Source organism: Pseudomonas oryzihabitans, assembly GCF_007665395.1.
GTDB lineage: Bacteria > Pseudomonadota > Gammaproteobacteria > Pseudomonadales > Pseudomonadaceae > Chryseomonas > Chryseomonas psychrotolerans_C.
On the sequence record NZ_VDND01000002.1, the window covers coordinates 337,913 to 560,693 of the forward strand.

The following is a 222,781-nucleotide window of genomic DNA, read 5'->3' on the forward strand; positions in this document are numbered from 1 at the left end:
GCCTGGACGCCGAGATCCGCACCGCCTTCGCGCGGATTTCCGAAGGCAATCCCAACCTGGCCGTCGCCGTGCGCTCCTCGGCCACCGCCGAAGACCTGCCGGATGCCTCCTTCGCCGGCCAGCAGGAGACCTTCCTCAACATCCGTGGCGTCGACAACGTCATCCGCGCCGCCAAGGAAGTCTTCGCCTCCCTCTTCAACGACCGCGCCATCGCCTACCGCGTGCACCAGGGCTTCGATCACAAGCTGGTCGCCCTGTCCGCCGGTGTGCAGCGCATGGTCCGCTCCGAGACCGGCGCCGCCGGCGTGCTCTTCACCCTGGATACCGAGTCCGGCTTCCGCGACGCGGTCTTCGTCACCGCCGCCTACGGCCTGGGCGAGACCGTGGTGCAGGGCGCGGTCAACCCGGACGAGTTCTATGTGCACAAGCCCACCCTGGAAGCCGGTCGCCCGGCCATCCTCAGGCGCAACCTGGGCAGCAAGGCCATCAAGATGGTCTACGGCGAGGAAGCCAAGGCCGGTCGCTCGGTGCGCACCGTCGATGTCGAGCCCGCCGATCGCGCGCGCTTCTCCATCACCGACGCCGAGGTCAGCGAGCTGGCCAAGCAGGCCCTGATCATCGAGCGCCACTACGGTCGTCCGATGGACATCGAGTGGGCCAAGGACGGTGACGACGGCAAGCTCTACATCGTCCAGGCCCGCCCCGAGACGGTGAAGAGCCGTGCCAGCGCCACCGTCATGGAGCGCTACCTGCTCAAGGAAAAAGGCCAGGTGCTGGTGGAAGGGCGTTCCATCGGCCAGCGCATCGGCGCGGGCAAGGTCAAGATCATCCGCGACGTCAGCGAGATGGACCGGGTCCAGCCCGGTGATGTCCTGGTCTCGGACATGACCGATCCCGACTGGGAGCCGGTGATGAAGCGCGCCAGCGCCATCGTCACCAACCGCGGCGGTCGCACCTGCCACGCCGCCATCATCGCTCGCGAGCTGGGCATCCCGGCGGTGGTCGGCTGCGGCAACGCCACCAGCCTGCTCAAGGACGGCCAGACCGTCACCGTGTCCTGCGCCGAGGGCGACACCGGCCTGATCTACGAGGGCGAGCTGGACTTCGACATCCGCCAGAGTTCGGTGGATGCCATGCCCGAGCTGCCGTTCAAGATCATGATGAACGTCGGCAACCCCGATCGCGCCTTCGACTTCGCCCAGCTGCCCAATGCCGGCGTCGGCCTGGCGCGCCTCGAATTCATCATCAACCGCATGATCGGCGTGCACCCCAAGGCATTGCTCAACTACGACAGCCTGCCCTTCGACGTGAAGGAAAGCGTCGACAAGCGCATCGCCGGCTATCCCGACCCGGTAGGCTTCTATGTCGAGAAGCTGGTGGAAGGGGTCTCGACCCTGGCCGCCGCCTTCTGGCCGAAGAAGGTCATCGTGCGCCTGTCGGACTTCAAGTCCAACGAATACGCCAACCTCATCGGCGGCAAGCTCTACGAACCCGAGGAAGAGAACCCCATGCTGGGCTTCCGCGGCGCCTCGCGCTACATCAGCGAGAACTTCCGCGACTGCTTCGAGCTGGAATGCCGCGCCATGAAGAAGGTGCGCGAGGAAATGGGGCTGACCAACGTCGAGCTCATGGTGCCCTTCGTGCGCACCCTGGACGAGGCGGCGCGGGTGGTCGAGCTGCTCGGCGAGAACGGCCTCAAGCGGGGCGAGAACGACCTGCGCGTCATCATGATGTGCGAGCTGCCTTCCAACGCCTTGCTGGCCGACGAGTTCCTCGAGCACTTCGACGGCTTCTCCATCGGCTCCAACGACCTTACCCAGCTCACCCTGGGCCTGGATCGCGATTCCGGCATCATCGCCCACCTGTTCGACGAACGGAATCCGGCGGTCAAGAAGCTGCTGGCCAATGCCATCGCCGCCTGTAACCGGGCGGGCAAGTACATCGGCATCTGTGGTCAGGGTCCCTCGGATCACCCCGACCTGGCCAAGTGGCTGATGGAGCAGGGCATCGAGAGCGTCTCGCTCAACCCCGATTCCGTGCTCGACACCTGGTTCTTCCTGGCCGAAGGCAACGCCTGATCCTTGAGGCGGGGCCCGTCACGGACGGGTCTCGCCCAGGTCCCAGCCATTCATTATCGGTGCGTGCCGCCTGCCCGCCAGGCAGTCACGCGCCGGACCGCTGACCGAGGGGTCGCGATCCCCGTACGAGAAGGTAGATGCAGCAGTACGACAGCGATGTGGAACAGGGCCTCATCTATGGCTATCTCCTCGACGGCCGCGGGGGTGGACGACGTCTCAGCCGTCGCGAACTGGCGGAGGTGGAGCCAGGGCCCACCGAAGTCCTGTGGTTGCACTGGGATCGCAGTGTCCCCGAAGCCCAGGCCTGGCTAAGGCAGTCCAGCGGGCTCAGCGAATTCGCCTGCGACCTGCTGCTGGAGGAGGCGACCCGTCCGCGCCTGGTCGCCCAGCCCAACGACAGCCTCTTGCTGTTCCTGCGCGGGGTGAATCTCAATCCCGGGGCCGTACCCGAGGACATGGTCTCGCTGCGGGTCTTCGTCGACAAGCGCCGCGTCATCTCGCTGCGCATGAGACCCATGAAGGCCGCCGCCGAGGTGCAGGAAGACCTGGAGGCCGGCATCGGTGCCCAGAGCGCCGAGGACCTAGTGCTCTACCTTGCCAGCTACATGACCAGCCGGGTCGACGATCTGGTGCGCGGCCTGTCCGATCAGCTCGATGGCCTGGAAGAGCACCTCGACCAGGACGAGAACAGCCTGCCCGATCATGGCCAGGTCCTTACCCTCCGGCGGCGCTCGACCGGGGTGCGCCGGTACCTCGCTCCCCAGCGGGACATCTATGCGGATCTGGCGCGCGGCAAGCCGGCCTGGTTCGTCGAGGCGCAGAGCCAGGGCTACTGGAGCGAACTGCACAACAGCCTGGTGCGCAACCTGGAAGAGCTGGAGCTGATGCGCGAACGTATCGCGCTGCTGCAGGAGGCCGAGCAGCGCGCCACCACCGAGCGGACCAATCGCACCCTCTATCTGCTGGCGATCATCACCGGTTTCTTCCTGCCCATCAGTTTCATCACCGGCCTGCTCGGCATGAACATGGGCGGGTTGCCCGGCTCCTCCTCGCCGTTCGGCTTCCTGGCGGCCTGCGTGCTGATCGGCGCCGTGGCGGTATTCCAGGTCTGGCTGTTCCGTCGACTGCGCTGGCTGTGACCCGTCTCCACCTCGCTGCGTCAAGTGAAAACGACCAGCGAGGTGCTCATGCACGATCCTTTCGAAGCGTCCCTCAAGGCGCTCCTCAATAGCCCGGCTCACGCCCAGGACGAGGAGGGCGATGACCAGGCGCGCCTGCACCGTGTGCTCAAGACCGCCAACCGCCAGGTCGGCGCCGGTGCGCTGTTCGATCTGGTCGGGCGCCACTGGATGTCGGCCCTGTTGCTGGCGCTGGGCAATGGCGCCCCTCATATAAAGCCGCGGTCACGGCGCAGCACTCGTACCGCACCGTCCCCGGAGACCCCGACGTAGATGGAATTCGATATCTGGACCCAGAGCCTGCTGTCCGCCATGACCACCCTGTGGAGCAAGGTGGCGGGCTTCATCCCCAATGTCTTCGGTGCCCTGGTGGTGATCCTGGCCGGCTTCGCCGTGGCCAAGATCCTCGACACCGTCCTCTCCAAGGTGCTCGCCAAGCTCGGCCTCGACCGCGTCCTCGCCGGCGCGGGCGTCACCAAGCAACTGGCCAAGATCGGCATCCGCATGCCGGTCACCACCCTGATCGGCCGGATCGTCTACTGGTTCGTGCTGCTGGTGTTCCTGGTCTCGGCCGCCGAATCCCTGGGCCTGCAACGCGTTTCCTCCACCCTGGACGTCATGGCGCTCTATGTACCCAAGATCTTCGGCGCGGCCCTGGTGCTCATCGTCGGCGTCCTGCTGGCGCAACTGGTCAGCGGCCTGGTGCACGGCGCTGCCGAAGGCGTCGGCCTGGACTATGCAGCGGGTCTGGGGCGCCTGGCCCAGGGCCTGGTCATCATCATTGCCATCTCCGTGGCGGTCGGGCAGCTGGAGATCAAGACCGAGCTGCTGAACCTGGTGATCGCCATCGTGCTCACCGCCTTTGCCCTGGCGGCCGCCCTGGCGCTCGGCCTGGGCAGCCGGGGGCTGGTATCGCAGATCCTGGCCGGGATCTACGTGCGCGAACTCTATGAAGTCGGCCAGTGGGTGACCCTGGCGGACGTCGAAGGCGAGATCGAGGAAATCGGTACCGCCAAGACCCTCATCATGACCGAGGAGGGCGACATCGTTTCGATTCCGAACCGTCTATTACTGGAGGCCCAGGTGCGCAGTCGCTGACAGGCGCCGCGGAGATGGCTATCATGCCCGCCAATTTTTGGTAGCCAACTCCGTCTTGAACAAGCCTGCCCCCCATGCCTACGATCCGACCACGCTCAGCGACGAAGAGCTGGTGCAGCGTGCGCATGGCGAACTCTTCCATGTGACGCGAGCCTACGAGGAACTGATGCGCCGCTACCAGCGCACCCTGTTCAACGTCTGCGCCCGTTACCTGGGGAACGACCGGGATGCGGACGATGTCTGCCAGGAGATCATGCTGAAGGTGCTTTACGGTTTGAAGAATTTCGAGGGCAAGTCGAAATTCAAGACCTGGCTGTACAGCATCACCTACAACGAGTGCATCACGCAGTACCGCAAGGAGCGGCGCAAGCGTCGCCTGGTGGAAGCATTAAGCCTCGACCCGATGGAAGAAGCCTCGGAGGAACGAGCGCCGAAGCTGGAGGAGAAGGGTGGAATGGATCGCTGGCTGGTCCATGTGGGTCAGGTGGATCGGGAGATCCTGGTGCTGCGCTTCGTCGCGGAGCTGGAGTTCCAGGAGATCGCCGACATCATGCACATGGGCCTCAGCGCCACCAAGATGCGTTACAAGCGGGCACTCGACAAACTGCGTGACAAGTTCGCAGCTGAAGTTGAGGGCTGACCGGATGTGTCAGCCGTAAGGTTTTGAACTTCACGAAAACTTGTTGTCGAAGCCTCCGGAGATTGCCGGAATTAGTACCACTAAAATGGGGATACAAAGGATGAAACTGAAGAGCACCTTGGGCGTCGTGATCGGCTCCCTGCTGGCAAGCGCCTCGCTGAGCGCTCTGGCACAAGGTCAAGGCGCCGTCGAGACCGAGCTGTTCGGCAGCCGTCTGTTCACCGACAGCCAGCGCAACATGACCAACGCCGACCTGTACGGCGGTTCCGTTGGCTACTTCCTGACCGACGACGTTGAGCTGGCGCTGTCCTACGGTGAGTACCACAACGCTCGTGGCGACCATGACCTGGGCCACAAGAACATCAAGGGCAGCCTGGCCGCCCTGGACGCCTACTACCACTTCGGTCAGCCCGGCGTCGGCCTGCGTCCGTACGTGTCGGGTGGCTTCGCTCACCAGTCCATCAGCAACCGCGACATCAACGAAGGTGGTCGTGACCGTTCCACCTACGCCAACGTTGGCGCCGGCCTGAAGTACTACTTCACCGAGAACCTGTATGCCCGTACCGGCGTACAAGCCAACTACAACATCGACTACGGCGACACCGAGTGGAGCGCCGCTGTGGGTGTGGGTCTGAACTTCGGTGGTTCCACCAAGAAGGCCGTCGCTCCGGCTCCGGCTCCGGCCCCCGTTGCCGACGTCTGCACCGACTCCGACAACGATGGCGTCTGCGACAACGTCGACAAGTGCCCGAACACCCCGGCCAACGTCACCGTTGACGCTACCGGCTGCCCGGCTGCCGCTGAAACCGTTCGCGTCGAGCTGGACGTGAAGTTCGATTTCGACAAGGCCGTGGTCAAGCCCAACAGCTACGCCGACATCAAGAACCTGGCTGACTTCATGCAGCAGTACCCGCAGACCACCACCACCGTTGAAGGCCACACCGACTCCGTCGGCACCGACGCCTACAACCAGAAGCTGTCCGAGCGTCGTGCTAACGCCGTTCGTAACGTGCTGGTCAACCAGTACGGTGTGCAGGGTGGCCGCGTGAACGCTGTTGGTTACGGTGAGTCCCGCCCGGTTGCCGACAACGCCACCGAAGCCGGTCGCGCCGTCAACCGTCGCGTAGAAGCCGAAGTCGAAGCTCAGGCCAAGTAATTCGCCTGATCCCGACGTGAAGAAGCCCGCCCTGTGCGGGCTTTTTCTTGCCTGGCAGTTGCCGCTGGTGAATTCGCCGGCATAAAAAAACCCCGCCACGGCGGGGTTTTTCATTACGGATCGATCAGCCGCGATCGTCCGGAATGTCACGCTGGGTCACGCCGGTGTACAGCTGGCGCGGCCGGCCGATCTTGTAGGGGCCGGAGAGCATTTCCTGCCAGTGCGAGATCCAGCCGACGGTACGCGCCATGGCGAAGATCACGGTGAACATGCTGGTCGGAATGCCGATCGCCTTGAGGATGATGCCGGAGTAGAAGTCCACGTTCGGGTAGAGGTTGCGCTCGACGAAGTAGGAGTCCTTGCGCGCCAGCTCTTCCAGGCGCATGGCCAGTTCCAGCTGCGGATCGTTGATGCCGAGTTCCGCCAGGACCTCGTCGCAGGTCTGCTTCATCACCGTGGCGCGGGGATCGAAGTTCTTGTAGACGCGATGGCCGAAGCCCATCAGCTTGAACGGATCGTTCTTGTCCTTGGCCTTGGCCACGAACTTGTCGATATTGGCGACATCGCCGATCTCGTCCAGCATCTTCAGCACGGCTTCGTTGGCTCCCCCGTGCGCCGGTCCCCAGAGGGCGGCGATACCGGCGGCGATACAGGCGAAGGGGTTGGCGCCCGAGGAGCCGGCCAGGCGGACGGTGGAAGTCGAGGCGTTCTGCTCGTGGTCCGCATGCAGGATGAAGATGCGGTCCATGGCGCGCGCCAGTACCGGGCTGACCGGCTTCTCCTCGCACGGGGTGTTGAACATCATGTGCAGGAAGTTTTCCGCGTATCCCAGGTTGTTGCGGGGATACATCATCGGCTGGCCCATGGAGTACTTGTGCACCATGGCGGCCAGGGTCGGCATCTTGGCGATCAGGCGCATCGCCGAGATCTCGCGGTGATGCGGATCGGTGATGTCCAGGGAGTCGTGGTAGAAGGCCGAGAGGGCGCCGACCACGCCGCACATGATGGCCATCGGGTGGGCATCGCGGCGGAAGCCGTTGAAGAAGGTCTTGAGTTGCTCGTGAACCATGGTGTGGTTCTTGATGGTATCGACGAACTGCGTCTTCTCTTGCGCGTTCGGCAATTCACCCTTGAGCAGCAGGTAACAGGTCTCGAGGTAGTCGGATTTCTCCGCCAGTTGCTCGATGGGGTAGCCGCGGTGCAGCAGGATGCCCTTGTCACCGTCGATGTAGGTGATCTTGGACTCGCACGAGGCGGTGGACATGAAGCCCGGGTCGAAGGTGAACACACCAGTGGAGGTGAGGTTGCGAACATCGATCACGTCCGGGCCGAGGGTGCCGGACATAACGGGCAGGTCAACCGGATCCGCTCCCGAGATGATCAACTGCGCTTTCTTGTCAGCCATTAGGCCTCCTTATTTTGCTTTGAAATCATCAATAAACCCTCCACTCAGGGCCTCGCCCACTATAGAGGGATAAATTTGAAAGTCAATTTACGAAAATATCACCCTAAAGGCTCTTTCTGAGCGGATTGTGCGGCGAAAAGACATTAACACGCAGGCTTCTGAATATCAGCTCGCGACGTCGGGATCGGGCATCCGCGTTTGTCATGAGTAGGCTAACTGTCTATAATTCTCGCCCGACCGTACCGGGTCGGCGAGCTGATGCCGAGCGGTCGACGCTTCTCTCCAGAAGCGTGTAGCAGATGTGGGATCTCCTATAACTAGCCCGACCGCAATTGGGCCCTCAGTGTGAAAGAAGCCGTGAATAGCAAACGACCTGTAAACCTAGATCTCAGGACCATCAAACTACCTATCACAGCTTATACCTCGATTCTTCACCGTATCTCCGGCGTCATCCTGTTCCTCGGCATCGCGGTAATGCTCTATGGGCTGCACCTGTCGCTGGGTAGCGAGGAAGGCTTCGGCCAGGTGAAAGCTTTTCTGGCCTATCCGCTGGTCAAGCTCGTGATCTGGGGTCTGCTGTCCGCGTTGCTCTACCACCTGGTCGCCGGCATTCGGCACCTGATCATGGATGGCGGCGCCGGTGAAACCCTGCAGGGCGGCAAGCTGGGCGCGCAGCTAGTGCTGGTCATTTCCGCAGTTCTGATCATTCTGGCAGGGGTTTGGGTATGGTAACCAACGTCACCAATCTTTCGCGTTCCGGTCTCTACGACTGGATGGCGCAACGGGTCTCGGCAGTCGTCCTCGCGGTCTACTTCCTGTTCCTGATCGGCTTCCTGATCCTTCACCCAGGGCTCACCTTCGAGCAATGGCACGGCCTGTTCTCCCACACCCTGATGCGCATCTTCAGCCTGCTGGCGCTGGTGTCCATCTGCGTGCATGCGTGGGTCGGTATGTGGACCATCTCCACCGACTACCTGACCACCATGGCCATCGGCAAGGGTGCTACCGCCGTGCGTTTCCTCTTCCAGGCGGTATGCGGGTTCGCGATGTTCGCGTTCTTCGTCTGGGGCGTGCAGATCTTCTGGGGTGTTTGATCTATGTCCACAATTCGTCATATCTCGTTTGATGCCATCATCGTAGGCGGGGGCGGCGCCGGTATGCGCGCGGCCCTGCAACTGGCCCAGTCCGGCCACAAGACCGCGGTGATCACCAAGGTCTTCCCGACCCGCTCCCACACCGTGTCCGCCCAGGGCGGCATCACCTGCGCCATCGCCTCGGCCGACCCGAACGACGACTGGCGCTGGCACATGTACGACACCGTCAAGGGGTCGGACTACATCGGTGACCAGGACGCCATCGAATACATGTGCTCCGTCGGCCCGGAAGCGGTCTTCGAACTCGAGCACATGGGCCTGCCGTTCTCCCGTACCGAGCAGGGCCGCATCTACCAGCGCCCCTTCGGCGGTCAGTCCAAGGACTACGGCAAGGGTGGCCAGGCCGCCCGTACCTGCGCCGCAGCCGACCGTACCGGTCACGCCCTGCTGCACACCCTCTATCAGGGCAACCTGAAGAACAACACGGTGTTCCTCAACGAGTGGTACGCCGTGGACCTGGTGAAGAACCAGGATGGCGTCGTGGTCGGTGTCATCGCCATCTGCATCGAGACCGGCGAGACCGTCTACGTCAAGGCCAAGGCCACCGTGCTGGCCACCGGCGGCGCCGGTCGCATCTATGCCTCCACCACCAATGCCCTGATCAATACCGGTGACGGTGTCGGCATGGCCCTGCGTGCCGGCGTGCCGGTGCAGGACATCGAGATGTGGCAGTTCCACCCGACCGGCATCGCCGGCGCCGGGGTACTGGTCACCGAGGGCTGCCGTGGTGAGGGTGGCTACCTGATCAACAAGCACGGCGAGCGCTTCATGGAGCGTTATGCGCCCAACGCCAAGGACCTGGCCGGCCGCGACGTGGTCGCCCGTTCCATGGTCAAGGAAGTGCTGGCTGGCAATGGCTGCGGTCCCGATGGCGACCACGTGCTGCTGAAGCTCGACCACCTCGGCGAGGAAGTCCTGCACAGCCGCCTGCCCGGTATCTGCGAGCTGTCCAAGACCTTCGCCCATGTCGACCCGGTCGTCGCTCCGGTACCCGTGATTCCCACCTGCCACTATATGATGGGCGGCATCGCCACCAATATCCATGGCCAGGCCATCACCCAGGACGCCAATGGCAACGACAAGATCATCGAAGGCCTGTTCGCCGTGGGCGAAGTGGCCTGCGTGTCCGTGCACGGTGCCAACCGTCTGGGTGGCAACTCGCTGCTGGACCTGGTGGTCTTCGGCCGTGCGGCCGGTCTGCATCTGGAGAAGGCGCTGAAGGACGGCATCGAGCACCGCGGTGCTTCGGAAAGCGACCTGGAAGCCTCGCTGCAGCGCCTGTCCGGCGTCAACGAGCGCACCACCGGTGACGACGTCGCCAGCCTGCGCAAGCAGCTGCAGACCTGCATGCAGAACTACTTCGGGGTGTTCCGCACCGGCGAGTACATGCAGAAGGGCATCGCCGAGCTGGCCGACCTGCGCGAGCGCATCGCCAAGGTCAAGATCAACGACAAGAGCCAGGGCTTCAACACCGCCCGTATCGAAGCGCTCGAGCTGCAGAACCTGCTCGAGGTGGCCGAAGCGACCGCCATCGCCGCCGAAAACCGCAAGGAATCCCGTGGCGCTCACGCCCGTGAAGACTTCGAAGAGCGTGACGACGAGAACTGGCTGTGCCACACCCTCTATTTCCCCGGTGAAAAGCGGGTCAGTAAGCGCGACGTCAACTTCGCGCCCAAGACCGTACCGATGTTCGAACCCAAGGTTCGGACTTACTAAAGGTGACCACCATGTTGAAAGTCAGCGTTTATCGTTACAACCCGGATCAGGACGGCCTGCCGTCCATGCAGGAGTTCCAGGTCGATACCGGTGGGAAGGACCTCATGGTGCTGGACGTCCTGGCTCTGATCAAAGAGCAGGACGAAGGCTTCTCCTACCGTCGTTCCTGCCGTGAAGGCGTCTGCGGCTCCGACGGCATGAACATCAACGGCAAGAATGGCCTGGCGTGCATCACCCCGCTGTCGGCGGTGGTGAAGAACGACAAGCTGGTGGTACGCCCGCTGCCCGGCCTGCCGGTCATCCGTGACCTGGTGGTCGACATGAGCATCTTCTACAAGCAGTACGAGAAGGTGAAGCCGTTCCTGCAGAACGAGACGCCGGCACCGGCGATCGAGCGCCTGCAGAGCCCGGAAGACCGCGAGAAGATCGACGGCTTGTACGAGTGCATCCTGTGCGCCTGCTGCTCGACGTCCTGCCCGTCCTTCTGGTGGAACCCCGACAAGTTCCTCGGTCCGGCTGCGCTGCTGCAGGCCTATCGTTTCCTGGCCGACAGCCGCGACACCAAGACCCAGGAGCGCCTCGCCGCCATGGACGATCCGTTCAGCGTGTTCCGCTGCCGTTCGATCATGAACTGCGTGGCGGTCTGTCCCAAGGGGCTGAACCCGACCAAGGCCATCGGCCATGTGCGGGCGATGCTGCTGCAGAGCGGTACCTGATTCACGTCCCGCCCGGCCAGTTGTGCCGGGCGGGTTCGTTAGCGACCTTGATAGCTCGATTCAACCAATGTCCATTCAGGGATACCCGGAGCGTCATCCGGGCATTGGCGCAGCCGTAGTGAGGCCAGGTCTCTTGACGGGACTGGTCATCGGTTGATGCTATCTCTGCCGAAGGGGTGAACTAGATGCACGAAAGCCAGATGCAGCAACTGTGGGACAGCGCTCACCTGTCCGGCGGGAATGCTGCCTACGTGGAAGAGCTCTATGAGCTGTTTCTGCACGATGCCAACGCTGTGCCGGAAGAGTGGCGCACCTACTTCCAGAAGCTGCCCGCCGTTACCGGCAATTCGCCGGACGTCGCGCACTCCGCGATTCGCGATCATTTCGTGCTGCTGGGCAAGAATCAGCGGCGCGCCCAGCCGGTCTCGGCCGGTACCGTCAGTTCCGAACACGAGAAGAAGCAGGTCGAAGTCCTGCGTCTGATCCAGGCGTATCGCCTGCAGGGGCATCAGGCCGCCCAGCTCGACCCCCTGGGTCTGTGGAAGCGTCAGCCGCCTGCCGATCTGCTGCTCAACCACTATGGGTTGACCGACGCCGACCTGGATACCACCTTCCGTACCGGTGAATTGTTCATCGGCAAAGAGGAGGCAACTCTCCGCGAAATCCGGGATGCGCTGCAAGAGACATATTGCCGCACGGTCGGTGCGGAGTTCATGCACATCGTCGATTCCGAAGAGCGCCGCTGGTTCCTGCAGCGCCTGGAAAGCGTCCGTGGCCGCCCCCAGTATTCGCCGGAAGTCCGCACCCACCTGCTGGAGCGTCTGACCGCCGCCGAGGGCCTGGAAAAGTACCTGGGCACCAAGTACCCGGGCACCAAGAGGTTCGGTCTGGAAGGCGGCGAGAGCCTGATCCCGCTGATCGACGAGATCATCCAGCGCTCCGGCTCCTACGGGGTCAAGGAACTGGTGATCGGCATGGCCCACCGTGGCCGCCTCAACGTCCTGGTCAACACCCTGGGCAAGAACCCGCGCGACCTGTTCGACGAGTTCGAAGGCAAGAAGCTGGTCGAGCTGGGCTCCGGTGACGTCAAGTACCACCAGGGTTTCTCCTCCAACGTCATGACCCAGGGCGGCGAAGTCCACTTGGCGCTGGCGTTCAACCCCTCGCACCTGGAGATCGTCTCCCCGGTGGTGGAAGGGTCGGTGCGCGCTCGCCAGGATCGCCGCGGCGATCGCTCCGGCGACAAGGTCGTGCCGGTGGCCATCCACGGCGACGCCGCCTTCGCGGGCCAGGGCGTGGTCATGGAAACCTTCCAGATGTCGCAGACCCGCGCCTACAAGACTGGCGGCACCCTGCACCTCGTCATCAACAACCAGGTGGGCTTCACCACCAACCGCCAGGAAGACGCGCGCTCCACCGAGTACGCCACCGACGTCGCCAAGATGATCCAGGCGCCGATCTTCCACGTGAACGGCGACGATCCCGAAGCGGTGCTGTTCGTCACCCAGCTGGCGGTCGACTACCGCATGCAGTTCAAGCGTGACATCGTCATCGACCTGGTCTGCTACCGCCGTCGCGGCCACAACGAGGCCGACGAGCCGAGCGGCACCCAGCCGCTGATGTACCAGCAGATCGCCAAGCAGCGCACCACCCGTGACCTCTACGCGGATGCCCTGACCCAGGCTGGCGTGGTCACCGCCGAGCAGGTCCAGGCGCAGTTCGAAGCCTACCGCGGCGCCCTCGACGAGGGCCGTCATGTGGTGGCGAGCCTGGTCAAGGAGCCCAATCGCGACCTGTTCGTCGACTGGAAGCCCTACCTCGGCCATGCCTGGACCGCGCGTCACGACACCGGTTTCGACCTCAAGACCCTGCAGGACCTGGCCAACAAGCTGCTGCAGATCCCGGAAGGGGTGGTGGTCCAGCGGCAGGTCGGCAAGATCCTCGAGGATCGGCAGAAGATGACCGCCGGCGGCCTGCCGCTGAACTGGGGCTTCGCCGAGACCATGGCCTACGCCACCCTGCTGCACGAGGGTCATCCGATCCGCATCACCGGCCAGGACGTCGGCCGGGGCACCTTCTCGCACCGTCACGCGGTACTGCACAACCAGAAGGACGCTGTCCCCTACGTGCCCCTGCAGCACCTGGCTGAGGATCAGCCGTCGTTCGAGATCTACGACTCCTTCCTGTCCGAGGAAGCGGTGCTGGGCTTCGAATACGGCTATGCCACTACCACGCCCAATGCGCTGGTGGTCTGGGAAGCCCAGTTCGGTGACTTTGCCAACGGTGCCCAGGTGGTCATCGACCAGTTCATCACCAGCGGCGAGATCAAGTGGGGTCGCCTGTGCGGCCTGACCATGCTGCTGCCCCACGGCTACGAAGGCCAGGGTCCGGAGCACTCGTCGGCCCGTCTGGAGCGTTACCTGCAACTCTGCGCCGAGCAGAACATCCAGGTCTGCGTGCCGACCACCCCGGCGCAGATCTACCACCTGCTGCGTCGCCAGGTCATCCGCCCGCTGCGCAAGCCGCTGGTGGTGCTCACGCCCAAGTCGCTGCTGCGCCACAAGCTGGCCATCTCGACCCTGGAAGATCTGGCCCATGGCTCCTTCCAGACCGTGATCAACGAGCTGGATCCGCTCGACGCCCAGCAGGTCAAGCGCCTGGTCCTGTGCAGCGGCAAGGTCTACTACGACCTGCTGGAAAAGCGCCGCAGCGAGAATCGCCAGGACATCGCCATCGTGCGCCTGGAACAGCTCTACCCGTTCCCGGAAGACGATCTGGCCGAGGTCCTGGCTGGCTATCCGAACCTCGAACGCGTGGTCTGGTGCCAGGAAGAGCCGATGAACCAGGGCGCCTGGTACTGCAGCCAGCATCACATGCGCCGTGCCGTGTCCGCCTACAAGCCGGGCCTGGGTCTGGAATACGCGGGTCGCGATGCCTCCGCCGCGCCGGCGTGCGGCTATGCCTCCATGCACGCCGAGCAGCAGGAAAAACTGCTGCACGATGCTTTCTCCGTTTGATTCGCCACGCGACTACTAGAGATCACTAAGGAAATTCATAGAATGGCTATCGAGATCAAAGCCCCTACCTTCCCGGAATCGGTCGCCGACGGCACCGTCGCCACCTGGCACAAGAAGCCGGGCGAAGCGGTCAAGCGTGACGAACTGCTGGTCGACATCGAGACCGACAAGGTCGTACTGGAAGTCGTGGCACCCGCCGACGGCGTCCTGGCCGAGGTCGTCAAGAACGAAGGCGATACCGTGCTGAGCGAAGAAGTCATCGCTCGCATCGAAGAGGGCGCCACCGCCGCCGCCCCGGCTGCCCAGCCGGCCGCCGCCAGTGCCCCGGCCGCTGCCCCGGCTGCCGCCGGTAGCGACGAGGATCCGATCCTGGCGCCCGCCGCACGCAAGATCGCCGAAGAGAACGGCATTGATCCGGCGACCCTGGTCGGCACCGGCAAGGGCGGTCGCGTCACCAAGGAAGACGCCGTCGCCGCCGTCGAGGCCAAGAAGTCCGGCGCCGCTGCCCCGGCGGCCAAGCCCGCTACCGCCGCCGCCGCTCCGGTGGTGACGGCCGCTGGCGATCGCACCGAGAAGCGCGTGCCCATGACCCGCCTGCGCGCCAAGGTCGCCGAGCGCCTGGTTGAAGCCCAGTCCAGCATGGCCATGCTGACGACCTTCAACGAGGTCAACATGAAGCCGATCATGGACCTGCGCTCCAAGTACAAGGACCTGTTCGAGAAGAAGCACAACGGCGTGCGCCTGGGCTTCATGTCCTTCTTCGTCAAGGCCGCCACCGAGGCGCTCAAGCGTCAGCCGGGCGTGAATGCCTCCATCGATGGCAACGACATCGTCTACCACGGCTACCAGGACATCGGCGTGGCCGTGTCCAGCGACCGTGGCTTGGTGGTACCGGTGCTGCGCAACGCCGAGTTCATGAGCCTGGCGGAAGTGGAAGGCACCATCGCCGACTTCGGCAAGAAGGCCAAGGCCGGCAAGCTGACCCTGGAAGACATGCAGGGCGGTACCTTCACCATCTCCAACGGTGGGGTCTTCGGTTCGCTGCTGTCCACCCCCATCGTCAACCCGCCGCAGACCGCGATCCTGGGCATGCACAAGATCCAGGAGCGCCCGATGGCGGTGAACGGCCAGGTGGTGATCCTGCCGATGATGTATCTTGCGCTGTCCTACGACCATCGCCTGATCGATGGCAAGGAAGCCGTGACCTTCCTGGTCACCATGAAGGATCTGCTGGAAGACCCGGCGCGTCTGCTGCTGGACATCTGATCCGGCTCTCGCGGTGCGGGGCAGGGGCCACGCACCGCTTCATGTTTTCATGCCTGAAGCTGCTCCAAGGGGATTAGTGTATGAGCGACAAATTCGACGTAGTGGTGATCGGCGCCGGCCCTGGTGGCTACGTGGCCGCCATCCGCGCCGCGCAGCTGGGTCTGAAGACGGCCTGTGTCGAGCGCTACAAGGGCAAGGAAGGCAAGATCGCCCTGGGCGGTACCTGCCTGAACGTGGGTTGCATTCCGTCCAAGGCGCTGCTGGACAGCTCCTACAAGTACCACGAGGCCCACGAGGGCTTTAAGGTCCATGGCATCGACGCCCCCAACGTCACCATCGACGTGCCCACCATGATCGGCCGCAAGGACCAGATCGTGAAGAACCTCACCGGCGGCGTGGCCACCCTGTTCAAGGCCAACGGCGTGACCCTGCTGGAAGGCAACGGCAAGCTGCTGTCCGGCAAGAAGGTCGAAGTCACCGGCCTGGACGGCAATGTCCAGGTGGTCGAGGCCGAGAACGTCATCCTGGCGTCCGGCTCGCGCCCTATCGACATCCCGCCGGCTCCGGTGGACCAGAAGGTCATCGTCGATTCCACCGGCGCTCTGGAATTCCAGAGCGTGCCCAAGCGTCTGGGCGTGATCGGTGCCGGCGTCATCGGCCTGGAACTGGGTTCGGTCTGGGCTCGCCTGGGTGCCGAAGTCACCGTGCTGGAAGCCCTGGACAAGTTCCTGGTGGCCGCCGATGACCAGGTGTCCAAGGAAGCCTACAAGATCCTCTCCAAGCAGGGTCTGGACATCCGCCTGGGTGCCCGCGTGACCGGTTCCCAGGTCAATGGCGAGGAAGTCACCGTCAACTACACCGAAGGCGGTGAAGAGAAGCAGATCACCTTCGATCGCCTGATCGTCGCCGTGGGCCGGCGTCCGGTCACCACTGACCTGCTGGCATCCGACAGCGGCGTGGAAAGCGACGAGCGTGGCTACATCTACGTCGACGACTACTGCGCCACCAGCGTGCCGGGCGTGTTCGCCATCGGTGACTGCGTCCGCGGTCTGATGCTAGCGCACAAGGCCTCGGAAGAGGGCGTGATGGTCGCCGAGCGCATTGCCGGCCACAAGGCCCAGATGAACTACGACCTGGTGCCCTCGGTGATCTACACCCACCCGGAAATCGCCTGGGTCGGCAAGACCGAGCAGGCGCTGAAGGCCGAAGGCGTCGAAGTCAACGTCGGCACCTTCCCCTTCGCGGTCAGCGGTCGGGCCCTGGCGGCCAACGACACCGCCGGCTTCGTCAAGGTCGTGGCCGATGCCAAGACCGATCGCGTCCTGGGCGTCCATGTGGTCGGCCCGAGCGCGGCGGAGCTGGTGCAGCAAGGCGCCATCGCCATGGAATTCGGCTCCAGCGCCGAAGACCTGGGCATGATGGTGTTCTCGCACCCGACCCTGTCCGAGGCGCTGCACGAAGCGGCCCTGGCGGTGAACGGTCATGCGATCCACGCAGTGAATCGCAAGAAGCGGTAAGAGATTTACGGAACCACGGGGTCGTCGACCGCCGTGGAGCCGCAGGGCTCCACCGCAGGAAGACGCCCCGGACCCTTGCGCGGCAGGGGTCACAGGTGGCGCGGTGCCCGCGACCGTCCGGAGGACGGCTCGGAGAACGCACAGCGTCGAATGCGCAATACCCAACGAAGACGGTAGACAAGCATGAATCTCCACGAGTATCAGGGTAAGCAGCTGTTCGCTGAATACGGCCTGCCCGTTTCCAAAGGCTACGCTGTCGACACCCCCCAGGAGGCCTACGAGGCTTGCGGCCGTATCGGCGGCGACGAGTGGGTCGTCAAGGCCCAGGTCCATGCGGGTGGCCGCGGCAAGGCCGGTGGCGTGAAGCTGGTCAAGAGCAAGGAAGAAGCCAAGGAATTCGCCGCCAAGTGGCTGGGCCAGCGTCTGGTGACCTACCAGACCGATGCCAACGGTCAGCCGGTCAGCAAGATCCTGGTCGAATCCTGCACCGACATCGACAAGGAGCTCTACCTGGGCGCCGTGGTCGATCGCTCCACCCGCCGCATCGTGTTCATGGCTTCCACCGAAGGTGGCGTGGACATCGAGAAGGTCGCGCACGACACTCCGGAGAAGATCCTCAAGGCCACCGTCGATCCGCTGGTGGGCGCTCAGCCCTACCAGGGTCGCGACCTGGCTTTCCAGCTGGGCCTGAAAGGTGACCAGATCAAGCAGTTCACCCAGATCTTCGTCGGTCTGGCCAAGCTGTTCCAGGACTACGACCTGGCCCTGCTGGAAGTGAACCCGCTGGTGATCAAGAAGGATGGCAACCTGCACTGCCTGGATGCCAAGCTCAACATCGACAGCAACGCCATCTACCGTCAGCCCAAGCTGCGCGCCTTCCACGACCCGTCGCAGGACGACGCTCGTGAAGCCCATGCGCAGAAGTGGGAACTGAACTACGTGGCCTTGGAAGGCAGCATCGGCTGCATGGTCAACGGTGCCGGCCTGGCCATGGGTACCATGGACATCGTCAACCTGCACGGCGGCAAGCCGGCCAACTTCCTGGACGTTGGCGGCGGCGCGACCAAAGAGCGCGTGACCGAAGCCTTCAAGATCATCCTGTCCGATAGCAACGTGAAGGCCGTTCTGGTGAACATCTTCGGCGGCATCGTCCGCTGCGACATGATCGCCGAAGGCATCATCGGTGCCGTGAAGGAAGTCGGCGTGAAGGTGCCGGTCGTGGTTCGCCTCGAAGGCAACAACGCCGAACTCGGTGCCAAGGTCCTGGCCGAAAGCGGCCTGAACATCATCGCGGCAACCAGCCTGACCGACGCTGCCCAGCAGGTCGTCAAGGCCGCGGAGGGTAAGTAATGAGCGTCCTGATCAACAAAGACACCAAGGTCATCTGCCAGGGCTTCACCGGTAGCCAGGGTACCTTCCACTCCGAACAGGCCATCGCCTACGGCACCCAGATGGTTGGCGGCGTGACCCCCGGCAAGGGCGGCTCCACTCACCTCGGTCTGCCGGTGTTCAACACCGTGCGCGAAGCCGTGGAAGCCACCGGCGCCGACGCCTCGGTGATCTACGTGCCGGCTCCCTTCTGCAAGGACTCCATCCTGGAAGCGGCCTTCGGTGGCATCAAGCTGATCGTCTGCATCACCGAGGGCATCCCCACCCTCGACATGCTGGATGCCAAGGTGAAGTGCGACGAACTGGGCGTACGCCTGATCGGCCCGAACTGCCCCGGCGTCATCACCCCCGGCGAGTGCAAGATCGGCATCATGCCCGGTCACATCCACCTGCCGGGCAAGGTCGGTATCGTGTCGCGTTCCGGCACCCTGACCTATGAAGCCGTGAAGCAGACCACCGATGCCGGCTTCGGCCAGTCCACCTGCGTGGGTATCGGCGGCGACCCCATCCCGGGTTCGAACTTCATCGACATCCTGAAGCTGTTCCAGGAAGACCCGCAGACCGAAGCCATCGTCATGATCGGCGAGATCGGCGGTAGCGCTGAAGAAGAGGCCGCGGCCTACATCAAGGCCAACGTGACCAAGCCGGTGGTGTCCTACATCGCTGGTGTCACCGCACCGCCCGGCAAGCGCATGGGCCACGCCGGCGCCATCATCTCCGGCGGCAAGGGCACTGCGGACGAGAAGTTCGCCGCCCTGCAGGACGCTGGTGTGAAGACCGTGCGTTCCCTGGCCGACATCGGCAAGGCCCTGGCCGAACTGACCGGTTGGGAAGTCAAGAAGGCCTGAGCCTGACCGACTGTAGAAAAGGCCGCCTCCGGGCGGCCTTTTTCATGGGCGCTGTCATGACGCCTCATCAGCTGCCGGCTGCCTTTTCGCCGGTAATTCGTTAGGATGACAACCTTCCGCTCCACCCGCCACCCCGTGGCGCCCCCAAGACCTGCTCCCATGAGGGCGGGCTGCCTCGTTTTCCTCATTGCTGGTACTGCCTTCCATGAAAGCTCTACAAAGCCGGGACGTCCTGGCCCTCGGATTCATGACGTTCGCGTTGTTCGTCGGCGCGGGCAACATCATCTTTCCTCCCATCGTTGGCCTGCAGGCCGGCGAGCACGTCTGGAGCGCCGCCCTGGGCTTCCTGCTGACCGCGGTCGGCCTGCCGGTACTGACCCTGATCGCCCTGGCGCGCGTCGGCGGTGGGATGGACGCCCTGAGCAGGCCCCTGGGGCGAACGGCGGCGCGCACGCTCGCCATCGTCTGTTACCTGTCGGTGGGACCGCTGTTCGCCACCCCGCGCACCGCTACGGTGTCCTTCGAAGTCGGTGTCGCGCCCTTGCTGGGCAGTGGACCCATCCCGCTGTTCCTCTACAGCCTGGTGTATTTCCTGGTGGTGCTGGTGGTATCCCTCTATCCGGGGCGCCTGCTCGACACCGTGGGCCGCTTCCTCGGCCCGCTGAAGATCCTGGCGCTGGCGGTGCTGGGCGGTGCCGCGCTGTTCTGGCCGGCCGGCGGACCCGCCACCGCGGCGCCCGAGTACGCCTCTCGGGCGCTGTCCCAGGGCTTCGTCAACGGCTACCTGACCATGGATACCCTCGGCGCCCTGGTGTTCGGCATCGTCATCGTCAACGCCATCCGCGCCCGGGGCGTGACCGCGCCGCAATTGCTGACGCGCTACACCATCATCGCCGGCCTGATCGCCGGCGTCGGCCTGGTGCTGGTCTATCTGAGCCTGTTCCAGCTCGGCGCCGGCAGCGGCGCCCTGGTACCCCATGCCAGCAACGGCGCCGAGGTCCTGCATGCCTATGTGCAGCACACCTTCGGCAGCGTCGGCAGCGACTTCCTCGCGGTACTCATCACCCTGGCCTGCCTGGTCACGGCGGTGGGCCTCACCTGTGCCTGCGCGGAATTCTTCAGCGAGTTCCTGCCGTTCAGCTATCGCAGCTTGGTGGTCCTGCTGGCGGCCTTCTCGCTGCTGGTGTCCAACCTGGGCCTGACCCAGCTGATCCAGATCTCGGTGCCCATCCTCACCGCCATCTATCCGCCCTGCATCGCCCTGGTGGTGCTGAGTTTCTTCAGCGCGCGCTGGGCGGCGCCCGGGCGCATCCTCGGGCCGGTGCTACTGGTGGCCCTGGCCTTCGGCATCCTCGATGGCCTGCAGGCTGCGCACCTGACGGTGCCCTATCTGAGTGCGGCCGTGCAGTGGCTACCGCTGGCCGACTCCGGCCTGGGCTGGCTGCTGCCGGCCGTGGTGGTGGGGCTCATCGCCGTGGCCTGGGCAAGCCTGGGCGGCAGGGCGCGGGTGGCGGAGGAGGGCGACGCGGATCCTTCGCGCTCCTGAATCCAGCACCCACAAAAAAGCCCGCAGCTGCGGGCTTTTTTCATGGCCAATCGGCTTACGGCTTGGGCTGGGTAGCCGGCGCGGTGCCATTGGTGGTGCCGGTGGCCGGGCTCACCGAGGTGGCCTCGCCCTTGGACTGCTCCTTGGCAGCCTCGTTGGCGGCTTCGTTGCGCTGCTCGGCAGCCTTGTTGCTCTGCTCAGCGGCTTTGTTCAGGTTTTCCTGGGCTTTCTGTTCGGTCTTGGCAGCGTCTTGAGCCTTGTTTTCGGAAGGCTTGTCACAGGCGGCGAGGCCGAAGGCGGCAGTGAAGAGCAGGGCAATGGCGAAGGGCTTTTTCATGTGTTTTCTCCTTATAGAACTACACGACAGCCGTTCGAGCACCCCGCCAAAAGTTAAGTTCCGCGTCTGGCCCGCGCGTCGCGCAAATTCCTACCTGGGTCGCGAACCGAGATCGGCACGGTTGAAATGTCGCGGGGCGCCCCCATCTCCGCGACATCGCCAGGCATCTGGTGCGTATCTATCGATAGCGGAGTTCGTAGCATGAGTGTGGAGACTCAAAAGGAAACCCTAGGCTTCCAGACCGAAGTGAAGCAGCTGCTTCACCTGATGATTCACTCGTTGTATTCCAACAAGGAAATCTTCCTGCGCGAATTGATTTCCAACGCGTCCGACGCGGCCGACAAGCTCAGGTTCGAGGCGCTGTCCAAGCCCGAACTGCTCGAAGGCGGGGATACGCTGAAGATTCGCCTGAGCTTCGATAAGGACGCGGGCACCGTCACCCTCGAGGACAACGGCATCGGCATGAGTCGTGAGGAGGTCATCGCCCACCTCGGTACCATCGCCAAATCCGGCACCGCCGATTTCCTGAAGAACCTCAGCGGCGACCAGAAGAAGGATTCCAACCTCATCGGCCAGTTCGGCGTGGGCTTCTACTCGGCCTTCATCGTCGCCGACCAGGTCGACGTCTATACCCGTCGCGCCGGCCATCCGGCCGCCGAGGGTGTGCACTGGTCGTCCAAGGGGGAAGGGGAGTTCGAGGTCGCGAACATCGACAAGCCCGAGCGCGGTACCCGCATCGTGCTGCACCTCAAGCCCGAGGAAAGCGAATTCGCCGATGGCTGGCGCCTGCGCAACGTGGTCAAGAAGTACTCCGACCACATCGGCCTGCCCATCGAGCTGCCCAAGGAGCACCACGGCAGCGACGAGGAGAAACCCGCCGAGCAGGAATGGGAAACCGTCAACCGCGCCAGCGCGCTCTGGACCCGTCCGCGTACCGAGCTCAAGGACGAGGACTACCAGGAGTTCTACAAGCACGTCGGCCATGACTTCGAGAATCCCCTGACCTGGAGCCACAACAAGGTCGAGGGCAAGCTCGAATACACCTCGCTGCTGTACGTGCCGGCTCGCGCGCCCTTCGATCTCTACCAGCGCGAAGCGCCCAAGGGCCTCAAGCTCTATGTGCAGCGCGTCTTCATCATGGACCAGGCCGACCAGTTCCTGCCGCTGTACCTGAGATTCATCAAGGGGGTGGTGGACTCCAACGACCTGTCGCTGAACGTCTCCCGCGAGATCCTGCAGAAGGATCCGGTGATCGACTCCATGAAGTCGGCGCTGACCAAGCGCGTGCTGGACATGCTGGAGAAGCTGGCCAAGAACGAGCCGGAGCAGTACCAGTCGTTCTGGGGTCACTTCGGCCAAGTGCTCAAGGAAGGTCCGGCGGAAGACTTCGCCAACCGCGAGAAGATCGCCGGCCTGCTGCGCTTCGCCTCGACCCATAACGGCGACGATGCCCAGAACGTGTCCCTGGCCGACTACATTGGCCGGATGAAGGAAGGTCAGGACAAGATCTACTACCTGACCGGCGAGAGCCACGCGCAGATCAAGAACAGCCCGCACCTGGAAGTCTTCCGCAAGAAGGGTGTCGAGGTCCTGCTGCTGACCGACCGCATCGACGAGTGGCTGATGAGCTACCTCACCGAGTTCGACGGCAAGCACTTCGTCGACGTCGCCCGCGGCGATCTCGACCTCGGCAAGCTGGATAGCGAAGAAGACAAGCAGGCCCAGGAAGAGGTCGCCAAGACCAAGGAAGGGCTGGTGGAACGCCTCAAGCAGGCCCTGGACGCCCAGGTCAGCGAGGTGCGCGTGTCCCATCGCCTGACCGATTCGCCAGCGATCCTGGCCATCGGTGAGCAGGACCTCGGCCTGCAGATGCGCCGGATCCTGGAAGCCAGCGGCCAGAAGGCACCGGACTCCAAGCCGATCTTCGAGATCAATCCGCAGCATCCGCTGATCGAGAAGCTCGATGCCGAGCCCGACGAGGACCGCTTCGCCGACCTGTCGCACATCCTGTTCGATCAGGCCGCGCTGGCTGCCGGCGACAGCCTCAAGGATCCCGCCGCCTATGTCCGCCGGTTAAACAAATTGCTGGTGGAATTGTCCGCTTAAAGATGCAGAAGCCCGCTTAGGGCCTGTTCAAAGACTCGCGAGCTAGAGACAAACAAGGCGAAAAGACCTGAGGAAGCGGAGTTTACGCATGGTAAATGAGCATTCCGAAGGTCTTTTCAACGCCGTTTGGCCGACGCGCAGCAGGCTTTGAACAGGATCTTAGGCGGGCTTTTCTCTTTCCACCCTTCGGAGGACCCCATGGTCGATGTCACTGTAAAACCCGTTTCCTACGAAATCGATGGCCAGACGTTCGAGAGCCAACTGGTGTACGCCACCAGCGGTACGCCCACCCGTCCGGGGGTGTTGCTCGCCCCCAACTGGATGGGGGTGTCCCACGGCGCCGTGGAACAGGCCAAGCGCCTGGCCGAGGCCGATGGCCTGGCCTACCTGGTGGTGGATTTCTACGGCCGGGATGTCCGTCCGCAGAACGGCGACGAAGCCCTGGCGGCCATGACCCCGATCCGCGCGGATCGGGCCCTGCTGCGCCAGCGCATGCAGGCCGCCTACGCGGCGCTGGTCGCCCAGGCGGAGACGGCGGCGGTGGATGTCCACCAGATCGCTGCCATCGGCTTCTGCTTCGGCGGCTGTGCCGCGCTGGAGCTGGCCCGCGATGGCGCGGCGCTGAGCGCTGTGGTGACCTTCCACGCCAACCTGGATACGCCCAATCCGGCCGATGCGGCCCGTATCACCGGTCCGGTGCTGATCCTGCACGGCGCCGCCGATCCCTTGGTACCGGACGAGCAACTCGCCGGTTTCCGCCAGGAGATGGACGCCGCCCAGGTGGATTGGCAGCTGCTGAGCTACGGCGGTGCGGTGCACTCCTTCACCGATCCCGAGGCGAACAATCCGGGCAAGCAGCAGTACCACCCGGTAGTGGCCAAGCGCGCCTTCCTGGCGATGCACAACCTGTTCGGCGAAGTCTTCGCCCAGGGCTGATGCCTGCGCTGCCTGCCGGTCCCCGGGTCGGGGCCGGCAGGGTCAGCCACTGATGACTTCCTGGGTGAAGTCCAGCGGGCCGCGGCAACGGCGGCACAGATAGCGCCGTCCCTTGCGCACCAGGGCGTGACGCTGGGCGGTGAATTCGAAGCGACCATCCGGGCAGTTGCAGCGATACAGGTACAGGGTGCGGGCCCGTTGCGGCAATTCGTAGGTATGGCAGCGATCCGGCGGCAGCCCATAGACCCCGCGCATGATCAGTTGCCACTCCTCGCCATGGGGCCGGATGCTGCCACCGAACAGCTGATGCGCCACCAGATGCGCCACCTCGTGGGCCACGGTCTGTTCGAGGAAGTGGACGCGATTTTCCTGATAGAGCTGCCGGTTGAACCTCAGCCGATTCTCGGTGAGATGGGCGACGCCCGCGCGCTGGCCACGCAGGGCCAGGCTGACCTCGGGGCGAGGAAAACGACGTTTGAAGAAGGCCTCCGCCTGCCGATAGCAGTCTTCGACCCGGTCCGTGAGTTGTTCGGGCATGGGCAACCTCTGGCGAGGGGGTCGATTATGCCGAAGCCCGCGTCTGCGCCCTAGCGTCGGCGGTCGGCTGATGGCCGTAGTGCCGACGCAGCGTATCCATGGCCGCATTGATGGCTTGCAGACGACCGGTGCTGCCACCATGGTCGGGATGGTGACGGCTGGCGAGCTGCCGATAGCGCCGGCGGATCTGGCCGTAGTCCGCCGAGCGATCCAGGCCGAGCAGGCGCAGGGCTTCCAGCAGGTCGGATTCGCCGTTGACCAGGGCCCAGAAGTGATTGAGCAGATTGGCCACATCGTCGGGCGTGGTGGTTTCCAGCTGGGTGAGGTCCAGGTAGTAGGCACGTAGCGGATCGGCCACCACCAGACCGGCCCTGGCGCGCAGGTAGGGGCGCAACTCGATGCGCAGCGCGCTGATGGTCAGCTCGGCGCGTTGTTCGGCGCGCAGCTGGTCGCGCAGCCGGTAGAGGGCGTTGAAGACGCGGAAGTGCAGGCGAAAGAGTTCGTAGTTGTCGGTCACCGGGCGCGGCGGGACCAGCGGCGAGCCGGCGCGGCGCAGGGCCTGCAGCAACTCGTACTCCGACAGGCTGGAGTGGGCCTCGAGCAGTTCCCGATACAGCGCCGCCATGAGCTCCTCGGCGTCGCTCATGGCTGCCGGTCGCTCCGGACTGACGTTCGGGGTAGGGCGCCGGGCGCTTTGCGCGTAAAATGCCGGCCTTTCGTTTTTTCCTTTCGCGGATTCATCCATGGGCACCCTTTCGGTCAACCAGAACAAGCTGCAGAAACGCCTGCGCCGTCTCACCGGCGAAGCCATCGCCGACTACAACATGATCGAGGACGGCGACAAGGTCATGGTCTGCCTGTCCGGTGGCAAGGACAGCTACACCCTGCTCGACATGCTGCTCCATCTACAGAAGGTCGCGCCGATTCGCTTCGAGATCGTGGCGGTCAACCTCGACCAGAAGCAGCCAGGATTTCCTGAACACGTTCTACCCCAATACCTGGCGGAGCTGGGGGTCGAATACCACATTCTGGAACGTGATACCTATTCCGTGGTGAAGGAAAAGATCCCCGAGGGCAAGACCACCTGTTCGCTATGCTCGCGCCTGCGCCGGGGCATCCTCTATACCTTCGCCGACGAGATCGGCGCGACGAAGATGGCGCTCGGCCATCATCGTGACGACATGGTAGAAACCTTCTTCCTCAATTTGTTCCATGGCGGCACCCTCAAGGCCATGCCCCCCAAGCTGCGTGCCGACGACGGCCGCAACGTGGTGATCCGCCCGCTGGCCTATTGCAGCGAAAAGGACATCGAGGCCTACGCGGTGCTGCGCGAATTCCCCATCATTCCCTGCAACCTCTGCGGCTCCCAGGAAAACCTGCAGCGCAAGGTGGTCAAGGAGATGTTGCTGGACTGGGAGCGCAAGACGCCCGGTCGCACCGACATCATGTTCCGCGCCCTGCAGAACGTGGTGCCGTCGCAACTGGCCGATCGCGAGTTGTTCGACTTCGCCAGCCTCAAGATCGATGACAGCGCGACCCCGCGCTTCGTCCAGGTGATGAATCTCTGATGCGGGATTATTCCTGGCTGCTCGAATACGCCCTCAACCGCTGCGGTTCCCCCGCGGCGCTGGAGGCGCGACTGCCACGCCCGGTGGACGCGGCGGCCCTGAAAGCGGTCGGCGATGACCGCTACCTGTCGTTGCTGACCCGGCGCATCTTCCGCGCCGGGCTCAAGCACAGCCTGGTGGACGCCAAGTGGCCGGCCTTCGAGGAGGTCTTCTTCGGCTTCGATCCGGAGAAGGTGGTGCTCATGGGCGGTGAGCGCCTGGAGCGGCTGATGCAGGACGCCCGCCTGATCCGCCACCTGGGCAAGTTGCGCAGCGTGCCGATCAACGCCCAGATGGTGCTCGACTTCCAGCGCAGCCACGGCAGTTTCGGCCAGTTGCTGGCCGACTGGCCGACGCAGGACATCGTCGGGCTGTGGGAGCTGCTGACCAAGCGCGGCAATCAGCTGGGTGGTCTGTCGGCCCAGCGTTTCCTGCGCATGGCCGGCAAGGACACCTTCCTGGCCACCGACGATGTGGTGACGGCGCTCAAGGCGCAGAACATCCTCGCCAAGGCGCCCACCGCCAAGCGTGATCGGCATCAGATGCAGGAGGCCTTCAACCTCTGGCAGGAACAGAGCGGCCGTCCGCTCTGCCAGCTGTCGGTGATGCTGGCGCTGACGGTGAATCATTGAGCGATGCCCTGGCGCGGGCCCGGCGGCTGCTCGAGCGGGCTGAGCGAGTGCTGTTCATCACCGGTGCCGGGCTGTCCGCCGATTCGGGACTGCCGACCTACCGCGGCCTGGGCGGGCTGTACAACGGCCTCACCGACGAGGGCATCCCCATCGAGACGGCCCTGTCGGGCAGCATGCTGCGGCAGCGTCCCGGGATCTGCTGGCGCTATCTGGCCGAACTCGGGCGCGCCTGCGCCGCGGCCAGGCCGAACGCTGCGCACCAGGCGATCAGTGATTTCGGCGTCAGTCACCCTGGCAGCTGGGTGTTGACCCAGAACATCGACGGCTTTCATCGGCAGGCGGGTTTTCCGCCAGAACGGCTGATCGAGATCCACGGCCAGTTGGAGCCGTTGGCCTGCATGGAATGCGCCCAGGCGGTCGAAGAGGCGCAAGGTTATCTGGCCGGTCCACTGCCACCACGCTGTCCCGCCTGCGGCGGCATCCTGCGACCACCGGTGGTGCTGTTCGAGGAAGCCCTGCCGGCTGCCGAGCTGCAACGTCTGCAAGGGGCAGTGGAGGAGGGCTTCGACCTGGTGATTGCCGTAGGCACCACGGCCGCCTTCGGCTACATCCAGGAGCCGATCAGCCGTACCCTGGCCGTGGGTGGCGACCTCATCGAGATCAATCCGGAGCGTTCGACGCTGAGCGCGCTGGCGACCGTTCATATGCAAAAAAGGGCCGTAGACGTCCTTCCTCGGCTTTTGAGTCACATCGATGGCTAAAAAAACTTGCTATCTGTGATCCAGGTCGGCAAGGTGTCGAAACTTTGAGAAAACGACACGGTCGTGCCCATGCCAAGGAACCGCCTTGCACCCCTCGTGCCCCTGTCTTTCGTCTGTCTGCTCGCCGCCTGCGCGAGTGCACCGCAAGGCCCGGACTCCGTCGTCAATCAAGATCCTTCCCGCTCTTCCCGGACCCTACAGATCGCCTCGCTGCACGGCATGAGCGGTGCCGCGAACGGCGCCGAGACTGGCGCCGTCGGCGCCCAGAATGACCAGCAGCGTCCGGTCTTCCCCCATACCCAGACACCGCACCCGCTCGACTGGGATCGCGAAGTCGGCCCGCGCCAGGCGCTGCCGAACCTGGCCGACCAGATCCTCGACCGCGCCACCCAGCTGGTGGGGACGCCCTACCGCCGGGGCGGCAGTACCCTGGCCGGGTTCGACTGCAGTGGCTTCGTCAACTACGTGTTCCGCGAGCGGGCCGGCATGACCCTGCCGCGCTCGACCCGCGAGATCATCGACCTGGAAGTGCCGGTGGTCAGCAAGAATGATCTGGAACCGGGCGATCTGTTGCTGTTCAATAGCAACGGCCGTGGCCGGGTCAGTCACACCGGTATCTACATGGGCGAGGGCAAGTTCATCCATTCCTCCAGTCGTCGCAGCGGCGGGGTGCGGGTGGACAGCCTGAACGACCAGTACTGGAAGGTGAGTTTCCTGGAAGGCAAGCGCGTATTGCGCTGAGGCGTACCGCCGCGATAGTCGCCGGCGCGCCTCGAGGACCCGTCGGGGCTGCGTGGCAGGCCGACGGCGATCGACGGATAACTAAGGATTGCCCCCATGCCGCATGCGGCTCGCCTCGGATTGTGTTGCCTCTTCCTGTTGCTGGCCGCCTGCGCCGGCCGCCCACCCCAGGCACCCGCACCGGTGGCGCCGGTGGTTTCCCGTCCGCTGCTGGAAAGCCAGGCCCAGGCCGCCAACGACGTGCTCTTTCGCGCCATCGGGCTGGTGGGCACACCCTATCGCTACGGCGGCAATACCCCGGCCGGTGGCTTCGACTGCAGCGGCCTGATCGGCTACGTCTACCGTGATGCCGCAGGGGTGACCCTGCCGCGTTCGACCCGCGAGATGATCAGCCTGGGCTCCCCCAACGTGGCGCGTAATGCCCTGCAGCCCGGTGATCTGATCTTCTTCGCCACCGCCGGTGGTCGCCAGGTCAGCCACGCGGGTATCTACGTGGGAGAAGGGCGCTTCGTCCATGCGCCACGCACCGGCGGTACGGTGCGCCTGGACAGCCTGGCCAAGCCCTATTGGCAGAACAGCTACCTGCAGGCCAAGCGGGTACTGGTGACGCCGAGCCTCGCCGGCGGCTATTGAACCCCCCTCCGCCCGGGCCGCTCGAATAGGCATCCAGCCCGTGCGGAGTCCTCCATGCCCCAGGCGATACGTCTGCCGCCCCAGCCAGCTCGCTGCGAGCTGTGCGGCCGGGCGGCGCCGCTCACCCGCCATCACCTGATCCCCCGCTCGTTGCACGACAAGGCCTACGTGCGCAAGAAATTCGACCGCGTCAGCCGGATCACCGCCACCCTCTGGGTGTGCCGCCCCTGCCACAACCATATCCACCAGACCTTCGACGAAAAGACCCTGGCGCTGGAATACAACAGCCGCGAGCTGCTGCTCAGCGATGCCCGCATCCGCCAATTCGTCGACTGGCTGGCCGGCAAGCCCGACGGTTTCGTACCCAGGCGTTAGATAATACCACCCCTGTAGAAGGTAGGCCGTTGGGCGTTCTTCCTGATCGTCCGGGTAAGGGGCGGGGTGATCAGGGCCTGGGCTGTTCTGGAGCCGGCTGAGGAACGCGGCGAAGCGGCGGTCGGAGAAGGGCAGCCTCGCGCCGCAAATGTAAAGGCTGCGGCCGCCGTCTGGACCGAAACTGCAACCTGCCTCTCACCTCCGGGGTCCTACACCACGGTTGCCCCTCGCTGCGATTAGGATGACGGCATCGCCCAGGCAGAACCGGCTTGCCCGGTTCGACCGCACGAGGAGAGTCGATGAGATCCTTTGCCCTGCCAGGTCTGGCGGGGATCCTGCTCCTGATCGCCGCTGCCTGCACCCAGGCGGACGAGGCGACCCTGGCGCGCGGGGAGTACCTGACGCGGCTGGGCAATTGCCAGGGCTGCCATACCCGTCCCGACGGGGCGCCCTTCGCCGGCGGGGTGGCCTTCGACACGCCGTTCGGGCGTCTCTATTCGAGCAACATCACCCCGGATCGCGAGCACGGCCTGGGGAACTGGACGGCGGACGAGTTTCGCCGCGCCTTGCATGAAGGGCTGGGGCGGGAGGGCGAGCAGCTCTATCCGGCCTTTCCCTATACGGCCTACACCCGCTTGAGCGACGCCGATGTCGCGGCCATCTTCGCCTACCTGCAGCTCCAGCCTCCGGTGCCCTATGCACCGCCGGCCAATGCCCTGCGCTTTCCCTTCGACCAACGCGCGCTGATCCGCGGCTGGAAGTGGCTGAACTTCACCCCGGGCCCCTTGCCGGCCAGCGCCGACGCCAGGGTGGCACGCGGCGCTTACCTGGCCGAGGCGGTGGGGCACTGCCAGGAATGCCATACCCCACGGACCTGGAGCCAGGGCCTCGACAGCGGCCGGTCCTATGCGGGCGCTACCCAGCAGGGCTGGACCGCCTGGAATCTCACCGCGGACCCGCGCGGACTGGGCAGCTGGAGCGATGCCAAGCTCGCCCGCTACCTGCGCGAAGGTCACCAGCGTGGCGAAGCCGTGGCCGCCGGGCCCATGGCCGAGGTGGTGAGCGGCGGTACCCGCTATCTGAACGACGCCGACCTCGACGCCCTGGTCGCCTATCTGCGCACCCTGCCGGCCCGACCGGGTGCGGTACCGGCGCGAGCGGAGATCCAGCCGCCCGGCGAGGCCGGGCCGCTCAGTGCCGCCGAGGCCGAAAGCGCCGCCCTGTTGCAGTCGGCCTGCGCCAGCTGCCATGCGCCGGACGATCGCGGGCCGGCCGGGCCTTATCCGCGGTCCTTCAGTCACTATTCGGCCGTGCGCGACCCGACCGGGACCAATCTGGTGCGGGTGCTGCTCGATGGACTCGAGCGCCAGGGGCGCAGCGAGCACGCCTTCATGCCCGCCTATCGCGAGCTGCTCAGTGACCGGCAGCTCGCCGACCTGGCGACCTACATCGGTCGTCGCTTTGGCGGCCACGCTGCCGACGTCCGTCCCGAGGACGTGGCGGCAGCGCGCGAACGGGAGAAATGACAGTGGCGGCCATCGAACTCAGGGTCAACGGCGAGACGCGTTCACTCGACGTCGATCCGCGCATGCCCCTGCTGGATGCCCTGCGCGACGAGCTAGGACTCAAGGGACCCAAATTCGGTTGTGGCCTGGGGGAGTGCGGCGCCTGCACGGTGCTGGCGGATGGCAAGCCGGTACGGGCCTGCCTGCTGCCGGCCGCATCCTTCGTCGGTCGGGAGCTGCTGACCCTGGAAGGCTTGGGTACGCCCGACGCCCCCCACGCCTTGCAGCAGGCCTTCATCGAGGAACAGGCGGCGCAGTGCGGCTATTGCATCCCCGGCATGGTGATGAGCGCCCGGGCCCTGCTCGAGCGGGTGCCAGATCCCAATGATGCGCAGATCCGCCAGGCCCTGGCGGCCAATTTCTGCGGCTGCGGGACCCACTATCGCATCCTGCGGGCGGTCAAGCGGGCCGCCGTGCTGCTGCGCGACAGCGGCAAGGCGTCGGCATGAGGCTGTCGCGACGCGGCTTTCTCGGCGGCAGCGCGGTACTGCTGCTGGGCTTCAGTCTGCAGCGGCCGGTCCTCGCTCAGGTACTGCCCGCTCCGACCGATGCCGCCAGCCTGGCCAAGACCCTTGACGAGCGTCAGCTGGATGCCTGGCTGGCGGTGGATGCCCAGGGCCAGGTCACCGTCTACAGCGGCAAGGTGGAGCTGGGCACCGGGGTCAGCACCGCGTTGCGGCAGATCGTCGCCGAAGAGCTCTGCGTGGCCTTCGCCGCCACGCGGCTGATCCAGGGCGATACCCGGCTCACCCCGGACCAGGGCATCACCGCGGGTAGCAAGAGCCTGCAGGTGGGCGGTGCCCAGTTACGCAAGGCCGCCGCCAGTGCCCGGCAGTTCCTGTTCCTGGAAGGAGCGCGGCGACTGGGCCTGGACCTGGCGGTGGTGGATACGGTGGAAGGCCGCGTGGTCTATCGCGGCGATCCCAGCGGGCGCTTCGTCAGCTATGGCGAGCTGGTCGGCGGGCGACCGCTCGGGCGGTTGGTCAACCAGGGGGTGCGCACCCGGGCGGTCAAGGATTACCGGCTGGTGGGCACCTCGGTGCCGCGGGAGGACATCCCCGCCAAGCTGTTCGGCCGCTTCGACTTCGTCCACGACCGGCGTCTGCCCGGCATGCTGCATGGCTGCGTGGTGCGGCCGCCCTGCACCGGCTCGGCGCGGCTGGCGGGGGTGAGTATCCGCGGCATCGATGCCAGCGCGCTGCCCGCGGGCGCGCAGCTGGTGTACGAGGGCGCCTTCGTCGCGGTACTGGCGGAACAGCCCTGGCTGGCGCGGCAGGGCGCGGCCGCGCTGCGGGTGGAGTGGAGCCTGGTGCCGGATCTGCCACTCCCTGGCGAGCTCTATGCGCACCTGGAAGCCAAGGCCGGTCCGGCCGAGGTGCAGCAGGAGGCCGGCGAGGCGGAGCAGGAGCTGCAGAACGCCGCCCGGCGGCTGGACGCCGAATACCGCTGGCCCTATCAGAATCATGATTCCATCGGTCCGTCCTGCGCGGTGGCCGAGGTGCGCGCCGAGGGCGCCATCGTCTGGAGCGGTACCCAGGGCGTCTATCAGCTCAGAGCGGCCTTGGCAGACCTGCTGAAACTGCCGGAAGACAGCATCCACGTCATCTACCAGCAGGCCTCCGGCTGCTATGGCCACAACGGCGCCGACGATGCGGCCGCCGATGCCGCGCTGCTGTCCAAACTCTGTGGTCGCCCGGTCCGGGTGCAGTGGAGCCGGGCCGACGAGCACGGCTGGAATCCCAAGGGACCGGCGATGTTGATGCGCCTGGCGGGCGGCCTGAGCGACACCGGCGATCTGCTCGCCTGGCGCTTCGCCAATTGGACCCCCACCCATCTCACCCGACCCAACGGCCAGACCGGCGCTGCTGCGTTGCTCGCCGGGCAGCTGGCCTACAACCTGCCGCTCAAGGGCGGTCGTGGTGGCGGCAATCGCAATGCCGCGCTGGACTATGACCTGACCAATGTCCAGGTGGCGACCCATTGGGTCGAGGCCGGCGATTCGCCCCTGCGCCCCTCCGCGCTCCGCGCCCTGGGCGCGGTCGGCAACACCTTCGCCAACGAATCCTTCATGGACGAGCTGGCCCTGGCGGCGGGGGTCGATCCGCTGGCCTTCCGCCTGCGCTACCTGCAGGACCCCAGGGCGCGGGCGGTGCTGCAGGCGGCCACCGCCAAGGCGGGCTGGCAACCGCCGGCGGTGCGTACCAGCGCCTGGGACGGGAGCACCGTGACCGGGCAGGGCCTGGCCTTCCTGCGCTACGAAAACGAGAACGCCTATGTGGCCGCGGTGGTCGAGGTAGCGGTCAGCCTGGCGACCGGCATCCGGGTCACCCGGGTGGTGGTGGCCCATGATTGCGGGCTGATCGTGAATCCCGATGGCCTGCGCAACCAGCTGGAAGGCTGCGTGGTACAGGGCATCGCCCGTACCCTCAAGCAGGCCGTGCGCTTCGACCACCAGGGCGTGACCAGCCTGGAGTGGGGCGCCTATCCGCCGCTGACCTTCGACGAGTTGCCCGAACTGGAACTGGAACTGCTCGACCGCCCGGAGGAGCCGGCGGTGGGCGCCGGGGAGGCCACCATCGCGGCGATCCCTGCGGCCATCGCCAACGCGGTAGCCGCGGCGACCGGTGTGCGCCTGCGCGAGGCGCCCCTGAACCGCGAGCGTCTGCGCGCGGCGCTGGCTGCTCGCCGCTAGGCGCGTTTCAGGCGTTGCTTGAAGAACAGCAGGCCGCCGGCGGCTAGCAGGACCACCACCGCGGCGGCGATCCACAGGGCTTCGTTGCCCGCGAAGCTGAACTGGTTGGCCCCCTTGGCCGCCAGGTACCCCGGCCCCATCATCAGCGGCGCCCAGACGATGGCGGAGAGCACGTTGGCCGACTGGAAGCGCAGCTGGTTCATGGCCATCATGCCGGCCACCAGGGGCACGGTATTGCGGATCATGGTCAGGAAGCGGCCACCGAATACCGCGAAGAAGCCATAGCGGCGAAAGAACAGCCGGGTCCTGGCTACCTGCTTGCGATAGCGGCGGAAGGGCGGCCGGTGGACGATGCTGGGGCCGAGCCAGCGGCCGATGAGGTAGGAGCAGATGTCGCCGAGGATGGCACCGATGATGGCGGCGCCTACCTGCGGCAGCGGCGCGAGCACCCCCGAGCCGGCCAGGCCACCCACCACCAGCATCAGGGCGGTGGCCGGGATGAAGACGCCGAGCAGCACCAGGGATTCGCCGAAGGCCAGCAGGCCGACGATCAGTGGCGCCCAGGCCTGGTGGGTCTCGATGAAGCCGAGCAACGATTGAGTCAGGGATTCCATGGCGGGCCTCTTCTGCCGAAAGTCCTAAGACTACGCGGCCTCGACGATCTGCCAGCCGTTTCAACAGCTTGAATCAATTTCCCTGGCTGGAAGTGCGCAGGAGCGCGCATCGCCGCTCCTGCCAGGGCCCTCAGCGCTCGGTCAGGGCGTCCTGGGCCGCGTGCCAGCGCAGCGCATGACGCTCGCCGACGACGAAACGATCACCCTGGAAATCCCAGCGCTCCACGTCCACGGTCTTTTCCGGGCCTTGGCCGACCAGCAGGCGATTGAAGGAGTTGGGCGAGGTGCCGCGCACGCGGGAGGAGAGGGTGGTCCCGGCCTGGACGATCCAGACCTCGCGGGGCAGGGCGGGATACTGCCGGCTCAGCGGCAGCACGTAGGGCAGGTGGATATGGCCACCCATCACCAGGTCCAGGCCCGCATCGGCCCAGGTGGCCAGGGCCCGGTCGGCGTTGTGCTGCAGGTTGCTCAGGTCGCTGAGTTCGAGGGCGCCAAAGGGCTGGTGGGCGATGACGATGCGCAGCTTGCCGGGTCCGGCCCGGCGCAGGCGTTCGGCCACCCGCGCGATCTGCTCGGCGCTCACGGCGCCATCCTTGTGGCGACGCGGGGCGGTGGTGTTGAGGCCGACCAGCAGCAGCTCGTCGTTCTCGAAACTGGGCTCGAGGTCCTGGCCGAAATGCCGGCGGTAGTTGCCGTAGGGCGCCAGGAAACGGGCGAAGACGTTGTACAGCGGCAGGTCGTGGTTGCCCGGGATCACCAGGGTGCGGGGAATGCCATAGCTTTCCAGGCGTTCGACGAAAGTCTTGGCGGCGGCGAATTGCTCGCGGCGGGCGCGCTGGGTGATGTCCCCGGAGAGGATCAGGACATCGGCGCCGTGTTCGCGGACATGGGCTTCCAGGGCCGCGACCACAGCGGGTTGCTCGGTGCCGAAGTGGGTATCGGAGATTTGCAGGAGGGTCGTCATGAGGACCTGGTTTCCAACGGATTCCCCTTTACGACCGCAACGGGCGCCAAGCTATCCGGCGAGGGTTGCCTAGAGGCGGTTCCAAGGCGCGCGAGCTAGAGCCAAACAAGGCGCAAATGGCTGAGGAAGCGGAGTTTACGAGTGGTAAATGAGCATTCCGAAGCCATTTTCAACGCCGTCTGGCCGACGCGCAGCAGCCTTCGAACAGTCTCTTAGACTTCGCCGTCGTGGTGCCAGGCGTCATGCAGCTCGGACGCAGTGGCTTCGCCGACTTCGGCACGGGCCTTGAGCCAGTCCAGCAGGGCGGTGCGGTCTTCCGCGGTGGGCGAGGTGTAGCGCTTGTTGGCCATGATGGTGCCTTCGACCCAGGCGTTGTCGAAGCCGCCGATGTAGTCCAGCTTGCGCTCTTCGACGTAGTCGATGAAGTCGCCCAGGAAGGTGTCCAGGTCGTCTTCGCTGAGCTCGCTCTTGAAGCTCACCTTGATTTCGAAGGCCATTTCCTGGAACTCGCCCAGGTATTGCTTCTTGCGCAGGCGACGCTTCATGCGGCTCAAACGGGGATCTTGCTGGGTATCGGTCATGGCGAAGGCCTGGATATCGATGAAAGGGCGGGCATTATCCCTGGCGGCGACGGGTAATGCCAATGGTGACCGCCCGGGCGGCCGGTTAGCATGGTCGTTTTGGCTGCGACCAGAGCGCGCAGGGGTGGACGGATGGCGAGCAAAACGAGACGGGGCTCCGGCGGCGTCACCCTGCGCGAGGTGGCCCGGCTGGCCGGCGTCGCGCCGATCACGGTGTCGCGGGTGTTGAATGCGCCGGCGAGCGTCAAGGCGGCTACCCGCGAGCGGGTGCTCGCCACCATCGCCGACAGCGGCTACCTGCCCAACCTGGTGGCCGGCGCGCTGGCGTCCAATCGCAGCCGGCTGGTGGCGGTACTGGTGCCCATGCTGACCAATCCGCTGTTCGCCGACACCTACCAGGCGGTGGCCGAGCGCCTGGCCCTGGCGGGGTACCAGGTGCTGCTGGGCGTCACCGGCCACGATCCGCGACAGGAGGAAGCCCTGCTGGCGACCATTCTCAGCCGGCGACCAGATGGCCTGATCCTCACCGGCACCGACCATACCCCGGCGAGTCGCGCGCGCCTCAGGGCGGCGGGCCTGCCGGTGGTGGAGACCTGGGATCTCAGCGAGGATCCCATCGACCAGGCGGTGGGCTTTCACCACCCCGCCGTGGGCCGGCTATTGGCGCAGCGGGCTGGCGCTGGCGGTTACGCCCAGATCGCCCAGGTGGCGGTCGACGATCCCCGTGGTACCCGGCGGCGCCTGGCATTGAGCGAGGCCCTGGCCGCGGCCGGTATCGCCGAAACGGAGCCGGTGCTGTTCAGCGGCCTGCCGGCCCTGGAGCAGGGGCGGCTGGCGTTGCGTCGGCTGCTGCTGCAGACGCCGCGACGACCGCTGCTGGTGGTCTGCACCTCCGATACCCTGGCCCAGGGGGTGTTGACCGAGGCCCTGGCCCAGGACGTGAAGGTACCGGCCGAGGTGGCGGTGATCGGCTTCGGTGACATGGCCTTCGCCGCCCATACCCTGCCGCCGTTGACCACGGTACGGGTCGAGGCTGGCGCCCTGGGCCGGGAAGCAGCGGAGTTGCTGCTGGCGCGCCTGGCCGGTGGCGATCCCCAGCCCCGGCCGCGCGACCTGGGTTTCGACCTGATCGAGCGCGAGAGCACCTAGGACGGACGGAGGTTGTCAGACAACCTTTCGCGCGCTAAGGTCTAGCAATGGTAGCGGTACCATTTTCCTGGCGACGGAGGATTCGGATGAAGATCGTGATGATCGGTGAAGCGGCCCGGCACCAGGCGGAGATCGCCCGTGGCCTCAGCGAGCCGGCCAGCTTCGTCGCCTTGCCCCGCGCAGCCCAGGACGCAGCTGACTGGGATGACCGGATCGAGGGCGCCGATGTGCTGGTCGCCATGCGCCTGCAGCGGACCGGCCAGGCCCCGCGGGTGCAACTGCTGCAGCTGCCCGGCGCCGGTCTCGATGGCATCGACCTTGGCGTACTGCCGGAGGATTGCCGGGTCTGCAACGTCTTCGAGCATGAGATTCCCATGGCGGAGTACGCCCTGGCCTGTCTGCTGGATCACGAGGTACGCCTAGGCGAGGCCCGGGCGACCTTCGATAGCCAGCGCTGGAGCCAGGCCTACCTCGGCCGCCAGCCGCGCGGCGAGCTGCACGGCAAGACGCTGGCGATCCTCGGCTTCGGTCGCATCGGCCAGGCGGTGGCACAGCGGGCGCGGGCCTTCGGCATGCGCATCCTCGCCGTCACCCGCAGTGCCCGCAGCGGCCAGCTGCCCACGGGCGCCGATGCCGCCCTGCCGCCCGCGGCGCTCGACGAGGCGCTGGGCCTGGCCGACTACGTGGTGCTGGCCTGCCCGCTGGACGAGCGGACCCGGGGGTGCTTCGGTACCGCCCAGTTCGCCGCCATGCGTCCGCACGCCGTGCTGCTGAACCTGGCACGGGCCGCGGTGGTGGACGAGGACGCCCTGTATGCGGCCCTGGTCGAGCGGCGCATCGCCAAGGCCTACCTGGATGTCTGGTACCGCTATCCCAGTGGCGAGGACGACCAGGTGGCACCCGCGCGCCAGCGTTTCGAAGACCTGGAAAACGCCTTCTGCACGCCGCACATCTCCGGTTGGACCCAGGGGCTGTTCGCCCGCCGCTATGCCTTCATCGCCGCCAACATCGAACGCCTGCGCCGCGGCGAACCGCTACTGAACCAGGTCCAGGGGCCCCGTTAGAGAGGACACGTCATGCGCATCACCCGCATCGAAACCACGCGGCTGGCCGAATTCCCCAATCTGCTCTGGGTGGAAATCCATACCGACAGCGGCCTGGTCGGTCTCGGCGAGACCTTTCGCGGCGCCGAGGCCGTGGAGGCGCAGATCCATTCGCTGTGCGCGCCGCTGCTGCTGGGACGCGATCCCCTGCAGATCGAAGCCCATAGCCGGGCCCTGTTGCGCGGTTACCTGGGCTTCAACGGCAGCGGCGTGGAGACCCGGGCGGCGTCGGCGCTGGACCTCGCCCTCTGGGACCTGTTCGGCCAGGCCCTGGGCGTGCCCATCCACCAGTTGCTGGGCGGCCGGGTCCACGAGCGGATGCGTGCCTACAACACCTGCGCCAGCCCCCACTTCAACACCGCTGGCGACCAGCGGCGGCTGATCGCCAAGGGCGAGGCCCGGCCGCGCGGCCGCTACGACGACCAGGTGGCCGCGGTGGAGTGCCCGGGCGACCTGGCCCAGAGCCTGGTGGACGAAGGCTTCGCCGCCATGAAGATCTGGCCCTTCGATGCCTTCGCCCTGGCCAGCCACGGCCAGTACCTGTCCAGCGCCGAGTTGCGCCAGGGCCTGGAACCCTTCGCCCGGATCCGCGCGGCGGTGGGCGACGGTATCGCGGTGATGTGTGAATTCCATTCGCTGTGGAATCCCACCTGTGCCTTGCAGATCGCCCGGGAACTCAAGGAATACGGCATTTTCTGGGCCGAGGACCCGATCAAGATGGACCATGTCCAGGGACTCGCGGACTTCCGGCGGCTGGCGGGCATTCCCGTCTGTGGCAGCGAAACCCTGGCCATGCGCGGTGCCTTTCGCGACCTGTTGGCGGCCGACGCCCTGGATTACGTGATGGTGGATCTTTCCTGGTGCGGAGGGCTGAGCGAGGCGCGCAAGATCGCCACCCTGGCCGAGGCCTACCAGAAGCCCATCGCCCCCCACGACTGCACCGGCCCGGTGGTGCTGATGGCCTCCCTGCACCTGGGGCTGGCCTCGCCCAATGCCATCTTCCAGGAAGTGGTGCGGGCCTACCTGGCGGGTTTCTATCGCGACCTGGTGACCGAGTTGCCGGTGCTGGAGCAGGGGTGGCTGCTGCCGCCGACCGCTCCGGGGCTGGGGACCGCCCTGCAACCGGCCCTGCGGCAGCGGCCGGATCGGAGCGGCCGGGTATCCGCGCTCTGAGGGACTCAGGCGGCCATGGCCGCGCAGGCGTTGGCGCAGGCTTCACAGGCCCGGGCGCAGGCCTGGCAGTGCTCGGCCTTGTGCTTGCCGCACTCGGCGGCGCAGGCGCGGCAGGTGGCCAGGCACAGGGCGCAGGCTTCGGCGACGCGGTCGCTGTCGCGTTGCATGAAGCTGGCGGCCAGGCGGCAGGCATCCGCGCAGTCGCGATCCAGGCGGACGCAATCGCGCATCATGTCCAGATTGGCTTCCCCCAGGCAGGCGCTGGCGCAGGTTTCGCAAGCGGCGGCGCAGTCGAGGCAGGCCTTGATGCAGGCGGCGAGAGTGGCATCGGTCATCCGGTAGCTCCTGATGGTTTGAGGGTTCAGGGTGGACCCGGTCGGCGGGCGCCGAGTTCGGGGGCGCGATCGATTGACGCTCTTCCGGCTAGTCCGTACCCTGCGCCCTTGCACGTGGTGCCCCGCTGGAGCCGGGGTGAAACAGGGAAGCCGGTCGAGCCGGCGCTGCCCCCGCAACGGTAGTTGAGCGATAGCGGCGCGATACCCACTGGCCCTGGCCGGGAAGGGGCGCCGCGGATGCCCCAGGGCATCGCCTCACGAGCCCGGAGACCGGCCACGCTTGCGTTCATCTCGGCGATGCGGAGGGCATCGTGCGGTGTCACCCCCTGCCTGGCAGGCGGTGCCTCTGCCCGTGCCTCCGCCGCGCCCGCACCCGGAGCACCGCCATGACCGATACCCCCGAATCCCCCCGCCCCGAGCGCGACGAACGCCACCGTGCGCGCATGGTGCGCAAGAAGGCGGTGATCGACGCGCGCATCGCCGAGGCCCAGGACGAGCGTGGCCTGCTGCTGGTGCACACCGGCATCGGCAAGGGCAAGAGCAGCTCGGCCTTCGGCATGGCGGCGCGCGCCCTCGGCCACGGCATGAAGGTGGGCGTGGTGCAGTTCATCAAGGGGCGCCGCGACACTGGCGAACAACTCTTCTTCAAGCGCTTTCCCGACGAGGTGCGCTACCACGTCATGGGCGAAGGCTTCACCTGGGACACCCAGGATCGCGCCCGCGACCTGCAGTCGGCCGCCGCCGCCTGGGCGGTGGCGGTGGAACTCCTGCGTGACTCGACCATCGGCCTGGTGCTGCTGGACGAACTCAACATCGCCTTCAAGCACGGCTACCTGGAGGTCGACCAGGTGCTGGCCGACCTCGCCGGCCGCCCGGCCCATCAGCACGTAGTGGTGACCGGTCGCGGTGCGCCGCCGGCGCTGGTCGAGGCCGCCGATACCGTGACCGACATGAGCCTGGTCAAGCACGCCTTCCAGGCCGGCGCCCGCGCCCAGCAGGGCATCGAATGGTAGCGGCCGCGCGGCATTGCCCGGCGCTGCTGATCGCCGCGCCGGCGTCCGGCCAGGGCAAGACCAGTGTCACCGCGGCGCTGGCCCGGCTGCATGCGCGGCAGGGGCGGCGGGTGCGGGTGTTCAAGTGCGGACCGGACTTCCTCGATCCGATGATCCTCGCCCGGGCCAGTGGCGCGCCGGTCTATCAGCTCGACCTGTGGATGATCGGCGAGGCCGAGAGCCGACGGCTGCTGTGGGAAGCGGCCGGGGAGGCCGATCTCATCCTGATCGAGGGCGTCATGGGCCTGTTCGATGGCCAGCCCTCGGCGGCCGACCTGGCCGAGCGCTTCGGCGTGCCGGTGCTGGGGGTGATCGACGCCGCCGGCCTGGCGCAGACCTTCGGCGCGCTGGCCTATGGCCTGGCCCACTATCGCCTGAGCCTGCCCTTCGCCGGGGTGCTGGCTAATCGCAGTGGCAGTCCACGGCAGACCCAGTTGATCCGCGGCAGCCTGCCGGAGGGCATGACCTTCTTCGGCAGCCTGCCACGGGATGCCGGCATCGAGTTGCCCAGTCGCCACCTGGGGCTGATCCAGGCCGAGGAGGTCACCGACTTGGATCGTCGTCTCGACGCCGCCGCCGATGCCCTGGCGGCCAGCTCCGCCATCGAATTGCCGCCGCCCGTGGCTTTCGCCGCGCCGGAGCCGACTGCGATCGAGCCCATGCTGGCCGGGGTGCGCATCGGTGTGGCCCGGGATGCGGCCCTGGCCTTCCTCTACCAGGCCAACCTGGATCTGCTGCGCGCCCTGGGCGCCGAACTGCGCTTTTTCTCCGTGCTCGCCAATAGCCAGTTGCCGGAGGTGGACAGCCTCTACCTGCCGGGTGGCTATCCCGAACTGCACCTGCAGGCGCTGTCGAACAATCTGGGCATGCGCGCGGCCATTCGTGCCCACCATGCCGCCGGCAAGCCGATCCTCGCCGAATGCGGCGGCATGCTCTATCTGCTCGACGAGCTGACCGACAAGGCCGGCGAATCGGCCGCCATGCTCGGCCTCCTGCCGGGCAGCGCGCGGATGCAGGCGCGGCTGACCGCCCTGGCGCTGCAGTCGGTGGAATGCGCCCAGGGCACGCTGCGCGGCCACACCTATCACCACTCCGCGCTGGAGTCGCCCGAGACCCCCTGGGCGCGCGGCCTGTGCCCCAATGGCAAGGCCGTGGCCGAAGCGGTCTACCGCGACGGTCGGCTCACCGCCAGCTATATTCACTTCTACATGCCGTCGGCACCCGCCGCGGCTGCCGCGATGTTCAAGCCGTGACTACGACGCCCTATACCCCCGCCGAACAAGCCGCCGTCTACCGAGCCATCGCCGAGCGCCGCGACATGCGCCATTTCTGCGGTGGCGAGGTACCGCCCGAACAACTGGCCCGATTGCTGGGCGCGGCCCACCAGGCCCCCAGCGTCGGGCTGATGCAGCCCTGGCGCTTCCTGCGCATCAGCGATCCGGCCCTGCGCCAGCGCCTGCACGAGCTGGTGGAGGAGGAGCGCCGCGCGACCGCCGACGCCCTCGGCGAACGCAGCGACGACTTCATGAAGCTCAAGGTGCAGGGCATCCTCGACTGCGCCGAGGTGCTGGTCACCGCCCTCATGGACGGCCGCGAAGCCCACGTCTTCGGCCGGCGCACCCTGCCGGAGATGGACCTTGCCTCGCTGTCCTGCGCCATCCAGAATCTCTGGCTGGCGGCGCGCTGCGAAGGCCTGGGCATGGGCTGGGTGTCGCTGTTCGAGCCGGAGGCCGTACGCACCCTGCTGGACATGCCCGAGGGCTCGCAGCCGGCGGCCATCCTCTGCCTCGGGCCGGTCGAGGCCTTCTACCAGCGGCCCATGCTGGAAAAAGAGGGCTGGCGCCAGGGGCGCCCGCTGGAAGAGCTGGTCTTCGAGAATCGCTGGGGCCAGAAACCATGATGCTGGCTTTCGCGGTGGTCTGCGGCATGCTGCTCGATCTGCTGCTCGGCGAACCGCGACGTGCGCATCCCCTGGTGCTGTTCGGCCGCTTCGCCGAGGGCCTGGAAGCCCGCTTCAATCCCGGGGGGCGCGGCTGGCGCAGTCACGGGGTGATGGCCTGGAGCCTGGCGGTGCTGCCCTGGGTGCTGCTCACCGCCTTGCTCTGCCAGATCGGCTGGCTGGCCTGGATCATCCAGCCCCTGGCGCTCTATCTGGCCGTGGGACTGCGCAGCCTGGGCGAGCACGCCGAGCCGGTGGCGCGCGCCCTGCAACGCAACAACCTGCCCGAAGCGCGGCGCCGGGTCGGCTATCTGGTCAGCCGCGAGACCAGCGAGCTGGACGAGACCGCCGTGGCCCGCGCCGCCACCGAGTCGGTGCTGGAAAACGGCAGCGACGCCGTCTTCGCCGCGTTGTTCTGGTTCGCGCTGCTCGGCGCCCCGGGCGTGGTGCTCTATCGCCTGGCCAATACCCTGGATGCCATGTGGGGCTATCGCACCCCGCGCCTGGAGCGTTTCGGCTGGGCCGCGGCGCGCCTGGACGACGTCCTCAACTATATTCCGGCGCGCCTCGTCGCCCTGACCTATGCCGGCCTCGGGCGCTTCTGGAATGCCATCGAATGCTGGCGCACCCAGGCGCCGCTGTGGGACAGCCCCAACGCCGGCCCGGTGATGGCGGCCGGTGCCGGCGCCTTGGGCGTCAGCCTGGGCGGCGCGGCGCGCTATCACGGCGAGTGGCACGAGCGCCCGGTGCTGGGCCGCGGTCCGGCGCCGACCTTCCTGGCCATCACCCGCGCCCTGAAACTGGTGCGGCGGGGCGCCTGGCTATGGACCGCCCTGATCGCCCTGGGAGGGTTGCTGCTTGCTTGAGCATGGCGGCCGCCTCAGACGCGCGGCTCGGACCTACGACATTCCCCTGGCCGACTGGCTGGACCTCTCGACCGGCCTGGCCCCCTGGCCCTGGCCGCTGCCGGAGATTCCCGCCAGCGCCTGGGCGCGCCTGCCGGAGCCCGACGACGGCTTGGTGGAGGCGGCCTGCGCCTGTTACGGCGCTCCCGCAGCCTTGCCGGTGGCCGGCTCCCAGGCCGCCATCCAGGCGCTACCGCAGCTGCGTCCCCCGTCGCGCGTCGCCGTGCTGGCGCCCTGTTACGCCGAGCATGCCCTGGCCTGGCGTCGCGCCGGGCACGAGGTCCTGGAGTGCAGCGAGGCCGAGTTAGCGGCTGGGCTCGAGCGGTTCGACGTCCTGGTGGTGGTCAACCCCAACAACCCCACCGGTGAGCGGCTATCGCCGGCGCGGCTACTGGACTGGCACGCCCGTCTGGAACGCCGTGGCGGCTGGCTGGTGGTGGACGAGGCCTTCATGGATCCCACGCCGGGCGCCAGCCTGGCGGCCTTCAGCGATCTGCCCGGGCTGATCGTGCTGCGCTCCTTCGGCAAGTTCTTCGGCCTGGCTGGGCTGCGCCTGGGCTTCGTGCTCGCCGCGCCGACCCTGCTGGCGCGCCTCGACGAGCACCTCGGCCCCTGGACGGTGAGCGGCCCCAGTCGCTACCTGGCGCAACGCCTGCTGGCCGACCAGCAGGCCCAGCAGCGTCAGCGCGAGGCGCTGCTACAGGCCGGCGAACGGCTCGCGGCGCTGCTGACCGGGCACGGCTTGCCACCCAGTGGTGGCTGCGCCCTGTTCCAGCTGGTCCGGCGCCCGGCGGTGGCGACCTTGCACGAGCAGCTGGCGCGCCAGGCGATCTTTACCCGACTGTTTCCCCAGCTCGATGCCCTGAGGTTCGGCCTGCCAGCCGACGAAGCCGAATGGCAGCGGCTCGACGCCGCCCTGGCGCCTTATCGGAGTTCCCCATGAGTACGTTGATGGTGCAGGGCACCACCTCCGACGCCGGCAAGAGCACCCTGGTGGCCGCGCTGTGCCGCTGGCTCCATCGTCAGGGCGTGGCCGTGGTGCCTTTCAAGCCACAGAACATGGCGCTCAACAGCGCGGTGACCGCCGACGGTGGCGAGATCGGTCGTGCCCAGGCGGTTCAGGCGCAAGCCTGCGGCCTCGTCCCGCACACCGACATGAATCCGGTGCTGCTCAAGCCCAACACCGATGTCGGCGCCCAGGTGATCATCCATGGCCGCGCCGTCACCAGCATGGACGCCAAGGCCTACCACGCCTACAAGCCGGTAGCGCGCGAGGCGGTGCTGGCGTCCCATGGGCGCCTGGCGCGGCAATACCAGGTGGTGCTGGTGGAGGGCGCCGGTTCGCCGGCCGAGATCAACCTGCGCCAGGGCGACATCGCCAACATGGGCTTCGCCGAGGCGGTGGACTGCCCGGTGCTGCTGGTGGCCGACATCGATCGCGGCGGCGTCTTCGCCCATCTGGTCGGCACCCTGGAGCTGCTCGAACCCAGCGAGCAGGCGCGGGTCGCCGGCTTCATCATCAATCGCTTCCGCGGCGACCTGGCCCTCTTGCAACCGGGCCTGGACTGGCTGGAAGCCCGCACCGGCAAGCCGGTGCTCGGCGTGCTGCCCTATCTGCACGACCTGCACCTGGAAGCCGAGGACCGCCTGGCCACCGGCCAGGTGGCCAAGCAGGGGCCGCGCCTGCGGGTGGCGGTGCCGGTCATGCCACGGCTGAGCAATCACACCGATTTCGATCCCCTGCGCCTGCATCCCCAGGTCGAGCTGCTGTTCGTGCGCCAGGGCGAGGCGCTACCCGCGGCGGACCTGATCATCCTCGGCGGCTCCAAGAGCGTGCGCAGCGACCTGGCCTTCCTGCGCGCCCAGGGCTGGGACCAGGCCATCGCCCGGCATCTGAGATACGGCGGGCGGGTGCTGGGCATCTGCGGCGGCTTCCAGATGCTCGGCGAGCGGATCGCCGACCCCCTGGGCCTGGAAGGCGTAGCCGGGGACAGCGCTGGCCTCGGTCTGCTGGCCATGACCACTGAGCTGGCCGCGGAAAAGCAGCTGCGCACGGTCCGCGGACAGCTGTGCGACGGCGCGGCCGAGGTCGTCGGCTACGAGATCCATGCGGGCGTCAGCCAGGGCCCGGCGCTGGAACGGCCGGTGGTACGGTTCGACGACGGCCGGGTCGACGGCAGCCTCAGCGCCGACGGCCAGGTGCTGGGTACCTACCTGCACGGCCTGTTCGAAGCGCCCGCCGCCAGCGTCGCCCTGCTGCGCTGGGCCGGCCTGGCCGAGCCCCAGCAGCTGGACTACCACGCCTTGCGCGAGCGCGATCTGGAGCGCCTGGCCGATCTGGTCGACCACCATTTGGACACCGGGCGCCTGCGCGCCCTCTGCGAGCTCTAGATGCGCGAACTCATCCTCGGTGGCGCGCGCTCCGGCAAGAGCGCCCTGGCCGAGCGCCTGGCCGCCGACTGCGGGCTGGCCGTCACCTACATCGCCACCGCGGGTGGCAGCGATGCCGAACTGGCCCGGCGCATCGAACGCCACGCGGCGCGTCGACCGGCGCACTGGGCGCTGGTGGAAGAACCACTGGCGCTGGCCGAGCGGCTGCAGGCCCTGGCCGCGCCGGACGCCTGCCTGCTGGTCGACTGCCTCACGCTCTGGCTCACCAATCTGCTGTTGCTCGATGATCCGCGACGGCTGGACCAGGCCTGTGCGGCGCTGCTGGACGTGGTGCCGCAACTGCCCGGCCGCGTGATCTTCGTCAGCAACGAGACCGGCCTGGGCGTCGTCCCCCTCGGCGAGCTGACGCGCCGCTACGTCGACGCCGCCGGTGAATTGCACCAGGCCCTGGCCACCCGCTGCGACCGCGTGGTGCTGACCGTGGCCGGGCTCCCCCTGACCCTCAAAGGAACACCGCTATGAGCATGCCCTGGTGGCAAGGACCCTGCCGCCAACCCGATACCGCTGCCGCCGAGGCCGCGCGCGAGCGCCAGACGGTATTGACCAAGCCGAGCGGCTCGCTCGGCGACCTGGAGGCCCTGGCCATCCAGCTGGCCGCCCTGCAGGGCACCCCGCGGCCGCTGCTCGAGCGGACCGCCATCGCCGTCTTCGCCGGTGACCATGGCGTGGTGGAGGAGGGCGTCTCGGCCTATCCCCAGGCGGTCACCGCCGAGATGGTGCGCAACTTCGTCAGCGGCGGGGCGGCCATCAGCGTGCTCGCCCGGCAGCTCGACGCCGCCCTGGAGGTGATCAACCTGGGCACGGTGACGCCCCTGGAACCGCTGCCCGGGGTGGTCGACCTGCCCCTCGGGCGCGGCACCGCCAACTTCACCCTGACCCCGGCCATGACCCATGACCAGTGCCAGGCGGCGCTCCAGGCCGGTCGCGACGCCGTGCTGCGCGCCTGCGCCGGCGGCGCCGACCTGTTCATCGGTGGCGAGATGGGCATCGGCAACACCACCGCCGCCAGTGCCCTGGCCAGCGTGCTGCTGGATACCTCGCCACTGGCCCTGGCCGGCCCGGGGACCGGGCTGGATGCCAGCGGCGTGGCACGCAAGGTGGCGGTCATCCAGCGCGCCCTGCTGCGCCATGGCGAGGCCTTGCAGGACCCCTATGAACTGCTGCGGCGGCTGGGCGGCTTCGAACTGGCCGCCCTGACCGGCGCCTACCTGGCCTGCGCCCAGCAGGGCCTGCCGGCGCTGGTGGACGGCTTCATCTGCTCGGTGGCCGCGCTCTGCGCCCAGCGCCTGCAACCCGCTACCCGGGACTGGCTGCTGTTCGCCCATTGCGGCGCGGAGCCGGGCCATGCCGCGGTGCTGCTGGCCCTTGGTGGCGAGCCCATGCTGGACCTGGGCCTGCGCCTGGGCGAAGGCAGCGGCGCAGCCCTGGCGGTACCGCTGCTGCAACTGGCCTGCCGGCTGCATAGCGAGATGGCCACCTTCGTCGAAGCCAGCGTTTCCAGTCGCGCCGATGACTGACTGCTGGCTGGTGCGCCATGGCGTCACCGAGGGCCCCGAAGGCTTTCGCGGGCGCCTCGATCCGCCGCTGTCGCCGCAGGGCTGGGCGCAACTGCGCGAGGCGGTGGCCGCCCAGCCGGCCTTTGCCCTGATCCTGAGTTCGCCGCAGCAGCGCTGCGCTCCCTTCGCCGAATGGCTGGCGGCGGAGCAGGGCGCCGAGCTGGTGCTGGAGCCGGACCTGCGCGAACTGGATTTCGGCGACTGGGAAGGCCGCAGCGCGGCCGACCTGATGCAGGACCAGGCCGAGGCGCTGGGGCTGTTCTGGGCCGATCCCTACGCCCATACGCCGCCGGGCGGTGAACCGGTGGCGGCCTTCGCCGCACGGGTGCTGGGCGCCGTGGCGCGCTGGCGCCCCCGATTGCAAAGGCAGCGCAGCCTCATCGTCACCCATGGCGGCGTGATCCGCCTGCTGCTGGCGCGCCAGCGCGGCCTGGCGCCCAAGGACCTGCTGCAGGTCGAGGCACCCTACGCGACCTTGCAGGCGCTCTCGCTGGAGCACCCCTGATGCCCTTGCCGCTGCTGATCGCCGTGCAATTCCTCACCCGCCTGCCGGTCCGCCTGCCGGGCTTGCCGCCGCCCGAGGCCGTCGGCCGCTCGGTGCTCTGGTATCCGGCGGTGGGCCTGCTGCTGGGCGCTCTGCTGAGCCTGCTCGCCTGGCTGGGAAGCGCGGGTGGACCCTTCCTGCAGGCGGCACTGGTGCTCAGCGGCTGGGTGATCCTCACCGGTGGCCTGCACCTGGATGGCCTGGCCGACAGCGCCGATGCCTGGATCGGTGGCTACGGCGATCGCGAGCGGACCCTGGCCATCATGAAGGACCCCGCCTGCGGCCCCATGGGGGTGCTGGCCTTGCTGCTGACCCTGCTGCTCAAGTGGAGCGCCCTGGTGGTGCTGCTGCCGCATTCGCTGGCGGCCCTCTGGCTGGCGCCGCTGGCCGGCCGCCTGGCGCTGCCCTGGCTACTGCTGGCCACGCCCTACGTCAGGCCTGGCGGCCTGGGCGAGCTCCTCAGCCGGCACCTGCCGCGCCGGGCGCTCAAGCAGGTCCTGGCGCTGGGCGGCCTTGGCCTGGTCCTGCTGCCCCAGGGACTCATCGCGCTGCTGGTGACCCTGGTGGTCGCGCTCCTCGGGCGGCGGGCCCTGCGCCAGCGCCTGGGGGGCACCACCGGCGACACCGCCGGCGCGCTCCTGGAAATCAGCGAAACCGCGGTACTGGTCGCGCTGGCCCTGGCGCTGGGCTGAAATATCGCCCTAAGCGTGAGTCAGCAGGGATTTTGCGAGCTTCGTCCTTGAACGCCCCGGATTAAACCGTTAAGAAGGCGCGTGGCGGCGCACCGAGCGCAGCCACCTCGGTGTGGGCGGGTCCAAGGGGGAGTCGTCGTCAGCTGGACAAGGAGCCCCAATGCCCGATGCGTCCCAAGGCGCCGGTTCGATCAAGGAAAGCGTCCCCGCGACGCTGCTTCGCCTCAAACCGCGCAGCCTGTTCGCCAAATTCTTCCTGGCGTTCATCCTGGTCGATGCCCTGGGCACCCTGCTGTTCACCCTGAACAGCTACCAGCAGGCCCGTGACACCAGCAGCCAGAGCATCGACTATCGCCTGATGAGCGCGGCCCTGGCGCTGCCCGAGATCGTCGGCGATGACTATCTGGCTCTGTTGCAGGACCCGGCCAAGGCCGATCCCGAGCGCTACCGGCGCATGCTGATCAGCCTCGATCGCTATGCCCGCAAGGCCGGCCTGGCCTCGCTCTACGCCTTCGTCAAGGAAGGCTCGGACATTCGCTTCATCATGGATTCGGCCAGCGAGGAAGAGATCCGCGTCGGCTACTTCGGCGACTATCGCCAGCTGTACGATCAGGCACCCCCGGAACTCGCGGCGGTCTTCATCGATCATCAACCGCGCTTCGCGGAATACCAGGATAACTTTGGCAGTTTCCGTTCCCTGTTCCTGGCCATTCCCGGGCAGGACGGGCAAGCAGTCGTCATAGGGGCGGACATGTTCATGGAAGGAATAGCAGCGGCAGAGCAGTCGGCTCTGCTGGAGTCGCTGCTCATCGGGGCGCTGATCTTCGCCATGGGCGCGCTGGTCAGCCGGATCCTGGCCGGTGCCCTCAATCGCTATCTCGCGCGCCTCGGCCAGGCCACCGAGCGCATCGCCGATGGCGACTACCAGCTCGGCTTGAAGGAAGGGCGCGATCCGGTCGGCCGCCTGGGCCGCGCCATGAACCAGATGGGTGCCGCCCTGGCCGCTCGCGAGCGCCGCATCAGCCAGCTGGCGTTTCGCGACATGCTCACGCGGCTGCCCAACCAGGTACGGCTGGTACTGGAAATCCGCCAGCGCCTCGAACGCGCCGCGGCCGGGCGTTTCGCCGTGCTGCTGCTCGACGTGGCCAACTTCCGCAACATCAACGAACTGCTCGGCCAGGAAGGCGGCGACAAGATCCTGCGCCACCTGGCGCGCCGGTTGCGGGTCGCCGCGCCGGAGGAGAATGGCGTGGCGCGGATCGGCGCCGATACCTTCGTGCTGTTGCTGCCCTGGTTCGACCGCGGCTCGGCGGACGCCGCGCTGCTGTCCCTGCGCAACCTGGTGGAGAAGCCCTTCGTCAGCGGCAACCAGCGCGTCTCCCTGCGCATCACCTTCGGCATCGCCTGCTACCCGGAGCATGGCGGCAGCGCCGAAGCCCTGCTGGCCAATGCCGAGACGGCCCTGCAGGACGCGCGCCGCCAGCAGCTCCCCTATGCCTTCCACGACCCGGACCAGGAACGCCAGCGCCAACTGGGCATCGCCCTGCTCGACGCCCTGGACCTGGCGGTGGACCACGACCAGCTGCGCCTTTACCTGCAACCCAAGATCGGCCTGCCGGATGGCCGCGTCGAGGGTGCCGAGGTACTGATCCGCTGGCAACACCCGGAACTGGGGCTGCTCAAGCCGGACGCCTTCGTCGGCATCGCCGAGCAGAGCCGCAAGATCTGCGACATCACCCTCTGGGTACTGGAACGCTGCATGCATCTGCAGCGCGAGCGCCAGCTGGGGGCGCTCAAGCTCAACGTCAATCTCTCGCTGCTCGACCTCGAGCACCCGGCGTTCATCGGCCGCATCGGCCGGCTGCTGGACGAGACCGGCGCCGTCGCCTGCGGCTTCTGCCTGGAGATCACCGAGTCCCGCGCCATGAGCAATCCGGTGCAGGTGCTCGACTGCCTGCGCCAGCTCAAGGCGATGGGCTTCGAGCTGTCCCTGGACGACTTCGGTGCGGGGCATTCCTCGCTGGCCTGCCTCAGCAGCTTTCCCATCGACGAGCTGAAGATCGATCGCCAGTTCATCGAGCACTGCCACCTGCCGGGCGACCAGGAGGTGATTCGCCTGCTGGTCCAGCTCGGGCAGCTGCGCGGACTGCGGGTGGTGGCCGAAGGGGTGGAGACCCCCGCGGCGCTGCAGGTGCTCACCGACCTGGGGTGCGACCAGATCCAGGGTCAACTGGCCGCCGGTGCCCTGTCGCTGGACGACTTCCAGCAGTGGTACGCCGAGCAGGCGCAGGGCTACTGGCAGCTCAGGGCCTGACGGACGGCGCGGCGAGCAGGGGCGGCAGGCGCTCGACCAGCTCGTCGAGCACCAGGCGGACGCGGAAAGGTAGTTGCCGGGTGTCGGGCCAGACCGCCTGAATCACGATGGGCCGGGCCTGCTCGGCGAAGCTCAGGGCGACCAGCTGGCCCTCGCGCAGGGCCGCGTCGACCAGCCAGTTCGGCAGGCGGGTCACGCCGAGGCCGCGGCAGGCGGCCAGGAGCATGGCGTCGAGATCGTCCAGCAGCAGCCGGGCGGGTGGGCGTACCTCCCGCAGGCGGCCGTTGGCCTCCTCGAAGATCCAGCTCGCGCCCTCGGCACCACGGCTGTAGAGCACGGCTGGGTGGGTCGCCAGCTCGTCGAGGGTACGGGGCGTGCCCTGTCGCGCCAGCCAGGCGGGCGCGGCGCAGACTACCATCAGGTCCTCGCCCAACCGGCGGGCGCGCAGGCCGGGCGTATCGTCCAGCGGGCCGCTGCGGATGGCGAGGTCGACGCCTTCTTCCAGCAGGTCCACCTTGCGATCGTTGAAGGACAGCTCGAACTGCAGCTCCGGCCAGCGCTCGGCCAGCTCCAGCAGAATCGGCGCCAGGCAGCGGCGTCCCAGCAGCACCGGCATGCTCAGCCGCAGGCGGCCCCGCGGCGTCTGGCGGCCGTGGGCCAGCTCGTCCTCGGCGCCCTCCAGCTCGGCCAGGATGCGCAGGCAGCGCTGATAGAACAGCTCGCCCTCCAGGGTCAGGCGCTGGCTGCGCGTGGTGCGCTGGAACAGCGGTACGCCCAGCTGCTCTTCCAGGCGGGCCACGGCCTTGCCCACTGCCGAACGCGAGAGGTGCAGGCGCTGCGCCGCACTGCTGAAGTTGCCCGACTGCACGGCCTGGACGAAGGCGGCGATACCGCCCAGGGAGTCTGCTCGGATCATGGGATTGTCGCTTGGGGTTATTCGATGTTGCGAATTTAACGCGCAACCGGTGCCAGGGGCTATCCAATAAGCTGGTCGTGACTCTCCCAGCGAAAGGAACAGCCCATGCTCCCCACCACCGCCAGGCAATGGCAATTGCACGACTACGGCGCCACCCACCTGCGCCTGGCCGAGGTGCCGCTGCCGGCGCCCGGTCCTCACGAGGTGCTGGTGCGCGTCGCCGCGGTCTCCCTCAACTATCGCGACCGCCTGATCCTGGAGAATGGCATGGGCAGTGCGCTGCGCTTTCCCCTGGTGCCCGGCTCGGACCTGGCCGGCGAGGTGGTGGCCCTGGGTCCGGCGGTGAACCGGGTGCGGCTGGGCCAGCGGGTGATCAACACCTTCTGGCGCGACTGGCTCGACGAGCCCTTGCCTGGCCAGGCGCCCGATGCGGCCTTCGGCAGTGCCGAGCTGCCCGGGGTACTGAGCGAATTCGTCCGGGTGCACGAGGACCATCTCGTCGCCGCGCCCGAGACCCTGGATGCGGTGGGCGCCAGCACCCTGACCTGTGCCGGTCTCACCGCCTGGCACAGCCTGATCGAGGTGGGCCGCTTGCAGGCCGGGCAGTGGGTGCTGGTGCAGGGCAGCGGCGGGGTGGCCCTGTTCGCCGCCCAGCTCGCCCTCAGCCGCGGCGCCCAGGTGGTGCTGACCAGCGCCAGCGCCGCCAAGCGCGAACGTGCCCTGGCCCTGGGTATCCAGCGGGTAGTGGATCGCAACCGGGCCGACTGGGCCGAGCAGGTCTGGCAGGCCACCGGGGGCCGCGGGGTGGACATCGCCGTGGAGCTGGCCGGCGGCGACCTGGGCCGGACCCTGGATGCCTTGGCGCCCGGCGGGACGATCGCCGTGGTCGGGGTACTGGAAGGCTTCCAGTTGCAGGTGCCCTGCGCGCCCCTGTTCGCCAAGCGGGCCCGGCTCCAGGGCGTCGCGGTGGGCAACCGCCGAGCCCTGGAAGACCTGGTGCGCTGGATCGACCGGGCGGGTATCAGCCCGGTCGTGGACGCCGACTACCCCCTGGCCGAACTGCCCGCGGCCCTGGACCATCTGGGCCGTGGTGCCTTCGGCAAGGTGGTGGTACGGCTGGACTGACCAGCCGCCGGAATGCAAGAAGCCGCCTGGCGGCGGCTTCGGTCGCGGACCCCGCTGCTTAGAAGCGATAGGTCAGCTGGGCACCCAGGCCGTGGGCACTGTTGTCGTACTTGGCACTGTAGCCGCCACGCAGGGCATCGGGCGCGCGGTTGACCTTGACGTTGTCTTCCCAGAGGTAGGCATAGGCCACGTCGATGGTCATCTCCTTGGTCGGGGACCAGCCCGCGCCCAGGGAGAAGGTCTTGCGATCACCCACCGGGACGCGCACGTTGCGATCGGCGTTGTCCACCGGCGACGGGTCCAGGGCCATGCCGGCGCGCAGCACCCACTGCGGATTCAGCTGGTAGGCGGCGCCTACCGCATAGGACCAGGTGTCCTTCCAGTTGAATTCCTCGGTGATCTCGCCGAGACGATTGCCCAGCGTCGGCAGGGTGGGGGTGCCTTCGTTTTCCACGGTGATGGACTGCAGGCGGCTCCAGCGCGTCCAGGTCGCCCCGGCGTAAAGTGTCCAGTCGTTGTTCAGGCGATAGGTGAAGGAGGCATCGCTGCTTTCCGGCAGGGTCAGGTTCAGGTTGGCGTCGTACTTGCCATTGAGCCGGGTGAGAATGCTGTTGAGGGTCGGGCTGGCGCTGCCGGCCCCGGTGACCTCGGTATTGCCCTTGAGCTTGTAGCTGACCTTGGAGTGATAGGTCAGGCCGAAGGTCAGGTCGTCGGTGAGGTCGGCCAGGACGCCGACGTTGAAGCCATAGGCGGTATCGTCGCCGTCGATCTTGACCTGGGCATCGCCGCCGCCGAAGGCGTTGGCGGTCAGGTTGCTGTTGAGCTTGCCTTCGATGCGGTTGATGGTCGGACCGAAGCCGATGGAGACCTTATCGGTGATCTTGTAGCTGACGGTGGGCTGCACGGTGATGACTTCCACCTTGCTCGCCTGGCCCTGGTAGCGGCCCTGGAAGGCGTGCTCGTAGTTGCTGATCAGCGCATAGGGGACGTACACCCCCAGGCCGAAGTGCAGGCGGTCATCCACCGGGGTGACGAAGTAGCCGAAGGGCACCACCGAGTTGGGCACCATGTCGCCGTCGTTGCTGCCCGGCACCTGCTGGCCGTTGGCATAACGGGCGTTGACGTCCTTGATGTCGACCTTGGCGTGGATGTAGGCGCCACCCAGGGACACCTCGCGGCCCAGGCGGGACATGCCGGCCGGGTTGCCATAGATGGTCGAGGCGTCCTGCGCGGAGGAAGAGCGTCCGGCGAAGGAGGTCCCCATGCCGCTGACACTCTGTTCGTTGATGGCCAGGCCGTTGGCCAGGGCATAGCCGGAAGCGCTCGAGACGGCCATTGCAAGTAGGGTCAGTTTTATTGTTTTCATGCTCTTGCAGCTCCATTGAAAGGCGAGAAGCGCCTGGCTCCGCGGATCCCCATGTCCGAGTGAGTACCTGCGCACATTCAGCTTTTAGCAGGCCCCGCTTGCGAATACAAAAAAAACTATTCGGTCACGTTTGGTTCGGGGCGGTCAGCCGGCGTTCAGCCGACGAACCGGCCTGCCAAGCCGCTGAACGTCATGCGCCGGGACGTCCGCAAGGCCCTGCGATGGGTCCCGTCGATCTCGCCCGGGTGGCTTATACTGTCGACTCCTACGTTCGGAGTGCGCCCTTGACTTCTGCCCCTCACTGGATCCGCGACGATGCGGCGCTGGCGGCCCTGTGCCAGCGTTGCCAGACCTTGCCCTTCATCGCCCTCGACACCGAATTCATGCGGGTCGACACCTTCTATCCCAAGGCCGGCCTGATCCAGATCGGCGACGGCGAGCAGGCCTACCTGGTCGATCCCCTGTGCATCGGTGACTGGACGTCCTTCGCCGCACTGCTGGAAGACCAGGCGGTGGTCAAGGTGCTGCACGCCTGCAGCGAAGACCTGGAAGTCCTGCTGCGCCTGACCGGCAGCCTGCCGCAACCGCTGTACGACACCCAGCTGGCGGCCGCCTACCTGGGGCTGGCGCACTCCATGGGCTATTCGCGCCTGGTGGCCGAGGTGCTGCAGATCGACCTGCCCAAGGACGAGACCCGCTCCGACTGGCTGCAGCGGCCGCTGACGCCCTTGCAGGAGCGCTATGCGGCGGCTGACGTCACCCACCTGGCCGAGCTCTATCGCCGGCTCGATGCCCGCCTGGACGAGCGCCGCCGCGCCTGGCTGCTGGAGGATGGCGCCGAGCTGGTGGCCAATCTGCGCCGCACCAGCGATCCCTGGGAGGCCTATCGCGAGGTCAAGCTGGCCTGGCGCCTGTCGCGCCAGCAACTGGCCGTGCTGCGGGTGCTCTGCCAGTGGCGCGAGGTCACTGCCCGCGAGCGCGACCAGCCGCGTAACCACGTCCTGCGCGAACGCTCGCTGTGGCCGCTGGCGCGGTTCCAGCCCGATGACAAGCAGGCCCTGGCCCGTATCGACGACATGCACCCGCGTACCGTGCGCCAGGATGGCGATACCCTGCTGGAGCTGATCGCCGAGGGCGCCGCCACCCCCGCCGACCAGTGGCCCGAGCTGCAGTCCGAGCCCTTGCCCCACGAGGTCTCGCCGCTGCTCAAGGCCTTGCGCGCCATCGGTGAGCGGGATGCCGCGGCGCTGGGCATGGCGCCGGAGCTGATGCTGCGCAAGAAGGTGCTCGAGGCCCTGCTGCGCACCGGCTGGCCCGACGGCGACTACCGGCTGCCCGACAACCTCCGCGGTTGGCGCCGCGAACGCTTCGGCCAGGCCCTTCTCGATCACCTGCACGCGCAGCGCAGTACCGCTGCGCCCCTGGAAGACACCCCATGAAATTGCTCTGCTCCATCTACCGCAGCCCGCGCAAGCCGGAAATGTACCTCTATGTCGACAAGCTCAAGGGCCTGACCCGCGTCCCCGAAGGCCTGCTCACGGCTTTCGGGCCCCCGGCGCTGGCCTTCGAGTTCGTGCTGACCCCGGAGCGCAAGCTGGCCCGGGAAGACGTCGCCAAGGTGCTGGAGAACATCGACAAGCAGGGCTACCACCTGCAGATGCCGCCGCCGGAGCTGGAGCGCGACGACTATATCGAGCACCTGCCCGAAGAACTGCTGCGGCTCAACGATCCGCTATGACAGCGGTCCTGCTGCTGGAGGACCAGCCCGACGGCTATCTGGCGGCCTGGCAGCGCCTGGCGCCCGGCCTGGAACTGCTCAGTCCGGCCGACCCGGCCGAGGCGCGGCGCCTGGCTGGGCAGTCGTGCTACTGGCTCGGCCAGCCCGACCGCGCGGCGGCGCTGCTGCGTACGGGCGTCACGCCGCTCTGGCTGCAATCCACCTGGGCCGGCTATGCGCCGCTGCTGGCCGCGGACCTGCCTGACGACTACCGCTTCAGCCGGGCGGTGGGGCTGTTCGGCCAGAGCATCGGCGAATACGTGCTGACCTACCTGCTGCACCACGAACGCCAGGTCGCGCAGCGTCAGCTCAGCCAGCGCCAAGGCCACTGGGATACCCGCGCCCCGGGCACCCTGGCCGGACGGCGCCTGTTGCTGGTCGGGGCAGGGGACATCGGGCAGGACATCGCCCGCCTGTTCGCGCCCTTCGGCATGCGGATCACCGGCGTGGCCCGTAGCCTAAGGTCCGTGCCCGGCTTTGCGCAGGTCGTGACCCTGGCGGAACTGCACACCGCCGCGCGGGACGCGGACGTCGTGGTCAACCTGCTGCCGGACAGTGCCAGCACCCGGGATCTCTATGACGCGGCCTTCTTCGCCGCGCTGCCCGCCGGTGCCCTGTTCATCAATGCCGGGCGGGGCACCAGCGTGGTGGATGCCGATCTGATCGCCGCGCTGCAGAGTGGACACCTCGCCGGTGCGGTGCTGGACGTGTTTCGCCAGGAGCCGCTGCCCCAGGAGCATCCCTTCTGGCGCGCGCCCAACCTGCAACTCACCGCCCATGTCGCCGGACCCACGCCACCGGAGGCCGCGGTACGACTGTTCCTCGACAACCTCCAGCGCCTGCAGCAGGGGCAACCCCTGCGCGGCGCCGTCGATCTCGCCAGTCAGCCGAGGGTATAGGGACCGGCGGCGGCCAGCTCTTCGATCTTCAGGCGGGGGCTGGGCAACTCGCGGCCCTGCAGCGATTCCGGCAGGCTGGCCTTGTCGCCCAGCTTGCCGATGGCCACGGCCAGCTCGACCTTGAACTCGGCCGGTACCTTCAATTCACGCTGGATACCCTCGCGGTCGATGCCGGCCATGCCGTGGGCGTGCCAGCCGGCGTTGGTGGCCTGCAGCGCCAGGTAGGCCCAGGCGGCGCCGGCGTCGAAGCTGTGGCTGGGGAAGGGCACTTCCTCGCCGCTGCCGGCGCGGGTGTGGGTGGTCTTCGACAGGATGATCACCAGCGCCGAGGCCTGCTGGGCCCAGCCGCGGTTGAATTCGGCCAGCAGGCTCAGGAACAGCTCCCAGTGGGCATCGCCGCGCCGGGCATAGAGGAAACGCCAGGGCTGGGCGTTGAAGGCGGACGGCGCCCAGCGCGCGGCCTCGATGAAACCGAGCAGGGTGTCTTCCTCGATCTCGACCGGCGTGAAGGCGCGCGGCGACCAGCGCTGCACGAATTGTTCGTCGACGGGGTATTGGGGGGTACGGCTGCTACTGGTCATGGCTTCACCACGTTGGGAAAGGGGAGTCCCGCACGGTAATCCGGCTGGGCGGAACCGACAAGGGCGCGAACGGTGCTTGGCGCTCGCCGCCGGCGGCACTAGACTGCGCGCCCCGTCCTTTGCCACGACCCCTGCCATGGCCGCCATCACCCAGCCGTTCTGGAAGCGCAAGACCCTCGACCAGCTCGATGCCCAGGAATGGGAATCGCTGTGCGACGGCTGTGGCCTGTGCTGCCTGCAGAAACTGGAAGACGAGGACGACGGCGCCGTCTACTACACGCGCATCGCCTGCAAGCTGCTCGACCTCAAGACCTGCCAGTGCAGCCGCTACGCCGAGCGCACCCGCTTCGTCCCCGATTGCATCCAGCTCACCCCGGCCCAGGCCGACCAGTTCGCCTGGCTGCCGCCCACCTGCGGCTATCGCCTGGTGGCCGAGGGCAAGGACCTGCCCGAATGGCACCCGCTGATCTGCGACGATCCCCAGGCAGTGCACCAGGCCGGCATCTCCCAGTCCGGCCGCATGCTCAGCGAGACCCAGGTGGCCGAGGATGACTGGGAAGACTATCTGATCTTCCGCGCCGGCTGAGCGCCTGCTCAGGCCAGCGCAGCCCTGTCCAGCGGCGAAGCCAGTCCCGCCGCGCGATGGCAGCGTACCTCCACCCCGGTAGCCGGCCGCAATGCCTGTGGCCTTTCACAACCCGCCCCGGCCTGCGGGCAGCGATCCCGAAAGAAGCAGCCACTGGGCAGTACCCGGTTGCCCGGCAACTCGGTGCGCTGGGCGGCAGCGTCGCCGGTCAAGGGCTGGTCCAGGCGCGGCACCGCGTCCAGCAGGAGCCGGGTGTAGGGGTGGCTGGGCCACTCCAGCACCTGCTCCGCGCTGCCCAGCTCGACGATCTGCCCCAGGTACATCACTGCCACCCGATTGGCCAGATGACGCACCACCGAGACGTTGTGGGAGATCAGCACGAAGGTCAGGCCGCGCTCGCGCTGCAGCTGGGCCAGCAGGTTGAGGATCTGCGCCTGCACCGAGATATCCAGCGCCGAGGTCGGTTCGTCGAGGATGATGACGTCCGGATCCGACGACAGCGCCCGGGCGATGGCGATACGCTGGCGCTGGCCGCCGGAGAACTGGTGAGGGTGGCGATCCAGGTACTCGGGGCGAATGCCGACCTGCAGGGCCAGGCGTTCGGCGACGGCGCGCAACTCCTTGGCGGACCTGCGGCCGCGCACCACCAGGGGTTCGGTGATCAGCTTCCACACCGGCAGGCGCGGGTCGAGCGAAGACTGTGGATCCTGGAAGACGATCTGGATATTGCGCTCGCCGCGGGCGGTACCCACCAGGCTGCCGCTTGCCGGTTCCACCAGGCCCATCAGCACCTGGGCGAGGGTGCTCTTGCCACAGCCGGATTCGCCCAGCACGCCCAGGGTTTCGCCAGGGAGCAGCCGCAGGTCGATGCCATTGAGGGCGTGGGCCTGGCCCTTGCTGCGGCCGAGCCAGTCGCGGCCCACCGGATAGCGCACCTCGACGCCCTGGAGTTCCAGCAGCGGCGCGACGGAAGAAGAGGGGGCATTCATAGCAGGGCGTTCTCCGCCTGCAGCCAGCAGGCGCTCTGGTGATCGGGGGTGTCGGTGGGTAGCAGCCCGGGCCGCGTCTCGCAGCGTTCGTGGCGCCGGCCGCAGCGCTCCTTGAAGCTACAGCCGCTGGGCAGCTGGGCCAGGTTGGGCACCTGCCCGGGGATGCTGGCCAGGTCGCTGCCCGGCACCGCCTTCTCCGGCAGGCAGGCCAGCAGGCCTTGGGTATAGGGATGCCGCGGCGCCTGCATCACCGCGGCCGTGGCGCCCTGTTCGACGATACCGCCGGCGTACATCACATAGACGCGGTCGCAGAATTGCGCGACCAGCGCCATGTCGTGGGTGATCAGCAGGATGGCGGTACCCCGGGCCTGCGCCTTCTCGCGGAGCAGCAGCAGGACCTGGCGTTGCACCGTCACGTCCAGCGCCGTGGTCGGCTCGTCGGCGATCAGCAGTTGCGGATCGCAGGAGAAGGCCAGGGCGATCATGATGCGCTGGCGCATGCCGCCGGAGAGCTCGAAGGGATAGCGTTCGAGGATCTGCTCGGGATCGGCGATGTGCATGTCCTTGAGCAACTCGATGGCCTTGGCGCGGGCCTGGGCGGTATCCAAGGGGGTATGGCGGCGAATCACGTCCAGCAGCTGGCGGCCAATGCGCCGGGTCGGGTTGAGCGCGGTCATCGGCTCCTGGAAGATCATCGCCGCCTCGCGACCGCGCACCGCCATCAGCTGGCGCTCGCTCAGCGCCAGCATGTCGTGGCCCACCAGGGTGACGCGGCCGCCGGTGACCCGGTAGCTGTCGCGCGGCAGCAGGCCCAGGGTGAGCATGGCGGTGACCGACTTGCCCGAGCCGGACTCGCCCACCACGCCGACGATCTCGCCGGGCGCCACGCTCAGGCTGACGCCGTTGAGCGCCTTGGCGCTGCTGCGAAAGCCGGGGAATTCCAGGTTCAGCTGGTCGATGTGCAGCACGGGCTGGCCCATGTCATTTGCCCCTTTGGCGAGGATCGAGCAGATCGCGGATGCCATCGCCCAGCAGGTTGAAGCCGATGGCGGTGACCAGGATCGCCAGGCCCGGGAAGGTCGAGTACCACCACTGGTCGAGGATGAAATTGCGGCCGCTGGCGACCATCACCCCCCATTCGGCGGTGGGCGGCTGGGCGCCCAGACCGATGAAGCCCAGCGCCGAGGCCATGAGGATGGCGTTGCCGATGTCCAGGCTGAACTGCACCAGCAGCGGCGGCAGGGCGTTGCGCGCCACGTGCCAGTGCACCAGGTGCCATTTGCCGGCGCCGAAGGTGCGCGCCGCCTGCACATAGGCCAGCTGGCGGATGCTCAGGGTCTGGCCGCGGGCGAGGCGGACATAGAAGGGGATGCGCACCAGGGTGATGGCCAGCATGGCGTTGAACAGGCTGGGCCCGAGGGCGGCGGCCAATGCCATGATCAATACCAGCGAAGGCACCGAGAGGATGATGTCCATCAGGCGCATCATCAGGCGGTCGAAGGCGCCGCCGACGATGCCCGACAGGCAGCCGAGCAGGCCCCCGCTGGCGCAGGCGGCGAAGGCCACGAACAGACCGACGCCCACCGATTGGCGGCTGCCGTAGATCACCCGGCTGAGCAGGTCGCGGCCGACTTCGTCGGTGCCGAACCAGTGCAGGGCGCTCGGCGCCTGCAGGCGGGCGGTCAGTTTCAGGGCGTTGGGTGGGTAGGGCGCGAGCCAGGGCGCGGCGACCATGCACAGCAGCACCAGCAGGGTGATCACCAGGCCGGTGAGCATCAGCGGATTGCGGCGGATGCGCCAGGCCAGCCAGGCGAGTCCTTCCTGCCAGGCCGGCCGCAAAACGGTCAGGGTCGTCATGCTAGTTCACCTTGCCGATACGGGGATCGACCAGCCGGTAGAGCAGGTCGATGAAGCGGTTGAGCAGGACATAGATGAAGGACACCACGATGGCGAAGCCCATCACCGCCGGAAAATCCAGCGCCTGGATCGACTTGACCACATAGGCGCCCATGCCCGGCCAGGCGAACACCGTCTCGGTCAGCACCGCGCCATAGAGCAGGTCGCCCAGCGCCAGGCCGATCACCGTGATGGAGGGGATCAGCGCATTGGGCAGGGCATGGCGCAGCACCACGGTGGTCTGCGACAGGCCATAGGCACGAGCGGTGCGGATATAGTCCTCGCCCAGTTGTTCGAGCATGGCGCCGCGGATCTGCCGGGTGATCACGCCGAGGTTGACGAAGGCCAGGGTCACCGCCGGCAGCAGCAGGTGCTTGGCGGCGCTGACGAAACCAGTGAAATCGCCGGCCAGCAGGGTGTCGATGAGATAGAAGCCGGTCACCGTGGGCGGCGGTGTCAGGCCCTGGTCCAGCCGCCCGCCACCCGGCAGCCAGCCGAGATGGCCGTAGAACAGCACGATCAGCCCCAGGCCCAGCCAGAACGCCGGGGTGGAGATGCCGGCCACCGCCAGGGTACGGCTGAGGTGGTCGATCCAGCGATTGCTGTAGACCGCCGAGAGCACGCCCAGGGGGACCCCGATCAGGATCGACAGCAGCAGCGCCGCCAGGGCCAGTTCCAGGGTGGCGGGGAAGAACAGCCGGAGGTCGTCCAGTACCGGCCGATGGGTACGGATCGACTGGCCCAGGTCGCCCTGCAGCAGGTCGCCCATGTAGCGGACGTACTGCTGGTACAGCGGCAGGTCCAGGCCCAGCTGGTGGCGGATGCCGGCGACGATCTCGTCGCTGGCGCGCTCGCCGGCGATCAGCCGCGCCGGATCGCCGGGGATCAGGTGCGAGATGACGAAGGTGATCAGGGACACCCCGATGACCACGATGAGGATATCGGTCAGCTGCTTGCGCAGCAGGTGGAAGAACGCCATGGCTTACCTCGCGAGGCGGGCGCCGGAGCGGGCCGGCGCCCGTCGCCCTTACTTGGACATCGCAGCGAAATCGAAGACCTGTTCGAGCATGGGGTTGAACACGTACCCCTTGACCGCGTCCCGCATCGGCACCGTGTAGGCCTTCTGGTAGAGGTAGGCGTAGGCGGCGTCGCCCACCACGAGCTTCTGCGCCTCCTGGTACAGCGCCTTGCGCTGGGCCACGTCGCTGACGCTGGCGGCGTCGCGCAGCAGCTGGTCCACCTTGGGATTGCTGTAGAAGGAACGGTTGCCGGCCAGGCCGGCGTTGGCGCTGTCGAACCAGAAGTTCATGAACATGTAGGGGTCGGCGAAGTCCGGGCTCCAGTTGCCAATGGCCACGTCGAAGTCACCACTACCCAGCCGCTCGCGGAAGGTGGCGTTGGCCAGCTTTTCCATCTTCAGGTTGACGCCGAGGGCGCTGAGGCCGGCCTGCAGGGTCAGGCCGATGGGCTCCCAGGCCGGATCCTTGTCCGAATAGAGGAACTGCAGCTCGCGGATCTTGGGCGCCTTGGCCAGGTCGGCCTGGGCGGCGTCCAGGTCCTGCTTGGGCAGCGGCAGGCTCGGGTCATGCCCCCACATGCCGTCCGGGATGGGTCCGTTCATGAGCTTGGCCTTGCCCATGGCGATGCCGTCGACGATGCCCTGGTAATCCAGGGAGTCGACCACCGCCTTGCGCGCCTGGACGTCGTTCATGGGGGCGCGCTTGTTGTTGAGGTAGAGGTAGGTCACCCGCAGCGACGGGTAGGCGGTGGTGACGAAGCCGGGCTTCTCCGCCAGGGCCTTGACCTGGTCTTCCGGCAGGTCCTCGATGATGTCCAGGTCGCCCTGTTCCAGCTGCAGGCGGCGCACCGAGGGCTCGGCGATGATGCGCACCACCACCTGCTTGAGCGTGGGGGCCTTGCCGGCGTAGTGCGGATTGGGCTCCAGGGTCAGCGACTGGCCCTTCTGCCAGGCGGCCAGGCGATAGGCGCCGGAGCCGGCGGTATGGCCGGCCAGCCAGGCGTCCACGTCCTTGCCATGGGTGCTGGCCACCTTGGGGTTGATCACGCTGGCGCCGTCGTGGGCCAGGGCGAAGAGGAAGGGCGCGAAGGGCTTCTGGAGGGTGAATTTCACCGTATGGGGATCCACCACCGCTACCGTCATGTCGGCCGGGAAGATGCTGGACGGGCCCTGCTTGAGCTTCATCAGGCGCTCGACGGAAAACTTGACCGCCTCGGCGGTGACCTCGCTGCCGTCGTCGAACCTGTTGCCGGGCTTCAGGGTGAAGGTCCACACCAGATTGTCGGGGGAAACGGTCCAGCCGCTGGCCAGGTCGCCCTCGACGTCGGTACTGCCCTTGCCGTCTTCGACCTTGTAGCGCATCAGGCGCTGGTAGGCGGGGTAGGTCACCGTCCAGTCGTTGTTGTCGAAGGTCACGCCCGGGTCGACCGTCTGCAGATCGGCTGGCTTGCCGATGACCAGGGTGTCGGTCGCGGTGGCGGCGCTGGCCGGTTGCCAGGCGCCCAGGCCCAGCAGGGAAACCAGGGTGAGCAGGCGGGACGCCGATGAAGCGAAGGAGCGCGAAGACGAGAGCATGCCGGTACCTCGGATTGTTTGGATGTGGGTGTTTCGGCAGGGGGCAAAAGGTCGAGCCTGGGCGGGCGGCGCCGGGTTCGAGCGACCCGGTCGCACGCGGATCAGTTCAGCAGGGCGGCGAGCTCCTCCTGGCTGAGGTGGTGATAGTCGATCAGCGCATAGCGCCGGGCATCGGGTAGCTCGAAGTGCCACCACTCGCTGGGGATGAAGGTGAAGCCGGCGCTCTGCATCACCCCCAGCAACAGCAGCCGATTGCGCTGGGCCACGGCGGGCACGGCTGGGTTGAACAGGTGCGACAGCTCGCGCATGTCGTCGAAGCCCGTGCCCATGTCCAGCGCCACGCCCCGGTCATCCAGCAGGGTCACGTCCACCGCCACGCCACGGCTATGGTGCGAGCCCTGGGCCGGATCGCTCACGTACTGGGCATCGGGCAGTGCGCGCCAGAGCAGCGCCTGCGCATAGGGCGGGCGATAGGCGTCCAGCACCTGCAGGCGCAGCCCGGCCTGCCGGGCCAGCTCGCTGGCGCGCTGTAGCCGGCTCGCGGCATCGCGGTGCAGCAGGCAGTGGGCATCCTGGTAGAGCACCTGGCCGGTGAGATTGGCGGCGGTTGCATAGACCAGGTGGATGTCCACGTCGTAGCGGTGGGCGTCGATCTCGACGAGTTCTGGGTGGTTCACGGTACGGGGTGCTTCCTTGGGATGAAGAGGATGGCCTGGGCTCACTCGAATTGACCGAAGCGCTGCTGCAGGGCGCGGTTGCGCGCCAGGCGCTGCTCCAGCACGTCGCCCGAGCGGTCCGCCACCGCCGACACCAGCAGGTTCAGCAGGCAGGCCAAGGGCGCCAGGGAATCCCAGAACTGGTCGACCTCCAGGCGCAGTTGCAGCAATTCGGCCGGATAGTCCCTGGCCCAGGGGCAGTGGTAGTCGGTGATCAGCGCCATGGGCAGCCCGGCATCGCGGGCGGCCTCGCAGAGCTTGCGGGTCACGCTGGAATAGGCGCGGAAGTCCGCCACCACTAGGTAGGGCTGGGCGAAGCCGCTGTTGAAGATGTCGGCATAGGTGCCCGCCAGGCCATCGACGTAGAAGGCCTTGGGGCGGATGTATTCCAGCAGGCTGTGGAAGCTGCCGAGGACGCCACGGGTGGTCTGGATACCGGCGATGAACACCGCCTCGGCGTTCGTCAGCTGTTGCACCACCTGCTCGAACACCGGGCCGCGTGCCAGCTGGTAGACGTCCTCGATGGCCGCCAGCTCGGCGGCCAGGGAGCGATCTAGGGCGTCGCTGCGCCCGCTCTGCTGGCGAAAGGCGCTGAAGCGGTCGGTGATCCGCCAGGCCTCCAGGCCTTCGTCCCTCAGGCTCTGCTTGACGTCGTCGAGGTTGCGATAGCCCAGCGAGCGCAGCAGGCGGCCCACGGAAATGCCCGTGGTCTGGGTGCGTTGGGCAATGCTGTCGGCGGTCTCGAAGGGCAGCTTTTCCGGATTGGCCAGCAGGTAGCCGGCGACTCTCTTGCCGGTGGGGGTGAGTTCGGCGAAGGCGTCTTCGAGGGCTTGGAAGAAAAGGGGTTTGCTCAACGGACCGACCTGCGATGTTATCGAGCTGTCATCAAGGGCTCGCTTGTTCGAAAACTAACATCGGTTTTCCAGGCGTCGCAAGCGATGGCCCGCCGAGGGCCCTCGAGGTGTCGCAAAGGCGTGGCGGAGGTCGTTACGAGACAAGTCGGTAGAGGTTGGCCGGCTCGGAAGGCGGCGTCTCCGCAGAGACGCCGCAGCGAGGTGGGGATCAGCCCAGCGGTGATTCCATATGGGAGGCACGCTCGACCGCGCTGTAGCGGTCGCCCACCGCATGGGCGCGTTCCAGCAGCACCTTGAGTTCGGCCAGGTCCTGGGCGATGCGGGTGCCTGGGTCGCGGCGCAGCAGGCGGGCGAACAGATGGCCGAGGCGGCCGGCCGGGGGTTCGTAGGCCATTACCGCGGTGACCTCGGTGCCACCGGGTACATCGGCGAAGCTGACCCAGCCCAGGTTGTTCAGGCCGGCATAACCACAGGAGCGCCAGCCGATCAGCCGGCCCGGCACGTCGTCGGTGACTTCGGCGTCCCACTCGAAGCGCCCCATGGGTGCCTTGACCACCCAATGGGAATAGCGGTCGTTGAGCACGTCCACCCGTTCGATATGGCGCATGAAGATCGGCAGGTTGGAGAAGTCGCGCCAGAAGCGATAGAGCTCATCGCGGGGGCGGGCGATGACGATCCGGCGGGTCTGGGACGCCGCCGAATGCCAGGCCAGCGAGCGACGGACGTCGCGTTCGAAACGCACCTTGGTCAGGGTGCGCTTGATCGAGCACTGGCCGCGCAGGCCGCGCTTCAGCAACCAGGCACCGGTGGCGCCGGTCAGCAGGCCGAGCAGACCGCCACGCGCCAGGCCGCGGCTGATCAGCAGGCCACCGCCGGCCACCGAGGCCAGGCGTTCCACGCCCGTGACGGCGGCAGCGTCGCGCGGCGGAGGGGCGAGAGGGGGAGTGGGGGCATCTAGGTGCATGACAGATTCTCCTATGGCTGTGGAGAAGACCTGCCCAGAGCCCCCGCCGTTCCCTGTCGCTAGGCGGCCAGGCCGAGCACCCGGAAGACGAAGGCGTATTCCAGGGCGACGTCGCGCAGCGCCTGGTAGCGGCCGCTCATGCCGCCATGGCCCGCGCCGAATTCGGTCTTGAGCAGCAGCAGGGGCTCCTCGGCGGTCCGCCGCTCGCGCAGCCGCGCCACCCACTTGGCGGCCTCCCAATACTGCACCCGGGTGTCGTGGTAACCCGCCACCGCCAGGATGGCCGGATAGGCCTGGGCCTTCACGTTTTCATAGGGCGCGTAGCTGGCGATGCGCTCGCGCACCTCGGGCTCGTTCGGATCGCCCCATTCGTCGTATTCGGTGACGGTCAGCGGCAGGTCCGGCTTGAGCATGGTGTTGAGCACATCGACGAAGGGCACCTCGGCGATGGCCGCGGCATAAAGGTCGGGCCGCTGGTTGAGCACCGCGCCGATCAGCAGACCGCCGGCGCTGCCTCCGCTGATGACCACCTGTTGCGGCGTCGTCAGGCCCTGGTCCAGCAGATGCTCGGTACAGGCGATGAAATCGTCGAAGGTGTTCTGCTTGTGTTCCAGCTTGCCGCTGCGATACCAGGCCTCGCCCAGCTCGCCGCCACCGCGTACATGGGCGATGGCGAAGCGCACGCCGCGATCCAGCAGGCTCAGGCGCGCATGGGAGAACCAGGGGTCGAGGCTGTGGCCATAGGCGCCGTAGCCATAGAGGTAGAGCGGGGCACTCGGCGGCAGATCGCGCCGCCCGACCAGACTGATGGGGATGCGCGTGCCATCGGCGGCGGTCGCCCACAGGCGGCGGCTTTCATAGGCATCGGCATCGAAGGGGCCTTCCACCGGGACCTGCTTGAGCACCCGCTGGCTGCCGCTGGCCAGGTCCAGCTCGCGGATCTCCGCCGGACGGTTGAGCGCCTCGTAGCGCAGCCGCATGACCGGGCTGTGGAATTCCAGCACGTCCATGGCGTCGAGGCTGTAGACCTCGTCCGGCAGATCGACGCGGTAGGGCGCCTGGCCGTAGGGCCGTACTTCCAGGATCGGCAGGCCGGCCGAGCGCAGGCTCAGGACCAGCGCCTGGGCGCCGAGGCTGGCATCCTCCAGCATCACCTCGGGATCGTGGGGCACCAGCAGTTGCCAGTGGGCGCGGGTGGGACTGTCTTCGGCGGCCTGGTACAGGGCGAAGTTGATGCCGTCCTGGTTGCTGCGGATGTACCAGCCATCGACGCCATGGTCGGGGAAGTACTCGTGGCCTTCCGCGCGAGGCGCCAGGCAGACGAAGGCCTCGTCCGGGCGCTCCGCATCCAGCACCCAGGCTTCGCTGGTGGTCTTGCTGTGGGAGAGCAACAGCAGCTGGCGCTCGGAGCTCGAGCGATAGCAGCCGAGGAAGAAGCGCCCGTCGGTCTCGTGGAAGACCAGCTGCGGCTCGGCCTCGCCCAGGTGGTAGCGATAGAGCTTGTGCGGCCGATGGGACTCGTCGCGCTCGCCGAAGAACAGGGTGCGGCTGTCGTTGGCCCAGGTCAGGCTGCCGTCGCATTCGTCGAAGGGCAGCTCGGTCACCTCGCCGCTGGCCAGGTCCTTCACATAGAGCCGGTAGGTTTCGTCGCCGACCTGGTCGAGGCTGTAGGCCAGCTTGGTCTGGTCCGGGCTGATGGTGAAGCGACCGACGGACAGGAAACCGCCATCGGCGATGGCGTTGCCGTCGAACAGCAATTCCTCGGTCGCGGGATCCGGCGTCAGGTCGCCATCGGCCGGCCGACGGCAACGATAGTTGCGGCCATATTCGTCACCGGCCTGGGTGCGCTGGTAGTAGAGGTAGTCGCCGCGCGGCACCGGCAAGGACAGGTCCGTCTCGCGGATGCGCGCGCGGATCTCCTCGAACAGCTGCTCGCGCAGCGCGGCCTGGGGGGCGAGCTGGGCTTCGAGATGGGCGTTCTCGGCCTCCAGGTGCGCCAGCACCTCGGGGGCGTCACGGTCTTCCAGCCAGACGTAGGGATCGTCGCCAGGGGCGCGGCGGGCAATGGGGGCTTGGGTCATGCGGGCTCCTTGGGCGCCGCGCAAGATCACGCGGGCGGGGCAAAACCGCTATCATAGGCTTCCCCTTCCCGCTATCGCCATGGATCGCAATGACCGAGCAAGAGTACCTGATCGCCTGGGCCGTCTACGCCATCGCCGCGCTGCTGTTGTTGGTGGTGTCTTTCAAGGCCACCGGCTGGCTCTGGCGCTGGTTGCGCGAACCCATCCGCCTGGTGGTGGCGGTGCTGCTGGTGACGCCCGCCCTGGTGGATGCCGAGCACGGCCTCTATGCCCCGGCGATCGCCGTGACGGTGCTGGACCTGGTGTTCAAGGTCGGTAACAGCGCCTGGTCGGCGGTGGCCAACCTGGCCGCGGCCGGCAGCATCGGCGTGGTGCTCTATCTCGTCTTCGTCCTGATCCGCTGGCTGTACCGCCGTTCCCATCCGCTGCCCGCGCCGGTCGCCACCGCCGCCCCCACGGATCAGCCGCAGCCGGACGCCATGGCGCCCGTCGAGCGTCGCGAGCCCCGCGGCCGCAGCGAGCGCGTCGAGCCGCGCCTCTAAACCAGGCTTGCGCGTGAGACGTCGTACCTGCAGCATGATCGGCATGGGCAGCGGCTGCAGCCGCGGTTGAACGAGCAGCCATCCCGGAGGAACGGACATGTGTGAATTGCTGGGCATGAGTGCCAACGTGCCCACGGATCTGGTCTTTAGTCTCCAGGGCCTGATGCAGCGCGGCGGCCGTACCGGTCCGCACCGGGACGGCTGGGGCGTGGCCTTCTACGAGGGCAGGGGCCTGCACCTGTTCAAGGATGCCTTGCCGGGTTCCGACTCGGAGGTGGCCAAGCTGGTCCAGGGCTACCCGATCAAGAGCCACACGGTGATCGGCCATATCCGCCATGCCAACGTCGGCGCCGTCAACTTGGCCAACACTCATCCCTTCGTGCGCGAACTGGGCGGGCGCTACTGGAGCTTCGCCCACAATGGCCAGCTGCGGGATTTCCGGCCCGAACCGCGCTTCTACCGCCCGGTCGGCGACACCGACAGCGAGACGGCCTTCTGCAGCCTGCTGGACCAGGTCCGCGAGCGCTTCCCCGAGCCGGTGCCGGTGGAGATGCTGCTGCCGCAACTGGTGAACGCCTGCGACGGCTTTCGCAAGCAAGGCGTCTTCAATTGCCTGCTCAGCGATGGCGACTGGCTGTTCAGCTTCTGCACCACCAAGCTGGCCCATATCACCCGCCGCGCGCCCTTCGGTCCGGCTCATTTGCGCGATGCGGAAATCCACATCGACTTCAAGGCCGAGACCACGCCGGATGATGTCGTCACCATCATCGCCACCGAACCCCTGACCTCCGACGAGGTCTGGACCCTGCACCAGCCAGGGGAATGGCACCTCTGGTGGAATGGCGAGATCGTCACCCAAGGCCGTGTCTAGACAGGAACCCACCCCGCGATGCTGCGTAGCTATATCCGTCTGCTGTTGTTCACCCTGGCCTTGCTGGTAGGGGTGCAGATTCCCGGCTTCATGCTCGACTACGAGCAGCGCGTGGACGCCCACCGTAGCGAATCCGAGCAGGCGCTGAGCGGTTTCCGCCGTACTGCGCAGCAATATTTCGAAGGCAGTCTCGACAACCTGCTGGCCCACTACCAGGCCAGCGAAGACCCGGTGTTTCGCAGCGATGCCGATAGCCTCGGCGTGCTGATCAGGCGCAATGCGCTGTTCAACGAAGAGTGGCAGGCGCTGCAGGGCCCCTGGTACGAGCGAGCCTGGCACATCCTGGTCCGCCCCAACCCCGAGCTGCGTGACGAAACCCTGCTGCAGTACCGCTACCAGGTAGTGCTCACCCCCGCCGCCATCGCCTGGGGCGTGGGGCTGGGCCTGGCCCTGGCCGTCACCGTGGAAACCCTGGCGCTTTGGCTTTCCATCCTGCTTTATCCGCGGCGGCCGGCGCGGCGTCTTTCCTAGGTCTTCAAAAAAATTTCACGTTTTCAGGCGTTTAGCTGAAAAAAGGGCTTGACGCTCACCGCTCGCGCTGTAGAATGCGCACCCACAGCAGGCACGTAGCTCAGTTGGTTAGAGCACCACCTTGACATGGTGGGGGTCGTTGGTTCGAATCCAATCGTGCCTACCAAACAAAACCCGCACTGCTGGCGGGTAACGAAAAAGGGCGATCCGAGAGGGTCGCCCTTTTTCGTTTTGCCGTGCTGCAGGGCTTGGTCGATGAGCCCTGATTCCTTGCCAGGGGAGCCCTGTGACCACCCCTGGCCGTTATCGAGCGATCAACTGCTCGGGGTGACGGTCTCGGTGAAGGAGCCGGCCGGTTGCAGGCCATGGCCGTTCGCCGTGAAGTCCACGGCCGTCGAGGCGTAACGCACCTCGTCCTGCACCTGCTTGAGCGTCAGGTTGGCTTCGTAGAATTTGTCACTGGCCAGTTGCTTGGCCGCCTGGTCGACGTCGGCGATGGTCTGCTTGAGCGGGGCCAGGGCCAGGGCGGTATCGATATCCACGCCGGCCAGTCGCAGGGTTTCCGCCGCGCCCTTGGCGTCGCCCTGTTTGAGTTTGCTATTGGCGTCGGCGACCGCCTTAACCTTTTGCGGGCTGGCCATATAATTATCCTGCACCAGGGTGTCACCCCATATGGGTAGCCAGGATGTTACCGTGGTACTGGTATCGGCCTTGCCCTGATTGTCCTTGACGTTCAATTCACTGGCGGCTTTCTTGAAAGCCGTATTGTCCGCCTGTGCCAGTTTGAGCGCCTGTTGGGCATCCTGAACCTGGGCGACCGCCTTCTTGGTGTGACCCTGGAACAACTCCAGGCGCGCGGCGGAGATGTCGGTGAAGGCTCTCTGGCCCTGGGTGGAGAAGGCCTGGAAGCTGCCCAGTTCATTCTGGGCGGACGCGTGGGTCGCGGCGAAGGCCGCGGATGAGCAGGCGGCTACGATGGCGACGACCAGCAGGCTGCTTGCCAGTTTCTTCTTGACGTTCATTTGCTGCCTCCAGCGGGATATGCAATTGAAGTGAAGGTTATCGCTCAGGTACCAGAACGAAGTTGCGTGGTGCCTGGGGTTGATATTCCGCTGTATCTCTTAACAACCAATTAATGCGGGAAGGGTTTGCTTGAATAGCGGCTGAACAACTTGCTGTGTCGTTCGGCGGTATAAAAAAGAGTGGATTTATCGATAGTGGGTAAAGCGCCTGATTGACCGTAAGTCTTCGTCTGGCACGGCCGTGACGGTGGGTTGGCTCCCGGCCCGTTGGGCAACGCAAGGGGTGTGACCTCGCGCCTCGGTCGTGGTGGTCCGGCTTTTCACGTAGACTGGCGGACGATTTTTTCCAGGGGCCGCCAGACGATTCGCCGCAGGCGCGTGAGGGGCCCGGCACAGCGAGGAGCAGGCGATGACTCAGGGTGGCGAAGGGCGGCAGATCGGCAAGGGTGGCTGCCTGGGGTTGATCCTGCTGTCGATCCTGTTCGCGGTGGTGGTGTTCGGCTCCATCATCTATGTCTATCGCCACAACGCCACGCCGACCAACAGGGCCAACGAGCAGCAGGCCATCGACCAGTGCCTGGCCCGCGCCAATGCCCCGGAAACCACTCCGGCCGATCGGCAGGCGCTGATGGAGAACTGCCAGGAGATGCAGAAGCAGTTCCTCAAGAAGTACCCCGACGCCACGCGCTGAGAGGGTGAGAGTCATCGGCGCGGTTGCGCCAGGTGGCCGTTTCTGAAAGGATTTCCGTCCCAAAACTTCCAGTGATCCTTTCGCGTCGCCCCGGAATGCCTTGCGGCCCTGCCACTGTGCGGCGGGATTTCCAGCGATGCGGCTGCTTACTGGCCAATCCCACCATGTGGCCCTTGGTATGGGTCACCACTGAGTTGAGGAGGCGCCATGCCTGTCATTACTCTCCCCGATGGTAGTCAACGTCCGTTCGACAAGCCCGTCACCGTCGCCGAAGTCGCCCAGTCCATCGGCGCTGGCCTGGCCAAGGCCACCATCGCCGGCCGTGTCGACGGCCAGCTGCGCGATGCCAGCGATCTCATCGAGCAGGATGCCAACCTGCAGATCATCACCGCCAAGGACGAGGACGGCCTGGAGATCATCCGCCACTCCTGCGCCCACCTGGTCGGCCATGCGGTCAAGCAGCTGTTCCCGACCGCCAAGATGGTCATCGGTCCGGTCATCGACGAAGGCTTCTACTACGACATCTCCTTCGAGCGTCCCTTCACCCTCGACGACCTCTCGGCCATCGAGACGCGGATGCGCGAGCTGATCGACCGCGACTACGACGTCATCAAGAAGATGACCCCGCGCGCCGAGGTCATCGAGGTGTTCAAGTCCCGGGGTGAGGACTACAAGCTGCGCCTGATCGACGACATGCCCGAGGAGCAGGCCATGGGCCTGTACTACCACGAGGAATACGTCGACATGTGCCGGGGCCCGCACGTGCCCAACACGCGCTTCCTCAAGGCCTTCAAGCTGACCAAGCTGTCCGGTGCCTACTGGCGCGGCGACTCCAAGAACGAGCAGCTGCAGCGCATCTATGGCACCGCCTGGGCCGACAAGAAGCAGCTGGCCGCCTATATCCAGCGCATCGAGGAAGCCGAGAAGCGCGACCATCGCCGCATCGGCAAGCAGCTGGATCTCTTCCACCTCCAGGAAGAGGCGCCCGGCATGGTGTTCTGGCATGCCAATGGCTGGACCATCTACCAGGTGCTCGAGCAGTACATGCGCAAGGTCCAGCGCGAGCACGGCTACCAGGAGATCAAGACGCCCCAGGTGGTCGACCGTATCCTCTGGGAGCGCTCGGGGCACTGGTCCAACTACGCCGAGAACATGTTCACCACGGCCTCGGAAAATCGCGACTTCGCGGTCAAGCCGATGAACTGCCCCTGCCACGTGCAGGTGTTCAACCAGGGCCTGAAGTCCTACCGCGACCTGCCGCTGCGCCTGGCCGAGTTCGGTGCCTGCCACCGCAACGAGCCCTCCGGCGCCCTGCACGGCATCATGCGCGTGCGCGGCTTCACCCAGGACGACGCCCACATCTTCTGCACCGAGGAACAGGTGGAGAAGGAAGCGGCCGACTTCATCAAGCTGACCCTGCAGGTCTACGCCGACTTCGGTTTCACCGACGTGATCATGAAGCTGTCCACCCGGCCGGCCAAGCGCGTCGGTTCCGAAGAACTGTGGGATCGCGCCGAGAAGGCCCTGGCCGATGCGCTGGATGCCTCGGGTCTGGACTGGGAATACCAGCCGGGCGAGGGCGCCTTCTACGGGCCGAAGATCGAATTCACCCTCAAGGACTGCCTGGGCCGCAATTGGCAGTGTGGTACCCTGCAATACGATCCGAACCTGCCCGAGCGTCTCGACGCCAGCTACATTTCCGAGGACAATAGCCGCCAGCGTCCGGTCATGCTGCACCGCGCCATCCTCGGTTCCTTCGAGCGCTTCATCGGCATGCTCATCGAGCACTATGCCGGTCTGTTCCCGGCCTGGCTCGCCCCGACCCAGGCGGTGGTGCTCAACATCACCGACAAGCAGGCCGATTTCGCCCAGCAGGTCGTCGGCGAATTGAACGCTGAGGGCTTCCGCGCCAAGGCCGACTTGAGAAACGAGAAGATCGGCTTTAAAATCCGCGAGCATACTTTGCTCAAGGTTCCCTATCTCCTGGTTATTGGAGACCGGGAGGTTGAGACACGATCCGTTGCCGTGCGTACCCGTGAAGGCGTTGACCTGGGCTCCATGCCCATCGAGCGTTTCCGCGAGCTGCTCACGCAAGCGGTTTCCCGGCGTGGCCGGCAAGAATCGGAGTAATCACTATCAAGCAGCGTGACATGAGACAAGACAAGCGAGCCGCACCTCGGGCACCGATCAACGAAAATATCACCGCCCGGGAAGTTCGCCTTATTGGCGCCGATGGTCAGCAAGTAGGCATCGTCTCCATCCAGGAGGCCTTGCAGGCTGCTGAAGACGCCAAGCTGGATCTGGTGGAAATCACCGCCGACGCCGTACCCCCGGTCTGCCGGATCATGGACTACGGCAAGCACGTCTTCGAGAAGAAGAAGCAAGTCGCGGCGGCGAAGAAGAACCAGAAGCAGGCTCAGGTCAAAGAAATCAAGTTTCGTCCAGGGACGGAAGAAGGGGATTACCAGGTAAAACTACGCAACCTGGTACGTTTCCTAACCGAGGGGGACAAGGCCAAGATCTCGTTGAGATTTCGCGGCCGGGAGATGGCCCACCAGGAGCTGGGCATGGAGCTGTTGAAGCGGGTCGAAGCTGACCTCGTCGAACACGGCACCGTTGAGCAGCATCCTAAGATGGAAGGACGTCAACTCATCATGGTCATCGCCCCCAAGAAGAAAAAGTAACTACCAGGGCACTGGCAGGCCTTGCAGTTATGCGTAATCACTCAATGCGGAGTATCCGAACATGCCAAAGATGAAAACCAAGAGCGGCGCTGCGAAGCGCTTCATGAAGACTGCTGGTGGTATCAAGCACAAGCACGCTTTCAAGAGCCACATCCTGACCAAGATGACCACCAAGCGTAAGCGTCAGCTGCGCGGTACGTCGCTGATGCATGCATCCGACGTCCAAAAGGTCGAGCGCATGCTGCGCCTTCGTTAATCCTGGTCAAGAATCTAGAGGAAGTTACTCATGGCTCGTGTTAAGCGTGGCGTCATCGCTCGTCGCCGTCACAAGAAAATCCTGAAGCTCGCCAAAGGCTACTACGGTGCCCGTTCGCGCGTCTTCCGCGTCGCTAAGCAAGCGGTAATCAAGGCAGGCCAATACGCCTACCGCGACCGCCGCCAGAAGAAGCGTCAGTTCCGCGCTCTGTGGATCGCTCGTATCAACGCTGGTGCTCGTATCAACGGTCTGTCCTACAGCCGTCTGATCGCCGGCCTGAAGAAAGCGGCCATCGAGATCGACCGTAAGGTACTGGCCGATCTGGCCGTGAACGAAAAAGCGGCGTTTGCTGCGATTGTCGAGAAAGCTAAAGCTTCGCTGGCTTAAGCCCCCCGGCAATCTCGCGCTTCGTGCGCGAAGCAACGTTATCGATAGGGGAAGAGCCTCATAGCTCTTCCCCTATTTTGTATCTGGAGTCCCTAGATGGAAAACCTGGATGCGCTGGTCTCCCAAGCCCTGGAGGCCGTGCGGCACACCGAAGACACCAATGCCCTGGAACAGCTCCGGGTCAATTACCTGGGCAAGAAGGGTGAGCTGACCCAGATCATGAAGACCCTGGGCCACCTCACGGCGGAGGAGCGCCCCCAGGCCGGCGCCCTGATCAACGCCGCCAAGGAACGTGTCCAGGACGCAATCAACAGCCGCAAGGCGACGCTGGAGCAGGCCGCGCTGGCCGCTCGCCTCGCCGCGGAACGCATCGACGTGACCCTGCCCGGGCGCGGTCAGGCCTCCGGTGGCCTGCATCCCGTCACCCGTACCTTGGAGCGCATCGAGCGCCTGTTCGCCAACATCGGCTATGGTGTCGCCACCGGTCCCGAGATCGAAGACGACTACCATAACTTCGAGGCGCTCAACATCCCCGGCCACCACCCGGCGCGGGCGATGCACGACACCTTCTATTTCAATGCCAACATGCTGCTGCGCACCCACACCTCGCCGGTGCAGATCCGCACCATGGAGAGCCAGCAGCCGCCGATCCGCATCATCTGCCCGGGTCGCGTCTACCGTTGCGACAGCGACCAGACCCACTCGCCCATGTTCCATCAGGTCGAAGGCCTGGTGATCGACGAGGAAGTCAGCTTCGCCGACCTCAAGAGCACCCTGGTGACCTTCCTGCGCGAGTTCTTCGAGGAAGAGTTGGAAGTGCGCTTCCGCCCGTCCTACTTCCCCTTCACCGAGCCCTCGGCCGAGGTGGACATCCGTCGCCCGAGTCGCGATGGCGAACCGGCCTCGCGCTGGCTCGAGGTGCTGGGCTGCGGCATGGTCCATCCCAATGTCCTGCGCATGGCCGGCATCGATCCGGAGAAGTACCAGGGCTTCGCCTTCGGCATGGGTGCCGAGCGCCTGGCCATGCTGCGCTACGGGGTCAACGACCTGCGCCTCTTCTTCGACAACGATCTGCGCTTCCTGGCGCAATTCCGCTAGCTGCCAGACGGGAGTCCTATGAAATTCAGTGAACAATGGCTGCGTAGCTGGGTGAACCCCGCGGCTACGCACGAGGATCTGGTTGCCCGGCTGTCCATGGCCGGCCTGGAAGTGGACGGCGTCGAAGCGGCGGCCGGTAGCTTCCAGGGCGTCATCGTCGGCGAAGTGGTCTCCGTCGAGCGCCATCCCGATGCCGACAAGCTCAATGTCTGCCAGGTCAGCAACGGCCAGGAGTCCTTCCAGGTGGTCTGCGGCGCGCCCAATGTGCGCGCGGGCCTCAAGGTACCTTTCGCCACCGTCGGCGCCACCCTGCCGGGTGACTTCACCATCAAGAAGGCCAAGCTGCGCGGCGTGGAATCCCATGGCATGCTCTGCTCGGCCAGCGAACTGCAGATCAGCGACGACAACAGTGGCCTGCTGGAACTGCCGGCCGCTGCGCCGGTGGGCGAGAGCCTCCGCAGCTACCTGCAGCTGGACGACGCCATCATCGACGTCGACCTGACGCCGAACCGCGGCGACTGCCTGTCCATCGCCGGCCTGGCGCGGGAAGTGGGTGCCCTGTACAACGCCACCGTCGAGCCGCTGCAGGTCGAGCCGGTAGCGCCCGTGCACCAGGAGACCCGTGAGGTCGAGGTGCTGGCTCCCCAGGCTTGCCCGCGCTACCTGGGTCGCGTGGTCAAGAACGTCGACCTGTCCCGCCCGACCCCGGACTGGATGGTCGAGCGCCTACGCCGCAGTGGCGTGCGCAGCATCGACGCCGCCGTCGACGTCACCAACTACGTGATGCTCGAACTGGGTCAGCCCATGCATGCCTTCGATCTGGACCAGATCAAGGGCGGCATCCGCGTACGCCTGGCCGATGCCGGCGAGCGCCTGGTGTTGCTGGACGGTCAGGACATCGAACTGCGCAACGACACCCTGGTGATCGCCGACCACGAACGCGCCCTGGCCATCGCCGGCGTCATGGGTGGCGAGCACAGCGGTGTCGCCGCCGGTACCCGTGACCTGTTCCTGGAAAGCGCCTTCTTCGACACCATCGCCGTGGCTGGCAAGGCCCGTTCCTATGGCCTGCACACCGATTCCTCCCACCGCTTCGAGCGGGGCGTGGACTTCGAGCTGGCGCGCAAGGCCATGGAGCGGGCGACCCGCCTGCTGCTGGACATCGTCGGCGGCGAACCAGGTCCGGTGATCGAGGCGGTGAGTGCCGAGCACCTGCCGCAGGTCGAGCCAATCCTGCTGCGCGCCGAGCGCATCGAGCGCGTCCTGGGCTTGACCCTGGACGATGCCCAGGTCGAGCGGCTGCTCAGCGGCCTGGGCCTGGCCGTGGCCCGCCTGGAAGCCGGTCGCTGGCAGGTAGGCGTGCCCAGTCACAGGTTCGACATCAGCATCGAAGTGGACCTGATCGAAGAGCTGGCGCGCCTCTATGGCTACAACCAGCTGCCGATTCGTTTCCCCCAGGCCCGCCTGGCGCCGCAGCCCCTGCCCGAGAGCAAGGGCGAGCTGAGCCAGCTGCGTCGCCTGCTGGTGGCTCGCGGCTACCAGGAAGCCATCACCTACAGCTTCATCGACGAAAAGACCTTCCGGCTGTTCGCCCCTGAGGCGCAACCGGTGATGCTGGCCAACCCCATCTCCACCGACATGGCCGCCATGCGTTCTTCGCTGTGGCCGGGTCTGGTCAAGGCCGTGCAGTACAACCTCAACCGTCAGCAGGACCGCGTCCGGCTGTTCGAGTCGGGGCTGAGATTCGTCGGTCAGCTGGAAGGCCTGGTGCAGGAAAACGTGCTGGCGGGTGCCGTCTGCGGTTCGCGCCTGCCGGAGAGCTGGTCGTCCGGCCGTGAGGCGGTGGACTTCTTCGACGTCAAGGCCGATGTCGAGGCGCTGCTGGCCCAGTCCGGTGCGGGCAGCGACTTCCGCTTCGTGGCGGGTGAGCATCCGGCCTTGCATCCGGGGCAGACCGCGCTGATCGAAAGGGCAGGGCAGCCGGTCGGCTACCTGGGCGCCCTGCATCCGGAAGTGGCGCGCGAACTGGACGTGGATCGTCCGGTGTTCCTCTTCGAGCTGGCGCTGGATGCCCTGACCACCGGCAGTCTGCCGCGCTTCGGCGAGCTGTCGCGCTTCCCGGAAGTGCGGCGTGACCTGGCGCTGGTGGTGGACGAAACCGTCGCCGCCGGAGACCTGCTGGCCGACATCCGCGAAAACGCCGGAGAAGGCCTCAAGGAGCTGCGGCTGTTCGACGTCTACCAAGGCAAAGGTATTGATCCGCATAGAAAAAGCGTCGCCATCGGCTTGACCTTGCAACATCCATCGCGCACATTAACCGATGAAGAAGTCAACGAAACGACGCAGAAAATCCTCGTTTCTCTGGAAAGAAGGTTCAACGCCACGTTAAGGAAATAGCGCATGGGGGCCCTGACGAAAGCTGAGATGGCCGAACGTCTGTTTGAAGAGCTCGGTCTGAACAAACGTGAAGCCAAGGAATTGGTCGAACTGTTCTTCGAAGAAATTCGTCATGCGCTCGAAAGCAACGAGCAGGTCAAGTTGTCCGGTTTCGGCAACTTCGACCTGCGCGACAAGCGCCAGCGCCCCGGACGCAATCCCAAGACGGGGGAGGAGATACCCATCACGGCGCGCCGTGTGGTGACCTTCCGCCCCGGGCAGAAACTCAAAGCCAGGGTCGAGGCCTATGCTGGAACCAAGTCATAACGACGAACTGCCGGTCATACCGGGCAAGCGCTACTTCACCATCGGTGAGGTAAGCGACCTGTGCCTGGTCAAGCCGCACGTGCTGCGCTACTGGGAGCAGGAATTTCCCCAACTGAACCCGGTGAAGCGCCGCGGTAATCGGCGCTACTACCAGCGCCACGACGTGCTGATGATCCGCCAGATCCGCTCGCTGCTGTACAACGAAGGCTTCACCATCGGCGGGGCGCGCCAGCGCCTCACCCAGGGCGACGAGACCCGCGACGAGGGTTCGCAGTACCACCAGCTCATCCGCCAGATGATCAGCGAACTCGAAGAAGTCCTCGTCGTACTGAAGAAGTGAAAAAAAGCTTCCACTAATCAAAGCGTTGCAGTAAGATGCACGCCGTTCCCTAGAGGAACACAGTCGGGGCGTAGCGCAGCCTGGTAGCGCACTTGCATGGGGTGCAAGGGGTCGAGTGTTCGAATCACTCCGTCCCGACCAAAAAAACTAAGAAATCCAGTCACTTAGCGGTGACTGGATTTTTTTGTGCCTGATAGTTTTTGCGATCTTTCAAATTTTGCCCCACGTCATCTACGGCCGGAGGCCAAGTGCCAACGCAGCGGGGGTCGCCGCCTTGATGATCCTGCGTTGAATCGGCCCATGGAGCATTACCAGCGGTTCATCAGGACCAGGACAGTCGCGCAGCACACCGTCCAGAGCAAATTGTGGGAAAAAGATGCAGGCCCATCTCATGGCAGTCGTCCCTCAATGCCAGACCCGATACGCCAGCGCAGTCGCCGGTGGATTGCCGCCGCGGCACTCGAGCACCCGCAATTGCTGAAGCGAACCCTCCAGCACTAGGCGTAGCGCCGCGGGTGAGGCATTGACCGCCTCGCGCTGGTGGCGGAACGCGAATGCCAGAGTCTGCCCGGTCTCTGCCGCAACCTGCAACCTGCAACCTGCAACCTGCAACCTGCAGCTGGCGCAGCGCGCGATCGTCCGCACGGCTTGGCCAGCAGAGCACCGCACCACAGCTACCAGAGCGCAGGCACTGCTCTGCCGCCCACAGCACATCCTTGCCTTGCACCTGGATGACGCTCAGCCGGCCAAGGTCGACGCCGGCCTGCAGCCAGGCGTGCGGGTAGAGCAGGTAGGGAGGGGCGATCAGCACCACGCGCTCGCCGGCGGCGGTAAGGCGCGATAGCGTCGGCCATACGAGCGTCAGCTCACCCAGGCCCGGTCGGGCACTCAAGATTTCGGTGAGCGCTGCAAGGCGCTGCCTTCCTTCGTCGGTATCAGCCGTACCCCCGCGCGCTCGAACAGTTTGAGTCCGGTGCTCAGCTCCAACTGGGCGATCAGGCGGCTGACGTTGGGCTGCGAGGTGTGCAGGGCGTCGGCCGCCGCGGTCATTGAGCCTAGACGCATCACGCTGCGGAAGGCTTCGATCTGCCTGAGATTCACGCGGGCTCTCCATATCAAATATGAATACTTAACCCCTACCTTCGTATTTGACCCTATGGGTCAAGGCTGACAATACTCGGTCCCAGGCCAAATGGCCCCATAAAAAGAAAGCGTTTTCGAATGGCGGTTACCGCGCGGTCTTCGGAGGCGGATGCATCGATCTTCAAGTCGTGTCCTCACGACCTTCTCGATCTGCCGCAACGCAAAAAAGGGAGCATTGCCCGTGACCCGTCCGTATTCCGTCTTCGCTTCATCTCTCTCCCTGCGCCAGGGCCTGGCCGCGCTGCTGGTGGCCGCCGCAGGTGCCGGCCTGGCGCTGCCCGCCCAGGCTGAACCGACGCTTTACGTCGCCGGGGTCGGCGGCTCCACCGAACAGATGTACAAGACCCGCATCATTCCCGCCTTCGAAAAGGCCCATGGGGTCAAGGTCGTCTACGTATCGGGCAACTCGACGGAAACCCTGGCCAAGTTGCAGGCGCAGAAGGGGCGGCAGCAGATCAACGTGGCCCTGATGGACGACGGCCCCATGTATCAGGCGCTGCAGCTTGGCTTCTGCGAAAAGCTCACCGACGCTCCCGTCTATCAGGACCTGTACCCCGTGGCGCGCCTGAGCCCCGAGGCGACTGCCGTGGGCATGGTCGCTACCGGCATCGGCTACAACGAAGAGGCCTTCAAGAAGCGCGGCTGGGCGGCGCCGACCTCCTGGAAAGACCTGGAAGATCCCAAGTATCGCCAGCTGCTGGGCATGCCGCCGATCACCAATACCTACGGACTGCACGCGCTGATCGAGATGGCGCGACTGAATGGCGGCGGCGAAAAGGACATCGATCCGGGCTTCGCGGTATTCGAGAAGAAGATCGCGCCCAACGTGCTGGCCTGGGTCAGTGCGCCGGGCGAGATGGACGGGATGATGCAGAACGGCGATGTGGTCATGGCGGTGTACGGCAGTGGCCGGGCGGTGGCGCTGCAGAACACCGGCTTTCCGCTCAAGTTCATCTACCCGCAGGAAGGCGCGGTGGCGCTGCAGGTCGCCGGCTGCTCGGTCACGCCGAATGCCCAGTCGGAACTCTCCCAGCAATTCATCCAGTTCGTGCTGTCGCCGGAGATCCAGAAGATCCAGGCCGAGAGCAATGGCTTCGCGCCGGTGAACCGCACCGTGGAGTTGGCGCCGGAGGTGGCGACCCGCATGCCCTATGGCCAGGCGAAGGTCGACAGCCTGCTCAAGGTCGACTGGGACACCGTCAACCAGAAGCGCTCCGAGTGGACCACCCGCTGGAACAGGACCATCGAGCGCTAGGGCCGCTTCCGCCAGCCGGCGATGAAGCGACAGCTGGGCGAGGAGGGTGGCGCCTGCGGGCAAGCCCTGCACCCTTCGCACGGCGAGGCCCTGAGTCCGCTTCGTTCCGCTCTGGCGTGAATCGCTCCTGTCCGGGCCGCTGGTTCGTCCTTAGGGACCGACGCCCGACCTTCCTTTCGACGCACAGGGATCACGCATCCGTGATCGTGGAGGCAAGCCCATGGCTTTTCTGATCCTCGACGGCCTCGTCAAAACCTATGGCGACTTCATCGCCATCGCCGGACTCGACCTGGCGGTGGAGCAGGGTGAGTTCCTGTCCCTGCTCGGCCCCTCGGGGTGCGGCAAGACCACCACGCTGCAGAGCATCGCCGGCTTCGTGCAGCCCTCGGCCGGGCGCATCGTGCTGGATGGCCGGGACATCACCCATGTCCGCCCGGAAAAACGCGGGCTGGGGATGGTGTTCCAGAGCTATGCCCTGTTCCCGCACATGACCGTGGCCGAGAACGTCAGCTTCGGCCTGGAGATGCGCGGCGTGCCACGCAGCGAAAGGGCCGGGCGGGTGCAGTCGGCGCTCGATATGGTGCGGCTGCAGGGCCTGGGCGAGCGCTATCCCAAGGCACTGTCCGGCGGGCAGCGCCAGCGGGTGGCCATCGCCCGGGCGCTGGCGATCCGGCCCAACCTCTTGCTGCTGGACGAGCCGATGTCGAACCTCGACGCCAAGCTGCGCGAGGACATGCACATCGAGTTGCGCGCCATCCAGCGCGACCTCGGCATCACCACCATCCTGGTCACCCACGACCAGGTGGAGGCGATGACCATGAGCGACCGCATCGCGGTGATGCACGGCGGCCGCATCGTGCAGATCGGTTCGCCGTTCGAGACCTACGAGCGGCCCCAGTCGCCCTTCGCCTCGAGCTTCCTGGGCAAGACCAACGCCTTTCCTGGGGCGGTCCAGACCCGCAAGCCACGCTGCTACGAGGTCAAGGTCGACGGCCTGCTGTTCCATGTGCCCCATGAGGGGCACCAATTCGACGGGGATGTGAACGTCTACCTGCGGCCGGAAAAGATTCGCCTGGCCGCGCCCGCCGAAGCCCGCTTGCGCGGCACGGTGCGCATGCGGGTCTTTCTCGGCAATCTCTGGCTAATCGGCGTCGAGAGCCCCCTGGGCCCGGTGAACCTGACGCAACCGAATCTCGGCGCGCCACCGCCGCTGGAAGGCGAGGAGGTGGGGCTTACCTGGCTGGACGATGACCTGCGCCTGCTCGGCCGGGAGGTGTCCCATGGCCACCTATGATGCCGAGCGCGTCGGCAGCACCCCCTGGCTGCTGACCGGTCCTGCACTCCTCGTCTTCCTGACCCTGCTGGCGGCGCCGCTGGTGCTCACTGCCATGCTGTCGTTGAACCTGTTCAGCGACACCAAGGGCGTGATCCCGGTGTACTCACTGGCCAACTACCTGGAGGTATTCGGCGACGACTACTTCCACGAGATCTTCCTGCGCACCGGTGGCATGGCGCTGGCCGTGACGCTCTGCGCGGTGCTGATCGGCGTGCCGGAGACGCTGATCATCGCCCGGATGCGGGCGCCCTGGCGATCGCTGTTCCTGCTGGTGGTGCTCGGGCCGCTGCTCATCTCGGTGGTGGTGCGCACCCTGGGGTGGGCCATCCTGCTGGGCAACAACGGCCTGATCAACCAGGCGTTGCAGGCGCTGGGCCTCATCGATTTCCCGATCCGCATGATGTTCACCCAGTTCGGCGTGGTGCTGGCGCTGACCCATGTGCTGGTGCCCTTCATGGTGATCGCCGTCTGGGCCAGCCTGCAGAAGCTCGACCTGCAGGTGGAGCAGGCCGGCCTCTCGCTGGGCGCCTCGCGGGCGACGACCTTCAGGCGGGTGGTGCTGCCGCAGATCGTGCCGGGGATCCTCTCGGGTTCGATCATCGTCTTCGCCCTGGCGGCCTCGGCCTTCGCCACTCCCGCGATCATCGGCGGGCGCCGGCTCAAGGTGGTGGCCACGGCCGCCTACGACGAATTCCTCGGTTCGCTGAACTGGCCGCTGGGCGCTGCCATCGCGGTGCTGCTGCTGATCGCCAACCTGGTGATCGTGGTGGGCTGCAGCCGGCTGGCCGAGCGCCGTTTCAAACACGTCTTCGAGTGACCGCCATGTACCGGAACGGATTTTTCTCGCTGGCCTTTCATGCGCTGTTCATCGCCTTCATCGTCGCGCCGCTGGTGGTGGTGATGGCGGTGTCCTTTACCGGCGAAGGCTTCATTTCATTGCCCTCGGGTGGCCTGTCGCTGCGCTGGTTCCAGGCGCTCTGGGCCAACCAGGAAATGGTCGATGCCTTCTGGCTGTCGCTCAAGCTGGGCCTGGTGTCGGCGACCGTCGCCACCCTGCTGGCGGTGCCGGCGGCGCTGGCGCTCAGTCGCTACGACTTTCCCGGCCGTGGGGCGATCACCGGCTTCCTGATGTCGCCGCTGATGATTCCCTCGGTGGTGCTGGGGATCGCCTTCCTGCGCTTCTTTTCCCTCGCCCAGGTGGGTGGCTCGCTGTGGGCGCTGAGCATCACCCACGTCATCGTCGTGCTGCCCTATGCCTTGCGGCTGACGCTGGCGTCCACCATCGGCCTGGAGCGCGATGCGGAACAGGCGGCGCTGTCCCTCGGCGCCAATCGGCTGCAGACCTTCTGGCGGGTGATCCTGCCGCGGATCCGCACCGGCGTGGTGGGCGGCTGGCTGCTCGCCTTTATCCAGAGCTTCGACGAGCTGACCATGACGGTCTTCGTCGCCACGCCCGGCACCACGACCCTGCCGGTCGCCATGTACAACCAGATCGCCCAGACCATCGACCCCCTGATCACGGCGGCCTCCACCGTGCTGATCCTGGGCACCCTGGCGGTGATGCTGCTGCTCGATCGGCTGGTCGGCCTGGATCGGGTGTTGATCGGAGAGAAGCAATGAACGACAGCAACGTACCGACCTCGGCGGACGTCATTGTGGTGGGTGGCGGCCTGGTCGGCATGGCGGTCGCCTATGGCTTGGCCAAGGCCGGCACCAGGACCCTGGTGCTCGATCAGGGCGATGATGCCTTCCGCGCCTCGCGGGGCAACTTCGGCCTGGTCTGGGTGCAGGGCAAGGGCTTCGACCGCCTGGAATATTCGCGCTGGACCAGATCCTCCGCCCTGGCCTGGGCCGGGTTGGCCGAGGGCCTGCTGGCGGAGACGGACGTCGATGTCCGCCTGAAGCAGCCCGGCGGCTTTCACATGTGTTTTTCCGACCAGGAACTGGCGGAGCGCCAGGCGCGGCTGGCCAGCATGCAGGCCGGCCTGGGTGACTATCCCTTCGCGATGCTCGACCAGGCGGATCTGCGCGCGCGCCTGCCCGGCATAGGGCCGAAGGTCGTGGGGGCCAGCTACACGCCTATGGACGGCCACGTGAATCCGCTCAAGCTGCTGCGCGCCCTGCACGCCGGGGCGCGGCACCACGGGGCGACGGTGCTGGGGCGGATGCCGGTCGAGCGGATTGATTCCGCGCCGGGCGAATTCGCCGTGGTCACGCCGGGGCAGCGCTTCACCGCGCCGCGCCTGGTGCTGGCGGCGGGCCTGGGCAATCGACCGCTGGGGGAGCAAGTCGGACTGCATGCTCCGGTCGCGCCGAATCGCGGACAGGTATTGGTCAGCGAGCGGGTTCGCCCTTTTCTCGACTACCCGACCATCAATGTGCGCCAGACCGACGAGGGTAGCGTCCAACTCGGCGATTCCATGGAGGAGGTCGGCTTCAACGACCTGACCACCACCGACGTGCTCGCCCGGATCGCCCAGCGCGGTGTCAGCACCTTTCCGCTGCTGGCTGACGTACGCCTGGTACGCGCCTGGGGCGCCCTGCGCGTCATGAGCCCGGACGGCTATCCGATTTACCAGGAGTCCGCGTCGCACCCCGGTGCCTTCGTCGTCACCTGCCACAGCGGCGTGACCCTGGCCGCGGCCCACGCGACCCGGATCGCGCCCTGGGTCCGCGGCGGTGTTCAGCCGGAAGAGCTGGCGGTGTTCGCCGGCGAACGTTTTCTCACCGGGGAGGTGTTTTCCCATGTCCACTGATTCCTTGTTTCGCCGCGTGGACGCTGAAGGCGGCCGTCTCATCACCCTGACCTTCGACGATCAGGCCTTCCAGGTGCCTAGCGGTCTCACGGTCGCGGCCGCCTTGCTGCTGGCCGGCGTGCGGCAGTTCCGAACCTCGCCGGTGGGTGGGGAAGCGCGTGCACCCTATTGCATGATGGGGGTGTGCTTCGAATGCCTGGTCGAGATCGACGGAGTGCCGAGTCGCCAGAGTTGCCTGATCGAGGCGGCCGACGGCATGCGTATCCGTTCGCAGCAGGGCGCCCGGGAGCTGCCCTTCACCGCCACCGACGCCGTGGTACTGGAGGTGCAGCCATGAATCTCGAACCCGTGGATGTCGTCGTCATCGGCGCGGGCCCGGCCGGTATGGCCGGCGCGCGCACCCTGGCCGACCTGGGACTTTCCGTTGTGCTGCTGGACGAGCAGGCAGCGGTGGGTGGGCAGATCTATCGCGGTATCGTCAGCGCCTCCCCCGCGCGGCGCGCGTTGCTCGGAGCGGATTATGCGGCCGGTGCCGACCTGGCGGAGGCGGTGAAGGGCGGGAAGGTGCGCCACGAGACCAGTGCTTCGGTCTGGCAGATCACCCGCGAGCGTCAGGTGCATTACCTCAAGAATGGACAGGTGCGTTCCTTCGCCGCCAGGGCCGTGCTGCTGGCGACCGGTGCCATGGAGCGGCCCTTTCCCATTCCCGGCTGGACCCTGCCCGGAGTGATGACCGCCGGGGCCGCGCAGATCCTGCTCAAGACCGCCGGCATCGGGCCGCAGGGCCCGGTGGTGCTGGCCGGCTGCGGACCGCTGCTCTACCTGCTCGGTTGGCAATACCTGCGAGCGGGCATCCCCATCGCGGCCCTGGTGGACACCAGTCGCCGTGAAGACTACTGGCGCGCCCGCGGGCACCTGTTGGCGGCGCTGCGCGCCTGGCCCTACCTGCGCAAGGGCGTCTCGCTGTTGCGCGCCTTGCGCAAGGGCAAGGTCCCGCACTACACCGGCGCCGAGCAGCTGCAGGTCGAGGGCGAAGGGCAGGCGCAGGCGCTCCGCTTCGTCGTCGACGGGCAGCCGCAGCGGGTGGCGGCCAGCACCGTGCTGCTGCACCAGGGCGTGGTGCCGAACATCCAGTTCACCCAGGCGCTCCGGGCCCAGCATCGCTGGGATGACGCCCAGCTGTGCTTCGTCCCGGAAACCGATCGATGGGGCGCGCTCGACGTGCCTTTGATCTCGGTGGCCGGCGATGGCGCGGGTATCGGCGGTGCCCAGGCCGCGGCCTTGCAGGGGCAGCTCGCGGCGCTCGGGCTGGCACGGACCCTCGGCCAGCTCACCCCGGCGCAGCGCGATGCCCACGCCGCTCCCTTGCGCGCCGAGCTGGAGCGCAACCTGCGCATCCGGCCCTTCCTCGACGCCCTGTATCGCCCGCGGGAGGAAAATCGAATTCCGGTCCGGGACGACGTCACGGTCTGCCGCTGCGAAGAGGTGACGGCGGGCGATATCCGGCGCTTCGTCGAGCTGGGCTGCAGCGGTCCGAACCAGGCGAAATCCTTCGGGCGCTGCGGCATGGGGCCCTGCCAGGGACGGCTGTGCGGGCTGACCGTCACCGAGATCATCGCCAAGTCCCGCGGGCTGACGCCGGACGAAGTGGGCTACTACCGCATTCGCCCACCGATCAAGCCCATTACCCTGGGAGAGCTCGCCAGTGGCTGACAGGACGGCGGATGTGATCGTCATTGGCGCCGGGCTGCATGGCTTGAGCACGGCCTGGCAGCTCGCGCAGCGTGGTGTGCGGGTGATCGTGCTCGAAGCCGACTACGCCGGGCGGCATGCCTCCGGCGTGAACGCCGGTGGCGTGCGGACGCTCGGCCGGCACTTGGCGGAAATCCCCCTGGCACTGGCCTCCCGCGAACTCTGGCACGACCTGCCGGCACTGCTGGGGACGGACGCGAGTTTCGTCGCCAGCGGCCAGCTCAAGCTGGCCGAAACCGACGCGGAGCTGCAGGAATGTCGGGATCGCGTCGCCGAACTCCAGGCCCATGGCTTCACCCATGAGGTGCTCATCGATCAGCAGGCGGTGTTCGAACTCCTGCCGACGGTGGCGCCCCACGTGGTGGGCGGTATCTGGGTGGCGGACGACGGCTACGCAACCCCTTACCAGGTAGTGACGGCGGTTCGGCAGGCGGCGGAGCGACTGGGCGTGGTGCTGCATGAACAGACCCCTGCGCTATCCATCACCCAGCGCGGCACCCGTTGGCAGGTCGAGACGCGCCAAGGGCGGTTCGAGGCGGACCAGTTGGTGGTGACGGCCGGTGCCTGGGCGGGGCGGCTGGCTGCCGAGGTGGGCGAACCGGTACCCACCTATCCGCAAGGGCTGATGCTGATGGTGACCCATCGCGTGGCGCCCTTCTGCAGGCAGGTGCTTGGCGCCACCGGTCGCGCCCTGTCCTTCAAGCAATTCGACAACGGCACCGTGGTCATCGGCGGCAAGTTGATCGGAGCCCTGGACTTTGCTGCCCGCCACGGCGAGGTGGATATTACCCGTCTGGTGACCAGCGCCCAGACCGTGACGGACCTCTTTCCGCACCTCAGGCACCTCGGCATCAACCGCGCCTGGTCCGGTATCGAGGCCTTCACCGAGGACGACCTACCGGTCATCTCGCCCAGCAGTCGCGCCAGTGGCCTGACCTATTCGTTCGGTTACTGCGGCAGCGGTTTCCAGATGAGTCTCGGTACCGGCCAGCGTGTCGCGCAGCTGGTGCTGGGCGAGTCATCCCCCATCGATCTCGCGGCCTTTGCCATCGAGCGTTTCCATAAAGCTTCCTCAACCCCCAGGCCAGTCAAGGAGCCTCTATGCAACCCATTACCCGTATCGAAACCAACCAGCGCATGAGCCGGGTCGTCCAGTATAGGGGCGGCATCACCTTCGTCGGCGGCCAGACCGCCAATGATCGCAGCCAGGACATCAAGGGGCAGACCGCGCAGGTCCTGCAGAAGATCGACGACTACCTGGCCAAGGTCGGCCTGGACAAGACGCGCATCCTCAGCGCCCAGGTATGGCTGTCCGACATCCAGGCCAACTTCGCCGGCATGAACGAGGTATGGGATGCCTGGGCCCCGGAAGGAGAGGCGCCCGCGCGGGCCACCGTCGAGTCCAAGTTGGCCGCACCCGAGTTGCTGGTCGAGATCGCCATCGTCGCGGCGGCTGAGTGAGGGCAGGCGCCTCGGCTCGCTGGAGACGAGGCGCCTAGGGAGAGCTGAACGCTCAGGACACCACTTCGACCCTAACCAACCCCTGCTGCCTGAAGGGGGTGAGGACGTCGCTCGCCGTGGCATCGGTGATCAGCGTCCAGTCCGTCTTCAAGGGCGTCCAGTGCTGCTGGCGGTCGCGGCCGAGCTTGGTCGCGTCGGCGAGGACGAAGACCTCGGCGGCCTGCTGGATCATCAGTTCCTTGAGATAGGCCTGCTCGGTACTGGCCTCGCAGAGGCCGCGGCCGGCGACCACGCCGTCGGCGCTGAGGAAGACCTTATCGGCTGACAGCCGCTCCAGCATGGTGAAGGCCGCCGGGCCGAAGGTGGACATGCTGCCGGGGCGCAGGTCGCCGCCGAGCAGGGTGACGTGGCCCTCCGGCAGGTCGCGCAGCAGCGGTACCGCCAGCAGGTTGTTGGTGATGACGTGCAGGCCGCGTCTTTCGTTGAGCAGCTTGGCCAGGGCGGCGGTGGTGGTGCCGCCGTCGAGCACCAGGGTGTCGTGATCCTTGATATGGGCGAGGGCGGCGCGGGCCAGCAGGGCCTTTTCCGGACCGGACTGGTTGCTGCGCTGCTCCAGCGACGGCTCCGGCTCGCGGGTACCGATGTGGGTCGCGCCGCCGTAGGTGCGCAGGATCCGGCCTTCTTCCGCGAGGGCGGTGAGGTCGCGGCGGACCGTGGCTTCCGACACCCCCAGATGCCGGCACAGGGTTTCGACGTTGGTGTGACCGGCCAGGACCAGCTCGAGGATGGCCTGGCGACGTTTGGCGACCTTCATGGGGAATCCATCGGGAGAGACGGCGCTACTCTAGCGCAATCGCGCCCACCTCACAGCGACGCGCCACCGCAGACGGTCAGCGTCTGGCCGGTCAGTGCCCCGGCATCCGGCCCGAGCAGGAAGGCGGTCAGGCCCGCGACCTCTTCAGGCTGCACATAACGGCCCAGCGGGGGCAGCCGCGGCGGCGTGCCGGCACGGCCCGGGTCGCGCAGCATGGGCGTCTCGGTCGCCCCGGGCGCCACCAGGTTCACGGTGATGCCACGCGATGCCAGTTCCAATGCCCAGGAGCGCACCAGACCCACCAGGGCCGCCTTGGTGGCGGCGTACTGGCTGCGTCCGGCCGCGCCCTGCATGGTGCGACTGCCGATCAGCACGATGCGCCCGCCGCTGGCGAGGCGCTCGACCAGGCGATCCACCAGGCGGCTGGCGACGGCCACGTGCAGGTGCCACATGGCGGCGCCATTGGCCGGGTCCAGGGCGCCCAGCGGCGCCGTACGCATAAAGCCGGCGGCGTGGACGATGGCGTCCAGCGGCTCGATGTCGGCCAACACCGTATCCAGCGCGGCGTCATCGGCCAGGTCGACGCCGATCCAGGTCAGCGCCGGATGCGTTTGCTCTGGCGGGCGGCGGCTCAGGCCGGTCACTCGCCAGCCTTCGGCGAGCAGGCGCTGGGCGATGGCCGCGCCGATGCCGGAGCTGACGCCGGTGACCAGGGCATGCGGTTGAGTCGTCATCGCCGTCTCCTTCAACGCAGCGCTGCCAGGGGCAGGCGGACGTGCTTGATGCGCTGGCGGAAGTAGGTGAAGGCCAGGTGCACCTCCCCGTCGGCTGCCTGCACCAGGCTGGGATAGGAATACTCGCGATTGAGCTTCTCGGTGGAGTTGTTGGTCAGGCAATAGCCATCGCCGGCCTCGACGTCCAGGCGCCGCCAGCTGTGACCGTCATCCGTGGACACGGCCAGGCTCATGGGCCCGCGCGGCACGCCCCAGACGGCGCTGCGCTCACCGTCTTTGGCCACCGGATCGACCCGACTGTCGCCGTCGTCGATCTCGTCATAGAGCGAGGCACGGCGCTCGCTGTAGTCGGCGGCGCTGGTGGGGTTGTAGGCCACCACCAGTTCGCCGCTGGTGAGGCGAACGAACTGGATGGAGGAGTTGTTGTTGGGCAGGGCTGTCGGGGTGGGCGCGCTCCAGCTGCGACCACCGTCCTGGGAGCGGCTGGCGTGGATGAAGTCGGCCCAGCGACTGCGGAACAGCGCCAGCAGGGTACCGTCCCCCAGCAACTGGATGTTCATGTGTACGCAGCCGGTGCTCTCCGGTACCGCATGTTCGGTCCAGCTGCGGCCCTGATCGCCTGAAATCAGCACGGCGCTGGTGTCATGGCTGCCTACCCATTTCTCGCCGGGGCGGGCGATGCAATGGAAGATGGGCAGCAGCCAGTCGCCGTTGGCGAGCACCACCGGCGGTTGGCGAACGAAGGTTCCGGGGGTGTCGATCAGGGTCTCGATGGGGCCCCAGCTGTGACCGCCATCCGTGGACAGCCGACGACGGACGATGGCGGTGTCCTGGTTGCCGGCCAGCTGGGCCGTCCACAGCAGCCACAGCGGGCCATTCGGCGCCTGGAACAGGATGGGATTCTGCTCGGAGCGAGTGGGGTCGTCCGACAGTTGCACGTGCTCGCTCCAGGTACCGGTGGCCGGATCGCGGCGGCTCAACAGCACCGAGATGTCGGCCTTGCCTTCCTGGCTGCCGGCGAACCAGGTACACAGCAGGGTGCCGTCCGGCTGAGCCAGCAGGTTGGCGGCGTGGTTCTGCGGATAGGGCGTCGGCAGGAAACTGTCCTGGCGGCCGGCGATGGCGATTTCAGTGGTGGACATGGGGGACCTCGGCAGGGGCAGCTTTGGCGGCAGACTGGGGGAAGAGACGTTCGATGACCACGACGATGGCGGGCGTCGCCAGGGCAACGTACATGTTGTCGATGCCATAGGGATTGCCCAGCAGATACCAGACGCTGGTGGTGATGGTCGAGGCCAGCAGGCCCAGGGTCGCGCCGCGGTTGGTGGCGAACAGCGGCAGGTAGATGGCGATCATGGCGATCACCGCGATGGACAGCCGCAGCGCCCGGGTGAAGAACGACAGGTTGAGGATCTCGGGCACGAAGAAGACGAAGAACAGCGGCACGAAGCCAATGATCAGGGAAATCACCCGGGTGGCCTTGAATTCACGCTCGGGCGTGGGCTTGCGCAGCGGCACATAGAAGTCCCGGACCACCAGCGAGGCGATGGCCAGGGCCACGGTGCTGACGCTGACGAAGATGGAGGCGACCAGGGAAATGGTCACCACCCCGGCCAGCACCGGGTGCATCGACTGCAGGAAGACCGGCAGGGCGTAGAGGCTGCTCATTTCCGGATGCAGGTACTTGGACGCGACCCCGATGAAGCCCAGCGCCAGGGAGATGGGAATGCACAGCAGCGAGGCGTGGAAGGTGGAGCGCTGGGCGGCGCGGGCGTCCTTGGTCGAGGAGATCGCCTGGATGATGAACTGGGTGGAGAAGATGGCGCCGACGGTGCCGATGATCCAGGCGAAGATCTTGCTGCCGCCAATGGCGCCGTCCCAGGTGAAGTAATGCTCCGGCATGTGCTGCATGACCGGGCTGAAGCCACCGGTCATGTGCAGGGCCACGCCCAGGACGATGAGCACGCCGACGTACTTGACCGAGGTGTGCAGGATGCTGACGTAGGCCACGCTCTTCAGCCCGCCGAACGCGTAGTAGAGGGTACTGACGATGGCGGTGATGAAGGCGGCGGTGGGCAGGTTGATCTTGAGCACCGTGGCGATGGCCGCGGCGCCGCTGACGTAGTTGCCCACGTTCACCAGCAAGAGGGCGTAGATCATGATGATCGACACCATCAGCTTGGTGGATAGGCCGTACTTCTGGGCGATGAAGCCGGAGATGGTGAACTCGCCGGAGGCATAGAGCTTGCGCGCCATCAGCAGGCCGAACAGCGGAAAGCCGATGGCCGCGGCGAGCACCGACCAGGAAGCGGCGAAACCACTCTCGAAGGCCGCCTGGGCGGTGCCCACGGTGGACTTGGCGCCGATGAATTCCGACATCATCAGGATGCCCACCACGAAGGCCGGCATGCTGCGCGCCGCCACCATGAATTCGCCGCTGGTGCGGCTGCGCAGGCGGATGCTGAGCCAGGTGGTGAAGAGGATGTAGACCACCACCATGCCGATGATGATGGCGGTGCTTTGCACGTCGAACGTCTGCATGGAAATCGCTCCGTGTTGTTGTTGTACGAGCTTTTTCACAGGGCGCCGGCAGGCCGCCGACGCCCTGGCTAGGAACGTCAGTGGCTGGGTTGGCTAGCGCCCAGCAGGTCCGCTTCCGGGTCATCCTCGGAGACGATGGGTTCCACCCGGCCGAGCAGGAACAGGTAGTTGAGGATGGCGGCCACGATCAGCCCCGCCGAGAACAGCAGGGCGATGTTGAAGGAGCCGGTGGTGGCGACGATGAAGCCGGTGACGATGGGGCCGACCACGCCGCCCATGTTGGAGACCGAGTTCTGCAGGCCGGCCAGCATCGAGGTCATGCCGCGCGGGGCGATGTCGCCGGGCATGGCCCAGACCTGGGTGGCGGCCACCGTGGTGCCGGACTTGGCGATGCACAGCAGCACGATGGCGATCCAGGCCGACTCGGCGAAGGCGGCGAGGCCAATGCAGGAGGCCATCAGCAGGCCCACCACCAGGAAGGTCTTGCGGATCGTGGTCAGCGAATAGCGGCCACTGCGGTAGATGCGGTCCGACAGCCAGCCGGCGAAGACCTCCACCACCATGGCGATCAGCAGCGGCAGCGCCGCCATGAAGCCCATGGAGATGAGGTCCATGCCCTTTTCCTTGACTAGGTAGGTGGGCAGCCAGGTGATGAAGAAGTAGGAGTTGTAGTTGATGAAGAAGAAGCCCAGGCACATGGCCCAGACGTTGCGGTAGCGCAGCAGCTCGTACCAGCGCATGGCCGGCTTTTCGCCGTTGCCTTCGCGGCGGCGCTGGCCGTCGCGGATGTAGCTGAGTTCGGCCTGGTTGATGCGCGGATGCTCTTCCGGGTCGTTGCGGTAGAAGGCGAACCAGGCCAGGGCCCAGAGGATGCCGAGGGCGCCGCTGATGACGAAGGTCAGCTTCCAGCCGAACAGCGCGATCAGGCCGACGATCAGCGGCATGGCCACCGCGCCGCCGAACTTGGAGCCGCTGTCGAAGATGCCCGAGACGGTGGCGCGTTCCTTGTCGGGAAACCAGCGCGAGGTGATGCCGGCGTTGCTCGGGTAGGCGGCCGCTTCGCCGATGCCCAGGCCGATGCGCAAGGCGAACAGCGACTTGAAGCCCGTGGCGAGGCCGGTCAGGGCGGTGGCCAGCGACCACCAGAGCACGGCGCCGCCCAGAGTGGCCTTCTGGCCGAAGCGATCCGCCAGCCAGCCGGCGGGCAACTGCAGCAGGGCGTAGGACCAGAAGAAGGCCGACATGATCAGCCCCATCTCGGTGGCGTTGAGCGCGAATTCCTTGCTGATGAACGGGGCGGCGGCGGACAGCACCACGCGGTCGATGTAGTTGATGGCGATCGCCGTCCACATCAGTCCGGCGATGATCCAGCGAATCCTGGTGGCCTTGTTGTTGTTATCCATGATCAGGTTCCGAAAAGGGGTGAGGGGTCAGGGGGCGACGACGACGGACTCCAGGGGGCCGTTGCCGGTGAGGGCGGCGACCACGTTGCGGGCGCAGGTGAGGCTGAGGATGTCCAGGGCGCCGGGGGTGTAGCCGGCGATGTGGGGTGACACCACCACATTGGGCAGCCCGTACAGCGGGTGCTGGTTGGCCGGCTCGTCCTCGAACACGTCCAGTGCCGCGCCGCCCAGGTGGCCGCTGAGCAGCGCCTGGTAGAGCGCCTCTTCATCGACGATGCCGCCGCGGGCCGCATTGATCAGGTGGGCGCCGGGCTTCATCAGGCCGAGGCGACGGGCGTCCAGCAGGTGGCGCGTGGCGTCGGACAGGCCGATGTGCAGGGTGACGAAGTCGGCTTCGGCGAGGAGTTCGTCCAGGCTGCGGAATTCGATGCGCTCGCGGTCGGCGAAGGCCTGGTCGGGGTAGGGGTCATGGGCGATGACGCGCATGGCGAAGCCGCTGGCGCGCCGTGCGACCTCCTTGCCGATGCTGCCCAGGCCGACGATGCCCAGGGTCTTGCCGTGGACGTCCGCGCCGAACAGCCGTGGCCAGTCGCCGGCGCGGGTCTCGCGGTCGGCGCGGGCGACCTGGCGCGCCGAGGCCAGCAGCAGGGCGAAGGTGTAGTCGGCCACCGCATGGCGGTTGGAGTTGGGCACGTTGCAGACGGTCACGCCGTGGGCGCGGGCCGCGTCCAGGTCGAGGTTGTCGACCCCGACGCCGTGCTTGCACACCAGGCGCAGCCCCGGCAGCGCGGCGAAGGTGGCGGCGTCGAACAGGTTGAAGGCGGTGATGGCCGCCTGACAGTCGGCGGCCGCGGCGATGAAGCCCTGGGCATCGATATCGGCCGGGACCACCACCAGCTCGATGCCGTGGCGGGCCAGCAGCGCCAGCGGTTCCCGGGAATACTTGGCGAAAGAGGGCGAGGTGCAGATGACTTTCATGGTCGGCCTCCTCAGGCGGCCTGGCTGGCGCGCTGCCGGCTGGCCAGTTCGGTGGCCTGGCGCAGCGCCTCGATGAGGCTGCGTTCGTCGGCGATGCCCTTGCCGGCGATGTCGAAGGCAGTGCCGTGGTCCACCGAGGTACGGATCACCGGCAGGCCGACGGTGACGTTGACGCCGGCCTCCAGGCCCATGACCTTGACCGGGCCGTGGCCCTGGTCGTGGTACATGGCCACCACGCAATCGAAGTCACCGCGCCCGGCGCGGAAGAACAGGGTGTCGGCGGGCAGCGGGCCTTCCACGCGCCAACCACGGGCGCGTAGCTCCTCGATGGCCGGCTGGATCTTGGTTTCTTCCTCGCCGTAGCCGAACAGGCCGTTCTCGCCGGCGTGGGGATTGATGCCGCAGACGGCGATCAGCGGGTCCTGGATACCGGCGCGTTGCAGGGTGGCGTGGGCGCGTTCGATGGTGCGCTTGACCAGGCCCGGCTCGATACGGGCGATGGCATCAATGATGCCGATGTGGGTGGTGACGTGGATAACCTTGAGGATCGGCGTCATCAGCATCATCGACACCTCCTCGGTGCCGGTGAGGTGCGCCAGCAACTCGGTGTGGCCGGGGAAGATGTGGCCGCCCGCGTGCAGGGCTTCCTTGTTCAGCGGGGCGGTGCAGATGGCATCGAGTTCACCGGCCGAGGTGAGCTGCACGGTGCGTTCGATGTAGCGATAGGCGGCGTCGCCGGCCAGGGCCGACAGCTTGCCGTAGGGCAGGTCGGCGGGGATCAGGCCGAGGTCGATGCAGTCCACCACACCCGGTTGGAAGCGCGCCTGGTTGGGTCGCTCGATGGCGTTGATCTGCAGCGTGCCACCGACGATGCGATTGGCGTCTTCCAGGCGGCCGGCGTCGCCGATGACCAGCGGGCGGCAGCTATCGTAGACCGCGGCGTGGGCCAGGGACTTCATGATGATCTCGGGACCGACGCCGGTGGCGTCACCCATGGTGATGCCGATGACGGGACATTCAGACATGGTGGGCTTCCTTGTGCAGGGAGGCCGAGGCCTGTGCGGGTAGGCTGGCGCGCAGGTGGCGCCAGGCGTCGAGGAGGGTGTTGGCTTGGCCGAAGCCGCCGGCCTTGGTGACGACGTTCAGGGCGCGGCCGCGCCAGCGCGTGCTGGCCAGGGCCACCCCGGGCGCGAGGGCGCCGTGCAGGTCCAGGGCGGTGATCCCGGCCCGGGCGAGCAGGGCGCGGGCGGTCTCACCACCGGTGGCCACGAGGGCGGCGGCCGCGTGCAGGGCCGGTTGCAGCAATTCGGCCAGGGCCTGGCTCAGGGCCACGGCCTGGCGCGGGTCGCGGGCTTGCTGGTCGAGGCTGACCAGGACGTCCTCGCCGCGGGCCAGGCGCTGGGCCAGGGTCGCGGCCAGGGCCGTGCGCTCGGTCGCCCGCTGCGGCTCCAGCAGCCAGGCGGGGGCCAGGCGTTGCCAGTGTTGCGGGCTCCCGGCCGCCAGGGACTCGGCCTGGGTCTGGGAATGGCGCGACATGCTGCCGACCACCGTGAGCACCGGACCTTCGGCCCGTGGGTGAGGGGTGGGAGTACCCACCAGGCCGAGGGCAACCGGCAGCGCTTCGGCGAGACCCGCCGAACCGACCCAGAACAGCTGTTGCGCCAGGGGCGCGGACGCCCGGGCCAGGGCTTCCAGGTCCGACTGGCGCTCGGCATCGCAGACCAGCGCCGGCAGGCCGCTGTCCAGCGCGCGGCGCAGGGCCGCGGCCAGGGCGACCGGCTGGCGCAGGGTGGCGAGGTCCAGCCGGGCACAGCTGATCCCGTGGGCGCCGAGTTGCGCGACCAGATCGGCGCTGCCGGTCAATCCCTCGTTGCGCCAGACATCGCTTTGGTCGACCGCTACGCCGTCCAGGTACTGGATACCGCCGCGGGTGGTGCGGCCCTGCGCCGGATAGGCCGGGGCGACCAGGGCCAGGCCGCGCGGGGCGAGGGCGGCCACCTCGGCGGCGACATTGCCGCGCAGGGTGGAGTCGATCTTCTTGTACAGCGCGGCGCCCGCCACGGCCGGATGCCCGAGCAGCGCCCGGTGGCCAGCGGCCGCCGCGGCCCCGTCCAGCCGGCGGCTGTCCAAATCCAGTGCCGTTACCGGTGCCTGGGCATCCAATGCCTCGGCGTCGAGCAGTACCCGGGTCGCCTGGGTCGCGGCGAAGCCCAGGGCGCAATCGGCGGCGCCACTGAGGTCGTCGGCCAGGATCAGCAGGCGGGTCATGGCAGCAGCCGCCGATAGAGCGCCTGGATGTCGTCCAGGCTCAGCGGCTTGGGATTGTTGACCATCAGCCGGGTGACCTTGGACGCCGCCACCGCCATGTCCGCCAGGTGCTCCTCGCGCACGCCGAAGGCCGCCAGGTCCTGGGGGATTTCCAGGGTGGCGGTCCAGGCGGCGATCTGCTCGATCAGCTTGTGTGCAGCGGCTTCGTCGCTGTCTTCCTCGCGGGCCAGGCCGCAGACCACGGCGGCGCGTTTCAGGCGCGGCGCGCAGCTGTCCAGGTTGAAGGCCATGACGTGGGGCAGCAGCATGGCGTTGGCCACCCCGTGGGTGACGTGGAACTTGCCGCCCAGAGGATAGGCGAGGGCATGGACCGCTGCCGTGCCGGCCGCGGTGAGGGCCACGCCGCCGTAGGTGGAGCCGAGCAGCATGTCACTGCGGGCGCGCACCGAGTCCGGCTGCTGGTAGGCCTCGACGATGCTGCCGGCGATCAGGCGCATGGATTCCAGGGCGAAGGTATCGCTGACCGGGTTGGCCTTGTTGGAGATGAAGGACTCCAGCGAATGGGTGAAGGCGTCCATTCCGGTGGCGGCGGTGATGGCCTTGGGCAGGCTCAGGGTCAGCAGCGGATCGAGCAGCACCAGCGCGGGCAGCAGGTGGCGGCTGACCACGCCCACCTTCAGCTCTTCGTCGGGCAGGGTGACGATGGCATTGGGGGTCACTTCCGAGCCGGTGCCCGCAGTGGTGGGCACCAGCACGGTGGGCAGGCCGGCACGGATCACCTGGTCGATACCCAGCATGGACTTGAGCGATTGCTCGTTGGTGAGCATGACCGCGAACAGCTTGGCGGCATCCAGCACCGAGCCGCCGCCGATGGCGAGCAGGGCGTCGGGCTGGCGCGGCGCGACCTGCTCGCGGAACACCTGCTCGATGTTCTCCAGGGTCGGCTCGATCTCGACGTTGTCGATCACCGCCACCTCGATGTCGCGGGCGGCCAGCTGCGCCTTGACCCGCTCGGTCACGCCCAGGCCGTGCATGGCCTGCTGGGTGACCAGCACCACGCGGCGCAGCGGGACGTCGAGGAGGGCGAGCTTGTCGCCGAGCTGGTCGAGGGCGCCGGCGCCATGGACCAGGTGTTTGACGGTCTGGAAATGGTAGAGGGACATGGGCGCTCCGGATCAGTCGCGATAGACGGCCAGCAGGCCTTCGAGCTTGTGTACGGTGGCTTCGTCCAGCGGCGCCACCGGGGCACGGCAGGGACCGACCGGGACGTTGAGCAGGTCGGCGGCCTTCTTCAGTACCGACGGCATGGTCCCGAGGGCGAAGGCGTCGCGCAGCGGCCGCAGCTTTTCCTGGGCGGCGCGGGCGGTGGCGTGGTCGCCAGCCTGGAAGGCGTTCCAGATGGTCATGACGACCTGGGGTACCGCATTGGCCGTGGCCGCCACCGCGCCGTCGCCACCTGCCAGCAGGTTCCAGTAGATGAGGGAGTCGGTGCCGGCGAAGACGGCGAAGTCGTCGCTGCGGTACTTCAGCATCTGCACCAGGGCGTCGAAGTTACCGGCGCTGTCCTTGATGCCCTTGATCCGGGGATGCTGGCTCAGGGTGGCGACGGCGCCGATGCCGATGGACATGCCGGTCTTGGCCGGGATGTTGTAGAGCATCAGCGGCAGCGAGGAAGCGTCGCCGATGGCTTCGTAGTGGGTGATCAGCTCTTTCTGGCTGACGGCATTGAAGTAGGGCGTGATGACGGAAAGGGCGTCGACGCCGCGATCCGCCATCTTTTTGTTCAGTTCGATCACTTCGTGGGTGGCGAAGGCACCGGTACCGGCTACCACCGGCACCCGACCGCCGGCGGCGTCTACCGTGAGCTCGGCGATACGCAGCTTCTCGGCTTCGGAGAGGGCGAAGAACTCGCCGTTGGTGCCCAGTACGAACAGGCCGTGGACGCCAGCGCCGATCAGATTTTCGATCAAACCGCGCAGGGCATTTTCATCGACGCGCTGCTGGGCGTCGAACGGGGTGACGAGGGCGGGAACGATGCCGCGGAATTTCATGGTCATGCCTACCTTGTGATTGTTCTGATCACAATAAAACATGTTTTGATCTAATCGATCAATAGTAGGCTGGCGGATTATCACGCTGAGTGACCGTCTGCACGTTCGGCAGAGTCCACAGAGTGCGCCTGACCTTGACCGGCTGGTGCCCAAGGTGCGCTGGATGCTCGGCGTGAACGCTGCCCCAGGTCGCGGTCATCCGTCTGATTGAACTGACAAAATTGTCACGCGCCGGTACCCATTCCTGACCGAACGATCAGGATAGGGTGGCGGGGTCATCTCCTGGACCCCGCATCATGTCGCGCTTTCTTACTGCCTTAACCGTCGTCTTCCTTGGCACCACTGCGCTCGCTCAGGCGCAGGCGGCCTTGCCGCAGCATCCCGATCTCGACCTTGATGCCGCAAAGCGGCTGGCCCAGGCCGCGCCCTGCAGCGCAGCGCTTGCGGTGCTCGATCGCAGCGGCCAGACGATCCTGCTGCAGCGTGATACCCGCGTCGGGCCGCACAACGCCGAGGCGGCGCGGCGCAAGGCGTTCACCGCGCTCTCCACCCGTACCCCCACGCAGGCGCTGGCCGAACGTGCCCGGCAGAACCCGGACGCCGCCAATCTCGTCACCCTGCCCGAATTGCTGCTGCTGGGCGGGGGCATCCCGCTCTACGAAGGCGACCAGCTGGTCGGCGCCCTGGGCATCGCCGGTGCCGGCGGTGGCGGGGCGGACGAGCGCTGTGCGCTGGCGGCCGCCGAGCACCTCGACCTCACCTCCCACCCTTGAAGGAAATTTCCATGAAGACGTTCGTGCTGTTGTCTGGCCTGGCCCTGTCCGGCTTCGCGGTTGCCGCACCCAATCCCCTGAGTGTCCATGTGCTCAACCTGGAAGACGGTAAGCCGTCGGCCGGGGTGCACGTGACCCTGGAGCGCCAGGTGGGGCAGGGCTGGCAGCCGCTGGCGGAGGAGGTCACCAACGAACAGGGCCGGGTGCCGGCGCTGTTCCCTCCGGAGAAGACCTTCGAGAAGGGGGAATACCGCGTGGTCTTCAAGACCGGGGATTACTATCGCCAGCAGGGCCGCAGTGCCTTCTTCCCCGAGATCCCGGTGGTGTTCGACGTCACCCAGCCGGCGCAGCACTACCATATACCGCTGTTGCTCAGCCCCTATGGTTTCAGTACCTACCGGGGTTCCTAGTCGGCGGGGAAGCGTCACGGCTCGCGCTCGGCCGTTGCGCCCGCGCGGGCGCCCAGGTCGCGGCGCCGGCTTCACGAGCCTGCCTGGCTTGAGCGAGCCTGTCGCGCGCCGCTGAGGCCGTGCGCGGAGGTTCCCGATGGGTGCTGCAGGGCTGCTCGCCTGCGGTACCCACAGCTACCCCAGGCGGCCTGTCCTGACGGTCGGCGGGTCTTCCCAAGGCCCCTGAGCGGCGGCTGTCACCTCAGGGGGCAACCTTGGCCGGCCACCGGATGCTTCGAAACCCTGCGTAGCCACGCTTCGTTCTGGCTCAGCAATACGCGGGTCGCTTGCCTTCGGGCGGACACCGCTCGGGACGTCTTAAGTGAGTCCTAATCGACAAAGCGTAGCCTTGGTCGCGTGAACCCTTATTGTGCCCGGTTATTTTTTCGAGCGGCGCAATTGATCATGTATGACAAATGACGTCACCGTTACCTGTCAGGAGCTGGTAGGTATGCCGCTCGATCAGTTTTCACCTAGCCTTTCCAAGATCCGGGATGACGCGGCTGCAGGCGACGTGCCCCTGTGAGTCAGGACTTCGCGTCACTGCGCAATAGTCAACGCGGCCCGGTGCTGCTGCTGGCCTCCGGCCCTTCGGCTGGCGAGCTCAACCTGGATGCCTGGCGGGCGGTGCCGATCATCACCATGAACGGCGCCATCGCCAAGCTGACCGGGAGCGGCATCCGCCCACTGTTCTACGTCTGCAGCGACCTGAGCTTTGCCGAGCAGCAACCCGACCTCTATGAACGTGGGCTCGAGCAGGCGCAACGGCTGGCCTTGTGGCCCGCGGCGATCGAAAGGCTGGCGGGAAGCCGGCAGGCCAAGGCCCACGCGCTGCGCCGAGCGCCCAGTACGCGTCTGGAACACTACCTCGGGCGGGAGCGCGACCAAGCCGAGCGCACGCTCACCCTGCTCAGTCGCCGCGCGCGCGACATAGGTTTCAGTCGGGACATGGACTACGGCGTCTTCGATGTGCGCACCGTGGCCTACATCGCGCTGCAACTGGCGTATCACCTGGGTTTCACCGAGATCTATCTGGCGGGGGTCGACCTCAACGCGCAGGCGCCGCGTTTCTACGAAGGCAGCACGCGGCCGAGATCACCCTGCGGCCTGGAAGAGCACCTGTACAGTCGCATCCTGCCCGGCTTCAAGGTCATGCAGGACGTCATGACCGCCGAGGGCCGCCAGGTCTTCAACCTGTCGCGGAGCAGCCGCATTCCCGCCCAGCTCATCCCGCCTGCCGATCTGGCGGCGGTCGAGGCCGGCTGGCAGGGACTGCGAACCCGCCAGGCCGGTTGAAGCTGTCGGCTCAGTATTCCTGGCGCGTGGGCCGGAAGAGGATCTCGTTGATGTCCACGTCGTCTGGCTGGCTCAGGGCGTAGACCACCGCCCGGGCGAAGGCGTCGGCGGGAATGGCCAGCTCATAGAGCTTGCGGACGTTTTCCGCGACGTCCGCCTCGCTGATGCTGTTGGGCAACTCGGTGGCGACGGCGCCGGGGGAGAGGATGGTGGTGCGGATGCCATAGGGCTTGACCTCCTGGCGCAGGCCCTCGGAAATGATCCGCACGGCATGCTTGGTGGCCGAATAGACGGTGCTGCCGGCGCGGACCTTGTGACCGGCGACCGACGAGACGTTGATGATGTGGCCACTCTGCTGCGCCTGCATGGTCGGCAGGACCGCGGCGATGCCATAGAGCACGCCCTTGATGTTGACGTCGATCATCCGGTCCCAGTCTTCCAGCCGCCGCCGGTCCAGCGGCGAATGCGGCATCAGCCCGGCGTTGTTGAGCATGACGTCGACCCGGCCGAACCTTTCCAGGGCGAGGTCGACCAGGGCCTGGACCTGCTCGGCCTGGGTCACGTCGGTGGCCTGGACCGCCACCTGGGCACCGGTGGCCTGCAACTCCGCCGCCAGGGCCTCCAGGCGGTCGAGCCGGCGCGCGCCCAGCACCAGCCGCGCTCCTTCCTGGGCCAGCCGGCGCGCGGTGGCTTCGCCGAGGCCGCTGCTGGCACCGGTGATCACCACCACCTTGTCGTGGATGTTGTCGCTCATGGCAAAGGCTCCTCAGGTTGTCGAGAGACATCTGACTGGCTGTCCATTCCAAGGTGCGGCGACTGGCGCGGCCGTCGTCCAGGCGGGCTGGCGTAACAGCTCTGCGGCGGTCCCTTGGCGTCCAGGCAACTCGTCGGCACGCCTGAAGGGCGCAGGGTAGAGGAAGACGGCCTGGGGTGCCGGCTCAACGCCAGCCCAGCGTCAGTCCCCAGACCACGCCGTAGCGCGCGGCCTTGGCCAGGGTCACCACCAGCAGGAAGCGCCACAGCGGCTCGCGCATCACCCCGGCCACCAGGGTCAGGGGGTCGCCGACGATGGGTGTCCAGCTGAGCAGCAGCGACCACCAGCCCCAGCGCTGGTAGGCCGTCTGGATACGGGCAAGCCGTTCCGGCGACACCGGAAACCAGCGGCGTTGGCGAAAGCGTTCGAGGTGGGTGCCCAGCCACCAGTTCAGCGTCGACCCCAGGACGTTGCCCAGGGTAGCGGCCAGCAGCAGGAGCGGCGTGGCGTAGCGCCCGGTCAATAGCAGACCCGCGAGGGCCGCTTCCGATTGCAGGGGCAGTAGCGTGGCCGCACCGAAGGCGAGGGCGGCGAGGCCCAGGTAGATGCTCAGGGCTCCCAGGATGAAGCTCCAGCGGGGCAGGCCATGGACAGGCGGTCTCGAGTCGAGGGGAGGCTGCCGAGCATAGCGCGAGGGAAGACGCCATGCCTGCCCTCGCTTCGGCCCCGGGCGTCAGCCCAGCCGCGCAATCCAGTCGGCGACCGAATCACCGCTACTGATATCCGGCTGCACCAGGCCGTCGATCATGAAGGTGGGCGAGACGTGGATGCCGTTCTGCCGAGCGTACTTGCAGTGCCACTTGATGGCCTGCTGCAGGTCCGGCTGGGCGAAGGCTTCGGCCAGGGCCAGGCCGCTGTAGCCTTCCAGGCGGGCGATGATGTCGTTGGGCGTTGCGTCGCGGTTGGGGCCGGTGGCGTGGTCCTGGAACTCGAATTCCTCGCGATGGGCGGCGACCGCGCCCAGCACCGCCTTGGCGCTGTCCTTGCCGCCTGCCAGGGTCGCGGCGGCCAGCACGCAGCGCACCACCACGCCGGAGAACAGGTGCCAGGGCTGGGATTGCAGGCGGATCTGCAGGGTGATGCGGTCCGGGCCGGCCTGGGCCAGCAGGTCGTCCAACTTGTTGAAGGCCTTCACCGAGAAGGGGCAGGTGGGCTCGAGGAAGACTTCGAAGCGGCGCGGGCCGTGGCCCCAGCTCAGGGTGTCTGCGTACATCGGGATCTCCTGTGGCGATGGAAGAAGCGACCGGGATGAGACCGCGCGCCGTCCCTGGCGTTTTCCCGGTGCGCGAGGCGTCAGGGAATCAGCCGCCGCCGCCGCATGTCTTCCAGGTGCGCCAGCAGTACCTCGTCCGATCTCAGGAGCATCCGCTGGAAGCCAGCCTGCCGCGCCTTGGTCACGTCGAAGATGGCGTCCGTCTCGACATGGAAGATGAAGTCGCCGAAGGCCCCGGGCGCGATCCGCCGGGGATCGGCTTCGGCCAGGTTTTTCCGCCGGGCCAGGGCTTGCCAGACCGGCTTGAGCGCGGTCAGGCGCTGATCCAGGGAAATCGGCTGCGGCTCGCCCACCTCCAGGCCGAACCAGTCGGCCAGCTTCGGCCAGACATGGCTCCAGCGGAAGACGTCGCCGTTGGTGAGGTTGAAGGCGCCGTCCTTTTCCGCTTCGGCCGCCCACACCGCCGCTTCACCCAACAGTGGCGCGGCGGTGACATTGACCAGGGCGCCACGATAGGCCTGCTCCGGTCCGGGGAATTGCATGGCGGTACCGGTTTCCTTGCACAGGGCGCCATAGAGGCCGATCAGATTGCCCAGGTTCATCGCCGAGCCCAGGGAATGGCCGATGACGATGTCGGGCCGCAGCGCGGTCCAGCGGATACCTTCGGCTTCGAGACTGCGGACGAAATCCTCGTGGCGGAAATAGAGGTTGGGCGGGAAGTGGCGGCTGTCATCTTCGCGGGCGGGCGTCTTGTAGACGCCCAGGTGGGCGCCGTAGATCTTGCCGCCCTGGACGAAGGTGATGCGCTCCAGGGGCGCGCCGGCGTGGCGTAGCGCGGCCACCAGGTTTTCCAGCATGGCGGCGTTTTCGTCGGCCTCTACGCCGGGGTCCGGATTGGGCTTGAGGGCGCTGTAGAAGAGGTGAGTCACCCCGGCGAACCTGTCCGTGGCGGCGGCCAGGCTGCCGGCGTCCAACAAGTCGGCGGTCACGTGGGGGAAGCGGCTCGGCGCCGCCGTCGAGCGGCCCACGGTGGCGATGGACCAGCCGCTCTGGGCGAAGGCCTCCAGCACGGCCTGGCCGATGATGCCGCTGGCGCCGGCGATGAGGAGTTGTCTTGCAGTCATGGAGGGCTCCCGGTGAAGTCGGTTGAGGGCGATGAAGGGGAGACCCCGGTCGCCGTCGATTTGTCCCCCGCGCGGGCTGGACGGTCGAGGTGGCCGCCGTCCGCCGGCGGCCCGTCGCCGCACGCTTTCCTGGTCGTCCTGCACGGACTACCTTGGGCGGGATTCCATCCTTGCGAGGCGGTCCGTCATGGCGACATCTCCGGTGGCTTTCCCGGCCTTTCCAGCGCTGCTCGCGGAGGTGATCGCCGCCTTCGAACTGCCTCCGGAGAGGGCTGGGCAACTGCGAGTCGAGAATGCCGACAGCCTGGCCGCCTGCTTTCCCGTCAGCGACCTGGCCACCGCGTCCATGGGCGTAGCCGGCCTGGCCGTGGCGGAATTGCTCGGCGCGACCGGGCCGGCCGCCGAGGTACGGGTGGATCGGCATCTGGCCGCGGCCTGGTTCAGTCGTTCGCTCGAGCCCCAGGGCTGGGCCTTGCCGGGCACCTGGGATCCGGTCGCTGGCGACTATCCCACCCGCGACGGCTGGATTCGCCTGCACACCAATGCGGCCCACCATCGGGCGGCGGCGCTCGGCGTCCTGGGCTGTGCCGGGACCCGCGGCGCGGTGGCCGAGGCGGCCGCCAGCTGGTCGGCCACCGCATTGGAGACGGCGGTGGTCGGCGCCGGCGGCTGCGCTGCCGAAATGCGCGGCCTGGCGGCCTGGCAGGTCCACGCCCAGGGCCGAGCGGTAGCGGCCGAGCCGCTGGTGGCCCTCGACTGGCAGGATTGCCCGTCGCCCTCGGCCTGGCGGCCCGCGCCGCAGCGGCCCCTGGCCGGTATCCGCGTACTCGACCTGACCCGCATCCTCGCCGGACCCATTGCCACCCGCTTGCTGGCGGGGTTGGGTGCCGAGGTGCTGCGGCTGGATCCGCCCGCCTGGGACGAGCCGGCCCAGGCGCCGGAGGTGACCCTGGGCAAGAGGTGCGCCCGTCTCGACCTGCGCCGGCCCGCCGACCGGCTGACGTTCGAGCGCCTGCTCGGCACGGCCGACGTGCTGGTGCACGGCTATCGTCCGGAGGCCCTGGAGCGCCTGGGCTACGGCGCGATCCGGCGTCGCGTGCTCAATCCGACGGTGGTCGACGTCAGCCTGAATGCCTATGGCTGGAGTGGGCCCTGGGCCGGCCGCCGTGGTTTCGACAGCCTGGTGCAGATGTCCTCGGGCATCGCCGCGGCCGGTCGCGACTGGCGGCAGGTGGCGGAGCCGGCGCCCCTGCCGGTCCAGGCCCTCGACCACGCCACCGGCTATCTGATGGCCGCCGCGGTCATCCGCGGTCTGACCGCTCGGGTGAGAGAAGGCCGTACCCTGAGCGCGCGCCTGTCCCTGGCCCGTACCGCCGGCCTGCTGACCGCGCATCCCACTGTGGCCACCGAGCCGCTGTACCCCGGCGTGCAGGCCGCCGACTACGACGCCGAATCCGAGCCCACCGCCTGGGGGCCGGCGCTGCGCCTGCGCCCGGCACTGGCGATCGGCGACCTGCGCCTGCACTGGGACCGGCCGGCTACCCGGTTGGGCTCGGCGATGGCGGCCTGGGCGGCGGATGCCTGAAGGCGGTCGATAGCCTCAAGACTCCAGACAATACCCCACTCCATAGATTGAACGGATCAGCTCGCAATCCGGGTCGAGGCGGTGCAGCTTGCGGCGGATATTGCGCACGTGGCTGTCGACGGTGCGGTCGGTGACGATGCGGTAGTCGGCATGCAGGTGGTTGAGCAACTGGTCGCGGGAGAGCACCTTGCCGAGGTGCTTGGCCAGGGTCGCCAGCAGGCGGAATTCCACCGGGGTCAGCTCCAGCGGCTGGCCGTTGAAGCTGGCCTGGTAGGCCTCGGCGTCCAGCTGCAGGCCACTGGGCGCGGGCAGGCCGCCCGCCGCGCTGCGGCGCAGCACGGCCTTGACCCGGGCCACCACCTCGCGCGGGCTGAAGGGCTTGCAGATGTAGTCGTCGGCGCCCAGTTCCAGGCCGAGCAGGCGGTCGATCTCGTCGACCCGGGCGGTGACCATGATGATCGGCAGGGCGCTGAAGGCGCGTACCGCGCGGCACACCTCCAGGCCATCCAGGCCGGGCAGCATGAGGTCGAGCAGCACCAGGTCGGGCGGCGTCGCGCGGATCGTCGCCAGGGCTTCCTGGCCGTCGGCGCGCCAGTCGCAGGCGAAGCCGGCGGCCTTGAGGTAGTCGCCGAGCAGGGCGGCGAGCTTGGGTTCGTCTTCCACCAGCAGGATGGTCTGGCTCATGCCGGGCTCCGGTCGTCGAGGGCGGGCAGTTGGAGTTCCAGCCAGAGGCCGCCCAGGGGGGAGGCGTGCGCCTGCAGGTGTCCGCCGTGGACCTCGGCGATGCCGCGGCAAATGGCCAGGCCCAGGCCGGCGCCGCCGCTGCGGCGGCTGCGCGAGCCCTCGACGCGGTAGAAGCGTTCGAACAGCCGCGCGCGATCGGCGGCCGGCACGCCGGGGGTGGAGTCCTGCAGGTCGACCTGCAGCAGGGGGCCCACCCGGCGCGCGGCGAGGCGCACCTGGCCGGGGGTCTCGGTGTATCTCAGGCTGTTTTCCAGCAGGTTATAGAACAGCTGGCCGAGGCGCGCCTCGTCGCCGTGGATCATCAGGGGCACGTCCGGCAATTCCAGTTGCAAGTCCAGACCGGCCTGGCGATAGCGCGCACGCCAGGCGTCGGCGGTCAGCGCCAGCAGCGTCGCCAGGTCCACGGCTTCGTGGCGATAGGTGGGGCCGCCGACTTCGGCCAGGGACAGTTCGAAGAGGTCGTCCACCAGTTTGTTCAGCGAGCCAACCTCGGTCTGTAGCGACTTCAGGCCGCCGAGATCCAGCGGCCGGATGCCGTCTTCCATGGCTTCCAGTTCGCCCTTGAGCACCGCCAGGGGGGTGCGCAGTTCGTGGGAGATGTCGGCCATGAAGACCCGCCGCTGGCGTTCGTTGTCCGCCAGGGCGTTGGCCAGGCGGTTGAAGTCCTGAGCGAGTTGGCCGGCCTCGTCGGCGGAACGGATGGGCAACTGGATACCGTAGTCGCCGGCCGCCAGGCGGTGGGTAGCGGCCGCCACGGTGCGGATCGGCCGTAGCAGGGTACGGGCGATCCACCAGGCGAGGGCGGCGGCGAGCAGCAGACAGACGAAGGCGATCACCAGGCTGGAGCGGATCTGGCTCTGCTGGAAGCGGCGGTCGCCGTCGCTGATCACCGCTTCGAAGGGGGTCAGCGCCAGCCAGCCGACCACCTGGCCCTGCCAGTGGAGGGCACGCAGCAGGGGGCGGGGTGGCAAATCGCGAAAGCCGATCAGGTAGTGATGCTCGGCATCCAGCAGTGAGAAGCGCAGAAAGGCGCCGGTAAGATCCGAAACCGGCGGGGAGGGTCGCGTGGTGGCATTCGCTGGAAATTCCGGCCGCATCAGTTGAATCCAGGCCTCGGGCGGATGCTGGTTGAGCAGGAAGTCCCAGCCGTGGTGCTCGGCGTAGGCGTGCTCGAAGCGCGGCACCAGGGCGTCCAGGCGTTGTTCGGCCTGTTCGTTGAGATAGCCGAGGAAGTCCCGCGAGAAACTCAGGTAGGAGGCCCAGGCCATGCCCAGCACGGCGAAGGCGCAGAGCGCCAGGGCGGCGAGGAAGACCTTGGCGGACAGGGACAGGCGAAGCAGGCCCATGCGGATCTCGGCAATGGAAGGTAGGGGCACGCTAGCAGCTCCGCGGATGACTGTCAGGGGGCCGCGGCCAGGCGCGTGGCCTGCCAGTCGCCGCCCAGGGCCATGTGCAACTGGACGCTGGTCACCAGCTGGCTGGATTCCAGCTGCAGCAGGCTCTGTTCCTGGCTGAGCTGGGTGGCCTGGGTGGTGGCGACGTCCAAGTAGTCGATCAGGCCGGCTTCGTACTGGTCGCGGGTCACGCTGGCCGAGTCGCGGGCGGCGGCCACGGCGCGGCGCTGGGCGGCGAGTTCCGGATCCAGGGTGTGCAGGGCCACCAGGTAGTCCTCCACTTCGCCGAGGGCGGTGAGCACCGTCTGCCGATAGCTGGCGACCTTGGCGTCGTAGGCGGCCCGCGCCTGGTCGACGCCGGCGCGGGTGGCGCCGAAGTCGAACAGGGTGCCGGAGAGGGTCGGGCCCAGGGACCAGAAGCGACTCGGCGTCTTGAACAGCTCGCCGAGCAGGCTGCTCTGGTAGCCACCGCTGGCGCTCAGGGTGAGGTCCGGATAGTAGGCGGCGGTGGCCACGCCGATGGCGGCATTGGCGGCGGCCACCTGCCGCTCCGCCTGGGCGATGTCGGGGCGGCGCTCCAGCAAGGCGGTGGGCAGGCCCGCGGGAATGTCCGGCAGCCGCGCCTGCCAGTGCGGATCGACGGCCAGGCTGAAGTCCGCCGGCGGCTTGCCGAGCAGCAGGGCGATGGCGTGTTCCAGCTGGGCACGCTGGGTGGTCAGGTCCAGCCGACTGGCGTCGGCGCTCTCCAGCTGGGTGCGGGCCTGGGCGAGGTCGGCGCGGGAGGCGAGCTGTTCGTCGTATTTGTTCTGGATCACCGCCAGGTAGCGCCGGTAGTCGGCCAGGGTCTGGTCGTAGAGCGCCAGGCGCCGATCCAGGATGCGCAGCTGGAAATAGTCCTGGGCCAGTTCCGCCTGGGCGCTGAGGGTGGCATTGGCCAACTCCGCGGCGCTGGCCTGGGCACTGGCGCGGTCCTCTTCCAGGGTCCGGCGCAGCTTGCCCCAGAGGTCCAGGTCCCAACTCAGGCCGAGGGTCAGGCTTTCGGCGTTCCTCACGCTGGCGCTGCTCGAACTGTCGCTCGTTCCGCTGGCGTTCTCGCTGCGGGTGGTCTTGGCCTCCAGGGTGGCGCTGGGCAGGGTCTCGGCGCGGCTTTCGCGGACCAGGGCGCGGGCCTGGCGATAGAGGGCCTGGTACTGGGCGACGTTCTGGTTGGACACCGCCACCTGGTCGAGCAGGGTCGTGAGCTGCGGATCGGCGTAGCCTTGCCACCAGGCGCCCTTGGCCTGGTCGTCGCGCGGGCTCGCGGCCTTCCAGCCGGCGGCCTCCTTGAACTGCGTCGAGAGCGGCGCGCTGGGCCGCTGGTAGTCGGGGCCGACGGTACAGCCGGCGAGCAGGGCCAGCAGGAGCAGGCAGGGTAGGGTGCGCGGGGCGTGCATGGTCGTTACCTTCAGGCCGCGGGGCGGCGTAGCTGCGTGCGCCAGAAGCGACGACTGGCGCGGCTCAGGCGGTCGAGACAGAGGAATACCACCGGGGTGGTGAAGAGCGTCAGTACCTGGCTCAGGGCCAGGCCGCCGGCGATGGCCAGCCCCAGGGGGCGGCGCAATTCGTCGTCGCCGCCGCTGCCCAGGGCCAGCGGCAGGGCACCGAAGAAGGCCGCCAGGGTGGTCATCAGGATCGGGCGGAATCTCAGCCGGCAGGCCTCGCGGATGGCCGCCGCCGGCGCAAGGCCCTGCTCGCGCTCGGCCGCCAGGGCGAAGTCCACCAGCAGGATGGCGTTCTTCTTGACGATGCCGATCAGCAGCAGGATGCCGATCAGGGCGATGAGGGTCAGCTGGGTACCCGTCGCCAATAGCAGCAACAGGGCGCCCACCCCGGCGGAGGGCAGGGTGGAGAGGATGGTCAGCGGATGGACGTAGCTCTCGTAGAGCATGCCCAGTACCAGGTAGATGGCCGCGAGGGCCGCGCCCACCAGCCAGGGAATTTGGGCGACCAGGGTGGCGAAGGCCTGGGCGGTGCCCTGGAAGCCGGACTGGATCTCCCGCGGCAGGCCGATCTTGCTCAGCGCCGCCTGGATCGCCCGTTGGGCCTGCTCCAGGGAGACGCCGTCGGCCAGGTTGAAGGCCAGGGTGCTGGTGGCCATCTGGCCCTGGTGCGCCACCGCCAGGGCTGCGTTGCCGCCGGCGAAGCGGGCGAAGGCGGCCAGGGGCACCTGATCGCCGCTGGCGGTCACCACGTGGAGCTGCTTGAGGACCTCGGGATCCTGGGTGTAGGCCGACGCCAGCCCCAGCACCACGTGGTACTGGTTGAGGGTGCGGTAGAGGGTGGCCACCTGGCGCTGGCTGAAGGCGTTGTCGAGGAAGGTGTCGAGCTCCTTGACGGTCACCCCCAGGCGAATGGCGGCGGCGCGATCGATCTCCAGGCGTACTTCCTGGCCACCGTTCTGGGCATCGGAATCCACTCCGGTGAGTTCCGGCAGGGTCTTGAAGGCGGCCTCCACCTTGGGCGTCCAGCTGCGCAATTGGTCGAGGTCGTCGGCCTGCAGGCTGAACTGGTAGGTGGCGTTGGCGCTGCGGCCGCCCACGCGCAGGTCCTGGGCCGGCATGAGGAACAGCTGGATGCCGGCGTGGCGGCTGCCGAGCTGGCTGAGGCGGTTGCCGATCTGCTGGGCGCTGGCCTTGCGCTCGCTGTAGTCCTTGAGGCGGATGAAGAACTGCGCCGAGTTGCGCGAGCCGAACATGCCGCCGCCAGTGGAGGCCATCACCGCGGCCACGTCCGGGTCCTGGCGTAGCTGGGCGGCGATCTCCTTCACATAGGGCGCCAGGGCCTGGTAGGAAATGTTCTGGTCGGCGCGGATGGCGCCCATCAGCACCCCGGTGTCCTGGTCCGGGAAGAAGCCCTTGGGCACCACTACATAGAGATAGACGTTGAGCACCACGGTCAGCGCCAGGCTGGCCAGGGTCAGCAGCGGATGCCGCAAGACCCAGTCCAGGCCGCGCAGATAGCCGGCTTGCAGGCCCGCCAGGGCGGCTTCGATGCGGCGATAGACCGCCGGTACCGGCGCGTTGGGCGCCCGCTCGCGCAGCAGCCGGGCGCAGAGCATGGGGGTGAGCGTCAGCGACAGCAGCATGGAGATGACCAGGGCCACGCTGAGGGTCACCGCGAACTCGCGGAACAGTCGGCCGACGATGCCGCCCATGAGCAGCAGCGGGATGAACACGGCGATCAGCGACAGGGTCATGGACAGCACGGTGAAGGCCACCTCGCGCCCGCCGATCAGTGCCGCGCGCAGCGGGCCGCGGCCCAGTTCGCGATGGCGGGTGATGTTCTCCAGGACCACGATGGCGTCGTCCACCACGAAGCCGGTGGCGATGATCAGCGCCATCAGTGACAGGTTGTCCAGGCTGTAGTCCAGCAGGTACATGACCGCGCAGGTGCCGATCAAAGACAGCGGCAGCACCAGCGCCGGCACCAGGGTGGCGCGCAGGTCGCGCAGGAAGACGAACACCACGCCGATCACCAGCAGCACCGCCACCAGCAGGGTCTCCTCGGTGGAGTGCAGGGAGGCCTGGATGCTGGACGAGCGATCGATCACCGGTACCAGGTCCACGTCGCCGGGCACCAGGGCCTGCAAGGCCGGCAGCTGGGCCTTGATGGCATCCAGGGTCTGCAGCATGTTGGCGCCGGCCTGGCGGGTCACGGCCAGGGTCACCGAGGGCTGGCCGTTCAGCGAGCCGCTGACGTAGACGTCCTCCACCGTGGCATAGACCCGCGCCACGTCGCTCAGGCGGACCGCGGCGCCCTGCTGGTAGCCGACGATCAGCTGCCCATAGTCCGCCGCCTGCTCGAGCTGGCCATTGCTCTCGATCGACCAGGTCTGGCCCTCGGCGTGCAGCACGCCCTTGGCGCCATGGGTGGTGGCGTTGGCGATGGCGGCGCGCACGCTGTCCAGGGCGATGCCGGCATGGGCCAGTTGCTGGGGTTGCAGGTCGATGCGGATCGCCGGCAGCGAACTGCCGCGGATCGACACCTGGCCGACGCCCTGCACCTGGGCGATCTTCTGCTGCAGGATGCTCGACGCCAGGTCGTAGAGTTCGCCCGGGCTGCGCGTCCTGGAGGTCAGCGCCAGCATCAGGATCGGCGATTCGGTGGGATTGGCCTTGCGGTAGGTGGGCAGGCTGGGCATGCCGCTGGGCAGCAGGCTGCGCGCCGCGTTGATGCCGGCCTGGACGTCACGGGCGGCGCCATCGATGTTGCGCGACAGGTCGAATTGCAGGATCAGGGTGGTGGAGCCCTGGCTGCTGCTGGAGGTGAGTTCGGTGATCCCGGCGATCTGGCCGAGGCTGCGCTCCAGCGGCGTGGCCACGGTGGCGGCCATGGTCTCGGGGCTGGCGCCGGGCAGGCTGGCGGTGACCACGATGGTGGGGAAGTCCACCTTGGGCAGCGGCGCCACCGGCAGCTGCGCATAGCCGAGCAGGCCGAGCAGCAGCACCGCCAGGCTCAGCAACAGGGTGGCGACCGGCTTGAGGACGAACAGGCGCAGCGGATTCATCGCGCGTCGCTCCGCCGCAGCCGTCGGCCCAGCCGCTCGCCGAGGCTATCGAAGGCCAGGTAGATCACCGGCGTGGTGTAGAGCGTCAGCACCTGGCTGACCAGCAAGCCACCGACGATCACCAGGCCCAGCGGCCGGCGCAGCTCGGCGCCGGAGCCGCTGGCGAACATCAGCGGCAGGGCGCCGAGCAGGGCGGCCATGGTAGTCATCAGGATGGGTCTCAGGCGCAGCAGGCAGGCGCGGTGGATGGCCTCGCGCGGCGCCAGGTGCAACTGCTGGCGGCCCTCCAGGGCGAAGTCCACCATCATGATGGCGTTCTTCTTGACGATGCCGATCAGCAGCACCACCCCGATCAGGGCGATCAGGGTGAATTCGGTACCCGTCAGCAGCAGGAGCAGCAGGGCGCCGATGGCCGCCGAGGGCAGGGTGGAGAGGATGGTCACCGGGTGGATGAAGCTCTCGTAGAGTACCCCCAGCACGATGTACATCACCACCACCGCCGCCAGGATCAGCCACAGGGTGTTGCCGGCCGCCTGCTGGAAGGCCTGGGCCGCGCCCTGGTACCTGAGGGTGACGCTGCTCGGCGCCTGGGCCTCTTGCATGGCTTGGGCGATGGCCTGCTGGGCCTGCTCCAGGGAATGGCCCTCGGCCAGGTTGAAGGACACCGTCACCGCCGGGAACTGGCCCAGGCGCGTCAGCGCCAGGGCGCCGGGCCGCTGCTCGATGCGGGCGATATCGGTGAGGCGCACCAGGCTCTTGGGACTGCTTGTGCTGGTGGTGACGCCGCTGCTCGTCGTGGTGCCGCTGCCACTGGTGGTCGAGGTCGTCGCCGGCGCCAGGTAGATATCGCCGAAGGCCGCCGCGGTCTGTTGGAAGGCGCCGGGTACCTGCAGCACCACGCGGTACTGGTTGGCCTGGGTGAAGATGGTGGAGATCAGCCGTTGGCCGAAGGCGTTGTACAGCGCCGTGTCGACGTCGGCGGCGGTGATGCCGAAGCGCGCGGCGGCCGCGCGATCCAGTTCCACCTGGGCGGTGAGGCCCTGGTCCTGCAGGTCGTCGAGCACGTCGCGCAGCTCGGGGCGTGCCTGCAGGCGCTGCATCAGCGGCGGCAACAGGGCGGCCAGCTTGGTGCCATCGGCATCGTCCAGGGTGAACTGGTACTGGCTGGGGGTGAGCTGGTCGTCCACCGTCAGTTCCTGGCTGGCAACCAGGTCCAGGCGGATGCCGGCGACCTCCGCCGCGGCCTGCTTGAGGCGCTGGATGACGGCCGGGGCCCGCTCGCTGCGTTGCTCGAACGCCTTGAGCTGGATCTGCAGGCGACCCTGGTTGAGGGTGGCGTTGGTGCCGTCCACGCCGATGCTGGAGGTGACCGTCGCCACCGCCGGATCGGCCAGCACCCGTTGCACCACCGCCTGCTGGCGGCGGGCCATGGCGTCGAAGGAGACGTCCTGGGAGGCACGGGTGAAGCCGACGATCAGGCCGGTGTCCTCGCTGGGGAAGAAGCCCTTGGGCACCAGCAGATAGAGCAGGGCGGTCAGCGCCACGGTCGCCACGGCCACCAGCAGGGTCAGCCGCGGATGGTCCAGCACCACGCCCAGGGTGCGGTCGTAGCCGGCTACCAGGCGCTCGAATTGCCGCTCGCCCCAGCGCGCGAAGCGCCCCTGGCGTTCCAGCGGCACGTGCCGCAGCAACTGGCCGCAGAGCATCGGGGTGAGGGTCAGGGAGACGAACAGGGAGACCAGGATGGCCACCGCCAGGGTGATGGCGAATTCGCGGAACAGCCGGCCCACCACGTCGCCCATGAACAGCAGCGGGATCAGCACGGCGATCAGCGAGAAGGTCAGGGAGATGAGGGTGAAGCCGATCTCCCGCGAGCCGCGCAGCGTCGCCTGCAGCGGTGGCTCGCCATCCTCCAGGTGCCGGGCGATGTTCTCCACCACTACGATGGCATCGTCGATGACGAAGCCGGTGGCGATGGTCAGGGCCATCAGCGTCAGGTTGTTCAGCGAGAAGCCGGCCAGGTACATGACGCCGAAGGTACCCACCAGCGACAGCGGCACCGCCAGGCTGGGAATCAGGGTGGCGGTGAGGTTGCGCAGGAACAGGAAAGTCACCATCACCACTAGGGCGATGGACAGCAGCAACTCGAACTGCACGTCCGCAAGCGAGGCGCGGATGGTCTGGGTGCGGTCGGCCAGCACCGTCAGCTGCACGCTGTCCGGCAGCGCCGCGCGCAGCTTGGGCAATTGCGCCTGGATGGCGTCGACCACACCGATGACGTTGGCCCCCGGTTGGCGCTGGATGTTGATGACGATGGCCGGACGGCCATTGGCGGTGGCCTGCAGGTAGGCGTTTTCCGGCGCCTCGCGGGTGGTGGCGACGTCCTTGAGCCGCAAGGCCGCGCCGTTTTCATAGGTGAGCACCAGGTCGCCGTACTCGGCGGCGCTGCGCAACTGGTCGTTGGCGTCGATGGTGATGGAATGGTCGGGGCCGTCGAAGCCGCCCTTGGAGCCGTTGACGTTGGCGGCGTTGACCACTGTGTAGACGTCTTCCAGGGTCAGCCCGTGGGCGGCCAGGGCCTTGGGGTTGGCGTCGATGCGCACCGCCGGCTGCTGGCCGCCGGCCAGGGTCACCAGGCCGACCCCGGAAATCTGCGCCAGCTTCAGCGCCAGGCGGGTGTTGACCAGGTCCTGCACCTGGGTCAGCGGCAGGCTGTCCGAGGTGGCGGCCAGGGTCAGCACCGGGGCGTCGGCCGGATTGACCTTCTTGTAGGTGGGCGGGTTGGGCAGGTCGCTCGGCAGGTAGCTGTTGGCGGCGTTGATCGCGGCCTGCACCTCCTGCTCGGCGACGTCCAGCGACAGGCTGAGGTCGAACTTCAGGGTGATCACCGAAGCCCCGGCCGAGCTGGTGGAATACTGCTGCGCAAGGCCGGCCATCTGCCCGAGCTGGCGCTCCAGCGGGGCGGTCACCGCGGTGGCCAGCACCTTGGCGCTGGCGCCAGGATAGAGGGTGGTGACCTGGATGATCGGATAGTCCACCTCCGGCAGCGCCGAGATGGCCAGCAGGCGATAGCCCAGGATGCCGGCGAACAGCACCGCCACCATCAGCAGCACCGTGGCCACCGGCCGCTGGATGAACAGCCGTGACGGATTCATCGACTGGCGTCCGCCGCCGGGGTGGCTTCCACCCGCACCTGGGCGCCGTCGCGCAGGTGGTCTATGCCGCGGGTGACGACCCGCTCGTCACCCTGCAACCCCTGGGTGATGGCCACCCGGTCGCCCAGCGCCGGCCCCGGGGTCACGCCGCGCCGCTCGACCTTGTCCTCGGTCCCTACCACATAGACGAAGCTGCCGTCGCTGCCCAGCTGCACCGCGGCGGCGGGCACCACCACGGCGTTCTTCAGGGTGTCGGTCTGCAGGCGCACGTTGACGAACTGGTTCGGATAGAGCTTCTCGTCCGGATTGGCGAAGACCGCCTTGAGCTTGATGCTGCCGGTGGCCGTGTCGATCTCGTTGCTGATGAATTTCAGGCTGCCCGCGGCCAGGGAAGTACTGCCCAACTGATCCAGGGCGGTCACCCCCAGCCCCTGGCCCTGGCGGACCTTGGGCAGCAGACTGGCCAGCGTCGCCTGGGGCAGGCTGAAGGTCACCGCGATGGGATCGGTCTGGGTGATGCTGACGATGCCGGTGGTGTCACCGGCGGCCAGGTAGTTGCCGGCATCGACCAGGCGCAGCCCGGCATAGCCGGCGATCGGCGAGACGATGCGGGCGTACTGCAGGTTCAGCTGGGCGGCGGCGATCTGCGCCTGGTCCGCCTGCACCGCCCCCTGGTACTGGCCTACGGTGGCGACCTGGGTGTCCAGCTCCTGCTTGGCCAGGGAGTCCTTGGCCACCAGGCGCCGATAGCGCTCCAGCGTCAACTGGGCGCTCTTGAGTTGCGCCTGGTTCTGCGCCAGGTCGCCACGGTACTGGTCGAGGGTGGCCTGGTAGGGCCGCGGATCGATCTGCGCCAGCAACTGACCCTGCTTCACCCGCTGGCCTTCGGTGAAGAACACCTGCTCCAGCTGGCCGGCGACCCGGGTGGTCACCGTGACGCTGGCATTGGCCACCACGGTGCCCAGGGCGGTGAGGGTGACCGGCACGTCGGCATGCCCGGCCTGGGCCACCGCTACCGTGATGGCTTGCCCCGCGCCCGCGCCCGCGGCCCCGGCCCAGGCGTGATCGCCATGGCCGCCATGGGCGGCGCTGCCGGTGTCGGTCGCGCGCCCATGCAGCTTCAGACCCAGCGCCAGGGCGACGCCGGCCAGGACGATAACGACGAGAATACGGGTTTTCCTGCTCATGCCTGCCAGACCTGACTACGATGGGCTCAGGCTGCGGGGCAAATGTGCAGGAAATATGGAAGGGGCCCACACTAGGTTTGCACTTCTCATCGCGGCCATGGCCGCGATAAACCGTAGGTTGGGTTGAGACGGCTCCATCGTCGAAGCCCAACAGTGCCGGCCCCGAGGCGATGTTGGGCTTCGCTGCGCTCAACCCAACCTACGGCGGCCCGTAGGAGCGGCCGCATCGGAGGACCGCCATGGCCGTGATTCGCGATCAAGACAGTTGCTCCTACAAAAGCATCACCCGCTGTAGGAACGTTCGCTACGGCGCACCGGCATGGCCGCGATCAGCGAAGCCCAACGGCCCCGCTGCTTTCTGTGGAGTCAGTCCAGATCCGCCGCCGAATGCCGCTCGGCCAACTGTTCGCCCGGCTCACCCCAGGTGCGATTCACCCGGCGCCCGCGCTGCACCGCCGGCCGCGCGGCGATGGCCTTGGCCCAGCGCTGCACGTGGGTGTAGTCCTGCACCGAGAGGAATTCCGCCGCGTTGTACAGCTGCCCCAGCGCCAGGTTGCCGTACCAGCTCCAGATGGCGATGTCGGCGATGCCGTAGTCCGCGCCGGCCACATAGGGGCGCTCGGCCAGCAGGCGGTCGAGCACGTCCAGCTGGCGCTTGGTCTCCATGGCGTAGCGGTTGATCGGGTATTCGAGCTTGTCCGGCGCATAGGCATAGAAATGCCCGAAGCCGCCGCCGACGAAGGGCGCCGAGCCCATCTGCCAGAACAGCCAGTTCAGCGTCTCGGTACGACCGGCGTGATCCTTCGGGATGAAGGCGCCGAAGCTGTCGGCGAGATAGAGCAGGATGGCGCCGGACTCGAACACCCGCAGCGGCTCGGCGCCCCGGCGATCCACCAGGGCGGGGATCTTGGAATTCGGGTTGATCTCGACGAAGCCGCTGGAGAACTGCTCGCCCTCGCCGATGCGGATCAGCCAGGCATCGTATTCGGCATCCTGGTGCCCCAGGGCCAGCAGCTCCTCCAGCAGGATGGTGACCTTCATGCCGTTGGGCGTGCCCAGGGAATAGAGCTGGAAGGGATGCTCGCCGACCGGCAGTGACTGGTCGTGGGTGGGGCCGGCGACGGGCCGGTTGATGCTGGCGAAGTTTCCGCCGGAGGTGGTGGGCGTCCAGACGCGGGGGGGAGTGTAGGAGTCGGTCATGGTGTCACGGTCCTCGATCGGCACGGGTTGGTAGTTCGATCATAACCGAACTTTGCCATGCCGCTGTCGAACGGCGCTCACGCCTTGGGGCAAATGGGAAATCTCCGAGGCACCGCCCGGGCCGGATGGGCGTTCAGGCGCCTGCGTCAGGGCGAGGCGAAGGCCCGGCGCCAGCTCAGGCGTTCTGCTCGGTCAGCCGCTGGGCCGTGAGGGCGCGGTACTGGCGCGGGGTCATGCCCTTGAGCTGATGGAAGCGCCGATTGAAGTTGGAGATGTTGTTGAAGCCGGCCTCGAAGCAGATGTCGGTCACCGGTCGGCGGCTGTGGGACAGCAACTCGCAGGCCTTGCTGATGCGCAGGCTGTTGACGAACTCGACGAAGGTCCGGCCCGTGGCCTGGCGGAAGAAGCGCGAGAAGTAGGTGGGTGTCATACCCAGGTGCTCGGCCACTTCCTCCTGGGTGAGATCGCGCTGGTAATGATCGAAGATGAAGTTCACGGTCCGGTTGGTCCGGTCCACGGCCTGCTCGCTGGCGGTACCCGGCTCGACGGCGCCGGACAGCAACTGGTAACGCTCCGAAGTGGCCAGCGCCTCCATCAGCACCAGGAAGTGGCCGAGGCGCGTGGCGCCGCCGCTTTCGGAAATGTGCTGCAGCAGCTGCTCGGCCCGCACGATCAGTTGCGGGTCGTGGAATTCGATACCATAGCGGGCCCGCTCCAGCAGGGGCGCGAGGCCGCTGAGCTCGGGGAAGACCGCGGTGGCGTTGTCGACCGTCTCATCGGTGAAGTTGACCAGCATGTCGCGCTTGGCCACCACCTCGCCTTCGGCGATGCGGCTGATCCAGTTGTGCGGCAGGTGCGGCCCGGTGAGGAACAGGCTGCCCGGATAGAAGTTGCCGATGTAGTCGCCGATGAAGGCGGTACCCGAGCTGGCCACGATCAGGTGCAGCTCGTATTCCTTGTGGAAATGCCAGCGCACCAGCGGGCAGGGGAAGCCGTGCTCCCGGTAGATCACCGAGTGCCCGCTCAGGTCCTCCATCAACTCGTAGGAGGGATTGTTCTTGCGCAAGGCTTGACTCATGGACCGCCCCGTCGTTGTTCTTGATCTTGATCCTGGCCCTGTTGGACGTCCTGCGCAACCCTGGGTTCAGCCAGCGCGCAGGATTACCGCCGCACGCAGTTTGCCGCGGCCGAAACGGCTCATTTTGTCGAATTCGGCGTGGGATACCGGGATGTGCTGGCAGTCCAGTTCCCGGCGATGCTGGCTGTGGTCCACGTCTGGGTCGTGCAGGTAGACGAAGTCCTCGTCGCAGTCGGTGACCAGCACCCAGTGCGGGCCCTTGGCCTTGGTCAGGCGGAAGGAGCTGATCAGCACCAGTGGAAAGGCCCCTTCGGCGACCCAGGCGGCCACGTCCAGGCGGGTGCGGTAGAGGCGCTCGATGGGCAGCTGCTTGATCTCGGCGCTGAAATCCTCGTGCACCAGGCGCATGACTTCCTTCTTCTCCTCGCTGCGTACCCCGTCGAGGAACAGCGGGCCGCGGGTGTTGACCTGCAGCGTCACCTTGAAGCCACGGCGCTGGGCGGCCAGGGCCAGGCCATGGGGGCCGCAGCCCCCATGCCCGGCGGTCATGAAGATGGTGGTGGCTTCCCGCCACAGCCGCAGCTCCTCGCGGCGCTCCAGGGCACGGCCGGGTTGCAGCGCCCCCATGGCCATCAGCAGGCTGGCCGGGCCGCAGGTGAAGTCGGTGGTCTGGCGATAGAAGGGCACCGGACGGGCCTGGCCCTCGCGCGGCTGGCGAATGCGTTTCTCGAAGCGCAACGCCTGGCTATGATCCTCGTAGTAGTCCTCCACCGTGGCGAAGGGCAGATAGCCGTTGCGCTCGTAGAGGGCGATGGCCGCCGCGTTGTCCGGCCTGACCTCCAGCCGCAGATAGGCGCAGTCGCGTTCCAGCGCCTCGGCTTCGGCGGCTTCCAGCAGCCGCTGGCCCAGGCGATGGCCGCGGGCGGCAGGGTCGACGGCGATGGAATAGAGGCGGGCGAGGGAGGTGTTCTGGTGGAACAGCACCAGGGCATAGCCGGCCACCCGGGCGCCGTCTTCGGCGAGGATCAGCACCGCGTTCGCCCGGGTGAGCATCCAGTGGAAATTGCGCCGGGAAAGGCGGTCATAGCTGAAGCAGCGGGCTTCCAGATCGACCAGTGCCGCCAGATCGTCCAGCCCGGCGGGCCTGAGCATGAAACTCATCGCGAAGGATTCTCCTGGAGCGGGGCGGGCAGCCTGCCATGGTTAAGCAACGGTTAATAGCGCCCGCGGTACAACATTTGGAGTGGTCCGGCGGCATGCAGGTTTCCGTCGGGACCGCGCCCCGCACCGAGGAGGTCCAGTGAGCAAGCTGTATATCGTCGTGGAACGCAAGGAAGACTGGTCGTCCTACTATCCCAGCGAAGACGTCATCACCGCCCAGGAATACCTGGAGCAATCCAATGAGCAGGACAACGGCAAGCGCGTCCAGGTCATCAACCTCTGCCGCAGCCAGAAGTACCTTGGCCACGGCTACTACTGCTCGCTGCTGGCCGAGGCCCGCGGGCACAAGGTCATCCCGTCGGTCCGTACCATCAGCGAACTGGCGCGCAAGTCGCTCTATGGCCTGGCGCTGGAAGATCTCGACAAGCTGCTGACCAAGGCGCTGGCCGGCCATCCCTACGGCAGCGCCGATGGCTTCACCCTGACGCTCTATTTCGGCAATACCGACATCGCGCCGCTGCAGGACCTGGCGCGGCAGGTGTTCGAGGCCTTTCCCTGTCCACTACTGCTGGTGGAATTCCGCCGCGACCGCGCCGGCTGGCACATCGGCGGCCTCAAGCTGGGCAGCATCCACAAGCTGCACGAACAGCAGGAAGACCTCTTCGCCAATGCCCTCGACGGCTTCAGCCGGCGCGTCTGGCTCAAGCCCGGGCGGCGCGAGAAATACCGCTTCGACCTGGCCATCCTGCACGACCCCAAGGAAGCCTTCCCGCCGTCCGATGCCAAGGCGCTGAAGAACTTCGTGCGGGTCGGCAAGCACCTGGGGCTCGATGTCGAGCTGATCGAGAAGAAGGATTACGCGCGGCTGGGCGAATTCGACGCCCTGTTCATCCGCGAGACCACCGCCATCGACCATCACACCTATCGCTTCGCCAAGAAGGCCGAAAGCGAAGGCCTGGTGGTGATGGACGATCCGCGTTCCATCCTCAGGTGCACCAACAAGGTCTACCTGGCCGACCTGCTGCGCGCCCACAAGCTGGACATGCCGGCCACCGAGATCCTCTACAAGGACAACCCCGCCCAGCTCGAGGGGATTGGCGAGCGCCTGGGCTTTCCACTGGTGCTGAAGATCCCCGATGGCTCCTTCTCCCGCGGCGTGATCAAGGTCGAGGATCAGGATCAGCTACGCAAGGCCAGCGCCGAATTGTTCGAGCGCTCGGTACTGCTGCTGGCCCAGGAATTCTTCTACACCGAATACGACTGGCGTATCGGCGTGCTCAACCAGGAGCCGATCTTCGCCTGCCAGTACTTCATGTCCAAGGGCCACTGGCAGATCTACGACCACAGTGCCAGCGCCACCGAGGTCAGCGGCGATTTCCGCACCCTGGCGGTCCAGGACGCCCCCCACGCCGTGGTGGAGCTGGCGGTCCGCACCGCCAACCTGATCGGCGACGGCCTCTATGGCGTGGATCTGAAACAGGCGGGCGACAAGCTGGCGGTGATCGAGGTGAACGACAACCCCAACATCGACTGCGGCGTGGAAGACGTGGTGCTCAAGGACGATCTCTACGCCCTGGTACTGGAGGAGTTCATCCGGCGCCTGGAATCCCAGCGCGGCGGCCAGCCCTGGTAACGCGCCAGGGTCGTGAAAACGGAGGTTGGGTTGAGACGGTTCTATCGTCGAAGCCCAACAGGAGGCGCTACACCTTGGCACCGTTGGGCTTCGCTGCGCTCAGCCCAACCTACGGGTGCCAGCCCTTGGCGTAGGTTGGGCTGACACGGCTCCACCGTCGAAGCCCAACAGGAGACGCTACAACTCGGCACCGTCGGGCTTCGCTTTCGCTCAGCCCAACATACGGGCGTCAGCCCTTGACGTAGGTTGGGTTGAGACAGCTCCACCGTCGAAGCCCAACACGAGGCGCTACACCTTGACACTGTTGGGCTTCGCTGCGCTTAGCCCAACCTACGGGTGCAAGCTCGTGGCGTAGGTTGGGTTGAGACAGCTCCACCGTCGAAGCCCAACACAAGGCGCTCCACCTCGGCACCGTCGGGCTTCGCTTTCGCTCGGCCCAACTTACCCAGCTACCCTCAGGCGCCGTGGCACTTCTTGAATTTCTTTTCGCTGCCGCAAGGACAGGGATCGTTGCGTCCCACTTCCTTCAGCGGATTGCGCACCGGCTCCTGGGCATGGCCGTGGTTGCAGTGCGGACCGTGGACGTGATGCGCATGACCATGGTCGTGATCATGATCGTGGTTGCAGTCGGGTCCGTTGACGTGTTGGTTCATCTCATAACTCCGGGATGTAGGCGCCAGGCACGAACTGCCCCTGGCGAGAAAAATGCACATTGCGACCGAACAGCCAGCCGGTCTTCACCCGGCCGCGCAGGCGGTAATTGATCGGCTGGTCGGGGTCTTCCAGCATGCGGCCCACGTCCTTCACGTAGCGCCACAGGTTGGTCTGCACCGGTACCGAAAAGCTGCGCTGACCATTGGCCGGCACCGACGAATGCAGGTTGGCGACACCCTGGGACAGCAACAGATCGTTCAGGTAGACCGTGTAGGCCAGGCTGCGGACGGGCAGGGTGCTGTCGTTGGGATTCTGGACCCGGAAGTGCAGCACGAAGTCCTGGCTCCACAGCCGCGCGCGGATCAGCTCCACGCCCGTCAGCTCCACCTGGGGCTCGTCGTAGTTGCGGCCGATGTAGGTACAACCACCGAGGCTGCTCAGCAGGACGCCGAGCAGGGTGATGAACAAGGCCTGGCGAAGCATGCGGCACTCCCGTTTTCTGCGCAGTTTAACAAGCACCGATTGCTGCACAAGTCGGGGCCGCTTCGGCACAGGCTAACAAAAAAACGTCGACTCCAGGCGACCGTGCGGGCTGGACCGTCCCGGCGCGACGTTGCATCCTGCACCCCTTGCCATGACCGAGGAGGTCGTCATGTCCGCCGTGCTCTATGAAATCGCCTTCCAGGGCGAGCTGGTCGCTGGCGCCGAGGCGCAACAGACCCGACAGAATCTGATGCGACTGTTTCAGGCGGATGAACAGCGCATCGCGGTGCTCTTTTCCGGTCGGCGCATGATCATCAAGAATCGCCTGGATGCCGCCACGGCCGAGCGCTACCGCGCCACCCTGGCCCAGGCCGGGGCCTTGGTCGAGATCGTGCCCATGACCGAGACGGTCGAGCCGGCCGCGGCGGCCACCGAGGCACCGTCGGCGGCACCGGCACCCGCCGTGGCGTCCGCGCCGGCCGCCAGCGGGCACGGGGCGCTGAGCGTCGCGCCCCGGGATGCGGTGATGGCCGCCTTCGTCGATGTCCAGGCGCCGGACTTCGGCCTGGCGCCGGTGGGCGCCGATCTCCAGGATCGCGCCGCGCCCGTGGCCCCGCCGCGGGTCGATCTTTCGCACCTGAGCCTGGCGCCGGTGGGCAGCGACCTCGCGCCGGCCGCCGAGCCCCTGCCGGTGGCCGTGCCGGATACGGATCACCTGACGCTGGTCAGGGAATAACCGCCGGGTCTAGAGATAGTCGGCGCAACACTTCTTGAACTTGGCACCGCTGCCGCACAGGCAGTTGTCATTGCGGCCCGGCAGGGGTCGCACGGTGGGGTCGAGGAAGAACCAGCGCCCCTCGCGCTGGACGAAGCCCGAGCGCTCTTCGTGACGATGGGCGCCGCGGCCATCCTCCCAGCGGGCGACGAAGCTGACCCGGGCATGGGCGGGATCGCCAGGGGCCGGGCTGTGCTCCAGCACCTGCAGGCCTTGCCAGCGGCTGCCCAGGCTCCAGGCCGTCAATGCCTCCCTGTCCAGTCGCGCCTGCTGCGCGGGCGCCGTGGTGGCTACCAGGTAGTCGATCAGGCCAAGCACATAGGCGCTGTAGCGCGAACGCATCAGCCGCTCGGCGTCGGGCGCCGGACGACCCTCGTGGAACGGCGCGCAACAGTCGCCCAGCGGACGGTCCGTGCCACAGGGGCAGGGGGCCATGGATTGCATCTCACCACCAGTACTTGCCGAAATTCTGCGGATTGGCCCAGAACTTGGCATTGAGCCAGTCCGGGACCTGCTTGTAGTCGTGCAAATCATAGCTGAACAGGGTGACCACCTGGCCGTCGCGGGCGAAGCGCTCGCTGGCCTGCAGGGCGAGGGCGTAGAAATCCGTCAGCTGCCATTCGCTGGCGGCCAGGTCCACCAGCACGGCCAGCCGCGAAGTGTTGAGGTTGCGCAGGCCGCCGAGCAATTCGCGGCCCTGGCGCAGCGGCAGGTGTTCGAGACAGTCGGCGACGATCACCAGGTCATAGCGCTCGGCCAGCAGCGCCGGATCGGCGATGGGCACCGAGGCCTGCACCAGCTGGCAGTGGGGATGGGCCTCGACATAGGCCTGGAGGGCTGGCAGGGGTTCACGCGCCACGCCGAGCAGGCGAACCGGCCGATGGTGCTCGAGCAGGCTTGCCAGAGCCTGTTGCGGGGTGCGGGACGAGAATATGTTTGCCATTAAGGGAACCCTAATCAAATAGCGATTGACTAAGCAACCAGCGTTGTCAAGATGTGTACGCCACCATTAGTCTGACAGCGCAATAGAACGAAAGACGAGCCTAACTCGCGGCACCTGGTCTATAGGAGACCCTTCATGAGCAAGAGCATCGCAAGGACAGCTTTACCCCTCATCCTGGCAAGCACCGTGCTGGCCGGCTGTGCGGGCGGCGTACAGAAATCCGATTGGCCGGTGTGCGCTGCGGTCGGCGCCCTGGTCGGCGGCGCGGCAGGTGCCACTCAGAGCGGTAACGTCGCGGGTATGGCGGCGCTGGGCATAGGTACCACCGGCGGCGCCTATTGCTGGGTGCATGGCAAGGGCAACGAGCAGGTCGCTCGCATGGAACCCGCTCCGGCCCCGGCTCCGGCGCCCGCACCGGCTCCCGCCCCGGCGCCGCTGCCGAAGCAGGAAGTGATCACCGCGCGTGACCTGCACTTCGCCTTCGACTCCTCCGCGGTCAGCCCGCAGGACCGTGCTCAGCTCGATGGCATCGCCGGCCGTCTGCGTGGCGAAGCCGCCAGCACCCGCCTGTCGATCACCGGCCACACCGACAGCAAGGGTACCGACGCCTATAACCAGCGTCTGTCCGAGCGTCGCGCCAAGTCGGTGGCCAACTACCTGATCCAGGCCGGCGTCCCCGCCGCCAGCATCGTCTCGGTAGAAGGCATGGGCGAGCGCAAGCCGATCGCCACCAACGAGACCGCTGAAGGCCGTGCCACCAACCGCCGCGTCGAAATCCAGATCGACCGCGAGTGATGCACCGGCGGCGGACTCAGGTCCGCCGCCTTTACTTTTTCCGGCTACAGGCGTTATGGTCCGATCCATCTCGTCCTCCTGCTGGAATCCATGAAAACCCTGTCCCTCACCGGCAAAGTCCTGCTCCTGCTGTTCTGGCTCGCCGCAGTCGCCACCCTCGCGCTGCCTCTCGCTCGTCCCTTCCCCGAATTGCTCGCCCTGGTCGCCCTGGCCCTGCTGCTGTTGCACCTGGGTGAAGTCTTCGCCAGCCGCCGCGCCCTGCGCCTGCGTCGCCACCCCTGGCTCGACCGCCTCGGCCTGCTGGTCTTCGGTGCCTTTCATCGCCTGCCACCGCAGCTGCCCGGTACCTGATCGGCCTGCGACGTCATCGTCGGGCGCATCCTGACGACAGGCGCGTTATCATAGCGCCCAAGATCCATTACTGTAGATGCATACAGCGCTCGTCCGCCGGACGGGGCGCTGCTTCGTCATCGCCCGGAACCAGGCATGCTCAGCACCGAACTCAAGACCCAGATCCAGGGCGCCTACACGCGTTTCCTCGAAGCCAAGTCGCTCAAGCCGCGCTACGGCCAGCGGCTGATGATCGCGGAGACCGCCAAGGGGCTGGGCGCCATCGCCCAGGACGAGGAAGGCCATCGCGAGGGTGATCCGGCGGTGGTGGCGGTGGAGGCGGGGACCGGTACCGGCAAGACCGTGGCCTATGCCCTGGCCGCCATTCCCGCCGCCAAGGCCGCCGGCAAGCGGCTGGTGATCGCCACCGCCACGGTGGCGCTGCAGGAGCAGATCGTGCACAAGGACCTGCCGGACATCCTGCGCAACAGCGGCCTGTCCTTCAGCTTCGCCCTGGCCAAGGGCCGGGGTCGCTACATGTGCCTGTCCAAACTGGACATGCTCCTGCAGGAAGGCCAGGCGCAGAACGCCACGGCCCAGCTGTTCGCCGAGGATGGCTTCAAGATCGACGTCGACGAGGCGTCCAACGAGTTGTTCGGCAAGATGATCGAGCGCCTCGCCGGCAATCGCTGGGACGGCGACCGCGACAGCTGGCCGGAAGCCATCGAGGACGTCCAGTGGTCGCGCATCACCACCGACCATAGCCAATGCACCAATCGCCATTGCCCCAATTTCCAGCAATGCGCCTTCTACCGGGCGCGCGAAGGCATGACCAAGGTCGACGTCATCGTCACCAACCATGACCTGGTGCTGGCCGACCTCGCCCTGGGCGGCGGCGCCATCCTGCCCGATCCGCGCGACACCCTCTATGTGTTCGACGAGGGCCACCATCTGCCGGACAAGGCCATCGGTCACTTCGCCCATTTCACCCGGCTGAGATCCACCGCCGACTGGCTGGAGCAGATCGCCAAGAACCTGGGCAAGTTGCTCGCTCAGCATCCCTTGCCGGGCGACCTGGGCCGCCTGGTGGAGCAGGTGCCGGAGCTGGCGCGGGAGATCAAGACCCAGCAGCAGTTCATGTTCACCGCCTGCGAGGCCCTGGCCGATTTCCGCGCCGGCGAGGACATGGAAGGCCGCGAGCGGCCGCGCCATCGCTTCGTCGGTGGAGTGATCCCCGAAGACCTGCGGGAGATGGGCATCGAGCTGAAGAAGGGCTTCGCCAAGCTCACCGATCTGTTCACCCGCCTGACCGAGATGCTCAAGCAGGCCATGGACGGCGAGTCCAGCATCGGCCTGGCCAGCTACCAGGCCGAGGAGTGGTATCCGCTGTTCGGCAGCCTCCTGGCCCGGGCCCAGGGCAACTGGGAATTGTGGACGGCCTTCACCTGCGAAGACCCGGAAGACAGCCCGCCCATGGCGCGCTGGATGACCCTGGCCGAAGCCGGTTCGCTGTACGACATCGAGGTCAATGCCAGCCCCATCCTGGCCGCCGACATGCTGCGGCGGCATCTGTGGAACGTCGCCTACGGCGCCCTGGTGACCTCGGCGACCCTGACCGCCCTGGGCACCTTCGACCGCTTCCGCATGAGATCCGGCCTGCCGCGCTCGGCCGCCACCGCCGTGGTGCCCAGCCCCTTCCGCCATGCCGAGGCGGGCGTGCTGCGGGTGCCGGACCTCAAGGCCGATCCGCGCAACGCCGCCGAGCACACCGCGGCCATCGTCCGCGAACTGCCAGCCATGCTCGAAGGAGCGCGAGGCGCCCTGGTGCTGTTCTCCTCCCGGCGGCAGATGCAGGAGGTCTTCGACGGCCTGGAGCGCGACTGGCGCAAGCGGGTGCTGATCCAGGGCAATCTCTCCAAGCAGGAGACGCTCAACAAGCACAAGAAACGGGTCGATGACGGCGAGGCCAGCGTGCTGTTCGGCCTGGCCAGCTTCGCCGAGGGCGTCGACCTCCCGGGCGCCTATTGCGAGCACGTGGTCATCGCCAAGATCCCCTTCGCCGTGCCGGACGATCCGGTGGAAGCCGCCCTGGCCGAGTGGATCGAAGCGCGCGGTGGCAATCCCTTCATGGAGATCGCCGTGCCGGATGCCTCGCTGCGCCTGATCCAGGCCTGCGGCCGGCTGCTGCGCACCGAGCAGGACAGCGGCACCATCTCGCTGCTCGACCGCCGTCTGGTGACCCAGCGCTATGGCAAGGCCATCCTCAATGCCCTGCCGCCGTTCCGGCGGGAGATTCAATGATGCGTGGCCATGGCGACGAAAATCCGTAGGTTGGGCTGAGACAGCGCCATCGTCGAAGCCCAACGCAGCCGGCACCGGGGCCAGAACTGTTGGGCTTCGCTGCGCTCAACCCAACCTACCGGTGAGCGCCTGCGCGAATAGCCCCCTCTCCCTTGGGGAGAGGGTTGGGGTGAGGGTGCTACGCCTCCGTATGATCAACCGCCTGATCGTGGCCCAGTGCCCGGTAATATCTTATCTACCCAGGAGCCCCCATGACCGTCCACGGCTATCACGACCTGAGATTCGAATCCGTCCGCGAGGCCTTCGCCGAGCTGCTCGCCGCCGGCCAGACCCGCGGGGCGGCGCTGTGCGTCCAGGTCGGCGGGGAAACGGTGCTGGATCTCTGGGGCGGCCTGGCCGACAAGGACGGCCAGGCGCCCTGGCACACCGATACCCTGCTCAATCTGTTTTCCTGCACCAAGGCCTTTACCACGGTGGCGGCGCTGCAACTGGTGGAGGAGGGCAAGCTGGCCCTCGATGCCCCGGTGGCCGAGCGCTGGCCGGAATTCGCCGCCGCGGGCAAGGCCGACATCACCCTGCGCCAGCTGCTCAGCCACCGTTCCGGGGTCTCCGCGCTGCGCGAGCGCCTGCCTGGCGATGCCCTCTACGACTGGGCGCAGATGACCGCCGCCGTGGCCGCCGAGGCGCCCTGGTGGACGCCGGGCACGGCCCATGGCTATGCGCCCATCACCTTCGGCTGGCTGCTCGGCGAGCTGATCCGGCGTGCCGATGGCCGCAGCCCGGGTGAAGCCATCGTGGCACGCACCGCCGGCCGTCTCGGCCTGGACTTCCACATCGGCCTGCCGGCGAGCGACGACGAACGGGTGGCCCATATCGTCCGTGGCAAGGGCGTGCTGGGCGATGCCGCGGCCCAGCGCCTGCTGAAAACCACCATGAGCGACCCCGGCGCCTTGCCGACCCTGGCCTTCGGCAATCCGTCCGGGGTCCTCACCAGCACCAACAAGGCCGAGTGGCGGCGCTTCCAGCAACCGGCGGCCAACGGCCACGGCCATGCGCGCAGCCTGGCCGGTTTCTATGCCGGTCTGCTGGCGGGTGACCTGCTGGAATGGGAGACGCTGGACGAGGCCCTGCGCGAGCACAGCCAGGGCGAGGATCGCACCCTGCTGACCCCGACCCGCTTCGGCCTGGGCTTCATGCTCGACCAACCGGAGCAGGCCAATGCCACCTACGGCCTCGGCCCCCAGGCCTTCGGCCATCCAGGCGCGGGTGGCTCGACCGGCTTCGCCGATCCGGAGCGCGAGGTGGCCTTCGGCTTCGTCACCAACACCCTGGGGCCCTATGTGCTGATGGATCCACGCGCCCAGACCCTGGCGCGAGCGGTAGGGGAGTGCCTGTAAGGCGCTGCCCTGGCGGCGGCCTCGGTAAGTGGTGCGTCTCGCGGGGGTGTGTTTAGCTATGGCGCATTCAGGAACCCGCCAGGTCTGGCCAGGCGGGTCGACCTAGTCTGGAACGGGAGCCCGCATGTCGTCCTCTTCGTCGTCGCGCGGCACCATCGCCACCGAGCTGGTGCGCGAGGCCCTGGCCGCCTTCGTCACCGCCGAGCGCCCGGCGGAGGCGCTGCTGGTCGAGCTGGGGCTGGAGCCTGGCTGCCTGGCCGAGCCGCGGGTGCCGGTGGCGCTCTACGGTCGGCTCTGGCGCCGCCTGGCACTGCGCTTCGATGACGAATTCTTCGGCATGGATCGCCGTCGGCTGCGCTCCGGCAGCTTCGCCTTGCTCTGCCGCCTGTGCCTCACCCAGAGCCGCCTGGGCGATGCCCTGGAACTGGCCCTGGCTTTCCTCAACCTCGGCTTCGAGCGCCTGGAGGCGCAGCTGGTCCAGCAGCGCAGCCTGGCGTCGATCCTGCTGCGGGACCCGCAAGGGCAAACGCCGCGCGCCTTCACCTGTTTCACCTACTGGCTGATCGTGCACGGCGTCGCCTGCTGGCTGATCGGCCGGCGCATCCCCTTGCTGGCGGTGGAGTTGCATGGCGCCGAGCCGGACTTCACCGACGACTACCGGGTGCTGTTTTCCGACAACCTCAGATTCGGCCAGCCCCAGAGCCGGCTGATCTTCGCCGCCGAGGTGCTGGAGGCGCCGGTGCGGCGGAGCCCGGCGGACCTGGCGCGCTTTCTCGCCGGGGCGCCGAACAACATCCTGCAGCGCTATCGCGATGCCGAGAGCCTCGCCGAGCGCCTCAAGGCCCACCTGCGCGCCTTGCCCGGCGAATGCTGGCCGACCGGCGAAGCCATGGCGCAGGAGCTGCACCTGTCTTCGGCCACGCTGCGTCGCCGGCTGGCGGAGCAGGGGCAGTCCTACCAGGCGCTCAAGGACAGCGTGCGCCGCGAGCGCGCCATCGCCTGGCTGGCCGACCGCCAGCTCAGCCTGGAAGACATCGCCGTGGCGCTGGGCTTTTCCGATGTCCGCGCCTTCTACAAGGGCTTTCGCAAATGGACCGGGACCAATCCCGGCCACTACCGTCAGCTGATCCTTGCCGGTGACCCGCCGGCCTGACTGTCCAAACCGCTCAGCGTGGTTGTAGCGCCAGGCCATTGTGCGGGGTAAGGGGCGCGCTAGAGTCGATCCCAATCGATAACAACAAGATCGGGGAAGGGATCATGCAGGACCATGCCGACGTCTATGCCCGCTTCGACTACGCCGCCTGTGTCGCGCAGCGGCTGAGCGGATCGCTCACGGCGCTCAACGCCTGCGTCGAATGCTGCGATCGCCATGCGCTGCCCGGACGGATCGCGTTGTTCTGGGAAGGCCGCGACGGCCAGCGGGAGTCCTGGACCTTCGCCGAGCTGCAGCAGCGCGCCGCCCAGTTCGCCGGTTTTCTCGCCAGCCAGGGCCTAGGCCCCGGGGACAGGGTCGCCGGCCTGTTGCCGCGCACACCGGAACTGCTGATCGCCATTCTCGGTACCTGGCGGCTCGGCGCCGTCTACCAGCCCCTGTTCACCGCCTTCGGGCCCAAGGCCATCGAGCATCGCCTGGCGGTCTCCCAGGCGCGGCTGGTGGTGACCGATGCCGGCAATCGCGGCAAATTGGCCGAGCTGCCTGGCTGCCCCGCGATCCTCACCGTGGGCCAGCGGCGCGGCCAGGGCATCGAGCGGGGCGATTTCAGCTTCTGGCACGAGCTGGAGCGCCAGCCGACCCTCTTCGATCCCGTGCCAAGGACCGCGGAAGATCCCTTCCTCTTGATGTGTACCTCGGGCACCACCGGGCCGGCCAAGCCGTTGGCGGTGCCGCTCAAGGCCATCGCCGCCTTCATGGGCTACATGACGGAGGCCATCGACCTGCGGCCCAGCGACGCCTTCTGGAACCTGGCCGATCCGGGCTGGGCCTATGGCCTCTACTATGCGGTCACCGGGCCCCTGGCGCTGGGGCATCCCACGCTGTTCTACGACGGTCCCTTTTCGGCGGAAAGCACCTGTCGCCTGGTACGGGAGCATGGCATCACCAACCTGGCCGGTTCGCCCACCGCCTACCGCCTGCTCATCGCCGGCGGCGAGGCGGTCAGCCAGAGCCTGCGCGGGCGGCTGCGGGTGGTGAGCAGTGCCGGCGAGCCGCTCAACCCCGAGGTCATCCGCTGGTTCGCCGAGCAACTGCAGGCGCCGATCCGCGATCACTATGGCCAGACCGAGCTGGGCATGGTGCTGTGCAACCACCATGGGCTGCGCCATCCGGTGCAGCCGGGCGCGGCCGGTGTTTCCAGTCCGGGCCACCGGGTGGTGGTGCTGGACGAGGCGACGCGGCAGGAGTTGCCGGTGGGGGTGCCCGGCATCCTGGCGCTGGATCTTGCACGTTCGCCGCTGTGCTGGTTCGGTGGTTATCTCGGCAGTCCGACCAAGGCCTTCGTCGACCACTACTACCTGACCGGCGATACCTGTGAGCTGAACGCCGACGGCAGCATCAGCTTCGTCGGTCGCGCCGACGACGTCATCACCACCTCCGGCTATCGCGTCGGGCCCTTCGAACTGGAAAGCGCGCTGATCGAGCACCCGGCGGTGATCGAGGCGGCGGTGATCGGCAAGCCGGACCCGGAGCGCACCGAGATCATCAAGGCCTTCGTGGTCTTGCATCCGCGTTACGCGCCGAGTCCGGCACTGGCCGAGGAATTGCGCCTGCACGTGCGTCAGCGCCAGGCCGCCCACGCCTATCCGCGGGAGATCGAATTCGTCACCGAGCTACCCAAGACGCCCAGCGGCAAGCTGCAGCGTTTCATCCTGCGCAACCAGGAAATCGCCGACGCCCAGGCGGCTCGGCAGAGCGCCTAGTCACCCATCCCAGCGAGGAAAGCGTCCGTGCTGATCACCGAAGAACAACAAGGCATCGTCGATATGGCCCATCGCTTCGCCCAGGAGCGCTTGCAACCCCACGCCGCCGACTGGGACCGCAGCGGCGCCTTCCCCCGTGACGCCTTGCGGGAGATGGGCGAGCTGGGCTTCATGGGGATGCTGGTATCCGATACCTGGGGCGGCTGCGACACCGGCTACGTGGCCTATTCCCTGGCCCTGGAAGAGATCGCCGCGGGTGATGGCGCCTGCTCCACCATCATGAGCGTGCACAACTCGGTGGGTTGCGTGCCCATCGACCGCTTCGGCAGCGACGAGCAGAAGGAGCGCTTCCTCACACCCCTGGCCAGTGGCGAGATGATCGGCGCCTTCGCCCTCACCGAGCCCCAGGCGGGCTCCGATGCCAGCGACCTGCGCACCCGGGCGCGCCGCGACGGCGACCACTATGTCATCGACGGCGCCAAGCAATTCATCACCTCCGGCAGCCAGGCCGGGGTGGTGCTGGTGTTCGCGGTCACCGATCCGGCGGCGGGCAAGAAGGGCATCTCCGCCTTCCTGGTGCCCACCGACACCCCCGGCTACCAGGTGGTGCGCGTCGAGCACAAGCTGGGGCTGCACGCCTCCGACACCTGCCAGATCCAGCTCGAGGGGGTGCGGGTACCCGCGGCCTATCGCCTGGGCGCCGAGGGCGAGGGCTATCGCATCGCCCTGGCCAATCTGGAGGGTGGGCGTATCGGCATCGCCGCCCAGGCGGTCGGCATGGCCCGCGCGGCCTTCGACTATGCCAAGGGCTACGCCCGCGAGCGGCAGACCTTCGGCAAGCCCATCGTCGAGCACCAGGCGGTGGCCTTCCGCCTGGCCGACATGGCCACCGAGATCGCCGTGGCCCGGCAGATGGTGCTGCACGCGGCGGCCCTGCGCGACGCCGGACGACCCGCGCTGGTGGAGGCGTCCATGGCCAAGCTGTTCGCCTCGGAAATGGCCGAGCGGGTCTGCTCCGCGGCCTTGCAGACCCTAGGTGGCTACGGCTACTTGAACGACTATCCGCTGGAGCGGATCTATCGCGACGCCCGTATCTGCCAGATCTACGAAGGCACCAGCGACATCCAGCGCCTGGTCATCGCCCGGCATCTGGGTGACTAGGCGATGGCGGCCGTCCCGTCGCCCCAGATCGTTGACGGCAGCGGCGAGCGCCTGCGTCAGGCCGCTCTGGAGTTGTTCAGCCGGGACGGCTATCACGGGGTGAGCCTGCGCCGGTTGGCCAGCGTCGTGGGGCTGTTACCCGGCTCGCTCTACCACCATTTCGCGGGCAAGCAGGGGCTGCTGTACGAGTTGATCGAGGACTACGAGCTGGAGGTGCTGCAGCTGTTCAAGGCCGCGGCGGGCAAGGGTCGATCCCGGCGGGCGCCCCGAGCGCTGCTCGCAGACTATCGCCTGCTGGTCCAGGCGGAGTGGGCGTCCGCCCAGGTGGCGCATCACGAGTGTCGCCATTTGAGCGCCCCGCAGCAGACCTGCATCCAGGGGATCAGGCGCCAACAGATCCAGGCCCTGAGCGCCGTGCTCCGTTGCGAGGGGCTTGAATGGAGCGTTGCGCCGGAAGGCGTGGCGCGCCTGTTGCTGGCCATGCCCCCGGCGCAGGCCGCCGACGCCGTGGCGAGCGGTATTGCCGAGCTGCTCGTGGGACTGGGGCGCCCCTAGGCGATCCCGCCAGCGTCAGACGGTACCCTTGCCCGCCGCCTCGGCCCGCGTCTGCCCCGCGAGCATCTCGACGGCGACACTGGTGGCTTCGCTGGCGCGGATCGCCAGTTTGCGCACCTCGTCGGCGACCACCGCGAAACCGCGCCCGGCGCTACCGGCCCGGGCCGCTTCGATGGCTGCGTTGAGGGCGAGCAGGTTGGTCTGCTGGGTGATGCCCTGGATGGTACTGACGATGAGGGTCAGGCGTTGCAGTGTGGCCCGGGCCGCCTCGCTCTGCTGCTCGTACTCCTGGCGCAACCAGCGTTCCTCTTCCTGGCTCTGGATATCGCTGATGGCGCCGACCGTGCGCAGCGCGGTGCCGTCCGTACTGCGTTGGCTTTCGCCGCGTCCGCGGAACCAGCGATAGTCGCCGCTGCGCAACCGGAGTCGATAGGCGACGTCGAAAGGGGTCTTGCCACTGCGGTCGCCGACATGCTCGACGAAGGCCTGCACGGCGCGGTCGCGGTCTTCCGGATGCAGATGGGAGAGCCAGCTGTGCAGGACGTCGGGAAATTCCTCTACCGACTGGTACCCGAGCAGGCGCCGCATCTGCGGGGAGAACCAAATGACATTGGCGGGATTGGCCGGGTCGCCGTCCTTGATGTCGATATCCCAGAGGGCATCCTGGATGCAGTCGCGGGCGATGTCGAAGCGGGTCTTGAGCAGGGCATGGGCCTGGTCGCGGCTACGCTGCTCGTGAACGCCCTGCAGCGTGCCCAGCAGCAGCGGTGCCTCGTCCGGGGCGCCAGCCAGGCGTCGACCGTGCAGGGTGAAGCCTCGGTATGTACCGGCACCCTCCGCCAGGCGCAGTTCAAGGCTGAATTCGTTCGGTCCCTGGGGGGTGAGCAGGGCGTTGCGGACCTCGGCGCGCTCGTCCGGATGGATCAGCTCCAGCCAGGCCTGTAACCGCGTCGGCAAGACGCCGAGCCCGGGAATGTCCGCCGACCAGCACAGGGTTGGCTCATCCCGCGTCCGACCCGTAAGCGGCGGCCTGAACTCCCAGCAGGCGCCCTGGGCAGGGGCCACCCCTTGCCAGCGTTGCTCGGCCAAGGACAGTTGCCGTTGCAGGTCCTGGAGGTGGGCGTCTAGTTGCTCGGTTTGCCGCTGTAGGTCGTTGACGTCCTGGGCCAGTCCAGCCCGCTCGGCAAGCTGCCGGTCGAGCGCGCTTTCCAGGCGTTGCAGCCGGATGTTTGCCGTCACCAGCGGCGCTGGCTGCGTACCCGTTTCCAGGGCGTCGATGAGCAGGTCGAGCTGGCGATTGAAGACACGGCGGAAGAGGTCCATTGGCAACTCCTTTGCCACCCGCCGCAGCGCCAAGCCTGGCGCCGGGCAGGCAGTCCTCGGTTCAAGCGGTGTGATAGAGGCGGCGTTCGAGCCAGGCATGGCCCTGCAGGCGGGTGGCGCGTTTGGCCAGGGCCAGCACCCCCAGGTCGACCAGGGGTTCGAGCAGGATCACGCTCAGGTAGGCGCCGCCGAAGCTGGTGATGGCGACCAGGTTGCTGCTGGTGAAGCCTTGGCCATAGAGCGCCCAGAAGGCCACCCAGGCGACGATGCCGGCCTGGAAGGCGGTGGACAGCGCCAGCGCCTGGCGGTACGTGAGGGCCACGTAGGGCGTACCGGGGGCGATCAGGCGCCTGGCCAGCGCCGCCGTGGCGAACAGGGGCACCAGCAGGGTGGTGACGTTCATGCCGTACTGCGGCAGATCGAAGGGGGCGAAGAACAGCCCCTGCAACAACAGGCCCAAGGCCAGCCCCAGTGCCGCGGGCGCGGCGCCGAACAGCAGGAACAGCGTCGAGCCGAGGATGAGATGGACCTCGGAGACGCCGACCGGGTAATGCGGCAGTACCTCGAAGAAGGCGAACACCAGGGCGGTGGTCGCCAGGCTGCGCGCCAGCAGCGAGCCCAAGCCACGCTCGCGCAGCGTCGCTCCCAGCGATTTCAGGCCGTAGGCGCCGGCCCCGGCGGCGGTCAGGTAGCTCAGGCCGATCTTGCCGGCATCCACGAGTCCAGGTTCGATATGCATGACGATCTCCAGGCCGCCTCGAGGCGGCGATAGGGTGGGAGTGAGCGCTAGTGCGCCTGGCTGATGGCCACGGGCGTGTGGCGAGGCGGGTGGTGGTGCCCGGCGGTCGGCGGACAGCTGGCGTGGCTCAGGGCCACCGCCTGGCCATGGGGCGTATTGAGATAGGCCTGGCGCCAGGCTTCGGTACGCTCGGCGATGGCCGCCGCCGTGGTCAGGCCGAGGCTTGCCACCAGGCGCTCGGTCGCCAGCAACCACTGCCGGTAGTAGGCGTCATTGACGCTTTCCTCCGCGGTAGCCGGCGCCTCCTGGATCACCGCGCTGAAGATCGCCACCCAGTCCTGCCAGGCAAACAGCCCGCTACGATGCAAGTGGACCACCAGGGAAAAGGCCTGGGCCTGCCAGGGGCTGTCGAAGGCCGGACCCTCTGCGCTGGGCGACAGGGGTTGTTCGGATACGTGAGTCGTCATACTGCCTCCAGATAGCTGTCCCACAGATCGATGCAGATGGAATCCGGGCTGTCGCTGCCCCAGAGCTCCCGGGCGCTGAAGCGCACCGCGTAGACCTGCTGCGGCTGTTCACCCAGCCCGTGGGCGACGGTGTCCGGCGTGATGAACAGCCCCTGCACCCGCTCGATGGTGCCCAGCTTGCCGCGGGCATAGCGCGGCAGACGGGTGTGGCCGACGGGGTTGAGGTTACGGGTGCGCACCTGATCGCCAAGCTGGAAGCGTCCCCGCTCGCCATGGGAGGTGCGAGCCGAGGCCCCGCCCAGAACCACCGGCTGGACCAGCTCGGGCGTCAGGACCGTGACCGGCTGAGTCGGCGCTGTCGGCTTGGCCTGGCCGTGCAATTCCTCGGCGCTGATCACGCCCTTTTCCACCAGCAGCGTCTCGAAGGCGTGCAGCCAGTGTTCGTAGTAGCTCGATTCCAGGTATTCGCTGGGCGCCATGCGTTCGATGGCGTGGCGGAATTCGTCGACATTGAAATAGCCGCCGACGAACAGCGAAGGGAAGAGGGCGAACACCCGTCGCTCCCATTCGGCGTGGAACACCGGCTCGTGGGCGGGCGGGGCGACGGGGCCGAGGCCGTGCATGCCGCCGAGATCGTGGATACCGTTCATGGGCAAAACTCCTCTGCTAGGCGGCCGCGGGCGGCAGCGCCAGTCCGGTGCCGATCATGGAATCGCGGGTGACCAGGGTGGCCAGTTGTTCCTCGCTCCAGCCAGCGGTGCCGTCCGGGCGCTGCGGCAGCACCAGGTAGCGCAGTTCGGCGCTGCTGTCCCAGACGCGGATCTCGCGGTCCGCGGCGATGCTCAGCCCGAACTCGGCCAGCACCCCGCGCGGGTCCATGACGATGCGCGAGCGATAGGGCGCGGACTTGTACCAGGCGGGCGGCAACCCCAGGGTCGGCCAGGGATAGCAGGAGCAGAGGGTGCAGACGGTGACGTTGTGCACCGCCGGGGTGTTTTCCACCACCACCATGTCCTCGCCCTGGACGCCGGAAAAGCCCAGCTCGGCGATGGCGGCAGTGGCGTCTTCCAGCAGGCGGCGGCGGTACTCCGGGTCGGCCCAGGCCTTGGCCACCACCTGGGCGCCATTGCGCGGACCGATCTGGTGCTCGTAGGTATCGATCAGGGCGTCCATGGCGACCGGATCGATCAGGCCCTTCTCCAGGAGTAGCGATTCCAGCGCCTTGACGCGCAGGGCGACGTCTTCCGGCGGTTCGGTGTGGTCGTGGTCATGGTGGTGGTCATGATGAGGGTCATGGCTCATGCGGTTTCCTCCTCGGTGGAACGGGTTCTTCTCACAGGGTTTGCCAATCCACACTGGCCTCGAAGGCCGCGGCGGCCTGGTAGAGGGTGCTTTCGGCGTAATGCCGACCCACCAGCATCGCCCCCACCGGCAGGCCGTCCACGGTGCCGCAGGGCAGCGACAGGGCCGGATGCCCGGTGATGTCCAGGGGGGCGGTGTTGCCGATCATCTCGAAGGCGCGGGTGATGTATTCGGCCAGCGGGGCATCGCGGGCCGGTAGCGGCTGGGCGACGATGGGCAGGGTGGGCAGCAGCAGCAGGTCGTAGCGCTCCAGCGCCCGGTCATAGCCGGCCCGGGCGCGGCGGGCGATGTTCTGCGCCTTGGCATAGAAGCGCCCGCGATAGCGCTCGAGACCGTACTGGCCGACGAACAGGCACAGCTTGAGGGTCGGCGACAGGTCGTCGGCCCGCTCGCGCCAGGCGCTATGGGCATCCAGCAGGCCGACGTCGTAGAGGCCCTTCCAGTTAAAGCCCATGCCGTTACCATGCATCATCTGGGCGGTGAGGCCCTCGCAGCCGATGGGTTGCCAGAGCGCGCCGGCCAGCAGGTGCTCGGGTACCGAGACCTCCTCGACCCGGGCGCCGAGCGCCTCCAGCCGCGCGGCGGCCTCCCGTACCCGGTCCGCCACCCGGGGATCCTGGTTGGCCAGCGCGAAGCCTTCGCCGAGCAGCCCGATGCGCAAGCCCGCCACCCCGCGCTCCAGAGCCTGGGTATAGGCGGCCACCGGCGGAGCGTACTGCCGCGGGTCGAGGCCATCGGCCCCGGCGATCACCTCCAGCATCAGGGCGTTGTCGGCCACGGTGGCGGTGATGGGGCCGAGGTGGTCCACGGTCGCCTCGATGGGCATGGCCCCGGTGTAGGGCACCAGGCCGTGAGTGGGTTTCATGCCATAGGTGCCGCAGAAAGCCGAGGGGATACGCACGGAGCCGCCCTGGTCGCCGCCGATGGCCATGTCCACCACGCCGGCGCCCACCAGGGCGGCGCTGCCGGACGAGGAACCACCGGCGCTGTAGCCGTGCCGGCGGGGGTTGTGTACCGGGGCGGGATCCGAGGTGTGGCTACCACCGGACAGGCAGAAATGTTCGCAGGTGGCCTTGCCCAGGATGGTGGCACCGGCCTCCAGCAGGCGGGTCACCACGGTGGCGTCGTAGCTGGGCACGAAGCCTTCGAGGGTGGTGGAGCCGTTCATCATCGGCACCCCGGCCAGGGCGATATTGTCCTTGAGCGCCACGGTGCGCCCGGCCAGTTTGCCGCTGCTGGCACCCTGGACTTCGGCTCGGTAGTACCAGGCGTTGAGCGGATTCTCCGCCGCACTGGGCCTATGGCCGGCGCCGCGGGCGAAGCGTACCGGCGGGATGTCGTCGGGGAGGTCGTCGATCAGGTCGTAGGCGTCGAAACTGGCCTGCATCAGCGCCAGGTAATCCTGCGCCTGGTCGGCGCTGAGCTGCATGTGCAGGCGGCCGGCGAGGGCCTGGAGTTGAGCGGGAGTGGGGCGGGTGATGGCCATGGCGGCTGTCCTGTGGTTGCGCCTTCAGCGTCCGGCGGCAGGCGATTGAAGAGGTTTCTTAGGCTCGGGCGAGCGGAGCGGTGAAGGTATGGCGCTAGCCTTTCTGGCCCGGCGCCGGCCAGGTGATGCCCACGCTCTGCATGCCCTTGGCTACGTCCATTTCCGGGTGGGCCAGGACCACGTCGCGGTACGACGGGCTGCCGATGACCGCCGGCTTGAACCTGGTCAGGAAGGCGTTGACCTCTTCGCGAATGTCGGCCGGCACCTTGGCCTCTTCGTAGCAGGCGTCGAGGCATTCGAAGACCGCTTGCCAGTGCACCTCGGTCAGGCCCATGCCGCGGTGGGCGGTCACCATGTCCCGACCGCGGTACTTGGCCTGGCCACCCCAGTGCTCGGCCAGGAAGTCAACGAAGTTGATGTGTTCCTTCTGGAACGTCGATTCAGACATGTGACTCCAGATATGGCCGATGGCCGGATGCTCCATGCACTTGCGCAGGATCAGGCCGGCGAAGCCGTAGATGGCGTCATAGCCGCCGAGACGTTCATAGAGTGAAGGCTGTACTGCGCTGGTCATGGGCTCTCTCCTAAATCGATGCGGTGGGTCGTCTGCTGGTCGCCGCCCGGACTTCCGCGGCTGGCTTCACACTAGGGCAGGCCAAGGCGGGCGGGCTTGGCTGGGAAGGACAGGCAGTTGTCCGAGAAGGACTGCAGGTGCCCCCGAGGCCCCGTTTGCCTTGCCCTGCGCTCATCAAAAAACGTGGACGTAGCGCAGGTTCATCCGGAAGTCCTCGCGGAAGCCGTTGTCGACCGCCAGGTCGCGCCCCAGCTGGAGCTGCACCTGGTCGGTGGCGGTGAGGAAGGTCGTGGCGGTGACGCGGAAATTGGTGGTCTTGGTGCGGTCGTCCTGGGCGACCCCATCGACTCGGTTTTCACCGCCCCAGTTGTGGCCGACGCCGAGCCCGAAGCTGGTGCGCGCATCGAGCTGATAACGGCCCATGAGCTGGACGGCATAGGACGTGTCCTGCTCGCGCCGCACGCCTGAAGGGCCATAGTCGTCGTTGTCGCCATACCAGATGACGTCCCCGAGCAGGTCCAGCGCCCACCTATCATTGAAATGCTTGACGTAGGCGGCCTGCAGATCGAGCTTCCAGCGGTTCTCGCCGAGGTTGAGCGCCTCGTCGCGGTCATAGCTGCCGGTGGGGGCGTAGAGATAGGGCGTGATGGCGAGGATGTCGCGCGCCGGGTTGAGCCGCCAGCGCAGCGGCGCGGCCAAGATGAGGTCGCCGGTGCCACTGGCGCTGCCGAGGGCCGCGACATCGCCGCTGGCGTCCAGATGGCCAAAGGGCAACAGCACCTGGGGATCCAGGGTGACGGTATCGCTCAGCCCGAGCACATGGACCAGCCGCAGGATGCCAATGTCCGAGGTCAGTCGGGCATCGGACTTGACCTGGTGACCCTTGGCATAGAGGCGGTCGGTGGTCGCGTGCTGGTAATAGAGCACCCCCAGGTTGGTACCGGCCGGGAGCTGTTCGTAGTCACCGGGTGCCACCTCGAGGGCCTGGGCTTGGCCGGCGAGCAGCAGCGCCAGCGGCGCATAGCGGAGCGTCTTCATGGTGGAAGGTCCTTTTCGATGAGAGGGCGGGCGCCAGGAGGGGCTTCAGGCCGATAGAGGACGCGCGTCGCGCAGCATTCCCGTGGCGGGGTGGCAGTTGATGTATTCGAATTGTTGGCTGTTGCCGTCCGCGACCGACACCTCGTGGTACAGCCGTAGCTTGGAAAGGCCGCCGATCACCCGGAAGAAGGTGGTGAAGATGCGCAGGTGCGTGGGATGGGATTCCGCCCAGCGCTCCAGCCTGTCCAGCGAGCGCCAGTGGCCGATGTCGTAGGCGATGTCCAGCAGGTTGCCGTCCAGGTCGATGTTGCGGACGAACCTGTTGCTGTAGCAGCCGAGCGGCTGACCTTCATCGCGCAGGAAATCCATGCCCGCCTGCAGCGGTGGCAGTAGCTCGTTGAAGTAGATATCGCGCTCCTCCTGGCCGGCTTCGACCCAGTCCTGGCCGGAGCGGATCAGCGTCAGGTTGTCATGGCCGCGGATCACCACCCGCCCGCCCTGCTGCGGATCGCCGGCAATCACCTGGAGCTCGGTGTCAGGCTGCAGCCGGCTGGTCTGGGAGACGGGAATGCGATCCCGCACCGAGCCCCAGTAGCCATGCTCCTGGATGTCACCGCTGATGCCATCCATCAGGGCGCCGACTCCGGGTAGCGCCTCGGTGAAGGCGTACAGCGTCTCGAATTGCTCGGCGCGCGGTGCTATCACCTCGCGGAAGTAACCCAGGTCTTCCTGCAGGCGGGCGTCGGCCGCCCACCAGTCGGCGACCTCAGGCGAACGCAACCAGCGACAGTAGGCGGCGGGATCACGCCAGTAACCCACCACGATGAAGTTGCCGTAGCCCTGGGCATCTTCGTGGTAGGTCAGGTCGTGATTGCCGGGGCCGTCGACCCCCGCGAAGCTGGCGACCAGGGTCCGCAACGCCAGCAGCGCTGCCGCGCGCCGCTCCTGGCGGAATTGCACGCCGAGGTAGGCCATCACCACCTGCGTCAGGTCTTCGTTGGCGCGGGCGACGAACATCGGGAAGGGCGGTTCGTACTCGTCATGCACGCGGCGACTCAGGGTACGGGGGCATTGCAGGTGCTTGGCGATGGCGGATTCCATGGTGATCTCCTCGACACACGGCGGGATAGGCTGTTACCGACGAACCCTGGCCCGGCTGCTCAGGCGCAGCACCAGGTGCTGCCAGGCCGTTACGATCAGTAGCGCCATGGCTTCTTCAGCCACCAGCTCGCCGGGGTGGGCACTGGCCCATTCGGCGGTGGAAAGAGGGGAGACAGTGCTGATCATCTCGATACCTGCGGGTCTAGGTTTCGCTGATGGCCAAGGTAAGGCGCAGCCGTCTGGAGCGGCTTGTTCCAGCAGGACAGGGGCTTGACTGGGAAGGACAGCGGCGGCGCTTGGCGGCGGCTTGCACCAGTGCGGATCGGCGCAGCGCTGCCACTGCCTTCATTGGGTGCAAGCTGGGCCGCGTTCCGCGACCTGTGCGCCCGGTGGCATATCCGCACGGCCACCGTCCTGCGTCCGGCAGGCGTGGCCAGTCGCCTGATGCCGCGGCCACCGCCATTCCGCCAGCCGCTCTAGCGCGCGGCTGGCATGGTTGTTGCCGTGCCTCGCCGTCATAGATCGGCGTTGATCCAGCGAGGGTGAGCACCATGAGCAGCACGCGCTACTCCACTCGGGTCGTCGCTACGCAGCGGCGCTTCGACTACTGGAAGGAAGTGGTCTGCCGGCACTGCATCCCGGCCTCCAGTCGGCCCGAATCCGGGTCGGACTTCGATGCGCAGCTGCAGGTCGTGTCCCTGGGCCTGCTGGACGTCTGTACGCTGTCCGCGCCGCTGCACCATTGGCGACGCAATGCCAACCACCTGCGCACCGGACCGGACGACGATCTCTGGCTCGGCTTCAGCCAAGGCGGTCACGGACAGCTGGAGCAGGGCGGACGGCAGGCTGTCCTGGCCCCGGATCGGCTGTTTCTCTACGATGCCGATCAGGCCTTCGATTTCAGCCTGAGTGGCAGTCACCGCCTGGTACGCATCCCGCGCTACCTGCTCAGCACCCGGCTACCCGGGGTGGAGCGGCTCACCGCCACCGTGCTCGACGAAGCCCGGCCGGGCATCGTGCCGTTGCGGGAGATGTTGCGGCAGGCCGCGGATGGCCTGCCGGCCTTGGCGGACGAGGCCTATTCCCTGCGTTTCTCCCAGACCCTGCTCGACCTGCTGGTGCTCAGCCTGGAACTGCAGGGCTCGGAGCGCGCCGTGGCCGAGCGGGATCTCTACCCGCGGCTGATGAACCATGTCCTGAGACACCTGAGCGATCCGCAGCTGAACCTGGAGAGCGTTGCCCAGGCGCATCACGTGTCCACCCGCACCGTGACCCGGGCCTTCGCCCGTCACCAGAAGACGCTGATGAGCGTGGTCCTGCAAGAGCGACTGCTGGCCAGCCGCCAGGCCATGGAGCAGGGGCGTTGCCGCAGCGTGTCCGAGGCGGCGCTGGATTTCGGCTTCTCCGATTTCTCGCATTTCAGCCGGGCCTTCCGCAAAGCCTTCGGCGTGGCGCCCCACTCGCTGCTACAGCGGCACTGAGGCGCGTTCGGGCTCATCCAGCTGCCTGCCCGGCCGATAGGCCAGGTGATAGCCCAGGCCGACGAAGACCGCGCCGCCGACCAGGTTGCCGAGGAACACCGCGACCAGGTTGGGCAGCAGCTGCGCCCAGTCCAGGGTCCCGGCGAAGATGGCGGCCGGCAGGATGAACATGTTGGCCACCACGTGCTGGAAGCCGATGGCCACGAACGCCATGATCGGGAACCACATCGCCAGGATCTTGCCGGTCACGTCCTTGCCGGCGAAGGCTAGCCAGACGGCGAGGCACACCAGCCAGTTGCAACCGACCCCGGAAATGAACGCCTGCAGGAAGCTGGCCGCCACCTTGGCCTGGGCGATGGCCGTGGTCTTGGCCAGGAAGACGCCCTCGGTGAGACCCAGCAGATGCCCGAAGCAGTAGGCCACCGCCAGGGCGCCGCCCAGGTTGGCCAGGGTCACCCAGAAGAAGTTGCGCAGCACCGCCAACAGGCCGATGCGCCGGGCGAACCAAGCCATGGGCAGCACCAGCATGTTGCCGGTGAGCAATTCACCGCCGGCCAGCACGGTGAGGATCAGGCCGAGCGGAAACACCATGGCCCCGAGCAGGGCGCTCAGCGAGCCCCAGTTGCCCGGCAGGGTGCCTATGACGTGGATGTCCAGCAGAAAGCCCAGGGAAATGAAGGCACCGGCGAGAAAGCCCAGTACCAGCAGGTTGGCAACCGACAGGCGACTCTTGGTCACGCCGGCCTGGACGGCCAGGAACGCGATTTCCTTGGGGGTGTTAAGTGACATGCTGACTCGGGGCGGGGAGGGACGCGCGGACTGTAAGAAGTTGTAACGACAGTCTCAAGGCGGAGTTGCCTATCAGTCTCATAGCCTGGTGCTATGGCGCACCCCGCCTGCCGCTGGTCGGCACGAATGCAAATTTCGTGACTCCATGGCTTTGCCCGGCGTAGGTTTGCGGCCACAATCTCGAAACTACTTTAAGTTCACCTGCGCCGCCGGCTTTGGCTGGGGCGCCGCATTCACTCGTCCTCCGGCTCGCCGATGGGAAACTTTGCATGAAGCTGATCAAATCCACCACCCTCATTCTCTGCATGGGCGTCTCTGCCTGCAGCTCCTTCCAGGGCACTGGCGACCAAGCCGCCGCGCCCGCCAAGCCGGGCAACGCCCAGGCCAGCACCACCACCAGTGGCAGCCACTGGTGGTGGCCGTTCGGCGGCAGTGACAAGGCGGCCGAGCCGGTCAAGCCGGTGGTCAAGGCTGCTGAGCCCAAGGCCGAGGCCAAGGTCGCGGCGAAGGCGCCGGCGGCCAAACCGGAGCAGGCCGCTGCGGCCGGTGAGAAAGCCAGTCACTGGTGGTGGCCCTTCGGTGGCGAAGACGCCAAGCCCGTCGCCCAGGCCGAGGTGCTCAAGCCGGTACCGGTCAAGGTCAGCAAGGCCTGGCTGGACGAGCACGAGCAGAAGCTGCGCGTCGCCGTCGCCGGCAGCAACGTCAAGGTCGAGCGCCGCGACGATGCGCTGGTGCTGGTGACCCCCGTGGACGGCTCCTTCAATCCGGATCGCGCCGAGATGCTGCTGCCGGTGATGCTCGGCCCGCTGTCCCGTTCGGCCAAGTCGGTCAGCGTGGACGACGACAGCGCCGTCATCGTGCTCGGCTTCAGCGACAGCACCGGGGCCGCCGCCCTCAACGACAAGATCAGCCTGCAGCGTGCCCAGGCCGTGGCGGCGATCTTCCGTCTCAGCGGCTACAGCGGCAATCGCCTGATCGTGCGTGGCCTGGCCGCCGCCCATCCGCGTGCCGACAACGCCACCGCCGCCGGCCGCGCCGCCAATCGCCGCGTCGAGGTGCTGATCCAGCCGCGCGCTACCGTATTGGCGAGCCTGCAGTCCCTGGCCGCACGCTAGGTCCGCAAAGCTTGTCCTGAAGCAGGCGACCGGGGCGGGACTTGGTTAAGCTAGGTGGATACCGACCTAGCAGGAGACCTCCATGTCACCGTCCCTCGCCGATATGCGTCGCGACTACACCCGCGACGGCCTGACCGAAGCCCAGGCGCCCGCCGATCCCTATGCTCTCTTCGGCCAGTGGTTCGAGGAGGCGGTACGCACCGAGCAGCCTCCGGTCGAAGCCAACGCCTGCTGGCTGGCCACCGTCGATGGCGAAGGCCAGCCCCATTGCCGCGTGCTGCTGCTCAAGGGCGTCGATGCCCAGGGCTTCGTCTTCTACACCAACTACGACAGCGCCAAGGGCCGGCAACTGGCCAGCCAGCCGCGGGCGGCCATGACCTTCTTCTGGCCGGCGCTGGAACGCCAGGTGCGCATCGAAGGCCTGGTGGAGCAGGTATCCGCCGAAGAGTCCGACGCCTACTACCGGGTCCGCCCGCTGGGTAGCCGCCTGGGCGCCTGGGCGTCGCCGCAGAGCCAGGCCATTGCCGATCGCCATGAGCTGGAGCAGCGCCTGGCCGAGGTGCAGCAGCGTTTCGCTAGCGGCGAACCCAGCCGGCCGCCGTTCTGGGGCGGCTACCGCCTCAAGCCGCAACGCATCGAGTTCTGGCAGGGCCGTTCCAGCCGCCTGCACGACCGCCTCGACTACCAGCGCGGCGAGGGTGGTTGGCAGCGTCAGCGCCTGGCGCCTTAAGGCGTTCGCAAGGTATCGTCCCTACAGTCGCCAGAAACCTCTCCGGATGCCCTGGGTCAAGCGTAAAGGCGATCCACGTCCTGAGGTCTGCCCGGTATCGTCCCCGTCTTTCAACTGCCTTCGGAGTAGCTCCATGAACAGAATCCTCCAGCTCGCCGCCTCCCTGACCGCCGTCGCCCTGCTGGCGGGCTGCGCATCGGATCAGTCCGGCGACGTCTATTCGCGCGACGAAGCCCGCCAGGTACAGACCGTCCGCACCGGCACCATCACCGCCCTGCGCCCGGTCACCATCGAAGGCACCAAGTCGCCGGTCGGTGCCGGTGCCGGCGCCGTCGTGGGCGGCATCGGCGGCAGCGCCATCGGCGGTGGCCGGGGCAGCTTCGTCACCGCCATCATCGGCGCGGTGGCCGGCGGCCTGCTGGGCGCGGCGACCGAGGAAGGCTTCACCAAGGCCAACGGCGTCGAGATCACCGTGAAGGAAGACGACGGCGGCACCCGTGCCTATGTGCAGGCGGTCAACAAGGGCGAGATCTTCCGGGTCGGCGAGCGCGTGCGCATCCTGACCGTCAACGGTACCAGCCGCGTCGCTCCCAACTGATCCGGCGGACCTGGCCAAAGGTACGGTCAAACCCTTCCAGAGCGGGTGTCCGAATCGCTAGACTGCGAGTCGGACACCCGTTTGCGTTTTCGCCCGTAAATAGTTGTCGCCTGGGCGCAAGGCCAGTCGCATGGCGCGTCCTACAATCCCTTCAGTCACCGCCGTGCTCGGCAGGAGAAACCCGATGTCCGCTTCTCAATCCACTGTGCAACGCGCCGCCTTCGACGAGGTGATGGTTCCGACCTACGCCCCTGCCGCGTTCATTCCGGTGCGAGGAGAGGGCTCCCGCGTCTGGGATCAGGCCGGGCGCGAGTACGTCGATTTCGCCGGCGGCATCGCCGTCAGTGCCCTCGGCCACGGCCATCCGGCGCTGATCCAGGCGCTGACCGAGCAGGCCGGCAAGCTCTGGCACGTCTCCAACATCTACACCAACGAGCCGGCCCTGCGCCTGGCGCGCAAGCTGGTGGACCATACCTTCGCCGACCGGGTGTTCTTCGCCAACTCCGGTGCCGAGGCGAACGAGGCCGCCTGCAAGCTGGCCCGTCGCTACGGTCACGACGTCAGCGGTGGCAGCCGCTACGAGATCGTCGCCGCCACCAACAGCTTCCACGGCCGTACCCTGTTCACCGTCAGCGTCGGGGGCCAGCCCAAGTATTCCGATGGCTTCGGTCCCAAGATCGAAGGCATCCGCCACGTACCCTACAACGACCTGGCCGCCCTCGAAGCCGTGGTGTCGGACAAGACCTGCGCGGTCATCCTCGAGCCCATCCAGGGTGAGGGTGGGGTGCTGCCGGCCGACCAGGCCTACCTCGAAGGCGCCCGTCGCCTGTGCGACGCCCATGGCGCGCTGCTGATCTTCGACGAGGTACAGAGCGGCGTGGGCCGTAGCGGCCACCTCTATGCCTACCAGCACTACGGCGTGGTGCCGGATGTGCTCACCACCGCCAAGAGCATCGGCGGCGGCTTCCCGCTGGCGGCGATGCTGACCACCGACAAGCTCGCCCAACACTTCAGCGCGGGCGTCCACGGCAGCACCTACGGCGGCAACCCGCTGGGCTGCGCCGTGGGTGCCGCGCTGCTGGACATCGTCGCCACGCCGGAAGCCCTGGCCGGCGTCGCGGCCCGTCACCAGCGCTTCGTCGCCGGTCTGGAGCAGCTCAACGCCCGCTATGGCCTGTTCCAGCAGATCCGCGGCCTGGGCCTGCTGATCGGTGCCGTGCTCAACGACAGCTGGAAGGGCCGGGCCAAGGACATAGTCACCGCCGCCAACGAGGAAGGCCTGATGATCCTGCAGGCCGGTCCGGACGTGCTGCGCCTGGCGCCGAGCCTGATCATTCCCGAGGCCGACATCGACGAAGGCCTGGCACGGCTGGATCGCGCCCTGGCGCGCCTGACCCAAGGCTAATCTCCGGACGCGGGACGCGTACCGCTGGCATCCAGGGATGGATCCGTACACAAGGAGTTCTCATGCTGGTAATGCGCCCTGCGCGCGCCGCGGACCTGCCCCTGGTCCAGCGGCTCGCCGCGGATAGCCCGGTCGGCGTCACCTCGCTGCCCGACAACCCCGAGCGCCTGCGCGACAAGATCCGCGCCTCGGAGTCGTCGCTGGCGGCCGAGGTGGGCTTCCATGGCGAGGAGAGCTATTTCTTCGTCCTCGAGGACACCACCAGCGGCGAGCTGCTCGGCTGTTCCGCCATCGTCGCCTCGGCCGGCTTCTCCGAGCCCTTCTACAGCTTTCGCAACGAGACCTTCATCCACGCCTCGCGCGAATTGAAGATCCACAACAAGGTGCATGTGCTGTCGCTCTGTCACGACCTGACCGGCAACAGCGTGCTGAGCAGTTTCTACGTCCAGCGTCCGCTGCTCGACACCCCCCATGCCGAACTCAACTCCCGCGCCCGGCTGCTGTTCATGGCCGCCCACCCCGAGCGCTTCGCCGAATCGGTGGTGGTGGAGATCGTCGGGCTGTCGGACGACGCCGGCGAATCGCCGTTCTGGAACGGGGTAGGGCGCAACTTCTTCGACCTGGACTATGCCACCGCGGAGCGGCTGTCCGGGCAGAAGAGCCGGACCTTCCTCGCCGAGCTGATGCCGACCTATCCGCTCTATGTGCCGCTGCTGCCCGACAGTGCCCAGGAAGCCATGGGCCAGGTGCATCCGCGAGCGCAGATCACCTTCGACATCCTCAGTCGCGAAGGCTTCGAGACCGACAACTACATCGACATCTTCGATGGCGGCCCGACGCTGCATGCCCGCACCACCGCCATTCGCTCCATCGCCGAGAGTCGCCTGGCGCCCGTCAGCGAAGGCGCGGTCGCCGCGGCCGACCGGCCCTGGTTCCTCGTCGCCAACGATGGCCTGGAGACTTTCCGCGCCCTGGCGACGCCGCTGTGCTGGGCGCCTGGCGAGCCCGTCGTCCTTTCCCCCGAGCAGATCGCCGCCCTGGAGATCGCCGAAGGCGACCGGGTTCGTCTGGTCGCGCTGTAGCCGACCCTAGCGTCTTTGGAGGTCCGATGATCGTCCGTCCCATCACCCGTGCCGATGTGCCCGCGCTGCTGCAACTGGCGCAGGCGGCCGGTGCCGGTCTCACCACGCTGCCGGCCAGCGAAGAGCGTCTCCTGCAGCGGGTGGAGAACGCCGAGCGCAGCTTCCAGCAACAGGCCCAGCCCGCCGATGCGGATTATCTCTTCGCCCTGGAAGACGACGGCGAGGTCATCGGCATCGCCGGTATCGCCGCCGCCCTGGGCCTGCGCGAGCCCTGGTACAACTACCGCGTCGGACTGACGGTGAGCGCCTCGCGCGAGCTGGACATCCACCGGCAGATCCCCACGCTGTTCCTTGCCAACGACATGACCGGCAGCTCCGAGCTGTGCTCGCTGTTCCTGCGCGCCGATCGCCGGGGCGGCGCGGCCGGGCGCCTGCTGTCCAAGTCGCGCTTCCTGTTCATCGCCGAATTCCGCGAGCTGTTCGCCGAGCGCCTGATCGCCGAACTGCGCGGCATGTCCGATGACAACGGCCAGTCGCCCTTCTGGGAAGGCCTGGGCCGGCATTTCTTCAAGATGGAATTCTCCCAGGCGGACTACCTCACCGGTATCGGCAACCGCGGCTTCATCGCCGAGCTGATGCCGCGCTTTCCGCTCTATACCTGCTTCCTGTCGGCGGAGGCGCGTCAGGTGATCGGCAAGGTACACCCGGACACCGAGGCCGCCCGCCGCCTGCTGGAGGCCGAGGGCTTCAACTACCAGGGCTACGTCGACATCTTCGATGCCGGTCCGACCCTGGAAGCCGAGACCGCCAAGGTGCGCGCGATCCGCGACAGCCAGCGGCTGGTGCTGGCGGTGGGCACGCCGGGCGACGATGCCGAGGTCTACCTGATCCACAATCGCAAGTGCCAGGACTGCCGCATCACCAGCGCCCGGGCCCGCCTGGCCGCGGGCACCCTGGTGGTGGACCTGGCCACGGCCCGCGAGCTGCGGCTGATGGCGGGTGCCCAGGTGCGCGCCGTGCGCCTGATGCCCTGAGGAGACCCTATGGATAGCCTGTACATAGCGGGACAGTGGCGCCCCGGCAGGGGCGAGGTGTTCAGTTCGCTCGATCCCTACGACGGAGCCGAGCTCTGGCAGGGCGCGGCCGCCGATGCCGGCGATGTCGACCAGGCGATCGCCGCGGCACGCCAGGCCTTCCCTGCTTGGGAAAGACGCGGCCAGGCCGCGCGCCTGGCGATCCTGCAGGCCTTCGCCCAGGTGTTGCAGCAGCGTCGCCCCGCGCTGACCCAGGCGCTCGCCGAGGAAACCGGCAAGCCGCTCTGGGAGGCCGATACCGAGCTCGGCAGCATGATCGCCAAGGTGGCCATCTCCGCCCAGGCGGAGGAAGCGCGCAGTGGCGAGCGTACGGCCGCCATGGGCGACGCCCGTAGCGTGACCCGGCATCGTCCGCACGGGGTGCTGGCGGTATTCGGCCCCTACAACTTTCCCGGCCACCTGCCCAATGGCCATATCGTGCCGGCGCTGCTGGTGGGCAACACGGTGGTGTTCAAGCCCAGCGAGCTGACGCCGCGCTTCGCCGCCCTGACCCTGGACTGCTGGAGCGCCGCCGGGCTGCCCGCCGGGGTGCTCAACCTGGTGCAGGGCGGCCGCGCCACCGGTGAGGCCCTGGCGGGCCACGCCGGCCTGGACGGCATCCTCTTCACCGGTTCCAGCGCCACCGGCGCGGCGCTGCACCGCCTCAATGCGGAACGTCCCCAGCGGCTGCTGGCCCTGGAGATGGGCGGCAACAACCCCCTGGTGGTGGCGCCGGTGGCCGATCTGGACGCCGCCGTGGTGACCATCGTCCAGTCGGCCTTTCTCTCCGCCGGCCAACGCTGCACCTGTGCTCGCCGCCTGATCGTGCCCCAGGGCGCCTGGGGCGATGCGCTACTCGAACGCCTGGTCGCGGTCAGCGCCGGGCTCACGATAGGACGCTTCGACGCCGAGCCGGCACCCTTCATGGGCACGGTCATCTCCCTGGCGACGGCCACGGCCCTGTTGCAGACCCAGGCCCAGCGCCTGGCGCTGGGCGGTCGCGCGCTGCTGGAAATGCGTCAGCCGGAGCCGGGGCGGGCGCTGCTCACGCCGGGAATCCTCGATGTATCGACGATCGCCGAGCTGCCGGACGAAGAGGTCTTCGGCCCGCTGTTGCAGGTCCAGCGCTATGGTGACTTCGCCGAGGCCCTGAGCCTGGCCAACGCCACCCGCTTCGGCCTGGCCGCCGGACTGCTGGCCGACGATCCGGCCACCTACGAACGCTTCTGGCTGGGCGTGCGCGCCGGCATCGTCAACTGGAACCGCCCCCTCACCGGCGCCGCCAGTGCCGCGCCTTTCGGCGGTGTCGGGGCCTCCGGCAACCACCGTCCCAGCGCCTACTACGCCGCCGACTACTGCGCCTTCCCGGTCGCGTCGCTGGAAAGCGACGCCCTGACCCTGCCCCCCCAACTGCCTCCAGGACTACCGCTATGAGTCACGTCGCCCCCGCTGCGCGGGAGGTTAACTTCGACGGCCTGGTCGGTCCGACCCATAACTACGCCGGGCTGTCCTATGGCAACGTGGCGTCCCAGGCCAGCAAGCAGCAGCGTTCCAATCCGCGCGAGGCGGCGCGGCAGGGCCTGGCCAAGATGCAGGCACTGATGGAGCTGGGCTTCGAACAGGGCGTGCTGGCGCCCCACGAGCGGCCCGACATCGCCTCGCTGCGGCGCCTGGGTTTCGCCGGCAGCGATGCCCAGGTGCTGGAAAGCGCCGCCCGCGAGGCGCTGCCGCTGCTGCTGTCGGCCAGCTCCGCCTCGGCCATGTGGACGGCCAACGCCGCCACCGTCAGCCCCAGCGCCGACACCCGCGACGGCCGGGTGCACTTCACCCCGGCCAACCTGGCCTGCAAATTCCACCGTAGCCTCGAACCCAGCACCACGGCGCGCATCCTCCAGGCGATGTTTCGCGATCCGGCGCACTTCCAGCATCATGCGCCGCTGCCCTCGGTGGCCCAGTTCGGCGACGAGGGCGCGGCCAACCACACCCGCTTCAGCCACGATCATGGCGCCCCGGGCGTGGAGTTCTTCGTCTTCGGTCGCAGCGCCTTCGATCCGCGCTATCCCGAACCCCATCGCTACCCGGCGCGGCAGACCCTGGAAGCCTCCCAGGCCATCGCCCGGCTGCACGGGCTGAGCGAGGAGGGGGTGGTCTTCGCCCAGCAGAATCCGGCGGTGGTGGACCAGGGGGTCTTCCACAACGACGTCATCTCGGTGGGCAACGCCCAGGTGCTGTTCCACCACGAGGATGCCTTTCTCGACAGCGAGCGGGTGCTCGACGAGCTGCAGGCCAAGCTCGCCCAGCGCGGTGGCCAGCTGCAGCGCCTCTGCGTGCGCCGCAATGAGATCAGCGTCGGCGACGCCGTGCGGTCCTACCTGTTCAACAGCCAGCTGCTGGACCGACCGGGGCAGGGCGCGCTGCTGGTGGTGCCCGACGAATGCCGGCAGAACGCCGCGGTCTGGGACTACCTGCAGGCCCAGGTGGGCGGGCGGGGGCCGCTGGGCGAGGTCAAGGTCTTCGATCTCAAGCAGAGCATGCAGAATGGCGGGGGTCCCGCCTGCCTGCGTCTGAGAGTCGCGCTCAAGGCCGAGGAGCTGGCGGCGGTGAATCCAGGCGTGCGCTTCACGCCGGACTTGCATGGCCGCTTGCTCGACTGGGTGGACCGCCACTACCGTGATCGCCTGGATCCGGCCGATCTCGCCGATCCGCTGCTGCTGGACGAGGTCCGCACCGCCCTGGACGAGCTGACCCTGTTGCTGGGCCTCGGCTCGGTCTATCCCTTTCAACTGCCCTGATTCCCGGAGTCTCCATGAGCGACCGTCTCGATCTCATCCTCGAACCCACCGCCGACGAGCAGCAGCGGCTGCAGGTCCAGCGCCTGGCGATTCGTCTGGCCGGTCGCGACCTCTGGCTGGAAGCCGACGGCGCAGGCGGTCTCAATATTTTCGCCGACTCCCAGGATGACGAAGAGCAGACCCCGGTACTGGTACTACGTCCCCAGGCCCTCAATGCCCTGGGGTTGTCCATCGCCCTGGAAACCTTCGCCGATGACGTCGATGAGAACCATGTGCATGACGCCGATTGCGGTTGCGGCCACGATCATTGAGTATCTAGCGCGACACGTCGCTCAGCGGAGTAGAGCATGGCTGCATCTGAACGTTATCGGTTGGCGCTTGGCCGCCTGCTGGACCTGACCCTGGCCGGCCGCGAGCCGACCGAGAAGATTCAATTGACCGCCGACGGCACCCGCCTCCACTGGCTGACCGAAGGGGTGCTGGAAGTCACCCCGCCGGTGGCGCGCGACAATCGCATGGACCTGCTGCTCTCCGCCGGTATCCATGGCAACGAGACGGCGCCCATGGAGTTGCTCGACGAACTGCTCGGTGGCATCGCCAGCGGCGCCCTGCGCCCCGCCTGCCGCCTGTTGTTCATGTTCGGCAATCCCGATGCCATGCGGCGCGGCAGCCGCTACGTCGAGCAGGACCTCAATCGGCTGTTCAACGGTCGCCATGCCCAGGCCGAAGGTTCAGAGGCGCAGCGCGCCAACGACCTGGAACGCCTGTCGGCGCAATTCTTCAGCAAGCCCGATCGGGCGCGCCTGCACTACGACCTGCACACCGCGTTGCGTGCCTCGGCGCTGCCGCGTTTCGCCCTCTATCCCTGGAGCGCGGGCCGTGAGCATTCGGAAGCCGAGTTGCAGCGCCTCGAGGCCGCCGGGATCGAGGCCGTGCTGCTCTACGACAAGCCGGGCATCACCTTCAGCGCCTACACCTATGCCGAGTGCCAGGCCGAGGCCCTGACCCTGGAACTGGGCCAGGCACGTCCCTTCGGCGAGAACAGCGAACTCGACCTGAGCCGCCTGCGGCTGCTGCTCGAAGCCCTCATCGAGGGGCGCGAAGCCGAGCTGCCGCCCCCGGATTCCTCGCTGCTGAGATTCCGCGTGGCGCGCCAGGTCTACAAGTCCAGTCCGCGCTTCCAGTTGCACCTGGCCGACGACGTGGCCAACTTCGCGCCACTGCGCCAGGGGTCGCTGCTGGCCGAGGACGGCAGCGAGCGCTGGATCGTCGACGAAGCCGAAGCCCGCATCATCTTCCCCAATCCCAAGGTCGCCGTCGGCCTGCGGGCCGGGCTCATCGTCATCCCGGCCTAGGAGCAGTGGCATGATCGACCTGCGCAGCGATACCGTCACCCAGCCCACGCCGGCCATGCGCCAGGCCATGCTGGACGCCGAACTGGGCGACGACGTCTATGGCGAAGACCCCACCGTCACCCGCTTGGAGCAGCGCCTCGCCGGCGATCTCGGCCTCGCGGCCGGGCTCTTCGTGCCCAGCGGCACCATGAGCAACCTGCTCGGCCTGCTGGCGCATTGCGAGCGCGGCGACGAATACCTGGTCGGCCAGCAGGCCCACACCTACAAGTACGAAGGCGGCGGTGCCGCGGTGCTCGGCTCCATTCAGCCGCAGCCCATCGAGATGGAGGCCGATGGCAGCCTGGACCTCGAGCGGGTCCGCAGCTACATCAAGGCCGATGACTTCCACTTCGCCCGCACCCGCCTGCTGGCGCTGGAAAACACCATGCACGGCAAGGTGCTGCCACTGGCCTACCTCGCCGCGGCGCGGACCTTCACCCGCGAGCACGGCCTGGCCCTGCACCTGGATGGCGCGCGGCTGTACAACGCCGCGGTCAAGCTGGGGGTTCCCCTGCGCGAGATCAGCCAGCATTTCGACTCGGTGTCGGTGTGCCTGTCCAAGGGCCTCGGCGCCCCGGTCGGCTCGGTGCTCTGCGGCGATACCGCCCTGATCGCCAAGGCGCGCCGCTGGCGCAAGGTCGTGGGCGGCGGCATGCGCCAGGCCGGCATGCTGGCGGCGGCCGGGCTCCACGCCCTCGATCACCAGGTCGAGCGCCTCGCCGACGATCACCGCCATGCCGCCCAGCTCGGTGCCGCCCTGACCGAACTCGGCTACCAGGTGGAGCCGGTGCAGACCAACATGGTCTATCTCGCCCTGGGCGACGAGGCGCCCGCTCTGCAGGCCTTCCTGGCCGAGCACGGCATCCGCATCAGCCCGGCGCCGCGCCTGCGCCTGGTCACCCATCTGGACGTGGGCGCCGCCGATATCGACGCGGTGATCGCCGCTTTCGCCGCCTACCGCCGCCGCTAGGCTCGCTGACGGCGTTTTTTCCGTCGCAACCGGGCGACATCCGGGCGCGGGCGTCGATATACTCCCGATCATGCGTGTCCGTTTTCCGCACGTGCCGCGTCTGCGGCGCCCGCTCCGTTCGTCTCGTCTGCGATCCAGTCGGATGCCCGTCACGCGCGTCGAAAAGCCCATTGTCTGGAATGAATATGAAAAGCGCCGAAATCCGTGAAGCCTTCCTCCGCTTCTTCGAAGAGAAGGGGCACACCCGGGTCGCCTCCAGTTCGCTGATCCCCGCGAACGACCCCACCCTGTTGTTCACCAACGCCGGGATGAACCAGTTCAAGGACTGCTTCCTCGGCATGGAAAAGCGCAGCTACACCCGCGCCGCCACCAGCCAGAAGTGCGTCCGCGCGGGGGGCAAGCACAACGACCTGGAGAACGTCGGCTACACGGCGCGTCACCACACCTTCTTCGAGATGCTGGGCAACTTCAGCTTCGGCGACTACTTCAAGCGTGACGCCATCACCTTCGCCTGGGAATTCCTCACCTCGCCCCAGTGGCTGGGTCTGCCCCGGGAAAAACTCTGGGTGACCGTCTACGCCACCGATGACGAAGCCTACGACATCTGGACCAAGGAAGTCGGGGTGCCGGCCGCGCAGATGGTGCGCATCGGCGACAACAAGGGCGCGCCCTATGCCTCCGACAACTTCTGGACCATGGGCGACACCGGTCCCTGCGGCCCCTGCACCGAGATCTTCTTCGACCACGGCCCCGAGATCTGGGGCGGCCCGCCCGGCTCGCCGGAAGAAGACGGCGATCGCTACATCGAGATCTGGAACAACGTCTTCATGCAGTTCAACCGCACCGCCGACGGCGTCCTGCATCCGTTGCCGGCGCCCAGCGTCGACACCGGCATGGGCCTGGAGCGGGTGAGCGCGGTGCTGCAGCACGTGCATTCCAACTACGAGATCGACCTGTTCCAGCAACTGCTGGCGGCTTCCGCCGAGGCCATCGGCTGCGCCAACGACGATGCCCCGTCGCTCAAGGTGGTGGCCGACCACATCCGTTCCTGCAGCTTCCTGATCGCCGACGGCGTGCTGCCGTCCAACGAAGGTCGTGGCTACGTGCTGCGCCGCATCATTCGCCGCGCCTGCCGCCACGGCAACAAGCTGGGCGCCAAGGGCACCTTCTTCCACAAGATCGTCGCCGCCCTGGTGGCCGAGATGGGCCAGGCCTATCCCGAGCTGGTGCAGCAGCAGGCGCACATCGAGCGCGTGCTGCGCACCGAGGAAGAGCAGTTCGCCAAGACCCTGGAGCAGGGCCTGAAGATCCTCGAGCAGGATCTGGCGCAGCTGCAGGGCGATACCATTCCCGGTGACGTGGTGTTCAAGCTCTATGACACCTACGGCTTCCCGGTCGACCTGACCAACGACATCGCTCGCGAGCGCAACCTGAACCTCGACGAGGAAGGCTTCGAGCGCGAGATGGAAGCCCAGCGCGAGCGCGCCCGCTCCGCCAGCGCCTTCGGCGTGGACTACAACAGCCTGGTCAAGGTCGAGGGCGAGACCCGCTTCCTCGGCTACGACACCACCAGCGCCTCGGGCACCATCGTCGCCCTCTACCGCGCCGGCCAGCCGGTGGACAGCCTGGCCGAAGGCGAGGAGGGCGTGGTCATCCTCGACCAGACGCCGTTCTACGGTGAGTCCGGTGGCCAGGTGGGCGATACCGGTACCCTGGAGAGCGCCGGCGTCGGCTTCGCCGTGCGTGACACCACCAAGACCCAGGGCGCCTTCCTGCACCACGGCGTGGTGACCAAGGGCAGCCTCAACGTCGGCACCGCGCTCATGGCCCAGGTCGACACCAGCCGCCGCCAGGGCATCGCCCTGAACCATTCCGGCACCCACCTGCTGCACGCCGCCCTGCGCCAGGTGCTGGGCGATCACGTCCACCAGAAGGGCTCCCTGGTCAACGACCAGCGCCTGAGATTCGACTTCAGCCACTTCGAGGCCATCAAGCCCGAGGAGCTCAAGCGCATCGAAGCCATCGTCAACGAAGAGATCCGCAAGAACAGCGCGGTGACCACCGAGGTCATGGCCATCGACGAAGCCAAGGCCCGTGGCGCCATGGCGCTGTTCGGCGAGAAGTACGGCGACGTGGTACGTGTGGTCGGCATGGGCGGCGAGTTCTCCGTCGAGCTGTGCGGCGGTACCCACGTGGCCCAGACCGGCGACATCGGCCTGCTCAAGCTGGTCAGCGAAGGCGGCGTGGCCTCCGGCGTGCGGCGCGTGGAGGCCATCACCGGCACCGCGGCCCTGGCCTACCTGAACGGTGCCGAGGAGCAACTGCGCGAAGCCGCCAGCCTGCTCAAGGGCAGCCGCGACAACGTGCTGGACAAGCTGGCCGCGCTGGTCGAGCGCAATCGCCAGCTGGAAAAGGAAATCGAACAGCTCAAGGCCAAGGCGGCCAGCGCCTCCGCCGGTGACCTGGTCAACCAGGCGGTGGACGTCAAGGGGGCCAAGGTCCTCACCGCGCGCCTCGATGGCCTCGATGGCAAGGCGCTGCTGGCGCTGGTCGACCAGCTCAAGAACAAGCTGGGCAGCGGCATGATCCTGCTGGGCGGCGAAGCCGAGGGCAAGGTGGTCCTGGTGGCCGGCGTCACCGCCGACCTGACCGCCAGGCTCAAGGCCGGCGAGCTGATGAAGCGCGCCGCGGCCGTGGTCGGTGGCAAGGGCGGCGGTCGCCCGGACATGGCCCAGGGCGGCGGCACCGATGCCAGCCAGCTCGAAGCGGCCCTGGCCTGTGCCGGCCAGTATGCCGAGGAAAGCCTCTAACGCCTCCAGGGCGGGAGCGGGTCGCCGGGGAGGGCGGCCCGCGCCCTCATCCAACAACATGAATCAGATTTTTCTGCGGACGGGCAGCAAGCAATGGCATTGATCGTACAGAAATTCGGCGGGACCTCGGTGGGTACGGTGGAGCGTATCGAGCAGGTCGCCGAGAAGGTGAAACGCTTCCACGAGGCGGGCGACCAGATCGTGGTGGTGGTGTCGGCCATGAGCGGCGAGACCAATCGCCTGATCGGCCTCGCCAAGCAGATCATGGAGCAACCCGATCCGCGCGAGCTGGATGTCATGGTCTCCACCGGCGAGCAGGTCACCATCGGCCTGCTGGCCATGGCGCTGCTCAAGCGCGGCGTCCAGGCGGTGTCCTACACCGGCAGCCAGGTGCGCATCCTCACCGACAGCGCCCACACCAAGGCACGCATCCAGCAGATCGACGATGCCCGCATCCGCGCCGACCTCAAGGCGCGCAAGGTGGTGGTCGTGGCCGGCTTCCAGGGCGTCGACGAGCAGGGCAACATCACCACCCTGGGCCGTGGTGGCTCCGACACCACCGGCGTGGCCCTGGCGGCCGCGCTGAAGGCCGATGAATGCCAGATCTACACCGACGTCGATGGCGTCTACACCACCGACCCGCGCGTGGTGCCCCAGGCGCAGCGCCTCGACAAGATCACCTTCGAGGAGATGCTGGAAATGGCCAGCCTCGGCTCCAAGGTGCTGCAGATCCGTTCGGTGGAATTCGCCGGCAAGTACAACGTGCCGCTGCGCGTGCTGCACAGCTTCCAGGAGGGTCCGGGCACCCTCATTACCCTTGATGAAGAGGAATCCATGGAACAGCCGATCATCTCCGGCATCGCCTTCAACCGTGACGAAGCCAAGCTGACCATTCGCGGTGTGCCGGACACTCCCGGCGTGGCCTTCAAGATCCTCGGCCCGATCAGTGCGGCCAATATCGAAGTCGACATGATCGTGCAGAACGTGGCGCACGATAACACCACCGACTTCACCTTCACCGTGCACCGCAACGACTACCAGAGCGCCCTGGAGATCCTCAAGCGCACCGGCGTCGAGATCGGCGCCCGGGAATCCGTGGGCGACACCAAGATCGCCAAGGTCTCCATCGTCGGCGTCGGCATGAGATCCCACGCCGGGGTGGCCAGCCAGATGTTCGAAGCCCTGGCCAAGGAGAGCATCAACATCCAGATGATCTCCACCTCCGAGATCAAGGTGTCGGTGGTCATCGAGGAGAAATACCTCGAGCTGGCCGTCCGCGCGCTGCACACCGCCTTCGAGCTCGACGCCCCCGCACGCGGCGCCGAGTGACCGGGTAACGAGGTCCCTGCCACAGGGACCTCATCTATCGCCCCGGTCTGCGGAACTTTACTTGCATGGACAGAGGTCAATAGCGACTAGAGGGTCCATTCAGGGATCGTTTCGGTTTTTTCGTGCAGACTGGGTTCAATGCTTAAGGAGAATGGAATGCTTATTTTGACTCGTCGGGTTGGTGAGACCCTGATGGTGGGTGACGAAGTCACCGTGACGGTACTGGGAGTCAAGGGCAACCAGGTCCGCATCGGCGTCAATGCACCCAAGGAAGTCGCGGTTCATCGCGAGGAAATCTACCAGCGCATCCAGAAGGAAAAGGACCAAGAACCAAACCACTGATTTTTTTTGAATTTTTCTCTTTGCAAACGGGCAAAGCTTCGATATAGTTTCGCCCCGTTGCGGTGAGGTGGCCGAGTGGCCGAAGGCGCTCCCCTGCTAAGGGAGTACACCTCAAAAGGGTGTCGAGGGTTCGAATCCCTCCCTCACCGCCATTTGCTTCAAACTGGCTCCGCTGTACTGACCTGAAGGTAAGTACCTGATAAACAAGCAAATTTGCTTGACACCTCAGAAACGGAAGCTAGAATACGCAGCTTCAACGCACTCGTAGCTCAGCTGGATAGAGTACTCGGCTACGAACCGAGCGGTCGGAGGTTCGAATCCTCCCGAGTGCGCCAAATCGACGAAGCCTCTGGCTTCAGCAGTACCAGCGGTGTTCTGGCTAAACGCACCGAAACGCACTCGTAGCTCAGCTGGATAGAGTACTCGGCTACGAACCGAGCGGTCGGAGGTTCGAATCCTCCCGAGTGCGCCAAACATGAAGAAGGGCCTGCAGCGATGCAGGCCCTTTTTTATTGCCTGCGGATTCGTGCCAGTATCCGCGGTCGCCGGGTGTACCGAGGTCGCGTCCGACCCGGTCGCTGGTTTTTCCGATATCGCCCGCGAGAGGGTCGCATCATGCAGTGGGACAGACCGACTCCCCATCTCCTGCCGCTTCGCATCGCTGCCGAGCACATCGACGGTCTCGGCCATGCCAACAACGCCGTGTACGTCAGCTGGCTCGAACAGTGCGCCTGGCAGCATTCGGCGGCCCTGGGCCTGGACCTCGCCACCTTCCAGCGCCTGGATCGCGCCATGGCCGTGGTGCGCCACGAGATCGACTATCTAAGCAGTGGCTACCAGGGCGACGAGCTGGTGCTGGGCACCTGGCTGGTGGACTGGGATCGCCGCCTGCGCATGACCCGGCAATTCCAGCTGCAGCGTCCCGCCGATGGCGTGACCTTGCTGCGCGCCCGCACGACCTTCGTCTGCATCGAACTCTCGTCCGGCAAGCCCAAGCGCATGCCGGCCGAGTTCCTGGCCGGTTACGGCCAGGCGTTGCCAGGGGAGGAGGTCTGACCATGGAGATCGCCCTGGCGCCCATGGAGGGCCTGGTCGACGACATCCTGCGCGAACTGCTGACGGAAGTCGGTGGTCTCGACTGGTGCGTGAGCGAATTCATCCGCGTCTGTGACCGCCTGCTGCCGGCGGCGGCCTTCGCCAAGCTGGCGCCGGAACTGGAGCAGGGCGCACGGACCCCGTCCGGTACCCCCATGCGGGTGCAACTGCTGGGCTCGGATCCGGCCTGCCTGGCCGACAACGCGGCCTTTGCCTGCACCCTGGGCGCGCCGGTGATCGATCTCAACTTCGGTTGCCCGGCCAAGACCGTCAACAAGTCCCGCGGCGGAGCGGTGCTGCTCAAGGAGCCGGAACTGCTCAACCGCATCGTCGAGAGCGTGCGCCAGGCGGTGCCAGCGCATATTCCGGTCACCGCCAAGATGCGCCTGGGCTACGACAGCCCGAATGCCGCCCTGGCCTGTGCCGAAGCCCTCGCCGAGGGCGGGGCCGCTCAGCTGGTGGTCCATGCCCGCACCAAGGTCGAGGGCTACAAGCCGCCGGCGCACTGGGAGTGGGTGGCGCGGGTGGCGGACCGGGTGTCGGTGCCTGTGCTGGCCAATGGCGAGATCTGGACCCTGGACGACTATTGGCGGTGTCGCAGTGTCAGCGGCCAGGCCTCGGTGATGCTGGGCCGCGGCCTGGTCTCGCGACCGGACCTGGCGCTGCAGATCGCCGCGGCGGTGCGCGGCGAAGAGACCGCGGCGCAGGGCTGGACCGAGATCCTGCCGCGGGTGCAGCGCTTCTGGCTGATGGCGCAGCGCAAGCTGGCGCCTCGTTATGCGCCAGGCCGCCTCAAGCAATGGCTGGGCATGCTGACCCGCAGCTATCCCGAGGCCGAGGCGCTGTTCGCCCAGGTGCGGCGGGAATCCGATTGCGCACTGATCGACCGCCTGCTCGGCATGGCCGGCCCCATCCCGGCGAAGCTTGATCTGGATCAAGAGCCGGTCCCCCAAACCGCCTAGGCTGCGAAGGGTGATGACGGCGGAGCGTCGTCATCGCGCGCACGCAAGGCACTTCAGGCGACTCAGGGTCGCCTTTTTTTCGTCTGGCGCCCGGGCTGGAACTTAGCCGGCGCAGTGCGGCCTATGCTGCATCCCTGCCAACTCCAGAGCCCCCGTGCGTCTACCCTGGACGGTTTTCCTCGCACCCTCGCCCGCGGCCCTCGTCTTCGCCGGCAAGACCCTGTTCGCCGCGGGCCTGGCGCTCTGGCTGGCGTTCAGGTTCAGCCTGGAACAACCGGTCTGGGCCTGCATGACAGTGATGATCGTCTCCCAGCCGCTCTCCGGCATGGTGGTGGCCAAGGGGCTGTTCCGCCTGCTCGGTACCCTCGTCGGGACCTGCATGGCGGTGGTGCTCATGGGCTTCTTCGCCCAGACGCCCTGGCTGTTCCTGCTCGCCCTGGCCACCTGGATGGCGCTGTGCACGGCCGCCTCGACCCTGCTGCGCAACCACTTCGCCTATGGCTTCGTCCTGGCCGGTTATACCGTCGCCATCATCGGCCTGCCGGCCATCGCCCATCCGCTGACGGTGTTCGACCAGGCCGTCGCCCGCTGTACCGAGATTTGCCTGGGCATCGTGGTGGCCTCCGCCGTCAGCGCCCTGGTCTGGCCGCAGCGGGTGGAGCAGACCCTGGCGCTCCAGGCCCGACGGACCTGGGAGCAGGGGGTGGCCGCGGCGCGCGCGGAGCTGGCCGAGGCCCAGGAGGCGACCCAGGGCCTGCTGGCCATGCTCGGCCAGGTGGTCGCCGTGGATGCCCAGCGCGACCACACCTGGTTCGAAGGGCAGCGCGGGCGCCAGCGCGCCCGGGCGCTGCGCCTGCTCTCGCGGGACCTGCTCAGCCTGTTGCGCACCGCCCGGGGCGCCATGCGCCAGTGGCGAGGCCTGGACGCGTCGCGGCGCGCCGCCCTGCAGCCCTGGCGCGACGAACTGCTGGTGACCCTGGCCGACCCCCAGGTCCCTGCCCTGGAAGCCCTCCTGCAGCGTCTGAGGGCGGTTGCCGGTACCTCGCCGGCGCTCGACAACGACCAGCGCTACCTGCTCGCCCGCTTCGCCATCCTGCTGGACAAGATCCTGCTCGCCGGCCGCGCCCTGGACAGCGTCCATACCGCGCAGCTCAGCGCCGTGGCGCCCTCGGCGCTGGCGCGCCACCGCGACCTGCAGACGGCGCTGCTCTATGGCCTGCGCAGTGCCTGCGCGCTACTCGGGGTCGGGGTGTTCTGGCTGGCCAGCGCCTGGCCCTCGGCGCCCGGCGCCATGCTCATGGCCGGGGTGATCTGCAGCCTGTTCGCCAACCGCGACAATGCGGTCACCATCGGCCTCGGCTTCCTGCGCGGCATCCTCTATGCGGCGCCGGTCGCCATCCTCGTCAGCCAGGTGCTGTTGCCGCAGATCAGCGGCTATCCACTGCTGTGCCTGGTGCTGGGTGTACCGCTGTTCTTCGCCGCCCTGGGCATGGCCGGGCCGCCCGCGGTGGTGGGGACGGCGACCGCCTTCGCCATCCACCTGCTGGTGCTGATCTCGCCGAGCAACCAGGGGCACGTCGACATGGGCGCCTTGCTCAACCAGCTGCAGAGCCTGCTGATCGGCGTGGGCTTCGCCGTGCTGATGTTCCGCCTGATCAACCTGCGTACCCCGCGGCGCACCAGTCGCCGCATTCTCGAGGCCACCACCTATGACCTGCAGCGGCTGACCAGGGTCCCCCTGGCCAATGCCGAGACCTGGTTCGGTGGCCGCATGGCGGATCGGCTGCTGCTGTTGGCGCGCCACATCGAGCAGCTGTCGGTCGCGGAGCGCGGCCGTTGGGAGCAGGGCCTGCTGGCGCTCGACCTGGGTAACGAACTGCTGCACCTGCGCGCCTGCCTGGCAGGTGCCGAAGGCGAGGTGGCCCGGGCGCGGGACGCCTTCCTGGCGCGCTTCGCCGAGCAGCTGGCGGTCGGCTTCGGCGACCTGCATCCCGAGGCGCTGGCAGCGCCCGCGTGGCGCTTGCGCGAGGCGCTCGACCAGGCGCCGGACGATGAGCCGCATCGCCTCGCCCGCGGGGCCCTCGGCCAGCTCCAGCAGACCTGGCGCAGCTGTTGTCTGAAGGCGGTAGCGGAGGAGGGCGCGGATGAATCTGCATGAATGGGCCATCGGCGGGGTCTACCTCGGGCCACTGTTCGTCTATGGCGTGCTGGCGCTGGTGCTGACGGCGCTGTCGCTGTGGCTGCTGCAACGGGTCGGCCTGGGTCGCTACCTCTGGCACAGCGCCCTGTTCGGCTGCGCACTGTTCGTGCTCTGGCTGGCCGGCATCGTCGCCGTCCTGGCCACCTAAGACCCCTGACAAGAGGATCGACAAGGCGATGCACAAGACCCTGCGTGTGGCGATCACCCTGATCGTGGTGCTACTGGCGATACTGGCCGGCAGCTGGCTGTGGCACTTCTATCTCTACACGCCCTGGACGCGCGATGCGCGGGTACGCGCGGACGTGGTGGTGGTGGCGCCCGATGTGTCCGGCTGGGTGACCCGCCTGGCGGTGGGCGACAACCAGCTGGTGAAGCCGGGCGACCTGCTCCTGCAGATCGACCAGCAGCGCTACCAGGCCAACCTGGATCATGCCAAGGCCGTCGCGGCCACCCGCCAGCAGCAACTGCGCCTGCGCGAGAGCGAGGCCGCCCGGCGGCAGCGGCTGGGCACCAGCGCCATCAGCGCCGAGGATCGCGAGACCGCCGACGTCAATGTCGCCATCGCCCGCAGCCAGTACCAGGAAGCCCAGAGCGACGTGAACCTCGCCCAGATCAACCTGGACCGCAGTCGCGTCCTGGCGCCCCGGGAAGGACGGATCACCAACCTGAGGTTCGCCGAGGGCAACTATGTGCAGACCGGGCAGGCGGTGATGGCGCTGGTGGATACCCGGTCCTTCTACGTGATGGCCTACTTCGAGGAAACCAAGATCCCCCACATCCACCCGGGCGATGCGGTCCGCGTCCGGCTGATGAATCATGCCGCGCCGCTGCAGGGGCGGGTGGCCAGCATCAGCAGCGGCATCACCGATCGCAACGCGGCCAACGATGCGCAACTGCTGGCCAACGTCGAGCCCACCTTCAACTGGGTACGGCTGGCGCAGCGCATCCCGGTGCGCATCGAGCTGCTGGACGTTCCGGCGGAGATCCACCTCAGCGCTGGCATGACCGCCAGCGTGTCGGTCCTCGACGGGGCAGGGCACCACCCGCTGCAATGCTGGCGCCGGCTGTGGGATTACTGAACACGTCGAGGCAGGGCGCGGGCTGGAGTGGTGGGCGGGATTCAGCGGCGGGGTTTGCCAGGGGTGGCCATGCCAGCCGCGCGGGTGCTGCTCGGCGGGTGTCGGGTACAGCCGCTTTTCCAGTACGACTAAAGTCGTCTGGAAGCCTTGCAGGGCGGGCCTAGAGTAGGACTCGACGCTCCCGTCATGCTGTAAGGAACAACAATAATGAATGACAGCACCTACCGGCGGATTGAAGCCAGTCCGCGTTTCAAAGAACTGGTGGCCAAGCGCGAGCGATTCGCCTGGACGCTCTCGGCCATCATGCTCGGACTCTATGCCGCCTTCATCCTCCTGATCGCCTTCGCCCCCAAGGTCCTCGGTACCCGTATCCATGCGGAAACTGCCATGACCTGGGGCATTCCACTGGGCGTCGGCCTGATCCTCTCCGCCTTCATCCTGACCGGTATCTACGTGCGCCGGGCCAATGGCGAGTTCGATCGGCTCAACGGAGAAATCCTCCGGGAGGTGCAGTCATGAGACGTCTACTCCTGGCCAGCGGTCTGTTCGCGCTGTCGCCCGCCCTCTGGGCGGCCGATGCCATCAGCGGCGCGGTGCAGCGCCAGCCGCTGAACCTCCCCGCCATCCTCATGTTCGTGGCCTTCGTCGGGGCCACCCTGGGCATCACCTACTGGGCGTCCAAGCGCAACCGTTCGGCGGCGGACTACTACGCCGCGGGCGGTCGCATCACCGGTTTCCAGAATGGCCTGGCCATCGCCGGTGACTACATGTCGGCCGCCTCCTTCCTGGGGATCTCCGCACTGGTGTTCACCTCGGGCTACGACGGCCTGATCTACTCCATCGGCTTCCTGGTCGGCTGGCCGATCATCCTGTTCCTCATCGCCGAGCGCCTGCGCAACCTCGGCAAGTACACCTTCGCCGACGTGGCCTCCTACCGCCTCAAGCAGAAGGACATCCGGACCCTGTCCGCCTGCGGTTCGCTGGTGGTGGTCGCGCTCTACCTGATCGCCCAGATGGTCGGCGCCGGCAAGTTGATCCAGCTGCTGTTCGGCCTGGACTACAGCATCGCCGTGGTGCTGGTGGGCATCCTCATGGTGCTCTATGTGCTCTTCGGCGGCATGCTGGCCACCACCTGGGTACAGATCATCAAGGCGGTGCTGTTGCTGTCCGGGGCCAGCTTCATGGCCTTCATGGTGATGAAGCACGTCGGCTTCGATTTCAACCGGCTGTTCGCCGAAGCCATTGCCGTGCACCCGAAGGGCGAGGCCATCATGAGTCCCGGCGGCCTGGTGAAGGATCCGATCTCGGCCTTCTCCCTGGGCCTGGCGCTGATGTTCGGCACCGCTGGCCTGCCGCACATCCTGATGCGCTTCTTCACCGTCAGCGACGCCAAGGAAGCCCGCAAGAGCGTCTTCTATGCCACCGGCTTCATCGGCTACTTCTACATCCTGACCTTCATCATCGGCTTCGGCGCCATCCTGCTGGTCAATACCAACCCGGCCTTCAAGGACGCCACCGGCGCCCTGCTGGGCGGCAACAACATGGCCGCGGTGCACCTCGCCAACGCCGTGGGCGGCAGCATCTTCCTGGGCTTCATCTCGGCGGTGGCCTTCGCCACCATCCTGGCGGTGGTGGCCGGCCTGACCCTGGCCGGTGCCTCGGCGGTCTCCCATGACCTCTACGCCAGCGTGATCAAGCAGGGCCATGCCAACGAGAAGGACGAGATCCGCGTTTCCAAGATGACCACCGTGGCACTGGGCGTCGTCGCCATCGCCCTGGGGATCCTCTTCGAGAAGCAGAACATCGCCTTCATGGTGGGCTTGGCGTTCTCCATCGCCGCTAGCTGCAACTTCCCCATCCTGCTGCTCTCGATGTACTGGAAGCGCCTGACCACCCGGGGTGCCATGATCGGTGGCTGGCTCGGCCTGATCACCGCGGTGGCCCTGATGGTGCTCGGCCCGACCATCTGGGTGACCATCCTCGGTCATGCCAAGCCGATCTACCCCTATGAATACCCGGCGCTGTTCTCCATCGCCGTGGCCTTCATCGGCATCTGGTTCTTCTCCATCACCGACAAGTCGGCGGCTGCTGAGGAGGAGCGGGCGCGCTTCTACCCGCAGTTCGTCAGGTCCCAGACCGGTCTGGGTGCCAGCGGCGCCGTCGCTCACTGAGCTATTGGTCACAGAAGGGCCTTATCGCCCGGTCCCCGCAAGGGGACCGGGTTTTTGCGAATCTACCATCGCAGCCTGACAGTGTTCGTCATCAGTACTCCACGCTATAGCTGAGGGCAAAGGTACGACCTGCCGCGGGCAGACTGGAAATCCGGCCGTAGGTCGCTTCGGCCTGCTGGCCGTATACCGTCTTGTAGTCGCGATTCGCCAGGTTGTAGACGCCGAAGTCGACCTTGCCGCCGAACCAGGGGGCGTGCGCGAGGAGATCGATCACGGTATAGCCTTGGATCTTGGTCGCAGGATTGGCGCGGATGCCGGGGCTGACAGTAGCGGCCTGGGCATCGTCATAGGCGCGGTCACTGCCGCCGACGGTCAGGGCCTGAAGGCGTACGCCGTAGTCGTTGGCGAAGGTCCATTCGCTGTAGGTAGTGGCCTTCAGCGGCGAGACACGAAAGGCGTTGAGCTCCCGCCAACGGCCGGCCGCGTCTTGGTATTGCCCGCGGGTATAGGCCAGGGTGCCGCCCAGCGTCCAGCCTTGGGTAACCGAAAAACGCAGATTACCCTCAAGGCCCCAGATGCGCTCATCGGTGTCGGCTACCGAAACACTGAAATCCCGGTTGAATTGCACCACCTTGTCGGAGGTATTGTAGAACGCGGTGATTCCGGTACTCAGGCCTTTAGGATTGGCCAGGCGCCAGCCGAGCTCATAGTTGTTTACCTTGATCGAATCGATGTTCCGGCTGGCGATCACGAAACTGGCCGGCACATCCCTCAGCATGCGCTGGACATCGGGCAGGCTGAATCCTTGGGAAAAGTTGGTGAACAGCTGTTGGTCGTCGGTCAGCGCATACACGGCACCCAGGTTGAACAGGGTCTCACTGTGGCTTGCCTTGCCGCCTGCCAGGGTGAGTGGTTGATAACCGGCTACCGTCGACGCGGCCACAGCCTCGCCATAGGGGATGGAATCCTCTACCCGGTTGCCGACGGTTTCGCGACGTACGCCAGCCTGCAGCCTGAGGCGGTCGGTGAGTGAGTAGTCGCCCTGCAGGAAGAGGCCGGTCTTGTCCACCGTCACGTCCGGCCCCATCGAAGAGCGCGACGTCTCGCGGTAATTCAGGCCGTTGCTGGCGAAAAAGTCGTTGAAATCATAGCGCTGGCCAGCCTGGCGATCCCGCTCACGTTCGTGGTCGAGACCATAGGTCAGCCGTAACTCCCTGCCGAGCAGAGGTAACGTTTTTTGGAGCGCCAACCGTAGCCCCCAGACGTCGATATCGGTGCTCGACTGCATCACCACGTTACTGACGCCGCGGGGCAGGGCGGCGTTGGATACGCGACTGGCAAAGGGGAACCAGCGCGATTCCTCCTTGCGATAGTAGGCTTCGGCGGTCAATTGCTGGGCGCCGGGCAGATCGCGATGGGTGTACTGGAGGTTGGTACCGTAATGACGCGTTCGTGGCTGATCGTCGAGTTGGAGACCCGCTACTGCCCGGTGGCTGGGCTTGACGTTGGGGTTGAGCAGTACCGCTAGGTTGGGGCCGTAATCCGGACCATAGTCACTATCCTGCTCATCGTGGTAATAGCGTACTCCGGCGCTGACGAGCTGGTCGTCGTTCAGGTGCCAGGTCAGGCGACCGTTGACGTCCAGACTGGTGGTGTCCTGGCGGTCGGTCTGGGCGATTTCCGGACCTATCCGCTGCCCTCGAGCATCGCGGATTTCCCCCTGTTGGGTGTAACTCAAGCCGGCGAAGCCACTGAGCGGACCTCGCTGGAAGGCTGCCGTCTGCGCGGTTTCGTAGGCCATGGCATCGCCTGCCACATGACCAGGGGTGCGCAGACCGATGCGGGTGCTGAAGTCAGTTTTCGCGTCGTCGGCATTGCGGGTGATGATGTTGATCAGGCCACCGGTGGCCCCGGCACCGTAGATGCTGGTGGCACCAGAGATCACCTCGATGCGTTCGATCATCGCCGGGGTGACGCTGTTGAGCTGGCGAGCTCCGTCCCGTGAGCCGGTCAAGGGTACCCCATCGACCATGACCTGCACGGTACGGCCACGCATGGTCATGCCGTAGTTGCTGGTGGTCCCGCTGCTCGGGGCCAGGGATGGGATCAGTTGGCCGAGGATGTCGGCGGTCGAGCGACCGGCGGCCGCCTGCTCTTCGACCTGCGAGCGTTCGATGCTGTACACCGTGCCGGCGATGTCGGCGATGCTCTTGGCCGAGCGGGTGGCGGTTACTACCATCGGCCCTAACTCCTCCGGGTGGCTATCGTCAGACCGAGCTTCCTGGGCTAGGGCCTGGGTACTTACCGCCAGACTCAGTAGCGTGGCCTGCACGGATGCCGAAAGATGCCGCATGGTGTTCTCCTTTTGGGTGAGTTAGGCCTTGGCGAAGCCGGATGAGAGTTTTCGAATGACGGGCTTGCAGAGCAGCACGCTTAGCAGCGACAGGCCGGCAAGCAGCAGGTAGTAGCTGGGGTAGCCCAGGGCCTTGGCGAGAAAGCCGGAGAGGGAGCCCCCAACGAAGAACACCAGCAGCTCCATGCACACCAGCACGGTGAAATCCGTACCGGCCTGTTGGCGCGAACTGAGTTGCATGAACAGGGCGTAAAGGGCGGTCATCGCCATGTAGCGCAATGCCAGGATGGCCACTACCACCAGGCCCAGTGAGGTCATGCCGGTCAGTCCCATACCGCTGGCGAGCAAGGCAGCGAGCAGCAGATAGATGCCGCTGCGCCACCAGCCGGCGCGCAGCAGCAACCGCTCGGGCGATTCACGCTTCAGGGCCTTGCCGGTCAGCATGGCGGCCAACAGCCCGACTGCCGCGCCGGCTACCGACATCAGCACACCGATCCGCGCGAGCGACCACCCCTGATCGACCAGCAAGGGGGTGAGCATGGCCATGGCGGGCGCTTCGACGAACCGATAGAGCAGGATCAGTAACAGTGCCCAGCGTATTTCCACACGCTGGAAGGTGCGCAGGATGCTGGGGCGTGCCTGGGCTGCGGACGGCGCACGCTCGGCCACCAGCGCGACCGCCAGCATGGTCAGAGCAGCCAACGCGGCCAGCGTCAGCAGGGCGCTCTTCCAGTTGCTGGCCTGATACAGCCATAGCATGCCAGCACCGCCCAGCATGCTGCCTGAGGCGACGCCCATGCTTTGCATCATGCTGCCGAGGCGATGATCCTCGTTCGCCAGCGACTCCACCGTATGGCCGTCGATGGCGATGTCCTGAGTAGCGGCGAAGGTGGAGATCCACAGACTGATCAGGACGAAGGGCAGCAGGCCGTGGTCGAGACCGGCCAGCGCCAAGGCCAGCAGTCCGGCCACGAGGGCGGCCTGGGTCAGCCACAGCCAGGTACGTCGTCGCCCTAGGCTCCTCAGGTAATGGCGATCAACCAGCGGAGCCCAGAGAAACTTCAAGGCCCAGGGGAGGTACAGCAGCGACAGCATGCCGATCCAGCGCAGATCTACCTCCCGACTCCTCAGGATGGCCGGTAGCGCCACGTTGAAGAAGTAGAGGGGCAAGGCATGCGCCAGGTAAAGCACGGCGATGACCGTCAGGCCGAGGCGCGTCGCGGGAGAGTGATCACTGCGCGTTGGCATCTTTCACCAGGCGCTCGACGATCCACTGCAAACCCTCGAGGCGACTCAAGGTGACGAAGTAAGGCACGCCCCAGGCGGCCCTCAATGCCGGGGTGTCGAGTCGGTCGTGCTCTGCGGTGTCCTGGGCAATCCGTACCAGCCCCTGGCAGTAGGCTTGGAAACTTGCCCGGTGACGTCTGAACCAGCTGCTCTGCAAGGCGCGATAACCCCCGGCCAGGGTGGTGCCGGGGGGTGTGCTGGAGATGAAGTAGAACGGCTGGCGGTGGACGGTCAGATCGTGGATGTGGGCCAGCCAGCGTTGGATATCGGCGAGACTGACATGGTCCTGAAAGACGGCCTCCATGATGACCGTGTCTCTGAGCAGCAAGCCCATGTGGCACCTTTCCCTGGATTACCGCGCAGCATTAGGCCGCGCTCTTGATGCACATGAGAATAATTACTAATCAGGTTGCCTGCTTAGGGAGAAAGAAGGAAAAATTAGTCGTAACCAAACTTCCCATGGAGACCGTCATGACGGTCCTGACCTGTAGTGAATTGAGTCGTATAGCCGCTGGCCTGGGCGGCCAACTGCAGTTTGAGCGCGACGTACCCGGCGAGCGGCCGGTACTGGATGGTGAGCAACAGGTCCAGGTACTGAGCGAAGGCCTGGCCCTGTATTTCGGTCGGAGTCGCGATCTGGTGGATGGCAGCAGCCATCATCGGCTGGCGGCCGGGATTACCGCGGCGTTCCTGCTGGACGGGGAGGCCGAGGTAGGCATGCCGTGCCAGCGCTTGCACTTTGAGGCGCGGCGGGGCAGTCGGAGCGCCATGCTGGTCAACCTCACCGAGGCTGACCAGTTTCAGCGGTACTGGCGGAGTGGTCGTTCAGAAACCAAGGTCAGCGTCTGTATTCCGGCGGACTGGCTGCAACAGGTAGCCTTGAGCACTGCGTTCCGTACTGACAAGCTGCTGCGCTTCAGCCTTGGCCACTGGCAGAGATTGGCCTGGCAACCGTCAGCGGACATCGTCCAGCGCGCTCACGCGCTGTTCGTACCGGCAGTGGGAGCGTGCCCCTTGCTGCTGAGATTGCAGCGCGAAAGTTTTACCCTCGACCTGGTCAGTGACGTGTTGCACCAGATCGACGCCCCCGTCGAGCCGCGTCTTGGTGCGCGCCTCGCACAGTGCCTGTCGCGCTTGCAGGAGTGGCTGGACAGCGGCGAAGCGGATGGCTTGACCATCGGGGAGATGGCACACCAGCTCGGGACCAATGCAGTCGACCTGCAGCGCGCTTTTCGCGCCCGCACTGGCAGCACCATTGCCGCTTACCTGCGGCGGCAACGCCTGGCGCGGGCCTATCGAGCCTTGAATCAGCAGGGTGTCGAGCTAGAAGAGGTCGCCAGCCTGGCGGGATACGAACACCTCAGTAGCTTCAGCGCGGCCTTCAAGCGGGAGTACGGGGTATCCCCTTCACAGGTTCGCCGATGCTGTCGAGGATCGCAGTAGCCATTCCCATAAGGGATTTCCTTTCCAGGCAGGCATCACGACTTTCGCGTCTCCGGTGAAGAAAGCGGCAGGTAACGGGATTTTTCTCAACGGGGCGGCGGTCAACGTTTTAGGTCCGTCTCGGTGGAACCCTTCAGGTACACCGTGGTGGCACTTCAATCGGTATGGAGATACAAGAAATGGCACTGTCGACCATTCTAGTTCTGGTGCTGCTGGTCCTGCTCATCGGCGGACTTCCGGTGTTCCCGCATTCGCGCAGCTGGGGCTACGGCCCGTCCGGCATCGTAGGTGCCATCCTGGTCGTGCTGCTGGTGCTGCTACTGCTCGGGATGATCTAGGTCTGCGGCAGGTGAAAAACGCCCCGAAATGGTGCCTTGGACAAAGTTCTTGCCCATAGCGGTGCATCGGAGTAACGTCCGCTCTACGGCCTGCCTTGCCGAGTGATGTAAACAAAACCGGAGTCTGCGTGAGCAGCCTCCGGTTTTGTTTTGGGCGTCAGTTGGCCACCGCGCCGTCCTGGCGACTGCGCAGGTAGAGATCCAGCACCACCTCGTCCAGGATCGACGAGGCGCCCCAGGGCCGGCTGCTGTTGAGGATGGCGACCACCACCCAGTTGCGCGCATTGGCGTCCCGGACGAAGCCGGCCAGGGCCCGCACGTTGTTCAGGGTGCCGGTCTTCATGTGCGCCTGGCCGGTCAGCGGGGAGTTCTTCATGCGCTTGCGCAGGGTGCCGTCCATGCCCGCCAACGGCAGCGAAGAGATGAACTCCGGGCCGTAGGGACTCTGCCAGGCAGCGCGCAGGATCTCCGCCATCTCCCGAGCACTGACCCGCTCGGTCCGCGACAGCCCCGAACCGTTCTCCATGATCAGGTGACTGGCATTGATGCCCTTGCGCGCCAGCCACGAGCGGATGACCCGCAGCGCCGCCTTGCTGTCGTCCGCATCCGCCGAGGTGCGGAATTGCGCGCCGATGGAGAGGAACAGCTGCTGCGCCATGGTGTTGTTGCTGTACTTGTTGATGTCGCGAATGATCTCCACCACATCGGGGGAGAAGGCCCGCGCCAGCACCTCGGCATTGCGCGGCACGCTGCCTTCGCGGGTGCGGCCCTTGATGCTGCCGCCGAGCTCCTGCCAGATGGCTCTGACCGCGCCGGCGGTGTAGGCGGGATGATCGAGCAGCGACAGATAGCTCTGGGCGTTGCAACCATCCGGCAGCTGGCCGCTGACCACCAGGCTGGTGCTGCCATCGGCCTGGGGCACCGGGTTGAAGCGCACGTCAGGCCAGGCCGGGCAACCACTCTTGCCGGTCGCGCGCATCTGGTTGTCGATGTTGACGTTGGTCAGTGGTGGGTCCATGGACACGCTGACCCGACCGTCTGCCGAGCGCACCACCATGCGCACCGACTTGAGATTCACCAGCAGCGAATCCGGCCCCACCAGGAAGGTCTTGTTCTCGTCTTCACCGTCGTCGTTGAACGCCGGCAGGTCCGGCTTCACGAAGCGGCTGCGGTCCAGCACCAGGTCGCCAGTGACCTCCAGCACGCCGTTGGCGCGCAGGTCGCGCATCAGCAGCCAGAGCCGCTCCATGTTCAGCTTGGGATCGCCACCGCCCTTGAGGTACAGGTTGCCGTTGAGGATCCCGTCCTTGAGCGTACCGTCGGTATAGAACTCGGTCTTCCACTGGTAGGTGGGACCGAGCAGCTCGAGGGCGGCGAAGGTGGTGATCAGCTTCATGGTCGAGGCTGGGTTCACCGAGACGTCGGCATTGTAGTAGTCGTTCTCGCCGGGGCCGTCGAGCGGCAACATCACCAGCGAGAGATCGCTGCCGGGAATCTTGTTGGTCTGCATGGCCTTGTCGATCCGCGGCGGCAGGAAGGACGTATCGGCCTGGACGGGCAGGGAAAAACCCAGGGCGCAGCAGCTCAGCAGCAGGCCCAGGGATCGGAAGGGATTTCGCATCGGGACACACACCTTGGCAGGGTACCGGCCTAGTTGAAGAGAAAAGGGGCCGATAGACGTCGGAGTGTGGGCATTATGCAGTAAGGAGGGAGTGGCGAGCCAACCCCAGGCGCAGCGCTTGGCCAAAGAAAAACGACCGCCGTGGCGGTCGTTCTGAAAACGGTGGGATCAGTTGTAGCCCGTGGCGTCCTTGGTCCGGTCGGGGCTATTGGGCGAGGGCGGGTTGCGTCCGTCGTCGGTCTTGGCGTGCTCGCTGCGCAGGGGCTTCTCGTCCTTGGGCAGTTTGCGTTCGTCGGCTTTGCGCTGTTCTTCGGCCATGGGATCCTCGTCTGCGTGATTGCCGGTCAAGGTGTGACCTGCCCCGACGCGGAGCCGTTCCCGGCCGGCGAGGAGCGGTCGGCGAAGGCGCCACTGGCCTGCAATTGCTTCAGCGCATCGCTCACCTGCCGGCTGAAGGTCTCTTCGATGGCCGCTCCCGCCGTATGGCTGGCGGCCAGGGGCAGGAACCAGATGCCCATCCAGGTGCGCACCGAGGCCGCGTTCTTCGCGCGCGCGGGGGGCTGACCACCAGGGGACAGCCACTCGGCGGTGAGCACGTAGTCGTCCTTCGCGGTACCCGGTACCAGGAAGAAGGTCGCGCCGGTGATCAGGCCACTGGCGATGGCGGCGGCGTAGGAGGTGTCGTTGTAGAGCTTGAGGCGCAGCAGGGCGTCGTCGGGCTTGCCCGGCTCCGGCACCAGGGTGATGCGCTCGAAGAGGCCGGAGCGCTCCAGTACCTCGCGCAGCCGGGGCTTCAAGCCTTCGCGGGCGACGGCGATGGAGGTGGCGTCCTTGGCCTGGGCTTCGCCGCGGTAGAAGTTGAACTCCACCAGGACATTGGGGCGGTGTTGCTGGGCCTCCGGCGGGGCCCGGAAGGGCGTGGCCGGCAACTCGTCGCCGGGAAAGGCGGCACACCCGGCGAGCAGGGCCAGGCAGAACAGAGCGGCTAGTCTTTTCACGAAACGCACCTCATCCCTGGGTGACGATGGCGACCGGCAGCGCGGGGCTGACGTTCGAGCAAAAAAAAACCCAACCGAAGGGGTTGGGCTTTTTCGAGAAGGCGGGTGATTAGATCACCTGCACCTCATCGGCCTGCAGGCCTTTCTGGCCTTGCACGACCAGGAAGGAAACAGCCTGGCCTTCTTGCAGGCTCTTGAAGCCGTTACCCTGGATGGAGCGGTAGTGAACGAATACGTCCGGGCCGCTCTGGGGGGTGATGAAGCCGAAGCCTTTCTCGTCGTTGAACCACTTGACGGTGCCAGTTTGGCGAGTAGACATGGATTTCTCCTTGAACAAAGTTGGACAACGGCACTGGACCGCCCAGGCCGCGACTGAGTGCAAAGAGTCAAAGAACCGAGCCGTAAAGTGGATCGAGACGAACCAGGTCGATTTTCGGTACACGAGCAACACAGTGCGGGCACTCTAACCCTTTCCGTGACCCTGTGCGACTGTTTTTACGGTGAATTTTTGCTATCAAGACAGCGACTTTGATGGGCGCGGTAAAATGGTCAGCTTTCTACAGGAGTCTGCCTTCATGGCCTTGTTGGGTCGCTTCAACAGCTTGCAAATTCTGCGTAATACGCCCATCGGTCTGTTCCTCGATGCCGGCAGCGATGGCGAGGTCTTGCTGCCCCGTCGCTATGCCCCGCGCGACGAGTCCTGCGCCGAGGGCGAGTGGCTCAATGTCTTTCTCTATCTGGACAGCGAAGACCGCCTGATCGCCACCACCGAGAAGCCGCGGGTGCAGGTCGGCGGCTTCGCCAGCCTGCGGGTGGTCGAGGTCGGTCGCGTGGGGATCTTCCTTGACTGGGGTCTGCCCAAGGACCTGCTGCTGCCGCACTCCGAAGAGAAGCGGCCGCTGCAGGTGGGCGACCACTGCGTGGTGCACGTGCACCTGGATGCCCGTACCCGGCGGATCGTCGCCACCGCGCGGCTGGATCGCTACCTGGACCGCGAGCCACCGCGCTACAAGGCTGGCCAGCCGGTGCCCCTGCTGGTGGTCGAGCAGACCGACCTGGGCTACAAGGTGATCGTCGACAACAAGCACTGGGGGCTGGTGCACCGCAACGAAGCCTTCAAACCGCTACGGCCGGGTCAGCGTGAGCGCGGCTTCATCCGCGAGGTGCGGGCCGATGGCAAGATCAGCCTGACGTTGCAACCCCAGGGGGCGGCGGCCGGGGCCGATCTGGCCGAGCAGATCCTTGGCCTGGCCAAGGCCCGCGGGGGCGTGCTGGAGGTGAGCGATGCCAGCCCGCCAGAGCTGATCCATCAGCTGTTCGGCGTGAGCAAGGGCAATTTCAAGAAGGCCATCGGCCATCTCTATCGCCAGGGGCGGATCGTCATCGAGGACGACCGGATTTCTGTACCCGAGGACGCCGCGGACTAGCGCCGCGCCGCGGTGTCAGGTCGCTGTCGTGGCTGGGTTGCACCAGGGATTCGGGGTCGAAGGCCCGGGCGCGTTCGTCCGGGCCGGCTTCGCGTTCGAGGTCGCCGACCAGGCGGGTGATGCGATCCGCCAGCTTTTCCGAGCTCAGGCTTTCGCGCAGCCGCTCCACCATGAGCGGCAGGGCGAAGGGCGAGGGCCGTTCCAGCGCCACCAGGCGCAAGGGCAGGGCGCCAGTGCGCACCAGCGTCTGCTGGAGCCGATCCGCATCGAGTTCCTGGCGTAGCACCTCGGTCTGGGCCTGGCCGAGCAGCAGGTTGTCCGGATCGTACTGGCGAAAGACCTGGTAGAAGAGGCTGCTGCTGGCCTGGAGCTGGCGGTTGCTCTTGTGGGCACCGGGATAGCCGGAAAAGATCAGCCCGGAGATCCGCGCGATCTCGCGGAAGCGCCGCTGGGCGAGTTCGGCGGCATTGAGGCTGGCGAGGGTGTCGCTGACCAGGTCGGCGGTGCTGAACAGGCTGGCATCGAGCAGCTGCTCCCATTCCAAGCCGACCGGCGAGACCAGTTCCAGGCCATAGTCGTTGACGGCGATGGAAAAGGTGCAGGGGCGCCGTTGCGCCAGGCGCCAGGCCAGCAGGCTGGCCAGCCCGAGGTGGGCGTGGCGCCCGGCGAAGGGGTAGAGGAAGAGGTGCGAGCCCTCGCGGGATTCGAGGGTTTCGGCGAGCAGGTAGTGCGCACTGGGTAGCGCCGACCACTGGCGCTGGATATCCAGCAGTGGCTGCAGCAGGCGCAGTTCCGGACTCTCGTAGCGATTGGCCTCGGCGTCTTCGAGCAGTGCCAGGACATGCTTGGCGAGAGTGTCCGACAGCGGCATGCGGCTGCCGCTCCAGCGGGGGATGGCCGCCTTGCGCCCGCTGGCGCGACGCACGTAGACCGTCATGTTCTCCACCCGCACCAGCTCCAGGGTGCGGCCGGCGAAGAGGAAATGATCACCGGGCCGCAGGCGGGCGATGAAGCCTTCCTCGATATTGCCCAGGCGGTTGCCGCCGCCACCCTTGGACCAGAACTGCACGTTGAGGCTGGTTTCGCTGACGATGGTGCCGATACCCAGGCGATGCCGCTTGGCCAATTGCTTGTCGGGCACGCGCCAGATGCCCTCGGCATCCGGCTCGGCGCGGCGGTAGTCCGGGTAGGCGGACAGCGAAGCGCCCCCAGTGCGGACGAAGGCCAGGGCCCAGGCCCATTCGCCCTCGCTGAGGTCACGATAGGCCCAGGCGCTGCGGATCTCCGGCAACAGGTCGTCCGGCTGGAAGCCGCCGCCCAGGGCCACGGTCACCAGGTGCTGCACCAGCACGTCGAGGGGCTTGAGCGGGGCGCTGCGGGCTTCGATCTCGCCGGCGGCGATGGCGCGGCGGGTCGCGGCGGCATCCAGCAGGTCGAGGCTGTAGGTCGGTACCAGGGTGGCGCGGGAGGCGCGTCCGGGCGCGTGGCCGCTGCGGCCGGCGCGTTGCAGCAGGCGGGCGATGCTCTTCGGCGACCCTATCTGCAGCACCCGCTCCACCGGCAGGAAGTCCACCCCGAGATCCAGGCTGGAGGTGCAGATCACCGCCTTGAGCTGGCCGTCCTTCAGACCGGCTTCCACCCATTCGCGGGCCTGTTTCTCGATGGAGCCATGGTGCAGGGCGATCAGCCCGGCCCAGTCCGGACGCGCCTGCAGCAAGGCCTGGTACCAGAGCTCGGTCTGGGCGCGGGTGTTGGTGAAGACCAGGGTGGTGGGGCTGTCTTCCAGTTCGCGGATCACCTGCTGCAGCAGGCGCATGCCGAGATGGCCGGCCCAGGCGAAGCGCTCGACCCCGCCCTCGGGCAACAGGGTATCCACCTGCAGCCGCTTGTCCTGGCGGCCTTGCACCAGGTGCCCCGGGCCACCTGCCAGGAGCACGTCCAGCGCGTGGGCCTGGTTGCCCAGGGTCGCCGACAGGCCCCAGGTCTGCAGGCCCGGATTCCAGCGGCGCAGACGGGCCAGGGCCAGCTGCGTCTGGGTGCCGCGCTTGTTGCCGAGCAACTCGTGCCATTCATCGATGACCACCAGGCGGATGCTGCCCAGGGCCTCCTCGGCATCCTCGCGCGACAGCAGCAGCGAGAGACTCTCCGGCGTGGTCACCAGGGCGGTCGGCAGGCGGCGATTCTGCTTGGCCCGGTCACTGCTGCTGGTGTCGCCGGTACGCAGGCCGAGGGTCCACTCCAGCTCCTGGTCGAGGACCGGACGCTCCAGGGCGCGCAGCGTATCCGCCGCCAGGGCGCGCATGGGGGTCAGCCAGAGTACGGTGAGCGGCGGCGGTGCCTGCTTGCGCTTGCTGGGCAGCCCCTTGGCGGTGATCGGCTTGGGCGCGACGAAGGCATCCAGGGCGGCGAGCCAGACCGCATAGGTCTTGCCCGAGCCGGTGGTGGCGTGCAGCAGCCCGGACTCGCCGGCGGCGATGGCCTGGGCCACCTCGCGCTGGAAGGGAAAGGCCTTCCAGCCCTGGGCGGCGAGCCAGCGACTGCCGGGGCCTTTGCGCGTTCGCGGAGCGGTGGCCATCTGCGCTCCTCAGACCGGGCTCGAACGCCCGGTCATCTCGGCCGCCATGGCGGTGGCGTAGCTGTCGGTCATGCCGGCGATGAAGTCGATCACCCGCATGAAGGCCTGGTGCAGCGTCCAGGACGGATCCGGCGCGCTGTTGCCGAGCAGGTCGAGGATCCGCCGGCTCTTGAACGAGGGCTCGCGGCCACGGTGCTGTTCCAGGGCCGCGCCGCAGAAGGCGTTGAGCAGGATCTCGAGGGTGGTGTAGGCACCGATCTCGTGCAGGGTCTTGCGCTTGTCGTGGAAGATCTTCTCCCGCGCCAGGGCCTTGGCCCGCTGCACGCAGAGCTTGGCCGGACCGGCCATGTGCTCGACCAGGTCGTCGCCCAGGGTGCCGGCGAGCAGGGCGTCCTGCTGGTCGACGAAGGCACGGGCGGTGGCGTTGGTCAGGTGCTCGATGGCCTTGCCGCGCAGGATGGCCAGCTTGCGCCGGCGCGAATCCTTGGGGCCCAGTTGCCGATAGGTTTCCGGCAGGTCGTCGCCGACCAGGCCCAGCAGCAGCGCCTCGACCTCGGCGTAGTCCAGCAACTCCATCTCCAGGCCGTCTTCCAGGTCGATGAGGCCGTAGCAGATGTCGTCGGCGGCCTCCATCAGATAGACCAGCGGATGGCGGGCCCAGCGCTCGGGACCGAGCAGCGGTAACTCGAGCTTCTCGGCGATCTGTTCCAGCAGTGGCAGCTCGCTCTGGTAGCAGCCGAACTTGTGCTTCTTGTAGCCCGGCGCCGCCGCATAGCGCGAGGTCCAGGGATACTTGAGGTAGGTGCCGAGGGTGGCGTAGGTGAGGCGGGTGCCGCCGTCGAACTGGTGGTACTCCAGCTGGGTGAGCACCCGGAAACCCTGGGCGTTGCCTTCGAAGTGCAGGAAGTCCTGGCGCTCCGGCTCGCTCATGTCGTCCAGCCAGCCGCGGCCGGCGGCCTGAGTGAACCAGTAGCGGATGGCGTCTTCGCCGGAGTGGCCGAAGGGCGGGTTGCCGATGTCGTGGGCCAGGCAGGCGGACTGCACCACCATGCCGAGGTCGCTCGGGCCGCACCAGTCGGGCAGGGCGCCCCTCAGGCTCTCGCCCACCCGCATGCCCAGGGAGCGACCGACGCAGCTGACCTCCAGGCTATGGGTCAGACGGGTGTGGATGTGGTCGTTGCTGGTGACGGGATGCACCTGGGTCTTGCGGCCCAGCCGGCGGAAGGCGCCGGAGAAGATGATGCGGTCGTGGTCCTTGTGAAAGGGGCTGCGCCCCAGTTCATCCGGGCTGTGCAGGGGTTTGCCCAGCCGTTCGCGGATAAGAAGTGTCTGCCAGTCCAAGGCCATCCTCGAGCGATCATCGATAAGGGGAGCGCCGCGGGTCGAACGGCGGCGCCTCTGCGTTCTGACCTCGGCAACATACGATCATCACCCCTTACTTGGCAAAGCCCGGCAGTTGGCTGGCGTCGAGGTCGATCAACAGCAGGCGCTGGCCGCTTTCGAGGAACTGGCTGGCGGTCAGGCAATACTGGTTGGTGGTGGCGTCGCGGTACACCGAGGAAAGCGCCAGCCGGCGCTCGTTCCAGCCCTCCGCCAGCAGGGCGTAGAAGTAGGGCCGCCAGGACCAGTTGTGGTTGAGATAACGGCGATTCTCCCGCCAGAACATGCCATTCCACTCCAGGTTAGGGGTGATCTGGGTGCCGGCACGGTCGCACTGGTAGATGCGCAGCAGACCGGGAAAGGCCTGGGGATCGGGGAGGGCGCTCAGCGGGCCGCCCTGTTCCGCCCATGGCTTGAGCCGGGTGACGAATTCGGCCAGCCGCTGGCGCAGCTCCAGCAAGCGCGTCTGCTGGGCCAGCTTGCCATCGACGAAACGGGTGCGCAGGGCGGCGAAGCGCGCCTGGTGCCGATCGCTGGCGTCGAGGTCATAGGTGGCCTGGGCGAACAGGAAGCCTTGCACGTAGCGCGCCCCGCATTCCAGGGCAAAATCGAGCTCGGTCTCGGTCTCGACCCCTTCGGCGATCAGCCAGCACCCGGTCTTTTCCGCCATCTGCGCCAGGGCCTTGACCGCCTCGCCGCGGGTGCCGCCGCGAGCGGCGTCCTGGAACAGGCGCATGTCCAGCTTGAGGATGTCCGGCTGCAGGTCCAGTACCCGGTCGAGCTGGGAATAGCCGGAGCCGAAGTCATCGATGGCGATGCGGATGCCCTTCTCCCGATAGCGGGCCACGGCCTCGGCCAGACGGGGCAGGTCGCCGGCCGCCTCGGTGATCTCGTAGACCACGCGGGTCGGGGCGATCCCGGACCTTTCCAGCTGAAGCAGGCTGGGCAGGGTGGCGCCGCTTTCCAGCTGGGTGATCCAGCGTGGCGACAGGTTGAGACTGAGGAACCAGTCGTCCGGCGCCGCCGCGAAGCGCTGTAGCGCGTTGTCTCTCAGGGTGCGGTCGAGGTGCAGCAGGTCGGCGGTGGAGGTGTGCGGATCGGCGAACAGGGGGCCGACCGAGCGGTAGCTGCCATCGTCCTGGCGCAGGCGGCCGAGGGCCTCGACACCGGCGATGCGCCCGGTCGCGGTATCGATGAAGGGTTGGAAGAAGGCAACGGGCTGGCCTTGGAGCACGAGCTGATCCTTATCAGGGGCAACGCTGGATGCGAGCGCAAGGACTCAAGCCATGCGATAAGGGTGCCAGATAAGGCAACGGCTCCCTGGGGAGCCGTTGGTCTCGGGTCTAGCGGGGTGGCGGCAGCGGATGCTCCGCCTGCTGCTGTTCGCGATGGCGGTTCTGCAGGCGATTGACCAGCGGGTAGAGCGCGAGGCCGATGCGCGCCAGTCGCCCTACGGCACCCAGGCGCTTGCCGAACAGCGACAGGAACACCGTGGCGCCCAGCATCAGCGGCTTCTTCGCCGAGCTGGCGACCTTGCCCTTGTTGGGCCTGACCAGGTCACCGATGAGGCTGATGGGGTTGTGCAGGGGCTGGGCGTTGTAGATGAGCTGCTGGCGATACATCTCCATGCGCAGCCGAACCAGTTCCTTGCGCTTTTCACGGGTGGTGGCGGAGGTCAGCGGCTGGCTCATGGCAGAAGGCGCTCCCGGTTGCGGTTGAGTTCTTCCAGGGTGGCATGGAAGGGCGCTGCGCCCTTGACCAGGCTCAGGGCCCGCAGGATGCAGATGATCAGGGCCACGGCATAGAAGCCGCACAGCGACAGGGTCGCGGTCATGCGGTAGGTGTCCCAGAAGGCGATGATGATCGCCGCCGACACGCCAACCAGCACCAGCAGACCGAAGATCAGGCTCAGACCGGTAAAGAGGAACAGCTGGAAGGTACGCACCTTCTCTTCCTGAACCTCGATGCCCAGCAACTCGAGATGGCTCTGCAGCAGCCCTACCACAGCGCCGGCGAGGCGCTTGACCGAAGGCTTGGGTGCCTCGTCCGGCAGCTCGCGTGGAGGTGAGGAGGTGTCCATGGCGTTCCCCCAGGCTTAGCGGCGCGAGGCCAGCAGGCCGATCAGGAAGCCGACGCCCGCGGCGATGCCCAGGGCCTTGAAGGGATTGTCGACCACGTATTCCTCGGTGGTCTCCTTGGCGGCGACACCCTGGCGATACAGGTCGCCCTGCTTGTCCTTGAGGACTTCGCGGGAGCGCTCCAGGCTGGAGCTCAGCTTGGCACGCAGCTCGTCCGCCTGTTCCCCGGCCACGCTCGCGGTGTGCTTGAGCAACTGCTCGGCATCGGCCAGCAGGGTGTGGAATTCGTCGGTCAGCGCCTGCTCGGCTTCGCCCAGATGACGACGAACCCGCTCGGCATTCTGCTTATGGGCCTGCTCATCGATCCCGCTGGCAAGCTCGTCTTTGATCACGGGAGAGATTTTGTCGGTCATGGCGCGCTCCTGATAGGCGATGGGTATCCGTTTCAGGCCTTTCGAGTGAGGGCTCGGAGCAAAGGTTCCGCATTGTGACGCAGTCCTCGCCCGCTCTGGCAAAGCCGTCAACGACAGCCGAACGGCCAGGCGCTGGCGAGCCAACCGGCGAATTTCCCCGGGCGGAAAGTTCCGCGGCTATTGCCATTAACGGCGCTGGATCACAAAACGGCGCACTAGCGCCAACGGTCGTCTTATTCAAGTAGTGGCCTAGAACTTTGCTGTTTCTATCACTGTCAGTTGCGTCGTATTTGATCATCCATGCACTTCTAGACAAATAAGAGGGGGAAGAATGGAAAACGCCATAGATAGACTGACTGCCGCTTTCAGTACTTATAAATGCTCGGTCACGGCGCCTCGCCCTGACGGTAGTATCGTGCTGACGGTGCAGGATCAGCAGTGTGACGACGCACGGGTGAATCGGGTGGTCAGTGCCCGTCAGCTCGGCGAAAGCCAACTGCTGAAGACCGTGATCGACGAAGTCCGCAAGGACGTGTCGCTGCGAGCCGGGGCGCTGGCGCCGCAATCGATGGCCGTTCTGCGCGCCACGGGCGCCAACATGCTGAGATATTCCGAGTAAGGCAGTAGCGGTAACAGACTTCAGCTCGAGACTTGCAGTACGGATGCGCCCGCATTCGTTGGTCTCGAACGTTGAAGATTAAAAGAATACAAACAAGCGTTTAGCGGTTACTTCCCAGGCGATCTGCTAGCTCTTGCACTTGAGCAGCCGACAACCCGCACAGGGCAATTCGGTAGCCGGCAGGGCGTACATCGGACACGCCACGTCCACCACGCCCCAGGACGGAAAGCCCAGGCCAGCCTGCACGGCCGCCTGCCGCGCACTGGCGATGACCCCATTGAGCAGTTCCTCTTCCCGGTACAGTGCCTGGCGCAAGGCCGGCGAGCGGTAGAGGATGCGTCCGCATCTATCCAGCAGGCTGAAGGAAAAACGCCCGGTACGGTCCGGCAGCGTGGGCCAGACCTTGAGCGGTGCCAACTGCTCGTCGAGGCGTGCACAGGTCAGTTGGTACAGGGAGCTGCCGACGCTCTCACCGGCCATGGCCGCTGTCACGTCATCGAAGCGGGCGACGGAACTCGCGGTCAGTGCGAGACTGCTGGTCATGCCTTCCATGGGATGTCTGCTCCTGGCTCAGTTCGCGACCGACAACCGATTCACCTGGCTGCTGCCGCCAGCGAGCAGGGCCGTGACGCCATGGCCTTCATCGATGGCGATCCCCAGGCGGATGCTGTCGATCAGCCGCGCCAGACGGGTGTGGTCGTGCAATTGCTGCTTGCTGATCAACCGCTTCACCTTGACGCCACTGTCATCCGACAGCGTCAGGCTGACGCTGCCGTCGAGTCGCTCGATGCGGAAATTGACCCGGAAGTCATGCTCGAAAGCCGCGGCGATGAGTTGGAAAGGGTTGTCCATGGCGTACCTGACTGGCGTGAGCGGGGTCAGAGCCATTGACTTCGAGGGGCCGGGGTAGTTCTGGCGCGATGCGCAGAAGTATGACCGACGGCCCGTTTCAGCCGCTCACCTGAGGTTCGCGCTCGTCCCAGCACTGGGCGAAGGCCGTTTGCCATTCCGGTAGCGGCTGGCCCAGTACGGTCGCCAGCTTGGCGGTGGACAGGCGGGAGTTGGCGGGCCGGTAGGCCGGGGTGGGGTAGGAGCTGCTCGGGATGGGGTTGAGGCGGGCTTTCAGCTGGCCGCTTGCGCGCAGCCGCTCGGCGATGGCTTCGGCGAAGCCGAACCAGGAGGCGGTACCGTTGGCGGTCAGGTGGTAGGTGCCCCAGAGGTCTTGCTCGCCGCTGCGGGCGAGCAGGCGCTCGGTGGCATCGGCGATGGTGCGGGTCCAGGTGGGCGCGCCGACCTGGTCGTCGACGATGTTCAGTTCGTCCCGCTCGCTGAGCAGGCGCACCATGGTGCGCAGGAAGTTGTTGCCCTGCCAGGAGTAGACCCAGCTGGTGCGCAGGATGAAGTGGCGCTCGGCGTTTTCCCGGACCGCATTCTCGCCGGCCAGCTTGGTGCGGCCATAGACGTTGAGCGGGCAGGTGGGGTCGTCTTCTTCGTAGCGGCCCTGCTTGAGACCGTCGAAGACGTAGTCGGTGGAGTAGTGCACCAGCGGGATGCCCAGCCGCTGCGCGGCCCGGGCGAAGACCAGCGGCACCTGTTCGTTGATCAGGGTGGCGGTCTGGGCATCGCTTTCCGCGGCGTCCACGGCGGTGTAGGCCGCGGCATTGATCAGGACGTCGGGTCGTGCGGCCAGGACGCGCTCATAGAGGGCGTCCAGTTGGGTGAAATCCACCTGGGCGCGGCCGACGACGGTGACCTGGGCCTTGGGGGCCAGCAGCCGCTGCAGCGCCTGAGAGAGTTGTCCGTGTTGACCCGCGATGAAGACGTTCATGTGACTGAGCTATTCCAGAAGGGCTGGCGCGTCCATGCCGGGGTGACAGGGTGGGCGTCGCCACGACAGCCCTGAGCAAAAGGCGCAGTCTACCCGATGACCGGCGCAGTACAAGGCTAGCCTTTCGCCTGCTCCCCTGCCTGGCGGGCGGCTCTAGCCAAGGCCTCGTATCCCGCTGGCCCTTTTCCAGCGCACGGAAAAAATAGCTTTCACGAATACTTGACAATCGTGCGACAACTGACAGGTTTCCGCTGGTCTGTTTCCCCTCGAGTTGTGCACAACCTGTGCTAGCGGTTGTCAAGCCCTTTTCAAGCGCGGGATTTCACCGCCCGAAATCGCTCTATTGAATTAAGTTGTTGATAATATTGAACTTATTAAAGTGTTCAAAAAATGATCAACTTGTTCGGGGGGCCCGCAGAGCAAGGCTCCGCGTTCTTTTCCACCACGTTTTCAACAAAGTTATCAACAGAAGCTGTGGATTGTTCGGGAAGAAGCCGGCCCGCCAACCTTAATCGACGCTGAACGAAAGGCCCCACGGCGTCCGTGCGCACGGGCGTCCTTTCGCTGCCGCTCGCGTCAGCCGGAGAGGGCCAGCTGTCGACTCAGCAGCGCCCGCAACGAGGCCGGCTTCACCGGTTTCGGCAGGAAGTCCAGGCGCGCCTGGCGCACCTTGGCCAGGCATTCCGGGCGGCCATCTGCGCTGATGACGATGCCGGGAATATCCTGGCCCAGCGCCTGGCGGATCCATTCGGCGACGTCCGGGCCGGTGTCGGCATCGCTGAGGTGGTAGTCGACGATCAGCAACCGCGGTACCACGCCCTGTTGCAGCAGCAGGGCGCATTCCTCCCGGCTGCGCGCGGTCCAGACCTGGCAGCCCCAGCGCCCCAGCAGGCTGCGCAGGCCCAGCAGGATGCTGTCCTCGTTGTCGATGCACAGCACCGGGTCCCCCGGCAGGGGCTGGCTGGCTTCGCTGGCGGCCGCCGCCTGGATGGCCAGCGCGGGCGCCAGGGGTACCTTGACGCTGAAGACGCTGCCATGTCCCGGCCAGGAGCGCACCGAGAGCTCGTGGCCGAGTACCCGGCAGAGCCGGTCGGCGATCGCCAGGCCCAGGCCCAGGCCCTTCTCCGCGCGGGTCTGGTGACTGTCCAGGCGCTTGAATTCCTCGAAGATGAGGTCGAGCTTGTCGGGCGGGATGCCGGGGCCACTGTCCCAGACCTCCAGGCTCACGCGCTGCCCCTGGCGGCGCACGCCGAGCAGTACCCGGCCATGGGCGTACCTCAGGGCGTTGGTGAGGAAGTTCTGCAGCACCCGGCGCAGCAGCTTGCTGTCGCTGTTGACCACCAGCTGGCTGCCACGGATGCGCAGCGTCGTGCCCTGGTCCCGGGCCAGGGCCAGGAATTCGACGCCCAGGGCGTCGAGCAGGGTAGCCAGGGCGAAGGGCGCCGGCGTCGCGAGGATCCGCCCGTTCTCCAGGCGCGAGATGTCCAGCAGGTCGGCGATCAGGTCCTCGCTGGATCTCAGGGCGCTGTCCATGTTGCGCACCAGTTCCTGGGCCTCCTGGGCCAGGCCGTCCTGGTGGGCGAGGGCGGCGGTGAACAGCCGGGCGGCGCTCAGGGGCTGCATCAGGTCATGGCTGACGGCGGTGAGGAAGCGACTCTTGGACTGATTGGCCGCCTCGGCATGGGCCTTGGCCTCGACCAGCGCCTGGTTGAGCTGCGACAGCTCGCGGGTGCGCTCCTCGACCCGCTGCTCCAGCCCCTCGTTGGCCTCGCGCAGGGCGCGCTCGGCTTCGCGGAAGGCGGTGATGTCGGTGAAGCTCATGACGAAGCCGCGCCCGGGCATAGGGCTGCCGATGAGTTCGATCACCCGGCCATTGGGAAAGGTGCGCTCCGAGGTGTGGGGAATGCCCTGGCGCATCCGCTCCACCCGGCGCGCCACGTGCTCGTCGGGATCGCCCGGGCCGCAGAGACCGCGCAGCGCGTTGTAGCGGATAATCTCGGCGATGGGGCGACCGACCTGGATCATGCCGTCGGGATAGTCGAACAACTCGAGGTAACGCTGGTTCCAGGCCACCAGGCGCAGCGACTGGTCGACCACGCTGAGGCCCTGGGAGATGTTCTCGATGGCGCCCTGCAGGAGCGCCCGGTTGAATTCCAGCACCTCCGAGGCTTCGTCGGCGATGCGCACCACGTCGTCGACCTGCATGTCGCGGCCTTCGATGGCGGCCTTGACCACGGCACGCGCCGAGGAGGCGCCGATCACCCCTGCCAGCAGCCGCTCGGTCTGGGCGATCCATTCGCTGTTGGCATTGATGCCGGGGTGGTAGGTCAGGCCACTCTGCTCGGCGAAGCGACTGAAGCTCAGGCGCGCGCGCTCGTCACCGACGAAGCGGGCGGCGAGCAGCCGCAGGTCTTCCAGCTTGACCGCCAGCAGCGCGCGGTTGCGCGGCTTGGGCAGGGCGTACTGGGCGATGAAGCGCCCGGCCTGCCAGTATTCCGAGACTCGGGTGCGCGAGAGCAGCGAGACCAGGGCGAACAGCAGGAAGTTGCCGGCCAGGGAGGCGAGGGCGCCCACGGTGGTGGGTTGCAGGGCGCGGTCGCCACTGGGGCGCTCGAACCAGGCCAGGCCCGGGAAGGCTTCCAGGGGCCATTGCAGGCTGGCGGCCACCACCGGCAGCACCATCAGGTAGCCCCAGAGCAGCGCGCCGGCGGTGAGACCGGCGAAGACGCCGCGGCGGTTGGCCGCCTTCCAGAACAGCGCCCCGACCATGGCCGGGCCGAGCTGGGCGATGGCGGCGAAGGCGATCTGGCCGATGGTGGCGAGGCTGGCGCTGGAGCCCAGCAGCCGATAGCTGCAGTAGGCCAGCACCAGGATGATCACGATGCTGGCGCGGCGCACCGTGAGCATCCAGTGGCTGAACACCTCGTGGGGGCTTTCCACCTGGCCACGGCGCTTGAGCAGCCAGGGCAGCACGATGTCGTTAGAGACCATGGTCGAGAGTGCCACGCAGGCGACGATCACCATGCCGGTGGCCGCCGAGGCGCCGCCGAGGAAGGCCAGCAGCGCCAACCCCGGTCGGTCCTGGGCCAGCGGCAGACTGATGACGAAGGAGTCCGGCAGCACGCCGCCGGGCAGGTGCAACTGGCCGGCCAGGGCGATGGGGATGACGAAGAGGGCGGCGAGGGCGAGGTACAGCGGGAAGACCCAGCGCGCCAGGTTGACGTCCCGGGTGTCGGTGTTCTCCACCACCGTGACATGGAACTGCCGCGGCAGGCACATCACCGCGATGAAGGCCACGCCGGTCTGGATCAGCAGGCCCGGCCAGTCGAGGGTCTCGCGCCAGTAGTCATGCAGCTGGGGTGCCTGTTGCGAGCGGGCGAGCAGGTCGCCGAAGCCCGCGTGCAGGTCGTAGGTGACCCAGAGCCCCACGGCGAGGAAGGCGGCCAGCTTGACCAGCGACTCGAAGGCGATCGCCAGCATCATGCCGCGGTGATGCTCGGTGACGTCCAGGTTGCGGGTGCCGAAGAGGATGGCGAACAGCGCCAGCACCAGGGAGACGAACAGCGCGGTGTCCTGGGCGCGGGTGCCCTGGGTCTCGGCGTTGATGCCGGTCAGCAGGTTGACGCCGATGACGATGCCCTTGAGCTGCAGGGCCAGGTAGGGCAGCACGCCGACCAGGCAGATGAGTGCGACCACGATGGCCAGGGTCTGGGACTTGCCGTAGCGGGCGGCGATGAAGTCGGCGATGGAGGTGATGTTCTCCTTCTTGCTGATCAGCACCATCTTCTTCACCAGTTGCGGCGCCAGCAGCAGGAAGAGGATGGGGCCCAGGTAGATGGGCAGGAAGGACCAGAGCTGGTCGGCGGCCTGGCCGACCGCGCCGAAGAAGGTCCAGCTGGTGCAGTAGACCGCGAGCGACAGGCTGTAGACCCAGGCGCGCAGGCGCGGCCGCAGCGGTGGCCGGCGGTCGCCATAGAAGGCGATGCCGAACAGCAGGGCCAGGTAGCCGAGGGTGACGCTGATGATGAGTCCGCTGGGCAGGGACATGGCGACTCCAGACATTCCAGGCGCCCGTCGCGCCCGGGCAAAGTGTCGCACCTCGGGGCGCCGGACGTCAGGTCTGGCGGGTGGCGGGGTGACAGGGTGTTGAGCCGGGCGGCCGGCCCTGTTAGGTTGGCGGGCTGATTCGAGCGAGAGAGAGTGTCATGTTCCAAGCGCAGCCCATTTCCCTGCAACGTGGTGCGCTGCGCCTGGACCCCCTGGCGGAGAGCGACGTGCTGGAGCTGGTCAGCCTGGCCGAGCGCAATCGCGAAGCGCTGCATTATCTCAGCGGCCCGCTGCGGCCGGACTGGTACCGCCAGGCCCTGGCCGAGCAGCGCGAGGGACGGGCACTGCCCTTCGTCGTGCGCGTCGCCGATCGACTGGTCGGCACTACCCGCTTCGCCGACTTCCTGCCGGCGCTGCCAGCCGCCGAGATCGGCTGGACCTGGCTCGACGCGGAGCAGCATGGCAGCGGCCTGAACGGCAGCATCAAGTACCTGATGCTCCGCCACGCCTTCGAGCACTGGCAGCTGGTGCGGGTGCAGCTGAAGACCGCAGCCGCCAACCTGAGGTCCCAGGCCGCCATCGAGAAGCTCGGCGCCGTCCGCGAAGGCCGCTTGCGCCATCATCGGCGGCTGGCGGACGGTCGCCTGGACGATACCGTCATGTACAGCATCACCGACCGCGAATGGCCTGAGGTGAAGGCGCGCCTGGAGGCGTCCTTCAGCTAGCCACCCGCGATCCGCTACCGTTCGTCGGCCCTGTTCAGGCGGCGAACGGTCTGCGTCGCTCCTTTGGCGCCGTTATTCTAGCGCCTGCGCTTTCCGTCCCAACAGTTTTCCGCGCCACGGCCGACATCTCTGCTCAATGGCAAGAATTCGCCTGTCTCTTTCGCGGATCGCTGTATGTCTCCACTGTCGCCTTCCTCTGCCTTGCGCACCCTCAGGGTCGTCTGGCCCTTCGTCATCATCCTGTCCTGTCAGGCGCTGGTCGCCATCGTCAGCCTGCAACTGCTGTCGACGGTGCGCGCCTATGTCACCGCGGAAAGCCTGTGGAGCAAGAGCCTGGGCAACGCCATGCTGTCGCTGGGCGCCTATCTCGACGAAGGTCGCCTGCAGTCCTTCCTGGACTATCGCGCCTCCATCAGCGTCAATGACCTGGACCGCGCCGCGCGCGAGGAGCTGGACGCGGGGGGCAGTCACGCCGAGGCCGCACGACTGCTGCGCCTGGCCGGCAACGACCCGGCGGATATCGACGGCCTCATCCGGCTCTTCCGCCTGGCCCGGCATGTCGAGCCCTTCGAGGGGGTGATCGCCCGCTGGCAGATCACCGATCCCTACATGGACGAATTCCAGGCCCTGGCGCAGACCGGCTTCGAGCTGATCAGGCTGCAGGGGCCGGGTCCGTCGCTGATTCCGCTGAAGCGCCAACTGCTGGACCTGCACGATCGAATGATGCCGGAGACGGTGGCCTTCTCGGAGCGCCTCGGGGTGGCCTCGCGGGAGCTGGTCAGGATGCTGCTGATCGCCAACGCCCTGGTCGGGGCGTTGCTGGTGTTCCTCGCCAGCTGGCGGATGCACAGCCTGGTGCAGCAGCGTTGGCGTTCCGAGCAGGCGCTGCAGGCTGAGAAGGAGCACATGCAGGTGATCCTGGCCGCCATCGGCGATGCGGTCCTGGCCCTGAACGGCCAGGGGCGGTTGCTCTATCACAATCCGGCCGCGGAACGACTATTGGAGCGGACGGGGCTCGCCGCCGGTACTCCCGTGACCCAGCTGTTCGATATCCAGACCGAAGGCCAGCCGGGTTCGACGCGACCCCTGGCCGAGCGCTTGCTGAGCGAGGACTGGCTCGCGGGCAATGAGCTCCTGGCCCATCAACTGGTGCGCACGGACGGCCTGCGCATCCCGGTGGCCCTGACGGTGACGCCCCTGCCGCGTGGCGAGGCGGGCACCGGGGTAGTGCTGGTGCTGCACGACCAGACCCGCGAGCGCGCCTTCCTGCGCGACCTTGCCTGGCAGGCCAGTCACGATGCCCTGACCGGCCTGCTCAACCGCCGTGAGTTCGAGACCCGCCTGGAGCGGCTGCTGGCCCGCGAGGGACTGGAGTGCGCCTCGCTGCTGTTCATCGACCTCGATCAGTTCAAGATCGTCAACGACACCTCCGGGCATTTTCATGGCGATCGCCTGCTGCGCCAACTGTGCGAGTTGCTGGCCAGCCAGCTGGGCGAAGACGACTGCCTGGCGCGGCTGGGCGGTGACGAATTCGGCGTGCTGCTGGAGCACCGCGCGCCGGCCGAGGCCGAGGCGGTGGCCGAGCGCCTGCGCTGCTGCGTGGGGGCCCTGCAGTTCGAGGCGGCCGGCCAGGGCTTCCGGGTCGGCCTGAGCATCGGCGTGGTGCACCTGGGCGGCCAGCGCCTGGCGCCGGAGGAGGCGCTGCGGCTGGCCGACCTGGCCTGCTACGCGGCCAAGGACAAGGGGCGCAATCGCATCCAGGTGTTCGCCCCGGGCGACGTGGAGCTGGACCAGCGCCATGACCAGATGACCTGGGTGCAACGCCTGCACCGGGCGCTGGACGAGGACAGGTTCCGCCTGTACGTCCAGCCGATCCTCGGCCTGGGCGAGCAGACCGCGGCGGATCGCCATGTGGAGGTATTGATGCGGCTGGAGGAGGGCGACCGGCTGATCGCGCCGGGTGCCTTCATCCCGGCGGCGGAGCGCTACGGCCTGATGCCGGACCTGGATCGCTGGGTGATCGCCGCGGCCCTGGCGCGCTTCGCCGAGCTGCCGGCTGGCCTGCTCGACACTCTCGCCATCAACCTCTCCGGGCATTCCCTCGGCGAGGTGGGCCTGGCGGCCTTCGTCAAGCAGCAGTTGCAGCACTGGCGCATCGCGCCGGCGCGGATCTGCTTCGAGATCACCGAAACCAGCGCCGTGGCCAACCTGGATGCGGCGCGGCAATTCATGGAAGAGTTGCGCGGACTGGGGGTGCGCTTTTCCCTGGACGACTTCGGCGCCGGGATGTCGTCCTTCACCTACCTCAAGCACCTGCCGGTGGACTACCTGAAGATCGATGGCAGCTTCGTCCGCCACCTGCTCGAAGACGCCGTGGACAGCGCCATGGTGGAGGCGATCAACCAGCTCGGCCATCTCACCGGCAAGAAGACCATCGCCGAATTCGCCGAGAACGCGGCGGTGGTCGCCGCCCTGGCTGCCCTGGGCGTGGACTACGCTCAGGGCTACGGCATCGCCCGGCCGCAGCCCTTCACCGAGGAAACCTGCCGGAGCCTGGTCCAGCAGGTCTGGCGCGAGGCCTCAGGGCCGGGCGTCGTCGTCCTTGAAGCGGCGGAAGAGGGTGGCCAGTAGCGCCCCCGAAATGTTGTGCCAGACGCTGAACAGGGCGCTCGGCACCGCCGCCAGCGGTGAAAAATGCGCCGTGGCCAGGGCGGCGCCAAGGCCGGAATTCTGCATGCCGACTTCCAGCGCCAGGGATTTGCGCTGGGCTACCGGCAGCTTGCAGAACTTGCCGGTGAGATAGCCGAGCAGGAAACCGAAGCCGTTGTGCAGGACCACCACCGCCATGATCAGCAGGCCGGATTCGGCGATACGCGCCTGACTGGCGGCCACCACCGCGGCGACGATCACCACGATGCTGATCACCGAGGCCAGCGGCAGCACCTCGACCAGGGCGCCGACGCGATTGCCCAGTACCCGCTGGGCGATCAGGCCCAGGGCGATGGGCAGCAGCACCACCTGCAGGATCGACCAGAACAGGCCGGCGAACGAGATCGGCAGCCAGGTGGAGGCCAGCAGCCAGATCAGCGCCGGGGTCAGCAGGGGGGCGAGCAGGGTGGTCACCGCGGCGATGGCCACCGACAGCGCCAGGTCGCCCTTGGCCAGCCAGGTCATGACGTTGGAGGCCGTGCCACTCGGGCAGCAGCCGACCAGGATGACGCCCACGGCGATCTCCGGTGGCAGGTGGAACAGCTGGCACAGCGCCCAGGCCACCCCCGGCATGATGACGAAGTGCGCCACCACACCCAGCAGCACCCGCCAGGGGTGCCGGCCGAGGGCGGCGAAATCCTCGAGCTTGAGCGTCAGCCCCATGCCGAACATGATCACCCCCAAGAGCGGCACGATGGCCACGCTCAGCGGCTTGAACACGGCGGGGGCGAAGAACGCCAACAGGGCGGCGAACAGCACCCAGAAGGCGAAGGTATTGCCGACGAAGCGGCTGAAGGCGGCCAGGGCACGCATGGCAAACTCCTTTTATTAGTGGGCAGAAAAAAGGCCGGTCTGCGCCGGCCTTGGTAAGGCTTACAAGCCTTGCGGCAACTCTTCGCCGCCGAGGGCTTCGATGAGCTGCGGCAGGAATTCCGCCAGGGTCATCATCATCAGCACGAAGCTGGCGTCCTGCTGGCCGAGGGCGTCTTCGCCGCCGTCCTGCTCGGCCTGGTCCTGCAAGAGGTCCTCGAACTTGAGGCGCTTGATGGTGACCTTGTCGTCCAGCAGCAGGGCCAGCTTGTCCTGCCAGGCCAGCGCCAGCTTGGTGACCAGCTTGCCAGCGCCCAGGTGGTTCTGGATCTCTTCGCTGGTGAGGTCCTGGCCCTTGCAGCGCACCACGCCGCCGTCTTCACCGGCGTCACGCAGCTCGCACTCGTCGAGGATGAACAGGCCATGGGTGGCGTCACCGGCCTTGACCCAGTCGGTGAAGGTGGCCATGGGTGCCTGCTTCACGCCCAGCGGACGCACCGGCAGCGAACCCAGGGCGTCGCGCAGGGTGGAGAGCAGGTCCTCAGCGCGCTTGGCGCTGGAGGCGTCGACCAGGATCCAGCCCTGCTTGGGGTCGATGGCGGCATAGGTGGTCTGGCGACGGATGAAGGCGCGCGGCAGGAAGGCCTGGACGATCTCGTCCTTGATCTGCTCCTTCTCCTTCTTGTAGACCTTGCGCATCTGCTGGTTTTCGATCTCGTCGACCTTTTCCTGCACGGCTTCCTTGACCACGCTGCTGGGCAGGATGCGTTCTTCCTTGCGCGCGGCGATCAGGAAGAAGCCCTGGCTTTCATGCACCAGCGGCAGGTCCGGCCCCTTGCCGAAGGGCGCGACGAAACCATAGGTGGACAATTCCTGGCTGGCGCAGGGGCGGGCGGGCTTGGCGGCGAGGGCGGCTTCGAGGGCTTCGGTCTCGAAGGCGACTTCCTGGGTGAGACGGTAGACGAGCAGATTACGGAACCACATGGTGTCACTCCCAAAAACGAAGCGCGCATTATCCGCGCCGCCTGCCTCCGAGGCCAACCCCGGATCGCGGTGGTCGTCGGGAATGCGCGCTTTCTCAAGTTGCGCCGTGGGGCAACGCTAAGCCTTTGGAAGTGCTGGGAAAATTTTTTTCAAAAAGGGGTTGCCAGGTAGGGAACCCCTCCGTAGAATGCGCCCCACTTCGAGAGCAAACGGGTGATTAGCTCAGCTGGGAGAGCATCTGCCTTACAAGCAGAGGGTCGGCGGTTCGATCCCGTCATCACCCACCACTCGAGGTAATGCGCAGCGGTAGTTCAGTCGGTTAGAATACCGGCCTGTCACGCCGGGGGTCGCGGGTTCGAGTCCCGTCCGCTGCGCCATTCAAAGGCTGTCTGGTCCTGAACGCCAGCAGCCATCGAGAAGCGGCCCTAGTGGCCGCTTTTTCGTTTGGGCGCGATTTTTCTGGTCGGGCTTTCTCGGATTTTTCCTTCTCTATGTAGCCTGCTTGGATCGAGGGTTTTTGCCCGTTGGCCTGTTCGCATGCCTGTGGAAAACGCTGCGCGGTTTTCCACTCTGCGGCTGTTGGGCTTCGACGATGGAGCTGTCTCAGCCCAACCTACGAAGCGGTTACGCACCGTAGGTTGGGTTGAGCGCAGCGAAGCCCAACATTGCCCAGGGTTGAGCTTCGGCTGTTGGGCTTCGACGATGGGGCCGTCTCAACCCAACCTACGAAGTGGATAGGCACCGTAGGTTGGGTTGAGCGCAGCGAAGCCCAACAGGGATGTCAGCCCCGCACCGCCTCCAGCACCGCTTCCAGCGGATGGCGCAGGCGGCGGTCGTCGATGCGTTTGACCTGGCTGCGGCAGGAGTAGCCAGTGGCCAGGGCCTCGCCCTGTTCCACCGGGACCGCCACGGCGCGGGCCCAGGACTGGTCGTAGATCACCTTGGAAGTCGCGAGATTCCGCGCCTCGTGGCCGTAGGTGCCGGACATGCCGCAGCAGCCGGTGCTTTCCGGCTTGAGCCCCAGGCCCAGGCGCTCGAACACCTGCTGCCATTGGCCGACGCTGGCCGGGGCGTTGGTCTTCTCGGTGCAGTGGCCGAGCAGGCGATAGACCTTGTTGCCGACGACCTTCTGCTCTTTCGGCAATACCTGCAGCAGCCACTCCTGGGGCAGCAGCACCTCGGGCATCCGGGCGATGCCGGGGACCTTGGGGTACTCCTGGCGATAGACCAGGGTCATGGCCGGATCGAGGCCCACCAACTTGACGCCGAAGCCGGCCAGGCTGGCGAGCTGGGCCGCGTTGCGCCGTGCCGTGCGCTCGAAGGCGCCGAGGAAGCCCTGTACGTGTAGCGGCTTGCCGTTGGCGCGGTAGGGCGCGAGGAAGACGCGCTGGCCGAGTCGCGCCGCCAGTTCGAGGAAGGCGGCGGTGAGCGGCGTCTCGAAGTAGCGGGTGAAGGCGTCTTGGACCAGCAAGAGGGTGTTGGCGCGCTCTTCATCGCTCAGCGCCAGCAGTCGCTCGGGAGTGGCGATCTGCACCTGCCACTGGCGCATGACCGGTACCAGGTCAAAACGGCTGAGCAGCGGGCTGTCGACCATGCCGATGCGCTCGGCGAACAGGCGTTGGATGGGAGTGGCGCCCATGACCGCGTTGTAGAGACCGGGCGCCCGGGCGAACAGCGGCAGGCTGAATTCCAGGGAGCCGATCAGGTAGTCGCGGGCGGGCCGCAGGTAGCGGCGGTGATAGAGCTCGAGAAAGCGCGAGCGGAATTCCGGCACATTGACCTTGATCGGGCACTGGCCCGCGCAGGACTTGCACGCCAGGCAGCCGGCCATGGCGTCGTAGACCTCGTGGGAAAAATCCGCCTCGGCCGCGCGCCCATTGCGCCAGCGCTGGGGCAGGGCCTTGAGCCAGTTCAGCGCACCGCGCGGGGCGGGGGCCAGCACGTCGATGCCGGCCTGGCCCTGCAGGCGCAGCCATTCGCGGATCAGGGCGGCACGGCCCTTGGGCGAATGGATGCGCTGGCGGGTGGCCTTCCAGGACGGGCACATGGCGTCGTCGGGGTCATAGTTGTAGCAGGCGCCGTTGCCGTTGCAGTGCATGGCGGTGCCGTAGCTCTGCCAGACGCGTTCGTCGAGGGTGCGGTCCAGTTCGCCGCGGAGGGTCACGCCATCGACCTTGAGCAACTCGGCGCCACTGGCGAGCGGGGTGGCGATCTTGCCCGGATTGAGCTGGTTGTACGGATCGAAAGCGCCCTTGAGCGCCTGCAGGGCAGGGTAGAGGTCACCGAAGAAGGCCGGCGCGTATTCCGAGCGCACGCCCTTGCCGTGTTCGCCCCATAGCAGGCCGCCGTATTTCTGGGTCAGGGCGGCCACCTGGTCGGAGATCGGCCGCACCAGGGCCGCCTGGCGCGGGTCCTTGAGATCCAGCGCCGGACGCACGTGCAGCACCCCGGCGTCGACGTGGCCGAACATGCCGTATTGCAGGTTGTGACCGTCGAGCAGGGCGCGGAATTCGGCGATGAAGTCGGCCAGGCGCTCCGGCGGTACCGCGGTGTCCTCGACGAAGGGCTGCGGACGGATCTCGCCCTGGACGTTGCCCAACAAACCCACGGCGCGCTTGCGCATGGTGTAGACGCGGGTCACGGCGTTGCGGCCCACGGCCAGGGTGTGGCCCAGACGCTCGACGGTGGGGTCCTGGCGCAGGTGGTCGAGGAAGCCCTGGACGCGGGCATCCACGGCTTCGGGATCGTCACCGCTGAATTCCACCAGGTTGATGCCCAGGGTGGGGCGCTCGATATCCTCGGGGAAGTATTCCGCCACGCTGTGCCAGACGATGTCCTGCATGGCCAGCAAGAGCACCTTGGAATCCACCGTCTCGATGGACAGCGGCTGCAACTCGATCAGGGCGCGGGCATCGCGCAGGGCGTCCATGAAGCTGGCGTAGCGGACGTTGACCAATACCGAATACTTGGGAATCGGCAGGACGTTGAGCCTGGCCTCGGCGATGAAGGCCAGGGAGCCCTCGGCGCCGCAGAGCACGCTGTTGAGATTGAAGCGGCCGTCCGCCTCGACCAGGTGCGCCAGGTCATAGCCGGTGAGGCAGCGATTGAGCTTGGGAAAGCGCGCCTCGATCAGTTCGGCCTGCTGCTCGGCGATGTCTCGCGCGCAGCGGTAGACCGCGCCGGTGCGATCCTGGCGGGCGCAGAGGGCGTCCAGTTCGGCGGCGTCCACCGGGCGGCTCTGCAGGCGTTCGCCGCCGATCAGGTAGGCGTCCAGTTCCAGCACATGGTCGCGGGTCTTGCCGTAGGTCACGCTGCCCTGGCCGCTGGCGTCGGTGTTGATCATGCCGCCGATGGTGGCGCGGTTGGAGGTGGACAGCTCCGGGGCGAAGAACAGGCCGTGGCGCCGGAGCGCGGCGTTGAGCTGATCCTTGACCACGCCTGCTTGTACCCGTACCCAGCCCTCCGCGACGTTGATCTCGAGGATCCGGTTCAGGTGACGGGAGAGGTCGACCACGATGCCGTCGGTGAGGGACTGGCCATTGGTGCCGGTGCCGCCGCCGCGCGGGGTCAGCACCACGCCTTGGAAGCGCGACTCGCCCATCAACTGGGCCAGGTGCTGGACGTCGGCGCTGTCCTTGGGGAAGACCGCCGCCTGGGGCAGGCGCTGGTAGATGGAGTTGTCGGTGGCCATCACCGTGCGGCTGGCGTAATCCGGCGCGATCTCGCCCTGGAAGCCGCTGGCGGCGAGGGCGGTGAGGAAATCGGTGTAGGCGGCGGCGAGGGGCGCCGGGGCCGGCAGGCGGGCGATCATGTTCATCAGGCGGGCTCTTTGGCAGCGGACGGCCTCTCCTTCGGTGAGTGAAGGAATGGCGTCGACCTTTTCTGGCTATAGTAGGCATTCTCACCACAGCGGGGCGGGGCCACAACCGAAGATTCCGCCGCCTATGCCGGAAGATCCTGAATGAATCACCGTCGGCTGACGCCGTCCATGTCGCTGCTGCTGGCCTTCGAGGCGGCGGCGCGCCACGAGAGCTACACCCGGGCGGCCGAGGAGTTGTCGCTGACCCAGAGCGCCGTGGGCCGCCAGGTGCAGGCGCTCGAACAGTTGCTCGGGCTGACGCTGTTCCGCCGCGAGGGCCGGCAGATCGTGCTCACCGACGTGGGGCGGGCCTACAGCCGCGAACTGGGCCTGGCCCTGGGGCAGATCCGCAGCGCCACCCTGCAGGCGATGGCCTTCGCCTCCGGCCAGGGCACCCTGCGCCTGGCGGTATTGCCGACCTTTGGCTCCAAGTGGCTGCTGCCACGCCTGGGTAACTTCTATACCGCCCATCCCGGCATGCTGGTGCACCTGCATTCGCGCATCCAGGCGGTGGACTTCGCCGCCAGCGAGATCGACGCCGCCATCAGCGTCGGCAGTGGTGACTGGCCGGGGCTCCGTGCCCATCCGGTGCAGGCCGAGCAATTGGTGGTCATTGCCAGCCCGGCCACGCTGGCCGACTTGCCGGACGCGACCCCGGCGACCCTGGCCGGCCAGCTGCTGCTCGGCGTGGCCAACAATCCCCAGGCCTGGGGCGAGTGGTTCCGGCATCACGAGCTGCCACACCGGGCCATGCGCCCGGGACCGAGTTTCGAGCTGACCTCGCACCTGATCCAGGCGGTGCGCGCCGGCATCGGCATCGGCCTGGTGCCGCGGGTGCTGGTGGAGGACGAATTGGCGCAGGGCGATCTCCTGGCTTGCGGTACGCCCCTGGTCAGTCGCCGCAGCTATTACCTGGTCTATCCACCGCGCAACGAGGGGCTGCCGTCGTTGCAGGCCTTTCGCCAGTGGCTGCTGGCCGAGATCAACGAAGGAGAGGCACAGCCATGAGCAAGCCGGGACAGCGGGTATTGGCGGCGCTGCGGCAGATGATCCTGTCCGGCGAACTGGCGGCGGGCGAGCGGCTGGCGGAGATCCCCACCGCCGAGCGCTTCGCCGTGTCGCGGATGCCGGTGCGCCTGGCCTTGCGCACCCTCGCCGAGGAAGGGCTGCTGGAGCGCAGTGGCGCCCGGGGCTACCAGGTGCGCGCCCTGACCGGGGCGGACCTGGAAGGGGCGGTGGAGGTGCGCGGCGTGCTGGAAGGCCTGGCCGCGCGCCAGGCGGCCGAGCATGGCCTGGACGCCGACACCCGCGCCCTGCTGGAAGACTGTCTGCGCCGTGGCGATCGGCTGTTCGCCAAGGGGTACGTGGTCCTGGAGGATCTGGAGGAGTACCACGATCTCAATCGCGGCTTCCACCAGGCCATCGTCGCGGCCAGTGGCAATCCGGCCATCGCCGTGGCCCTGGGGCGTCACGAGCATCTGCCCTTCGCCTCGGTGAGCGCCCTGGCGGTGGACGCCCAGGATCTGGAGCGGGAGTACCGCCGCTTCAACTTCGCCCATCTGCAGCACCATGCGGTCTTCGACGCCCTGGTGCGCGGCCAGGGCGCCCGCGCCGAGGGCATCATGCGCGAGCACGCCCAGGCGACCCTGGGGTATGCCCGGCTGTTCGCCGGTGACGGACTGGCCCGCTCGCTTCAGGTTCTGACCTAGGGGGCTCGGCCGCGGCGTGCGCCAGCCTGCCAGGTGCTCGAGGCCGGCTGGGTCCTTTCGCCAGCCTTCGGCGACTGGCGGCGCAGTCGCCGCCGGTTCGCCGCGGTCGAATCCCGGTCCAGTCCCAGGAGTCGAGCGTGATCACCATCAACAGCTACACCACCGTGAAGCGTCGAGCGCGGGTACCCCAGGACGTCTTCGCCCACTACTGGCGTGATGTCCACGGTCCGCTCTGTGCCCGTTTGCCCGGGCTCGGGCACTATGTGCAGTACCACTTCGACCGCAACCAGGATGCGCACCTCTGGCCACTGCTCGAGGGTATCGACGAGATCCCCGACTACGAGCTGGACGGCATGGTGGAAATCGGTTTCGCCTCGGCCGCCGACCAGCAGCGCTTCCAGGACGCCAGCCCCTTGCTGTTCGTCGACGAGCAGAACATGTTCGCCGAGACCCTGGCCTACGATCTGCCGGAAGGCTCGCGAGCCTTGCTCAACCGACTCTACGATGCCCGCTACAACGGACCGGATCACCTGGATCGGCTGCAGATCCACCTGGCGCCGCGTGGCGACCTAGCGGACCTCAACCGCTACCTGCTGGAGGATTTCGGCCCCTGGCTCGCCCGCCAGGAGCCGGTGCTCAAGGTGCGGCTGCACCCCTGCGCGCCCTTCGAAAACGACGGCCAGCATCCCCCTTCGCCGGGCGTTGCGCACCGGGCTACGGCGGCGCGCGAGCGGTTGGCGATGCTGGAGATCGCCTTCGCCTCGCCACTGGCCCGTCGGCGCTTCCTCGACAGCGCGGCCTTCCAGGCCACCGAAGCGGCGCAGGTGCGCCATATCGCCCAGCTCAAGGCCTTCGCCGTCAGCGGGGTCTACACCTATGTCCATGAAGGCGAGTTGACCACGGCGGCGCTGCGCGGCAGCCGGGCGGCCGAGTTGATCGACTACCTGGGCGCCGCCAACCAGCTGCAGCCGCGGGTGGCGGCGCTGCTGTTCAGCGGCGAGCTGGACCAGCCCGCCCAGCAGCCCTAGAGATCCAGCACCAGCCGCTCGCCCTTGGCGCGGGAGCAGCACGGGGTGAAGCGGTCGTTGGCGGCGTGCTCGGCCTCCGAGAGAAAGAGGTCGCGGTGCTCAGGTTCGCCGGCCAGCACCGGGGTCAGGCAGGTGCCGCACAGGCCCTGGCCACAGGAGACCGGCAGGACTATACCGAGATCTCCCAGCACCTCGACTACGCTGCGTTCGGCCGGCACCTGCACACGGCGCCCGCTGCGCGCCAGTTCCACCTCGAAGGGTCGTTGCTCGCCCTGGGCAGCGGGATCGGCAGCGAAGAATTCGCGATGGATCTGCCCGGGCTGCCAGCCCTGGGCCTGGGCGGCGTCTACCACCGTGGCCATGAAGCCGGCCGGTCCGCAGACATAAAGGTGGTCGTCCGGCGCCGCCGGACCGAGCAGGTGCTGGAAATTCGGCCGCAGCGCCGGATCCTGCTGGTCGAAATGCACCTTGACCTGCTCGGCATAGGGGCGCGCCTTCAGCCAGGGGATGAAGGCCGCATGATCGCGATCCCGCACCAGGTAGCGCAGGCTGAAGCGGGCACCCTGTTGGTAGAGCTGTTCGGCCATGGCCAGGAGCGGGGTAATGCCGATGCCCCCGGCGAGCAGCTGGGTGCGGCGCGCGCCTGGATTCAGGGCGAAGAGATTGCGTGGCTCGCTCACCTGCAGGCGGTCACCCACCTGCAGCCGATGCATGGCCTGGGAGCCGCCGCGGGAAGCGGGCACCAGCAACACGGCGATGCGATAGCGCGTGGGAGCGGGTTCGGGCGTGGCGCAGAGCGAATAGTGACGTACCAGGCCGTCGCCCAGGGTGATCTCCAGGTGGGCACCGGCGGCGAAGCCGGGCAGGGGGCCGCCGTCGGCGCGGGCCAGGTCGAAGGCCAGGATGCTGGGCGCCTCGCGTTGCACGGCGGTCACGATCAGATCGAGCATGAGGGGTCTCCTAGGCGATCTGCCGGACCGGGATGCCGGTGGCGGCCTGTTCGGCGGCCAGCAGGCGGTCGATGATCTGCCGCGACTGGACGCCACCGGCATCGATGTTGAGCTTGAGCAGGCCGCGCTCGGGATAGCGCAGCAGATTCCGTTGCTGGCGTTCGAGCATCTCCAGGTCTTCGCTGAAGATCTTGCCCTGGCCCTCGCGGATGCTGGCGGTGAGCTCGGCATCGTCCGGCTTGAAGTTGCGCGCCATGCCCCAGAAGTACCAGATGGAGATCTCGGTCTCGGGGGTGATGAAGTCCACCACCACGCTGGCGGCCTTGACCGCCGCCGGGGCGTCATAACCGCCATGGCCGGCATGGGCCACGCCCACCTCGATCATCACGTGGCTCGGTGGGGTGAAGCGGCAGATCTGCCAGCGATCCACCGGGACGTCGTCGGCCAGGCCATTGCCGCGCAGGGCCATGCGCCAGAAGGGCGGGGCGGGGATGTTCTCCATGTGCCGGCTGGTGATGACCTCGTCACCCTCGACGCGGGTGGCGGGCGGCGCCTCGTCGATCTCCTTCTGGCCGATGCTGGAGGCGTGGACATAGGTCTCGTGGGTCAGGTCCATGAGGTTGTCGATCATCAGCCGGTAGTCGCACTGGATGTGGTACAGGCCACCGCCATAGGCCCAGTCGGGACTCTCGGCCCATTCCAGGTGCGGGATCAGCGCCGGATCGGCCTTGGCCTGGTCGCCCGGCCAGACCCAGATGAAACCATGCCGCTCCACGGCGGCATAGGGGCGCACCGCGGGAAAGACGCCGACCCGCTGGCCCGGCATGCCCAGGGTCTTGCCGCCGCAACCCATTTCCAGGCCGTGGTAGCCGCAGACCAGGGTGCCCTCGCGCAGGAACCCCAAGGACAGCGGCGCGCCGCGGTGCGGGCAGAAGTCTTCCAGGGCCACCACCTGGCGGTTGGCGTCTCGGTAGAACACCAGCGGCTCGCCGCAGATCTGCCGGCCCAGGGGTTTGTCGGTGAGTTCGTCGGGGGTGCAGGCGACGTACCAGGCATTCTTCGGGTACATGGAGCGACCTCTTGTTGTTGTCTATTGGATCCAATGATTGGGCGAGTGCCCCTGAGTGTCAATGCGTTCGGGTCGGTGGGGAAGACGATTGCCGCTCGATAATCGCCCAGTGTTTAGGCGGGTATGGGAGGCCTATAGGTAGGTTTAGCGCTTGATTTTCCTGAGCATTGATTCCGTCGTGATCCACGGCGTATCCGGCTCGCAGGCCTCCCTGAGATCTGTTCATCTTGTTAATTGGATCCATTTTTGCCAGCCTGATCGAGCGGTTACCTCAACAACAAGAACTCAAGGATGCTCGCCATGTCAGGACCTGTCCCTTCCGTATCGTCTAGCGCTTCACCGGTCTCGCTCCGGATCTCCCCCCGTTCTGCAGCGCGAGGTGGGCTATGAGCGACCTGCGCGACATCGTCGACCGCGGCCCCATGCGGCCTTTCCAGTACCTGGCGGTGCTGGTCTGCATTCTGCTCAACATGATCGATGGCTTCGATGTACTGGTGATGGCCTTCACTGCCGCCTCGGTGTCCCGCGAGTGGGGGCTATCCGGGTCGCAGGTGGGCATGTTGCTCAGTGCCGGGCTGGTGGGCATGGCGGCCGGTTCGCTGCTGCTCGCGCCCCTGGCCGATCGCTGGGGCCGGCGCCGCCTGATCCTGGTCTGCCTGCTGCTGTCCGGCGTCGGCATGCTGCTGTCGGCACTCGCCGGCTCACCCCAGCAACTGGCATCGTTGCGGGGTCTGACCGGTCTGGGCGTGGGCGGGGTCCTGGCGAGCAGCAATGTGATCGCCAGCGAGTATTCGGCCCGTCGCTGGCGGGGCCTGGCGGTCAGCCTGCAGGGCATGGGCTACGCCCTGGGCGCTACCCTGGGTGGCTTGCTGGCGGTCTGGCTGCTGGCGCTCTGGGGCTGGCGCGCGGTGTTCTGCGCCGGCGGTCTCATCACCCTCGGCGCCATCCCCCTGGTGCTGCTCGGCTTGCCGGAGTCCCTGGATTTCCTGCTCAGCCGGCGACCGAGTGGCGCCCTGGCGCGGGTCAATCGCCTGGCCAGGCGGCTGGGGCAACCGCCCCTGGCGGCGCTGCCTCCGGTCGCCGTGACGCGGGCGGCGGGCGGAACCGTCGGGCGCCTGCTGGCGCCCGCCCTGCGGCGGACCACCCTGCTGGTGTGGACGCTGTTCTTCCTAGCCATGTTCGGCTTCTACTTCATCATGAGCTGGACGCCCAAGCTGCTGACCACCCTCGGGCTTTCCGAGCAACAGGGGGTGGCGGGGGGTGTCCTGCTGAGCGTGGGCGGTATCTTCGGCGCCGCCCTGGTCGGCCTGCTGTTCGCGCGCCTGCCGTTGTCCCGGGCGCTGGGTGGTTTCATGCTGACGACCGCGCTGCTGCTGGTGGCCTTCGCCCACATGGACAGCTCCTACCTGGGTGCCCTGGCCATGGGCCTGCTGATCGGCCTCTTCGCCAATGGCTGCATCGCCGGGCTCTATGCACTGCCGGCGCTGGCCTACAGTGCCGAGGTGCGGGCCACCGGGGTGGGCTGGGGCATCGGCATCGGTCGCCTCGGTGCCATCCTCTCGCCGCTGGTGGCGGGTCTGTTGCTCGATGGCGGCTGGCCGCCGCTGCGGCTCTATCTGGTCTTCGCGCTGGTGTTCGTCGCGGCGGGCCTGCTCCTGCTGCTGTCCCGGCCGGAAGGGCGTACCGCGAGTGCGGGCTTGAGCGCGTCGTAGGGGTGAGACCTCCGGCGGTACCGTCTTCATGGCGTCATCGTATGGCAAAAAATAGTTAATTGACTTAACTAAATCCCTGGCGTAGCTTCTTGTCCATACCCACAAACAACAAGAGGCATACGCCATGGGCAGCTACGACGGACGCTGGCAAACGGTCAAGGTGGATATCGAGGACGGTATCGCCTGGGTGACGCTCAACCGCCCCGAGAAACGCAATGCCATGAGTCCCACCCTCAACCGCGAGATGGTCGAGGTGCTGGAGACGCTGGAACAGGACGCCAGCGCTGGCGTGCTGGTGCTGACCGGCGCCGGCGACGCCTGGACCGCCGGCATGGACCTCAAGGAGTACTTCCGCGAGACCGATGCCGGCCCGGAGATCCTGCAGGAGAAGATCCGCCGCGAGGCTTCCCAGTGGCAGTGGAAGCTCCTGCGCATGTACGCCAAGCCGACCATCGCCATGGTCAACGGCTGGTGCTTCGGCGGGGGTTTCAGCCCGCTGGTGGCCTGCGACCTGGCGATCACCGCCGACGAGGCCACCTTCGGCCTGTCCGAGATCAACTGGGGCATCCCGCCGGGCAACCTGGTGAGCAAGGCGCTGGCCGATACCGTCGGCCACCGCACCGCCCTCTACTATGTGATGACCGGCAAGACCTTCACCGGCCCCGAGGCGGCGGCCATGGGGCTGGTCAACCAGAGCGTACCGCGTGCCCAGTTGCGCGAGGTGACCACCGCCCTGGCCCAGGAGCTGCTGCAGAAGAATCCGGTGGTGCTGCGCGCCGCCAAGGTCGGCTTCAAGCGCTGCCGCGAGCTGACCTGGGAGCAGAACGAGGACTACCTCTACGCCAAGCTCGACCAGTCCCGCCTGCAGGATCCGGAAGGCGGCCGCGAGCAGGGCATGAAGCAATTCCTCGACGACAAGAGCATCAAACCCGGTCTGCAAACCTACAAACGCTGAACCGCCAGTACCCAGAACGACAACAACAAGAGGTAGCGTCATGGTCGAGGTATCCCTGCTCATCGGCGGCGCCAGCCGCCCGGCCGGCGACGGTCGTAGCTATCAGCGTCGCCATCCGGTGACTGGCGCGGTGGTCTCCACGGTGGCCGCCGCCACCCTGGAGGATGCCGACGCCGCCGTGGCCGCCGCCCAGGCCGCCTATCCCGCCTGGGCGGCGTTGCCACCGGGCGAGCGCCGGCGCCGGCTGCTGGCGGCGGCCGATGGCCTGGCCGCACGCAGTGGCGAATTCGTCGCCCTGGCCGGGGAGACCGGGGCCATGGCCAACTGGTATGGCTTCAACGTGCACCTGGCCGCCAACATGCTGCGCGAGGCGGCGGCCATGACTACCCAGATCCAGGGCGAGGTCATACCGTCCGACGTCCCCGGCAGCTTCGCCATGGCGCTGCGCCAACCCTGCGGCGTGGTGCTTGGCATCGCCCCCTGGAACGCCCCGGTGATCCTCGGTACCCGCGCCCTGGCCATGCCCCTGGCCTGTGGCAACACCGTGGTGCTCAAGGCATCCGAACAGAGTCCTGGCGTGCACCGGCTGATCGGCCAGGTGCTGCAGGACGCCGGCCTGGGCGACGGCGTGGTCAACGTCGTCACCAACGCCCCGGAGGATGCCCCGGCCATCGTCGAACGGCTGATCGCCAACCCGGCGGTGCGGCGGGTCAACTTCACCGGTTCCACCCGGGTCGGCCGTATCGTCGGCGAGTTGTCCGCCCGCCACCTGAAACCGGCTGTGTTGGAGCTGGGTGGCAAGGCGCCGCTGCTGGTGCTGGAGGATGCCGACCTGGACGCCGCAGTTGCCGCGGCGGCCTTCGGTGCCTACTTCAACCAGGGGCAGATCTGCATGTCCACCGAACGCCTGCTGGTGGACAGCCGTATCGCCGACGCCTTCGTCGAGCGCCTGGCGGCCAAGGTGCGCACCCTCAAGGCCGGTGATCCCGGCGCGCCCGATTCGGTCCTGGGCTCGCTGATCGATGCCAGTGCCGGGACCCGCATCAAGGCGCTGATCGACGATGCCGTGAGCAAGGGCGCCCGGCTGGTCTGCGGCGGCGAGCTCGACGGCAGCATCCTCCAGCCGACCCTGCTGGATGGCGTCACCGCCGCGATGCAGCTCTATGCCGAGGAGTCCTTCGGCCCGGTGGCGGTGGTGATCCGCGCCGAGGGCGACGAGGCCCTGCTACGCCTGGCCAACGATTCCGAATTCGGCCTCTCGTCGGCCATCTTCAGCCGTGACACCGCCCGCGCCCTGGCCCTGGCCCAGCGGGTGGAGAGCGGCATCTGCCACATCAACGGCCCCACGGTGCACGACGAGGCACAGATGCCCTTCGGCGGCGTCAAGTCGAGCGGCTACGGTAGCTTCGGCTCGCGCGCCTCCATCGACCATTTCACCCAGTTGCGCTGGGTGACGCTGCAGACGGGGCCACGCCACTACCCGATCTGATCCGCGTCCGCCGTCCCTAGCTCCTGTTGCAACAACAATAAGAGGCGCCTCCGGGCGCCAGCCCAGAGGAGAATTCAAGGTGAGTCACGTCACGCAAACCCGCGCGCCCGCCGATCAGCCGCTGCGCTATCGCCCGGTGACCCTGGGCCACCCTGGGGTCACGGTGGAAGAGCGCGGGGGACTGCTCTACATGGCCTCCCAGGAAGCCCTGATCCCACCACCGCCGCGGCTGCTGGAGCGGCTGCGGCACTGGGCCGAGGTGGCGCCGGAGCGTACCTTCTTCGCCGCGCGCGAGGCCGGTGGTGCCTGGCGCGAATTCTCCTATGCGGAGATGCTGCAGCGGGTGCGCCAGTTGGCCGCCGCGCTGCTGGAATTCGGCCTGTCGGCCGAGCGGCCGCTGGCGATCCTCTCGGGCAACGATCCCGAACACCTGCAATTGGCCCTGGCGGCGCTCTATGCCGGCATTCCCTTCTGTCCGGTGTCGCCCGGCTATTCGCTGCTGTCCCAGGATCATGCCAAGTTGCGCCACGTCTGCGGGCTCTTGCAGCCGGGCCTGGTGTTCGTCAGCGACGGCCCGGCCTTCCAGAAGGCGCTGGACGCCGTGCTGCCCTCCGAGGTACCGGTGGTGGCCACCCGCGGTCAAGTGGCAGGGCGGCGCACCCTGGCCTTCGCGACGCTGCTCGCTCGCGGCGAGGTGGCTGCGGCCGAGCGCGCCTTCGCCGCCACCGGCCCGGACAGTATCGCCAAGTTTCTCTTCACCTCCGGCTCCACCAAGTTGCCCAAGGCGGTGACCACCACCCAGCGCATGCTCTGCGCCAACCAGCAGATGCTCCTGCAGACCTTCCCGGTGTTCGGCGAGGAACCACCGGTGCTGGTGGACTGGCTGCCCTGGAACCATACCTTCGGCGGCAGCCATAACCTGGGCATCGTGCTCTACAACGGCGGTAGCTTCTACCTCGACGAAGGCAAGCCGACGCCCCAGGGTTTCGGCGAAACCCTGCGCAATCTGCGCGAGGTGTCGCCCACCGCCTACCTCACGGTGCCGCGCGGCTGGGAAGAGCTGGCCAATGCCCTGGAGCGCGACGCCGAGCTGCGCGAGCGCTTCTTCGCCCGCATGCGACTGTTCTTCTTTGCCGCGGCCGGCCTTTCGCAAAGCGTCTGGGATCGCCTGGATTGCATTGCCGAGGCCCATTGCGGCGAACGTATCCGCATGATGGCTGGCCTGGGCATGACCGAGGCCTCGCCCAGCTGCACCTTCACCACCGGTCCGCTGTCGGTGGCCGGCTACGTCGGGGCGCCGGCGCCGGGGTGTGAACTCAAGCTGGTGCCGGTGGACGGCAAGCTGGAAGGGCGCTTCCGCGGTCCGCACATCATGCCCGGCTACTGGCGCGATGCCGCCCAGACCACCGCCTGCTTCGACGAGGAAGGCTTCTACTGCTCGGGCGATGCGCTCAAGCTGGTCGATCCGGCCAATCCGCAACTGGGCCTGATGTTCGACGGCCGCATCGCCGAGGACTTCAAGCTGTCGTCCGGGGTGTTCGTCAGCGTCGGTCCGCTGCGCAATCGCGCGGTACTGGAGGGTACGCCGCTGGTGCAGGACGTGGTGGTGGCGGCGCCGGATCGCGAGTGCCTGGGCTTGCTGGTGTTTCCGCGCCTGGCGGACTGCCGGCAACTGGCGGGGCTGGGCGAGGCCGCTGATGCGGCGACGGTATTGGCCAGTGCGCCGGTGCAGCGCTGGTTCGCCGACTGGCTCAGGCGCCTCAACAAGGAGGCGTCGGGCAACGCCAGCCGCCTGGAATGGATCGCCCTGCAGGAAGAGCCGCCATCCGCCGACCGCGGCGAGATCACCGACAAGGGCTCGCTCAACCAGCGTAGCGTCCTGACCCACCGCGCCGAGCGGGTGTCGGCCTGTTATGGCGGTACCGCGCCTCTGCTGATCCGGGCGTGATGTTAGGTGCCGGGTCTCCCTCACCCCGGCCCTCTCCCGGAGGGAGAGGGGGCGCTCGAGGGTGCTCCGGGTGGTGGACTCGGCTTTGGTAGGTTGGGCCGAGCATAGCGAAGCCCAACGAGAAGCGCGGTGGCCAAAGGATTTCCCTCACCCCAGCCCTCTCCCGGAGGGAGAGGGGGCTCAAGGGCGGGCTCTGGGCAGTGGGCTCGGCTTTGGTAGGTTGGGCTGAGCATAGCGAAGCCCAACGAGAAGCGCGGTGGCCGAAGGACTTCCCTCACCTGGCCCTCTCCCAGAGGGAGAGGGAGCGCTTCAGGATGCTCTGGGCAATGGGCTCGGCTTTGGTAGGTTGGGCTGAGCACAGCGAAGCCCAACGAGAAGCGCGGTGGTCGAAGGGCTTCCCCTCACCCCGGCCCTCTCCCGAAGGGAGAGGGGGCGCTCGAGGGGGCTCTGGGCAGGGGGCTTGGCATTGGTAGGTTGGGCTGAGCATAGCGAAGCCCAACGAGAAGCGTTGTGGCCGAAGGGCTTCCCTCACCCCGGCCTTCTCCCGGAGGGAGAGGGGGCGCCCAGGGCGGGCTCTGGGCGAGGGACTCGGTTTTGGTAGGTTGGGCTGAGCATAGCGAAGCCCAACGAGAAGCGCGGTGGCCGCAGGATTTCCCTCACCCTGGCCCTCTCCCGGAGGGAGAGGAGGCGCTTAGGGCGGGCAATGGGCTTGGCTTTGGTAGGTTGGGCTGAGCACAGCGAAGCCCAACGAACGCGAGCCGCGGCGGCCAAGGTTCCCACTCTGCCTTTCCACCCGGTGCCCAAGCGGTTTCGGGCTGAACCCTACTCAAACCTAGCGTCAGCCCCGACGGTTGCTCGGGTCCGCCAAGGCTGGACCTGGCCCAAGATCAACCGTCTTTGTTCTTGCGCGGCTTGGGCTTCGCCTGACCCGTGCCGTAGATGGGCTTGCCGCCCAGGCTGCGGGTCAGTTCGTCCGCCGACTCGCGCAGGACGTCGTACAGGGTCTGGGCGCGTTCCAGGCTGAGGCGATTGGCCGGTCCGGAGATCACGATGGCGCCCAGCAGCTCTTCCTGGGCGTCGTAGATGGGCAGGGCCACGGAAGAGGCGTGCGGGTCGGTGGCACCGCAGGAATAGAAAGGGATGATCCCCGCCTTGGCCACGGTATAGGGCGTCTGCAGGGCCAGGGCACCGGCGGCCTGGTCCATGGGCCGCATGTCGCCGGGCTGCAGGTGCAGGCGCAGGCGATGGGGGGAATTCACCCGGTACTGGCAGAGACGATAGGCACCGTGCTTGACATAGAAGGAAGCGGTTTCGCCACTCTGCTCGGTGAGCTGGTGCAGCCGCGGCATGATGTGGCGCCCGACGTCGTGGGAATCCTGGTAGACGGCATTAAGGCGCACGACCTCGCTGGCCAGGATGTAGTTGCCGTCGGCGAGCCGGGTCACCAGGCCGTATTTTTCCAGCGATACCACCAGGCGCATGATGGTGCTCTTGATCAGGCCGGTGCGATTGGCCAGTTCGGCGAGGCTCAGCGCGGCATCGCCGATGCGAAAGGCGGTGAGAACGGTCAAGACGCGATCAGCAGAGGCAACGCCGGAAACGCCTGGGCGAGGACGGGTGGTGTTCAAGCTCGTGTTCCTAAAGGGCAGCTATCGCCCCATTATCCGTGAGCGCCCGGCGTGCGCCTAGTGAATAGCTCCCGCCGGTCAGGCATCCGGGCGGCGCCGGTGGGCCTTTATTAGGTCCGGGTATTTCCGCGGCCTGGTAGCGGCGCACTGCTCAAGCTTTCGCGCGACGGTGCCGGGCGAGGGGCCTGCCGGGCATCGAAGACCGCCCTGGCCTTGCGACCAGGGCGTCCGCGAATTGCCAACGGCTACCTAGATCGCCGCGCTGCGCTCCTTGATCTCCTGGTGCAGGATGCGGTCGTTCTCGGAGTAGTCCACCGGGCAGTCGATGACGTGCACGCCAGGGGTGTCCAGGCAGTGCTGCACCAGCGGGGCGAAGGCCGCCGCGCTCTCCACGCGATGGCCGAAGGCGCCGTAGCTTTCGGCGTAGCGGACGAAGTCCGGGTTGCCGTAGTCCAGGCCGAAGTCCTCGAAACCCATCTGCGCCTGCTTCCAGCGGATCATGCCGTAGCCGTCGTCGCGCAGGATGATGACCACCAGGTTCATCTTCAGGCGCACCGCGGTTTCCAGCTCCTGGCTGTTCATCATGAAGCCGCCGTCGCCGCACACCGCCACGATGGGGGTGTTGGGGTGGACCAGGCGCGCGGCCATGGCCGAAGGCAGGCCGGCGCCCATGGTGGCCAGGGCGTTGTCCAGCAGCACCGTGTTGGGCATGTAGGCCTTGTAGTTACGGGCGAACCAGATCTTGTAGATGCCGTTGTCCAGGGCGACGATGCCGTCGGAGGGCAGTACCTGGCGCAGATCGGCCACCAGGCGCTGCGGGTAGACCGGGAAGCGGTCGTCGGTGGCGCCTTCGGCGACGTGGGCCTCGTTGGCCTCGCGGATGTTCAGCAGGCGGTCGAAGTCCCAGGTCGGCTGGACCTCGATGCGCTCCTTGATCTCCCAGATGGCGTTGGCGATGTCGCCGATCACTTCCACCTGGGGGAAGTACACCGGATCGACTTCGGCGGAGCGGAAGTTGATGTGGATGACCTCGGTACCGCCGCGGGTCATGAAGAACGGCGGCTTCTCGATGACGTCGTGGCCGATGTTGACGATGAGGTCGGCCGACTCCAGGGCGCGGTGGACGAAGTCACCGGCGGAGAGGGCGGCGTTGCCCAGGAAGCGCGGATGGCGCTCGTCGACCACGCCCTTGCCCAGCTGGGTGGTGACGAAGGGGATGCCGGTCTTCTCGATCAGCTGGCGCAGCACCCGGGCGGTCATCTTGCGGTTGGTGCCGGCGCCCAGCACCAGCACCGGACTGCGGGCGTTCTCCAGCTTGGAGACGGCGGCGGCGATGGCCTTGGCCTCGGCCACCGGGCGGCGAATCAGACTCGGCGGCACCGGCAGGCTCTCGGTGTGCTCGTCGGCGATGTCTTCCGGCAATTCCAGGTGCACGGAGCCGGGCTTTTCTTCCTCGGCGAGGCGGAAGGCCTCGCGGATGCGCGACGGGATGTTGTCGGCGGAGGCGAACTGGTGGGTGTACTTGGTGAGGGGCGCCATCATGCGGCACACGTCGAGGATCTGGAACCGGCCCTGCTTGGATTTCTTGATCGGCTTCTGGCCGGTCAGCATCAGCATGGGCATGCCGCCGAGGTAGGCGTAGGCGCCGGCGGTGACCAGGTTGGTGGCACCGGGGCCGAGGGTGGAGAGGCAGACGCCGGTCTTGCCGGTGAAGCGGCCGTAGGTAGCGGCCATGAAGCCGGCGGACTGCTCGTGGCGAGTCAGGATCAGCTTGATCTGCGAGGAGCGGCGCAGGGATTCGAGCAGGTCCAGGTTCTCTTCGCCGGGGATGCCGAAGATGTATTCCACACCCTCGTTTTCCAGGCAGCGAACGACCAGGTCGGAGGCCTTCATCATGAGTCTTGTATTCCTTGTTGAGATGGGGAAGGGCGTTCCAGGCTGCTAGTTGAGCCAAGGCGCTCATGATCATCCTTTTAAAAAGAAATGTCATTTCAAAATGGCGATTTCGGCCTGCGAGGGGCTCTCGGATGGGTCGAGCCCAGCCCTATGGAGGCGCGCCTGTGACTTTTTTGGTTACGAATTTCCCTGGTGGAGGCGTCTTCCCGACCTCGTTTGTGAAATGCCATTCCATTATGGTGCTCGGGTGGTGAGCGGCCGCGCGGCTTCCTCCCGGCTGGAAGGCCATCCCGGGTACACCCCAGGGCGGGCGGCGCCGGAGATGCCCTGGCGGCACTCGGCGCCTCGCCACACCCATTCCAACAAGAACAACAGAGAGCTTCCTATGACCAAGACCGCGAGTGGTGTGCTTGCTTCCTTCCTGGCGCTGTCCCTCAGCTCCTTCAGCGCCCAGGCCGCCTGGCCGGAAGACCGGCCGATCGAGTTCCTGGTCGCCTATGCCCCGGGGGGCAGCACCGATGTCATGGCCCGCGCGATGCAGCCCTACCTGGAGAAACGCCTGGGGGCGAAGATCGTCATCGTCAACAGGCCCGGCGCGGCGGGCGAGATCGCCTACACCATGCTGAGCAAGGCCAAGCCCGATGGCTACACCTTCGCCTTCATCAATACCCCCGGTTTCCTGAGTACCCGCGTGCAGCGCAAGGTCGGCTACGATCCGGCGAAGATTCGCCCCGTGGCCCGCATCGTCGACGATCCCACCGTGCTGGCGGTACCCAAGGATTCGCCCTACAAGACCCTGGCGGACTTCACCACGGCGGCCAAGGCGGCGCCTGGCAGGTTCTCGATCGGCACCTCCGGCGTGGGGACCGACGACCACCTGATGATGGTGGAGCTGCAGCAGCTGACCGACATCAAGCTCACCCACGTGCCCTTCAGTGGCGCGTCCGAGTCGCGCACTGCGCTGATGGGCGGCCATATCAGCGCGGCCGGGCAGAACATCAGCGAGATGAATGCCGACGACGACTTCCGCGTGCTGGCGCAGTTCGCTGCCGAACGCATGCCGCAGCAGCCCAACCTGCCCACCGCCAAGGAGCAGGGCGTGGACCTGATCATGACCTCCGAGCGAGGCATCGCCGCGCCGTCCGGGGTGCCCGAGGCCGTCGAGCAACGGATGGCGAAGGCGGTGAAGGAGGTGATCGAGGATCCGGCCTTCGTCAAGCAGGCCCAGGACCTCTCGCTGCCCCTGGCCTACCTGTCCGGTGAGGATTGGGCCGCCCAGATGCCCGCGCAGCTCGAGGGTTACCAGAAGCTGTGGAGCGTCTCGCCATGGGTGCAGTGAAGCGCGAAGCACGCAGCAGCCGCCCCGACTTTCTTGCCAGCGCTATCTTCGTCGGCCTGGGAGCACTGGTGCTCTGGTCGTCGAAGGACCTGCCGTTCGGCAGTGCGGCCATGATGGGGCCGGGCTATCTGCCGGTACTGGTCGGTTCGCTGGTGATCATCCTCGGCATCGTCATCGGCCTGCTGGGCCTTTGGCAGCAGGCGGAGTCCATCGGCGTCGTGCAGCTCCGGCCTTTATTGATCCTGTTGGCTTCCGTGGGCGGCTTCGCCCTGGCGGCCGAGTACGCCGGCTTCATCGTCGCGGCGGCCGGGCTGGTGATCTTCGGCAGCATGGCCGACCGTGAGTGGCGGCTGCGCGAGGTACTGATCTCCAGTGTGGTGCTGACGGTGTTCGGCGTGCTGGTCTTCATCTATGGACTGGATGTCCAAATGCGTGTGGGGCCTTTCTGATGGAGATCTTCGACGCGCTCTACCTGGGCTTCTCCGAAGCCATGAGTCCGACCAACCTGGCCTTCTGCCTGATCGGCGCCCTGCTGGGGACCCTGATCGGTGTACTACCCGGCATAGGCCCCACGGCGACGGTGGCGATCCTGCTGCCGATCACCTATTTCCTGCCGCCCCTGGCGGCCCTGATCATGCTGGCCGGCATCTTCTACGGGGCCCAGTACGGTGGCTCGACCACGGCGATCCTGGTCAATCTGCCGGGCGAGGCCTCGGCGGTGGTCACCGCACTGGACGGCCATGCCATGGCCAAACGGGGGCGGGCGGGGGCAGCGCTCGCCACCGCCGCCCTGGCGTCCTTCTTCGCTGGGACCGTCGCCACCGTGGCCCTGGCGGTGGCCGGTCCTGTGCTGTCGCGTTTCGCCCTGTCCTTCGGGCCGGCGGAATACGTGGCGCTGACCGTGTTCGGTCTGCTGGCGGCGACCATTCTGGCCAGCGGCTCGGTGATCAAGGCGGTCGGCATGGTCTGCCTGGGGCTGCTGCTCGGCATGGTGGGCATGGACGTCAGCAGCGGCACCACGCGCCTGACCTTCGGCTCCACCGACCTCTACGACGGCATCGACTTCGTGGTGATCGCCGTGGGCCTGTTCGGCATCGCCGAGATCGCCGTCAACCTCGAATCCCGCGAAGCCCGCGGCAGCCTCGCCGGCAAGATCACCCGGCTGTGGCCCACCCGCGAGGACTTCCGCCGGGCCTGGCCGGCCACCCTGCGCGGTACTGCCCTGGGCACCTTCCTCGGTGTACTGCCGGGCGGCGGGGCGACCCTGAGCGCCTTCAGCGCCTATTCGCTGGAAAAGAAGGTGTCGAAGACGCCGGAGCAGTTCGGCACCGGGATGGTGGAGGGCGTCGCCGCGCCGGAGTCGGCCAACAACGCCGGGGCCCAGTCGTCCTTCATTCCGCTGCTGACCCTGGGCATTCCGTCCAACTCGATCATGGCCATGATGCTCGGCGCCATGATGATCCACGGCATCACCCCCGGGCCTTCGGTGATCACCAACCAGCCGGCGCTGTTCTGGGGCCTGATCGCCAGCATGTGGATCGGCAACCTGATGCTGCTGGTCATCAACCTGCCGCTCATTGGCGTCTGGGTGCGGCTGCTGCAGGTGCCCTATCGGCTGCTGTTCCCGGCGATCCTGCTGTTCTGCTGCGTCGGGGTGTACAGCGTCAACAACCGCGGCTTCGACGTCGCCCTGGTGATCCTCTTCGGCTTGCTGGGCTATCTGTTCCGCAAGGCCAGGTGCGAACCGGGCCCGCTGTTGCTGGGCTTCGTGCTCGGCCCGCTGCTGGAAACCAACCTGCGGCGCGCCCTGTTGATTTCCCAGGGTGATCCTAGCGTGCTCGTCCAGCGGCCGATCAGTGCCACCCTGTTCGCCGCCTCCGCCATCCTGCTGGTGATGATGGTGTTGCCGGCTTTTCGTCGGAAGCGGGAAGAGGCGTTCCAGGAGGAAGAGGCCTGAGCTAGGCAGCGCTCCCGGCCAGGCCTGCCCCGAGGTCGGCCGGGACGCGGCGCCCGCTTGCCACTAGCGGCAGGCGACGGCGAAGGCCTGTTCGATGGTGTCGAGCAGGGGGTTCTCGGAGTCCTGCTTGCGCCGCGCCATGGACAGCTGGCGCCTGGGGGCCGCCGCGCCGAGGGCGACCTCCCGTACCGCATGGGTGGCCAGGTGTTCCGGGCGCAGCCTGGGCAGTACCGAGACGCCCAGGCCCATGCCGACCATGGCGATGATGGCATCGGCGCTGGGCACGTCCAGCAGCGCTTCGCGCTGCGGTACCAGGCTATCGACGAAGCGCGCCGCCAGCCTGCCGACCACCAGCTTGCGATCCAGCCGTAGCCAGGGATAACGCCGCAGGTAGTGCTCGGGCGCCTGGTGCTCCAGCTGCGCCGGGACGACCAGCACCAGCGGCTCCTGGAGCAGATCCTGCCAGTGCAGGCGGGCCGAGCCGCCGCCGGGTGGCCGGACCAGGATGGCCGCATCCAGGCGATCCGCCTTCAGCGCCGCCATCAGCTCGGGCGTGTCGTTCCTCTCCAACTGCAGGGTGATGCCTGGCGCCCGCCGCTGGAGTTCAGCGACCGCCTTCGGCAGCAGGGTGGTCAGGATCGAGCCCGTCACCCCCAGGCGCACGCGACCGGTCAGGGGCAGGGCGCGCTGGTTGCGCAGGCCTTCGAGGTCCGCCAGGGTGCGCGCCACGGTATCGAGCAGCCTGAGCGCGAAGGGGGTGGGCTGCACCGCGCGCCCCGAGCGATCGAACAGCGCCTGGCCGAAGTAGGCCTCCAGCTGCTTGATCTGCAGGCTGACCGCGCTGGGGGTGAGATTCACCGCTTCCGCCGCCGCGGCGAAGGAGCCGCGCGCCAGCACCGCCCGCAGGGTGAGGAAGGCCTCGATTTTCATGAGAATTTCTCGTCTTTGGAGCGACAGAGAATAACTTTTCTTCGTGGGTACGGCGCCTATGATGGCCAAAACGACAGGGCCAGCGCATGACTCAGACCAGCCGACTGCAAGACTACCCCTTGGCTTCCCATACCCTGCCCAAGGGCAGCAGCGCCTATCGGATACCCCGGCGCCTGCGCGCCATCCTCTCGCTGGACGACTTCGAGGTGGCCGCGCGGCGCCATCTGCCCAAGCCGTTGTTCGCCTATGTCAGCGGCGGCGCCGAGCAGGAGAAGTCGCTGCGCGGCAATCGCACCGGCTTCGACCGCTATGCCTGGGTCCCGCGCGCCTTCACCGATACCTCCGCGCGCAGCCTGGAAACCACCCTGCTGGGGCAGCGCTACGGCGCGCCCTTCGGCATCGCGCCCATGGGCATCAGCGCCCTGACCGCTTTCGAGGGCGACCTCATCCAGGCCCGGGCGGCCAGGGAAGCCAATATCCCGGCGATCATGAGCGGTTCCTCCCTGCTGCCGATGGAGGAGGTGGTCAGGGAAAATCCGGACGCCTGGTTCCAGGCCTACGTACCCGGCGAGGATGCCAAGATCCTCGCCCTCGTCGAGCGTGTGCAGCGCGCCGGCTTCAAGACGCTGGTGGTCACCGCCGACGTACCGGTGTCGGCCAATCGGGAGAATCTGATTCGCGCGCGCTTTTCCACGCCGCTGAAGCCGGATCTGCACCTGGCCTGGGAAGGCCTCACCCACCCGCGCTGGCTGCTGGGTACCGCCTTGCGCACCCTGCTACGGCGGGGCATGCCGCACTTCGAGAACTCCGGCGTCGGCCGCGGCGCGCCCATCCTGTCGGCCAATGTGATGCGCGATTTCGGTGCCCGTGATCACCTGAGCTGGCGCCACCTGGAGCTGATCCGCCGCCACTGGCCGGGCACCCTGGTGGTCAAGGGCATCCTCGCGCCGGAAGACGCCGTACGCGCCCGGGAGTCTGGTGCGGATGGCGTCATCGTCTCCAACCATGGCGGGCGCCAGCTCGATGGCAGCCTCGCGCCCCTCGCCAGCCTGCCGCAGGTGGTCAAGGCGGTCGGGCCGGATTATCCGGTGATGATCGACAGCGGCTTTCGCCGTGGCCATGACGTCCTCATGGCGCTCGCGCTGGGCGCGACCTTCGTCTTCATCGGCCGGCCCATGAACTATGCCGGCGCCGTGGGCGGCCAACCGGGCATCAAGCATGCGATCGGCATCCTGGCCACCGAACTGTCGCGCAACATGGCGCTGCTGGGGATCCAGCGGCCCACCGACGTGCGTCGCGACAGCTTGAGGGTGCTTCGATAGTCGCCACAGGTTCGTTCGCGTTTCCACTCCTGACTTTCAAGAACAATCAGGGAGAACACCATGGGCATCGCAGTGACAGCACTGGCGAGCTATATCCTCATCATTGTCCTCTGGAGCACGGTGCTCAAGCGCGGCATCGCCGAAGCCATGGTAGTAGGCTTTGTCGCCCTGTGCGCCTTCGGTCAGGGACAGTTCTTTCAGATCGCCCGTGAAGGGCTGCAGGCCGCTTTTTCGGAGCAGGTGGTGTTTTCCGCGCTGGCCTTCACCTTCGTTGGTACGCTGCTAGCGAAGACCGGGATCATCGATCGCCAGGTGGCCATCCTGAATTCCCTGTTAGGCCGATTGCCGGGCGGCGCGGGTTACGTGTCCACGGTAGGAGCCTCCCTGTTCGGCGCCGTCGCCCACTCAGGTTCATCCAACGCGGCGACCGTCGGGACCGTGACCATCCCCTGGATGAAGAGGTCGCAATGGCCCAGCCATGTCGCCGCCACCCTGGTGGCCGGAAATGCCGGGATGGGTACCGTCATACCACCCAGTGCCTCTTTCTTCATCCTGGTCGGCCTGGGGACCGTGGCGCCCTATGTCTCGGTGGAGCGGCTGCTGCTGACGATGTACGGCGTGGCGGCCTGGTGCCTGGCCTGGCGCCTGGTGGTCGTCTATCTGTTCGTTCGCCGCTACCGGATCGGCAGGGGCGAAGCGCACGAGATCGAACCGCTGCGGCAATCCTTCGCCAGGGGCTGGTGGACCGTACTGATCTTCATGGGCATCGCCATTCCCATCCTCCTGACTTTGGGGCCCTTTAGCCTGTACCTGCAGCAGACCCTGGGAGCGCCGGCCATCAAGTCGGTCTCCATCATGGTGTGGATGCCGGTCATGCTAGGGGTTTTCACGCTCCTGCTGGGCTGGCGCAAGCTGCCGAAGGGGTGGGGCGCCTGGTATGAACTGATCGCTTCCACTGCCCCTCGCTATCGGGAGATTGGCGCGACCATCGTCTTCGCCTTCGCCGGGGGCGCCGCGCTCGCCGCCTTGGGACTCGCCGAGCAACTGTCAGAGCTGCTCACCGGACTCAACGCCTCGGCGCTCCTGGCCTGCGTCATCGTCGTCGTCCTGGTCATCCTCGTGGCCGGGCCGCTGAACTCGACGGCGACCGTCGCCACCATCGGTGGCATCGGTTTCACCGTGCTGGTGCATGCGGGGATCGATCCCTATCTCGCCGCGGGCCTGGTGCTCATCGCCTCCTCCACGGAAGGGGCTTCGCCACCCGGGGCCGCGGCCATCTACATCGCGGCGGGCATTGCCCAGGTCCCGCCCAGCAAGACCTTCATGCCACTCATCGTGCTGTATGTCCTGCCCTTCATCGCCGTGGGCGTTGGCGTGGGGATGGGCTGGCTGCCGGTTCCAACCTGATTCAAGGAGATAAGACTCATGCACGCGGATCCCGGCGATTCTTCGCTCAAGAGGTTCATGGTGGGCGTTTTCGTCCTGCTGCTCAGCGCCATGTTGCTGGTGGCAGGCGCCTTGGTCGCCCTGCAGGCAGTGGGTTTCCTGATGGGCAATGGCGCCTGGATCACCCGGACCGCTGCGGTGCTCAATCCCACGTTGTTCACCCTGTCCGGCGTCTTCGGCATCTGGACCCTGCTGGTCGCCTATGTGGCGGGCTGGAAAGCTGCGGACTGAGCGGCGGCCTGCGCTCGTCCCCACGCCGTTCTCCTGGGCGCCGCAGGGCGCCCATGACCCGTTAGCAACCACTCATTCTTTCTGGCGTTACTCCATGAATAACGAAAACAAGGCGCAAAGATGAACAGGTCAAAGCTCAAACCCTGGCTGCTCGCCGGAGCCCTGATGGCTGCGACGGTATCACCAGCAGTGCTCGGCAAGACCCTGGTGTATGTCTCCAACTCCATAGACGGAACCATCACCAGCTACACCCTGGATGAATCGAGCGGTGCGCTGGCGGAGCTGGGCAGCGTGATGGCCGGCAAGGTCGTCATGCCCATGGCGGTGGCGCCCAACCGGCGTTGTCTATACGCGGTCGTGCGCTCGGCACCGATGCGCGTATTCACCTATGGGATCGATGGACAATCGGGCGCTCTGACGCAATGGGCCGAAGCTCCACTTCCAGACAGCATGCCGTACGTGGCCACCGATCGGACCGGGCGCTTTCTGCTGACGGCGTCCTACTCCGGCAACAAGGTGGCCGTGAGTCCG

General features: G+C 67.1%; 206 protein-coding genes, 7 tRNA genes, 4 pseudogenes and 1 riboswitch (2 of these 218 cut by a window edge). Of the genes and pseudogenes, 130 read left to right on the forward strand and 87 right to left on the reverse strand.

The window, feature by feature from the left end; genetic code table 11:
* The 6 genes from ppsA to FSV73_RS05465 form a co-directional block, all read left to right on the forward strand.
* Positions 1-2,078, forward strand: partial view of a phosphoenolpyruvate synthase gene (ppsA, locus tag FSV73_RS05440; RefSeq protein ID WP_145005042.1) — the 3' portion only. 292 nt of this gene lie to the left of the window's left edge; the window shows 2,078 of its 2,370 coding nt (coding positions 293-2,370); the start codon falls outside the window, past its left edge; the stop codon is at positions 2,076-2,078.
* 137 nt (positions 2,079-2,215) lie between these two features.
* Positions 2,216-3,217 (forward strand): zinc transporter ZntB, encoded by a 1,002-nt coding sequence (locus FSV73_RS05445; protein ID WP_145005045.1) that lies wholly within the window; start codon positions 2,216-2,218, stop codon positions 3,215-3,217.
* A 48-nt stretch (positions 3,218-3,265) separates the two neighbouring features.
* Positions 3,266-3,529, forward strand: a complete 264-nt coding sequence (locus FSV73_RS05450) for a CrfX protein (RefSeq protein WP_145005047.1) — start codon at positions 3,266-3,268, stop codon at positions 3,527-3,529.
* Complete coding sequence (locus FSV73_RS05455; protein WP_145005050.1) at positions 3,530-4,354, forward strand: mechanosensitive ion channel family protein; 825 nt, start codon at positions 3,530-3,532, stop codon at positions 4,352-4,354. It begins immediately after the preceding gene.
* A gap of 55 nt (positions 4,355-4,409) precedes the next feature.
* A complete protein-coding gene (gene sigX / locus FSV73_RS05460) occupies positions 4,410-4,994 on the forward strand; it encodes an RNA polymerase sigma factor SigX (protein WP_007159259.1) in 585 nt (194 codons plus the stop codon).
* 100 nt (positions 4,995-5,094) lie between these two features.
* Positions 5,095-6,150: an OmpA family protein gene (locus FSV73_RS05465; protein ID WP_145005052.1), complete on the forward strand. Its 1,056-nt coding sequence runs from the start codon at positions 5,095-5,097 to the stop codon at positions 6,148-6,150.
* Positions 6,151-6,274: 124 nt separating this feature from the next.
* On the opposite strand, the gene gltA is transcribed toward FSV73_RS05465, so the two are convergent.
* A complete protein-coding gene (gene gltA / locus FSV73_RS05470) occupies positions 6,275-7,555 on the reverse strand; it encodes a citrate synthase (RefSeq protein ID WP_145005055.1) in 1,281 nt (426 codons plus the stop codon).
* Positions 7,556-7,900: 345 nt separating this feature from the next.
* On the opposite strand from gltA, the gene sdhC reads away from it, so the two are divergent.
* The 10 genes from sdhC to brnQ all read left to right on the forward strand — a co-directional run bounded on the left by sdhC (position 7,901) and on the right by brnQ (position 20,724).
* Positions 7,901-8,287, forward strand: coding sequence for a succinate dehydrogenase, cytochrome b556 subunit (gene sdhC / locus FSV73_RS05475; protein ID WP_167348559.1), 387 nt, complete (start codon positions 7,901-7,903; stop codon positions 8,285-8,287).
* The gene (gene sdhD, locus FSV73_RS05480) at positions 8,281-8,649 is read left to right on the forward strand and encodes a succinate dehydrogenase, hydrophobic membrane anchor protein (RefSeq protein WP_017638892.1); all 369 of its coding nucleotides are present in this window, start codon (positions 8,281-8,283) and stop codon (positions 8,647-8,649) included. Before sdhC ends, sdhD begins: the two co-directional genes overlap by 7 nt.
* A gap of 3 nt (positions 8,650-8,652) precedes the next feature.
* On the forward strand, positions 8,653-10,425 hold the full coding sequence (gene sdhA / locus FSV73_RS05485; protein WP_145005058.1) for a succinate dehydrogenase flavoprotein subunit: 1,773 nt from the start codon (positions 8,653-8,655) through the stop codon (positions 10,423-10,425).
* Between the two features lie 11 nt (positions 10,426-10,436).
* Positions 10,437-11,141 carry a succinate dehydrogenase iron-sulfur subunit gene (locus tag FSV73_RS05490; RefSeq protein WP_007159253.1) on the forward strand — a complete coding sequence of 235 codons (705 nt, stop codon included), beginning with the start codon at positions 10,437-10,439 and terminating at the stop codon, positions 11,139-11,141.
* Positions 11,142-11,326: 185 nt separating this feature from the next.
* Positions 11,327-14,158, forward strand: a complete 2,832-nt coding sequence (locus FSV73_RS05495; RefSeq protein ID WP_145005061.1) for a 2-oxoglutarate dehydrogenase E1 component — start codon at positions 11,327-11,329, stop codon at positions 14,156-14,158.
* 42 nt (positions 14,159-14,200) lie between these two features.
* On the forward strand, positions 14,201-15,424 hold the full coding sequence (gene odhB / locus FSV73_RS05500) for a 2-oxoglutarate dehydrogenase complex dihydrolipoyllysine-residue succinyltransferase (RefSeq protein WP_145005064.1): 1,224 nt from the start codon (positions 14,201-14,203) through the stop codon (positions 15,422-15,424).
* 80 nt (positions 15,425-15,504) lie between these two features.
* On the forward strand, positions 15,505-16,941 hold the full coding sequence (lpdA, locus tag FSV73_RS05505; RefSeq protein WP_145005067.1) for a dihydrolipoyl dehydrogenase: 1,437 nt from the start codon (positions 15,505-15,507) through the stop codon (positions 16,939-16,941).
* Positions 16,942-17,124: 183 nt separating this feature from the next.
* The gene (gene sucC / locus FSV73_RS05510) at positions 17,125-18,291 is read left to right on the forward strand and encodes an ADP-forming succinate--CoA ligase subunit beta (RefSeq protein WP_145005070.1); all 1,167 of its coding nucleotides are present in this window, start codon (positions 17,125-17,127) and stop codon (positions 18,289-18,291) included.
* Positions 18,291-19,178: a succinate--CoA ligase subunit alpha gene (sucD, locus tag FSV73_RS05515; protein WP_145005072.1), complete on the forward strand. Its 888-nt coding sequence runs from the start codon at positions 18,291-18,293 to the stop codon at positions 19,176-19,178. Before sucC ends, sucD begins: the two co-directional genes overlap by 1 nt.
* 205 nt (positions 19,179-19,383) lie before the next feature.
* Positions 19,384-20,724 (forward strand): branched-chain amino acid transport system II carrier protein, encoded by a 1,341-nt coding sequence (gene brnQ, locus FSV73_RS05520; protein WP_145005075.1) that lies wholly within the window; start codon positions 19,384-19,386, stop codon positions 20,722-20,724.
* A gap of 55 nt (positions 20,725-20,779) precedes the next feature.
* Here the strand turns inward: brnQ and FSV73_RS05525 are convergent, their stop codons facing one another.
* On the reverse strand, positions 20,780-21,061 hold the full coding sequence (locus FSV73_RS05525) for a hypothetical protein (protein WP_027596949.1): 282 nt from the start codon (positions 21,059-21,061) through the stop codon (positions 20,780-20,782).
* 201 nt (positions 21,062-21,262) lie between these two features.
* Between FSV73_RS05525 and htpG the strand changes: the two genes are divergently transcribed.
* Together htpG and FSV73_RS05535 are read left to right on the forward strand one after the other, a co-directional pair.
* On the forward strand, positions 21,263-23,167 hold the full coding sequence (gene htpG / locus FSV73_RS05530; protein ID WP_145005078.1) for a molecular chaperone HtpG: 1,905 nt from the start codon (positions 21,263-21,265) through the stop codon (positions 23,165-23,167).
* A 198-nt stretch (positions 23,168-23,365) separates the two neighbouring features.
* The gene (locus FSV73_RS05535) at positions 23,366-24,103 is read left to right on the forward strand and encodes a dienelactone hydrolase family protein (protein ID WP_145005081.1); all 738 of its coding nucleotides are present in this window, start codon (positions 23,366-23,368) and stop codon (positions 24,101-24,103) included.
* A gap of 42 nt (positions 24,104-24,145) precedes the next feature.
* Here FSV73_RS05535 and FSV73_RS05540 read toward each other — a convergent pair whose 3' ends face one another.
* On the reverse strand, positions 24,146-24,781 hold the full coding sequence (locus FSV73_RS05540) for a SprT family zinc-dependent metalloprotease (protein WP_313955121.1): 636 nt from the start codon (positions 24,779-24,781) through the stop codon (positions 24,146-24,148).
* On the reverse strand, positions 24,666-25,286 hold the full coding sequence (locus tag FSV73_RS05545; protein ID WP_145005087.1) for a DNA-J related domain-containing protein: 621 nt from the start codon (positions 25,284-25,286) through the stop codon (positions 24,666-24,668). The genes FSV73_RS05540 and FSV73_RS05545 overlap by 116 nt, the downstream gene beginning before the upstream one ends.
* Positions 25,287-25,383: 97 nt before the next feature.
* On the opposite strand from FSV73_RS05545, the gene ttcA reads away from it, so the two are divergent.
* The 9 genes from ttcA (at position 25,384) to FSV73_RS05590 (ending at position 33,646) form a co-directional block, all read left to right on the forward strand.
* Positions 25,384-26,208 (forward strand): tRNA 2-thiocytidine(32) synthetase TtcA, encoded by an 825-nt coding sequence (gene ttcA / locus FSV73_RS05550; protein WP_145005090.1) that lies wholly within the window; start codon positions 25,384-25,386, stop codon positions 26,206-26,208.
* Entirely contained in the window at positions 26,208-26,879 is a 672-nt protein-coding gene (locus tag FSV73_RS05555) for a DNA-3-methyladenine glycosylase I (protein WP_145005093.1), read from the forward strand. The genes ttcA and FSV73_RS05555 overlap by 1 nt, the downstream gene beginning before the upstream one ends.
* Positions 26,876-27,640, forward strand: a complete 765-nt coding sequence (locus FSV73_RS05560; RefSeq protein ID WP_145005096.1) for an SIR2 family NAD-dependent protein deacylase — start codon at positions 26,876-26,878, stop codon at positions 27,638-27,640. Before FSV73_RS05555 ends, FSV73_RS05560 begins: the two co-directional genes overlap by 4 nt.
* Before the next feature lie 219 nt (positions 27,641-27,859).
* The gene (locus FSV73_RS05565) at positions 27,860-28,381 is read left to right on the forward strand and encodes a C40 family peptidase (protein ID WP_437179262.1); all 522 of its coding nucleotides are present in this window, start codon (positions 27,860-27,862) and stop codon (positions 28,379-28,381) included.
* A 96-nt stretch (positions 28,382-28,477) separates the two neighbouring features.
* Positions 28,478-29,014, forward strand: a complete 537-nt coding sequence (locus tag FSV73_RS05570; protein ID WP_145005102.1) for a C40 family peptidase — start codon at positions 28,478-28,480, stop codon at positions 29,012-29,014.
* Positions 29,015-29,068: 54 nt separating this feature from the next.
* Positions 29,069-29,389 carry a hypothetical protein gene (locus tag FSV73_RS05575; RefSeq protein WP_145005105.1) on the forward strand — a complete coding sequence of 107 codons (321 nt, stop codon included), beginning with the start codon at positions 29,069-29,071 and terminating at the stop codon, positions 29,387-29,389.
* A gap of 299 nt (positions 29,390-29,688) precedes the next feature.
* On the forward strand, positions 29,689-30,915 hold the full coding sequence (locus FSV73_RS05580; RefSeq protein WP_145005108.1) for a c-type cytochrome: 1,227 nt from the start codon (positions 29,689-29,691) through the stop codon (positions 30,913-30,915).
* Positions 30,912-31,403, forward strand: coding sequence for a (2Fe-2S)-binding protein (locus tag FSV73_RS05585; RefSeq protein ID WP_186309165.1), 492 nt, complete (start codon positions 30,912-30,914; stop codon positions 31,401-31,403). Before FSV73_RS05580 ends, FSV73_RS05585 begins: the two co-directional genes overlap by 4 nt.
* Positions 31,400-33,646, forward strand: a complete 2,247-nt coding sequence (locus FSV73_RS05590; protein ID WP_145005114.1) for a xanthine dehydrogenase family protein molybdopterin-binding subunit — start codon at positions 31,400-31,402, stop codon at positions 33,644-33,646. The genes FSV73_RS05585 and FSV73_RS05590 overlap by 4 nt, the downstream gene beginning before the upstream one ends.
* On the opposite strand, the gene FSV73_RS05595 is transcribed toward FSV73_RS05590, so the two are convergent.
* The 3 genes from FSV73_RS05595 to FSV73_RS05605 form a co-directional block, all read right to left on the reverse strand.
* Positions 33,643-34,260: a DedA family protein gene (locus tag FSV73_RS05595; RefSeq protein ID WP_145005117.1), complete on the reverse strand. Its 618-nt coding sequence runs from the start codon at positions 34,258-34,260 to the stop codon at positions 33,643-33,645. The genes FSV73_RS05590 and FSV73_RS05595 overlap by 4 nt on opposite strands.
* Positions 34,261-34,390: 130 nt before the next feature.
* Positions 34,391-35,224, reverse strand: coding sequence for a metallophosphoesterase family protein (locus FSV73_RS05600; RefSeq protein ID WP_145005120.1), 834 nt, complete (start codon positions 35,222-35,224; stop codon positions 34,391-34,393).
* A gap of 212 nt (positions 35,225-35,436) precedes the next feature.
* Positions 35,437-35,805: a YggL family protein gene (locus tag FSV73_RS05605; protein ID WP_145005123.1), complete on the reverse strand. Its 369-nt coding sequence runs from the start codon at positions 35,803-35,805 to the stop codon at positions 35,437-35,439.
* Positions 35,806-35,937: 132 nt separating this feature from the next.
* Here FSV73_RS05605 and FSV73_RS05610 point away from each other — a divergent pair, with 132 nt between their 5' ends.
* The 3 genes from FSV73_RS05610 to FSV73_RS05620 all read left to right on the forward strand — a co-directional run bounded on the left by FSV73_RS05610 (position 35,938) and on the right by FSV73_RS05620 (position 39,230).
* Positions 35,938-36,954 (forward strand): LacI family DNA-binding transcriptional regulator, encoded by a 1,017-nt coding sequence (locus FSV73_RS05610; RefSeq protein ID WP_145005126.1) that lies wholly within the window; start codon positions 35,938-35,940, stop codon positions 36,952-36,954.
* 86 nt (positions 36,955-37,040) lie between these two features.
* Positions 37,041-38,018 carry a 2-hydroxyacid dehydrogenase gene (locus FSV73_RS05615; RefSeq protein ID WP_145005129.1) on the forward strand — a complete coding sequence of 326 codons (978 nt, stop codon included), beginning with the start codon at positions 37,041-37,043 and terminating at the stop codon, positions 38,016-38,018.
* A 12-nt stretch (positions 38,019-38,030) separates the two neighbouring features.
* The gene (locus FSV73_RS05620; protein ID WP_145005132.1) at positions 38,031-39,230 is read left to right on the forward strand and encodes a mandelate racemase/muconate lactonizing enzyme family protein; all 1,200 of its coding nucleotides are present in this window, start codon (positions 38,031-38,033) and stop codon (positions 39,228-39,230) included.
* Between the two features lie 5 nt (positions 39,231-39,235).
* On the opposite strand, the gene FSV73_RS05625 is transcribed toward FSV73_RS05620, so the two are convergent.
* Positions 39,236-39,565, reverse strand: coding sequence for a four-helix bundle copper-binding protein (locus tag FSV73_RS05625; RefSeq protein ID WP_145005136.1), 330 nt, complete (start codon positions 39,563-39,565; stop codon positions 39,236-39,238).
* 98 nt (positions 39,566-39,663) lie between these two features.
* Positions 39,664-39,858, forward strand: a riboswitch (cobalamin riboswitch).
* Positions 39,859-39,951: 93 nt separating this feature from the next.
* Here FSV73_RS05625 and cobO point away from each other — a divergent pair.
* From cobO to FSV73_RS05680, 11 genes are all read left to right on the forward strand, one after another.
* The gene (gene cobO / locus FSV73_RS05630) at positions 39,952-40,578 is read left to right on the forward strand and encodes a cob(I)yrinic acid a,c-diamide adenosyltransferase (RefSeq protein ID WP_145005139.1); all 627 of its coding nucleotides are present in this window, start codon (positions 39,952-39,954) and stop codon (positions 40,576-40,578) included.
* Entirely contained in the window at positions 40,572-41,870 is a 1,299-nt protein-coding gene (locus tag FSV73_RS05635; RefSeq protein ID WP_145005142.1) for a cobyrinate a,c-diamide synthase, read from the forward strand. Before cobO ends, FSV73_RS05635 begins: the two co-directional genes overlap by 7 nt.
* Positions 41,867-42,517, forward strand: a complete 651-nt coding sequence (bluB, locus tag FSV73_RS05640; RefSeq protein ID WP_145005145.1) for a 5,6-dimethylbenzimidazole synthase — start codon at positions 41,867-41,869, stop codon at positions 42,515-42,517. The genes FSV73_RS05635 and bluB overlap by 4 nt, the downstream gene beginning before the upstream one ends.
* Positions 42,514-43,422: an adenosylcobinamide-phosphate synthase CbiB gene (gene cbiB / locus FSV73_RS05645; RefSeq protein WP_145005148.1), complete on the forward strand. Its 909-nt coding sequence runs from the start codon at positions 42,514-42,516 to the stop codon at positions 43,420-43,422. The genes bluB and cbiB overlap by 4 nt, the downstream gene beginning before the upstream one ends.
* On the forward strand, positions 43,415-44,404 hold the full coding sequence (gene cobD / locus FSV73_RS05650; protein WP_145005151.1) for a threonine-phosphate decarboxylase CobD: 990 nt from the start codon (positions 43,415-43,417) through the stop codon (positions 44,402-44,404). The genes cbiB and cobD overlap by 8 nt, the downstream gene beginning before the upstream one ends.
* Complete coding sequence (locus FSV73_RS05655; RefSeq protein WP_145005154.1) at positions 44,401-45,852, forward strand: cobyric acid synthase; 1,452 nt, start codon at positions 44,401-44,403, stop codon at positions 45,850-45,852. The genes cobD and FSV73_RS05655 overlap by 4 nt, the downstream gene beginning before the upstream one ends.
* Positions 45,853-46,374 carry a bifunctional adenosylcobinamide kinase/adenosylcobinamide-phosphate guanylyltransferase gene (gene cobU, locus FSV73_RS05660; RefSeq protein WP_145005157.1) on the forward strand — a complete coding sequence of 174 codons (522 nt, stop codon included), beginning with the start codon at positions 45,853-45,855 and terminating at the stop codon, positions 46,372-46,374.
* Positions 46,371-47,429: a nicotinate-nucleotide--dimethylbenzimidazole phosphoribosyltransferase gene (gene cobT, locus FSV73_RS05665; protein WP_145005160.1), complete on the forward strand. Its 1,059-nt coding sequence runs from the start codon at positions 46,371-46,373 to the stop codon at positions 47,427-47,429. The genes cobU and cobT overlap by 4 nt, the downstream gene beginning before the upstream one ends.
* Positions 47,422-47,973, forward strand: coding sequence for a histidine phosphatase family protein (locus FSV73_RS05670; protein WP_145005163.1), 552 nt, complete (start codon positions 47,422-47,424; stop codon positions 47,971-47,973). Before cobT ends, FSV73_RS05670 begins: the two co-directional genes overlap by 8 nt.
* Positions 47,973-48,704: an adenosylcobinamide-GDP ribazoletransferase gene (locus FSV73_RS05675; protein WP_145005166.1), complete on the forward strand. Its 732-nt coding sequence runs from the start codon at positions 47,973-47,975 to the stop codon at positions 48,702-48,704. Before FSV73_RS05670 ends, FSV73_RS05675 begins: the two co-directional genes overlap by 1 nt.
* 160 nt (positions 48,705-48,864) lie before the next feature.
* A complete protein-coding gene (locus tag FSV73_RS05680; RefSeq protein ID WP_145005169.1) occupies positions 48,865-51,018 on the forward strand; it encodes a putative bifunctional diguanylate cyclase/phosphodiesterase in 2,154 nt (717 codons plus the stop codon).
* Here FSV73_RS05680 and FSV73_RS05685 read toward each other — a convergent pair.
* Entirely contained in the window at positions 51,008-51,934 is a 927-nt protein-coding gene (locus tag FSV73_RS05685) for a LysR family transcriptional regulator (protein WP_145005172.1), read from the reverse strand. The two genes, FSV73_RS05680 and FSV73_RS05685, sit on opposite strands and share 11 nt — an antisense overlap.
* 105 nt (positions 51,935-52,039) lie before the next feature.
* Between FSV73_RS05685 and FSV73_RS05690 the strand changes: the two genes are divergently transcribed.
* On the forward strand, positions 52,040-53,059 hold the full coding sequence (locus FSV73_RS05690; protein ID WP_145005175.1) for a zinc-dependent alcohol dehydrogenase family protein: 1,020 nt from the start codon (positions 52,040-52,042) through the stop codon (positions 53,057-53,059).
* Positions 53,060-53,117: 58 nt separating this feature from the next.
* Here FSV73_RS05690 and FSV73_RS05695 read toward each other — a convergent pair whose 3' ends face one another.
* Positions 53,118-54,425, reverse strand: coding sequence for an OmpP1/FadL family transporter (locus FSV73_RS05695; protein ID WP_186309166.1), 1,308 nt, complete (start codon positions 54,423-54,425; stop codon positions 53,118-53,120).
* Between the two features lie 284 nt (positions 54,426-54,709).
* On the opposite strand from FSV73_RS05695, the gene rnd reads away from it, so the two are divergent.
* The 3 genes from rnd to FSV73_RS05710 are packed head-to-tail and all read left to right on the forward strand — an operon-like array spanning position 54,710 to position 57,101.
* Positions 54,710-55,864 carry a ribonuclease D gene (rnd, locus tag FSV73_RS05700; protein ID WP_145005178.1) on the forward strand — a complete coding sequence of 385 codons (1,155 nt, stop codon included), beginning with the start codon at positions 54,710-54,712 and terminating at the stop codon, positions 55,862-55,864.
* A complete protein-coding gene (locus FSV73_RS05705) occupies positions 55,861-56,163 on the forward strand; it encodes a YcgL domain-containing protein (RefSeq protein ID WP_058783728.1) in 303 nt (100 codons plus the stop codon). Before rnd ends, FSV73_RS05705 begins: the two co-directional genes overlap by 4 nt.
* Positions 56,160-57,101, forward strand: coding sequence for a D-2-hydroxyacid dehydrogenase (locus FSV73_RS05710; protein ID WP_145005181.1), 942 nt, complete (start codon positions 56,160-56,162; stop codon positions 57,099-57,101). The genes FSV73_RS05705 and FSV73_RS05710 overlap by 4 nt, the downstream gene beginning before the upstream one ends.
* Here FSV73_RS05710 and FSV73_RS05715 read toward each other — a convergent pair.
* Positions 57,086-57,682 carry a nitroreductase family protein gene (locus FSV73_RS05715; protein ID WP_145005185.1) on the reverse strand — a complete coding sequence of 199 codons (597 nt, stop codon included), beginning with the start codon at positions 57,680-57,682 and terminating at the stop codon, positions 57,086-57,088. The genes FSV73_RS05710 and FSV73_RS05715 overlap by 16 nt on opposite strands.
* Positions 57,683-57,818: 136 nt before the next feature.
* Here FSV73_RS05715 and FSV73_RS05720 point away from each other — a divergent pair, with 136 nt between their 5' ends.
* A complete protein-coding gene (locus tag FSV73_RS05720) occupies positions 57,819-58,268 on the forward strand; it encodes a YcgN family cysteine cluster protein (RefSeq protein WP_145005188.1) in 450 nt (149 codons plus the stop codon).
* Positions 58,269-58,276: 8 nt separating this feature from the next.
* Here the strand turns inward: FSV73_RS05720 and FSV73_RS05725 are convergent, their stop codons facing one another.
* From FSV73_RS05725 to FSV73_RS05765, 9 genes are all read right to left on the reverse strand, one after another.
* Entirely contained in the window at positions 58,277-59,257 is a 981-nt protein-coding gene (locus FSV73_RS05725) for an oligopeptide/dipeptide ABC transporter ATP-binding protein (RefSeq protein ID WP_145005191.1), read from the reverse strand.
* Positions 59,254-60,237, reverse strand: coding sequence for an ABC transporter ATP-binding protein (locus FSV73_RS05730; RefSeq protein ID WP_145005194.1), 984 nt, complete (start codon positions 60,235-60,237; stop codon positions 59,254-59,256). Before FSV73_RS05730 ends, FSV73_RS05725 begins: the two co-directional genes overlap by 4 nt.
* A 1-nt stretch (position 60,238) precedes the next feature.
* On the reverse strand, positions 60,239-61,114 hold the full coding sequence (gene ddpC / locus FSV73_RS05735) for a D,D-dipeptide ABC transporter permease (RefSeq protein ID WP_145005196.1): 876 nt from the start codon (positions 61,112-61,114) through the stop codon (positions 60,239-60,241).
* Between the two features lies 1 nt (position 61,115).
* Complete coding sequence (locus FSV73_RS05740; protein WP_145005199.1) at positions 61,116-62,132, reverse strand: ABC transporter permease; 1,017 nt, start codon at positions 62,130-62,132, stop codon at positions 61,116-61,118.
* Between the two features lie 48 nt (positions 62,133-62,180).
* On the reverse strand, positions 62,181-63,746 hold the full coding sequence (locus FSV73_RS05745; RefSeq protein ID WP_145005202.1) for an ABC transporter substrate-binding protein: 1,566 nt from the start codon (positions 63,744-63,746) through the stop codon (positions 62,181-62,183).
* A gap of 101 nt (positions 63,747-63,847) precedes the next feature.
* Positions 63,848-64,423 (reverse strand): D-alanyl-D-alanine dipeptidase, encoded by a 576-nt coding sequence (gene ddpX / locus FSV73_RS05750; protein WP_145005205.1) that lies wholly within the window; start codon positions 64,421-64,423, stop codon positions 63,848-63,850.
* A 41-nt stretch (positions 64,424-64,464) separates the two neighbouring features.
* Positions 64,465-65,316 carry a MurR/RpiR family transcriptional regulator gene (locus tag FSV73_RS05755; RefSeq protein ID WP_145005209.1) on the reverse strand — a complete coding sequence of 284 codons (852 nt, stop codon included), beginning with the start codon at positions 65,314-65,316 and terminating at the stop codon, positions 64,465-64,467.
* A 208-nt stretch (positions 65,317-65,524) separates the two neighbouring features.
* The gene (locus tag FSV73_RS05760; protein WP_145005212.1) at positions 65,525-66,280 is read right to left on the reverse strand and encodes an SRPBCC family protein; all 756 of its coding nucleotides are present in this window, start codon (positions 66,278-66,280) and stop codon (positions 65,525-65,527) included.
* 59 nt (positions 66,281-66,339) lie between these two features.
* Positions 66,340-68,361: a S9 family peptidase gene (locus tag FSV73_RS05765; RefSeq protein ID WP_145005215.1), complete on the reverse strand. Its 2,022-nt coding sequence runs from the start codon at positions 68,359-68,361 to the stop codon at positions 66,340-66,342.
* 89 nt (positions 68,362-68,450) lie between these two features.
* Here FSV73_RS05765 and FSV73_RS05770 point away from each other — a divergent pair, with 89 nt between their 5' ends.
* From FSV73_RS05770 to FSV73_RS05785, 4 genes are all read left to right on the forward strand, one after another.
* A complete protein-coding gene (locus FSV73_RS05770; RefSeq protein WP_145005218.1) occupies positions 68,451-68,903 on the forward strand; it encodes an MFS transporter in 453 nt (150 codons plus the stop codon).
* A gap of 97 nt (positions 68,904-69,000) precedes the next feature.
* Positions 69,001-69,774, forward strand: a complete 774-nt coding sequence (locus FSV73_RS05775; protein ID WP_145005221.1) for a class II glutamine amidotransferase — start codon at positions 69,001-69,003, stop codon at positions 69,772-69,774.
* Between the two features lie 18 nt (positions 69,775-69,792).
* Positions 69,793-70,305 (forward strand): DUF2937 family protein, encoded by a 513-nt coding sequence (locus tag FSV73_RS05780; RefSeq protein ID WP_145005224.1) that lies wholly within the window; start codon positions 69,793-69,795, stop codon positions 70,303-70,305.
* An 89-nt stretch (positions 70,306-70,394) separates the two neighbouring features.
* Positions 70,395-70,471 (forward strand) — tRNA-Val (locus FSV73_RS05785).
* 148 nt (positions 70,472-70,619) lie between these two features.
* On the opposite strand, the gene FSV73_RS05790 is transcribed toward FSV73_RS05785, so the two are convergent.
* Positions 70,620-71,327 carry a YfdX family protein gene (locus tag FSV73_RS05790; protein ID WP_145005227.1) on the reverse strand — a complete coding sequence of 236 codons (708 nt, stop codon included), beginning with the start codon at positions 71,325-71,327 and terminating at the stop codon, positions 70,620-70,622.
* Between the two features lie 409 nt (positions 71,328-71,736).
* Here FSV73_RS05790 and FSV73_RS05795 point away from each other — a divergent pair, with 409 nt between their 5' ends.
* From FSV73_RS05795 to FSV73_RS05840, 10 genes are all read left to right on the forward strand, one after another.
* Complete coding sequence (locus tag FSV73_RS05795) at positions 71,737-72,018, forward strand: hypothetical protein (RefSeq protein WP_145005230.1); 282 nt, start codon at positions 71,737-71,739, stop codon at positions 72,016-72,018.
* 207 nt (positions 72,019-72,225) lie between these two features.
* Positions 72,226-74,148: a threonine--tRNA ligase gene (gene thrS / locus FSV73_RS05800; protein WP_145005234.1), complete on the forward strand. Its 1,923-nt coding sequence runs from the start codon at positions 72,226-72,228 to the stop codon at positions 74,146-74,148.
* 20 nt (positions 74,149-74,168) lie between these two features.
* The gene (infC, locus tag FSV73_RS05805; protein ID WP_145005237.1) at positions 74,169-74,702 is read left to right on the forward strand and encodes a translation initiation factor IF-3; all 534 of its coding nucleotides are present in this window, start codon (positions 74,169-74,171) and stop codon (positions 74,700-74,702) included.
* 61 nt (positions 74,703-74,763) lie between these two features.
* Positions 74,764-74,958: a 50S ribosomal protein L35 gene (gene rpmI / locus FSV73_RS05810; protein ID WP_058762411.1), complete on the forward strand. Its 195-nt coding sequence runs from the start codon at positions 74,764-74,766 to the stop codon at positions 74,956-74,958.
* Between the two features lie 30 nt (positions 74,959-74,988).
* The gene (rplT, locus tag FSV73_RS05815) at positions 74,989-75,345 is read left to right on the forward strand and encodes a 50S ribosomal protein L20 (protein ID WP_007159199.1); all 357 of its coding nucleotides are present in this window, start codon (positions 74,989-74,991) and stop codon (positions 75,343-75,345) included.
* A gap of 96 nt (positions 75,346-75,441) precedes the next feature.
* A complete protein-coding gene (pheS, locus tag FSV73_RS05820; RefSeq protein WP_017638834.1) occupies positions 75,442-76,443 on the forward strand; it encodes a phenylalanine--tRNA ligase subunit alpha in 1,002 nt (333 codons plus the stop codon).
* An 18-nt stretch (positions 76,444-76,461) separates the two neighbouring features.
* Positions 76,462-78,840 carry a phenylalanine--tRNA ligase subunit beta gene (gene pheT / locus FSV73_RS05825; RefSeq protein WP_145005240.1) on the forward strand — a complete coding sequence of 793 codons (2,379 nt, stop codon included), beginning with the start codon at positions 76,462-76,464 and terminating at the stop codon, positions 78,838-78,840.
* Between the two features lie 3 nt (positions 78,841-78,843).
* On the forward strand, positions 78,844-79,146 hold the full coding sequence (gene ihfA, locus FSV73_RS05830) for an integration host factor subunit alpha (RefSeq protein ID WP_007159196.1): 303 nt from the start codon (positions 78,844-78,846) through the stop codon (positions 79,144-79,146).
* Positions 79,127-79,486 carry a MerR family transcriptional regulator gene (locus tag FSV73_RS05835; protein ID WP_007159195.1) on the forward strand — a complete coding sequence of 120 codons (360 nt, stop codon included), beginning with the start codon at positions 79,127-79,129 and terminating at the stop codon, positions 79,484-79,486. The genes ihfA and FSV73_RS05835 overlap by 20 nt, the downstream gene beginning before the upstream one ends.
* A gap of 64 nt (positions 79,487-79,550) precedes the next feature.
* Positions 79,551-79,627: transfer RNA gene (locus FSV73_RS05840), tRNA-Pro, on the forward strand.
* 264 nt (positions 79,628-79,891) lie between these two features.
* Here the strand turns inward: FSV73_RS05840 and imuA are convergent.
* A pseudogene (gene imuA, locus FSV73_RS05850) lies at positions 79,892-80,396 on the reverse strand (translesion DNA synthesis-associated protein ImuA); the annotation flags it as partial.
* A 2-nt stretch (positions 80,397-80,398) separates the two neighbouring features.
* Positions 80,399-80,587, reverse strand: a pseudogene (locus FSV73_RS05855) (LysR family transcriptional regulator); the annotation flags it as partial.
* 223 nt (positions 80,588-80,810) lie between these two features.
* On the opposite strand from FSV73_RS05855, the gene FSV73_RS05860 reads away from it, so the two are divergent.
* The 9 genes from FSV73_RS05860 (at position 80,811) to FSV73_RS05900 (ending at position 89,189) form a co-directional block, all read left to right on the forward strand.
* Positions 80,811-81,884 carry an ABC transporter substrate-binding protein gene (locus FSV73_RS05860; protein ID WP_260856027.1) on the forward strand — a complete coding sequence of 358 codons (1,074 nt, stop codon included), beginning with the start codon at positions 80,811-80,813 and terminating at the stop codon, positions 81,882-81,884.
* A 220-nt stretch (positions 81,885-82,104) separates the two neighbouring features.
* The gene (locus FSV73_RS05865) at positions 82,105-83,178 is read left to right on the forward strand and encodes an ABC transporter ATP-binding protein (RefSeq protein WP_145005247.1); all 1,074 of its coding nucleotides are present in this window, start codon (positions 82,105-82,107) and stop codon (positions 83,176-83,178) included.
* The gene (locus FSV73_RS05870; RefSeq protein ID WP_145005250.1) at positions 83,165-84,037 is read left to right on the forward strand and encodes an ABC transporter permease; all 873 of its coding nucleotides are present in this window, start codon (positions 83,165-83,167) and stop codon (positions 84,035-84,037) included. Before FSV73_RS05865 ends, FSV73_RS05870 begins: the two co-directional genes overlap by 14 nt.
* Positions 84,038-84,042: 5 nt before the next feature.
* A complete protein-coding gene (locus FSV73_RS05875) occupies positions 84,043-84,840 on the forward strand; it encodes an ABC transporter permease (protein WP_145005253.1) in 798 nt (265 codons plus the stop codon).
* Positions 84,837-85,976 (forward strand): NAD(P)/FAD-dependent oxidoreductase, encoded by a 1,140-nt coding sequence (locus FSV73_RS05880; protein WP_145005256.1) that lies wholly within the window; start codon positions 84,837-84,839, stop codon positions 85,974-85,976. The genes FSV73_RS05875 and FSV73_RS05880 overlap by 4 nt, the downstream gene beginning before the upstream one ends.
* A complete protein-coding gene (locus tag FSV73_RS05885; protein ID WP_145005259.1) occupies positions 85,966-86,313 on the forward strand; it encodes a (2Fe-2S)-binding protein in 348 nt (115 codons plus the stop codon). Before FSV73_RS05880 ends, FSV73_RS05885 begins: the two co-directional genes overlap by 11 nt.
* On the forward strand, positions 86,310-87,689 hold the full coding sequence (locus FSV73_RS05890) for an NAD(P)/FAD-dependent oxidoreductase (protein ID WP_145005263.1): 1,380 nt from the start codon (positions 86,310-86,312) through the stop codon (positions 87,687-87,689). The genes FSV73_RS05885 and FSV73_RS05890 overlap by 4 nt, the downstream gene beginning before the upstream one ends.
* A 13-nt stretch (positions 87,690-87,702) precedes the next feature.
* Positions 87,703-88,869, forward strand: a complete 1,167-nt coding sequence (locus FSV73_RS05895; protein WP_260856028.1) for an NAD(P)/FAD-dependent oxidoreductase — start codon at positions 87,703-87,705, stop codon at positions 88,867-88,869.
* The gene (locus FSV73_RS05900; protein WP_145005269.1) at positions 88,830-89,189 is read left to right on the forward strand and encodes a RidA family protein; all 360 of its coding nucleotides are present in this window, start codon (positions 88,830-88,832) and stop codon (positions 89,187-89,189) included. The genes FSV73_RS05895 and FSV73_RS05900 overlap by 40 nt, the downstream gene beginning before the upstream one ends.
* A gap of 52 nt (positions 89,190-89,241) precedes the next feature.
* Here the strand turns inward: FSV73_RS05900 and FSV73_RS05905 are convergent, their stop codons facing one another.
* The 10 genes from FSV73_RS05905 to dapA all read right to left on the reverse strand — a co-directional run bounded on the left by FSV73_RS05905 (position 89,242) and on the right by dapA (position 99,978).
* On the reverse strand, positions 89,242-90,003 hold the full coding sequence (locus FSV73_RS05905; protein WP_145005272.1) for a DeoR/GlpR family DNA-binding transcription regulator: 762 nt from the start codon (positions 90,001-90,003) through the stop codon (positions 89,242-89,244).
* A gap of 50 nt (positions 90,004-90,053) precedes the next feature.
* A complete protein-coding gene (locus FSV73_RS05910) occupies positions 90,054-90,737 on the reverse strand; it encodes an SDR family NAD(P)-dependent oxidoreductase (protein WP_145005275.1) in 684 nt (227 codons plus the stop codon).
* 11 nt (positions 90,738-90,748) lie between these two features.
* The gene (locus FSV73_RS05915) at positions 90,749-91,879 is read right to left on the reverse strand and encodes a sialidase family protein (protein ID WP_145005278.1); all 1,131 of its coding nucleotides are present in this window, start codon (positions 91,877-91,879) and stop codon (positions 90,749-90,751) included.
* Positions 91,866-93,278: a sodium:solute symporter family protein gene (locus tag FSV73_RS05920; RefSeq protein WP_145005281.1), complete on the reverse strand. Its 1,413-nt coding sequence runs from the start codon at positions 93,276-93,278 to the stop codon at positions 91,866-91,868. Before FSV73_RS05920 ends, FSV73_RS05915 begins: the two co-directional genes overlap by 14 nt.
* Positions 93,279-93,355: 77 nt before the next feature.
* Positions 93,356-94,681 (reverse strand): MFS transporter, encoded by a 1,326-nt coding sequence (locus FSV73_RS05925; protein WP_145005283.1) that lies wholly within the window; start codon positions 94,679-94,681, stop codon positions 93,356-93,358.
* Positions 94,682-94,708: 27 nt separating this feature from the next.
* A complete protein-coding gene (locus tag FSV73_RS05930; RefSeq protein WP_145005286.1) occupies positions 94,709-95,659 on the reverse strand; it encodes a phosphoglycerate dehydrogenase in 951 nt (316 codons plus the stop codon).
* Positions 95,660-95,670: 11 nt separating this feature from the next.
* A complete protein-coding gene (gene pdxA, locus FSV73_RS05935) occupies positions 95,671-96,684 on the reverse strand; it encodes a 4-hydroxythreonine-4-phosphate dehydrogenase PdxA (RefSeq protein ID WP_145005288.1) in 1,014 nt (337 codons plus the stop codon).
* Positions 96,677-97,927, reverse strand: coding sequence for a four-carbon acid sugar kinase family protein (locus FSV73_RS05940; RefSeq protein ID WP_145005291.1), 1,251 nt, complete (start codon positions 97,925-97,927; stop codon positions 96,677-96,679). Before FSV73_RS05940 ends, pdxA begins: the two co-directional genes overlap by 8 nt.
* Entirely contained in the window at positions 97,924-99,090 is a 1,167-nt protein-coding gene (locus FSV73_RS05945; protein ID WP_145005294.1) for an iron-containing alcohol dehydrogenase, read from the reverse strand. The genes FSV73_RS05940 and FSV73_RS05945 overlap by 4 nt, the downstream gene beginning before the upstream one ends.
* A 12-nt stretch (positions 99,091-99,102) precedes the next feature.
* Positions 99,103-99,978: a 4-hydroxy-tetrahydrodipicolinate synthase gene (gene dapA / locus FSV73_RS05950; RefSeq protein WP_145006192.1), complete on the reverse strand. Its 876-nt coding sequence runs from the start codon at positions 99,976-99,978 to the stop codon at positions 99,103-99,105.
* 296 nt (positions 99,979-100,274) lie between these two features.
* Between dapA and FSV73_RS05955 the strand changes: the two genes are divergently transcribed.
* The 3 genes from FSV73_RS05955 (at position 100,275) to FSV73_RS05965 (ending at position 102,496) form a co-directional block, all read left to right on the forward strand.
* Positions 100,275-100,751, forward strand: a complete 477-nt coding sequence (locus FSV73_RS05955; protein ID WP_145005297.1) for a GlcG/HbpS family heme-binding protein — start codon at positions 100,275-100,277, stop codon at positions 100,749-100,751.
* A gap of 11 nt (positions 100,752-100,762) precedes the next feature.
* Entirely contained in the window at positions 100,763-101,161 is a 399-nt protein-coding gene (gene uraH / locus FSV73_RS05960) for a hydroxyisourate hydrolase (protein WP_145005300.1), read from the forward strand.
* A gap of 561 nt (positions 101,162-101,722) precedes the next feature.
* The gene (locus FSV73_RS05965) at positions 101,723-102,496 is read left to right on the forward strand and encodes a lipopolysaccharide biosynthesis protein (protein ID WP_145005303.1); all 774 of its coding nucleotides are present in this window, start codon (positions 101,723-101,725) and stop codon (positions 102,494-102,496) included.
* A gap of 10 nt (positions 102,497-102,506) precedes the next feature.
* Here FSV73_RS05965 and FSV73_RS05970 read toward each other — a convergent pair whose 3' ends face one another.
* The 4 genes from FSV73_RS05970 to FSV73_RS05985 form a co-directional block, all read right to left on the reverse strand.
* Complete coding sequence (locus tag FSV73_RS05970) at positions 102,507-103,250, reverse strand: SDR family oxidoreductase (RefSeq protein ID WP_145005306.1); 744 nt, start codon at positions 103,248-103,250, stop codon at positions 102,507-102,509.
* Between the two features lie 184 nt (positions 103,251-103,434).
* Positions 103,435-103,872, reverse strand: coding sequence for a YqaA family protein (locus FSV73_RS05975; protein WP_145005308.1), 438 nt, complete (start codon positions 103,870-103,872; stop codon positions 103,435-103,437).
* A 111-nt stretch (positions 103,873-103,983) separates the two neighbouring features.
* Positions 103,984-104,523 (reverse strand): DsbA family protein, encoded by a 540-nt coding sequence (locus tag FSV73_RS05980; RefSeq protein WP_145005312.1) that lies wholly within the window; start codon positions 104,521-104,523, stop codon positions 103,984-103,986.
* 80 nt (positions 104,524-104,603) lie between these two features.
* Positions 104,604-105,647, reverse strand: a complete 1,044-nt coding sequence (locus FSV73_RS05985) for an NAD-dependent epimerase/dehydratase family protein (protein WP_145005315.1) — start codon at positions 105,645-105,647, stop codon at positions 104,604-104,606.
* A gap of 187 nt (positions 105,648-105,834) precedes the next feature.
* Between FSV73_RS05985 and FSV73_RS05990 the strand changes: the two genes are divergently transcribed.
* Complete coding sequence (locus FSV73_RS05990) at positions 105,835-107,232, forward strand: CoA transferase (RefSeq protein ID WP_145005318.1); 1,398 nt, start codon at positions 105,835-105,837, stop codon at positions 107,230-107,232.
* Between the two features lie 15 nt (positions 107,233-107,247).
* Here FSV73_RS05990 and FSV73_RS05995 read toward each other — a convergent pair whose 3' ends face one another.
* The 9 genes from FSV73_RS05995 to FSV73_RS06035 all read right to left on the reverse strand — a co-directional run bounded on the left by FSV73_RS05995 (position 107,248) and on the right by FSV73_RS06035 (position 121,697).
* Positions 107,248-107,916: a response regulator gene (locus FSV73_RS05995; RefSeq protein WP_145005321.1), complete on the reverse strand. Its 669-nt coding sequence runs from the start codon at positions 107,914-107,916 to the stop codon at positions 107,248-107,250.
* Positions 107,913-109,322, reverse strand: coding sequence for an ATP-binding protein (locus tag FSV73_RS06000; protein ID WP_145006195.1), 1,410 nt, complete (start codon positions 109,320-109,322; stop codon positions 107,913-107,915). Before FSV73_RS06000 ends, FSV73_RS05995 begins: the two co-directional genes overlap by 4 nt.
* A 53-nt stretch (positions 109,323-109,375) precedes the next feature.
* Positions 109,376-110,803: an efflux transporter outer membrane subunit gene (locus FSV73_RS06005; RefSeq protein WP_145005324.1), complete on the reverse strand. Its 1,428-nt coding sequence runs from the start codon at positions 110,801-110,803 to the stop codon at positions 109,376-109,378.
* A gap of 11 nt (positions 110,804-110,814) precedes the next feature.
* Positions 110,815-113,916 carry an efflux RND transporter permease subunit gene (locus FSV73_RS06010; RefSeq protein ID WP_145005327.1) on the reverse strand — a complete coding sequence of 1,034 codons (3,102 nt, stop codon included), beginning with the start codon at positions 113,914-113,916 and terminating at the stop codon, positions 110,815-110,817.
* Complete coding sequence (locus FSV73_RS06015) at positions 113,913-117,071, reverse strand: efflux RND transporter permease subunit (RefSeq protein ID WP_145005330.1); 3,159 nt, start codon at positions 117,069-117,071, stop codon at positions 113,913-113,915. The genes FSV73_RS06010 and FSV73_RS06015 overlap by 4 nt, the downstream gene beginning before the upstream one ends.
* Positions 117,068-118,258: an MdtA/MuxA family multidrug efflux RND transporter periplasmic adaptor subunit gene (locus tag FSV73_RS06020; protein WP_145005332.1), complete on the reverse strand. Its 1,191-nt coding sequence runs from the start codon at positions 118,256-118,258 to the stop codon at positions 117,068-117,070. The genes FSV73_RS06015 and FSV73_RS06020 overlap by 4 nt, the downstream gene beginning before the upstream one ends.
* 366 nt (positions 118,259-118,624) lie before the next feature.
* The gene (gene yghU / locus FSV73_RS06025; protein ID WP_145005335.1) at positions 118,625-119,458 is read right to left on the reverse strand and encodes a glutathione-dependent disulfide-bond oxidoreductase; all 834 of its coding nucleotides are present in this window, start codon (positions 119,456-119,458) and stop codon (positions 118,625-118,627) included.
* A gap of 175 nt (positions 119,459-119,633) precedes the next feature.
* Complete coding sequence (locus FSV73_RS06030; RefSeq protein WP_145005338.1) at positions 119,634-120,536, reverse strand: helix-turn-helix domain-containing protein; 903 nt, start codon at positions 120,534-120,536, stop codon at positions 119,634-119,636.
* Positions 120,537-120,602: 66 nt separating this feature from the next.
* Entirely contained in the window at positions 120,603-121,697 is a 1,095-nt protein-coding gene (locus FSV73_RS06035; RefSeq protein WP_145005341.1) for a GNAT family N-acetyltransferase/peptidase C39 family protein, read from the reverse strand.
* Positions 121,698-121,836: 139 nt separating this feature from the next.
* Here FSV73_RS06035 and FSV73_RS06040 point away from each other — a divergent pair, with 139 nt between their 5' ends.
* Positions 121,837-123,330, forward strand: coding sequence for a RimK family protein (locus FSV73_RS06040; protein WP_145005344.1), 1,494 nt, complete (start codon positions 121,837-121,839; stop codon positions 123,328-123,330).
* Between the two features lie 455 nt (positions 123,331-123,785).
* On the opposite strand, the gene FSV73_RS06045 is transcribed toward FSV73_RS06040, so the two are convergent.
* Positions 123,786-123,983, reverse strand: coding sequence for an SEC-C metal-binding domain-containing protein (locus FSV73_RS06045; protein ID WP_145005347.1), 198 nt, complete (start codon positions 123,981-123,983; stop codon positions 123,786-123,788).
* 1 nt (position 123,984) lies between these two features.
* Entirely contained in the window at positions 123,985-124,467 is a 483-nt protein-coding gene (locus FSV73_RS06050; protein ID WP_145005350.1) for an LEA type 2 family protein, read from the reverse strand.
* A gap of 169 nt (positions 124,468-124,636) precedes the next feature.
* On the opposite strand from FSV73_RS06050, the gene FSV73_RS06055 reads away from it, so the two are divergent.
* A complete protein-coding gene (locus tag FSV73_RS06055) occupies positions 124,637-125,203 on the forward strand; it encodes a hypothetical protein (protein WP_145005353.1) in 567 nt (188 codons plus the stop codon).
* Positions 125,204-125,212: 9 nt separating this feature from the next.
* On the opposite strand, the gene FSV73_RS06060 is transcribed toward FSV73_RS06055, so the two are convergent.
* Both FSV73_RS06060 and FSV73_RS06065 read right to left on the reverse strand, forming a co-directional pair.
* Complete coding sequence (locus FSV73_RS06060; RefSeq protein ID WP_145005356.1) at positions 125,213-125,686, reverse strand: YchJ family protein; 474 nt, start codon at positions 125,684-125,686, stop codon at positions 125,213-125,215.
* Between the two features lies 1 nt (position 125,687).
* Entirely contained in the window at positions 125,688-126,185 is a 498-nt protein-coding gene (locus FSV73_RS06065) for a DUF6231 family protein (RefSeq protein WP_145005358.1), read from the reverse strand.
* 135 nt (positions 126,186-126,320) lie between these two features.
* Between FSV73_RS06065 and FSV73_RS06070 the strand changes: the two genes are divergently transcribed.
* The 8 genes from FSV73_RS06070 (at position 126,321) to FSV73_RS06105 (ending at position 135,640) form a co-directional block, all read left to right on the forward strand.
* On the forward strand, positions 126,321-126,980 hold the full coding sequence (locus FSV73_RS06070; protein WP_145005361.1) for an OmpA family protein: 660 nt from the start codon (positions 126,321-126,323) through the stop codon (positions 126,978-126,980).
* 90 nt (positions 126,981-127,070) lie between these two features.
* Positions 127,071-127,331 carry a DUF1145 domain-containing protein gene (locus tag FSV73_RS06075; protein WP_145005364.1) on the forward strand — a complete coding sequence of 87 codons (261 nt, stop codon included), beginning with the start codon at positions 127,071-127,073 and terminating at the stop codon, positions 127,329-127,331.
* Between the two features lie 135 nt (positions 127,332-127,466).
* A complete protein-coding gene (gene dinG / locus FSV73_RS06080; protein ID WP_145005367.1) occupies positions 127,467-129,611 on the forward strand; it encodes an ATP-dependent DNA helicase DinG in 2,145 nt (714 codons plus the stop codon).
* A 251-nt stretch (positions 129,612-129,862) separates the two neighbouring features.
* Positions 129,863-131,008 carry a serine hydrolase domain-containing protein gene (locus FSV73_RS06085; protein WP_145005370.1) on the forward strand — a complete coding sequence of 382 codons (1,146 nt, stop codon included), beginning with the start codon at positions 129,863-129,865 and terminating at the stop codon, positions 131,006-131,008.
* A gap of 124 nt (positions 131,009-131,132) precedes the next feature.
* Positions 131,133-132,161: an AraC family transcriptional regulator gene (locus FSV73_RS06090; RefSeq protein ID WP_145005373.1), complete on the forward strand. Its 1,029-nt coding sequence runs from the start codon at positions 131,133-131,135 to the stop codon at positions 132,159-132,161.
* A gap of 104 nt (positions 132,162-132,265) precedes the next feature.
* Positions 132,266-133,924 carry an AMP-binding protein gene (locus FSV73_RS06095; RefSeq protein WP_145005375.1) on the forward strand — a complete coding sequence of 553 codons (1,659 nt, stop codon included), beginning with the start codon at positions 132,266-132,268 and terminating at the stop codon, positions 133,922-133,924.
* 27 nt (positions 133,925-133,951) lie between these two features.
* Positions 133,952-135,085 (forward strand): acyl-CoA dehydrogenase family protein, encoded by a 1,134-nt coding sequence (locus FSV73_RS06100; RefSeq protein ID WP_145005378.1) that lies wholly within the window; start codon positions 133,952-133,954, stop codon positions 135,083-135,085.
* Between the two features lie 3 nt (positions 135,086-135,088).
* The gene (locus FSV73_RS06105; RefSeq protein WP_145005381.1) at positions 135,089-135,640 is read left to right on the forward strand and encodes a TetR/AcrR family transcriptional regulator; all 552 of its coding nucleotides are present in this window, start codon (positions 135,089-135,091) and stop codon (positions 135,638-135,640) included.
* A gap of 87 nt (positions 135,641-135,727) precedes the next feature.
* Here FSV73_RS06105 and FSV73_RS26055 read toward each other — a convergent pair.
* The 11 genes and pseudogenes from FSV73_RS26055 to FSV73_RS25525 form a co-directional block, all read right to left on the reverse strand.
* Positions 135,728-135,937: pseudogene (locus FSV73_RS26055) on the reverse strand (methyl-accepting chemotaxis protein); the annotation flags it as partial.
* A gap of 48 nt (positions 135,938-135,985) precedes the next feature.
* A pseudogene (locus tag FSV73_RS06110) lies at positions 135,986-137,062 on the reverse strand (PAS domain-containing protein); the annotation flags it as partial.
* Positions 137,025-137,702 (reverse strand): energy-coupling factor ABC transporter permease, encoded by a 678-nt coding sequence (locus FSV73_RS06115; RefSeq protein ID WP_145005387.1) that lies wholly within the window; start codon positions 137,700-137,702, stop codon positions 137,025-137,027. The pseudogene FSV73_RS06110 and the gene FSV73_RS06115, both read right to left, overlap by 38 nt.
* A gap of 47 nt (positions 137,703-137,749) precedes the next feature.
* A complete protein-coding gene (locus tag FSV73_RS06120) occupies positions 137,750-138,169 on the reverse strand; it encodes a nitrile hydratase accessory protein (RefSeq protein WP_145005390.1) in 420 nt (139 codons plus the stop codon).
* The gene (gene nthB / locus FSV73_RS06125; RefSeq protein WP_145005393.1) at positions 138,166-138,819 is read right to left on the reverse strand and encodes a nitrile hydratase subunit beta; all 654 of its coding nucleotides are present in this window, start codon (positions 138,817-138,819) and stop codon (positions 138,166-138,168) included. Before nthB ends, FSV73_RS06120 begins: the two co-directional genes overlap by 4 nt.
* A gap of 16 nt (positions 138,820-138,835) precedes the next feature.
* Positions 138,836-139,471 carry a nitrile hydratase subunit alpha gene (gene nthA, locus FSV73_RS06130; protein WP_145005396.1) on the reverse strand — a complete coding sequence of 212 codons (636 nt, stop codon included), beginning with the start codon at positions 139,469-139,471 and terminating at the stop codon, positions 138,836-138,838.
* A gap of 31 nt (positions 139,472-139,502) precedes the next feature.
* A complete protein-coding gene (locus FSV73_RS06135) occupies positions 139,503-141,017 on the reverse strand; it encodes an amidase (RefSeq protein WP_145005398.1) in 1,515 nt (504 codons plus the stop codon).
* A 94-nt stretch (positions 141,018-141,111) separates the two neighbouring features.
* Positions 141,112-141,591 (reverse strand): group I truncated hemoglobin, encoded by a 480-nt coding sequence (locus FSV73_RS06140; protein ID WP_145005400.1) that lies wholly within the window; start codon positions 141,589-141,591, stop codon positions 141,112-141,114.
* 174 nt (positions 141,592-141,765) lie between these two features.
* Positions 141,766-142,629 carry a transporter gene (locus tag FSV73_RS06145; protein ID WP_145005403.1) on the reverse strand — a complete coding sequence of 288 codons (864 nt, stop codon included), beginning with the start codon at positions 142,627-142,629 and terminating at the stop codon, positions 141,766-141,768.
* 45 nt (positions 142,630-142,674) lie between these two features.
* On the reverse strand, positions 142,675-143,730 hold the full coding sequence (gene oxdA / locus FSV73_RS06150; RefSeq protein ID WP_145005406.1) for an aliphatic aldoxime dehydratase: 1,056 nt from the start codon (positions 143,728-143,730) through the stop codon (positions 142,675-142,677).
* Between the two features lie 33 nt (positions 143,731-143,763).
* Positions 143,764-143,916 carry a hypothetical protein gene (locus FSV73_RS25525; RefSeq protein ID WP_186309167.1) on the reverse strand — a complete coding sequence of 51 codons (153 nt, stop codon included), beginning with the start codon at positions 143,914-143,916 and terminating at the stop codon, positions 143,764-143,766.
* Positions 143,917-144,281: 365 nt separating this feature from the next.
* Here FSV73_RS25525 and FSV73_RS06155 point away from each other — a divergent pair, with 365 nt between their 5' ends.
* On the forward strand, positions 144,282-145,211 hold the full coding sequence (locus tag FSV73_RS06155; protein WP_145005408.1) for a helix-turn-helix domain-containing protein: 930 nt from the start codon (positions 144,282-144,284) through the stop codon (positions 145,209-145,211).
* On the opposite strand, the gene FSV73_RS06160 is transcribed toward FSV73_RS06155, so the two are convergent.
* Complete coding sequence (locus FSV73_RS06160; protein ID WP_145005411.1) at positions 145,197-146,000, reverse strand: formate/nitrite transporter family protein; 804 nt, start codon at positions 145,998-146,000, stop codon at positions 145,197-145,199. The genes FSV73_RS06155 and FSV73_RS06160 overlap by 15 nt on opposite strands.
* 269 nt (positions 146,001-146,269) lie before the next feature.
* Between FSV73_RS06160 and FSV73_RS06165 the strand changes: the two genes are divergently transcribed.
* The 24 genes from FSV73_RS06165 to FSV73_RS06280 all read left to right on the forward strand — a co-directional run bounded on the left by FSV73_RS06165 (position 146,270) and on the right by FSV73_RS06280 (position 169,147).
* A complete protein-coding gene (locus FSV73_RS06165) occupies positions 146,270-147,115 on the forward strand; it encodes an OmpA family protein (RefSeq protein WP_145005414.1) in 846 nt (281 codons plus the stop codon).
* A gap of 82 nt (positions 147,116-147,197) precedes the next feature.
* Entirely contained in the window at positions 147,198-147,845 is a 648-nt protein-coding gene (gene pdxH / locus FSV73_RS06170; protein ID WP_145005417.1) for a pyridoxamine 5'-phosphate oxidase, read from the forward strand.
* 133 nt (positions 147,846-147,978) lie between these two features.
* The gene (locus FSV73_RS06175) at positions 147,979-148,443 is read left to right on the forward strand and encodes a hypothetical protein (protein WP_145005420.1); all 465 of its coding nucleotides are present in this window, start codon (positions 147,979-147,981) and stop codon (positions 148,441-148,443) included.
* Positions 148,444-148,627: 184 nt separating this feature from the next.
* Complete coding sequence (locus FSV73_RS06180) at positions 148,628-149,848, forward strand: aspartate aminotransferase family protein (protein ID WP_145005422.1); 1,221 nt, start codon at positions 148,628-148,630, stop codon at positions 149,846-149,848.
* Positions 149,849-149,910: 62 nt separating this feature from the next.
* Positions 149,911-150,930: an arginine/ornithine succinyltransferase subunit alpha gene (gene aruF, locus FSV73_RS06185; protein WP_145005424.1), complete on the forward strand. Its 1,020-nt coding sequence runs from the start codon at positions 149,911-149,913 to the stop codon at positions 150,928-150,930.
* A 26-nt stretch (positions 150,931-150,956) separates the two neighbouring features.
* Entirely contained in the window at positions 150,957-151,964 is a 1,008-nt protein-coding gene (gene astA / locus FSV73_RS06190; RefSeq protein WP_145005427.1) for an arginine N-succinyltransferase, read from the forward strand.
* 9 nt (positions 151,965-151,973) lie between these two features.
* Positions 151,974-153,437, forward strand: a complete 1,464-nt coding sequence (gene astD / locus FSV73_RS06195) for a succinylglutamate-semialdehyde dehydrogenase (protein WP_145005430.1) — start codon at positions 151,974-151,976, stop codon at positions 153,435-153,437.
* Positions 153,434-154,795: an N-succinylarginine dihydrolase gene (gene astB, locus FSV73_RS06200; RefSeq protein ID WP_145005433.1), complete on the forward strand. Its 1,362-nt coding sequence runs from the start codon at positions 153,434-153,436 to the stop codon at positions 154,793-154,795. Before astD ends, astB begins: the two co-directional genes overlap by 4 nt.
* 14 nt (positions 154,796-154,809) lie before the next feature.
* Positions 154,810-155,106 carry a GTPase gene (locus FSV73_RS06205; protein WP_145005436.1) on the forward strand — a complete coding sequence of 99 codons (297 nt, stop codon included), beginning with the start codon at positions 154,810-154,812 and terminating at the stop codon, positions 155,104-155,106.
* 36 nt (positions 155,107-155,142) lie between these two features.
* A complete protein-coding gene (gene astE / locus FSV73_RS06210) occupies positions 155,143-156,150 on the forward strand; it encodes a succinylglutamate desuccinylase (protein WP_145005439.1) in 1,008 nt (335 codons plus the stop codon).
* Positions 156,151-156,160: 10 nt separating this feature from the next.
* Positions 156,161-157,159, forward strand: a complete 999-nt coding sequence (ltaE, locus tag FSV73_RS06215) for a low-specificity L-threonine aldolase (RefSeq protein ID WP_145005442.1) — start codon at positions 156,161-156,163, stop codon at positions 157,157-157,159.
* Between the two features lie 185 nt (positions 157,160-157,344).
* The gene (gene alaS / locus FSV73_RS06220) at positions 157,345-159,969 is read left to right on the forward strand and encodes an alanine--tRNA ligase (RefSeq protein ID WP_145005444.1); all 2,625 of its coding nucleotides are present in this window, start codon (positions 157,345-157,347) and stop codon (positions 159,967-159,969) included.
* A 93-nt stretch (positions 159,970-160,062) separates the two neighbouring features.
* Complete coding sequence (locus FSV73_RS06225; RefSeq protein ID WP_145005447.1) at positions 160,063-161,298, forward strand: aspartate kinase; 1,236 nt, start codon at positions 160,063-160,065, stop codon at positions 161,296-161,298.
* Between the two features lie 156 nt (positions 161,299-161,454).
* Positions 161,455-161,640, forward strand: a complete 186-nt coding sequence (gene csrA, locus FSV73_RS06230) for a carbon storage regulator CsrA (RefSeq protein ID WP_007159101.1) — start codon at positions 161,455-161,457, stop codon at positions 161,638-161,640.
* A gap of 61 nt (positions 161,641-161,701) precedes the next feature.
* Positions 161,702-161,792: transfer RNA gene (locus FSV73_RS06235), tRNA-Ser, on the forward strand.
* A 106-nt stretch (positions 161,793-161,898) separates the two neighbouring features.
* A tRNA-Arg gene (locus FSV73_RS06240) sits at positions 161,899-161,975 on the forward strand.
* Positions 161,976-162,035: 60 nt separating this feature from the next.
* A tRNA-Arg gene (locus tag FSV73_RS06245) sits at positions 162,036-162,112 on the forward strand.
* 143 nt (positions 162,113-162,255) lie between these two features.
* On the forward strand, positions 162,256-162,696 hold the full coding sequence (locus tag FSV73_RS06250; protein ID WP_145005449.1) for an acyl-CoA thioesterase: 441 nt from the start codon (positions 162,256-162,258) through the stop codon (positions 162,694-162,696).
* A gap of 2 nt (positions 162,697-162,698) precedes the next feature.
* Positions 162,699-163,697, forward strand: a complete 999-nt coding sequence (locus FSV73_RS06255) for a tRNA dihydrouridine synthase (RefSeq protein ID WP_145005452.1) — start codon at positions 162,699-162,701, stop codon at positions 163,695-163,697.
* A 154-nt stretch (positions 163,698-163,851) separates the two neighbouring features.
* The gene (locus FSV73_RS06260; protein WP_145005455.1) at positions 163,852-165,855 is read left to right on the forward strand and encodes an FUSC family protein; all 2,004 of its coding nucleotides are present in this window, start codon (positions 163,852-163,854) and stop codon (positions 165,853-165,855) included.
* The gene (locus FSV73_RS06265) at positions 165,842-166,045 is read left to right on the forward strand and encodes a DUF1656 domain-containing protein (protein ID WP_145005458.1); all 204 of its coding nucleotides are present in this window, start codon (positions 165,842-165,844) and stop codon (positions 166,043-166,045) included. The genes FSV73_RS06260 and FSV73_RS06265 overlap by 14 nt, the downstream gene beginning before the upstream one ends.
* A 28-nt stretch (positions 166,046-166,073) precedes the next feature.
* Positions 166,074-166,976 (forward strand): efflux RND transporter periplasmic adaptor subunit, encoded by a 903-nt coding sequence (locus FSV73_RS06270; RefSeq protein WP_145005461.1) that lies wholly within the window; start codon positions 166,074-166,076, stop codon positions 166,974-166,976.
* Between the two features lie 207 nt (positions 166,977-167,183).
* Positions 167,184-167,495 carry a DUF485 domain-containing protein gene (locus FSV73_RS06275; protein WP_145005464.1) on the forward strand — a complete coding sequence of 104 codons (312 nt, stop codon included), beginning with the start codon at positions 167,184-167,186 and terminating at the stop codon, positions 167,493-167,495.
* Entirely contained in the window at positions 167,492-169,147 is a 1,656-nt protein-coding gene (locus FSV73_RS06280; RefSeq protein WP_145005467.1) for a cation acetate symporter, read from the forward strand. Before FSV73_RS06275 ends, FSV73_RS06280 begins: the two co-directional genes overlap by 4 nt.
* 91 nt (positions 169,148-169,238) lie before the next feature.
* Here the strand turns inward: FSV73_RS06280 and FSV73_RS06285 are convergent, their stop codons facing one another.
* The 3 genes from FSV73_RS06285 to FSV73_RS06295 are packed head-to-tail and all read right to left on the reverse strand — an operon-like array spanning position 169,239 to position 173,121.
* The gene (locus FSV73_RS06285) at positions 169,239-171,500 is read right to left on the reverse strand and encodes a TonB-dependent receptor (protein WP_186309168.1); all 2,262 of its coding nucleotides are present in this window, start codon (positions 171,498-171,500) and stop codon (positions 169,239-169,241) included.
* Between the two features lie 21 nt (positions 171,501-171,521).
* The gene (locus FSV73_RS06290; protein ID WP_145005470.1) at positions 171,522-172,748 is read right to left on the reverse strand and encodes an MFS transporter; all 1,227 of its coding nucleotides are present in this window, start codon (positions 172,746-172,748) and stop codon (positions 171,522-171,524) included.
* Entirely contained in the window at positions 172,732-173,121 is a 390-nt protein-coding gene (locus tag FSV73_RS06295) for a hypothetical protein (RefSeq protein ID WP_145005473.1), read from the reverse strand. Before FSV73_RS06295 ends, FSV73_RS06290 begins: the two co-directional genes overlap by 17 nt.
* A 137-nt stretch (positions 173,122-173,258) precedes the next feature.
* Between FSV73_RS06295 and FSV73_RS06300 the strand changes: the two genes are divergently transcribed.
* Together FSV73_RS06300 and FSV73_RS06305 are read left to right on the forward strand one after the other, a co-directional pair.
* Positions 173,259-174,230 carry a helix-turn-helix domain-containing protein gene (locus tag FSV73_RS06300; RefSeq protein ID WP_145005477.1) on the forward strand — a complete coding sequence of 324 codons (972 nt, stop codon included), beginning with the start codon at positions 173,259-173,261 and terminating at the stop codon, positions 174,228-174,230.
* A gap of 179 nt (positions 174,231-174,409) precedes the next feature.
* Positions 174,410-174,568, forward strand: coding sequence for a DUF3309 family protein (locus tag FSV73_RS06305; RefSeq protein ID WP_145005480.1), 159 nt, complete (start codon positions 174,410-174,412; stop codon positions 174,566-174,568).
* 157 nt (positions 174,569-174,725) lie between these two features.
* Here the strand turns inward: FSV73_RS06305 and dacB are convergent, their stop codons facing one another.
* From dacB to FSV73_RS06320, 4 genes are all read right to left on the reverse strand, one after another.
* Positions 174,726-176,189, reverse strand: a complete 1,464-nt coding sequence (gene dacB / locus FSV73_RS06310; protein ID WP_145005484.1) for a D-alanyl-D-alanine carboxypeptidase/D-alanyl-D-alanine endopeptidase — start codon at positions 176,187-176,189, stop codon at positions 174,726-174,728.
* 168 nt (positions 176,190-176,357) lie between these two features.
* Entirely contained in the window at positions 176,358-176,507 is a 150-nt protein-coding gene (locus FSV73_RS25530) for a hypothetical protein (protein WP_186309169.1), read from the reverse strand.
* 26 nt (positions 176,508-176,533) lie between these two features.
* Entirely contained in the window at positions 176,534-177,187 is a 654-nt protein-coding gene (locus FSV73_RS06315) for a hypothetical protein (protein WP_145005486.1), read from the reverse strand.
* Between the two features lie 109 nt (positions 177,188-177,296).
* Positions 177,297-177,506, reverse strand: coding sequence for a cold-shock protein (locus tag FSV73_RS06320; protein WP_007159089.1), 210 nt, complete (start codon positions 177,504-177,506; stop codon positions 177,297-177,299).
* Between the two features lie 256 nt (positions 177,507-177,762).
* On the opposite strand from FSV73_RS06320, the gene FSV73_RS06325 reads away from it, so the two are divergent.
* Positions 177,763-178,614, forward strand: coding sequence for a CvfB family protein (locus FSV73_RS06325; RefSeq protein WP_145005489.1), 852 nt, complete (start codon positions 177,763-177,765; stop codon positions 178,612-178,614).
* Here FSV73_RS06325 and FSV73_RS06330 read toward each other — a convergent pair.
* From FSV73_RS06330 to FSV73_RS06355, 6 genes are all read right to left on the reverse strand, one after another.
* The gene (locus FSV73_RS06330; protein WP_145005492.1) at positions 178,568-181,189 is read right to left on the reverse strand and encodes a ligase-associated DNA damage response DEXH box helicase; all 2,622 of its coding nucleotides are present in this window, start codon (positions 181,187-181,189) and stop codon (positions 178,568-178,570) included. The genes FSV73_RS06325 and FSV73_RS06330 overlap by 47 nt on opposite strands.
* 9 nt (positions 181,190-181,198) lie before the next feature.
* Positions 181,199-182,530 carry a deoxyguanosinetriphosphate triphosphohydrolase gene (locus tag FSV73_RS06335; protein ID WP_145006201.1) on the reverse strand — a complete coding sequence of 444 codons (1,332 nt, stop codon included), beginning with the start codon at positions 182,528-182,530 and terminating at the stop codon, positions 181,199-181,201.
* A 94-nt stretch (positions 182,531-182,624) separates the two neighbouring features.
* Positions 182,625-183,803: an EAL domain-containing protein gene (locus FSV73_RS06340; RefSeq protein WP_145005495.1), complete on the reverse strand. Its 1,179-nt coding sequence runs from the start codon at positions 183,801-183,803 to the stop codon at positions 182,625-182,627.
* A 109-nt stretch (positions 183,804-183,912) separates the two neighbouring features.
* Positions 183,913-184,260 (reverse strand): hypothetical protein, encoded by a 348-nt coding sequence (locus FSV73_RS06345; protein WP_145005498.1) that lies wholly within the window; start codon positions 184,258-184,260, stop codon positions 183,913-183,915.
* Positions 184,257-184,649 (reverse strand): phage holin family protein, encoded by a 393-nt coding sequence (locus tag FSV73_RS06350; RefSeq protein WP_145005501.1) that lies wholly within the window; start codon positions 184,647-184,649, stop codon positions 184,257-184,259. The genes FSV73_RS06345 and FSV73_RS06350 overlap by 4 nt, the downstream gene beginning before the upstream one ends.
* 15 nt (positions 184,650-184,664) lie before the next feature.
* On the reverse strand, positions 184,665-185,060 hold the full coding sequence (locus tag FSV73_RS06355) for a DUF883 family protein (protein WP_145005504.1): 396 nt from the start codon (positions 185,058-185,060) through the stop codon (positions 184,665-184,667).
* 331 nt (positions 185,061-185,391) lie between these two features.
* Here FSV73_RS06355 and FSV73_RS06360 point away from each other — a divergent pair, with 331 nt between their 5' ends.
* Positions 185,392-185,679, forward strand: a complete 288-nt coding sequence (locus FSV73_RS06360; RefSeq protein ID WP_007159080.1) for a DUF3509 domain-containing protein — start codon at positions 185,392-185,394, stop codon at positions 185,677-185,679.
* Positions 185,680-185,805: 126 nt separating this feature from the next.
* Here FSV73_RS06360 and FSV73_RS06365 read toward each other — a convergent pair whose 3' ends face one another.
* The 4 genes from FSV73_RS06365 to FSV73_RS06380 form a co-directional block, all read right to left on the reverse strand.
* Positions 185,806-186,231: a hypothetical protein gene (locus FSV73_RS06365; RefSeq protein ID WP_145005507.1), complete on the reverse strand. Its 426-nt coding sequence runs from the start codon at positions 186,229-186,231 to the stop codon at positions 185,806-185,808.
* A gap of 18 nt (positions 186,232-186,249) precedes the next feature.
* Positions 186,250-186,531, reverse strand: a complete 282-nt coding sequence (locus FSV73_RS06370) for a DUF3509 domain-containing protein (protein ID WP_145005510.1) — start codon at positions 186,529-186,531, stop codon at positions 186,250-186,252.
* A 97-nt stretch (positions 186,532-186,628) separates the two neighbouring features.
* Entirely contained in the window at positions 186,629-187,507 is an 879-nt protein-coding gene (gene rfbD / locus FSV73_RS06375) for a dTDP-4-dehydrorhamnose reductase (protein WP_145005513.1), read from the reverse strand.
* A 576-nt stretch (positions 187,508-188,083) separates the two neighbouring features.
* Positions 188,084-191,554: a hybrid sensor histidine kinase/response regulator gene (locus tag FSV73_RS06380; RefSeq protein ID WP_145005516.1), complete on the reverse strand. Its 3,471-nt coding sequence runs from the start codon at positions 191,552-191,554 to the stop codon at positions 188,084-188,086.
* A 158-nt stretch (positions 191,555-191,712) separates the two neighbouring features.
* Here FSV73_RS06380 and FSV73_RS06385 point away from each other — a divergent pair, with 158 nt between their 5' ends.
* Both FSV73_RS06385 and FSV73_RS06390 read left to right on the forward strand, forming a co-directional pair.
* Complete coding sequence (locus FSV73_RS06385) at positions 191,713-192,279, forward strand: GNAT family N-acetyltransferase (protein ID WP_145005519.1); 567 nt, start codon at positions 191,713-191,715, stop codon at positions 192,277-192,279.
* Between the two features lie 174 nt (positions 192,280-192,453).
* Positions 192,454-194,910, forward strand: coding sequence for a putative bifunctional diguanylate cyclase/phosphodiesterase (locus FSV73_RS06390; protein WP_145005522.1), 2,457 nt, complete (start codon positions 192,454-192,456; stop codon positions 194,908-194,910).
* Here the strand turns inward: FSV73_RS06390 and FSV73_RS06395 are convergent.
* Both FSV73_RS06395 and rdgC read right to left on the reverse strand, forming a co-directional pair.
* The gene (locus FSV73_RS06395) at positions 194,860-195,801 is read right to left on the reverse strand and encodes a bile acid:sodium symporter family protein (protein WP_145005525.1); all 942 of its coding nucleotides are present in this window, start codon (positions 195,799-195,801) and stop codon (positions 194,860-194,862) included. The two genes, FSV73_RS06390 and FSV73_RS06395, sit on opposite strands and share 51 nt — an antisense overlap.
* 60 nt (positions 195,802-195,861) lie before the next feature.
* Positions 195,862-196,782 carry a recombination-associated protein RdgC gene (rdgC, locus tag FSV73_RS06400; RefSeq protein ID WP_145005529.1) on the reverse strand — a complete coding sequence of 307 codons (921 nt, stop codon included), beginning with the start codon at positions 196,780-196,782 and terminating at the stop codon, positions 195,862-195,864.
* Positions 196,783-196,993: 211 nt separating this feature from the next.
* Here rdgC and FSV73_RS06405 point away from each other — a divergent pair.
* Positions 196,994-197,069 (forward strand) — tRNA-Val (locus tag FSV73_RS06405).
* A gap of 13 nt (positions 197,070-197,082) precedes the next feature.
* A tRNA-Asp gene (locus FSV73_RS06410) sits at positions 197,083-197,159 on the forward strand.
* 404 nt (positions 197,160-197,563) lie between these two features.
* On the opposite strand, the gene ydiJ is transcribed toward FSV73_RS06410, so the two are convergent.
* The gene (gene ydiJ, locus FSV73_RS06415; protein WP_145006204.1) at positions 197,564-200,593 is read right to left on the reverse strand and encodes a D-2-hydroxyglutarate dehydrogenase YdiJ; all 3,030 of its coding nucleotides are present in this window, start codon (positions 200,591-200,593) and stop codon (positions 197,564-197,566) included.
* 150 nt (positions 200,594-200,743) lie between these two features.
* Here ydiJ and FSV73_RS06420 point away from each other — a divergent pair, with 150 nt between their 5' ends.
* From FSV73_RS06420 to FSV73_RS06430, 3 genes are all read left to right on the forward strand, one after another.
* Entirely contained in the window at positions 200,744-201,649 is a 906-nt protein-coding gene (locus tag FSV73_RS06420) for a LysR substrate-binding domain-containing protein (RefSeq protein WP_145005531.1), read from the forward strand.
* Positions 201,646-202,350, forward strand: a complete 705-nt coding sequence (locus FSV73_RS06425) for a GntR family transcriptional regulator (protein ID WP_145005534.1) — start codon at positions 201,646-201,648, stop codon at positions 202,348-202,350. Before FSV73_RS06420 ends, FSV73_RS06425 begins: the two co-directional genes overlap by 4 nt.
* 137 nt (positions 202,351-202,487) lie before the next feature.
* On the forward strand, positions 202,488-203,378 hold the full coding sequence (locus FSV73_RS06430; protein ID WP_145005536.1) for an EthD domain-containing protein: 891 nt from the start codon (positions 202,488-202,490) through the stop codon (positions 203,376-203,378).
* Here FSV73_RS06430 and FSV73_RS06435 read toward each other — a convergent pair.
* Positions 203,375-204,328: a PDR/VanB family oxidoreductase gene (locus tag FSV73_RS06435; RefSeq protein ID WP_145005539.1), complete on the reverse strand. Its 954-nt coding sequence runs from the start codon at positions 204,326-204,328 to the stop codon at positions 203,375-203,377. The genes FSV73_RS06430 and FSV73_RS06435 overlap by 4 nt on opposite strands.
* Positions 204,329-204,338: 10 nt before the next feature.
* Positions 204,339-205,397, reverse strand: a complete 1,059-nt coding sequence (locus FSV73_RS06440; protein ID WP_145005542.1) for an aromatic ring-hydroxylating oxygenase subunit alpha — start codon at positions 205,395-205,397, stop codon at positions 204,339-204,341.
* A 386-nt stretch (positions 205,398-205,783) separates the two neighbouring features.
* On the opposite strand from FSV73_RS06440, the gene FSV73_RS06445 reads away from it, so the two are divergent.
* The 4 genes from FSV73_RS06445 (at position 205,784) to FSV73_RS06460 (ending at position 211,501) form a co-directional block, all read left to right on the forward strand.
* Positions 205,784-207,109, forward strand: coding sequence for an MFS transporter (locus tag FSV73_RS06445; protein WP_145005545.1), 1,326 nt, complete (start codon positions 205,784-205,786; stop codon positions 207,107-207,109).
* A gap of 124 nt (positions 207,110-207,233) precedes the next feature.
* On the forward strand, positions 207,234-208,064 hold the full coding sequence (locus FSV73_RS06450; RefSeq protein ID WP_145005548.1) for a p-hydroxycinnamoyl CoA hydratase/lyase: 831 nt from the start codon (positions 207,234-207,236) through the stop codon (positions 208,062-208,064).
* 40 nt (positions 208,065-208,104) lie between these two features.
* The gene (locus FSV73_RS06455) at positions 208,105-209,553 is read left to right on the forward strand and encodes an aldehyde dehydrogenase (RefSeq protein WP_145005551.1); all 1,449 of its coding nucleotides are present in this window, start codon (positions 208,105-208,107) and stop codon (positions 209,551-209,553) included.
* Positions 209,554-209,632: 79 nt separating this feature from the next.
* Positions 209,633-211,501 carry a feruloyl-CoA synthase gene (locus FSV73_RS06460; protein ID WP_145005554.1) on the forward strand — a complete coding sequence of 623 codons (1,869 nt, stop codon included), beginning with the start codon at positions 209,633-209,635 and terminating at the stop codon, positions 211,499-211,501.
* 887 nt (positions 211,502-212,388) lie between these two features.
* Here the strand turns inward: FSV73_RS06460 and FSV73_RS06465 are convergent.
* The gene (locus tag FSV73_RS06465) at positions 212,389-213,129 is read right to left on the reverse strand and encodes an IclR family transcriptional regulator (protein ID WP_145005557.1); all 741 of its coding nucleotides are present in this window, start codon (positions 213,127-213,129) and stop codon (positions 212,389-212,391) included.
* Positions 213,130-213,378: 249 nt separating this feature from the next.
* The gene (locus FSV73_RS06470) at positions 213,379-215,025 is read right to left on the reverse strand and encodes an acetolactate synthase large subunit (RefSeq protein ID WP_145005560.1); all 1,647 of its coding nucleotides are present in this window, start codon (positions 215,023-215,025) and stop codon (positions 213,379-213,381) included.
* 385 nt (positions 215,026-215,410) lie between these two features.
* Between FSV73_RS06470 and FSV73_RS06475 the strand changes: the two genes are divergently transcribed.
* Genes FSV73_RS06475 through FSV73_RS06485 form a run of 3 tightly spaced genes read left to right on the forward strand, consistent with a single transcriptional unit; the run spans position 215,411 to position 218,321 of the window.
* Positions 215,411-216,364 (forward strand): tripartite tricarboxylate transporter substrate binding protein, encoded by a 954-nt coding sequence (locus FSV73_RS06475; RefSeq protein ID WP_145005563.1) that lies wholly within the window; start codon positions 215,411-215,413, stop codon positions 216,362-216,364.
* Entirely contained in the window at positions 216,352-216,813 is a 462-nt protein-coding gene (locus FSV73_RS06480) for a tripartite tricarboxylate transporter TctB family protein (RefSeq protein WP_145005566.1), read from the forward strand. Before FSV73_RS06475 ends, FSV73_RS06480 begins: the two co-directional genes overlap by 13 nt.
* A complete protein-coding gene (locus tag FSV73_RS06485) occupies positions 216,813-218,321 on the forward strand; it encodes a tripartite tricarboxylate transporter permease (RefSeq protein ID WP_145005569.1) in 1,509 nt (502 codons plus the stop codon). Before FSV73_RS06480 ends, FSV73_RS06485 begins: the two co-directional genes overlap by 1 nt.
* A gap of 63 nt (positions 218,322-218,384) precedes the next feature.
* Here FSV73_RS06485 and FSV73_RS06490 read toward each other — a convergent pair whose 3' ends face one another.
* Complete coding sequence (locus tag FSV73_RS06490) at positions 218,385-219,251, reverse strand: LysR family transcriptional regulator (RefSeq protein WP_145005571.1); 867 nt, start codon at positions 219,249-219,251, stop codon at positions 218,385-218,387.
* 86 nt (positions 219,252-219,337) lie between these two features.
* On the opposite strand from FSV73_RS06490, the gene FSV73_RS06495 reads away from it, so the two are divergent.
* The 4 genes from FSV73_RS06495 to FSV73_RS06510 form a co-directional block, all read left to right on the forward strand.
* Positions 219,338-220,573: an alpha-hydroxy acid oxidase gene (locus tag FSV73_RS06495; RefSeq protein ID WP_145005574.1), complete on the forward strand. Its 1,236-nt coding sequence runs from the start codon at positions 219,338-219,340 to the stop codon at positions 220,571-220,573.
* A gap of 60 nt (positions 220,574-220,633) precedes the next feature.
* Positions 220,634-221,980, forward strand: coding sequence for a TRAP transporter large permease subunit (locus FSV73_RS06500; protein ID WP_145005577.1), 1,347 nt, complete (start codon positions 220,634-220,636; stop codon positions 221,978-221,980).
* Between the two features lie 18 nt (positions 221,981-221,998).
* Positions 221,999-222,250: a hypothetical protein gene (locus FSV73_RS06505; protein WP_145005580.1), complete on the forward strand. Its 252-nt coding sequence runs from the start codon at positions 221,999-222,001 to the stop codon at positions 222,248-222,250.
* 120 nt (positions 222,251-222,370) lie between these two features.
* On the forward strand, positions 222,371-222,781 hold the 5' end (the start) of the coding sequence (locus tag FSV73_RS06510; protein WP_145005582.1) for a lactonase family protein. The gene runs 750 nt beyond the window's last position; the window shows 411 of its 1,161 coding nt (coding positions 1-411); its start codon is at positions 222,371-222,373; its stop codon lies off the right edge, out of view.

What these genes read in the sequence shown, in the direction of transcription:
- FSV73_RS05690 (WP_145005175.1), top strand. Translation starts at nt 52,040, where the DNA reads ATGCTCCCCACCACCGCCAGGCAATGGCAATTGCACGACTACGGCGCC.
- FSV73_RS05970 (WP_145005306.1), bottom strand. Translation starts at nt 103,250, where the DNA reads ATGAGCGACAACATCCACGACAAGGTGGTGGTGATCACCGGTGCCAGC.
- FSV73_RS06155 (WP_145005408.1), top strand. Translation starts at nt 144,282, where the DNA reads ATGAGCAGCACGCGCTACTCCACTCGGGTCGTCGCTACGCAGCGGCGC.
- FSV73_RS05995 (WP_145005321.1), bottom strand. Translation starts at nt 107,916, where the DNA reads ATGAGCCAGACCATCCTGCTGGTGGAAGACGAACCCAAGCTCGCCGCC.
- FSV73_RS06390 (WP_145005522.1), top strand. Translation starts at nt 192,454, where the DNA reads ATGTCTCCACTGTCGCCTTCCTCTGCCTTGCGCACCCTCAGGGTCGTC.
- FSV73_RS06045 (WP_145005347.1), bottom strand. Translation starts at nt 123,983, where the DNA reads ATGAACCAACACGTCAACGGACCCGACTGCAACCACGATCATGATCAC.
- FSV73_RS05885 (WP_145005259.1), top strand. Translation starts at nt 85,966, where the DNA reads ATGTCCACTGATTCCTTGTTTCGCCGCGTGGACGCTGAAGGCGGCCGT.
- dapA (WP_145006192.1), bottom strand. Translation starts at nt 99,978, where the DNA reads ATGAAATTCCGCGGCATCGTTCCCGCCCTCGTCACCCCGTTCGACGCC.
- alaS (WP_145005444.1), top strand. Translation starts at nt 157,345, where the DNA reads ATGAAAAGCGCCGAAATCCGTGAAGCCTTCCTCCGCTTCTTCGAAGAG.
- FSV73_RS06115 (WP_145005387.1), bottom strand. Translation starts at nt 137,702, where the DNA reads ATGCATATCGAACCTGGACTCGTGGATGCCGGCAAGATCGGCCTGAGC.
- astD (WP_145005430.1), top strand. Translation starts at nt 151,974, where the DNA reads ATGGATAGCCTGTACATAGCGGGACAGTGGCGCCCCGGCAGGGGCGAG.
- FSV73_RS06085 (WP_145005370.1), top strand. Translation starts at nt 129,863, where the DNA reads ATGACCGTCCACGGCTATCACGACCTGAGATTCGAATCCGTCCGCGAG.
- FSV73_RS05870 (WP_145005250.1), top strand. Translation starts at nt 83,165, where the DNA reads ATGGCCACCTATGATGCCGAGCGCGTCGGCAGCACCCCCTGGCTGCTG.
- FSV73_RS05495 (WP_145005061.1), top strand. Translation starts at nt 11,327, where the DNA reads ATGCACGAAAGCCAGATGCAGCAACTGTGGGACAGCGCTCACCTGTCC.
- FSV73_RS06350 (WP_145005501.1), bottom strand. Translation starts at nt 184,649, where the DNA reads ATGGACACCTCCTCACCTCCACGCGAGCTGCCGGACGAGGCACCCAAG.
- FSV73_RS05600 (WP_145005120.1), bottom strand. Translation starts at nt 35,224, where the DNA reads ATGACGACCCTCCTGCAAATCTCCGATACCCACTTCGGCACCGAGCAA.
- FSV73_RS06360 (WP_007159080.1), top strand. Translation starts at nt 185,392, where the DNA reads ATGGAAAACGCCATAGATAGACTGACTGCCGCTTTCAGTACTTATAAA.
- nthA (WP_145005396.1), bottom strand. Translation starts at nt 139,471, where the DNA reads ATGAGCCATGACCCTCATCATGACCACCACCATGACCACGACCACACC.
- odhB (WP_145005064.1), top strand. Translation starts at nt 14,201, where the DNA reads ATGGCTATCGAGATCAAAGCCCCTACCTTCCCGGAATCGGTCGCCGAC.
- FSV73_RS06180 (WP_145005422.1), top strand. Translation starts at nt 148,628, where the DNA reads ATGTCCGCTTCTCAATCCACTGTGCAACGCGCCGCCTTCGACGAGGTG.
- FSV73_RS05540 (WP_313955121.1), bottom strand. Translation starts at nt 24,781, where the DNA reads ATGGTGGCAGCACCGGTCGTCTGCAAGCCATCAATGCGGCCATGGATA.
- astB (WP_145005433.1), top strand. Translation starts at nt 153,434, where the DNA reads ATGAGTCACGTCGCCCCCGCTGCGCGGGAGGTTAACTTCGACGGCCTG.
- FSV73_RS06295 (WP_145005473.1), bottom strand. Translation starts at nt 173,121, where the DNA reads ATGGGCTTGCTGCTCAGAGACACGGTCATCATGGAGGCCGTCTTTCAG.
- FSV73_RS06000 (WP_145006195.1), bottom strand. Translation starts at nt 109,322, where the DNA reads ATGGGCCTGCTTCGCCTGTCCCTGTCCGCCAAGGTCTTCCTCGCCGCC.
- FSV73_RS25525 (WP_186309167.1), bottom strand. Translation starts at nt 143,916, where the DNA reads ATGATCAGCACTGTCTCCCCTCTTTCCACCGCCGAATGGGCCAGTGCC.
- FSV73_RS05535 (WP_145005081.1), top strand. Translation starts at nt 23,366, where the DNA reads ATGGTCGATGTCACTGTAAAACCCGTTTCCTACGAAATCGATGGCCAG.
- FSV73_RS06320 (WP_007159089.1), bottom strand. Translation starts at nt 177,506, where the DNA reads ATGTCTACTCGCCAAACTGGCACCGTCAAGTGGTTCAACGACGAGAAA.
- ltaE (WP_145005442.1), top strand. Translation starts at nt 156,161, where the DNA reads ATGATCGACCTGCGCAGCGATACCGTCACCCAGCCCACGCCGGCCATG.
- FSV73_RS06470 (WP_145005560.1), bottom strand. Translation starts at nt 215,025, where the DNA reads ATGATGAAGGCCTCCGACCTGGTCGTTCGCTGCCTGGAAAACGAGGGT.
- FSV73_RS05525 (WP_027596949.1), bottom strand. Translation starts at nt 21,061, where the DNA reads ATGAAAAAGCCCTTCGCCATTGCCCTGCTCTTCACTGCCGCCTTCGGC.
- FSV73_RS06090 (WP_145005373.1), top strand. Translation starts at nt 131,133, where the DNA reads ATGTCGTCCTCTTCGTCGTCGCGCGGCACCATCGCCACCGAGCTGGTG.
- FSV73_RS05730 (WP_145005194.1), bottom strand. Translation starts at nt 60,237, where the DNA reads ATGGGCCAGCCCGTGCTGCACATCGACCAGCTGAACCTGGAATTCCCC.
- FSV73_RS05585 (WP_186309165.1), top strand. Translation starts at nt 30,912, where the DNA reads ATGACAGTGGCGGCCATCGAACTCAGGGTCAACGGCGAGACGCGTTCA.
- rplT (WP_007159199.1), top strand. Translation starts at nt 74,989, where the DNA reads ATGGCTCGTGTTAAGCGTGGCGTCATCGCTCGTCGCCGTCACAAGAAA.
- FSV73_RS06020 (WP_145005332.1), bottom strand. Translation starts at nt 118,258, where the DNA reads ATGAGCAGGAAAACCCGTATTCTCGTCGTTATCGTCCTGGCCGGCGTC.
- FSV73_RS06075 (WP_145005364.1), top strand. Translation starts at nt 127,071, where the DNA reads ATGAAAACCCTGTCCCTCACCGGCAAAGTCCTGCTCCTGCTGTTCTGG.
- FSV73_RS05725 (WP_145005191.1), bottom strand. Translation starts at nt 59,257, where the DNA reads ATGAATGCCCCCTCTTCTTCCGTCGCGCCGCTGCTGGAACTCCAGGGC.
- FSV73_RS05705 (WP_058783728.1), top strand. Translation starts at nt 55,861, where the DNA reads ATGAAATTGCTCTGCTCCATCTACCGCAGCCCGCGCAAGCCGGAAATG.
- sdhD (WP_017638892.1), top strand. Translation starts at nt 8,281, where the DNA reads ATGGTAACCAACGTCACCAATCTTTCGCGTTCCGGTCTCTACGACTGG.
- FSV73_RS06275 (WP_145005464.1), top strand. Translation starts at nt 167,184, where the DNA reads ATGAATGACAGCACCTACCGGCGGATTGAAGCCAGTCCGCGTTTCAAA.
- FSV73_RS05675 (WP_145005166.1), top strand. Translation starts at nt 47,973, where the DNA reads ATGCCCTTGCCGCTGCTGATCGCCGTGCAATTCCTCACCCGCCTGCCG.
- FSV73_RS06255 (WP_145005452.1), top strand. Translation starts at nt 162,699, where the DNA reads ATGGAGATCGCCCTGGCGCCCATGGAGGGCCTGGTCGACGACATCCTG.
- FSV73_RS05780 (WP_145005224.1), top strand. Translation starts at nt 69,793, where the DNA reads ATGCTGCGTAGCTATATCCGTCTGCTGTTGTTCACCCTGGCCTTGCTG.
- FSV73_RS06225 (WP_145005447.1), top strand. Translation starts at nt 160,063, where the DNA reads ATGGCATTGATCGTACAGAAATTCGGCGGGACCTCGGTGGGTACGGTG.
- FSV73_RS06330 (WP_145005492.1), bottom strand. Translation starts at nt 181,189, where the DNA reads ATGGCCACCGCTCCGCGAACGCGCAAAGGCCCCGGCAGTCGCTGGCTC.
- gltA (WP_145005055.1), bottom strand. Translation starts at nt 7,555, where the DNA reads ATGGCTGACAAGAAAGCGCAGTTGATCATCTCGGGAGCGGATCCGGTT.
- FSV73_RS06065 (WP_145005358.1), bottom strand. Translation starts at nt 126,185, where the DNA reads ATGGCAAACATATTCTCGTCCCGCACCCCGCAACAGGCTCTGGCAAGC.
- FSV73_RS06395 (WP_145005525.1), bottom strand. Translation starts at nt 195,801, where the DNA reads ATGCGTGCCCTGGCCGCCTTCAGCCGCTTCGTCGGCAATACCTTCGCC.
- FSV73_RS05880 (WP_145005256.1), top strand. Translation starts at nt 84,837, where the DNA reads ATGAACGACAGCAACGTACCGACCTCGGCGGACGTCATTGTGGTGGGT.
- FSV73_RS06490 (WP_145005571.1), bottom strand. Translation starts at nt 219,251, where the DNA reads ATGAAAATCGAGGCCTTCCTCACCCTGCGGGCGGTGCTGGCGCGCGGC.
- FSV73_RS05715 (WP_145005185.1), bottom strand. Translation starts at nt 57,682, where the DNA reads ATGACCAGTAGCAGCCGTACCCCCCAATACCCCGTCGACGAACAATTC.
- FSV73_RS05980 (WP_145005312.1), bottom strand. Translation starts at nt 104,523, where the DNA reads ATGTACGCAGACACCCTGAGCTGGGGCCACGGCCCGCGCCGCTTCGAA.
- FSV73_RS05610 (WP_145005126.1), top strand. Translation starts at nt 35,938, where the DNA reads ATGGCGAGCAAAACGAGACGGGGCTCCGGCGGCGTCACCCTGCGCGAG.
- FSV73_RS06280 (WP_145005467.1), top strand. Translation starts at nt 167,492, where the DNA reads ATGAGACGTCTACTCCTGGCCAGCGGTCTGTTCGCGCTGTCGCCCGCC.
- FSV73_RS25530 (WP_186309169.1), bottom strand. Translation starts at nt 176,507, where the DNA reads ATGGCCGAAGAACAGCGCAAAGCCGACGAACGCAAACTGCCCAAGGAC.
- FSV73_RS05930 (WP_145005286.1), bottom strand. Translation starts at nt 95,659, where the DNA reads ATGAAAGTCATCTGCACCTCGCCCTCTTTCGCCAAGTATTCCCGGGAA.
- FSV73_RS06445 (WP_145005545.1), top strand. Translation starts at nt 205,784, where the DNA reads ATGAGCGACCTGCGCGACATCGTCGACCGCGGCCCCATGCGGCCTTTC.
- FSV73_RS06105 (WP_145005381.1), top strand. Translation starts at nt 135,089, where the DNA reads ATGGCGGCCGTCCCGTCGCCCCAGATCGTTGACGGCAGCGGCGAGCGC.
- cobT (WP_145005160.1), top strand. Translation starts at nt 46,371, where the DNA reads ATGAGCATGCCCTGGTGGCAAGGACCCTGCCGCCAACCCGATACCGCT.
- FSV73_RS06270 (WP_145005461.1), top strand. Translation starts at nt 166,074, where the DNA reads ATGCACAAGACCCTGCGTGTGGCGATCACCCTGATCGTGGTGCTACTG.
- FSV73_RS05920 (WP_145005281.1), bottom strand. Translation starts at nt 93,278, where the DNA reads ATGCAGACGTTCGACGTGCAAAGCACCGCCATCATCATCGGCATGGTG.
- astE (WP_145005439.1), top strand. Translation starts at nt 155,143, where the DNA reads ATGGCTGCATCTGAACGTTATCGGTTGGCGCTTGGCCGCCTGCTGGAC.
- FSV73_RS05905 (WP_145005272.1), bottom strand. Translation starts at nt 90,003, where the DNA reads ATGAAGGTCGCCAAACGTCGCCAGGCCATCCTCGAGCTGGTCCTGGCC.
- FSV73_RS05595 (WP_145005117.1), bottom strand. Translation starts at nt 34,260, where the DNA reads ATGGAATCCCTGACTCAATCGTTGCTCGGCTTCATCGAGACCCACCAG.
- FSV73_RS05580 (WP_145005108.1), top strand. Translation starts at nt 29,689, where the DNA reads ATGAGATCCTTTGCCCTGCCAGGTCTGGCGGGGATCCTGCTCCTGATC.
- FSV73_RS06250 (WP_145005449.1), top strand. Translation starts at nt 162,256, where the DNA reads ATGCAGTGGGACAGACCGACTCCCCATCTCCTGCCGCTTCGCATCGCT.
- FSV73_RS06345 (WP_145005498.1), bottom strand. Translation starts at nt 184,260, where the DNA reads ATGAGCCAGCCGCTGACCTCCGCCACCACCCGTGAAAAGCGCAAGGAA.
- cbiB (WP_145005148.1), top strand. Translation starts at nt 42,514, where the DNA reads ATGATGCTGGCTTTCGCGGTGGTCTGCGGCATGCTGCTCGATCTGCTG.
- FSV73_RS06070 (WP_145005361.1), top strand. Translation starts at nt 126,321, where the DNA reads ATGAGCAAGAGCATCGCAAGGACAGCTTTACCCCTCATCCTGGCAAGC.
- FSV73_RS06135 (WP_145005398.1), bottom strand. Translation starts at nt 141,017, where the DNA reads ATGGCCATCACCCGCCCCACTCCCGCTCAACTCCAGGCCCTCGCCGGC.
- FSV73_RS06205 (WP_145005436.1), top strand. Translation starts at nt 154,810, where the DNA reads ATGAGCGACCGTCTCGATCTCATCCTCGAACCCACCGCCGACGAGCAG.
- ttcA (WP_145005090.1), top strand. Translation starts at nt 25,384, where the DNA reads ATGGGCACCCTTTCGGTCAACCAGAACAAGCTGCAGAAACGCCTGCGC.
- FSV73_RS05635 (WP_145005142.1), top strand. Translation starts at nt 40,572, where the DNA reads ATGGTAGCGGCCGCGCGGCATTGCCCGGCGCTGCTGATCGCCGCGCCG.
- FSV73_RS06480 (WP_145005566.1), top strand. Translation starts at nt 216,352, where the DNA reads ATGGGTGCAGTGAAGCGCGAAGCACGCAGCAGCCGCCCCGACTTTCTT.
- FSV73_RS05940 (WP_145005291.1), bottom strand. Translation starts at nt 97,927, where the DNA reads ATGACCCGCCTGCTGATCCTGGCCGACGACCTCAGTGGCGCCGCCGAT.
- FSV73_RS06500 (WP_145005577.1), top strand. Translation starts at nt 220,634, where the DNA reads ATGGGCATCGCAGTGACAGCACTGGCGAGCTATATCCTCATCATTGTC.
- FSV73_RS06030 (WP_145005338.1), bottom strand. Translation starts at nt 120,536, where the DNA reads ATGAGTCAAGCCTTGCGCAAGAACAATCCCTCCTACGAGTTGATGGAG.
- FSV73_RS05760 (WP_145005212.1), bottom strand. Translation starts at nt 66,280, where the DNA reads ATGCACCTAGATGCCCCCACTCCCCCTCTCGCCCCTCCGCCGCGCGAC.
- FSV73_RS05545 (WP_145005087.1), bottom strand. Translation starts at nt 25,286, where the DNA reads ATGAGCGACGCCGAGGAGCTCATGGCGGCGCTGTATCGGGAACTGCTC.
- infC (WP_145005237.1), top strand. Translation starts at nt 74,169, where the DNA reads ATGAGACAAGACAAGCGAGCCGCACCTCGGGCACCGATCAACGAAAAT.
- lpdA (WP_145005067.1), top strand. Translation starts at nt 15,505, where the DNA reads ATGAGCGACAAATTCGACGTAGTGGTGATCGGCGCCGGCCCTGGTGGC.
- pdxA (WP_145005288.1), bottom strand. Translation starts at nt 96,684, where the DNA reads ATGTCTGAATGTCCCGTCATCGGCATCACCATGGGTGACGCCACCGGC.
- FSV73_RS05875 (WP_145005253.1), top strand. Translation starts at nt 84,043, where the DNA reads ATGTACCGGAACGGATTTTTCTCGCTGGCCTTTCATGCGCTGTTCATC.
- FSV73_RS06010 (WP_145005327.1), bottom strand. Translation starts at nt 113,916, where the DNA reads ATGAATCCGCTGCGCCTGTTCGTCCTCAAGCCGGTCGCCACCCTGTTG.
- FSV73_RS05985 (WP_145005315.1), bottom strand. Translation starts at nt 105,647, where the DNA reads ATGACTGCAAGACAACTCCTCATCGCCGGCGCCAGCGGCATCATCGGC.
- FSV73_RS06145 (WP_145005403.1), bottom strand. Translation starts at nt 142,629, where the DNA reads ATGAAGACGCTCCGCTATGCGCCGCTGGCGCTGCTGCTCGCCGGCCAA.
- FSV73_RS05720 (WP_145005188.1), top strand. Translation starts at nt 57,819, where the DNA reads ATGGCCGCCATCACCCAGCCGTTCTGGAAGCGCAAGACCCTCGACCAG.
- FSV73_RS05775 (WP_145005221.1), top strand. Translation starts at nt 69,001, where the DNA reads ATGTGTGAATTGCTGGGCATGAGTGCCAACGTGCCCACGGATCTGGTC.
- rdgC (WP_145005529.1), bottom strand. Translation starts at nt 196,782, where the DNA reads ATGTGGTTCCGTAATCTGCTCGTCTACCGTCTCACCCAGGAAGTCGCC.
- FSV73_RS05620 (WP_145005132.1), top strand. Translation starts at nt 38,031, where the DNA reads ATGCGCATCACCCGCATCGAAACCACGCGGCTGGCCGAATTCCCCAAT.
- FSV73_RS06370 (WP_145005510.1), bottom strand. Translation starts at nt 186,531, where the DNA reads ATGGACAACCCTTTCCAACTCATCGCCGCGGCTTTCGAGCATGACTTC.
- FSV73_RS05765 (WP_145005215.1), bottom strand. Translation starts at nt 68,361, where the DNA reads ATGACCCAAGCCCCCATTGCCCGCCGCGCCCCTGGCGACGATCCCTAC.
- FSV73_RS05945 (WP_145005294.1), bottom strand. Translation starts at nt 99,090, where the DNA reads ATGTCCCTCTACCATTTCCAGACCGTCAAACACCTGGTCCATGGCGCC.
- FSV73_RS06475 (WP_145005563.1), top strand. Translation starts at nt 215,411, where the DNA reads ATGACCAAGACCGCGAGTGGTGTGCTTGCTTCCTTCCTGGCGCTGTCC.
- dacB (WP_145005484.1), bottom strand. Translation starts at nt 176,189, where the DNA reads ATGCGAAATCCCTTCCGATCCCTGGGCCTGCTGCTGAGCTGCTGCGCC.
- FSV73_RS05910 (WP_145005275.1), bottom strand. Translation starts at nt 90,737, where the DNA reads ATGACGACTCAACCGCATGCCCTGGTCACCGGCGTCAGCTCCGGCATC.
- FSV73_RS05565 (WP_437179262.1), top strand. Translation starts at nt 27,860, where the DNA reads ATGAGCGGTGCCGCGAACGGCGCCGAGACTGGCGCCGTCGGCGCCCAG.
- FSV73_RS05955 (WP_145005297.1), top strand. Translation starts at nt 100,275, where the DNA reads ATGTCGCGCTTTCTTACTGCCTTAACCGTCGTCTTCCTTGGCACCACT.
- brnQ (WP_145005075.1), top strand. Translation starts at nt 19,384, where the DNA reads ATGAAAGCTCTACAAAGCCGGGACGTCCTGGCCCTCGGATTCATGACG.
- FSV73_RS06005 (WP_145005324.1), bottom strand. Translation starts at nt 110,803, where the DNA reads ATGCACGCCCCGCGCACCCTACCCTGCCTGCTCCTGCTGGCCCTGCTC.
- ydiJ (WP_145006204.1), bottom strand. Translation starts at nt 200,593, where the DNA reads ATGATCGCCCGCCTGCCGGCCCCGGCGCCCCTCGCCGCCGCCTACACC.
- FSV73_RS06055 (WP_145005353.1), top strand. Translation starts at nt 124,637, where the DNA reads ATGTCCGCCGTGCTCTATGAAATCGCCTTCCAGGGCGAGCTGGTCGCT.
- FSV73_RS06175 (WP_145005420.1), top strand. Translation starts at nt 147,979, where the DNA reads ATGAACAGAATCCTCCAGCTCGCCGCCTCCCTGACCGCCGTCGCCCTG.
- aruF (WP_145005424.1), top strand. Translation starts at nt 149,911, where the DNA reads ATGCTGGTAATGCGCCCTGCGCGCGCCGCGGACCTGCCCCTGGTCCAG.
- yghU (WP_145005335.1), bottom strand. Translation starts at nt 119,458, where the DNA reads ATGACCGACTCCTACACTCCCCCCCGCGTCTGGACGCCCACCACCTCC.
- FSV73_RS06120 (WP_145005390.1), bottom strand. Translation starts at nt 138,169, where the DNA reads ATGACGACTCACGTATCCGAACAACCCCTGTCGCCCAGCGCAGAGGGT.
- FSV73_RS05710 (WP_145005181.1), top strand. Translation starts at nt 56,160, where the DNA reads ATGACAGCGGTCCTGCTGCTGGAGGACCAGCCCGACGGCTATCTGGCG.
- FSV73_RS06495 (WP_145005574.1), top strand. Translation starts at nt 219,338, where the DNA reads ATGACTCAGACCAGCCGACTGCAAGACTACCCCTTGGCTTCCCATACC.
- FSV73_RS05740 (WP_145005199.1), bottom strand. Translation starts at nt 62,132, where the DNA reads ATGGCGTTCTTCCACCTGCTGCGCAAGCAGCTGACCGATATCCTCATC.
- FSV73_RS05915 (WP_145005278.1), bottom strand. Translation starts at nt 91,879, where the DNA reads ATGTCCACCACTGAAATCGCCATCGCCGGCCGCCAGGACAGTTTCCTG.
- astA (WP_145005427.1), top strand. Translation starts at nt 150,957, where the DNA reads ATGATCGTCCGTCCCATCACCCGTGCCGATGTGCCCGCGCTGCTGCAA.
- FSV73_RS06300 (WP_145005477.1), top strand. Translation starts at nt 173,259, where the DNA reads ATGACGGTCCTGACCTGTAGTGAATTGAGTCGTATAGCCGCTGGCCTG.
- FSV73_RS06420 (WP_145005531.1), top strand. Translation starts at nt 200,744, where the DNA reads ATGAATCACCGTCGGCTGACGCCGTCCATGTCGCTGCTGCTGGCCTTC.
- FSV73_RS06165 (WP_145005414.1), top strand. Translation starts at nt 146,270, where the DNA reads ATGAAGCTGATCAAATCCACCACCCTCATTCTCTGCATGGGCGTCTCT.
- sucC (WP_145005070.1), top strand. Translation starts at nt 17,125, where the DNA reads ATGAATCTCCACGAGTATCAGGGTAAGCAGCTGTTCGCTGAATACGGC.
- FSV73_RS05900 (WP_145005269.1), top strand. Translation starts at nt 88,830, where the DNA reads ATGCAACCCATTACCCGTATCGAAACCAACCAGCGCATGAGCCGGGTC.
- FSV73_RS05865 (WP_145005247.1), top strand. Translation starts at nt 82,105, where the DNA reads ATGGCTTTTCTGATCCTCGACGGCCTCGTCAAAACCTATGGCGACTTC.
- FSV73_RS05680 (WP_145005169.1), top strand. Translation starts at nt 48,865, where the DNA reads ATGCCCGATGCGTCCCAAGGCGCCGGTTCGATCAAGGAAAGCGTCCCC.
- FSV73_RS05685 (WP_145005172.1), bottom strand. Translation starts at nt 51,934, where the DNA reads ATGATCCGAGCAGACTCCCTGGGCGGTATCGCCGCCTTCGTCCAGGCC.
- FSV73_RS05695 (WP_186309166.1), bottom strand. Translation starts at nt 54,425, where the DNA reads ATGAAAACAATAAAACTGACCCTACTTGCAATGGCCGTCTCGAGCGCT.
- FSV73_RS06265 (WP_145005458.1), top strand. Translation starts at nt 165,842, where the DNA reads ATGAATCTGCATGAATGGGCCATCGGCGGGGTCTACCTCGGGCCACTG.
- FSV73_RS05790 (WP_145005227.1), bottom strand. Translation starts at nt 71,327, where the DNA reads ATGAACGTCAAGAAGAAACTGGCAAGCAGCCTGCTGGTCGTCGCCATC.
- FSV73_RS06450 (WP_145005548.1), top strand. Translation starts at nt 207,234, where the DNA reads ATGGGCAGCTACGACGGACGCTGGCAAACGGTCAAGGTGGATATCGAG.
- sucD (WP_145005072.1), top strand. Translation starts at nt 18,291, where the DNA reads ATGAGCGTCCTGATCAACAAAGACACCAAGGTCATCTGCCAGGGCTTC.
- FSV73_RS06455 (WP_145005551.1), top strand. Translation starts at nt 208,105, where the DNA reads ATGGTCGAGGTATCCCTGCTCATCGGCGGCGCCAGCCGCCCGGCCGGC.
- FSV73_RS05990 (WP_145005318.1), top strand. Translation starts at nt 105,835, where the DNA reads ATGGCGACATCTCCGGTGGCTTTCCCGGCCTTTCCAGCGCTGCTCGCG.
- pheT (WP_145005240.1), top strand. Translation starts at nt 76,462, where the DNA reads ATGAAATTCAGTGAACAATGGCTGCGTAGCTGGGTGAACCCCGCGGCT.
- FSV73_RS05570 (WP_145005102.1), top strand. Translation starts at nt 28,478, where the DNA reads ATGCCGCATGCGGCTCGCCTCGGATTGTGTTGCCTCTTCCTGTTGCTG.
- FSV73_RS05770 (WP_145005218.1), top strand. Translation starts at nt 68,451, where the DNA reads ATGACCGAGCAAGAGTACCTGATCGCCTGGGCCGTCTACGCCATCGCC.
- FSV73_RS06095 (WP_145005375.1), top strand. Translation starts at nt 132,266, where the DNA reads ATGCAGGACCATGCCGACGTCTATGCCCGCTTCGACTACGCCGCCTGT.
- FSV73_RS05465 (WP_145005052.1), top strand. Translation starts at nt 5,095, where the DNA reads ATGAAACTGAAGAGCACCTTGGGCGTCGTGATCGGCTCCCTGCTGGCA.
- FSV73_RS06355 (WP_145005504.1), bottom strand. Translation starts at nt 185,060, where the DNA reads ATGACCGACAAAATCTCTCCCGTGATCAAAGACGAGCTTGCCAGCGGG.
- rpmI (WP_058762411.1), top strand. Translation starts at nt 74,764, where the DNA reads ATGCCAAAGATGAAAACCAAGAGCGGCGCTGCGAAGCGCTTCATGAAG.
- nthB (WP_145005393.1), bottom strand. Translation starts at nt 138,819, where the DNA reads ATGAACGGTATCCACGATCTCGGCGGCATGCACGGCCTCGGCCCCGTC.
- FSV73_RS05555 (WP_145005093.1), top strand. Translation starts at nt 26,208, where the DNA reads ATGCGGGATTATTCCTGGCTGCTCGAATACGCCCTCAACCGCTGCGGT.
- rfbD (WP_145005513.1), bottom strand. Translation starts at nt 187,507, where the DNA reads ATGAACGTCTTCATCGCGGGTCAACACGGACAACTCTCTCAGGCGCTG.
- pdxH (WP_145005417.1), top strand. Translation starts at nt 147,198, where the DNA reads ATGTCACCGTCCCTCGCCGATATGCGTCGCGACTACACCCGCGACGGC.
- FSV73_RS05455 (WP_145005050.1), top strand. Translation starts at nt 3,530, where the DNA reads ATGGAATTCGATATCTGGACCCAGAGCCTGCTGTCCGCCATGACCACC.
- oxdA (WP_145005406.1), bottom strand. Translation starts at nt 143,730, where the DNA reads ATGGAATCCGCCATCGCCAAGCACCTGCAATGCCCCCGTACCCTGAGT.
- csrA (WP_007159101.1), top strand. Translation starts at nt 161,455, where the DNA reads ATGCTTATTTTGACTCGTCGGGTTGGTGAGACCCTGATGGTGGGTGAC.
- FSV73_RS06290 (WP_145005470.1), bottom strand. Translation starts at nt 172,748, where the DNA reads ATGCCAACGCGCAGTGATCACTCTCCCGCGACGCGCCTCGGCCTGACG.
- FSV73_RS05490 (WP_007159253.1), top strand. Translation starts at nt 10,437, where the DNA reads ATGTTGAAAGTCAGCGTTTATCGTTACAACCCGGATCAGGACGGCCTG.
- FSV73_RS05450 (WP_145005047.1), top strand. Translation starts at nt 3,266, where the DNA reads ATGCACGATCCTTTCGAAGCGTCCCTCAAGGCGCTCCTCAATAGCCCG.
- uraH (WP_145005300.1), top strand. Translation starts at nt 100,763, where the DNA reads ATGAAGACGTTCGTGCTGTTGTCTGGCCTGGCCCTGTCCGGCTTCGCG.
- FSV73_RS06425 (WP_145005534.1), top strand. Translation starts at nt 201,646, where the DNA reads ATGAGCAAGCCGGGACAGCGGGTATTGGCGGCGCTGCGGCAGATGATC.
- cobU (WP_145005157.1), top strand. Translation starts at nt 45,853, where the DNA reads ATGCGCGAACTCATCCTCGGTGGCGCGCGCTCCGGCAAGAGCGCCCTG.
- FSV73_RS06435 (WP_145005539.1), bottom strand. Translation starts at nt 204,328, where the DNA reads ATGCTCGATCTGATCGTGACCGCCGTGCAACGCGAGGCGCCCAGCATC.
- sdhA (WP_145005058.1), top strand. Translation starts at nt 8,653, where the DNA reads ATGTCCACAATTCGTCATATCTCGTTTGATGCCATCATCGTAGGCGGG.
- FSV73_RS06140 (WP_145005400.1), bottom strand. Translation starts at nt 141,591, where the DNA reads ATGACCAGCGCAGTACAGCCTTCACTCTATGAACGTCTCGGCGGCTAT.
- FSV73_RS05890 (WP_145005263.1), top strand. Translation starts at nt 86,310, where the DNA reads ATGAATCTCGAACCCGTGGATGTCGTCGTCATCGGCGCGGGCCCGGCC.
- thrS (WP_145005234.1), top strand. Translation starts at nt 72,226, where the DNA reads ATGCCTGTCATTACTCTCCCCGATGGTAGTCAACGTCCGTTCGACAAG.
- htpG (WP_145005078.1), top strand. Translation starts at nt 21,263, where the DNA reads ATGAGTGTGGAGACTCAAAAGGAAACCCTAGGCTTCCAGACCGAAGTG.
- FSV73_RS05445 (WP_145005045.1), top strand. Translation starts at nt 2,216, where the DNA reads ATGCAGCAGTACGACAGCGATGTGGAACAGGGCCTCATCTATGGCTAT.
- FSV73_RS06285 (WP_186309168.1), bottom strand. Translation starts at nt 171,500, where the DNA reads ATGCGGCATCTTTCGGCATCCGTGCAGGCCACGCTACTGAGTCTGGCG.
- FSV73_RS05835 (WP_007159195.1), top strand. Translation starts at nt 79,127, where the DNA reads ATGCTGGAACCAAGTCATAACGACGAACTGCCGGTCATACCGGGCAAG.
- FSV73_RS06505 (WP_145005580.1), top strand. Translation starts at nt 221,999, where the DNA reads ATGCACGCGGATCCCGGCGATTCTTCGCTCAAGAGGTTCATGGTGGGC.
- ddpC (WP_145005196.1), bottom strand. Translation starts at nt 61,114, where the DNA reads ATGACGACCCTGACCGTTTTGCGGCCGGCCTGGCAGGAAGGACTCGCC.
- FSV73_RS06385 (WP_145005519.1), top strand. Translation starts at nt 191,713, where the DNA reads ATGTTCCAAGCGCAGCCCATTTCCCTGCAACGTGGTGCGCTGCGCCTG.
- FSV73_RS05605 (WP_145005123.1), bottom strand. Translation starts at nt 35,805, where the DNA reads ATGACCGATACCCAGCAAGATCCCCGTTTGAGCCGCATGAAGCGTCGC.
- FSV73_RS06015 (WP_145005330.1), bottom strand. Translation starts at nt 117,071, where the DNA reads ATGAATCCGTCACGGCTGTTCATCCAGCGGCCGGTGGCCACGGTGCTG.
- FSV73_RS06035 (WP_145005341.1), bottom strand. Translation starts at nt 121,697, where the DNA reads ATGAGTTTCATGCTCAGGCCCGCCGGGCTGGACGATCTGGCGGCACTG.
- FSV73_RS06060 (WP_145005356.1), bottom strand. Translation starts at nt 125,686, where the DNA reads ATGCAATCCATGGCCCCCTGCCCCTGTGGCACGGACCGTCCGCTGGGC.
- FSV73_RS06485 (WP_145005569.1), top strand. Translation starts at nt 216,813, where the DNA reads ATGGAGATCTTCGACGCGCTCTACCTGGGCTTCTCCGAAGCCATGAGT.
- FSV73_RS06440 (WP_145005542.1), bottom strand. Translation starts at nt 205,397, where the DNA reads ATGTACCCGAAGAATGCCTGGTACGTCGCCTGCACCCCCGACGAACTC.
- FSV73_RS06160 (WP_145005411.1), bottom strand. Translation starts at nt 146,000, where the DNA reads ATGTCACTTAACACCCCCAAGGAAATCGCGTTCCTGGCCGTCCAGGCC.
- FSV73_RS05575 (WP_145005105.1), top strand. Translation starts at nt 29,069, where the DNA reads ATGCCCCAGGCGATACGTCTGCCGCCCCAGCCAGCTCGCTGCGAGCTG.
- cobO (WP_145005139.1), top strand. Translation starts at nt 39,952, where the DNA reads ATGACCGATACCCCCGAATCCCCCCGCCCCGAGCGCGACGAACGCCAC.
- ihfA (WP_007159196.1), top strand. Translation starts at nt 78,844, where the DNA reads ATGGGGGCCCTGACGAAAGCTGAGATGGCCGAACGTCTGTTTGAAGAG.
- FSV73_RS06050 (WP_145005350.1), bottom strand. Translation starts at nt 124,467, where the DNA reads ATGCTTCGCCAGGCCTTGTTCATCACCCTGCTCGGCGTCCTGCTGAGC.
- FSV73_RS06365 (WP_145005507.1), bottom strand. Translation starts at nt 186,231, where the DNA reads ATGGAAGGCATGACCAGCAGTCTCGCACTGACCGCGAGTTCCGTCGCC.
- FSV73_RS06325 (WP_145005489.1), top strand. Translation starts at nt 177,763, where the DNA reads ATGGCCTTGTTGGGTCGCTTCAACAGCTTGCAAATTCTGCGTAATACG.
- dinG (WP_145005367.1), top strand. Translation starts at nt 127,467, where the DNA reads ATGCTCAGCACCGAACTCAAGACCCAGATCCAGGGCGCCTACACGCGT.
- FSV73_RS06380 (WP_145005516.1), bottom strand. Translation starts at nt 191,554, where the DNA reads ATGTCCCTGCCCAGCGGACTCATCATCAGCGTCACCCTCGGCTACCTG.
- FSV73_RS05745 (WP_145005202.1), bottom strand. Translation starts at nt 63,746, where the DNA reads ATGCTCTCGTCTTCGCGCTCCTTCGCTTCATCGGCGTCCCGCCTGCTC.
- FSV73_RS05795 (WP_145005230.1), top strand. Translation starts at nt 71,737, where the DNA reads ATGACTCAGGGTGGCGAAGGGCGGCAGATCGGCAAGGGTGGCTGCCTG.
- FSV73_RS05670 (WP_145005163.1), top strand. Translation starts at nt 47,422, where the DNA reads ATGACTGACTGCTGGCTGGTGCGCCATGGCGTCACCGAGGGCCCCGAA.
- FSV73_RS05590 (WP_145005114.1), top strand. Translation starts at nt 31,400, where the DNA reads ATGAGGCTGTCGCGACGCGGCTTTCTCGGCGGCAGCGCGGTACTGCTG.
- FSV73_RS05625 (WP_145005136.1), bottom strand. Translation starts at nt 39,565, where the DNA reads ATGACCGATGCCACTCTCGCCGCCTGCATCAAGGCCTGCCTCGACTGC.
- pheS (WP_017638834.1), top strand. Translation starts at nt 75,442, where the DNA reads ATGGAAAACCTGGATGCGCTGGTCTCCCAAGCCCTGGAGGCCGTGCGG.
- FSV73_RS06305 (WP_145005480.1), top strand. Translation starts at nt 174,410, where the DNA reads ATGGCACTGTCGACCATTCTAGTTCTGGTGCTGCTGGTCCTGCTCATC.
- FSV73_RS05615 (WP_145005129.1), top strand. Translation starts at nt 37,041, where the DNA reads ATGAAGATCGTGATGATCGGTGAAGCGGCCCGGCACCAGGCGGAGATC.
- FSV73_RS05925 (WP_145005283.1), bottom strand. Translation starts at nt 94,681, where the DNA reads ATGGATAACAACAACAAGGCCACCAGGATTCGCTGGATCATCGCCGGA.
- FSV73_RS05655 (WP_145005154.1), top strand. Translation starts at nt 44,401, where the DNA reads ATGAGTACGTTGATGGTGCAGGGCACCACCTCCGACGCCGGCAAGAGC.